This is a genomic window from Streptomyces sp. NPDC020299, assembly GCF_044387825.1.
Classification (GTDB): domain Bacteria; phylum Actinomycetota; class Actinomycetes; order Streptomycetales; family Streptomycetaceae; genus Streptomyces.
Map to the genome: position 1 here is coordinate 293,234 of NZ_JBIRWL010000006.1, position 188,087 is coordinate 481,320.

The window sequence follows — 188,087 nt, forward strand, 5'->3', positions numbered from 1 at the left end:
GGCGTCAGCGCCGGTGCCGCCGCACTGGTCGCCCGCGCGATCGCCCCCGAGGTCCTCGCCGCCTGCATCGCGGGCCACCGCAGCGCCGAGCCCGGCCATGTGGCCGCCCTCAACAAGCTGGGCCTGCGCCCCCTGGTCGACCTCGACCTGCGCCTGGGCGAGGGCACGGGCGCGCTGCTCGCCCTCCCGCTGGTGCAGAGCACGGCACGCGCGATGCACGAGGTGGCGACGTTCGATTCGGCGGGGGTAACGGAGAAGTAAGGGCCCACAGCAGAGGTGGTCCGGTGTTCAGCTGCCGGACCACCCGAGCCGTCTGACCCGCCGCCCCTTAAAATCCCCACGTCAGGGCCGCTCCAATGGCGCAGCGCCCACTGCACGCCCGTACGAGGAGCCGCAGCCTCATGGCCGAACACCCCGCCTACCCCGTAGGCCTCCGTCTCTCCGGCCGCCGCGTTGTCGTCCTCGGCGGCGGCCAGGTCGCCCAACGCCGTCTGCCGGCCCTCATCGCGGCGGGCGCGGACGTCCTCCTCGTCTCGCCGGGGGCCACGCCGTCGGTCGAGGCCATGGCGGACGCGGGCGAGATCACCTGGGAGCGGCGCCCCTACGCCGAAGGCGACCTCGCCGACGCCTGGTACGCCCTGATCGCCACCAGTGATTCCGAGGCCAACGCCGCGGCCTCCGCCGAGGCGGAGCGCCACCGCGTCTGGTGCGTCCGCTCCGACGACGCCGACGCGGCGACCGCCTGGACCCCGGCCACCGGCCACAGCGAGGGCGTCACCGTCGCCGTGCTCACCACGGACGCGCGCGGCCGCGACCCCCGCCACACCGCGGCGATCCGCGACGCGGTCGTCGAGGGCCTGCGCGACGGCACCCTGGTCGCCCCGCACCACCGCACCCGCACCCCGGGCGTCGCCCTGGTCGGCGGCGGCCCCGGCGACCCGGACCTGATCACCGTGCGCGGCCGCCGTCTCCTCGCCGAGGCCGATGTCGTCATCGCCGACCGTCTCGGCCCGCGCGATCTGCTCGCCGAACTCCCGCCGCACGTCGAGGTGATCGACGCGGCGAAGATCCCGTACGGCCGTTTCATGGCCCAGGAGGCCATCAACAACGCGCTGATCGAGCACGCCAGGCAGGGCAAGTCCGTGGTCCGGCTCAAGGGCGGCGACCCGTACGTCTTCGGCCGGGGCATGGAGGAGGTCCAGGCGCTGGCCGCGGCCGGGATCGCGTGCACGGTCGTGCCCGGTATCTCCAGCTCGATCTCGGTGCCGTCAGCGGCGGGCATCCCGGTCACCCACCGGGGCGTCGCCCACGAGTTCACGGTGGTCAGCGGCCATGTCGCCCCCGACGACGAGCGTTCCCTGGTCGACTGGCCGTCGCTCGCCAGGCTGACCGGCACCCTCGTGATCCTGATGGGCGTCGACAAGATCGGGAAGATCGCCGAGACGCTCGTCGCCCACGGCAAGTCCCCCGAGACACCCGTCGCCCTGGTCCAGGAGGGCACGACCGCCGCGCAGCGCCGCGTCGACGCGACGCTCGCGACGGTCGCGGAGGCCGTGCGCGCCGAGGAGGTGAAGCCCCCCGCGGTCATCGTCATCGGCGAGGTCGTCGCCGTGGGCTCCGCCCCCTCCGTGCTCCTCCCCGAGTAACCGCGGGTAACCCATCCGTTCCGAGCCGTTGGCACCGCACCCAGGACAAGGCAGTATCACCCTGTGGCCGATCTCATCACCGTTGAGGACCCCGCCGACCCGCGCCTGCGCGACTACACGGGCCTGACCGACGTCGAGTTGCGGCGCAAACGAGAACCGGCCGAGGGCCTGTTCATCGCCGAGGGCGAGAAGGTCATCCGGCGGGCCAAGGAAGCCGGGTACGAGATGCGCTCGATGCTGCTCTCGGCCAAGTGGGTCGACGTCATGCGCGACGTCATCGACGAACTCCCGGCCCCCGTGTACGCGGTCAGCCCCGAACTCGCCGAACAGGTCACCGGCTACCACGTGCACCGCGGCGCCCTCGCCTCCATGCAGCGCAAGCCCCTGCCGACGGCCGCCGAACTGCTCCACGACGCACGCCGGGTCGTTGTCATGGAATCCGTCAACGACCACACCAACATCGGCGCGATCTTCCGGTCGGCCGCCGCCCTCGGCATGGACGCGGTGCTCCTCTCCCCGGACTGCGCCGACCCGCTCTACCGCCGCAGCGTGAAGGTCTCGATGGGAGCCGTCTTCTCCGTGCCGTACGCCCGCCTGGACACCTGGCCCAAGGGCCTGGACTCGGTCCGCGAGGCCGGCTTCACCCTCCTCGCGCTCACCCCGGACGAGAAGGCGAAGAGTCTCGACGAGGCCGCCCCGCACCGCATGGACCGCGTCGCCCTCATGCTCGGCGCCGAGGGCGACGGCCTCTCCACCCAGGCACTGGTCGCCGCCGACGAATGGGTCCGCATCCCCATGTCCCACGGTGTCGACTCCCTCAACGTGGGCGCGGCGGCAGCGGTCGCCTTCTACGCGGTGGCCACGGGCCGCCCGGACGCGTAGCCCGAGGCGGTCCCGGCTGCGCTGGGGGCTCCGCCCCCCGACCCCCGGGCCTATGCCCACCCACCACCCGTGCGAGTGGGCTGGAGGGCGCGGCTCTCCTCTTCCGTCGCGGTGGACTGGGAGGCGGGCGCGCTCTTGTCAGCCCGTCCGGCGTTTGAGGACGAGACCGTTCAGGCCGACGGGGTCCGGGGCGGAGCCCCGGCGGGGTGCAGGGGCGGAGCCCCGCGGGGGTTCGGGGGCGGAGCCCCTGGGGATGGGAATGGGTAGGGGCGGCGGGGGCGAAAAACGTCGTCGCCCGCCCACCGCGCCCCGGGGGCTACTGCGTGAGATCCGCTGGCGGCAGCGCCACACCCGCGTGCACGACACCCCCCACGCCCCCGAGCCCATGGGCAGGCCCCTGACACCCCTGAGCCGCCGCGATACCGAGCGCGACCAGCAGCGTCACCACCACGAACACGAACAGCCGCTGCCGCAGCAGCCGCGGGTTGGCGGGCCGCAGCCCGGTCCCCGTCGGCCGCTGCCGCTGCTGCCCGGCCCCGCCCCGGGGAACGGGACGCCCCCCGGACCGCGGAGTGTTGCGCGAGGCCGGAGTCGCCCGGCCGCCACCGGTCCGCGAGCCCCCCGTACGCGCCGCGTCCGGCCGCGAAGGCACACCGCCGGCCCGCGGGGCACCGCCACCGCGCGACGGCGTGGCCCCCCGCACGGGAGCTCCCCCCCGTGACGCCGGAGCGCCCGCGCCCGGCGAGGACTGCGGACGCCGCTGACCGCGCTGCGCGTCCGGATAGGTCTCGGCGAGCCGCCCCGTGGGCCGGTCCGCCTCGGCGGCACGCGGCGCGGGCGGCCGTACGTCGGCCAGCCCCTGGGCCTCACGCGCCGCGATCTCCTTCAGCCGCAGCGACAGCTGGAGCGTGCTCGGCCGGTCCTCGGGGTCCTTCGCCAGACAGGCCCGGACGAGCGGCGCGAGCGCGTCCGGGACGCCGTGCAAGTGCGGCTCCTCGTGCACCACCCGGTACAGCATGACCTCGGAACTGCCGTGCCCGAAGGGGGAGTCACCGGCCGAGGCGTACGCCAGCGTCGCCCCGAGCGAGAACACGTCCGTGGCCGGAGTGACCGCGGCGCCGCGCACCTGCTCGGGCGCGAGGAAGCCGGGCGAGCCGACCGCGGTGCCGACATGGGTCAGCGTCGAGGCCCCCGTGGACCAGGCGATGCCGAAGTCGATGATCCGCGGCCCCTTCGGGGACAGCAGGATGTTGGAGGGCTTCAGATCCCGGTGCACCACGCCGGCCTCGTGCACGGCGACCAGTCCCTCGGACAGGGCGGCCCCGATCGAGGCCGCCTCCGCCGCGCCGAGCGGGCCCTCGTCGGCGACCTTGTCGTGCAGGGAGGGCCCGGGCACATACTGCGTGGCGAACCACGGCCGGTCCGCGTCCAGGTCCGCCGCCACCAGCCGGGCCGTACAACCGCCCCTGATCCGCCGGGCCGCCGAGACCTCACGCGCGAACCGGGACCGGAACTCCTGGTCCTCCGCCAGGTCAGGCCGGATGACCTTCAGGGCGACCCGCTGCCCCTTCTTGTCCGAGCCCAGATAGACAACGCCCATCCCGCCCGCGCCGAGCCGTCTGTGAAGCCTGAACGAGCCGACGACGCGCGGGTCCTCGCGCCTCAGGCGCATCATCGCCATGTTCATCCCCGCTGCCCGGTCCGTGTGACGTGGCACAGCTTACGTTTCCACGGCCCGCTGCGCGCAGAGGCCGCGCCCTCTCGCCCCGATGGATTGTCAGTGCCGGATGGGAGACTTGAAGAGTGGTCAGGGAAGCGTCACATCCTGCTCCCTTGGCCGCCCAGCGACTTCAACCATCCATCCCGGAAGGGGGATTGGACGCGTGAAGGGTGACCGCGTGGAGATAGTCGTCGACGCGGGGGACACGACACGGACGTACGAGGTGGTGGCAGGCCGGGCGGGCCGCCGTGTGGAGACGGCGGTACGACGAGGTGTGGTCGAAGTGAGCGAAGTCACTCGCAACGGTACTGTGGTCCGCACGGCCCGCTTCATGGCCAACCGGGTCCTGGCTCTGGTCGAGCAGCCGGTACCGCGCGAGGACAGCTCGGAAAAGCGGGGGCACTCCGGGCACCCCCTCCGGGAAGACCCCGAGACCTAGGACCGCGTCTCCACCCAGGGGAGTACATCGCAGGTCATGGCTCATCCTCCGGGAGGCCCGTCATTCGGTACGAAGGCATGACGCCCGCCGCCGCCCATCCGCCTAGATTTGAGGTCAAGCGGCGGGTGCAGCACTCGTCCCCCGAGGTCAAGACACCCGCCGCTGCCAACGACAACTGAAACGGTCAGGAGAGGGACCATGGCCCACACGGCTCCGCGGACGTTCATCCGCACACAGGCACGCACCGCGCGCTCCCGCCGTACCGGCCGTCGCCACCCCTTGGTGGCGACCGCGATGGTCCTGCCCCTGGCGGCCCTGCTCGTGTACGCCTTCGGCGGCTGGGAAGCAGTGGTCACACAGGCGTCGTCCGTGGGCGTGATGCTGGGGCGCTGAGCGGCGACCCCAGGCCCGGAAGAGCGGTCCGGGCGGGGACATCCACCCATGAAACCCCGTGGGGACGGGGGTGCGGCGGACGGCACAAATGCCGGCGCAGCTGGGGAGCTGCGCCGGCATTGCTGTGTCCGGCCTCTGAGCCATGCCCGACCGCAGCTGCAGCCGCCGCAGCTGCGGGCAGTCGTGCCGTTGGGGCGATGGGGGAGGGTGGGCGCAGCGGCACCCCGTAACGCCGGGCTGCGAGCCCCCGCCCAGCTGCGACCCCGGGCCGCGTGGCACCCCGGCCCACCGCACCCGCGTACCCTCGCCGAAACACCCGCCCGCCCCCGAAGGACCCCGTGACCGCAGACACACTGCTGCCGCAGCTGACCGCGCAGGCCGGAGCCATCGCCCACCCCGACGGCATCCCCTGCGGATGCGGCACCGCGTCCGTCACCCTCGCCGACCGCCCCGACGCCACAGTCGTCCGCCACGCCGGCACCGTCGCGAAGGCCCACGCCCCGGACACGGACCCCGCCGAGCTGGCCCTGCGCCTCGAGACGGCCGCCCACCTCACGGACGTACTCCTCGCGCCGATCGTCAAGTCTCCCGTCACCGTGGACGAGCGGCTCGTCACCTTCTGGCCGTACGGCACCCCCGTGGACCGGGACGACCCGGACGCCGCCCCCTGGGAAGCCGCCGCCACCCTCCTCGCCCGTCTGCACCGCGCGCCCGTCCCCGCCTCCGCACCCCTGATGCGCGGTCCCGCCAAGGCCGTCCGCGCGCTGACGCGTCTACGGCGGGCCCTGGCCGGTGCGGACCACCCCGCCGCGGGCCCGGTCCTGCGCGCCTGGGCGGCCCTCCCCGCCTGGGCCCGCGCCGAGGCCCCCATGCCCGGCGCCGGCGCCCTCTGCCACGGCGACCTCCATCTCGGCCAGCTCGTCCGCCACCCCGCCCCGGACGGCCCCTGGCGGCTCATAGACGTCGACGACCTCGGCGTGGGCGTGCCGTCCTGGGACCTGGCCCGTCCCGCGGCCTGGTACGCCTGCGGGCTCCTCCCGCCCGACGAGTGGACGCGCTTCCTCACCGCCTACCGCACGGCGGGCGGTCCGGCCGTGCCCCCGGACGGCGACCCCTGGCCCGCCCTGGACGTCCCGGCCCGCGCCCTCACCGTCCAGACCGCCGCCCTGGCGGTCACCAAGGCCCTTGCCGCGGACCGCCCCCTCGACGAGGTGGAGCAGTCCGTCGTCGACGCCTGCGCGCGGATGAGTTCCGTACTGCCCGAGTTGACGCACGGATTCCCGAAGTAAGGTGCAACCGACCAGGGCCGCACGGAGTCTGTCCTGGGGAAACGCGAAGCAGGACCGACCGGCGAGGAGTTGAGCCGACCCATGCAGTGTCCCAAGTGCCATGCGCCGATGCACACGTACAACCGCAACGGCGTCCAGATCGAGCAGTGCAGCGGCTGCCGCGGCATCTTCCTCGACTACGGCGAGCTGGAGGCTCTCACCCGCCTCGAATCCCAGTGGTCCCAGCCCGCCCCGCCGCCCCCGGCCGCCCCGCAGGCCTACCCGGCCCCGCCGGCCCCCGCCTGGGGCGCCCCGCACGGCGGCGGTTACGGCGGCGGCCACTACGGAGGACACGGCGGCCACCACCGTCACAAGAGCTTCGGCCACATGCTGTTCTCCAGCTGAGCCCAAGGGCCCTCTGGGCCCACCGGGCCACCGGTCGCACGACGAAACCCCCGGCCGTACGAGACGGCCGGGGGCTCCGGTGTGCGTGGACGATACTGGGATTGAACCAGTGACCTCTTCCGTGTCAGGGAAGCGCTCTCCCGCTGAGCTAATCGTCCGGGGGTGCTGCGTGCGCGATACTGGGATTGAACCAGTGACCTCTTCCGTGTCAGGGAAGCGCTCTCCCGCTGAGCTAATCGCGCTGGGGCGGATCTTGCCGTAGGTGCTGGAAGATCCAGTGGACGATACTGGGATTGAACCAGTGACCTCTTCCGTGTCAGGGAAGCGCTCTCCCGCTGAGCTAATCGTCCTTGGAGGTGGAGACGGGATTTGAACCCGTGTAGACGGCTTTGCAGGCCGTTGCCTCGCCTCTCGGCCACTCCACCAGGAGTGTAAGGGGACCGGGAAGACCCCTCTCCTACGAGCGGACGACGAGGCTCGAACTCGCGACCTCAACCTTGGCAAGGTTGCGCTCTACCAACTGAGCTACGTCCGCCTGTCCTTCCGGACCGCTTCCGCGTCCCGGCGACGTGTTGAACTCTAGCGGATTCCCGGGCCAGTACAAAAACGCGTTTGCGCAGCGTGCTGCGCTGCGCCCGGCGGGTGCCGTGGTCAGGGCACCCTCGGGGACACGCCCGGGTCACCCGAACGACACCCGCCATAGACTCGGCTGCGTGCTCCACCTGCCTCCGCTCGCCCGTTTCGGCGACCGTCTCGCCACCGGCCTCCTCGACGTCACCAGTGATCCGGCGGCCCTGGACTCCACCGGCTTCTGGGTCGTCTGCGCCGACTTCGAGGGCCGTGTGACCTGTGCCCGGTTCGCGGACGTACGCGAGCAGCCCGTGCCCGCACCGATGCCGGGGAGGTGGCGGGGCCCCGCCGTGGGCGCCTGGACCTCGTCGCTCGACCGGGCCGCGTACACGGAGGCGGTACGCCGGATACGCGCGTACATCGCGGCCGGCGAGGTGTACCAGGCCAACCTCTGCCGTGTCCTGACCGCGCCCGTCGCGCCCGACGCCGACGTGGACGCCCTGACCGCACTGCTGGCGCGCGGCAACCCGGCACCGTATGCAGGAACGATTCGGCTGCCCGGGTACGGCGTCGAGATCGCCACCGCCTCGCCCGAACTGTTCCTGCGCCGGGACGGGCGGACCGTGGAGTCCGGACCGATCAAGGGCACCGGACGCACCGAGGCCGACCTCCTGGAGAAGGACTACGCCGAGAACGTGATGATCGTGGACCTGGTCCGCAACGACATCGGGCGGGTCTGCGCCACCGGCAGCGTCACCGTCCCCGACCTCTGCGCCGTGGAGAAACACCCCGGCCTGGTCCACCTCGTCTCCACGGTCCGCGGCGAGCTGCGCGACGGAGCCGGCTGGCCGGAGCTGCTCGACGCCGCCTTCCCGCCCGGCTCGGTCACCGGCGCGCCCAAGTCGAGCGCCCTGAGGATCATCGACGCCCTGGAGACGGCACCGCGCGGCCCGTACTGCGGCGGGATCGGCTGGGTCGACGCCGACCGCGGCGCCGGAGAGCTGGCTGTGGGCATCCGCACCTTCTGGATCGACCGCGCGGAGGGCGTCCTGAGATTCGGCACCGGCGCCGGCATCACCTGGGGTTCCGACCCCGAGGGGGAGTGGCGGGAGACCGAGCTGAAGGCGTCCCGGCTGCTCGCGGTAGCGTCGGGGGCGTACGAGGAGAGTGGAGGGGCAGTTTCATGAGGATCTGGCTGGACGGCGGGCTGCAGGACGTCGAGACCGCCCGTGTCTCCGTCTTCGACCACGGGCTGACCGTGGGCGACGGCATCTTCGAGACGGTCAAGGCGGTCCACGGCAAACCCTTCGCGCTCACCCGGCACCTCGACCGGCTGACCCGCTCGGCCCGGGGCCTGGGCCTGCCCGACCCCGACCACGACGAGGTCCGCCGGGCCTGCGCGGCCGTCCTCGAGGCCAACCCGATGCCGCTCGGCCGGCTGCGCATCACCTACACCGGCGGCCACGGCCCGCTCGGCTCCGACCGCGGCGAGCACGGTCCGACCCTGGTGGTCGCCCTCGGCGAGACCGGCCGCCGCGCCGACTCCACCGCCGTGATCACCGTCCCCTGGACACGCAACGAGCGGGGCGCCCTCACCGGCCTGAAGACCACCTCGTACGCCGAGAACGTCGTCGCCCTGGCCCGTGCCCACGAACAGGGCGCCACCGAGGCGCTGTTCGCCAACACGGTCGGCCGGCTGTGCGAGGGCACGGGCTCCAACGTCTTCGTCGTCCTGGACGGTGAGATCCACACCCCGCCGCTCGCCTCCGGCTGCCTCGCCGGCATCACCCGCGCCCTGACCGTGGAGTGGACCGGCGCGAAGGAGACCGATCTGCCGCTGGACGTCCTGGAACGGGCCGACGAGGTCTTCCTCACGTCCACGCTGCGGGACGTACAGGCCGTGCACCGGGTCGACGACCGGGAACTGCCGGGCGCCCCCGGTCCGGTGACCGCCAAGGCGATGCGGGTCTTCGAGGAGCGGGCCGGGGACGACCTCGATCCCTGAGGGCCCCGGGGGAAATCGGCTGACGTGCGCCTTCTCGATGGGTAGAACACTCTGATGACGACGACCCTGCGGCCGACCGAGCCGCTTCAGCAGCACCCGGACGGAGCCCGCTCGCGGCGCTACCAGGTGTGCGTCAACGGCCGCCCGGTGGGCGGAGTACGCCTGTCCACCCACCCCGAGTACGGGCCCACCGTGGCCCGTCTGGAAGACCTGCGCGTAGCGGAACCGGACCGCAGGCGGGGCCGGGGCACGGTGGCCGCGCTCGCTGCCGAGGAGGTCGCTCGCGGCTGGGGCTGCCGGCGCATCGAGGTGTCCGTGCCCGAGGAGTCCGCAGCCGCGCTCCGGCTCGCCACGGCGCTCGGGTACGTGCCGCGCAACCGGAACATGGCGAAGCCCCTGGGCGGTACACCGCCCGGACTGCCGCCCGGCAGCACGGCCCGGCCCATGTCGGAGGACGAGTTCGGCCCGTGGCTGGCAGCGGACCGGGACCACTTCGCACGCAGCATGACGACGAGGGGAGTGTCGGAGGCAGAGGCGTACGCCAGGGCGGACGAGGGGCACCGCCTGCTCCTGCCGGACGGGCTGGCCACCGAGAACATGCTGATCAGCGTCCTGGAGCACGGGGGGACCCCGGTCGGCACCCTGTGGGTCGGGCTGGATCTGGCACTGTGGCCGGAGGCCGCGTACGTGCTCAACGTCGAGGTGCGCGAGGAGCAGCGGGGCCGCGGGCACGGGCGCACACTGATGCTGCTGGCGGAGACCCAGGGGATCGGAGCCGGCAAGGGCCGCATCGCTCTCAACGTCTTCGCCGGCAACACTCCGGCGGAGCGGCTCTACGCGTCCCTGGGATACGCGCCGACCGCTCACCACCTCTACAAGGACCTGGGCTGAGGAACCTGCGGCGAGGAACCTCGCCGAGGACCGGCGACCTGAGCCGAGGCCGGCCCTACGCGCCTTCGGCCAGCAGCCGGTCCGCGATCTCCTCGACGCGCTCGCGCAGCCCCTCCTGGGTCTTGCCGCCGTCGAGGCGCTCGCCGCCGAGGACGTACGTCGGGGTGCCCGTGACACCGATGGCCTTGCCCTCGGCCGCGTCGGCGTCGACGATCAGGATGTGCCGGCCGTCGATCAGGGCGGTGTCGAACTCCTCGGCGTCCAGCCCCAGTTCCCGCGCCACCTCGACCAGGAAGGGTTCCCCCTCACGGTCCAGCTCCTCGACGCGGTCCAGCACCGCCTCGACGTACGCCCAGCCCTGCCCCTGCTCCAGCGCCTCCTCGGCGGCCTGTGCGGCGGCGAACGCGTGCTTGTGCTTCTCCAGCGGGAAGTGCCGCAGCCGCAGCTCCAGCCGGTCGCCGTAGCGGGCGCGCAGCGCGCGCAGGTCGTCGAGGGCGCTGCGGCAGTCCGGGCACTGGAGTTCGCACCAGACGTCCAGCACGGGGACGGCGGTGCCGGCGGGGGAGGAGTCGCTCATGCGCACCAGTCTCCCAGGCCGGACCGCACCGGCCCAACCGGGACCGTGGGGCACGAGCGGCCGGACCGGCCCCAGGGAGGAGGCGACCCGGAGATGTCCCTGATGTCGGGCCAGGGCATGGCCCCGCGGGTGCGCGGCGGTGCACGATGGAGGTGCACGAGGGAGGTGCGAGGGAACGTGGTGCCGCCTGCCGCGGTGACCGGCACGTTCCTGGCACCCGCCCCGCCCGACCCAGCCGCCTGGAGGACCGGATGATTGCCGAGACAGTCTGTTCCGCCGTGTCCGCGGCCGGCCTGGGCATCGCCGTGGTCACGGCCTACCGCAGGCGCTTCCTTGCCGCGGCCCGGATCGCCGCGTACTCGCTCGTGCCGGTGGGGCTGGTGATGACCGGCGTCGTCGGCTGGCTGGCCGACACCGCGTTCAGCCCGACCGCATGGGCGGGCTTCGGGGTGCTCGGCGCCGCCTGGGCCCTGTTCGCGACCACCCGGGTCGTGGAGCGCCGGCGCGGGGGCACCCGGGCCGAGCGCAAGGCGGCCAGGGCCGCGGACCGCGAGGCGGTCGCACCGGCGGCCTCCGAGCCCTCCCTCGGTCCCGCCACGCGTCCGGCCGCCCGTCCCGCCACGGCACCCCGGGCCGGCGGCACCGCCGACGATTTCAGCGACATCGAGGCCATCCTCAAGAAGCACGGCATATGACCTGGCACGAAAGCCTCTGAGGGATCCTCTGCGGGAACCCCTGGGGGAACAAAGATCGTCCCCTGCGCGCCCCGAAACGATCACTGGTCGGCCGCAAGTGAACCGGAGATCAAGGATTTCGGCGAACTCCCGTACATTCCGTGTGTGTTGATCGCGGACGGGGCGCCCCGTGGTCCATCATCGCCGCGAGATGCTGGACACGTCAGAGAGCGAGGCCGCGCCGCCGAAGGACGAGCCGCGCGGGTGCCTCTTCGCCCTTTCCCAGCCACCGCTGATGATCTTCCTTGCGGTGATCGGGTGTCTGCTCCTCATGGCTGCGCTGCACGATCTGCTGTTGCTGTGAGCCGTACACGCCCGTCCCCGGCGTCACCCGCCGGGGGCGGCGTCGACATCCAGGCAGCGCACGGTTCCCGCAGGTGCGGCATCGGACCCCACCGGCGCTCAGCCCGTCGCCTCTTTCCGCCGGGCCCGGTAGGCGGCCACGTGCAGCCGGTTCCCGCAGGTGCGGCTGTCGCAGTAGCGCCGCGAGCGGTTCCGGGAGAGATCGACGAAGGCCCGACGGCAGTCGGGCGCCTCGCAGCGCCGCAGCCGCTCCTGCTCCCCGGCCACCACGAAGAACGCGAGCGCCATCCCGCAGTCCGCGGCGATGTGGTCGGCCATGGAGGCGCCGGGGGCGAAGTAGTGCACATGCCAGTCGTAGCCGTCGTGATCGGTCAGCCGGGGAGTGGTGCCCGCGGCGGCGACCAGATCGTTGATCATCCCGGCGGCCTTACGGGCGTCCGGCGCGGCGAAGATCCCCGCGAACCGCCCGCGGACCTTGCGCACCGCGGAGAGGTCGAACTCCGAGAGCACCCCCACATCGCTGATCTCGTGCTTCCGTACGAAATCAGCCAGCGCCGCGACGTCCGGCAGCCCGTCCGCCGCCGAGTCGTCCTCCGGCACGGTGTTCACCAGAGCCACCACGGTGTCGAGGGCACACCGGGTGTCGTGGGTGATCAGCACGTTTCGCTCCCTGCCTGGGGGGTCGGGCGGACGCCCGCCGATGCTGGCCGATGGTAGCGACACTGCCGAAAGAACGGCTGCGCGCCCGCGGGGGTTCCCGTCGTGCCCGCAGGGCAGCCCGGCTCGCCAGGGGCGCTGGACCGGCCGCGGGGCAGATGAGCGCGCACACCGACGCCGTCCCCGTGAACACGCACGGTGACGGCGTCGGTCATGCCGTATGCGGTTGTCCTGGCCCGAGAGCCGCCCGAACCGTCTCCCCGAGTGGACGGTGCCGGCCGGCTTCGACCCGCGACCTAGCTTTCCGCCAGGATGTGCGAGAGCTCCTGATCCAGATCGAAGTGCCGGTGTTCCGTGCCGGGCGGCACGGCCGCGTCCGTCCGCTTCAGGAAGGATTCCAGGGCCCGCGCCGGGGCCTCGAGCAGGGCCTCCCCCTCCGGAGAGCTCAGGGCGATGCAGACGACGCCCTGACCATGACTCCGGGACGGCCAGACGCGGACGTCGCCGGTGCCCGTGGGACGGTGAAGCCCCTCGGCGAGGAGGTCGCGGGCGAACACCCACTCGACGGTCTCCTCGGCTCCGGTGTGGAAGGTGGCGTGCACGGCGTAGGGGTCGGCCGTGTCGTACCGCAGGCCTGCGGGGACAGGCAGGGAGGACTCGCTCGACACAACGAGGCGCAGGTGCAGCTCGCAGCTGACCGTGGTGTTCATAAGCGCCAGGGCCTTTCGCTCAGTGTGCGCTCGGGGATTCGCACGTCGGCGAAATCGACATGCCACCTACGGTGCCGTTGTAAACCCCTCTGAGTGTTTTGCGTGCGTTTACGTAACTCTTCCGGCTCATGACTGATCCGCCAGATACGTCCATTCCGGTGACAGGTTCCGCTCCGGTAGTGTTTGGTCGTATGAATACGGGGAGTAACGATCCGGGTGAAGTCGCCATGGCGACGGACAAGGCGGAGGCGATGACGGACGGGGCGCGGGACGAGCGGGGACTCGGCTCGAAGGCGCCGGAATTCATCAAGGCTCGGCGTGCACTGCACCTGAGCTGGCAGGTCGGGGTCTTCGTGATCGGGCTCGCGGTCGTGGCGGCGGGGATCGTCATGCTGCCGCTCCCCGGGCCGGGCTGGGTCGTGATCTTCGCCGGCATGGCGATCTGGGCGACCGAGTTCGTCTGGGCCCAGCTGGTCCTGCGCTGGACCAAGCGCAAGGTCACCGAGGCGGCCCAGCGGGCGCTCGACCCCAAGGTGCGCCGCCGGAACATCATCCTGACCTCGGTCGGCCTGGTCGTCGTAGGCGCCCTGGCCGGGATCTACCTGTGGAAGTTCGGCCTGGTGATGCCCTGGAAGATCCGGGACCAGTGAGCCGCCCCGGGCCCCGGCCCGGCCGCTCGCCCCGGCCGCCCATGGTCGGTCGCACCCCTGACATGCGGTAATGTTCTTCCTGCACCCGGGCGATTAGCTCAGTGGGAGAGCGCTTCGTTCACACCGAAGAGGTCACTGGTTCGAACCCAGTATCGCCCACCCCCGGAACCACGGCCCACCTGCGATCCCGCAGGTGGGCCGTGGTCGTATGCCGCTCGGGCGGGTCTGCGGCCTGTTGTCTCTCGCCGGAGCCTGACACCCGCCCGACAGTCACCGGCGGATCGGCCGGGAGTCGGCGTGATTCGGCGAGCCTCCCGCAGGGCCCCAATCCCCTCACCTGCGGAGTCGCCACTCCGCGCGGTCACCGCTCAAGAAAATCCTGTCCGAATCATTGACGCACCCTCGGGCCCTCCGTACCTTGTGCCAGCAAGCGCTTACTTGAAACGATTCATGCATACGGTGATGAGGCTGCGGGGAGGCCCAACAGTGGCGATCGGCAAGAACTTTGAGAGGCGTACGATCCTGAAGGCCGCCGGGGCGGGGGCGGCCGCGCTCGGGCTGGGGGCGACGGCGGGGTGCGGGGGTGACAGCGGCTCGGGGGACGGGTCGGTGACGCTCCGCTACGCATGGTGGGGTGGCGAGCCGCGCACCGTCGCCATCAAGAAGACGATCACGCTCTTCGAGAAGAAGTACCCGAAGATCAAGATCAAGCCTGAATTCACCGACTACGAAGCGTTCTGGGAGAAGTTCCAGACCCAGGCCTCCGGTGGGAATCCGCCGGACGTTTTCCAGAATGCGGTCGCATTCCTGCGCAAGTACGACAAGCGCGGAGTTCTGATGGATCTCAAGACCCAGGCGGACGCGGGGAATCTGAGCCTGAAGAACTTCCGCAACGGTGTCCTGGCGGCCGGTCAGGCCGATGGCAAGCAGCTCGGCGTTCCCGTCGGCGCCAACACCATGGCGCTCGTCATCGACCTCAAGGCCTTCAAGAAGGCAGGGGTGGAGGCGAAGTTCGGCTGGACCTGGGACGACTACTTCGACGCGCTGCAGACGATCCAGGACAAGCTGAAGATCGCCGGTGACACCGGCTACTTCGCCATCATGTACCTGTATGACCTGTACCTGCGGCAGAACGGCAAGGCCTTCTTCACCGACAGCGCTCTCGGTTTCACCGAGGACGATCTGACGCAGTGGTGGGAGGACGGCTACAAGCGAGTGAAGTCCGGGCTCGTCGCCGACCCGAAGAAGATCGAGCAGGTCAAGCCCAAGTCCGGCCTCTCCGCGGGGCTCGCCGCGTCCGAGTTCACCTGGGACAACTTCTCCATCCGCTACGAGGGCGAGGGCGACTCCGACTACGGGCTCGCGCCGATCCCCACCACGAACGGCAAGGACACCGGCCAGTACCTCGGCTCGCTGATGCTCAGCGCCTTCGCCGGGACCAAGCACCCCAAGGAAGCCGCCCAGTTCATCGACTTCATGGTCCACGACCCCGAGGTCGGCAAGATCATGGGCTACGACCGCGGCATCCTCGCCACGACCGAGCAGTACGACGCGTTCAAGCCCACCGACGCCCAGAACAAGGGCGTCGCGGCGTACGAGGACGAGGTCGCCAAGGCCGGAGTCCTCGGGAAGATCACCCCGCACCCGTCCGGTGCCGACATCGTCGAGGCGGCGTTCCTGCGGATCGGCGCCGAGGTCGCCCAGGGCAAGTCCAAGCCGGCCGACGCCGCCAAGACGCTGTTCAGCGAGGCCAAGGCCGCGTTCGCGGGCTGAGGGGACGTACCACCATGACGCTCGTCAAGGAAGCGCCCGCGCGCCCGGCCGGAAAGCGGTCCGCCGCTCCCGCCGCCGGGCGGCGCGGGCGGCGCCGCGAGAACATCGCCGGCTATCTCTTCATGTCGCCGTGGATCGCGGGGTTCCTGCTGCTCACGGCGGGGCCGATGATCGCGTCGCTGTACTACGCGTTCACCAGCTACAACCTGTTCACGCCACCGAAATGGGTGGGCCTCGACAACTTCACGACGATGTTCCACGACCCGCGCTGGCAGAAGTCGGTGCAGGTCACGCTGAAGTACGTCGTCGTGGCCACACCGCTGAAGCTGCTGCTCGCACTCGGCGTGGCGCTGCTGCTCGCGCAGAAGCGGCGCGGACAGGCTCTGTACCGGGCCGCGTTCTACCTGCCCTCGCTCATCGGCGCCAGCGTCTCCGTGGGCTTCGTGTGGCGGGCGCTGTTCTCGGACGACGCGATCGTGGACCGTACGCAGAAGATCTTCGGCCTCGACGTGGGCGGCTGGATCGGCAACCCGGACTACGTGATCTACGCCCTGGTGGCCCTCAGCATCTGGCAGTTCGGGGCGCCGATGGTCATCTTCCTGGCCGGCCTCAAGCAGGTCCCCCGGGAGCTGTACGAGGCGGCCGAGGTGGACGGGGCCGGTCCCTTCCGGCGGTTCTGGAACATCACGCTGCCGATGATCTCACCCGTGCTGTTCTTCAACGTGCTGCTGGAGTCCATCCACGCGTTCCAGGTGTTCGGCTCCGCGTACGTCGTCTCCGACACCCGCTGCGGGCCCGCCGACGCCACGCTCGTCTACACCTGTTACCTGTACCAGAAGGGCTTCAAGGAGGCCCAGATGGGCTTCGCCGCCGCGATGGCCTGGACGTTGGTGGTCGCGGTCGCCCTCGTCACGGCGGTCCTGTTCTGGTCGCAGAAGAAGTGGGTGCACTACGAGGAGGCCGCCAAATGACCACCGCCACCAGCCCCGCCGCGCGCACCGCGAACGAGCGGGGGCGCATCGGATCGATCGCCTGGCACGTGGGCGCGCTCGTCGTCCTCGCGGTCGTGCTGTACCCCGTGATCTGGGTGGTCGGTGCCTCGTTCAAGCCGAGCAAGGACATCATCGCCAGCCTCGACCTGCTGCCCGCCAAGCCGGTCTGGGCGAACTTCTCCGGGCTCGCCGACGGCATCTCCGGCCTCTCCATCAGCGGCTTCTTCATGAACTCGCTGACATACGCGGTCCTTGCCGTGGTCGGTGTGGTGCTGTCCAGCTCGCTGACCGCCTACGCCTTCGCCAAGATCCGGTTCGCCGGGCGGAACCTGCTGTTCACGCTGATGATCGGCACGCTGCTGCTGCCGTACCACGTCCTGCTCATCCCGCAGTACGTGATGTTCCGCAAGCTGGAACTCGTCGACACGCTGGTGCCGCTCGTGGCAGGCAAGTTCCTGGCCACGGAGGCGTTCTTCGTCTTCCTGATGGTGCAGTTCATGCGCGGGCTGCCGCGCGAGCTGGACGAGGCCGCCAAGCTCGACGGCTGCGGGCACCTGAGGACCTACTGGTCCATCGTGCTGCCGCTGAGCCGCCCCGCCATCATCACCAGCGCCATTTTCACCTTCATCAACGCGTGGAACGACTTCATGGGGCCGTTGATCTACCTCAACACTCCCTCGAAATACACCGTTTCGCTCGGCCTGATGATGTTCCGGGACCAAGAGGGCATCTCCGACTACGGCAGCATGATCGCGATGTCGCTGGTGGCGCTGGTGCCGGTCATCGCCTTCTTCATGGCCTTCCAGCGGTACCTGATCGACGGCATGGCGACCTCCGGACTGAAGGGCTGAGGGGAGCACCATGGCCGAGGCACGCGTCAAGGCACGCAAGGAGTCCGCGTTCTCCGAGCGGTTCGCGGTCTTCGCCGAGTGTCTGCTGACCGGGGTGTGGATCGCGGTCGCCTCGCTCGGAGTCGTCACATACCCGGCCGCCTTCGCCGCCGGCGCCCGGCATCTGCGCCGCCGTACCGCCCACGAGGGCGGCGGTCTGCGGGAGTTCGCCGCCGACTTCCGGGCGGCCCTGCGCGGGGGCTGGGCCGTCGGCGTGGCCGGGTGGGTCGCGGTGGCCGTGGCCTGGGTGGACGTGCGGGCCGTCCGGGCCGGACTGCCCGGCGGGCCGCTCGTGGGGGCCGTGGGTCTGTTCGCGCTCATCGGGCTCGTCGTCGCCGGACTGCGCGCGGCGGCGGTGTGGAGTCCGGGCGAGAGCTGGCGTGCCCTGCTCGCAGACGCCGGCCGCCGGACCGTTCGCGATCCCGCCGGATCCTTTCTGCTCGTCGGCGGAGCGGTCCTCACCGCCTGCTCCGCCCTGATCGTCGCACCACTCGCGGCCCCCGTGCTCGGGGCCGTCGCGGCGGCGGCCGTCGCCGTGGAGGAGCGGTACCGGCGCCGCTGACCGGCGGTGCCCTCGATCGGGGTCGGTGCCCTGGGCGCCGTACCTCTCTCTGTCATGCCCCTGACCAGTCGCAAGCGTCAAGACTTCCCGAACGGAAAGGACAGGTCGAACTCTCATGTCTCCCATCCCCCGCAGATCCCTCCTCAAGGCGGCCGCGGCCGCCGGAGCCGCCGCCCAGTTCAGCTGGGTACTGGGGGCGAGTGACGCACAGGCCGCGCCCGCAGCGGCGGCCGACGGCGCGGACCCGGTGACCCTCGACTGGCTGGAGGACGGCGGCCTCGGGGCCGCACCGGGCTCCACGGTCGGCGTGCCCTGGCCGATGGGCGCGTACCAGGAGGACCAGACCTTCGCGATCACGGACGCCGGCGGCAAGGACGTGCCCGTACAGTCCTGGCCGCTCGCCCACTGGCCCGACGGCTCCCTCAAGTGGACCGCCCACGCGGTGAGTTCCGGCTCCGGCAAGCTCACCCTCAAGGCCGGTACGCCCGAGGCCCCCGCCCAGAAGGTCACCGTGGACAAGAGCGGCGGCACCATCGACGTGTCGACCGGCGTCATCACCGCGAAGATCGGCAAGAACGGCTCCACGATCGTCAAGTCCGTCACCCGGGGTTCGACGGAGATCGCGAAGAACGGGCGGCTGGTGCTCATCCGCCAGCCGGAGATCGAGGACGAGGACCAGGGCTCGGTGAAGACCGAGCGCTTCGACGGCGCCATCTCGTCGGTCACCGTGGAGCAGGAGGGGCCGGTCCGCGCCGTCGTCCGCATCGACGGCAAGCACCGCAAGGGCGACCGCGGCTGGCTGCCCTTCTCGATCCGCCTCTACTTCTACGCGGGCGCCGACTCCTTCCGGATGGTGCACACCATCACCTACGACGGCACGCTGGAGCCCGGCAAGGCCAGCGGGGACTTCATCCGCGGCCTCGGCGTCCGCTTCTCCGTGCCGATGCGGGACGCCGCCTACGACCGGCACATCCGCATCGGCGGCGAGGGCACCGGCCTGCTGCGCGAGGCCGTCCAGGGCATCACCGGCCTGCGCCGCGACCCGGGCGCCGCCGTCCAGGCCGCCCAGTACGAGGGGAAGAAGCTGCCCGACCCGTCCACCTGGGACCAGCGGGTCACCACCCGCCTCCAGTACATCCCGCACTGGGGCGACTACACCCTCTCCCAGCTCTCCGCCGACGGCTTCACCCTGCGCAAGCGCACCAAGAGGGGCTACGGCTGGATCGGCGCCGGCGGCGGCAAGCGGGCCTCCGGCTTCGGGTACGTCGGCGGGGCGAGCGGCGGACTCTCCTTCGGGCTGCGCGACTTCTGGGAGAAGTTCCCCGCCCAGCTCGACATCCGCGACGCCCACACCGACGAGGCCGAGGTCACCCTCTGGCTCTGGTCGCCCGAGGCGCAGCCCATGGACCTGCGCTTCTACCACGACGGCATGGGCCAGGACACCTACGCCGAACAGCTCGAGGGCCTCAACATCACCTACGAGGACTACGAGCCGAAGTTCGGCACCCCGTACGGCATCGCCCGCACCTCCGAGCTCCTCTTCTGGGCCAACGACTCCACCCCGAGCGCCGACACCCTCGCCGACCAGGTGAAGGCCGTACGCGTACTGCCGCAGCTCGCCGCCCCGCCCAAGCAGCTCATCAAGGCCAAGGTCTTCGGCCCCGGCCTGTACTCCGAGCCCGACCGCTCCACCGCCGCCAAGGCGAAGATCGAGGACCATCTCGACTTCCTCTTCACCTACTACAAGGACCAGGTGGAGCAGCGCCGCTGGTACGGCTTCTGGGACTACGGCGACTTCATGCACACCTACGACGCCGCGCGGCACACCTGGCGCTACGACATCGGCGGCTACGCCTGGGACAACTCCGAGCTCTCACCGGACCTGTGGCTCTGGTACGCGTACATCAGAAGCGGCCGCTCCGACCTCTTCCGCTTCGCCGAGGCGCTCACCCGGCACACCGGCGAGGTCGACGTCTACCACCTCGGCGAATGGGCGGGCCTCGGCACCCGGCACGGTGTGCAGCACTTCGCCGACAGCGCCAAGCAGCAGCGCATCGCCAACACCACCTACCGCCGCTTCTACTACTTCCTCACCGCGGACGAACGCGTCGGCGACCTCATGCACGCCAACGTCGACTCCGACGAGACGTTCCTCGTCCTCGACCCGCAGCGCAAGGTGCGCACCGACCCCTACACGCCCGACCGCCACGCCCTGTCGATCGGCTTCGGCACCGACTGGAGCGGCCTGGTGTCGGCCTGGCTGACGGAGTGGGAGCGCAAGGGCCCCAAGTGGGAGAAGGCCAAGGCGCGCGTCCTGTCCACGATGGAGGGCATCGCCGCCCAGCCCAACGGCTTCGTGCAGGGCAGCGGCCTGTACGACCTCGACACCGGCAGGTTCGCCGTGGCCGGCACACCGGTGGTCTCCGTCTCCCACCTGTCGGCCGTCTTCGGCCTGAACGAACTGTGCGCCGAGCTCATCCACCTGGTCGACATGCCGAAGTTCAAGGAGGTCTACCTCGACTACTGCCGCTACTTCAACGCCACCAAGGCCGAGCAGAAGGCCCGTTACGGCTCCGACTTCGGCTCCCTGCTGCTGTTCCAGGGCCACTCGCGCCTCGACGCGTACGCCGCCGTCCAGACCGGTGACGCGACACTCGCCCAGCGCGCCTGGACGAAGTTCTACAGCTCCGACGGCTACACCGAGTCCTCACCGTGGAAGACGGAGAAGCTGAGCGGCCCCGCCACCCTGGTCCCCGGCAGCGAGGCGAGCTGGGTGTCCAGCAACGACACCGCGCTCTACGGGCTCGCGGCCATCGAGAACCTGGCCCTGCTCGGCGACAGGATGCCGTCCTAGGGTGCGAGGGGGAGCGCCGTCGCACGGGCGGCGGCGCTCATTCCCCGAGTGTGGTCCGCGTCACGGCGGGCCGCATGAGTACGCGTACTCAGTTCGACGCGCCCACCATGGGCAGACTCCGTCCATGGACTGGTCCCACTACCGCTTCCGCAGCCTGTGGTCCCTGCCCGCGCCGCCCGCCGCCGTGTACGCGGCACTGGAGCGGGCCGAGGAATACCCCCGCTGGTGGCCACAGGTGCGGGCGGTGACCCGGCTCGACGACACCACCGGCGTCATCACCATCCGCTCCGTCCTGCCGTACGACATGACCTTCACCGCGCGCGAGACGCGCCGCGACCCCGCGTCCGGAATCCTCGAGGTCACCCTGTCCGGCGACATCGAGGGCCGGGCACGCTGGACCGTCACCCCGCACGGCGACGGATCCCTGGCCCGCTACGACCAGGTCGTCGACGTGCACAAGCCGCTGCTCAGACGGCTGGCCGTACCGGGACGGCCGCTCTTCCGCGCCAATCACCGGCTGATGATGCGGGCCGGGCGGCGCGGACTGCTGCGGTACCTGGAAGCGGTTTGAAGGAAGCCCGCCCGGGCCTGTATTGTTCAGTGCGTTCCCGGGCGATTAGCTCAGTGGGAGAGCGCTTCGTTCACACCGAAGAGGTCACTGGTTCGAACCCAGTATCGCCCACCGGGAGAAGGCCGGTCCGCATCCGCGGACCGGCCTTCGTCATGCCGCCGCCGGCAGCTCCGGACGCAGCGGCCACGACGGGTCCACCTCCTCCGGAGAGCCGCTGCGCGCGAACCACGCCTGCAGCCCGCGCGCCTGTGCCGCGTGCCAGCCGACCTGCAGGGCGTGCACCTCGGTCGGCGTCAGCCGCTCCAGCCGGGTCGCGAAACGGCGCCCCAGGGCGCGTACGACCTCCAGCGCCGCCAGAGCGTCCGCCCCCGCGTCGTGCGCGCCGTCCAGCGTCACCTGGTAGTGCGCACACAGGTCGGTCAGCGTGCGACGACCCTTGCGGTAACGGTCCAGGTGCTTGTCCAGCACCCGGGGATCGAGCACCCGCAGTGGCGACGCCTCGAACCAGCGCTCCAGCGAGGACGCGCGATGGCGGCGCAACTCCCGGTCCAGCAGTGTGAGATCGAACGGCGCGTTCATCACCACCAGCGGCCGGCCCCGCGCCGCGTGCTCCGCCAGTTCCTCGGCTATCTCGTACACCACCGGCGCCGGCCAGCGGCCGTTGGCCTGCAGATGCTCGTCCGTCAGCCCGTGCACCGCCGTCGCCCCCTCGGGCACCGGGACACCCGGGTTCACCAGCCAGCGCCGCACCCGGGGCCGGGTGCCCGGGGCGTCCTGGACGACGACGGCGGCCGACACGATCCGGTCGGTCTCGACGTCCACGCCCGTCGTCTCCGTGTCGAAGGCGGCCAGCGGCCCCTCGTACCAGCACGTCATACGACCACAACTCCTCTTTCACCCACGGCAGCTGACATACCGTCTTCTGCCTGTTTGGTGATACCCGGGCTGTTTGCGCCGTACGCCGGAAGGACACAACAGGAGTACGGGTCTTTGCAGTTCAGCGGCCCGCAACGGGGAAATCCTTGGCGTGGAAGGCTGTTCGTCATGGCGATAGCGCAGCCCGAGCGGGGCGGGCTGCTGCCCGAACGCACGGGCCTTCTTCGCGGCACACTCGCCACCACCGCCTGCATGGAGACACTGCAGGTCGGCTATCTGCACGCGGTCGCGGCGGCGGCGGGCTGCTCGCTGTCCCAGCCGTTCCCGGACAACGGCATCGACTGGCACATCAGCCACAGCGCACCCGGGCACACCGTCGACGACGAGGTGACCGTCAAGGTCCAGCTGAAGTGCACCTACCAGATCGCCCCCAACCCTCCGGGCCGCTTCTTCTCCTTCACGCTCGACAACGATCACCTGCGCAAACTCGCCCGCACACCCGTCTCGGTGCACAAGATCCTCGTCGTGATGCTCGTGCCGAGGTCCCAGGACGACTGGCTGCGCGCCGGCCACGAGCGCCTCGACCTCAGGCACTGCTGCTACTGGATCAACCTCGCCGGCCACCCCGTCACCGGACGGCACCGGACCACCGTGCGGATACCGACCTCGCGCATCTTCGACGACCGGGCGCTGTGCGAGATCATGACGCGGGTCGGGACGGGAGGCACACCGTGACGCACCACTCCCTCGACGAGCCCCCGCGGCAGCTCAGGCCGCATCCCGACGGCCCCGCCGCCCCCTGGGACCGTCCCCCCGACCCCGCCGACGTCGACCCGGCCGTCCTGAGCGCCCTGCTGCACCGGCACGGCTGGCGGCGGCGCGGCGGAGCCCCCGGACGCTACGGCCGCTGGACCCCGCCGGGCCCGGCCGGCAACGGCACCAGCCTGCTCGTGCCCGAGAGCCGCGCCTTCCCCGACAGCGACGACCTGCTCGGCGAGGCGCTCCTCGCCCTCACCCGCAGCGGCACGCCCTCCGCCCGCGAGGTACTCGTCTCCCTCGCCGTCCCCAGCGACGAGATCCACTGGTGGCGGGACGCGCCGAGCGGCCCCGCGGGCGCCGCCCCCTGGACCGTCGAGGAACAGCTGCGCGCCGCGGCCCGCCAGACCCTCCTCGCCGCCGCGCTCGCCACACGCGCGCGGGCCGGCTACCACGGCGCCCGGCACCGCCGGCCGGCCGCCGCGCTGCTGGAGCACGTCCTCGTCGGCCCGGCCGCCCCGGGCCGCCCCCTCACCGTCTTCGTCCCCGTGGGCACCGCGCGACCCCTCGCCGTACGCCTCCACCAGGCCCTGTACGCCGCCCGCGAGGCGATCGACTACCGGCGGGCCACCGGCGGCATGGACGCCTTCGAGGGCGCCGTCGAGGCGGGCGTCAGCCGTGAGCTGACCGACGCCCTCATCGCCCTTGTGCGCGGGACGGAGGGCGCCCGGATCGCCGTCGACTGGGCACCGGCCGCCGGTGTGCCCGAGGGCTGCGCGGCCCCGGCGGAACCCGTGGAGTTCTCGCCGGGCGACCTGCCCGCCCTGCGCGAGGCCGGGGCCCGCTATCTGCGCGAGGAACCCGCTGTGCCGGTGCGGATCACCGGGGCGGTGGTACGGCTGCGCAGGCCGGGCCCGCGCGGCGCGGGCACCGTACGGCTGCGGGTGATCGCCGGCGCCGAGGTGCCGCACGTCCGCGTCACCCTGGGCGAGGAGGACTACCGGATCGCCGGGCACGCCCACCTCGTCGGACTGCCGGTGCGGGTGCAGGGGCGGCTGGAGAGCCGGGGCGGCTTCCGCAGGCTCACCGGCGCCTGCGGGGTCGTACCGGTACAGGTGGACGACGCCGAGCGGGACCAGCTGCTCAAGTCACTGCACGAGAACCTCGACTTCTTCGGGGAGGCGGGCGGGCCGGAGGACTGAGGGTGACCGTTTCGCGGTCGGCGGCCCGGGGTCGGTACGATCGCAGTCATGCGCGCGCCCCTGGTATGGCGCCGCAACCCATCTTCAGTCAGGAGAGACCGGTGTCAGACGTCCGTGTGATCATCCAACGCGATTCCGAGCGGGAAGAACGCGTGGTGACGACGGGCACTACGGCCGCCGAGCTCTTCGCCGGCGAGCGCTCGGTCATCGCCGCGCGCGTCGGGGACGAGCTGCGGGACCTCGCCTACCAGGTCCGGGACGGCGAGACCGTCGAGGGCGTCGAGATCTCCTCCGAGGACGGCCTGAACATCCTGCGCCACTCCACCGCGCACGTCATGGCGCAGGCCGTCCAGGAACTGTTCCCCGAGGCCAAGCTGGGCATCGGCCCGCCCGTCAAGGACGGCTTCTACTACGACTTCGACGTCGAGAAGCCGTTCACGCCCGAGGATCTCAAGGCCATCGAGAAGAAGATGCAGGAGGTCCAGAAGCGCGGGCAGCGTTTCTCCCGCCGTGTCGTCACCGACGACGCCGCCCGCGAGGAGCTGGCGGACGAGCCGTACAAGCTGGAGCTGATCGGCCTCAAGGGCTCCGCCTCCGCCGACGACGGAGCGGACGTCGAGGTCGGCGCCGGCGAGCTGACGATCTACGACAACCTGGACGCCAAGACCGGCGACCTGTGCTGGAAGGACCTCTGCCGCGGTCCCCACCTGCCCACCACCCGGAACATCCCGGCGTTCAAGCTGATGCGCAACGCGGCCGCCTACTGGCGCGGCAGCGAGAAGAACCCCATGCTCCAGCGCATCTACGGCACCGCCTGGCCGTCCAAGGACGAGCTCAAGGCCCACCTCGACTTCCTCGCCGAGGCCGAGAAGCGCGATCACCGCAAGCTCGGCAGCGAGCTCGACCTGTTCTCGATCCCCGAGCAGATCGGCTCCGGCCTCGCCGTCTTCCACCCCAAGGGCGGCATCGTCCGCCGCGTGATGGAGGACTACTCGCGCCGCCGTCACGAGGAGGAGGGCTACGAGTTCGTCTACACCCCGCACGCGACGAAGGGGAAGCTCTTCGAGACGTCCGGGCATCTGGACTGGTACGCCGACGGCATGTACCCGCCCATGCAGCTCGACGAGGGCGTGGACTACTACCTCAAGCCCATGAACTGCCCGATGCACAACCTGATCTTCGACGCGCGCGGCCGCTCCTACCGCGAACTGCCGCTGCGCCTCTTCGAGTTCGGGACCGTGTACCGGTACGAGAAGTCGGGCGTCGTGCACGGTCTGACCCGAGCCCGGGGCTTCACGCAGGACGACGCGCACATCTACTGCACCCGTGAGCAGATGTCCGACGAGCTCGACAAGACGCTCACCTTCGTCCTCGGCCTGCTGCGCGACTACGGCCTGACCGACTTCTACCTGGAGCTGTCCACCAAGGACCCGGAGAAGTTCGTCGGCTCCGACGAGGTCTGGGAGGAGGCCACGGAGACCCTCCGCCAGGTCGCCGAGAAGCAGGGCCTGCCGCTGGTCCCGGACCCGGGTGGCGCCGCCTTCTACGGCCCGAAGATCTCCGTCCAGACCAAGGACGCGATCGGCCGTACCTGGCAGATGTCGACCATCCAGCTCGACTTCAACCTGCCGGAGCGCTTCGACCTGGAGTACACCGGTCCGGACGGTGCCAAGCAGCGCCCGGTGATGATCCACCGTGCCCTGTTCGGTTCGATCGAGCGGTTCTTCGCCGTGCTGCTCGAGCACTACGCGGGCGCCTTCCCGGCGTGGCTCGCCCCGGTCCAGGCGGTCGGCATCCCGATCGGGGACGCCCACGTCGAGTACCTGGAGAAGTTCGCCGCCGCCGCGAAGAAGCAGGGGCTGCGGGTCGAGGTGGACTCCTCCTCGGACCGTATGCAGAAGAAGATCCGCAACGCCCAGAAGCAGAAGGTGCCCTTCATGGTCATCGCGGGCGACGAGGACATGTCGGGCGGCTCCGTTTCCTTCCGCTACCGCGACGGCTCCCAGGAGAACGGCATCCCCTTCGACGAGGCCATCGCGAAGATCGCGCGGGTCGTCGAGGAGCGGACGCAGGTCTGACGCGCAGGCTCCAGCGGGCCTCCGGGGAGCTTCGGTTCCCCGGGGGCCTGTCGTGTTGCGGCAGGCCATATGCTGCGTTGCATGACGAGTGAGCCGGAGCAGCAGATCGGAGTGGGGACGCAGGACGCGTTCCAGCGCCTGTGGACGCCCCACCGGATGGCGTACATCCAGGGCGAGAACAAGCCGAGCGGCCCGGGCGCCGGCGACGGCTGCCCCTTCTGCTCGATCCCGGCCAAGTCCGACGAGGACGGGCTGGTCGTCCGGCGCGGTGAGCATGTGTACGCGGTGCTCAACCTCTACCCGTACAACGGCGGCCACCTGATGACCGTGCCCTACCGGCACGTCGCGGACTACACCGAACTCACCGGTCCGGAGACCACCGAACTGGCCGAGCTGACCAAGCAGGCGATGACGGCCCTGCGCACCGCCTCCGGCGCGCAGGGTTTCAACATCGGCATGAACCAGGGCACCGTGGCGGGCGCCGGCATCGCCGCCCACCTCCACCAGCACATCGTGCCCCGCTGGGGCGGCGACACGAACTTCATGCCGGTGGTCGGCCACACGAGAGTGCTGCCGCAGCTGCTGGCGGACACCCGCAAGATGCTGGCGGAGGCCTGGCCGACGGTGTGAGCGCGCGGCGTTGATTCCCGGGGGGGCACAAGCCCCCCCGGACCTACGCTTCGTACAGATCGGCCTTTTTGGGGGTCGGATCCTGCACCTGTCCGCTGAGGAACGCCGACCGCGCGCCGAACTTCTCCACGTCCACGCCGTTCTCCCGCAGCACCTTGATCGCCGAGGAGTGCACCACCCGCAGCACCGGCGTGGCGGCGCGCAGCGCGTCGTCGGCCATGAACCGGTGGCGCCACGGCTTGTCCGCCCAGACGTGCCGGAGTCCGAACGGCTCGGGCAGCCCGAGCGTGCCGCCGAGCCAGTTCAGCAGCGGCGGGTACCAGGTCAGCGGTGCCCGCGCGGCCAGTCGTACCACCTCGTCGGCGTCGACCAGCGGCAGGTTGATCGTGCGGGACTCCCACGGCTTGAGGGATTTGGCGACCGATTTCGTCGGCGCCTCGGGCTTCGAGGTGAACAGCGAGTGCACCGGTCCCAGCGCGTGCCCGGTCACCTCGATGCGCAGCGTCTCGTGCAGCACGGTGACGGTGATCAGCATGGTGATGATCAACTGGCCGTCCCACAGCGTCCATTGCACCCCGAGGTAGTGCCGGTCGCCGCTGCCGAACTGCTGCTTGTTGCAGATGTCCTGTATGGCGTGCGACTTGACCTGGTACGCCTCGACGTCGGTGCCCTCGGGCCGGGAGACCGCCTTGGCGTTCTCACCGGTCGGCGTGACGATCCAGTGCCGGATCGAGGGCTTGGGGAAGCCGCCGGTGTTCAGCGGGCCGCGCTCCAGCATGCGCAGCTGGTCGTGGATCGCGCGGATGACGTCCCAGCTGCGGAAGGGGTGGATCTCCCGGGCGGCATCGGCCGGGACCAGGTCCTCGGCGAGCTGCCAGGCACCCCAGCGGGTGCCCATGCCGAGTATGCCCTTGGGCCCGGCGTAGAAGACGGAGTTGGACTGCTGCTCGGCGCTGAGCTTGGCCAGGGACTGGCGCAGCTGCTCGGCGGCGGTCTGGGCGGGACTGCTGGGCACCGACTCCGGGATCTTGGCGCCGACGCTGCTGCCGGCGAGCAGACCGCCCCAGCGCCCGCGCAGGTCGTGTGCGGTGCGCTCGCAGATGCGCTTGGCCCAGAACCAGCCCAGCACCGGAGCGACCACGGCCGCGCGCGCGTACCAGGCCCAGAACCCGTGGAACGGCATGCGCACCAGGAACAGCGCGGCGAGCGCGCCGAAGGCGACGAGCAGGGTGGTACCGAGGGCGCCGGCCCGCTTGTTGGTGAGTTTGGCGATGGTGGAGCGGATCTGGAAGACGAGCAGCCACACCAGGAGCCCGGGCAGGAAGAGCAGGCCGCACACCACCATGACGGCGGACAGCCGGTTGTCGCGGTCCCGGCGGATGGCGTTGGCCGCGAGGCAGTGCTCGACGACGACCTGGGGCTCGGTCCCGAAGGACTGGATGAGCGCGCCTCGGCCGGGGGCGAGCATGCGGTCGACCACGGCCCGGGAGAAGGCCTCGCCGAGATTCGGCCTGAACAGGGAGATCCTGCCGTCGTTGACGGTCGACTCGTGCCATTCGTTGTTGGCCTTGAGTATCTCCGCGACGCCGCTGTCCCGGTAGGCCGCCGAGGCCAGGGCGAAGGTCGCCGCCTGGCTCTCGTCCCCCGAGATGGGCACCTGTGGCCCGTCCCATTCCGTTCCCACCGACATTCCCGCCCCCGATCGCCGCGGCCCCGCTCCTGCGGCCTTCCCGACTTCCTTGCTCCGCACACCTGTTGATCAGGACATCTGGTGATCAGGCGCATGCGTGTTGATCACATCACCAGCGTATCCGCAGGCACCGACATTCGTCGGCGGACGGCCGAAGCCGCCCGCCGACGGTGGAACGCCGGCCGACTACGCGGATTCCTTCGCCTCCTCCCGGACGCGTTCGGCGATCTGCGGCGGCATCGGTTCGTGCCGGGCGTACGCCCGGCTGAAGCGGGCGGTGCCGTGCGACAGGGACCGCAGGTCGACCGCGTACCGGCCGATCTCGATCTCCGGCACCTCGGCCCGTACGAGAGTGCGTCCGGTGCCCACCTGTTCGGTGCCGACCACCCGGCCGCGCCGCCCGGACAGATCGCTCATCACGGTGCCCACGTAGTCGTCGCCGACCAGCACCGTGACCTCGGCGACCGGCTCCAGCAGATGGATCCTCGCTTCGGCGGCGGCCTCCCGCAGGGCGAGCGCGCCCGCGGTCTGGAAGGCGGCGTCGGAGGAGTCCACCGAGTGCGCCTTGCCGTCCAGCAGCGTGATCCGCACGTCGATCAGCGGATATCCGGCGGCCACTCCCTTGGCGGCCTGCGCCCGTACGCCCTTCTCGACCGACGGGATGAACTGCCGGGGTACGGCACCGCCGACCACCTTGTCCACGAACTCGATGCCCGAGCCACCGGGCAGCGGCTCCACCTCGATCTCGCAGATGGCGAACTGCCCGTGCCCGCCGGACTGCTTCACATGCCGTCCGCGTCCGGCGGCCCTGGTGCCGAAGGTCTCGCGCAGGGACACCTTGTGCGGTACGACGTCGACCTGGACGCCGTACCGGCTGCGCAGCCGCTCCAGGGCCACGTCCGCGTGGGCCTCGCCCAGGCACCACAGCACCACCTGGTGGGTGTTCTGGTTCTGTTCGAGCCGCATGGTCGGGTCCTCGGCGACCAGCCGGGACAGGCCCTGGCTGAGCTTGTCCTCGTCCGGTTTGCTGTGCGCCTGGATGGCCAGCGGAAGCAGCGGGTCGGGCATCTCCCACGGTTCCATCAGCAGCGGGTCGTCCTTGGCGGACAGGGTGTCCCCGGTCTCGGCGCGGTTCAGCTTGGCCACGCACGCGAGATCGCCCGCGACGGCGTGGCTGACCGGGCGCTGCTGTTTGCCGAACGGCGTGGACAGGGCTCCGATGCGCTCGTCGACGTCGTGGTCCTCGTGGCCGCGGTCGGCCAGCCCGTGCCCGGAGACGTGCACCGTCTCGTCGGGGCGCAGGGTGCCGGAGAAGACACGGACCAGGGAGATGCGGCCGACGTAGGGGTCGGAGGACGTCTTGACGACCTCGGCGACCAGCGGTCCGCCGGGATCGCACGGCTTGAGCTCGCGCGCTGTGCCGTCGGGCGTGGTGACCCGGGGCTGCTCGCGCTCCAGCGGGGTCGGGAAGCCACCCGTGATCAGCTCGAGCAGTTCGACCGTGCCGAGGCCCTGCCGGGCGCCGTCGGCCGCGGGGGCGGCGGCCAGGACGGGGAAGAACACACCGCGCGCGACGGCCCGCTCCAGGTCCTCGATCAGCGTCTTGACGTCGACCTGCTCACCGCCGAGATAGCGGTCCATGAGGGTCTCGTCCTCGCTCTCGGAGATGATTCCCTCGATGAGCCGGTTGCGGGCGTCCTCGATCCGTGGCAGCTGGTCCTCGCCCGGCTCGGACTCGTCGCGTTCCCCCGAGGAGTAGTCGAACAGCTTCTGCGACAGCAGTCCGGTCAGGCCGGTCACGGGCGCGTGTCCGTCGGGGCCTTCCGGGCCGTACAGCGGCAGGTACAGCGGGAGTACGGCGTCCGGGTCGTCGGCGCCGAACGCCTCCGCGCAGACCCGGGTCATCTCCGAGAAATCCGCCCGCGCCGCCTCCAGATGGGTGATGACGATGGCGCGCGGCATGCCGACGGCCGCGCACTCCTCCCACACCATCCGGGTCGAGCCGTCCACCCCGTCCGAGGCCGAGACGACGAAGAGGGCCGCGTCCGCCGCGCGCAGACCGGCCCTGAGTTCCCCGACGAAGTCGGCGTATCCGGGGGTGTCGAGAAGGTTGATCTTGAACCCGTCCCATTCGACGGGCACCAGGGAGAGCTGTACCGAGCGTTGCTGCCGGTGCTCGATGTCGTCGTAGTCGGAGACGGAGCCGCCGTCCTCCACGCGGCCCGCCCGGTTCACCGCTCCCGCGGTCAGTGCGAGAGCCTCCACCAGAGTCGTCTTGCCCGAACCGGAGTGGCCGACCAACACCACATTCCGTACGGACGCGGGGTGGTCGGCCGCCGTAGCCCTGCCGGCGGCCCCGGGGTGTGTGTGCGCCTTGTCGCCCATGGCCTTGCCTCCCGTGCACGGTGAGGTCACTGTGGGCGCGGACACGCGGCACCGCGTGCACTGGCGGCTCCGGCGACGCCCGCGGTCCTTCGAGCTTTCCACTCCCGTCACGTCGCGTCCATACGAGGAACTCGCGAGGTATACCGATCGCGTCACCGCCGGGCGGTCGCGAGCCATGCGCGCGATCCGGTCGGCGGGTGCGGGTGCCCGGCCGTCGCCCACGCGCGCGCGTGGCTACGATGGGCCAGCCGGAGGCCAGCAGGGGCCGCGGCGCCACCGACCGTCGGGAAGGCCATGCTGAACAAGTACGCGCGTGCATTCTTCACGCGTGTCCTCACACCGTTCGCCGCGTTTCTCATCCGGCGGGGGGTCAGCCCCGACACGGTCACCCTGATCGGCACCGCCGGAGTGGTCGCGGGCGCGCTGGTCTTCTACCCCCGGGGCGAGTTCTTCTGGGGCACGGTCGTGATCACCCTGTTCGTCTTCTCCGACCTGGTCGACGGCAACATGGCCCGCCAGCTGGGCCGCTCCAGCCGCTGGGGCGCCTTCCTGGACTCCACCCTCGACCGGGTCGCCGACGGCGCCATCTTCGGCGGCTTCGCCCTCTGGTACGCGGGCCTGGGCAACGACAACGTGCTGTGCGCCGTGTCGATCTTCTGCCTGGCCAGCGGCCAGGTGGTGTCGTACACCAAGGCCCGCGGCGAGTCGATCGGGCTGCCGGTCGCCGTCAACGGGCTCGTGGAGCGCGCCGAGCGGCTGGTGGTCTCACTGGTGGCGGCCGGTTTCGCGGGCCTGCACAAGTTCGGCGTCCCGGGCATCCAGTACCTGCTGCCCGTGGCCCTGTGGATCGTCGCCGTCGGCAGCCTCGTCACGCTGATCCAGCGGGTCGTCACGGTCCGCCGGGAGTCCGCCGAGGCCGAGGCGGCGGCCGGGCCGGACAGCGCGAACGCCTCCCAGGGGAGCGGGGCGGCGCAGTGAACGCCGGGGAACGGCTGACCGACGCGCTGTACGGGCTCGGCTGGAGCACCGTCAAGAAGCTCCCCGAGCCGGCCGCGGTACGCCTCGGGCGCACCATCGCCGACCTCGCCTGGAAACAGCGCGGCAAGGGCGTGCGGCGGCTGGAGAGCAACTACGCGCGCGTGCTGCCGGGCGCGTCCCCGGAGCGCCTGGCCGAGCTGTCCCGGGCGGGCATGCGCTCGTACCTGCGCTACTGGATGGAGTCCTTCCGGCTCCCCGCCTGGAGCGCCGAGCGGGTCAAGGCGGGCTTCGACCCCAAGGACCTGCACTTCCTGACCGACGGCCTCGCCGCCGGGCGGGGTGTCGTCCTCGCGCTGCCCCACCTGGCGAACTGGGACCTGGCCGGGGCCTGGGTCACCACCAAGCTCGAGACCCCGTTCACCACGGTCGCGGAGCGCCTGAAGCCGGAGAGTCTGTACGACCGGTTCGTCGCCTACCGCGAGGGCCTCGGCATGGAGGTGCTGCCGCACAGCGGCGGCTCCGCGTTCGGCACGCTGGCCCGGCGGCTGCGGGACGGCGGCCTGGTGTGCCTGGTCGCCGACCGCGACCTGTCCGCGTCCGGCGTGGAGGTGACGTTCTTCGGCGAGACCGCGCGGATGCCCGCCGGTCCCTCACTCCTCGCCCAGCAGACCGGGGCGCTGCTGCTGCCCGTCACGCTCTGGTACGACGACTCGCCCGTCATGCGGGGCCGCGTCCACGCCCCGATCGAGGTGCCCGGGTCAGGTACGCGGGCCGAGAAGACGTCTGTCATGACACAGGCGCTGGCCGACGCCTTCGCCACGGGGATCGCCGACCATCCGGAGGACTGGCACATGCTGCAACGGCTGTGGATCAAGGACCTTGATCCCGTGAAGGGGCCCCGGTGAGGATCGGCATCGTCTGCCCGTACTCCTGGGACGTGCCGGGCGGCGTCCAGTTCCACATCCGCGATCTGGCGGAGTATTTCATCCGGCTCGGCCACGAGGTCTCCGTGCTCGCCCCCGCCGACGACGACACCCCGCTCCCGCCGTACGTCGTCTCGGCCGGCCGCGCGGTGCCGGTGCCGTACAACGGTTCGGTGGCCCGGCTGAACTTCGGCTTCCTCTCCGCGGCCCGGGTACGGCGCTGGCTGCACGAGGGCGCGTTCGACGTGATCCACATCCACGAGCCGACGTCACCGTCGCTGGGCCTGCTGACCTGCTGGGCGGCGTCCGGCCCGATCGTGGCGACCTTCCACACCTCCAACCCCCGCTCGCGCGCGATGATCGCCGCGTACGCGATCCTCCAGGCCGCGCTGGAGAAGATCAGCGCGCGGATCGCGGTCAGCGAGTACGCCCGCCGCACGCTGGTCGAGCACCTCGGCGGGGACGCGGTGGTGATCCCCAACGGCGTCGACGTCGACTTCTTCGCCCGGGCCGAGCCCAGACCCGACTGGCAGGGTGACACCATCGGCTTCATCGGCCGCATCGACGAGCCCCGCAAGGGCCTGCCGGTGCTGATGCGGGCCCTGCCGAAGATCCTCGCCGCCCGGCCGCAGACCCGGCTGCTGGTGGCCGGCCGCGGGGACGAGGAGGAGGCCGTGGCATCGCTGCCGGCCGGGCTGCGCGAGCGCGTGGAGTTCCTCGGCATGGTCAGCGACGAGGACAAGGCCCGCTTCCTGCGCAGCATCGACCTGTACATCGCGCCCAACACCGGCGGCGAGAGCTTCGGCATCATCCTCGTCGAGGCCATGTCGGCGGGCGCGCCCGTCCTCGCCTCCGACCTGGACGCCTTCGCCCAGGTCCTCGACCAGGGCGCGGCCGGCGAACTGTTCGCCAACGAGGACGCCGACGCCCTCGCCGAGGCGGCCGTACGGCTCCTGGACGACCCGAAGCGCCTGGCGGAGCTGCGCGAGCGCGGCAGCGCCCATGTGCGGCGCTTCGACTGGTCCACGGTCGGCGCGGACATCCTCTCGGTGTACGAGACGGTGACGACCGGCGCGGCGGCGGTGGCCGCGGACGAACGCACTTCGGGCCTGCGGGCACGGCTGGGACTGGCGCGGGACTGATCGGGCCGAAGCGGGTTAGCCTTGCCGCCCGTGACCGCAACATTGATCTGGATCCTCGTCGCGCTCGTCGCGATCGGCCTGTACCTGAGCTGGACCGCGGGCCGGCTGGACCGGCTGCACGCGCGCATCGACGCCGCACGTGCCGCGCTCGACGCCCAGTTGCTCCGCCGGGCCTCCGTGACCCAGGAACTGGCCACCTCCGGGGTGCTGGACCCCGCCGCCTCGATAGTGCTGTACGAGGCCGCGCACGCCGCCCGGCAGGCCGAGGAGGAGCAGCGGGAGGTCGCCGAGAGCGAGCTGAGCCAGGCGCTGCGGGCGGTGTTCGCGGATCCGCAGCAGGTCGAGGCCGTCCGGGAGGCGCCCGGCGGAGAGGAGGCGGCACGCGAGCTCGCCGAGGCCGTACGCCGGGTGCCGATGGCCCGCCGCTTCCACAACGACGCGGTGGGGGCGGCTCGCAGACTGCGGGAGCACCGCAAGGTCCGCTGGTTCCGGCTGGCCGGGCACGCCCCGTTTCCGATGGCCTTCGAGATGGACGACGAGCCGCCGGCGGCACTGGTGGAACGGGTCTCCTGAATCTCAGGGGACCAAAAGGATCCACCGGCTTGCCATTGGCCCTTGCTGTGGCCTGGTCCACTCCCGTTTCCTCTGGGAAGCAGTAATCCTCTTTCCCTTCAGTGAGGTCACCCGTGTCCACCATCGAGAACCAGGCTCCCGAGACCGGCACCGCCCGTGTGAAGCGCGGCATGGCCGAGCAGCTCAAGGGCGGCGTGATCATGGACGTCGTCACGCCGGAGCAGGCGAAGATCGCCGAGGACGCGGGCGCGGTCGCCGTCATGGCCCTGGAGCGGGTCCCCGCCGACATCCGCAAGGACGGCGGCGTGGCCCGCATGTCCGACCCGGACATGATCGAGGGAATCATCGAGGCGGTCTCGATCCCGGTCATGGCCAAGTCCCGCATCGGCCACTTCGTCGAGGCCCAGGTGCTGCAGTCGCTCGGCGTGGACTACATCGACGAGTCCGAGGTCCTCACCCCGGCCGACGAGGTCAACCACTCCGACAAGTGGGCCTTCACCACCCCCTTCGTCTGCGGTGCCACCAACCTGGGCGAGGCCCTGCGCCGCATCGCCGAGGGCGCCGCGATGATCCGCTCCAAGGGTGAGGCCGGCACCGGCAACGTCGTCGAGGCGGTCCGCCACCTCCGCCAGATCAAGAACGAGATCGCCAAGCTGCGCGGCTTCGACAACCACGAGCTGTTCGCCGCCGCCAAGGAGCTGCGCGCCCCGTACGAGCTGGTCAAGGAGGTCGCCGAGCTCGGCAAGCTTCCCGTGGTGCTGTTCTCCGCCGGTGGCGTGGCCACCCCGGCCGACGCCGCGCTGATGCGCCAGCTCGGCGCCGAGGGAGTCTTCGTCGGCTCCGGCATCTTCAAGTCCGGCGACCCGGCCAAGCGCGCCGCCGCCATCGTCAAGGCCACCACCTTCTACGACGACCCGAAGATCATCGCGGACGCGTCCCGCAACCTCGGCGAGGCCATGGTCGGCATCAACTGCGACACCCTCCCCGAGACCGAGCGCTACGCCAACCGGGGCTGGTGATGACCACTCCCGTTGTCGGAGTGCTGGCGCTCCAGGGCGACGTGCGGGAACACCTCGTCGCCCTGGCCGCGGCCGACGCCCTGGCCAGGCCGGTCCGGCGCCCCGAGGAGCTCGCCGAGGTGGACGGCCTGGTCATACCCGGCGGCGAGTCCACCACCATCTCCAAGCTGGCCGTCCTGTTCGGCGTGATGGAGCCCCTCCGCGCGCGCGTGCGAGCCGGAATGCCCGTCTACGGCACCTGCGCGGGCATGATCATGCTCGCCGACAAGATCCTCGACCCGCGCTCGGGCCAGGAGACGATCGGCGGCATCGACATGATCGTGCGCCGCAACGCCTTCGGGCGGCAGAACGAGTCGTTCGAGGCGGCGGTCGACGTACGCGGTATTGACGGCGATCCTGTGGACGGCGTGTTCATCCGCGCCCCCTGGGTCGAGTCCGTGGGCGCCGACGTCGAGGTGCTCGCCGAGCACGACGGCCACATCGTCGCGGTGCGCCAGGGCAACGCGCTGGCCACGTCCTTCCACCCGGAGCTGACGGGCGACCACCGCGTGCACGCCCTCTTCGTCGACATGGTGCGCGCGAACCGGCGGCCGGAGTCCTTGTAGGATCTCAGGCGTTGGTAGACGGGTTACGCGAAGGAGACAGGCAGATGTCCGGCCACTCTAAATGGGCCACGACGAAGCACAAGAAGGCCGTGATCGACGCCAAGCGCGGCAAGCTCTTCGCGAAGCTCATCAAGAACATCGAGGTCGCGGCACGGATGGGCGGCGTCGACCTCGAGGGCAACCCGACGCTCTACGACGCCGTCCAGAAGGCCAAGAAGCAGTCGGTGCCCAACAAGAACATCGACTCCGCCATCAAGCGCGGTGGCGGTCTCGAGGCCGGCGGCGCCGAGTACGAGACGATCATGTACGAGGGTTACGGCCCGAACGGCGTCGCCGTGCTCATCGAGTGCCTCACGGACAACCGCAACCGCGCCGCCTCCGAGGTCCGCGTCGCCATGACCCGCAACGGCGGCTCCATGGCCGACCCGGGCTCGGTGTCGTACCTGTTCAACCGCAAGGGCGTCGTCATCGTCCCCAAGGGCGAGCTGAGCGAGGACGACGTGCTCGGCGCCGTCCTGGACGCGGGCGCCGAGGAGGTCAACGACCTCGGCGAGAACTTCGAGGTGATCAGCGAGGCCACCGACCTGGTCGCGGTCCGCACCGCGCTGCAGGACACCGGCATCGACTACGACTCCGCCGAGGCCAACTTCGTCCCGACCATGCAGGTCGAGCTGGACGAGGAGGGCGCCAAGAAGATCTTCAAGCTGATCGACGCCCTCGAGGACAGCGACGACGTGCAGAACGTCTTCGCCAACTTCGACGTGAGCGACGAGGTCATGGAGAAGGTCGACGCGTAACGCTGCCGCGAGTTGAGCGCCACTCGGCGGGCCGGGGGACACGTCCCACCGGCCCGCCGCTGTTGTCAGTGGCAGCGACTAGCCTGGCGCCATCCGTGGATCACCATCCACGCACGGCAAAGAGGGGAGGGGCGCGGTGCGCGTACTGGGGGTGGACCCCGGGCTGACCCGGTGTGGTGTCGGCGTCGTCGAGGGGGTAGCGGGGCGCCCGCTCACCATGCTGGGCGTCGGCGTCGTACGGACGCCCGCGGACGCCGAGCTGGGACACCGCCTCGTCGCCATCGAGCAGGGCATCGAGCAGTGGCTGGACGAGCACCGGCCCGGATACGTGGCCGTCGAGCGGGTGTTCAGCCAGCACAACGTCCGTACCGTGATGGGCACCGCCCAGGCCAGCGCCGTCGCCATGCTCTGCGCCGCCCGCCGGGGCATCCCCGTCGCCCTGCACACCCCCAGCGAGGTCAAGGCCGCTGTCACCGGCAGCGGACGCGCCGACAAGGCCCAGGTCGGTGCCATGGTCACCCGCCTGCTCCGGCTCGACGCGCCGCCCAAGCCGGCCGACGCCGCCGACGCCCTCGCGCTCGCCATCTGCCACATCTGGCGCGCCCCCGCGCAGAACCGGCTCCAGCAGGCCGTCGCCCTGCACGCAGCCAAAGCACCGACACTGAAAGGCCGTACGGGATGATCGCCTTCGTGAGCGGACCGGTCGCCGCCCTCGCCCCCGACTCCGCCGTGGTCGAAGTGGGCGGCATCGGCATCGCCGTCCAGTGCAGCCCGAACACCCTTTCGGGGCTGCGGATGGGCCAGCAGGCCAAACTGGCCACCTCCCTGGTCGTCCGCGAGGACTCCCTGACCCTGTACGGCTTCGCCGACGACGACGAGCGCCAGGTCTTCGAGCTGCTCCAGACCGCCAGTGGCGTCGGCCCGAGACTCGCCCAGGCGATGCTGGCGGTGCACACGCCGGACGCGCTGCGCAGGGCCGTCGCCACCGCTGACGAGAAGGCCCTCATCGCCGTCCCCGGCATCGGCAAGAAGGGCGCCCAGAAGCTGCTGCTGGAGCTGAAGGACCGCCTCGGCGAACCGATCGGCGCCCCCGCGGTGGGCACGCCCGTCACCCAGGGCTGGCGCGACCAGCTGCACGCGGCACTCATCGGCCTCGGATACGCCACCCGCGAGGCCGACGAGGCGGTGACCGCCGTGGCCCCGCAGGCCGAGGCCGCGGGCGGCACGCCCCAGGTGGGCCAGCTGCTCAAGGCCGCCCTGCAGACCCTCAACCGCGCCCGCTGACCGACCCCACCACCCCGAGGCACACCACATGAACTGGGACGACACGACCGACCCCGCCGCCCCCGAGCGGCTGGTGGGCTCTGTCGCCGACCGTGAGGACCAGGCCGTCGAGGCGGCCCTGCGCCCCAAGGACCTGGGCGAGTTCATCGGCCAGGAGAAGGTCCGCGAGCAGCTCGACCTCGTGCTGCGCGCCGCCCGCGCGCGCGGGGCGACCGCCGACCATGTGCTGCTCTCCGGCGCCCCAGGCCTCGGCAAGACCACCCTCTCGATGATCATCGCCGCCGAGATGGGCGCTCCGATCCGCATCACGTCCGGCCCCGCCATCCAGCACGCCGGCGATCTCGCGGCGATCCTCTCCTCCCTCCAGGAGGGCGAGGTCCTCTTCCTCGACGAGATCCACCGCATGTCCCGGCCCGCCGAGGAGATGCTCTACATGGCCATGGAGGACTTCCGGGTCGACGTCATCGTCGGCAAGGGGCCCGGTGCCACCGCCATCCCGCTCGAACTGCCCCCCTTCACGCTGGTCGGCGCCACCACGCGCGCGGGACTGCTGCCGCCCCCGCTGCGTGACCGCTTCGGCTTCACCGCGCACATGGAGTTCTACGAACCGACCGAACTCGAGCGCGTCGTGCACCGTTCCGCGAGCCTTCTCGACGTCGAGATCGACGCCGACGGAGCGGCCGAGATCGCCGGCCGCTCCCGCGGCACCCCCCGCATCGCCAACCGCCTGCTGCGCCGGGTGCGGGACTACGCGCAGGTCAAGGCCGACGGGCGGATCGTCCGCGAGATCGCCGCGGCGGCCCTCGCGGTGTACGAGGTCGACGCGCGCGGCCTGGACCGGCTCGACCGGGCGGTCCTCCAGGCCCTCCTCAAGCTGTTCGGGGGCGGCCCGGTCGGCCTGTCCACGCTCGCCGTCGCGGTGGGGGAGGAGCGGGAGACAGTGGAAGAGGTCGCCGAGCCCTTCCTCGTACGCGAGGGCCTGCTCGCCCGCACCCCGCGCGGGCGGGTCGCCACGCCCGCCGCATGGGCGCATCTCGGCCTCACCCCGCCCGGCTCGGCGGCCGGGGGCACATCTGGTGGAACCGGACAACAGGACCTGTTCGGGGCGTGACGCGCGGTCATCGGCGCGGTCATCACCTCGGTCATCGGCGGGGGCATTGGCCGGGGGAGGAACCCAGGTGCCATGCTGAACGTTGTTCCATGTGCGCGGACTCGCTTAGACTCCGCCGATGCCGCCTTCGCGGGCGGCGCCAACCACACCCCCAAAGACCAGGCCGCTCTCCGTCGCGGTCGCGCGAAGGAAATCCCGTCCCGTGAATACCTTGACCCTTCTCCCGTTCATCGTGCTCATCGCGGCCATGTTCCTGATGACGCGCTCGGCCAAGAAGAAGCAGCAGCAGGCCGCCAGCATGCGGAACGAGATGCAGCCCGGCTCCGGCGTCCGCACGATCGGGGGCATGTACGCGACGGTCAAGGAGGTCAACGACGACACGGTCCTCCTCGACGCCGGCCCGGGTGTCGACCTCCTCTTCGCCAAGAACGCGATCGGCGCCGTCCTGACCGACGACGAGTACAACCGCATCGTCCACGGCATCGAGCACGACCTGAAGTCCGACACCGACGTCGTGCCGGACGACGCCTCCTCCCTCACCGAGACCGACGCCGACGCTGCCGCCGCCTCCGACGACAAGGCCGTCGACCTCGGTAAGAAGGACGTGTCCGAGGAGAAGGCCGACGAGGCCGAGGCCGCCGAGGCCCGGACCGACGAGGCCCGGGACGCCGCGGCGAAGGCGGACGAAGAGCCGAAGAAGACCGGCGGCGACTCCGACGCGAAGTAGTCACGTCCCGGGGAGCACGGCGCGATAGGTTCGCGGCCGGCGCACCCCGGGCGCGTCTGTTTTCCGCAAGGAATCCCGACACCATGTCATGGCCGACCGCGTCCCGACCGGGCGCGGGGCGGCCCGAGAGGGAGTACGAGAAGGTGGCAGCACCTAAGAGGGGCCGGAGCGCGAGTGCCCAGAGCAAGCCAGGGCGCTCGCTGGCCCTCATCCTGATCGCCATCGCGGCGCTCACCGGAGGCATGTTCGCCTCCGGAAACACCACTCCGCGTCTCGGCATCGACCTCGCCGGCGGCACGAGCATCACGCTCAAGGCGAAGGCCGACCAGGGATCCGCGATCAACCAGGCCAACATGAACACCGCGGTCGACATCATGAACCGCCGTGTCAACGGCCTGGGCGTCTCCGAGGCGGAGGTGCAGACCCAGGGGAAAGACCACATCATCGTCAACATCCCCAAGGGCACCAACTCCAAGGAGGCCCAGCAGCAGGTCGGCACCACCGCCAAGCTGTACTTCCGCCCGGTCCTCGCCAGCGAGCCCAGCGGCGGCGCCGCCGCCTCGCCGAGCCCGTCGCCGAGCGCGTCATCCAGCGGCAGCGGTTCGCCGAGCCCCTCGAGCAGCGCCTCCTCCAAGGAGAAGGCGTCCTCGTCCTCCTCCGCGTCCCCGACCGCCACCGCCACCTCGCAGGGCCGCGCGGTCAGCGACGCCCTGAAGGCCGACGCCACGCCGTCGTCCTCGGCCTCCGCGAAGTCCTCGGCCTCCCCGAGCCCCTCCGCCTCGGCGAGCTCCTCGGGCAGCGCCACCGACAAGGCGGCCAAGACGGCCGCCAACCTCCAGGCCCAGTACACGGCCCTGGACTGCTCCAAGGCCGCCGACCGGGCCGAGGCCGGCACGAGCGCCAAGCCCGGTGAGTCGACCGTGGCCTGCGGCCAGATCCGAAAGGTCTGGTACAAGTACCTGCTCGGCCCGGCCGCCGTGGACGGCACCGACGTGAAGAAGGCCAACGCGGGCTTCGACACCCAGGGCGCCGCCGGCTGGCAGGTCCAGATGCAGTTCACCTCCGGCGGGGCGAAGAAGTTCGCGGACATCACCGGCCAGCTCGCCAAGAACCAGGACGTGCAGAAGGAGTTCGCCATCGTCCTGGACGGCAATGTCGTCTCCAGCCCGAACGTGGACCAGGCCATCACCGGTGGCCAGGCGCAGATCACCGGCAGCTTCACCCAGCAGGAGGCGCAGAGCCTCTCGAACATGCTGTCGTACGGCGCTCTGCCGCTGTCCTTCAAGGAGGACACCGTCACCACGGTGACCGCCGCGCTCGGCGGGCAGCAGCTGCACGCCGGTCTGCTCGCCGGCGCCATCGGCCTCGGCCTGGTCGTGATCTACCTGATCGCCTACTACCGCGGGCTGTCGCTCGTGGCCATGGCCTCACTGCTGGTCTCCGCGGCCCTCACCTACGTGATCATGTCGCTGCTCGGCCCGGCCATCAACTTCGCGCTGAACCTGCCGGCCGTCTGCGGTGCCATCGTCGCCATCGGTATCACCGCGGACTCGTTCATCGTGTATTTCGAACGCATCCGCGACGAGATCCGCGAGGGCCGCAGCCTGCGTCCCGCCGTCGAGCGGGCCTGGCCGCGCGCCCGGCGCACCATCCTGGTCTCCGACTTCGTGTCGTTCCTCGCCGCCGCGGTGCTGTTCATCGTGACCGTCGGCAAGGTCCAGGGCTTCGCGTTCACGCTCGGCCTGACCACCGTGCTCGACGTGGTCGTCGTCTTCTTCTTCACCAAGCCGCTGATGACACTGCTCGCCCGCCGCAAGTTCTTCGCCGACGGCCACAAGTGGTCCGGCCTCGACCCGAAGAGCCTGGGTGCCAAGCCGCCGCTGCGCCGCACCCGCCGTCCCGCCGGTCCTGCCGCCGGCTCCGTCGACCCGAAGGAGGCGTGAGCGATGTCGAAACTCGGCAACCTCGGCGCGCGACTGCACCGCGGCGAGATCAGCTACGACTTCGTCGGCAAGCGCAAGATCTGGTACGGCGTCTCGATCCTGATCACCATCACGGCCATCGTCGGCCTGGCGGTGCGCGGCCTGAACATGGGCATCGAGTTCCAGGGCGGAGCGGTCTTCACGACCCCCACCAAGATGAGCACCTCGGTGGCCAAGGCGGAGGAGTACGCGCAGGACGCCGCCGGCCACGAGGCGGTCGTGCAGAAGCTCGGCAACGGCAGCCTGCGCATCCAGATCGCCGGCATCGACACCGACAAGTCCGACCAGATCAAGCAGACGCTGGCCAAGGACCTGAACCTCGACCCCGACAAGCTGGCCGCCGACCTGGTCGGCCCCAGCTGGGGCGAGCAGATCGCCAACAAGGCCTGGGAGGGCCTGGGGATCTTCATGGTCCTCGTGGTGATCTACCTGGCGATCGCCTTCGAGTGGCGCATGGCGATCGCGGCCCTCGTCGCACTGATCCACGACATCACGATCACGACCGGTATCTACGCCCTCGTCGGCTTCGAGGTCACGCCCGGTACGGTCATCGGTCTGCTGACCATCCTCGGTTACTCGCTCTACGACACGGTCGTCGTCTTCGACAGCCTCAAGGAGCAGACGAAGGACATCACCAAGCAGACCCGCTTCACCTACAGCGACATCGCCAACCAGTCGATCAATGGCACCCTGGTGCGTTCGATCAACACCACGGTGGTCGCGCTGCTGCCGGTCGCGGGCCTGCTGTTCATCGGTGGCGGCTTCCTCGGCGCGGGCACGCTCAACGACATCTCGCTGTCGCTGTTCGTCGGTCTCGCCGCCGGTGCCTACTCGTCGATCTTCATCGCCACGCCGCTCGTCGCCGACCTCAAGGAGGCGGAGCCGCAGATGAAGGCCCTCAGGAAGCGCGTCCTCGCCAAGCGGTCCCAGGCCGCCGTCGAGGAGGAGCTCGCCGGGCCCCGGTCCACCGCCGCCGACGAGCCCGACGATGATGCCGCCGCGGCCGTCGTGGGCCCGCGCAACCAGCCCGCGTCCCGCAGCCGGGGCCGGGGCCGCCCCTCGGGGAAGCGCCGATGACCGACATCGAGGAACTGCTGCTCAGCCGCATCCGGGACGTCGAGGACTACCCGGAGCAGGGCGTGATGTTCAAGGACATCACCCCGCTCCTGGCGGACCCGGCAGCGTTCACCGCGCTGACCGACGCGCTGGCGGAGACCGCCGAGCGCACCGGCGCCACCAAGATCGTCGGGCTGGAGGCCCGCGGCTTCATCCTGGGCGCCCCGGTGGCCGTCCGGGCGGGGCTCGGCTTCATCCCCGTACGCAAGGCGGGCAAGCTGCCCGGGGCCACGCTCCGGCAGTCGTACGACCTGGAGTACGGGTCGGCCGAGATCGAGGTGCACGCGGAGGATCTGGTCAGCGGTGACCGCATCCTCATCGTGGACGACGTCCTCGCCACGGGGGGTACCGCCGAGGCGGCCATCCAGCTCATTCACCGCGCGGGCGCCGAGGTCGCGGGCGTGGCGGTGCTGATGGAGCTGGGCTTCCTCGCGGGGCGTCCCCGGCTGGAGGCCGCGCTGCGGGGAGCTCCGCTGGAGGCGTTGCTGCGGGTCTGAGCCACGCTGATCACCGAGGCCGTCCTGGAGTTTCCGGGGCGGCCTCGGCTGCGCCTTCGGCCGGTTCTGTTCCCACCCGCACCGCCCGTGCGAATCGGTCGTCGGGTGCGGGTGGCCCTTGTGGTCCGTCCTCGCCGTCGGCGGCTTGCGGGTGGGGAGCTGTGGGTGGGGGCGTCGGGCGTGCGGCTGGGGAACTGGGGGACCCGTGAGACAACCCGGGGCGACCCGTGGGACACCCCCGTGACACCCGGTGGCCGTCCTGGCGGAATCCGGCGGGAGCGGGTCGTGTTTCAGCAGTAGACCGTCCTCACATCGGTCTGAAGGCGAAGCCGGAGCCCAGGATCGCTACCATGGGGTTTCCGGAGCCTGACCGGGGGACCCGGATCGCGCACGAGGAGCCCTCTTGCCAGACGAGGCCCAGCCACTGACCGCCGCCAAGCCCGAGTCCGCCTCGGCGTCCGCGGCCAAGCCCGCGCCGAACGCGCCCCACGCGAAGAACGACACCCGCGGGCCGGTCGAGCATGCCCAGTCCGCGCCCGTGGAGAAGTCGGCCGAGACCGTGCGTCCCAAGCCGGCCCCGCCCGAGCGTGCCGCGCACTCCCCGGCAGCCCGTCCGTCCACCGGACAGCCCGCGCGCTCCGGCTCCTCCAACCGCGTCCGTGCCCGCCTCGCCCGGCTGGGCGTACAGCGCGCCAACCCCTACAACCCGGTCCTGGAGCCCTTGCTGCGTATAGTCCGCAGCAACGACCCCAAGATCGAGAACGCCACCCTGCGCCAGATCGAGCGCGCCTACCAGGTCGCCGAGCGCTGGCACCGCGGCCAGAAGCGCAAGAGCGGCGACCCGTACATCACGCACCCGCTCGCGGTCACCACCATCCTCGCCGAGCTGGGGATGGACCCGGCCACCCTGATGGCCGGCCTGCTGCACGACACCGTCGAGGACACCGAGTACGGCCTCGACCAGCTGCGCCGCGACTTCGGCGACACCGTCGCCCTCCTCGTCGACGGCGTCACCAAGCTGGACAAGGTCAAGTTCGGCGAGGCCGCGCAGGCCGAGACCGTGCGCAAGATGGTCGTCGCCATGGCCAAGGACCCGCGCGTCCTGGTCATCAAGCTCGCCGACCGCCTGCACAACATGCGCACCATGCGCTACCTCAAGCGCGAGAAGCAGGAGAAGAAGGCGCGCGAGACGCTGGAGATCTACGCTCCGCTCGCCCACCGGCTCGGCATGAACACCATCAAGTGGGAGCTGGAGGACCTCGCGTTCGCGATCCTCTATCCCAAGATGTACGACGAGATCGTGCGGCTCGTCGCCGAGCGCGCGCCCAAGCGCGACGAGTACCTGGCCATAGTGACCGACGAGGTCCAGGCCGACCTGCGCGCCGCCCGCATCAAGGCGACCGTCACCGGCCGCCCGAAGCACTACTACAGCGTCTACCAGAAGATGATCGTGCGAGGCCGCGACTTCGCCGAGATCTACGACCTGGTGGGCATCCGCGTCCTCGTCGACACCGTGCGCGACTGCTACGCGGCCCTGGGCACGGTGCACGCGCGCTGGAACCCGGTCCCCGGCCGGTTCAAGGACTACATCGCGATGCCCAAGTTCAACATGTACCAGTCGCTGCACACGACGGTCATCGGGCCCAACGGCAAACCGGTCGAACTCCAGATCCGTACGTTCGACATGCACCGCCGCGCCGAGTACGGCATCGCCGCGCACTGGAAGTACAAGCAGGAGGCCGTCGCCGGTGCCTCCAAGATCCGCACCGACGTGCCCAAGGCCGGCAAGAAGGACGACCACCTCAACGACATGGCGTGGCTGCGCCAGCTGCTGGACTGGCAGAAGGAGACGGAGGACCCGGGCGAGTTCCTGGAGTCGCTGCGCTTCGACCTGTCCCGCAACGAGGTCTTCGTCTTCACCCCCAAGGGCGACGTCATCGCGCTCCCGGCCGGGGCCACCCCGGTCGACTTCGCGTACGCGGTGCACACCGAGGTCGGCCACCGCACCATAGGGGCGCGGGTCAACGGCCGCCTCGTACCGCTCGAGTCCACCCTGGACAACGGCGACCTGGTCGAGGTCTTCACCTCCAAGGCAGCCGGCGCGGGCCCCTCCCGCGACTGGCTCGGCTTCGTGAAGTCGCCGCGCGCCCGCAACAAGATCCGGGCCTGGTTCTCCAAGGAGCGGCGCGACGAGGCGATCGAGCAGGGCAAGGACGCCATCGTCCGCGCCATGCGCAAGCAGAACCTGCCGATCCAGCGCATCCTCACAGGTGACTCGCTCGTCACCCTCGCGCACGAGATGCGCTACCCGGACATCTCCGCGCTGTACGCGGCGATCGGCGAGGGCCATGTCTCCGCGCAGAACGTGGTGCAGAAGCTCGTCTCCGCGCTCGGCGGCGAGGAGGCGGCCACCGAGGAGATCGACGAGGCGGTCCCGCCGTCCCGCGGACGCGGCCGCAAGCGCCGCTCCAGCGCCGACCCGGGTGTCGTCGTCAAGGGCGTCGAGGACGTGTGGGTCAAGCTGGCCCGCTGCTGTACGCCCGTCCCCGGCGACCCGATCATCGGCTTCGTCACGCGCGGTAGCGGCGTATCGGTTCACCGCAGCGACTGCGTCAACGTCGAGTCACTGTCCCGTGAGCCGGAGCGCATCCTCGACGTCGAATGGGCGCCCACCCAGTCCTCGGTGTTCCTGGTCGCCATCCAGGTCGAGGCCCTGGACCGCTCCCGCCTGCTGTCGGACGTCACCCGCGTCCTGTCCGACCAGCACGTCAACATCCTCTCCGCGGCCGTCCAGACCTCCCGCGACCGCGTGGCCACCTCCCGCTTCACCTTCGAGATGGGCGACCCCAAGCACCTCGGGCACGTCCTGAAGGCGGTACGGGGCGTGGAGGGCGTGTACGACGTGTACCGCGTCACCTCGGCGCGCAACCGGTCCTGACGCGCGGATAAAGCCCCCGGGCACCACGAGAGGGCCCCGTACGACGTCGTACGGGGCCCTCACGCGCGCGTTAGAGGCTCGTCAGCCGCCGAACTCCTGCAGACCCTTCAGCGCCTGGTCCAGGAGCGCCTGGCGGCCCTCCAGCTCCCTCTCGAGCTTGTCGGCCTTGGACGAGTTGCCCTGGGCGCGGGCCTGCTCGATCTGGCCCCGCAGCTTGTCCACGGCGGCCTGGAGCTGGCCGGTGAGCCCCTCGGCACGCGCGCGTGCCTCCGGGTTCGTCCGGCGCCACTCGGCCTCCTCGGCCTCCTGGAGCGCCCGGTCGACGGTGTGCATCCGGCCCTCGACCTTGGGCCGCGCGTCGCGCGGCACATGGCCGACGGCCTCCCAGCGCTCGTTGATCGAGCGGAAGGCGGCCCGGGCGGCCTTGAGGTCCGTGATCGGCAGGAGCTTCTCGGCCTCCTCGGCCAGCTCCTCCTTCAGCTTCAGGTTCTCCGACTGCTCCGCGTCCCGCTCGGCGAACACCGAGCTGCGGGCGGCGAAGAACACGTCCTGGGCACCGCGGAAGCGGTTCCACAGGTCGTCCTCGTGCTCGCGCTGGGCGCGGCCCGCGGCCTTCCAGTCCGCCATCAGCTCGCGGTAGCGGGCCGCCGTCGGCCCCCAGTCCGTCGAACCGGACAGCGCCTCGGCCTCGGCGACCAGCTTCTCCTTGGTCTTGCGGGCCTCCTCGCGCTGTGCGTCCAGCTGCGCGAAGTGCGCCTTGCGCCGCTTGGAGAACGCCGAGCGGGCGTGCGAGAAGCGGTGCCACAGCTCGTCGTCCGACTTGCGGTCGAGCCGCGGCAGACCCTTCCAGGTGTCCACCAGGGCACGCAGCCGCTCACCGGCCGCCCGCCACTGGTCGGACTGCGCCAGCTGCTCCGCCTCGGTGACCAGGTCCTCCTTGGCCTTGCGGGCCTCGTCGGACTGCTTGGCCCGCTGCGCCTTGCGCTCCTCACGCCGCGCTTCGACCGTCTCCACGAGCTTGTCGAGGCGGCCCCGCAGAGCAGCCAGGTCACCGACCGCGTGGTGCGCTTCGACCTGCTCCCGGAGGTGGTCGATGGCGGTCTGCGCGTCCTTCGCCGACAGGTCGGTGGTCTGCACTCGCTTCTCGAGGAGGCCGATCTCGACAACCAGGCCCTCGTACTTGCGCTCGAAGTAGGCAAGCGCCTCCTCAGGGGAGCCCGCCGCCCAGGAACCGACGACCTGCTCGCCGTCGGCCGTACGCACGTACACGGTCCCCGTCTCGTCGACGCGGCCCCACGGGTCGCTGCTCACAGCGCCTCCTCCACATGATGCCTGCGGGGGGCCTGAAGCTCCCCCGGGCATCGTCCACAGTTTCGTCACGGCCAACATAGGCGACCAGCGGGTGGCCTGTCCGCATCCAGCGCGACCGAAATTCCGCTGGCCGCCGCCTTGGTCGTCAGGACTTCGTGACCGTCGCCTTGTTGATCACGACCGTCGCGTTCGGAGCGCCGTCACCCTGGCCCGTGCTCTCACCCGCGGCGGCGATCTTCTTCAGCACCTTCAGTCCCGCCGCGTCGACGGTACCGAACGGTGTGTAGCTGGGCGGCAGCTGACTGTCCTGGTAGACCAGGAAGAACTGGCTGCCACCGGTGTGCTTCTGCCCGGTGTTCGCCATCGCGATCGTGCCCGTCGGGTAGACGTTGGCCTTCAGGCTTTTGTCCTTGAGGTTCTCGTCGGGAATCGTGTACCCGGGACCGCCGCTGCCCGTGCCCGTCGGGTCGCCGCACTGCAGCACGTAGATGCCGTTGGTGGTGAGCCGGTGGCACTTGGTGTGGTCGAAGTAGCCCTTGCCCGCGAGGAAGTCGAACGAGTTCACGGTGTGCGGGGCCGCCGACGACTTGAGCGCGATGTCGATGTCGCCGCAGGTCGTCGCCAGTTTCATCGTGTACTTCGCCGACTTGTCGATGGTCATCGCCGGCTCCTTCTTCCAGCTCAGCTTCTCCACGGCGCCCTTGTCCGGCTTCTCGCACGGGTCCGGGGCCTTGCTGGGGGCGGCCGAGGCGCTGGGCGTGACCTTCGAACCGGCGTTGCTCGCCTTGTCGTCGTCGTTCTTCAGCACCCCGGTCGTGTACAGCGCGACACTGCCGATCACGACCACGCCGAGCACCGACGCGATCACGGAGTTGCGCATGCGTGCCTTGCGCCGCGCGCTGGTGCGCCGCTGCTGCTGCCGCAAGAACTTCTCCCGGGCGAGCTGACGCCGCCGCTGCTCCTGGCTGACCACCGGGTTCTCTCCTCATGCGTGTCGTGTTGCCGACCGGATACGCGCGCGTCCTGTGAGCCGACGGCAGCGTGTAGCCCCGTACCGTATATGGGTTCGCTGAGGAAACGGCAGCGCCGGTAGGCTTCGAGGGCAGTTGTAGCCGCCTGTAGCCGACACAACGAAGGACGATCGTGCTCATTGCCGGGTTCCCCGCCGGGGCCTGGGGGACGAACTGTTATCTCGTCGCCCCCGCCGCCGGTGAGGAGTGCGTGATCATCGACCCGGGCCACCAGGCCGCCGCCGGAGTCGAGGAAGCGCTGAAGAAGCATCGGCTCAAGCCCGTCGCCGTCGTCCTCACCCACGGACACATCGACCACGTGGCCTCGGTCGTCCCGGTGTGCGGCGCGCACGACGTACCGGCGTGGATCCACCCCGAGGACCGGTTCATGATGAGCGACCCCGAGAAGGCGCTCGGCCGTTCCATCGGCATGCCGCTCATGGGCGAGCTGACGGTCGGGGAACCGGACGACGTCAAGGAGCTGACCGACGGCGTCAAGCTGGAGCTGGCGGGTCTGGAGCTCTCCGTGGCACACGCCCCGGGCCATACCAAGGGGTCGGTGACCTTCGGCCTGCCCGAGGCGGCGGACATCCCGCCCATCCTCTTCTCGGGCGACCTGCTGTTCGCCGGCTCCATCGGACGCACCGACTTCCCCGGTGGCTCCATGGACGACATGCTCGAGTCCCTGGCCCGCGTGGTCCTGCCGCTCGACGACTCCACCGTGGTGCTGCCCGGTCACAACGACTACACGACCATCGGCCAGGAGCGCGCCACCAACCCGTATCTGCGGCAGGTGGCCGCCGGCCCGGGAGCGGACTCAGGACCCTCCGCTCCCCGACGAGGAATGTGACGAGAGACTTCCCGTGAGTACCTTCCAGGCCCCCAAGGGCACCTACGACCTCATTCCGCCGGACTCCGCGAAGTACCTGGCGGTCCGCGAGGCCATCGCCGCGCCGCTGCGCGACTCCGGCTACGGCTACATCGAGACGCCCGGCTTCGAGAACGTCGAACTCTTCGCGCGCGGTGTCGGCGAGTCGACCGACATCGTGACCAAGGAGATGTACGCCTTCGAGACCAAGGGCGGCGACCGGCTGGCCCTGCGCCCCGAGGGCACGGCCTCCGTGCTGCGGGCCGCGCTGGAGGCCAACCTGCACAAGGCGGGCAACCTGCCGGTCAAGCTCTGGTACTCCGGCTCGTACTACCGCTACGAGCGCCCGCAGAAGGGCCGCTACAGGCACTTCTCGCAGGTCGGCGCGGAGGCCATCGGGGCCGAGGACCCGGCGCTGGACGCCGAGCTGATCATCCTGGCCGACCAGGCGTACCGCTCGCTGGGGCTCAGGAACTTCCGCATCCTGCTGAACTCGCTCGGCGACAAGGAGTGCCGGCCGGTGTACCGGGCCGCGCTGCAGGACTTCCTGCGCGGCCTGGACCTCGACGAGGACACCCTGCGCCGCTCCGAGATCAACCCGCTGCGCGTCCTGGACGACAAGCGGGAGTCGGTCCAGAAGCAGCTCGGGGACGCGCCGCTGCTGCGTGACTATCTGTGCGACGCGTGCAAGGCGTACCACGAGGAGGTGCGCGAGCTGATCAGTGCGGCGGGCGTGGCCTTCGAGGACGACCCGAAGCTGGTGCGCGGCCTGGACTACTACACCCGCACCACCTTCGAGTTCGTGCACGACGGCCTGGGCTCCCAGTCCGCGGTGGGCGGCGGCGGCCGCTACGACGGGCTGTCCGAGATGATCGGCGGGCCCGCGCTGCCCTCGGTGGGCTGGGCCCTCGGCGTCGACCGTACGGTACTGGCCCTCGAGGCGGAGGGCGTCGAGCTCGACCTTCCCTCGGCGACCAGCGTCTTCGCGGTGCCGCTCGGGGAGGAGGCCCGGCGGGTGCTGTTCGCCAAGGTCACCGAGCTGCGCAAGGTCGGCATCGCGGCGGACTTCTCGTACGGCGCGAAGGGGCTGAAGGGGGCCATGAAGAACGCCAACCGCAGCGGCGCGCGCTACACGCTCGTCGCCGGGGAACGCGACCTCGCCGAGGGCGTTGTCCAGCTCAAGGACATGGAGTCCGGCGAGCAGACGGCGATCGGCGTCAACGAGATCGTGGCCGAACTGGAGTCACGACTGAGCTGACCCCCGACGGGGGCTCGGGTCAGTCGAGGAGGCCGTGCCGCATCGCCGAGGTGACCGCGGCGGTGCGGTCGTCCACGCCCAGCTTGCCGAAGACCCGCAGCAGATGCGTCTTCACCGTCGACTCACCGATGAACAGGTGCCGCCCGATCTCGGCGTTGGTGCAGCCCTCGGCGACCAGGCGCAGTACCGCCGTCTCCCGGGAGGACAGGCGTGGGCGTTCCGGCTTGGCGCGGAGCTGGTCCACCAGGCGGGCCGCCACCGAGGGGGCCAGCACCGTTTCGCCGCGCGCGGCGGCGCGTACCGCCTCGGCCAGCCGGCCCCGGGGGAGGTCCTTGAGGAGATAGCCCGCGGCCCCGGCCTCGACCGCGCGCAGGATGTCGCGGTCCGTCTCGTACGTCGTGAGGACGATCACCCGGCAGGGCAGCCCGGCCTCGCTCATCCGCTCGATCGAGTCGACCCCGTCACCGCCCGGCATCCGCAGGTCCATCAGCACGATGTCGGGCCGCAGCTCGGCGGCCAGGGCCTCCGCCTGCGGCCCGCTGGTGGCGTCGGCGACGACCTCCAGGTCGGGCTCGGCGCTGAGCATCGCGCGCAGGCCCTCCCGGACGACGGGGTGGTCGTCGGCCAGGACGATCCGGATCACGGGGTGTCACTCCTCACGGTGGCGAGGACGGGCAGGCGTACGGTCACCGTCGTGCCGTCGCCCGGCGCGCTGCGGACCGAGGCGGTCCCGCCCACCTCGGCGGCCCGGGCCCGCAGCCCCGCCAGACCGTATCCGGCGCGGGCGGCGGCCGGGTCGAAGCCGTGGCCGTCGTCGTGGACGCGGACGGTGAGCGCCGCGTCGGCGTATGTCAGTTCGATGGCGACCGCCGCCGACGCTCCCGCATGCCGGCGGGCGTTCGTCAGGGCCTCCTGGCAGGAGCGCAGGGCGACCACCTCGGGGCCGGCGGGCAGCGGTCGTACCGGACCGGTCACCTCCACGGTCGCCGCGTGCCGCGCGGCGAGCCGGCGCAGTGCGTCGGGCAGCGAGGCCCCGTCGAGGTCGGCCGGTGCGCCCCCGGCCACGAGGGCCCGGGCCTCGGCGAGGTTCTGGCGGGCCGTGGCGTCCATCAGCGCCAGATGGCGGCGGGCCTGCGGGAGGTCGTCGTCCAGCTCGGCCTCGACCGCCTGGACGAGCATCAGCAGGCTGGTGAAGCCCTGCGCGAGGGTGTCGTGGATCTCGCGGGCCATCCGCTCCCGCTCGGCCAGCGCGCCGTGCGCCGCCGACAGCCGGGCGATCTCGTGCCGGCTGGCGTCCAGCTCGGCGATCAGCTCGGCCCGCTCCCCGCTCTGCTCGATGATCCGGATGATCCAGCCGCCGATCACCACGGAGAACACGAGGGTGACCCCGGCGAACACCGCGTTGGCGAACAGGTCCTGGCCGTCCGGCCGCCACAGCAGTGCCCAGCCCGCCACCGGCACCAGGTTGATGACGGTCACCGCCACCAGCGCCTGCCGCGCCCTGAGCGTCATGAAGCACTGGGGGACGAGCGCGAACGCCATCAGCCGCGTCTCGCCGACCAGGACCGCGGACGGCAGGAACAGGGCGATGGCCACTCCGAGGTAGTGCAGCGTCCGCCGCTCCTCCGGCGGGTCCTCCTGGACCAGCACGCGGCCCACCACGGCGTACCAGGGCACCAGCGGGACGAGCAGCCCGGCGGCGACCGCGCGGACGGGCCACCCGGGATGTCTCGCGGCGAGCACGAAGGCGAGGGTGGCCACCCAGGCGACCGCGAAGTACAGGTCCCAGAGACGGATCGAGCGGTCCCAGGCGTGCGCGTCCCGGGCCGAGCCCGGATGTGTCATCCGGTGCGCCGGTCCCGCCAGCGGAAGGTCAGCAGACACAGCGCCAATCCTGCGGCGCACCAGGCGGCGAGCACCAGCGCGATCCGCCCGAACTCCCAGCTGCCGGCCTGCTCCAGCACCCGCGCGGAGTCGGGCAGGAACACCCCGCGCAGCCCCTGGCACAGCCACTTCAGCGGGAACAGGGCGCCGACGTCCAGCATCCAGCCGGGGATCGTGGCGACGGAGATGTACACCCCGGAGATGAACTGGAGCACCAGGAACGGCAGCACGACGACCGAGCTGGCGCTCTGCGCGGACCGGGGCACCGAGCTGATGGCGATGCCGAGCAGCGCGCACGCGGTCAGCCCGAGCACGAAGATCCACCCGAAGTCGAACCAGCGGCCCGGGTCCGACGGGAGGTCGACGCCGTACAGGGTGGTGCCGACGAGCAGCAGGATCACCGTCTCCACCACACCGGTGAACAGAACCAGCCAGATCTTCCCCAGGAAGTACGCCGCCGGCGGCATAGGTGTGCCGCGCAGCCGGCGCAGCGCCTTCTGGTCCCGTTCCACGGCGATCGAGATGCCCAGCGACTGGAAGCTCGTCGACATGATCCCGGAGGCCATCATCGCGGGGACGTACAGCTGGGAGGCGGTGACGCCGCTGCCACGGACGTCGTCGTGGAAGATCGACGCGAACAGGAACAGGAAGACGACGGGGAAGGCGAAGGTGAACACCACCTGGTCGCGCTGCCGGAAGAACTGCCTGATCTCCAGCGCGCCGCGGCTGAGGCCGAGGGTCCAGGCCGTCATCGGGTGGCCTCCTGTCCGGTCAGCCGGAGGTAGACGTCCTCCAGCGTGGGGCGGCTCACCGCCAGGCCCGGGATCTCGCCGTCGAAGCGCTCCATGAGCGCCGCGACCGTCTTCGTCGGGGTGTCCGTGTGCTCCGCGCGCGCGGAGCCGTCGGGATCCGTCCAGGTCACCGTGGCGCCGGTGCCGTAACGTCCGCGCAGCTCGCCGGGCTCGCCCTCGGCGACGACCCGGCCCCTGGCGACCACCGCGAGCCGGTCCGCGAGGGCCTCGGCCTCCTCCAGGTAGTGCGTGGTGAGCACGATCGTCGTGCCCTCGTCGGCGAGCAGCCGGATCAGGTCCCAGAACTGGCGGCGGGCCGCCGGGTCGAAGCCGGTCGTCGGCTCGTCCAGGAGCAGCAGCTCGGGGCCGCCGATCACGCCGAGCGCCACGTCGAGGCGGCGGCGCTGACCGCCCGAGAGGGCCTTGATCCGGCTGTCGGCCTTGGCCGACAAACCAACCATGTCGATGACCTGCTCCGGGTCGCGGGGGCGGCGGTAGTAGCGGGCGAAGTGCCGCACCGTCTCGCGGACCGTCAACTCGGCGGGTGCCGATTCGTCCTGCCAGACGATCCCTACACAGGATCGCCACGCGCGCGTGGCGGTCGCCGGATCCACCCCCAGGACCGAGACCTCGCCCGCGTCCCGGGTGCGGTTGCCCTGGAGGATCTCCACCGTCGTGCTCTTGCCCGCGCCATTGGGCCCGAGCAGGCCGAACACCTCCCCGCGCCGGATGCCCAGATCGATGCCGTCCACCGCGGTCACGTCCCCGTACTGCTTGCGCAGCCCCCGTACGTGCACCGCGAATTCGTTCGCGTGTGCTGTCATGCCCCCGATCTTCGGCCGGAACCGAACGCTCCGGGACGACCGTGCGTACCTCCTTATGTCCACCGAACGGTGGACACAGCCCGCGTGCGGCACAATGACCGTGCCCGAAGAAGGTCCACCCCACTCAGTGACGGATCGGCGTGATGAGCAAGACGACAGTCAAGGACGTCTCCACGGAGCCCGGGCCGGACGAGGCCGACGCCGTGCCGCGCACGGTGGGGGGCAGCCGGGCGTTCGCCCTGCTGCTGATGATCACCGGCGCGGCCGGACTGCTCGCCGCGTGGGTCATCACGATCGACAAGTTCAAGATCCTCGAGGCCAAGGCCGCGGGCAAGACCTTCACCCCCAGCTGCAGCCTCAACCCGGTCGTCTCCTGCGGCAGCGTCATGGAGAGCAAGCAGGCCGCCGCCTTCGGGTTCCCCAATCCGATGCTCGGCCTGGTCTGCTACGGCATCGTCATCTGCGTCGGCATGAGCCTGCTCGCCCGGGCCCGCTTCCCGCGCTGGTACTGGCTCACCTTCAACTTCGGCACGCTCTTCGGCGTGGCCTTCTGCACCTGGCTCCAGTTCCAGTCGCTGTACCGGATCAACGCGCTGTGCCTGTGGTGCTCGCTGGCCTGGGTCGCCACGATCACGATGTTCTGGTACGTGACGTCGTTCAACATCCGCAACGACTTCCTGCCCGCCCCGCGCTGGCTGAAGGGCTTCTTCGACGAGTTCACCTGGGTGCTGCCGGTGCTGCACGTCGGCATCATCGGCATGCTGGTCCTGACCCGCTGGTGGGACTTCTGGACCAGCTGACAGCCCTGAGGGGATTGTCAGTGGGGTGACTTAGGGTTTCTTGCGTGGAACCCGACCTGTTCACCGCCGCAGCAGAAGAACGCCAGGAGAAGGACCCCGCCGCGAGTCCCCTGGCGGTGCGCATGCGCCCGCGCACCCTCGACGAGGTGGTGGGCCAGCAGCACCTGCTCAAACCCGGCTCGCCCCTGCGCCGGCTGGTCGGCGAGGGCGCGGGCGGGCCCGCCGGACCGTCCTCGGTGATCCTCTGGGGCCCGCCCGGCACCGGCAAGACGACCCTGGCGTACGTCGTCTCCAAGGCCACCAACAAGCGCTTCGTGGAGCTGTCGGCCATCACCGCGGGCGTCAAGGAGGTCCGCGCGGTCATCGACGGCGCGCGCCGGGCCACCGGCGGGTTCGGCAAGGAGACCGTCCTCTTCCTGGACGAGATCCACCGCTTCAGCAAGGCCCAGCAGGACTCCCTGCTCCCCGCGGTCGAGAACCGCTGGGTGACCCTGATCGCGGCCACCACCGAGAACCCGTACTTCTCCGTGATCTCCCCGTTGCTGTCCCGCTCCCTGCTGCTCACCCTCGAACCCCTCACCGACGTCGATCTGCGCGGTCTCGTCCAGCGGGCCCTGACCGACGAGCGCGGTCTGGGAGGCGCCGTCACCCTCCCCGAGGACACCGAGGACCACCTGCTGCGCATCGCCGGCGGCGACGCCCGCCGCGCCCTGACCGCCCTGGAGGCCGCCGCGGGGGCCGCGCTCGACAAGGGTGAGACGGACATCGCCCTGGCGACGCTGGAGGAGACGGTCGACCGGGCGGCGGTGAAGTACGACCGCGACGGCGACCAGCACTACGACGTCGCCAGCGCCCTCATCAAGTCCATCCGGGGATCGGACGTCGATGCCGCGCTGCACTACCTGGCCCGGATGATCGAGGCCGGCGAGGACCCCCGCTTCATCGCCCGCCGCCTGATGATCTCCGCCAGCGAGGACATCGGCCTGGCCGATCCGAACGCCCTGCCGATCGCGGTCGCCGCCGCCCAGGCCGTCGCCATGATCGGCTTCCCCGAGGCCGCCCTCACCCTCAGCCACGCCACCATCGCCCTCGCCCTGGCCCCCAAGTCCAACGCCGCGACCACCGCGATAGGCGCCGCCCTGGACGACGTACGCAAGGGACTGGCCGGCCCGGTGCCGGCGCACCTGCGGGACGGGCACTACAAGGGCGCGGCCAAGCTCGGACACGCGCAGGGGTACGTGTACCCGCACGACCTGCCCGAGGGCATCGCCGAGCAGCAGTACGCGCCGGACGCCATCAAGGAACGCGAGTACTACACGCCGAGCAGGCACGGAGCCGAGGCGAGGTACGCCGACGCCGTCGAGTGGACCCGCAAGCACCTCGGTCGCAAGCGGTCCTGAGCGCCCTGTAGACTGCCTCGAAGTGCTGAGTCCCGTGCCGTCAGAGCGGGACAGCCAGCCGGAGCCCCGGTCCTTCGCGGACCGGCTCCAGGAGCGTCGCGCACCGTCGAACGGTGTCGCGGGCAGCCCACCACCACCCGGAATTCCGGGATCGGCCGGTGGGCCACTCGCGTGCTGCACGTATGTGCCCAGACCAGGGGAGCGGCTGCCCGCCCCGTCCGTCAGGACGAGGAGGGTTTCCCCGGCTGCGGATGCGACCTCCCTCGACACTGACAAGCCGGAAATTCAGAAAAGAGACTAAAGACAGTGGCGAACCAGTCCCGCCCCAAGGTCAAGAAGTCGCGTGCGCTCGGCATCGCGCTGACCCCGAAGGCCGTCAAGTACTTCGAGGCCCGCCCCTACCCGCCGGGTGAGCACGGCCGTGGCCGCAAGCAGAACTCGGACTACAAGGTCCGTCTGCTCGAGAAGCAGCGTCTGCGCGCGCAGTACGACGTGTCCGAGCGTCAGCTCGTCCGCGCCTACGAGCGTGCCTCCAAGGTCCAGGGCAAGACCGGTGAGGCCCTGATCATCGAGCTCGAGCGCCGTCTCGACGCGCTGGTCCTGCGTTCGGGCATCGCCCGCACCATCTACCAGGCCCGTCAGATGGTCGTCCACGGCCACATCCAGGTCAACGGCCAGAAGGTCGACAAGCCGTCCTTCCGCGTGCGCCCGGACGACGTCGTCCAGGTCCGTGACCGCTCCAAGGACAAGACGCTCTTCCAGATCGCCCGTGAGGGTGGCTTCGCCCCCGACGGCGAGACCCCCCGCTACCTGCAGGTGAACCTCCGCGCCCTGGCCTTCCGCCTGGACCGCGAGCCGAACCGCAAGGAAGTTCCGGTCATCTGCGACGAGCAGCTCGTCGTCGAGTACTACGCCCGCTGATCACCGGCCGGGTGTAGCACCTCAGCGTCAGCCCGCCGTCTCCCCGCCCTCCGGGCGGGCGAGGCGGCGGGCTTTCGTCATGGCCCACCTTGCCTCTTCGCGATTGTCCCGCTCCCGGGAGGTAATCCGGTACGGAGCGCCACCCCCGGCGCGATAGGCTCGGTGCACGACTTTCTCGATGTCCAGAGCACGTTTCAGGGAGCGGGTGCGCACAGTGTCCGGTGGAGAAGTGGCCGGAATCCTGGTGGCCGTCTTCTGGGCGATTCTGGTCTCCTTCCTCGCCGTCGCGCTGGCGAGGCTGGCCCAGACGCTCAAGGCGACCACCAAGCTCGTGGCGGACGTGACCGACCAGGCCGTCCCGCTGCTGGCCGACGCCTCCGCGGCGGTGCGCTCCGCACAGACCCAGATCGACCGGGTCGACTCGATCGCCTCCGACGTCCAGGAGGTCACGTCGAACGCCTCCGCGCTCTCGACCACCGTCGCCTCCACCTTCGGCGGCCCCCTGGTGAAGGTCGCGGCCTTCGGCTACGGCGTGCGCCGGGCGCTGGGCGGCCGCAAGGAGGACGCGCCCGCGAAGTCGCCCCGGCGTACCGTGATCGTGGGCCGCACGGTTCCCGCCGCACGTCGCAAGCGGAAGTAAGGACTGAGACCGAGCGATGTTCCGCCGTACGTTCTGGTTCAGCACGGGTGTCGCCGCCGGTGTGTGGGCCACCACCAAGGTCAATCGCAAGCTGAAGCAGCTGACGCCCGAGAACCTCGCCGTCGGCGCGGCCAACAAGGCCCTCGAGACCGGCCGGCGCCTGAAGGACCACGCGGTCGGCTTCGCGCTCGACGTCCGCGACAACATGGCGCAGCGGGAGGCCGAGCTGGGAGACGCGCTGGGCATCGGCGCGGATCCCGAACTCCCCGCGCCCCGGCGGTACACCGCCATCGAGAACAACCGCAGCAACCCCAAGTACATCGAGAACCCGAAGTACATCGAGAACACGACGTACTCGTACAACCGGAATGAGGACCACTGATGGAGTCGGCTGAGATTCGCCGCCGCTGGTTGAGCTTCTTCGAGGAGCGCGGTCACACCGTCGTCCCTTCGGCGTCGCTCATCGCGGACGACCCGACTCTGCTCCTTGTCCCGGCCGGCATGGTGCCCTTCAAGCCCTACTTCCTGGGCGAGGTCAAGCCGCCCTTCGCCCGCGCCACCAGCGTGCAGAAGTGCGTGCGCACCCCCGACATCGAAGAGGTCGGCAAGACCACCCGCCACGGCACGTTCTTCCAGATGTGCGGCAACTTCTCCTTCGGCGACTACTTCAAGGAAGGCGCCATCAAGCACGCCTGGGAGCTCCTCACCAGCCCCCAGGACAAGGGCGGTTACGGCCTGGAGCCGGAGAAGCTCTGGATCACCGTCTACAAGGACGACGACGAGGCCGAGCGCATCTGGCACGAGGTCGTCGGCGTGCCCAAGGAGCGCATCCAGCGCCTGGGCATGAAGGACAACTACTGGTCCATGGGCGTCCCCGGCCCCTGCGGCCCCTGCTCCGAGATCAACTACGACCGCGGCCCCGAGTTCGGCGTCGAGGGCGGCCCCGCCGTCAACGACGAGCGGTACGTGGAGATCTGGAACCTCGTCTTCATGCAGTACGAGCGCGGCGAGGGCATCGGCAAGGACAACTTCGAGATCCTCGGCGAGCTGCCGAGCAAGAACATCGACACCGGCCTCGGCCTGGAGCGCCTCGCCATGATTCTGCAGGGCGTGCAGAACATGTACGAGATCGACACCTCCATGGCCGTCATCAAGAAGGCCACCGAGCTGACCGGTGTGGCCTACGGCGACGCCCACGGCTCGGACGTCTCCCTGCGCGTGGTCACCGACCACATGCGCACCTCCGTGATGCTCATCGGCGACGGCGTCACCCCCGGCAACGAGGGCCGCGGTTACGTCCTGCGCCGCATCATGCGCCGCGCCATCCGCAACATGCGCCTGCTCGGCGCCACCGGTCCGGTCGTCAAGGACCTGATCGACACCGTGATCGGCATGATGGGCCAGCAGTACCCCGAGCTCGTCACCGACCGCGAGCGCATCGAGAAGGTCGCCCTCGCCGAGGAGAACGCCTTCCTCAAGACGCTCAAGGCCGGCACGAACATCCTCGACAACGCCGTCACCGAGACCAAGGACTCCGGTGGCACGGTCCTGGCCGGCGACAAGGCGTTCCTGCTCCACGACACCTGGGGCTTCCCGATCGACCTCACCCTCGAGATGGCCGCCGAGCAGGGCCTCTCGGTGGACGAGGAGGGCTTCCGCCGCCTGATGAAGGAGCAGCGGGAGCGCGCCAAGGCCGACGCCCAGGCCAAGAAGACCGGCCACGCCGGTGCCGGTGCCTACCGCGAGATCGCCGACAAGGCCGGCGAGACCGACTTCATCGGCTACACGGACACCGAGGGCGAGACCACCATCGTCGGCATCCTCGTCGACGGCGTCTCCTCCCCGGCCGCGACCGAGGGCGACGAGGTCGAGATCGTCCTGGACCGCACCCCGTTCTACGCCGAGGGCGGCGGCCAGATCGGCGACACCGGCCGCATCAAGGTCGACACCGGTGCCGTCATCGAGGTCCGCGACTGCCAGAAGCCGGTCCCGGGCGTCTACGTCCACAAGGGTGTCGTCCAGGTCGGTGAGATCACCGTAGGCGCCAAGGCCCACGCCTCGATCGACGCCCGCCGCCGCACGGCCATCGCCCGTGCCCACTCGGCCACCCACCTCACCCACCAGGCCCTGCGTGACGCCCTCGGCCCGACGGCCGCCCAGGCCGGTTCCGAGAACCAGCCCGGCCGCTTCCGCTTCGACTTCGGCTCCCCGTCGGCCGTTCCGACGGCCGTGATGACCGACGTCGAACAGAAGATCAACGAGGTGCTCGCCCGCGACCTCGACGTCCGCGCCGACGTCATGGGCATCGACGAGGCCAAGAAGCAGGGCGCCATCGCCGAGTTCGGCGAGAAGTACGGCGAGCGGGTCCGCGTGGTCACCATCGGCGACTTCTCCAAGGAGCTGTGCGGCGGCACGCACGTGCACAACACCGCCCAGCTGGGCCTGGTGAAGCTGCTCGGCGAGTCCTCGATCGGCTCCGGGGTGCGCCGTATCGAGGCCCTGGTCGGCGTGGACGCCTACAACTTCCTCGCCCGTGAGCACACGGTCGTCGCCCAGCTCCAGGAACTGATCAAGGGCCGTCCGGAGGAGCTGCCGGAGAAGGTCTCCGCCATGCTCGGCAAGCTGAAGGACGCCGAGAAGGAGATCGAGAAGTTCCGCGCGGAGAAGGTGCTCCAGGCCGCCGCCGGTCTCGTCGAGTCCGCCAAGGACATCCGCGGCGTCGCCGTCGTCACCGGCCAGGTCCCGGACGGCACGACCCCCGACGACCTGCGCAAGCTGGTCCTCGACGTGCGCGGCCGCATCCAGGGCGGACGGGCCGCCGTGGTCGCCCTGTTCACGGTGAACAACGGCAAGCCGCTCACGGTCATCGCCACCAACGAGGCCGCCCGCGAACGCGGCCTCAAGGCCGGTGACCTGGTCCGCACGGCCGCCAAGACCCTCGGCGGCGGCGGTGGCGGCAAGCCGGACGTCGCCCAGGGCGGCGGCCAGAACCCGGCCGCCGTCGGCGAGGCCGTGGACGCCGTCGAGCGGCTCGTGGCGGAATCGGCCAAGTGACCCCCGTGAATCCCGAGAAGCCCGCGAACCCCGAGAACACGGCAGGCGGTGAGGGCCGGGTCATGCGCCGAGGACGCCGACTCGCGATCGATGTCGGGGACGCCCGTATCGGGGTCGCCTCGTGCGATCCCGATGGGATTCTCGCCACACCGGTGGAGACCGTCCCCGGGCGGGACATCCCGGCCGCTCACCGCCGGCTGAGGCAACTGGTCGAGGAGTACGAGCCGATCGAGGTCGTCGTCGGTCTCCCTCGCTCCCTCAAGGGGGGCGAGGGCCCGGCCGCCGCCAAGGTCCGTCGCTTCGCCCAGGAACTGGCACGCATGATTCAGCCGGTCGGGGTCAGACTCGTGGACGAGCGGATGACGACCGTGACGGCCACTCAGGGACTGCGCGCCTCCGGCGTGCGGTCCAAGAAGGGCCGTTCCGTCATAGATCAGGCGGCCGCCGTGATCATCTTGCAACAGGCCTTGGAATCCGAACGGGTGTCAGGTAATACACCCGGCGAGGGCGTCGAAGTGGTCATCTGATCGCGATACGGTAACGTTCCGCGCGATGCGACGGTGTTCGAACAGCCGCCGCACAAGAAGAGGCGGAACGTCAGCGGGCCCCTAGAGCCGCGTGACCGCCCGCCTCGCGGCTCTAGGGGATCGATGACTGAGTATGGCCGGGGCCAAGGCTCCGAACCGTGGCATCCCGAGGACCCGTTGTTCGGGGACGGCGGATGGGAAGGGCAGCAGCAGGCCCAGGTGGGCCCGCAGTCTGCCTACGGCGGCCAGCCGCAGCAGCATCCGCAGGAGCCGCAGTACGGCGACTGGGGCCAGCACCAGCACGGCGGGTACGACCAGCAGCAGTACCAGTACCACGACGGACAGGGTCAGCAGCAGTACGGCACGCAGGGTCAGCAGCAGTACGAAGCGCAGGGGCAGCAGCAGTACGACCAGCAGTACGCAGGTCACGCCCAGGAGCAGTACCACCAGGGCGGCTGGGACGCCACCGGCACCCACGGACACGTGCCCTACGCCGCGGACCCGGGCGACCCCTACGGCCAGCAGCCGGTGGCGTACGGCGCGGAGCAGCCCGACTTCTACGGCACGCCCGACGCCTACCCCCCGCCGGAACCCCCCGGCCAGCGACGCCCCGAACCGGAACCGGAACCCGAGGCGGAGACCGACTGGGACCCCGGCCCCGACCAGGGTGAACACGCCTTCTTCGCGGGCGACGACCAGGACGACGAGGAGGACGACGCCTCCCAGAGCCGCCGCTCGCGCGACGCGGGCGGAAAGGGCCCCAAGAAGAAAAAGAAGGGGCGCAACGGCTTCGCCTGCCTGGTGGTGTGCCTGGTGTTCGGCGGTGGCCTGGCCGGTGTCGGCTACTTCGGCTATCACTTCTACCAGGATCGTTTCGGCGCGGCGGCGGACTACGCGGGTGACGGGAACGGTGAGGTGGTCACGGTCGTCATCCCCAAGGGCGCCGGCGGCTATGTGATCGGGCAGAAGCTGAAGGAAGCGGGCGTGGTCGAGAGCGTCGACGCGCTCGTCTCCGCGCTGGGCGCGAATCCCAATGGCAAGGGCGTCCAGGACGGCGTCTACACGCTTCAGAAGCACATGTCGGCGGCGAGCGCGGTCGAACTCATGCTGAGCAACAAGAGCCACAGCAACCTGGTCATCGCTGAGGGCATGCGCAACGCAAAGGTCTACGAGAAGATCGACGAGCGCCTTGGGGTGCCGAAGGGCACCACCGCGAAGGTGGCGAAGAGCGACTACCGCAAACTGGGCCTCCCCGACTGGGCGCTGAACCACCCGAACCTCAAGGACCCGCTGGAAGGATTCCTCTACCCCTCCAGCTACGCGGCCGCGAAGGGGCAGAAGCCCGAGGCCGTCCTCAAGAGCATGGTCTCCCAGGCCAACCAGACGTACCAGGAGCTCGGCCTCGTGAAGAAGGCCAAGTCCCTTGGACTCGACAACCCCTGGCAGTTGCTGACGGTGGCGAGCCTCGCCCAGGCCGAGGGCACCAGCCATGACGACTTCCGCAAGATGGCCGAGGTCGTCTACAACCGCCTCGAACCCGGCAACCCGCAGACCAACGGCAAGCTCGAGTTCGACTCCACGTACAACTACGTGAAGAACCAGAGCAAGATCGACCTTTCGATCGCCGAGCTGCGCAACTACAACAACCCCTACAACACGTACTTCGTCAGGGGTCTGCCACCCGGCCCCATCGACAACCCGGGCGAGGACGCGCTCAGGGGCGCGCTCGACCCGACGCACGACGGCTGGTACTACTTCATCTCGCTGGACGGCAAGACCAGTAAGTTCACCAAGACACTGGCCGAACACGAGAAGCTGGTGGCGGAGTTCAACGCCCAGCGCAAGGGCGGCTGAGCGCCGACACCGCCGGGGGGGCGGCCCAGCGGGTGTCGCAGCGGTGTCGACCTTGATCACCGTTCTGTCGGCACTGCAGCCTGATCCGGCGAATCGCCGGCCGGCGGCGGACCGGCCTCGGGTCGGCTGTCGCCGGCCGTGATCGATAGAGTGACGCTATGGATGCAGGAGCGCCCCACGTCCGCAACCGCGCCGCCGTGCTCGGCAAGCCCATCGCCCACTCGCTCTCCCCGGTGCTGCACCGGGCCGCGTACGGCGAACTCGGCCTGGCCGACTGGTCGTACGAGCGGTTCGAGGTCGACGAGGCCGGGCTGCCCGGGTTCTTCGACGGGCTCGGGCCCGAGTGGGCGGGGCTGTCGCTGACCATGCCGCTGAAGCGGGCGGCCATCCCGCTGCTCGACGAGATCAGCGAGACGGCGGCCTCCGTGGACGCGGTGAACACCGTCGTCCTCGCCGAGGACGGCCGCCGCCTCGGCGACAACACCGACATCCCCGGCATGGTCGCCGCCCTGCGCGAGCACGGCATCGAACAGGTCGACTCCGCTGCCGTCCTCGGCGCCGGAGCAACCGCCTCCTCCGCCCTGGCCGCCCTGTCCCGGGTCTGCACCGGCGAGGTCGTCGCCTACGTCCGCAGCGAGGCCCGTGCCGCCGAGATGCGCCATTGGGGCGAGCGGCTCGACGTCGAGGTCCGTACGGCCGACTGGGCGGACGCGGCCGAGGCGCTGCACGCCCCGCTGGTGATCGCCACCACCCCCGCGGGTACCACCGACGCGCTCGCCGCCGCCGTACCGGAGCGGCCCACGACCCTGTTCGACGTGCTCTACGACCCTTGGCCCACCGAGCTCGCGGCACGCTGGTCCATGTTCGGCGGTGCCGTCGTCAGCGGCCTCGACCTGCTGGTGCACCAGGCGGTGCTTCAGGTGGAGCAGATGACCGGCCGCGCCCCGGCTCCCCTGGAGGCCATGCGCCGGGCCGGCGAGAAGGCGCTCGCCGCGCACTGACGTCCACCGCCACGTCCGCCTTCTGGACCGGGAGCCGGGTACGGCCCCGGACGTGGGAGGATCGGACGTGGCGGACCGGCGCCGCGCACCCGGTCACGCCGTTGCCGTACGCGAGGACGCGCTACGCAGGGCAGTACCCGGGCGCGAGCACTGAGGAGCACCGTTGAGCAGGTTGCGCTGGCTGACCGCGGGGGAGTCCCACGGTCCCGCACTCGTCGCCACGCTGGAGGGCCTTCCCGCCGGCGTGCCGGTCACCACGGAGATGGTGGCGGACCACCTCGCGCGGCGGCGCCTCGGCTATGGACGCGGTGCGCGCATGAAGTTCGAGCAGGACGAGGTCACCTTCCTCGGCGGCGTCCGGCACGGCCTCAGCCTCGGCTCCCCGATCGCGATCATGGTGGGCAACACCGAGTGGCCCAAGTGGGAGCAGGTCATGGCGGCCGACCCGGTCGACCCCGAGGTGCTGGCGGGCCTGGCCCGCAACGCGCCGCTGACCCGGCCCCGGCCCGGCCACGCCGACCTCGCCGGCATGCAGAAGTACGGCTTCGACGAGGCCCGCCCGATCCTGGAGCGTGCCTCGGCCCGTGAGACGGCGGCCCGGGTGGCGCTGGGCGCGGTGGCCCGGTCGTACCTGAAGGAGACGGCCGGCATCGAGATCGTCTCCCACGTCGTCGAACTGTGCTCAGTGAAGGCTCCGCAGGGCGTGTACCCGACCCCGGCCGACGTCGAGAAGCTGGACGCCGACCCGCTGCGCTGCCTCGACGCGGACACCTCGAAGGCGATGGTCGCGGAGGTCGACCAGGCCCACAAGGACGGCGACACCCTCGGCGGTGTGGTCGAGGTGCTCGCCTACGGCGTCCCGGTCGGCCTGGGCTCGCACGTGCACTGGGACCGCAAGCTGGACGCCCGGCTGGCCGGCGCCCTCATGGGCATCCAGGCGATCAAGGGCGTCGAGATCGGCGACGGCTTCGAGCTGGCCAGGGTGCCCGGCTCCCAGGCACACGACGAGATCGTCAGCACGCCCGAGGGCATCCGGCGCGTGTCCGGCCGCTCCGGTGGCACCGAGGGCGGCCTGACCACGGGTGAGCTGCTGCGGGTGCGGGCCGCGATGAAGCCGATCGCGACCGTGCCGCGCGCTCTGCGGACCGTGGACGTCAGCACCGGCGAGGCGACCCAGGCGCACCACCAGCGTTCCGACGTGTCCGCGGTCCCGGCGGCCGGCATCGTCGCCGAGGCGATGGTCGCGCTCGTCCTCGCGGACGCGGTGGCGGAGAAGTTCGGCGGCGACAGCGTGGCCGAGACCCGCCGCAACGTGCGGTCGTACCTCGACAACCTCGCGATCCGATGACCGGACCGTCGATCGTGCTGGTCGGTCCGATGGGCGTCGGCAAGTCCACGGTCGGACAGCTGCTGGCCGAGCGGCTGGGCGTCGTCTACCGGGACACCGACGACGACATCGTGGCCGCCGAGGGCCGGACCATCGCCGAGATCTTCGTGGACGAGGGCGAGCCGGTCTTCCGCGCCGTCGAGAAGCAGGCCGTGCGCACGGCACTCGCCGAGCACGAGGGCGTCCTGGCGCTCGGCGGCGGCGCGATCCTCGACGAGGACACGCGTGGCCTGCTCGCCGGGCACCGCGTGGTCTACCTCTCGATGGACGTCGAGGAGGCGGTCAAGCGCACCGGTCTCAACGCGGCCCGTCCGCTGCTCGCCGTCAACCCGCGCAAGCAGTGGCGCGAGCTGATGGAGGCGCGGCGGCACCTGTATGAGGAGGTCGCCACGGCGGTCGTACCAACCGACGGCCGGACGCCCGAAGAGGTCACCCAAGCCGCCCTGGACGCACTGGAGTTGAAGGAAGCATGAGTGAGGCAGTGACGCGGATCCAGGTCGCCGGCACCGCGGGCACCGACCCGTACGAGGTGCTGGTGGGCCGTCAGCTCCTCGGCGAGCTGGCCGGGTTGATCGGCGACCGGGTCAAGCGTGTCGCGGTGATCCACCCCGAGGCCCTCGCCGAGACCGGTGACGCACTGCGCGCCGACCTCGCCGAGCAGGGCTACGAGGCCGTCGCGATCCAGGTGCCGAACGCCGAGGAGGCCAAGACCGCCGAGGTCGCCGCCTACTGCTGGAAGGCGCTCGGCCAGTCCGGCTTCACCCGCTCCGACGTCGTCGTGGGCGTCGGCGGCGGTGCGACCACCGACCTGGCCGGGTTCGTGGCCGCGACCTGGCTGCGCGGCGTGCGCTGGATCGCCGTCCCGACGACCGTGCTGGCCATGGTGGACGCGGCGGTCGGCGGCAAGACCGGCATCAACACGGCCGAGGGCAAGAACCTGGTGGGCGCCTTCCACCCGCCGGCCGGTGTGCTGTGCGACCTGGCCGCGCTGGACTCGCTGCCCGTCAACGACTACGTCTCCGGGCTCGCCGAGATCATCAAGGCCGGCTTCATCGCCGACCCGGTGATCCTGGAGCTCATCGAGTCCGACCCCGAGGCCGCGCGCACCCCGGCCGGGCCGCACACGGCCGAGCTGATCGAGCGGTCGATCCGGGTGAAGGCGGAGGTCGTCTCCTCCGACCTGAAGGAGTCCGGCCTGAGGGAGATCCTCAACTACGGCCACACGCTCGCCCACGCCATCGAGAAGAACGAGCGCTACAAGTGGCGGCACGGCGCCGCGGTGTCGGTCGGCATGCACTTCGCCGCCGAACTCGGCCGTCTGGCGGGCCGGTTGGACGACGCGACCGCCGACCGTCACCGCACCGTCCTGGAATCGGTCGGGCTGCCGCTGCACTACCGCTACGACCAGTGGCCCAAGCTGCTGGAGACGATGAAGGTCGACAAGAAGTCCCGCGGCGACCTGCTGCGCTTCATCGTGCTCGACGGCCTCGGCAAGCCGACCGTCCTGGAGGGACCGGACCCGGCGGTACTGCTGGCCGCCTACGGCGAAGTGGGGCAGTAGGCGGCGGGCGCGGTACGTCCTCACCTGCTCCTTCCGCCCGATTCACCTCTCGGGACGGGCACTTCGCAGCGCCCCCGGTCGTTTCACCGAACGACGGCCGGGGACGGTACCGTTCGGTAGGGAGCGGGGACAGCCCCGCTGTCGGCGTCAATTGCCTGTACGGACGAGACGGAGTGGCACCGGATGCAGCACGCAGTGGGGTCCGAGCTGCCGCCGCCCCACCAGCCGGGGCAGGGACCGGCCGCCGGCTGGGCGCCGGCGGCACACCACCCGGGAGCCCACCAGGGCCCCGCACCTGTGCCCCCGCCGCCGCCCACGGCGCCGGGCTTCACCGGCGCCTCCACGGGCCCGGTGCCGCCCGCGCCCGCCCAGCCCCCGGCCCCGCAGTCCCCGGCCCCGCAGCCCCCGCCCGTGCCGCCGGCCCCCGACACCACCGGTCATGTGCCGCTGCCGCCCGGCGGCCCGGTCGCCGTGCCCAGCCCGCCGCCCGCCACCGCCGTCCCCGACACCTCCGCCACGACCCTGGCCGTGCTGCTGATCGGCCCCGCCGGCGCCGGGAAGACGAGCGTCGCCAAGTACTGGGCGGACCACCGCCGGGTCCCCACCGCCCACATCAGCCTCGACGACGTACGCGAATGGGTCCGCTCGGGCTTCGCCGACCCCCAGTCCGGCTGGAACGACCACTCCGAGGCCCAGTACCGCCTGGCCCGCCGCACCTGCGGCTTCGCCGCGCGGAACTTCCTGGCCAACGGCATCTCCTGCGTCCTCGACGACGCCGTGTTCCCGGACCGGCCGGTCGTCGGCCTCGGCGGCTGGAAGCGGCACGTCGGCCCCGGTCTGCTGCCCGTGGTCCTCCTCCCGGGTCTGGACATCGTCCTGGAACGCAACGCCGAACGCAGCGGCAACCGCCGCCTCACCGACGAGGAGGTGGCCCGTATCCACGGCCGCATGGCCGGCTGGTACGGCTCGGGCCTGCCGATCATCGACAACTCGCAGCTGGACGTGCCGAGCACGGCCCGGGTTCTCGACGAGGTGCTCGCGCGGGCCATCACCAGCCCACCGAGCTGGTGATCACGGACTGACGGAACTCTGACGGAACTCTGGCGGAACCCCACTCGGCCCCTACAAACGGCGCGAATCGGGCAAAACTCCTACGCTCGTCTCATGTCAGAGGTGTACGCGACCCGCCGATCCAGGCTGAGGGATTGCTGCAACGCGGCCGGTACCGCGGCAGCGCTCATCTCCCGCCCCGCCAATGTGCGCTATCTGGCGGGCGCCGCCCCCCAGGACGCAGTTCTGCTCCTAGGCAAGCGCGAGGACCTCCTCGTGTGCGCCGCCCCGCCCGACGACCGCCCCAGCGAGGGGCGGCCGGACGACAACCTGCGCCTCCAGATCCTGCCCGCACCCGGTGGCGACACCGCGGTCGCGGCGGCCGACCTCGCCGCGGCGCAGGGAGCCGACACCCTCGCCGTGGAGGAGCACCACCTCACCGTCACCCGGTACAGGGCCGTCTCCTCGGTCGCGCCCCGCCTCCGCCTCGCCGACCTCGGTGCGGCCGTGGAGCAGCTCAGGGTGGTGAAGGACGAGGAGGAGATCTCCTGCCTCCGCATCGGCGCCGAGATCGCCGACCAGGCCCTCGGTGAGCTGCTGGAGTCGATCCTGGTCGGCCGTACCGAACGGCACCTCGCCCTGGAGCTGGAGCGGCGCCTGGTCGACCACGGCGCGGACGGGCCGGCCTTCGCGACCTCCGTCGCCACCGGCCCGAACGCCGGCCGGCGCGGGCACCGGCCCACCGACCGGCGGGTCGAGGAAGGCGACTTCCTGTCCGTCTGCCTGGGGGCCACCTACCGCGGATACCGCTGTGAGATCGGCCGGACGTTCGTCATCGGCACCTCGCCGGCCGACTGGCAGATCGAGCTGTACGACCTCGTCTTCGCAGCGCAGCGCGCCGGACGGGAGTCCCTGGCGCCCGGCGCGGCCTACCGCGACGTGGACCGCGCGGCACGCCAGGTGCTGGACTCCGCCGGGTACGCACAGGGCCTGCCACCGCTCATCGGGCACGGTGTGGGACTCGAAATCGACGAGGACCCGCAGTTGGCTCCCTCGGCCATGGGTAAACTGGACGCTTGCGTGCCGGTCACCGTCGAACCGGGGGTCCACCTCCCGGGCCGGGGCGGCGTCCGGATCGATGACACGCTCGTCGTGCGCCCCGAGGCGGACGGCGGACCCGAGCTACTCACCATCACGACCAAGGAGCTGCTCGCGCTCTAGCCTCGCGCTGTGCGCCTGCCCCGGGGTCGTACGTCAGTCCAGGAGATTCCGCAACCGTGGCTTCCACGAACGACCTCAAGAACGGCCTGGTGCTCAAGCTCGAAGGCGGCCAGCTCTGGTCCGTCGTCGAGTTCCAGCACGTCAAGCCCGGTAAGGGCCCGGCCTTCGTGCGCACCAAGCTCAAGAACGTGCTCTCCGGCAAGGTCGTCGACAAGACCTTCAACGCCGGCGTCAAGGTCGAGACGGCCACTGTCGACAAGCGCGACATGCAGTTCTCGTACATGGACGGCGACTACTTCGTCTTCATGGACATGGAGACCTACGACCAGCTCATGGTCGACCGCAAGGCCGTCGGCGACGCCGCCAACTTCCTGATCGAGGGCTTCACGGCCACCGTCGCGCAGCACGAGGGCGAGGTGCTCTTCGTCGAGCTCCCGGCCGCCGTCGAGCTCGTCATCCAGGAGACCGAGCCGGGCGTCCAGGGCGACCGCTCCACCGGCGGCACCAAGCCCGCGACCCTGGAGACCGGTCACCAGATCCAGGTCCCGCTCTTCATCACCACCGGTGAGAAGATCAAGGTCGACACCCGTACGAGCGACTACCTCGGCCGGGTGAACAGCTAGCCGTGGCTGCCCGCAACACGGCCCGCAAGCGCGCCTTCCAGATCCTCTTCGAGGGCGACCAGCGCGGCGCCGACGTCCTGACGGTCCTCGCGGACTGGATCCGGCTCTCCCGGGACGACCCCCGGCAGCCGCCGGTGAGCGAGTACACGATGCAGCTCGTCGAGGGCTACGCCGTGCGTGCGAAGCGCATCGACGAGCTGATCGCCCAGTACTCGGTCGGCTGGACGCTCGACCGGATGCCGGTCGTCGACCGGAACATCCTGCGCCTGGGCGCCTACGAGCTGATCTGGGTGGACGAGACCCCGGACGCCGTCGTCCTGGACGAGATGGTGCAGCTGGCGAAGGAGTTCTCCACGGACGAGTCGCCCTCGTTCGTCAACGGCCTGCTCGGCCGGCTCAAGGAGCTGAAGCCCTCGCTTCGCCGCGACGAGGCCTGACCAGCGACCAGCGACGAGCGACAAGCACGCCGAAGGGCCCGCAGCGCGACTGCTGCGGGCCCTTCGGCGTGCTGCCCTGTGGTGCGGGCGGGCGGCACGTTTCTGCTGGGTGCTGAGGGGCTCAGCCCTCTTCGTGGGTCGCCACGGCACGGCGCGCGTCCGCGTCCAGCACGCCCCAGCTGATCAGTTGCTCGGTGAGGACCGAGGGCGACTGGTCGTAGATGACGGCGAGAGTGCGCAGGTCGTCCTGCCGGATCGACAGCACCTTGCCGTTGTAGTCACCGCGCTGCGACTGGATGGTCGCGGCATACCGCTGCAGCGGGCCTGCCTTCTCGGCCGGCACCGTGGCCAGCCGCTCCAGGTCCAGGACCAGCTTCGGCGGCGGCTCGGCGGCGCCGCCCGGCGTGGTGCCCGGCAGCAGCTCCTGCACAGGAACACCATAGAAATCGGCCAGTTCGGCAAGGCGCTGCACGGTCACGGCGCGGTCGCCGCGCTCGTAGGAACCGACCACCACGGCCTTCCAACGACCCTGTGACTTCTCCTCGACACCGTGGAGGGAAAGGCCCTGCTGGGTGCGGATGGCCCGGAGCTTGGCCCCGAGCTGTTTGGCGTATTCGCTGGACATATAGCTCCCCGGACACTGTGTCGACGCGGCTGGCAGTGTTTCCGCGCCGCGCGGCTGGTAACTCACTGTGAGGTTACGCAGCGTTACTCTTCTGCGTCAAGCCGAATGGTCCGCAGCGACTCTTCCGTGGTAGCGGCGACGCGTTGCGCCAAGGGGGTGATCGGGGGCGTACGGGGGACCTGCTACGGTGGATGGCGCAATTCCGACGTCCTTTAAGGTCCGTCCCGTGAGGCGGAGAAGGAGGTCCGTTTCGTATGGACAAGCACGACACGCAAGACACGCAGGCGTCCGATGCGCGGCCCGTTCTCGAAGGCCCCGACATCGCGCGCGTGCTGACCCGCATCGCCCACGAGATCGTCGAGCGCGCCAAGGGCGCCGACGACGTGGTGCTCCTCGGCATTCCCACCCGGGGCGTCTTCCTCGCCCAGCGGCTGGCCGCCAAGCTCGAGCAGATCACCGACCGCAAGGTGCCCGTGGGGTCGCTCGACATCACCATGTACCGCGACGACCTGCGCATGCACCCGCCGCGCGCGCTGGCCCGCACCGAGATCCCCGGTGACGGCATCGACGGCCGGCTGGTCGTCCTCGTCGACGACGTGCTCTTCTCCGGCCGCACCATCCGTGCCGCCCTCGACGCCCTGAACGACATCGGGCGCCCGCGCGCGGTGCAGCTCGCGGTCCTCGTCGACCGCGGTCACCGCGAACTGCCCATCCGCGCCGACTACGTCGGCAAGAACCTCCCCACGTCGCTGCGGGAGACGGTCAAGGTCCAGCTCGCCGAGGAGGACGGTCGCGACACCGTGCTGCTCGGTGTGAAGCCGACCGCCCAGCAGTAGCACGCGCGCGTGCGGCCCCCCCCGGGCCGTACGACCCCTCGCCGTGCCCCTGTGTGCCCGGAATCTCCCGAATCCGAACTGCCTTACGGAGCCTGACAGATGCAGCGTCATCTCATCTCGGCCGCCGACCTCACCCGCGACGACGCCGTCCTGATCCTCGACACCGCCGAGGAGATGGCCCGGGTCGCCGACCGGCCCATCAAGAAGCTGCCGACCCTGCGCGGCCGCACGATCGTCAACCTCTTCTTCGAGGATTCCACCCGGACCCGGATCTCCTTCGAAGCCGCCGAGAAGCGCCTCTCCGCGGATGTGATCAACTTCTCCGCCAAGGGATCGTCGGTGTCGAAGGGCGAGTCCCTGAAGGACACCGCCCAGACACTGGAGGCCATGGGCGTCGACGCCGTCGTCATCCGCCACGGCGCCTCCGGAGCCCCCTACCGCCTGGCCACCTCCGGCTGGATCGACGCCGCCGTCATCAACGCCGGCGACGGCACCCACCAGCACCCCACCCAGGCCCTGCTGGACGCCTTCACCATGCGCCGCCGGCTGGTCGGCCGGGACGCCGGGATCGGCCAGGACCTGTCCGGCAAGCGCATCACGATCGTCGGCGACATCCTGCACAGCCGGGTCGCCCGCTCCAACGTCGGCCTGCTGCACACCCTCGGCGCCGAGGTCACCCTGGTCGCGCCGCCCACGCTGGTGCCGGTCGGCGTCGAGACCTGGCCGTGCGAGGTGTCGTACGACCTCGACAGCACCCTGCCCAAGTCCGACGCGGTGATGATGCTCCGCGTCCAGCGCGAGCGTATGAACGCGGCCTTCTTCCCCACCGAGCGCGAGTACTCGCGACGCTACGGCCTCGACGGCGACCGTATGGCGCGGATGCCCGAGCACGCCATCGTGATGCACCCCGGCCCGATGGTCCGCGGCATGGAGATCACCGCGGAGGTCGCCGACTCCGAGCGCTGCACCGTCGTCGAGCAGGTCGCCAACGGCGTCTCCATCCGGATGGCCGTCATGTACCTGCTGCTCGGCGGCAACGAACCCGCCCTCACCCACGCCCGCACCATCGAGGAGAAGTAAGACCCATGAGCAAGATCCTTATCCGTGGTGCGAAGGTGCTCGGCGGCGAGCCGCAGGACGTGCTGATCGACGGCGAGGTCATCGAGGCGGTAGGCACCGGGCTGTCCGCCGAGGGCGCGACGGTCGTGGAGGCCGGCGGCAAGGTGCTGCTGCCGGGCCTGGTCGACCTGCACACCCATCTGCGCGAGCCCGGCCGGGAGGACTCCGAGACCGTCCTCACCGGCACCCGCGCGGCCGCCTCGGGTGGCTACACCGCCGTGTTCGCCATGGCCAACACCTTCCCGGTCGCCGACACCGCCGGCGTGGTCGAGCAGGTCTACCGGCTCGGCCAGGAGCACGGCTACTGCGACGTGCAGCCCATCGGCGCCGTCACCGTCGGCCTGGAGGGCAAGAAGCTCGCCGAGCTGGGCGCCATGCACGAGTCGGCCGCCGGGGTCACCGTCTTCTCCGACGACGGCAAGTGCGTCGACGACGCCGTGATCATGCGCCGGGCGCTCGAGTACGTGAAGGCCTTCGGCGGCGTCGTCGCCCAGCACGCGCAGGAGCCGCGGCTGACCGAGGGCGCCCAGATGAACGAGGGCGTCGTCTCCGCCGAGCTGGGCCTGGGCGGCTGGCCGGCCGTCGCCGAGGAGTCGGTCATCGCCCGGGACGTGCTGCTCGCCGAGCACGTCGGCTCCCGTGTGCACATCTGCCACCTGTCGACCGCCGGATCCGTGGAGATCGTCCGCTGGGCGAAGTCCCGCGGCATCCAGGTCACCGCCGAGGTCACCCCGCACCACCTGCTCCTCACCGACGAGCTGGTGCGCAGCTACAACCCCGTCTACAAGGTCAACCCGCCGCTGCGCACCGAGCGGGACGTGCACGCCCTGCGCGAGGCGCTCGCCGACGGCACGATCGACATCGTCGCCACCGACCACGCCCCGCACCCGCACGAGGACAAGGACTGCGAGTGGGCCGCCGCCGCCATGGGCATGGTCGGCCTGGAGACCGCGTTGTCAGTGGTCCAGGAGACCATGGTGGACACGGGCCTGCTGGACTGGGCCGGCGTCGCCGACCGGATGTCCGTCAAGCCCGCGCGGATCGGACAGGCCACGGGCCACGGCCGTCCCGTCTCGGCAGGTGAGCCCGCCAACCTCACTCTCGTCGACACGGCCTACCGTGGCCTGGTGGACCCCGCGGGCTTCGCCTCGCGCAGCCGCAACACCCCGTACGAGGGACGCGAGCTGCCGGGCCGTGTCACCCACACGTGGCTGCGGGGCAAGGCCACGCTCGTCGACGGGAAGCTCACGTGACACCTGCAACTTGGCTCGCGGCCGGACTCGCGACCGGACTGGCGGCCGACAGGAAATCGGCCGATGTGACCGACTGGACCGCCCGCATCGGCTGGCTCGTCGGACTCGCCCTCTTCGTCGCGCTCGTCTACTGGCTGATGCGCGAGGGCTGGAAGTGGCGCGGCACCCTCCAGGGGGACCTCCCGGAGCTGCCCGCTCGCCCGTCTCCCACCACCACCCTCAACGGAGGCGGCAAGCCGCCGCAGCCTGGAATGCCGAGCGAGCCCGGCCCGGCGAAACTGAGCATGACCGGCCGCTACCACGGCTCCACCACCGCCGGTCAGTGGCTGGACCGCATCGTGGCGCACGGCCTCGGCACCCGCAGCCGGGCCGAGCTCACCCTGACGGACGCGGGTCTGGACGTCGTACGCCCCTCAGCGGCCGACTTCTTCGTCCCCACCGCCGCCCTGCGCGAGGCCCGGCTCGATAAGGGCATCGCCGGCAAGGTCCTCACCGAGGGCGGGCTGCTGATCGTCACCTGGCAGCACGGCGACCGGCTGATCGACTCGGGGTTCCGCTCGGACCGGGCCGCCGAGCACCCCGAGTGGGTCACCGCCCTCAACTCCATGATCAAGACAACCAGCACGGAAGGCGCCGAACGATGACGACCTCCACCAGGGGAGCTGGCAAGACTCCCGCCGTACTCGTCCTGGAGGACGGCCGCACCTTCCGCGGCCGCGCCTACGGGGCCGTGGGGTCGACCTTCGGCGAGGCCGTGTTCTCCACCGGCATGACCGGCTACCAGGAGACCCTCACCGACCCCTCCTACCACCGCCAGGTCGTGGTGATGACCGCCCCGCACGTCGGCAACACCGGCGTCAACGACGAGGACCCCGAGTCCAAGCGCATCTGGGTGGCCGGCTACGTCGTGCGCGACCCCGCGCGCGTGCCGTCCAACTGGCGCTCGAGGCGCTCCCTGGACGAGGAGCTCGCCGCGCAGGGCGTCGTCGGCATCTCCGGCATCGACACCCGCGCTCTCACCCGCCACCTGCGCGAGCGCGGCGCCATGCGCGTCGGCATCTTCTCCGGCAACGCCCTGCCCGACGAGGGCACCATGCTCGCCGAGGTCCGCCAAGCCCCCGAGATGAAGGGCGCCGACCTCTCCGCCGAGGTCGCCACCCAGGAGCCGTACGTCGTCCCCGCGGTCGGTGAGAAGAAGTTCACCGTCGCCGCCGTCGACCTCGGCATCAAGGGCATGACCCCGCACCGCATGGCCGAGCGCGGCATCGAGGTGCACGTGCTGCCCGCCACGGCGACCGTCGAGGACGTCTACGCCGTGAACCCGGACGGCGTGTTCTTCTCCAACGGCCCCGGCGACCCGGCCACCGCCGACCACCCGGTCTCCGTCATGCGCGGCGTCCTGGAACGCGGCACCCCGCTGTTCGGCATCTGCTTCGGCAACCAGATCCTCGGCCGCGCCCTGGGCTTCGGCACCTACAAGCTGAAGTACGGCCACCGCGGCATCAACCAGCCCGTGCAGGACCGTACGACCGGCAAGGTCGAGGTCACCGCCCACAACCACGGTTTCGCCGTCGACGCCCCGCTCGACCAGGTGTCCGACACCCCCTACGGCCGGGTCGAGGTCTCCCACGTGTGCCTGAACGACAACGTGGTGGAGGGCCTGCAGCTCCTCGACCGCCCGGCCTTCAGCGTCCAGTACCACCCCGAAGCGGCGGCCGGCCCCCACGACGCCGCCTACCTGTTCGACCGCTTCACGTCTTTGATGGAGGGCCAGCGTGCCTAAGCGCACCGATATCCAGTCCGTCCTGGTCATCGGCTCCGGCCCGATCGTCATCGGCCAGGCCGCCGAGTTCGACTACTCCGGTACGCAGGCGTGCCGGGTTCTCAAGGACGAAGGCCTTCGGGTCATCCTCGTCAACTCCAACCCGGCGACGATCATGACCGACCCGGAGATCGCCGACGCCACCTACGTCGAGCCGATCACCCCGGAGTTCGTCGAGAAGATCATCGCCAAGGAGCGCCCCGACGCCCTGCTGCCCACCCTGGGCGGCCAGACGGCCCTGAACACCGCGATCTCGCTGGACGGGAACGGTGTCCTCGCCAAGTACGGCGTCGAGCTGATCGGCGCCAATGTCGAGGCCATCCACAAGGGCGAGGACCGCGACCAGTTCAAGGAGGTCGTGGAGGAGGTCCGCAGGAAGATCGGGCACGGCGAGTCCGCCCGCTCCGTGATCTGCCACACCATGGACGACGTGCTCGCCGGTGTCGAGGAGCTCGGCGGCTACCCGGTCGTCGTCCGCCCCTCCTTCACCATGGGTGGCGCCGGCTCCGGCTTCGCGCACGACGAGGAGGAGCTGCGCCGCATCGCCGGGCAGGGCCTCACGCTCTCCCCGACCACCGAGGTGCTCCTGGAGGAGTCCATCCTCGGCTGGAAGGAGTACGAGCTGGAGCTGATGCGCGACAAGCACGACAACGTCGTGGTCGTCTGCTCCATCGAGAACTTCGACCCGATGGGCGTGCACACCGGCGACTCGATCACCGTCGCACCCGCGATGACGCTGACCGACCGCGAGTACCAGATCCTGCGCGACATCGGCATCGCCGTCATCCGCGAGGTCGGCGTCGACACCGGCGGCTGCAACATCCAGTTCGCGGTGAACCCCGAGGACGGCCGGGTGATCGTCATCGAGATGAACCCGCGCGTCTCCCGCTCCTCGGCCCTGGCCTCCAAGGCGACCGGCTTCCCGATCGCCAAGATCGCCGCCAAGCTCGCCGTCGGCTACACCCTCGACGAGATCCCGAACGACATCACCCAGGAGACCCCGGCCTCCTTCGAGCCGACCCTCGACTACGTGGTCGTCAAGGCCCCGCGGTTCGCCTTCGAGAAGTTCCCCCAGGCCGACTCCACGCTGACCACCACCATGAAGTCGGTCGGCGAGGCCATGGCCATCGGCCGCAACTTCACCGAGGCCTTCCAGAAGGCGCTGCGCTCGCTGGAGAAGAAGGGCAGCCAGTTCGCCTTCACCGGCGAGACCGGCGACAAGGCCGCCCTGCTGGCTCAGGCCGTGCGCCCCACCGACGGCCGCATCAACACCGTCATGCAGGCCATCCGCGCGGGCGCCACCCAGGAGGAGGTCTTCGAGTACACGAAGATCGACCCCTGGTTCGTCGACCAGCTCTTCCTCCTCAAGGAGATCGCGGACGAGCTGGCCGAGGCGCCCGAGCTCACCGCGGACCTCCTCGCCGAGGCCAAGCGGCACGGCTTCTCCGACCAGCAGATCGGCGAGATCCGCGGGCTGCGCGAGGACGTCGTCCGCGAGGTCCGGCACGCCCTCGGTATCCGTCCGGTCTACAAGACCGTCGACACCTGTGCCGCCGAGTTCGCCGCGAAGACGCCGTACTTCTACTCCTCCTACGACGAGGAGACCGAGGTCGCGCCCCGCGAGAAGGCCGCGGTCATCATCCTGGGCTCCGGCCCGAACCGCATCGGCCAGGGCATCGAGTTCGACTACTCCTGCGTGCACGCCTCCTTCGCGCTGTCGGACGCCGGGTACGAGACCGTGATGGTCAACTGCAACCCGGAGACCGTCTCCACGGACTACGACACCTCCGACCGCCTGTACTTCGAGCCGCTCACGCTCGAGGACGTGCTGGAGATCGTGCACGCCGAGCAGCAGGCCGGTCCGGTCGCGGGCGTCGTCGTGCAGCTGGGCGGCCAGACCCCGCTGGGGCTGTCGCAGGCCCTGAAGGACAACGGAGTGCCGATCGTGGGCACCTCCCCGGAGGCCATCCACGCCGCCGAGGACCGCGGCGCGTTCGGCCGCGTCCTCGCGGAGGCCGGCCTGCCCGCCCCCAAGCACGGCACGGCCACCACCTTCGACGAGGCCAAGGCGATCGCCGACGAGATCGGCTACCCGGTCCTGGTCCGGCCCAGTTACGTGCTCGGCGGGCGCGGCATGGAGATCGTCTACGACGAGACCCGGCTGGCCACCTACATCGCCGAGTCGACCGAGATCAGCCCCTCCCGGCCGGTGCTCGTCGACCGGTTCCTCGACGACGCCATCGAGATCGACGTCGACGCCCTGTACGACGGCGAGGAGCTGTACCTCGGCGGCGTCATGGAGCACATCGAGGAGGCCGGCATCCACTCCGGCGACTCGGCGTGCGCCCTGCCCCCGATCACGCTGGGCGGCTTCGACATCAAGCGGCTGCGCGCCTCGACCGAGGCCATCGCGCGCGGGGTGGGCGTCCGCGGCCTGATCAACATCCAGTTCGCGATGGCGGGCGACATCCTCTACGTCCTGGAGGCCAACCCGCGCGCGTCCCGCACGGTCCCCTTCACCTCGAAGGCGACCGCAGTGCCGCTGGCCAAGGCCGCCGCCCGGATCTCGCTGGGCGCGACCATCGCCGAGCTGCGCGAGGAGGGCCTGCTGCCGAGGCACAGCGACGGCGGTGAGCTGCCCCTGGACGCGCCGATCTCCGTCAAGGAGGCGGTCATGCCGTGGTCCCGCTTCCGCGACATCCAGGGCCGGGGCGTCGACACGGTCCTCGGCCCGGAGATGCGCTCCACCGGCGAGGTCATGGGCATCGACTCCGTCTTCGGCACCGCGTACGCCAAGTCGCAGGCCGGGGCGTACGGCCCGCTGCCCACCAAGGGCCGCGCCTTCATCTCGGTCGCCAACCGCGACAAGCGCTCGATGATCTTCCCGGCGCGCGAGCTGGTCGCCCACGGCTTCGAGCTGCTCGCCACCTCCGGCACGGCCGAGGTCCTCAAGCGCAACGGCATCAACGCCACGATCGTCCGCAAGCAGTCCGAGGGCACCGGCCCGAACGGCGAGCGGACCATCGTCCAGCTCATCCACGACGGCGAGGTCGACCTCATCGTCAACACCCCGTACGGCACCGGTGGCCGCCTCGACGGCTACGAGATCCGTACGGCGGCCGTGGCCCGGTCCGTGCCCTGCCTGACGACGGTCCAGGCGCTCGCCGCGGCGGTCCAGGGCATCGACGCCCTGAACCGCGGTGACGTGGGCGTCCGTTCGCTCCAGGAACACGCGGAACATCTGACCGCGGCCCGCGACTAGCAGCCGAAGAGGGGGACACCGGGAACGGTGTCCCCCTCTTCATGAGGCCTCACGAGGACATCTGGACATGTACAAATACTTCTTCCGTCTGGTTTTCACCCGGATGGATCCCGAGCAGGCCCACCACCTCGCCTTCCGGTGGATCCGGCTCGCCGTCCGCATCCCGGTGCTGCGCACCTTCGTCGCCGCGGCCCTCGCGCCCCGTTACAAGGAACTGCGCACCGAGGCCTTCGGGCTGCGCATGCACGGCCCCTTCGGTCTCGCCGCCGGCTTCGACAAGAACGCGGTCGCCATCGACGGCATGTCGATGCTCGGCTTCGACCACGTCGAGATCGGGACGGTCACCGGCGAGCCGCAGCCCGGCAACCCCAGGAAGCGGCTGTTCCGGCTCGTCGCGGACCGTGCGCTGATCAACCGCATGGGCTTCAACAACGACGGCTCGCTGGCCGTCGCCGCCCGCCTCGCCACCCGTGAGCCCGTCTTCAGGACGGTCGTGGGCGTGAACATCGGCAAGACCAAGGTGGTCCCCGAGGCCGAGGCGGTCGCCGACTACGTGAAGTCGGCCGAGCGCCTGGCCCCGTACGCGGACTACCTGGTGGTCAACGTCTCCTCCCCGAACACGCCCGGGCTGCGCGACCTCCAGGCCACCGAGGCGCTGAGGCCGCTGCTGAGCGCCGTGCGCGAGGCCGCCGACCGGGTCGTGCCGGGACGCCGCGTACCGCTGCTGGTGAAGATCGCGCCGGACCTCGCCGACGAGGACGTCGACGCGGTCGCCGACCTGGCCGTCGACCTCGGCCTGGACGGGATCATCGCCACGAACACCACCATCGCGCGCGAGGGGCTCGGTCTGAAATCCGAACCCTCACTGGTGAAGGAGGCCGGCGGGCTGTCGGGCGCGCCGCTGAAGGCACGCTCCCTGGAGGTGCTGCGCCGCCTGTACGCGCGCGTGGGCGACCGCATCACCCTGGTGGGTGTCGGGGGCGTCGAGAACGCCGAGGACGCCTGGCAGCGCATCCTGGCGGGCGCCACGCTGGTCCAGGGCTACAGCGCCTTCGTCTACGAGGGGCCCCTGTGGGGCCGCGCGATCCACAAGGGACTGGCGGCCCGCCTGCGCACCAGCCCGTACGCCACCCTCGCCGACGCGGTCGGCGCCGACGTGAGGAAACCCGCATGACGTCCCACGAGCCCTTCGGTGCCCGCCTGCGCCACGCCATGGACGAGCGCGGCCCGCTGTGCATCGGGATCGACCCGCACGCCTCGCTGCTCGCCGAGTGGGGCCTGAACGACGACGTCGCCGGGCTCGAGCGGTTCAGCCGCACGGTCGTCGAGGCGGTGGCCGGCCGGGTGGCCGTCCTGAAGCCGCAGAGCGCCTTCTTCGAGCGCTTCGGCTCGCGCGGCATCGCCGTCCTGGAGGCGTCGGTGCGAGAGGCGCGCGAGGCCGGTGCCCTGGTGGTGATGGACGCCAAGCGCGGCGACATCGGCTCGACCATGGCCGGGTACGCCGAGGCGTTCCTGCACAAGGACGCCCCGCTGTTCTCGGACGCCCTGACCGTCTCGCCCTACCTCGGCTACGGTTCCCTGAGCCCGGCCGTGGCGCTGGCCCGGGAGAGCGGCACGGGCCTGTTCGTGCTGGCGCTCACCTCCAACCCCGAGGGCCACGAGGTGCAGCACGCGGTCCGCGCGGACGGACGCAGCGTCGGCGCGACGATGCTGGGCCACCTGGCGGCGGAGAACGCGGGGGAGGAGCCGCTGGGGTCCTTCGGCGCCGTCGTGGGTGCCACGCTGGGCGATCTGTCGTCGTACGACCTCGACATCAACGGCCCGCTGCTCGCCCCCGGCGTCGGGGCCCAGGGGGCGACGCCCGCCGATCTTCCCCGGGTGTTCGGAGCGGCGGTGCGCAATGTCGTGCCGAACGTCAGCCGGGGTGTTCTGCGTCACGGTCCCGAGGTCGGCGCGCTGCGCGCGGCCGCGGAGCGGTTCGCGGAGGAGATCCGGGCCGCCGTGACAGGTGCCTGAGTCCTCCGATGAGTGCTCAGGGGAGCGGCTCAGGTGCGGCTTGAGGGTGAATACATTCTCAAATCGAGGGCAATATGTCTGAAATATCCAGCCTGGCGGAGGCTGACCAGGACTTTTCCGCTGTTCTCGCTGACTCTGGCGGACTTGACCGCTAGTCTCCGAGCAGAGTCAACGGGCGAGCGTGTTGCTCGTGGCTCGCTAGGTGTGGGGCGACTAGGTTCCTCACCGGTCCGTATCCGACAGTTCGACATCCGAGGTGACGTAGGCGTGGCTCTTCCGCCCCTTACCCCTGAACAGCGCGCAGCCGCGCTCGAAAAGGCCGCCGCGGCTCGCCGGGAGCGGGCCGAGGTCAAGAATCGACTCAAGCACTCCGGCGCCTCTCTTCACGAGGTCATCAAGCAGGGCCAGGAGAACGACGTCATCGGCAAGATGAAGGTCTCCGCCCTGCTCGAGTCCCTCCCGGGCGTGGGCAAGGTCCGCGCCAAGCAGATCATGGAGCGACTCGGGATCTCCGAGAGTCGTCGCGTGCGTGGCCTCGGTTCCAACCAGATCGCCTCTCTGGAGCGCGAGTTCGGGAGCACCGGCTCCTGACCGCCGGACAGTCCGGGACCGGCGTCCCGGGCAACCCGGTATTGCTGGAATAATCGCTGCATGGCTGCAACATTCCGGGGGACGACCCCCGAGCCCCCGGACGTACGTCCACGGCTGACCGTGCTCTCCGGCCCCTCCGGGGTCGGCAAGAGCACGGTCGTCGTCCATATGCGCAAGGAACACCCCGAGGTCTGGCTCTCGGTGTCGGCGACCACCCGCAAGCCGCGCCCCGGCGAGAAGCACGGTGTCCACTACTTCTTCGTCACGGACGACGAGATGGACAAGCTGATCGCCAACGGCGAGCTGCTGGAGTGGGCCGAATTCGCCGGCAACCGCTACGGCACGCCCCGCCAGGCCGTGCTGGAGCACCTGGAGGACGGGGTGCCGGTCCTCCTGGAGATCGACCTCCAGGGCGCCCGGCAGGTCCGGGAGTCCATGTCCGACGCGCAGCTGGTGTTCCTGGCTCCTCCCTCCTGGGAAGAGCTGGTGCGCAGACTCACCGGCCGGGGCACCGAGCCGCCCGAGGTGATCGAGCGTCGCCTGGAGGCGGCCAAGATCGAGCTGGCGGCCGAGCCGGAGTTCGACGAGACCCTGGTCAACACCTCCGTCGAGGACGTGGCGCGCGAGCTGCTAGCCTTGATGGACGTTGTGTGATCGTGAAGATCACCATCAACTGATTCTTTCCCATCCATCGGAAGGTAGAGCGTGTCCTCTTCCATCACCGCGCCCGAGGGCATCATCAACCCGCCGATCGACGAGCTCCTCGAGGCCACCGACTCGAAGTACAGCCTCGTGATCTACGCGGCCAAGCGCGCCCGTCAGATCAACGCGTACTACTCGCAGCTCGGCGAGGGCCTCCTTGAGTACGTCGGTCCGCTCGTGGACACCCACGTCCACGAGAAGCCGCTCTCCATCGCCCTGCGCGAGATCAACGCGGGTCTGCTGACCTCCGAGGCCATCGAGGGCCCGGCGCAGTAGTACCTTCACATCGCAGGTAGTTTTTCCACAGGCCCGGCAGGCCGACTGCCGGGCCTGTGGTGTGTGATGGTCTCGTATGGTGCCGAGCCGGGGAGAGACGGTGGACAAGCCGAAGGTCGTTCTGGGGGTCAGCGGCGGCATCGCCGCCTACAAGGCGTGCGAGCTGCTGCGCAGGCTGACCGAGTCCGGGCATGATGTCCGCGTGGTCCCGACGGCCTCCGCGCTGCACTTCGTCGGCGCCGCCACCTGGTCCGCTCTCTCTGGCAACCCCGTCTCGACCGAGGTCTGGGACGACGTCCACGAGGTGCCGCACGTCCGCATCGGCCAGCAGGCCGACCTGGTGATCGTCGCCCCCGCCACCGCCGACATGCTCGCCAAGGCCGCCCACGGCCTCGCCGACGACCTGCTGACGAACACGTTGCTCACCGCCCGCTGCCCGGTCGTCTTCGCCCCCGCCATGCACACCGAGATGTGGGAGCACCCGGCCACTCAGGAGAACGTGGCGACGCTGCGCCGCCGGGGCGCCGTCGTCATCGAACCGGCGGTCGGCCGCCTGACCGGCGTCGACACGGGCAAGGGACGGCTGCCCGACCCCGCCGAGATATTCGAGGTCTGCCGCCGGGTCCTCGCCCGTGGGGTGCGGGAGCCGGATCTGACCGGCCGGCACGTCGTCGTCAGCGCCGGCGGCACCCGTGAGCCCCTCGATCCGGTCCGCTTCCTCGGCAACCGCTCCTCCGGCAAGCAGGGCTACGCCCTCGCCCGTACGGCCGCCGCGCGGGGCGCCCGGGTGACGCTGGTCGCGGCGAACACCGGCCTGCCGGACCCGGCCGGCGTGGACGTCGTCCCCGTGGGCACGGCCGTCCAGCTGCGGGAGGCGGTACTGAAGGCGGCCGCCGACGCCGACGCCGTGGTCATGGCCGCCGCCGTGGCCGACTTCCGTCCCGCGGCCTACGCGGCCGGGAAGATCAAGAAGAAGGACGACCAGGACCCCGAGCCGGTCACCCTCGTGCGGAATCCGGACATCCTGGCGGAGATATCGGCCGAACGGCCCCGGCCCGGACAGGTCGTCGTCGGCTTCGCCGCCGAGACGGACGACGTCCTCGCCAACGGCCGGAAGAAGCTGGTGCGCAAGGGCTGCGACTTCCTCGTGGTGAACGAGGTGGGGGAGCGGAAGACCTTCGGTTCCGAGGAGAACGAGGCGGTCGTACTGGGTGCGGACGGCAGCGAGACACCCGTGTCGCACGGTCCCAAGGAGGCCCTCGCCGAGATCGTCTGGGACCTCGTGAGCGGGCGGCTGGGCTGATGGTCACGGGCTTCGTTTCCGTCGTTCGGCGGCGGCGTCAAAGATGACTTTGTCGCGTGGCGGCCCTGGTCAAGGCCGCCACACATTGGGCAGAATGCCCGTGTCGCAGGTCACAGGGCTCCCGAGAGGCGAGACAGGTGGGCCGTCGGCAGAGTGCGACCGATAAACTGTTCTCGGACGATGCCGGGCGCAGCTCCCCGCGTCGTCCGACAATGATCAGCCAGCAGCCGCTGCAACCCCAGGGAGCGTTGTGTCCCGTCGCCTGTTCACCTCGGAGTCCGTGACCGAAGGTCACCCCGACAAGATCGCTGACCAGATCAGCGACACCATTCTCGACGCGCTTCTGCGAGAGGACCCGACCTCCCGGGTCGCCGTGGAGACGCTGATCACGACCGGTCTGGTGCACGTGGCCGGCGAGGTCACGACCAAGACCTACGCGGACATCGCGAACCTGGTCCGCAACAAGATCCTCGAGATCGGTTACGACTCCTCGAAGAAGGGCTTCGACGGCGCGTCCTGCGGCGTGTCCGTCTCGATCGGCGCGCAGTCCCCGGACATCGCGCAGGGCGTGGACACGGCCTACGAGTCCCGGGTCGAGGGCGACGAGGACGAGCTCGACAAGCAGGGCGCCGGCGACCAGGGCCTGATGTTCGGCTACGCGTCCGACGAGACGCCCACCCTGATGCCGCTGCCGATCTTCCTGGCGCACCGCCTGTCGAAGCGCCTGTCGGAAGTCCGCAAGAACGGCACCATCCCCTACCTGCGCCCGGACGGCAAGACGCAGGTCACCATCGAGTACGACGGCGACAAGGCCGTCCGCCTCGACACGGTCGTCGTCTCCTCGCAGCACGCCAGCGACATCGACCTGGAGTCGCTGCTGGCGCCCGACATCCGTGAGTTCGTCGTCGAGCCCGAGCTGAAGGCTCTCCTCGACGAGGGCATCAAGCTCGACACCGAGGGCTACCGCCTGCTGGTCAACCCCACCGGCCGCTTCGAGATCGGCGGCCCGATGGGCGACGCCGGCCTGACCGGCCGCAAGATCATCATCGACACCTACGGCGGCATGGCCCGCCACGGCGGCGGCGCCTTCTCCGGCAAGGACCCGTCCAAGGTGGACCGCTCCGCGGCGTACGCGATGCGCTGGGTCGCGAAGAACGTCGTCGCCGCGGGCCTGGCCTCCCGCTGCGAGGTCCAGGTGGCCTACGCCATCGGCAAGGCCGAGCCCGTCGGTCTGTTCGTCGAGACCTTCGGCACCCACAAGGTCGAGCCCGAGAAGATCGAGAAGGCGATCGACGAGGTCTTCGACCTCCGTCCGGCCGCCATCATCCGCGACCTCGACCTGCTCCGCCCGATCTACGCCCAGACCGCGGCGTACGGCCACTTCGGCCGCGAGCTGCCCGAGTTCACCTGGGAGACCACCGACCGCGTGGACGCGCTGCGCAAGGCCGTGGGCCTGTAGGCCCACCGCGGCTTCCCGCCGGGGCCCGGCTTCCCTCTGGGAGCCGGGCCCCGGCATTTCACCGCGATGATCATGGCCCGCCCCGGTGGTCACCGGTTGTCAGTGGAGTTTGGTAAGAATGCAAGCGTGAGCAGCGAGAACGGGCAGGGGGACGGCGGGACCGAGGGGGCCCCGGCGGCGGAGCAGCTCGCGCTCATCCGGGAGGGCGTCCGGCAGGGGAAGGCGAAGGCGCCGCGGGCCAAGCCGAGGACCTGGCGGGGGGCCGCGCTGGCCGGGGAACTGCCGGTGGCGCGGGTGCTGGTCGACAAGGGGGTGCTCCATCTCGACCGGTACTTCGACTACGCCGTGCCCGAGGAACTGGACGAGCAGGCGCGGCCCGGGGTGCGGGTCCGGGTGCGGTTCGGGGCCGGGCGGGGCCGGGTGCGGGAAGGGCGCCGTGAGGGCGGGGGGCTCATCGACGGGTTTCTCGTCGAGCGGCTGGCCGAGTCGGACTACTCCGGGCCGCTGGCGGCGCTGGCCCAGGTCGTCTCGCCCGAACCCGTGCTGAGCGAGGAACTGCTGGGGCTCGCGCGGGCCGTCGCCGACCGGTACGCGGGCAGCCTCGCCGACGTACTCCAGCTGGCCGTGCCGCCGCGCAGCGCGCGGGCCGAGCAGCGGCCGTCGCCGGCACCGCTGCCGCCGCCCGCGGTGCCCGACGCGGGGTCCTGGACCAGGTACGAGCGCGGGGCCGCCTTCGTCGAGTCACTGGCCTCCGGGGGCGCGCCGCGCGCCGTGTGGAACGCGCTGCCCGGGCCCGGGTGGAGCGAGGAACTGGCCCGGGCCGTGGCCGCGACGCTCGCCTCGGGGCGCGGCGCGCTCGTCGTCGTACCGGACGGGCGGGCCGCCGCCCGGGTCGATGCCGCGCTCACCGCACTGCTCGGCGCGGGGCGGCACGCCCTGCTCACCGCCGACGCCGGGCCCGAGAAGCGGTACGCGCAATGGCTCGCCGTGCGACGCGGGTCGGTGCGGGCCGTGGTCGGGACGCGGGCCGCCATGTTCGCTCCGGTGCGGGATCTCGGGCTCGTCGCCGTCTGGGACGACGGGGACGACAGCCACAGCGAGCAGCACGCCCCGCAGCCGCACGCCCGTGATGTGCTGCTGCTGCGCGCCGCGCTGGACAAGTGCGGCTTTCTGCTGGGCAGTTGGAGCTGCACCGTGGAGGCGGCGCAACTCGTGGAGAGCGGCTGGGCCCGGCCCCTGGTCGCCGGGCGTGAGCTGGTGCGGCGGACCGCGCCCCTGGTGCGTACCGTCGGGGACGCCGAACTGGGGCGCGACGAGGCCGCCCGCGCCGCCCGGCTGCCGACGCTCGCCTGGCAGGCCGCCCGGGAGGGACTGCGGCACGGGCCGGTCCTGGTGCAGGTGCCCCGGCGGGGATACGTGCCCCGCATGGCCTGTGCGCAGTGCCGGGCGCCCGCGCGCTGCCGGCACTGCTCCGGGCCGCTCGAGGGGCGGGACGCCGGGGCTCCGCGCTGCGGCTGGTGCGGACGCGAGGAGGGCGCCTGGCACTGCCCGGAGTGCGGGAGCTTCCGGCTGCGCGCCCAGGTGGTCGGGGCGCGGCGGACCGCCGAGGAACTGGGCAGGGCCTTTCCCGCCGTGCCCGTGCGGACCTCCGGCCGTGAGCACGTGCTGGACACGGTGCCGTCCGCGCCCGCGCTGGTGGTGAGCACACCGGGGGCCGAGCCGGTCGCCGAGGGCGGCTACGCGGCGGCCCTGCTGCTGGACGGCTGGGCCATGCTCGGCCGGCCCGACCTGCGCGCGAGTGAGGACGCGCTGCGGCGCTGGATCGGGGCCTCGGCGCTGGTGCGCCCGCAGGGTGAGGGCGGGACCGTGGTCGTGGTCGCCGAGCCGACGCTGCGGCCCGTGCAGGCGCTGGTGCGCTGGGATCCCGTCGGGCACGCGGTGCGGGAACTGGCCGAGCGGGCCGAGCTGGGGTTCCCGCCGGTGTCGCGGATGGCGGCCGTGACGGGGACGGCGCAGGCCGTCGCGGAGTTCCTCGGTACGGTCGAACTGCCGCCGGACGCCGAGGTGCTGGGGCCCGTGCCGGTGCCGGACACCCTTCCCGGGCGGCCCCGGCGGCCGGGGGCACCGCCTCCCGGGGAGCGCTGGGAGCGGGCGCTGGTCCGGGTGCCGCCGGGCAGCGGGGCCGCTCTCGCGTCCGCGCTGAAGGCGGCGCAGGCCGCGCGGATGGCGCGGGGGAGCGGGGAGGCGCCGGTACGGGTGCGGATCGACCCGCCGGACATCGGGTAGGTCCACGCGCGGGGCGGGCCGGGCATACGGCCGCCCTCCCGGATGCGTGTGCCGGGAGGGCAGGGTGCGGGCCGGAGCGCCGGGGTCAGCCGTTGCGCGGTCCCGGGAAGGTCGTGGTCCTGGCCTCTTCGCGGAGCGTGGGGCTGCCCGCGGTCGGCTGGGTCGGCATCGAACGGGCCGCCGGGACCGTGGGCAGCGTGGGCAGACCGGTGTTCACATCGAGCGTGCGGGTGCCCGCCGGCTCCGTCGAGCGTTCGGCGTCCGCGGCCGCCTGGGCCGCGGCGCGGCGGGCGCCATAGCGGCGGTGGACCGCCTGCTTGGTGACCCCGAGCGCGGAGCCCACCGCGTCCCACGAGAAGCCGAGTGAGCGGTCGAAGTCCACGGCGGCCGTGACCAGGGTTTCGACACTGTCCCGGAGTTCCTGGGCGAGACGGACCGTCGGGGCGGGGGCGCGTCCGTAGACGACGAAGCCCGTGGAGGGGCCGGAGCGGCGCGGGCGGTAGACGTTGCCCAGCTGGGCGGTGAGCGTGCGCAGTGCGTCCACCTGCCGGCGGACCCGCTCGATGTCCCGCACCAGCAAGTGCAGGCTGGCACGGGCCTGGGCGTCGTGGGTTGCGTGGTCGGCCATGAACAAGCCTCTCGAACCGGCGTTGAAAGGAATTGGGCCGCGAAAGCGCCCCGATGTGGTCAACTCTGTCTTGACCAACGCGTGTGCGCTCCGCTGGTAACGGGGTGGGGGCGTGTGGGCTTGGGCGTACGCCGTTCTCCCACCCGCGCACCACCCGTCGCCCGCCGTCGGCGGCTTGCCGTTCGCGGTCGATGATCACGGCATAGACTTGTGCGTTGCCCGTCAATCGCCGCCCGAGAGGCCCGTTGCCACCCATGAAGCTCGTCTTCGCCGGTACCCCCGAGGTCGCCGTTCCCGCTCTGGACGCTCTTCTCGCCTCCGGGCGGCACGAGGTGGCCGCCGTCGTCACGCGCCCCGACGCCCCGGCCGGGCGGGGACGCAGGCTGATCGCGTCTCCCGTGGCCGAACGCGCGGCGGAGGCCGGGATCGAGGTGCTGAAGCCCGTCAGGCCGCGGGACCCGGAGTTCCTGGAGCGGCTCAGGGAGATCGCGCCCGACTGCTGTCCCGTCGTCGCCTACGGCGCCCTGCTGCCCAGGGTGGCCCTCGACGTCCCCGCGCACGGCTGGGTCAACCTGCACTTCTCGCTGCTGCCGGCCTGGCGCGGGGCGGCCCCCGTGCAGCACGCCCTCATGGCGGGGGACGAGATCACCGGGGCCTCCACCTTCCTCATCGAGGAGGGACTGGACTCGGGCCCGGTCTACGGGACCGTCACCGAGGAGGTCCGGCCCACCGACACCAGCGGCGATCTGCTCACCCGGCTGGCGTTCGCGGGCGCCGGGCTGCTCGCCGCCACGATGGACGGCATCGAGGACGGCACGCTGAAGGCCGTACCGCAGCCCGCCGACGGAATCACCCTCGCCCCCAAGATCACCGTCGAGGACGCCCAGGTCGACTGGTCGGCCCCCGCGCTCCGCGTGGACCGGGTCGTGCGCGGCTGCACCCCGGCGCCCGGCGCCTGGACCACGTTCCGCGGCGAGCGGCTCAAGCTCATCCAGGTCGCGCCCGTGCCGGAGCGGACGGACCTCGCCCCGGGGCGGCTGGCGGTCGGCAAGAACAGCGTGCACGCCGGAACCGGTTCGTACGCCGTGGAGCTGCTCTGGGTGCAGGCCCAGGGCAAGAAGCCGATGCGCGCGGCGGACTGGGCCCGGGGTGTGCGCATCGCGGACGCGGAGACGCTGGGCTGAGGCGCCCGGCCCGATTTCGCCGGTGCCGGCCGGACGTACGCTGGACACCGCATTCCCATCCCACACCCGGAGCACCTTTTTCGTGAGCGACCAGCCCCGTCGGCCCCGTAAGCCCGCCAAGCCCTACCGCCGTCCCCAGAAGGACCCCGTCCGCATGCTCGCCTTCGAGGCGCTGCGCGCCGTGGACGAGCGGGACGCGTACGCCAACCTCGTACTGCCGCCGCTGCTGAGGAAGGCGCGGGAGAAGGGCGACTTCGACGCGCGGGACGCGGCGCTGGCCACGGAGCTGGTGTACGGGACGCTGCGCCGGCAGGGGACGTACGACGCCGTCATCGCCGCCTGCGTCGACCGGCCGCTCAGGGAGGTCGACCCGCCCGTCCTCGACGTGCTCAGCCTCGGCGCGCACCAGCTGCTCGGGACGCGGATCCCGACGCACGCCGCCGTGTCCGCCTCCGTCGAGCTGGCCCGGGTCGTGCTCGGCGACGGGCGGGCGAAGTTCGTCAACGCCGTGCTGCGCAAGGTGGCGCAGGACGACCTCGACGGCTGGCTGGCGAAGATCGCGCCGCCCTACGACGAGGACCCCGAGGACCACCTCGCCGTCGTGCACTCCCACCCCCGCTGGGTCGTCTCCGCGCTGTGGGACTCGCTCGGCGGCGGGCGCGCCGGGATCGAGGACCTGCTGGCGGCCGACAACGAGCGGCCCGAGGTCACCCTGGTCGCCCGTCCCGGGCGGGCCACGACCGAGGAACTGCTCCGCGAGGAGGCCGCCGTGCCCGGCCGCTGGTCGCCGTACGCCGTGCGGCTCACCGAGGGCGGCGAGCCGGGTGCCGTGGAAGCGGTGCGGGAGGGCCGGGCCGGGGTACAGGACGAGGGCAGCCAGCTCGTCGCCCTCGCGCTGGCGAACGCGCCGCTGGAGGGGCCGGACGAGAGGTGGCTCGACGGCTGCGCCGGGCCCGGCGGCAAGGCCGCGCTGCTCGGTGCGCTCGCCGCCGGACGCGGGGCGACGCTGCTCGCCTCCGAGAAGCAGCCGCACCGCGCCGGGCTGGTGGCCAAGGCGCTGGCCGGCAACCCCGGGCCGTACCAGGTGATCGCCGCCGACGGGACCCGGCCGCCGTGGCGGCCCGCCAGCTTCGACCGGGTGCTGGTGGACGTGCCGTGCACCGGCCTGGGCGCCCTGCGCCGGCGGCCCGAGGCCCGCTGGCGGCGACGCCCGGAGGACCTGGAGAACTTCGCACCGTTGCAGCGTGCCCTGCTGCGCGGCGCGCTGGACGCGGTGCGGGTCGGCGGCGTCGTCGGCTACGCCACCTGCTCGCCGCACCTCGCCGAGACCCGGGCCGTCGTCGAGGACGTGCTCAAGCAGCACCCGGACACCGAGCTCCTCGACGCCCGCCCCCTCCTTCCAGGCGTCCCGGCACTCGGCGAGGGCCCCGACGTACAGCTGTGGCCCCATCTGCACGGCACCGACGCGATGTACCTGGCCCTGATCCGCCGGACCGGCTGACCGCCGTACGCGGCGCGTCAAGGGATGTGAGGTCCACGGTCCCCTCATAACCTCATGGTGTCCCCGCACGTGGGAGTCGCCGTGCTGCTCGACCTGCTGCTGATCGCTCTGGCGATCACGCTCGACCCCCTGCCCCTCATGGCGTTCGTCCTGCTGGTCGCGTCGGCGCGGGGGGTGTGGAAGGGGCTGGTCTTCATCCTGAGCTGGCTCGCCTGCCTGGTCGCGGTGCTGGCGATCGTCCTCACCCTGACCGGCGGGCAGCCCCCGCCACCCCGGTCTCCGCCCTCCGTCGCGGCGCTCGCGGCCAAGCTCCTCATCGGCGTGGTCCTCGTCCTCTACGGCGAGCACCGGCGCCGGGGGATGGTGGCCGGTCCCGCGCGGGCCCGGGCGCCCGCCGCCGCGAGCCTGACGTCGGAGACGGACCGCACCGGCATGTGGTCGGCCGCGGGGCTCGCGGTGCTCCTGCAACCGTGGGGCCTGGTGGCCGCGGGGGCCACGACGGTGGTGTCGGCGGACCTGTCCCACCTCTTGTCCTGGCTCGCCCTGTTCGCCTTCTGCCTGCTCGCCACCGCGAGCCTGCTGTCCACCGAGCTGTACGTCGTCTTCTCCCCGGCGGTCGCGACGGCCCGTCTGCTGAGACTGCGCTCCTGGGTGGAGGACCACCAGGAGCGGGCGATCGTGGTCGGGTGCCTGGTGCTGGGCTTCTGGCTCACCGGGAAGAGCATCTACCAGCTCACCGGATGACGCGTGGCGGCCCGGCGGGCGTTCCAGGTTCGTACCGGCGCGAACAACCGTGCAAGAACATGGGAGGCTTGGGTCATGGCCGTGCAGATCAACCCCAGCATCCTGTCCGCCGACTTCGCCCGCCTCGCGGACGAGGCGAAGGCGGTCCAGGGAGCCGACTGGCTCCACGTCGACGTCATGGACAACCATTTCGTCCCGAACCTGACGCTCGGCGTGCCGATCGTAGAGTCCCTGGCCCGTGCGACGGACACGCCGCTGGACTGCCATCTGATGATCGCGGACGCGGATCGCTGGGCGCCGCAGTACGTGGAAGCGGGTGCCTCGTCCGTCACCTTCCACGTCGAGGCGGCCGCCGCGCCCGTCCGGCTCGCCCGCGAGATCCGGGCCAAGGGCGCCCGCGCCGCCATGGCGCTCAAGCCCGCGACGCCCATCGAGCCCTACGAGGATCTGTTGCCCGAGCTCGACATGCTGCTGATCATGACGGTTGAACCGGGATTCGGCGGGCAGGCGTTCCTGGACATCATGCTTCCCAAGATCCGCCGCACCCGCGAGCTGATCGACAAGCACGGTCTCGAGCTGTGGCTGCAGGTCGACGGAGGCGTCTCGGCCACGACGATCGAGCGGTGCGCGGACGCCGGAGCGGACGTTTTCGTCGCCGGTTCGGCCGTCTACGGGGCGAAGGACCCGGCAGAAGCGGTACGTGCACTACGCACCCAGGCGGAGGCGGCCACCGCCAAGGCGTCCTGGGCCTGCGACCACTAGACGGCTCTTGGGCCACAGCTACGTGAACGGCCCCCATCAGGGCAGATCAAGCGCGCCGAATCTGCAAGGATGAACGGCGAATCCAGAGTGTGAACAGCAGTGAGGAGATCGCCGTGTCGGGTATGTCGGCGGGCCGGTCAGCCATGCGGATGGGACCCGCTGAGCTGGTGCAGGCGGCGGCCATGGCCCGCCGCTTCTACCTCGAGGGCAAGTCCAAGATCCAGATCGCGGAGGAGTTCGGCGTCAGCCGCTTCAAAGTGGCCCGGGTACTTGAGACTGCCCTCGAAAGGGACCTCGTACGCATCGAGATCCGAGTCCCGGCCGAACTGGACGCCGAGCGCTCCGACGCGCTCCGCGCCCGCTACGGCCTCAGGCACGCCGTCGTGGTCGAGTCCCCGGCCGAGGCGGAGGAGACCCCCGACCCCGAGAACCTGGGGGAGGTCGCCGCCGACCTGCTCGGCGAGCTCGTCGACGAGGGGGACGTGCTGGGACTGGCCTGGGGCCGTTCCACCATCCACATGGCGGCGGCGCTCGACCGGCTGCCACCCTGCACGGTGGTGCAGCTGACGGGCGTGTACGACGCCGGGACCGCCGAGCGCGGCTCGGTCGAGGCGGTGCGCCGCGCCGCCCAGGTGTCCGGCGGCGACGCGCACCCCATCTACGCGCCGATGCTGCTGCCGGACGCGGCCACGGCGGGGGCACTGCGCCACCAGACCGGGATCGCCCGCGCCTTCGAGTACTTCGACAAGGTAACGGTCGCCTGCGTCTCCATCGGTTCCTGGGAGCCGGGCATCTCGACGGTCCACGACATGCTCAGCGACGAGGAGCGGGCGCACTACGCCTCGCTCGGTGTCGCCGCCGAGATGTCCGCGCACCTCTTCGACGCCGATGGCCGCCGGGTCGGCCGGGACCTGGGGGAGCGGTGCATCACGGTCAAGGCCGACCAGCTCCGCCGCATCCCCGAGGTCGTGGCGATCGCCGGCGGGCAGCGCAAGGCGGCGGCGATCGACGCGGTACTGCGCTCGGGGCTCGTCACCAGCCTGGTGACGGACACCTCCGCGGCGGACTACCTGATGACCGCGGGCCCGACGCCGAAGTCCGCCCTGGGCCGGACGGACCCCGACGGCTCCTGACGGCCGCGATCACTACGACACGGGTGGTGCCGGGATGACGGAACGCGTGGTCACGCTCGACCTCGCCGGGGTCACGGACAAGGCGGGCCTGATGGACCGCTGCGTCCGCGCCCTGGGCCTGCCCGACTGGTTCGGCCGCAACTGGGACGCGCTCGCCGACAGCCTCTCCGACCACACGGTCTGGCCCGAGGACGCCGGCGAGCGCGGCCTGCTCCTCGTCGTACGCGACTGGCAGACGTACGCGCGGGCCCGCCCCGAGGAGTGGAGGACCGCACGGGAACTGTTCACCGAGGCGGCGGACCGGACCCCGGCACTGTCCGTGGCACTGACCCTTGGAGGTTCCTCCTAGACCCCCTCTGACCAGCCTGGATGATGTGCCAGGGCATGGCGCGGGGGCCCGCATGGGACAATGAAGTACGTGCTCTTTCCCCCTGGCTGACCTGTCCGGGGGCCGCCTCTGATCGACTGGGATGTGCAGCACGTGCGTTTCCTCAATGACATCCGGCCCGCGTACGACTTGACGTACGACGACGTGTTCATGGTGCCGAGCCGCTCCGCGGTGGGCTCGCGTCAGGCCGTGGACCTCAGCGCCCCGGACGGCACGGGCACCACCATCCCGCTCGTCGTCGCCAACATGACCGCCATCGCCGGCCGCCGCATGGCCGAGACGGTGGCCCGCCGCGGCGGCCTGGTGGTCGTGCCGCAGGACATCCCGATCGAGGTCGTCACCGACGTCGTCTCCTGGGTGAAGAGCCGCCACCTGGTCCTCGACACCCCGATCGTGCTGGCCCCGCACCAGACCGTCGCCGACGCGCTGTCCCTGCTGCCCAAGCGGGCGCACAACGCGGGTGTCGTCGTCGACGACGAGCACCGGCCGATCGGTGTCGTCACCGACCGGGACCTGACCGGCGTCGACCGCTTCACCCAGCTCGAAGTGGTCATGTCCAAGGACCTGCTGCTGCTCGACGCCGACATCGACCCGACCGAGGCCTTCAACCGGCTCGACGGGGCCAACCGGCGCTATGCCCCGGCCGTCGACAAGGACGGCAGGCTGGCCGGCATCCTCACCCGCAAGGGCGCCCTGCGCGCGACCCTGTACACCCCAGCGACCGACGAGCGGGGCAGGCTGCGCGTCGCCGCCGCCGTCGGCATCAACGGCGACGTGGCGGGCAAGGCCAAGCAACTGCTGGACGCGGGCGTGGACACGCTCGTCATCGACACCGCACACGGCCACCAGGAGTCGATGATCAGCGCGATCAAGCTGGTCCGCGCCCTCGACCCCCGGGTGCCGATCGTGGCCGGCAACATCGTGGCCGCCGAGGGTGTGCGCGACCTCGTCGAGGCGGGCGCCGACATCGTCAAGGTCGGCGTCGGTCCCGGCGCCATGTGCACCACCCGGATGATGACCGGTGTGGGCCGGCCGCAGTTCTCCGCCGTCCTGGAGTGCGCGGCGGAGGCGAAGAAGTACGGCAAGCACGTCTGGGCCGACGGCGGCGTCCGGCACCCGCGCGACGTGGCGATGGCCCTGGCGGCCGGCGCGTCGAACGTGATGGTCGGCTCGTGGTTCGCGGGCACCTACGAGTCGCCGGGTGACCTCCAGCACGACGCGAACGGCCGCCCGTACAAGGAGTCGTTCGGCATGGCCTCCGCGCGCGCGGTGCGCAACCGCACCTCCGAGGAGTCGGCGTACGACCGCGCGCGCAAGGCGCTGTTCGAGGAGGGCATCTCGACCTCCCGCATGTTCCTCGACCCGGCCCGCCCCGGCGTCGAGGACCTGATCGACTCGATCATCGCGGGCGTCCGCTCCTCCTGCACCTACGCCGGCGCCGCCTCCCTGGAGGAGTTCGCCGAGAAGGCCGTCGTCGGCATCCAGAGCGCCGCGGGCTATGCCGAGGGCAAGCCGCTGCACAACAGCTGGAGCTGACCGGCGCGCGAGTGCGGCGAGCCGTGCGACGGCCGGCAGCCGGTGCGCAACGAATGGGCACCGCGTCGCGATGAACGCAATGATCTTGCGGGGATGCGCAAGGTCGCTGCATTACGTCCGTGAAGGGTCGGCTCATAGGGTGCTCACCTGTACGTGGTGTGGCGGGGACCCCGCTCGTCGGGTCCCCGCCCTCGCCGGGACGCCGCCGGGTCCCCGCCGCCCTGACCGGCAGCGATGAAGGAGCCCACGCGTGCTCGACCAAGGCGCACCCCCGCACGACAGCAGAGCCACCGCCCCCGCGTCCCCGGGCGTCGCCGCGCGCCTGATGCGTCGCAAGCCCGTGGAACGCCTGGTCGCGGAGGGCGGACAGGGCGAGGGAGGCACCCTCAGGCGCTCCCTCGGACTGTGGCAGCTGACCATGATCAGCATCGGTGCCACGCTCGGCACCGGCATCTTCGTCGTCCTCGGCGAGGCCGTCCCCAAGGCCGGTCCGGCCGTCACGCTGTCCTTCGTGATCGCCGGGCTCACGGCGCTCTTCTCGGCCCTGTCCTATGCCGAGCTGGCGGGCACCATCCCGGTCTCCGGCTCCTCGTACTCGTACGCATACGCAACGATGGGCGAGCTGATCGCCTGGGTCTGCGGTTGGTGCCTGGTGCTGGAGTACGGCGTGTCGGTCGCCGCCGTGGCCGTCGGCTGGGGCGAGTACCTCAACGAGCTGCTCGACGGCACCATCGGCGTCACCATCCCGGACGCCCTGTCGGCCCCGCCCGGCGACGGCGGCGTCTTCAACCTGCCCGCGCTGATCGTCGTACTCCTCGCCATGGCGTTCCTGCTCGGCGGCGCCAAGGAGTCCGCGCGCGCCAACACCGTCATGGTGTGCGTGAAGATCGCCGCGCTGGTGCTGTTCTGCGCCATCGGCATCCAGGGCTTCCGCTCGGGCAACTACGAGAACTTCATGCCGCTGGGCATGACCGGGGTGAGCGCGGCCGGAGCGACGCTGTTCTTCTCGTACATCGGCTTCGACGCGGCCTCCACCGCCGGTGAGGAGGCGAAGGACGCGCAGCGCGACCTGCCGCGCGCCATCATGCTGTCGCTGGTCATCGTGACCGCGCTGTACGTCCTCGTGGCGGCCGTCGCCGTCGGCGCCAAGCCCTGGCGGCGGTTCAACGACTCCGAGGCCGCGCTCGCCCAGATCATGCGCGAGGTGACCGGGCAGACCTTCTGGGGCACCCTGCTCGCCGCCTGCGCGGTCATCGCCATCGCGAGCGTCGTGCTGACGGTGCTGTACGGCCAGACCCGCATCCTCTTCGCGATGTCCCGGGACGGCCTCGTGCCCAAGGTCTTCGCCAGGGTCCACCCGAAGACCGGCGCGCCCCGCGCCAACACGGTGATCGTCTCCCTGTTCTGCGGTGTCCTGGCGGCCGCCATCCCGCTCGGTCAGCTCGCCGACGCCACCAGCATCGGCACCCTGTTCGCCTTCTCGCTGGTCAACATCGCCGTCGTGGTGCTGCGCCGGACCCGTCCGGGGATGCCCCGCACCTTCCGGGTGCCGCTGTCGCCGGTGCTGCCGCTGCTGGGCCTCGCCCTGTGCGTGTGGATGATGGGCAGCCTGTCCGCCGTCACCTGGGTGGTCTTCGGTGGCTGGATGGTGGTGGGGCTCGTGATCTACTTCGGGTACGGCTACCGCCGGTCCCGGCTCGCCACCCCCGCATCATCCGAGAAGTGATCGACCCACTGTGCTGAACGAACCACTGTGCTGAACGAACTCGACGAACGCATCGTGCACGCCCTCGCCGAGGACGCCCGCCGCTCCTACGCGGACATCGGGCAGCTGGTCGGCCTGTCGGCGCCCGCCGTGAAGCGGCGCGTGGACCGGCTGCGCGCCACCGGAGCCATCACCGGGTTCACCGTCCGGGTGGACCCGGCGGCGCTCGGCTGGGAGACCGAGGGGTTCATCGAGATCTACTGTCGGCGCAACACCTCGCCGGAGACGATCCAGCGGGGCCTCGAGCGCTACCAGGAGGTCGTGGCCGCGTCCACCGTCACCGGGGACGCGGACGCGATCGTCCAGGTCTTCGCCTCCGACATGCGCCACTTCGAGCGGGTGCTGGAGCGGATCGCGGGCGAGCCGTTCGTGGAACGGACCAAGTCGGTACTGGTGCTGTCGCCGCTGCTGAGACGCTTCTCGTCGGGCTCACCGACCTGACCCTGGCCGGGCCCCGGGGCCTCGGCCATGGTGACCCGAGCCGCAGATGGAGCGCGCCTGGGGGCGCGGGGCGACGCGCCCGGGTCTCCGCGCACCCGTGCGTGCCCGGGCCCGCCGGGGTGAGGCGGAGGATCAAGGCGTACGTCGTCACCCGGAAGCTCGGAAACACGGACCCCACGGCCGGCGCTCGGAGACCGGACGCCGTGAGGCCGGCACACCCGACCAGGCGGGCGTAGCGCGCCGCGCCGGAGCGGTCGTAGGACCTCGCTGTCCCCGCCCGGTGGATATACCGATTCACCATCCACCGTCCCCGCCCTGTGACGCTGCTGGTCCCCTGTTCGCCCTGGTGCGCCGCGGCCCGCGCCCGGTCGTCGAACCGGCCGCGGACGCCGACCTGCCCCCGACCGTCGTCCGCGTGCTCCGCGGCGACCTGGCCGAGGCGGGACTGATGCGCATCGATGAGCCTCGCCGCGCTACCTCGCCGCGACGGGCCAGGCAGCCGATCCCGAACTGCTCCGAGAGCCATAGTCCCCGGGGGACCGTCACCACGCGCAACGAATCGCCGCCCGGCCCGTGGTGCGCGCAACGAACCGCTCACTGGCGCGCAACGGCTTCTTCTTGTCCGGCCGAGCCCGGCGACCGTACCGTCTAACTGACCCCAGAACCCCCCTCCGCCCCGGTGAGGACCACGCATGCGCACCGCCCTGCTCCAGAGCTCCGGCCGCCCCGGCTTCCCCGCCGAGAACCTCAAGGTTCTCGACGCCGCCGCGGGCCGCGCCGCCGCCTCGGGTGCCGCGCTGCTGGCCGCGCCGGAGATGTTCCTGACCGGGTACGCGATCGGCGACGACATCGGCCGCCTCGCCGAGCCCGCCGACGGAGACTCCGCCCACGCGATCGCCGACATCGCCGCCCGGCACGGCCTGGCGATCACCTACGGCTACCCCGAACGGGACGGCGACACGGTCTACAACTCCGCCCAGCTCGTCTCCGCCGACGGCACCCGCCTCGCGAACTACCGCAAGACCCACCTCTTCGGCTGCGCCGAGCGCGACCACTTCACCCCGGGCGAGCAGTCGCTCGTCCAGGCCCGGCTGGGCGGCCTGACCGTCGGCATCATGATCTGCTACGACGTCGAGTTCCCGGAGAACGCGCGCGCCCACGCCCTGGCCGGCACCGACCTGCTCGTCGTGCCGACGGCGAACATGCACCCCTTCCAGTTCGTCGCCGAGGCCATGGTGCCGGTGCGTGCCTGGGAGAACCAGATGTACGTGGCGTACGTGAACCGGGTCGGTCACGAGGGTGAGTTCGAGTTCTTCGGGCTCTCCGCCCTCGCTGGCCCCGACGGCATCGCCCGCACCCGTGCCGGCCGCGGCGAGGAGCTGATGGTCGCCGACGTCGACCCCGCCTTCCTGGCCGCCTCCCGTGAGGCGAACCCGTACCTGAAGGACCGGCGCCCCGGTCTGTACGGGTCCCTCGTCTGACCCCCCCAAGCCCCTTCCCGAGTCACCCCCGCGCAAGGAGTCCGTACCCCATGACGTCCACGGTGCCCAACGCCGTCGAGCACGCAGACGAGCAGCAGCCGCCGATCACCATGTTCGGTCCGGACTTCCCCTACGCCTACGACGACTTCCTCGCCCACCCGGCAGGCCTCGGCCAGATCCCGGCGACCGAGCACGGCGCCGAGGTGGCGGTCATCGGCGGCGGCCTGTCCGGCATCGTGGCCGCCTACGAGCTGATGAAGATGGGCCTCAAGCCCGTCGTCTACGAGGCCGACCAGCTCGGCGGCCGGCTGCGGACGGTCGGCTTCGAGGGCTGCGACCCGTCGCTGACCGCCGAGATGGGCGCGATGCGCTTCCCGCCGTCCTCCACCGCCCTCCAGCACTACATCGACCTGGTGGGCCTGGAGACCCGGCCCTTCCCCAACCCCCTCGCGGAGGCGACCCCGTCGACCGTCGTCGACCTCAAGGGCGAGTCGCACTACGCCGAGACGATCGACGACCTGCCGCAGGTCTACCGCGATGTCGCCGACGCCTGGAACAAGTGCCTGGAGGAGGGCGCCGACTTCTCCGACATGAACCGCGCCCTGCGCGAGCGGGACGTGCCGCGCATCCGCGAGATCTGGGCGAAGCTCGTCGAGAGGCTCGACAACCAGACCTTCTACGGCTTCCTCTGCGACTCCGAGGCCTTCAGGTCCTTCCGCCACCGCGAGATCTTCGGCCAGGTCGGCTTCGGCACCGGCGGCTGGGACACCGACTTCCCCAACTCCATCCTGGAGATCCTGCGGGTCGTCTACACCGAGGCCGACGACCACCACCGCGGCATCGTCGGCGGCTCCCAGCAGCTTCCGCTGCGGCTGTGGCGGCGCGAGCCGGAGAAGATCGTCCACTGGCCGTACGGCACCTCGCTGGCGTCCCTGCACGTGGACGGCGAGCCCCGCCCGGCCGTGACCCGGCTGCACCGCACCGCGGGCAACCAGATCACGGTGACGGACGCGAAGGGTGACATCCGCACGTACAAGGCGGCGGTCTTCACCGCCCAGTCCTGGATGCTGCTGTCGAAGATCGCCTGTGACGACTCGCTGTTCCCGATCGACCACTGGACGGCGATCGAGCGCACGCACTACATGGAGTCCAGCAAGCTCTTCGTGCCGGTTGACCGGCCTTTCTGGCTCGACAAGGACGAGGTCACGGGCCGGGACGTCATGTCGATGACGCTCACCGACCGCATGACCCGGGGCACCTACCTCCTCGACGACGGCCCGGACAAGCCCGCCGTCATCTGCCTCTCCTACACCTGGTGCGACGACAGCCTGAAGTGGCTGCCGCTGTCCGCGAACGAGCGGATGGAGGTCATGCTGAAGTCGCTCGGCGAGATCTACCCGAAGGTCGACATCCGGAAGCACGTCATCGGCAACCCGGTGACCGTCTCCTGGGAGAACGAGCCCTATTTCATGGGCGCGTTCAAGGCCAACCTGCCCGGCCACTACCGTTACCAGCGGCGTCTGTTCACCCACTTCATGCAGGACCGGCTGCCCGAGGAAAAGCGGGGCATCTTCCTCGCCGGTGACGACATCTCCTGGACGGCCGGCTGGGCCGAGGGCGCGATCCAGACCGCGCTGAACGCGGTGTGGGGCGTCATGCACCACCTCGGCGGTGCCACCGACCCGGTCAACCCCGGCCCCGGTGACGTCTACGACGAGATCGCCCCGGTCGAACTCCCGGAGGACTGACCGGCGTTCACACTCCGGCCGCGCGTGCCCTCGCGTAGACCTCCGCGGCGACGTCCTTGAGCTCCTGGGCGTCCCGCGGAGTGGTCTGCAGGTCGATCAGGATCTCCTCCAGGCCGATCGCGGCGTACGGGCGGAGATCCTCGACGATCTGGTCGGCGCTGCCCTGGAAGGGGCGGCGGTCGTCACCGTCGTACGGCCTGGACGTGTACACCGCGTTGACCCTGAGCACCGTCTGGATCGGCTCCTTCCGGCCGCGCTCGGCCGCCAGATCCCGCAGGTCGTCCCACAGGGCGGCGGTGCGCCGGACGCCCGTTCCCACCGGCATCCAGCCGTCGGCGCGGTCGACCAGGCGGCGCTGTGCCTTCCGGCTGGTCGCGGGCAGCAGGATCGGGATCGGCCGGGCGGGCTTGGGGCCGACCACGGCCGGGGCGATCCTCGTGATGTCGCCCTCGTAGCGGACCGGGTCCGGGCCCCAGACCGCCCGGCACACGTCGATCACCTCGTCCAGGACCCGGCCGCGCTCCTCGAAGGGCCGGACCGCACAGGCCGCGTACTCGTCCAGGGACCAGCCGGTGCCCAGGCCCGCGACGACCCTGCCGCCGCTCGCCGCGTCCAGCGAGGCGAGGGTCCTGGCCAGCTGGAAGGGCATGCGCAGCGGCGCGACCAGCACACTGGTGCCCAGGCGGGCCCGCTCGGTGACCGCCGCCGCGAGGGTGAGGGTGACCAGCGGATCGGCCACGCTCCGGTAGGCGTCGGGCCAGGCCAGGCCGGGGATGCCGTACAGGCCCTGGGTGGCGGGCTCCGCGAACAGTGCCCGCTCGTACACCCACAGGCTGTCGTACCCGATGCGCTCGGCGGTGCGGGCCACGTCGGGTACGTCCCTGCCGAGGTCGTACTGCCGGTTCTGCGGAAGGCCGAGGCCGAGCCTGGTCGCCATGTGCCGTGTGTCCCTTCCGGCCCGGGTCAGTCCGCGAGCGGCGTGAGCAGCATGCGGCCGGCGAAGCCGACGGCCGAGTCCAGCCGGTCGGTGAACTCCTCGGCCAGGTCCTCGAACCGGCGCAACGCCCACAGTGCCCGAGCGGCCGACCAGGTCGCCTCCCGGGCGCGCTCCAGACTCCAGGAGCCCAGCAGATGGGTGAGCGGGTCGGCGATCTGGAGCAGGTCGGGGCCCGGCATCAGATCCTCGCGGATGCGCTCCTCCAGCGCCACGAGGAGGTCGCCGACGCGGTCGAACTCGTCCTCCAGATCGGCCGGTTCGCAGCCCAGGGCACGGCAGGTGTCCACTACGGCCAGCGCCAGGTCGTGACCGATGTGTGCGTTGATGCCCGCCAGGGCGAACTGCATAGGCCGTACGCCGGGATGGCGGCGGAGCTGGAACAACGGCCGCCAGCAGGCCGGCGGGCGGCGGTCGTCCGCCACCGCGTCGACCGCGGCGAGGTACCGCTCGGCGAACCGTACGTCCAGCGCGGTCGCGGCCCGTACGTCCGAGAACGCCCCGGCGTGCAGGCGCCGTTCGACCTCCTCGGTGACGGCCAGGTAGACGCGGTTGAACACCGCGATCCCGTCGCGCGCGGGCAGGGTGCCGTCCAGGGCACGCATACGGGAGACGACGGCCTCGACGGAGGGGGTGAGGTGCTTCAACTGCGCCATGGGGGAAGCGTCCCAGCCCCGGTCCGCCACCGGAGCCGACCGGCCCGACGCTTCCCCGGAACGGGGGAACCCGGGCGATTCCGGGACAGGCGGGGCCAGCCCCCTGCCAGGCTTACCCGCCCGCCTCCCCCCGGGCCACCCGCGGCGCCCGGCGCACCCGCGCCCTTCGCGGCGGGGGGTGTCGAGACGGCCGCTGTCATGCTCGTGGAGTCCCGCTGGGCCGGTCGGCCGTTGTCCGGCTCGGTGGCTGCGCTCCGTCGGCCATCGTGGCCCGGTTCAGGCGGTCGTCTCCGGTGCGGTCGCGCGGGGCCCCGGTGCTCGTTCCGTACGTCAGCCCGGCCGCGGCCCCGGCCTCCTCGCCTGCGACGCGTGGGTCGACCCTGTGAACGCCCGGGACTCGTCACGCCCCCGGTTCGGTGCGGGCCGCCGCTTGCTCGTCGTAGGACGACGTGCCCTCGTCGAGCAGCGGCTCCTGGGGCTTGAGGTGGGCGGGGGCGAAGGCGCGCAGGGCGTGGTAGCCGGTGATGGTGACCAGCGTGCCGAGGGCGATGCCGCTGAGCGAGAAGGTGCCGGTGAACTTCATCGTGACGTTGCCGACGCCGATGATGATGCCCGCGGCGGCCGGGACGAGGTTGAGCGGATTGCGCAGGTCGACCCCGGCGTTGGTCCAGATCTGGGCGCCCAGCAGGCCGATCATGCCGTACAGGATGACGGTGATGCCGCCGAGCACACCGCCCGGGACGGCCGCGACGACCGCGCCGAACTTCGGGCAGACCCCGAAGAGCACCGCGAAGCCCGCGGCGGCCCAGTAGGCGGCCGTCGAGTAGACCCGGGTCGCGGCCATCACGCCGATGTTCTCGGAGTACGTGGTGTTGGGCGGGCCGCCCACCGCGGTGGACAGCATCGACGCGACGCCGTCGGCCGAGATCGCCGTGCCCAGCTTGTCGTCCAGCCGGTGGCCGGTCATCTCGCCGACCGCCTTGACGTGCCCGGCGTTCTCCGCGACCAGGGCGATGACGACCGGCAGGGCGACGAGGATGGCCGACCACTGGAAGGACGGCCCGTGGAACGACGGCAGCCCGATCCAGTCGGCCCTGCCGACACCGGAGAGGTCGAGGCGCCAGTGGTCGGTGACCCTGCCGCTCGCGTCCACCGAGTGGATCTTCCCGAAGATCCGGTCGCAGGCCCAGGAGAGGCCGTACCCGAAGACCAGGCCCAGGAAGATCGCGACCCGGGACCAGAAGCCGCGCAGGCCGACGACGGCCAGACCGGTGAAGAGCATCACCAGCAGCGCGGTCCACTGGTCCTGCGGCCAGTAGGTGGAGGCGGTCACCGGGGCGAGGTTGAAGCCGATCAGCATGACGACCGCGCCGGTGACGATCGGCGGCATCGTGGCGTGGATGATCCGCGCCCCGAAGCGCTGTACGGCCAGCCCCGCCAGGAACAGCGCCGCACCGACGACGAAGACCGCGCCGGTCACGGTCGCGCTCGTGCCCCCCTGCGCCCTGATCACCGCGGCCACGCCCACGAAGGACAGCGAGCAGCCGAGATAGCTCGGCACCCGGCCGTGCGTGGCGAGCAGGAAGATCACGGTCGCGACGCCGGACATCATGATCGCCAGGTTGGGGTCGAGGCCCATCAGAACAGGCGCGACGAAGGACGCCCCGAACATCGCGACCACGTGCTGGGCGCCGAGGCCCACCGTGCGCGGCCAGGACAGCCGTTCGTCGGGGCGTACGACCGCTCCGGGCACGGGTGTGCGCCCGTCTCCGTGCAGCTTCCAGCGGACGCCGAGGTCCATGGTGAGGCTTCGCTTTCCTAGTACGTGAAGTCGGTCCGGACCATTGTCACGGGTAGCTGGCGGTTCTACGCTCACACGGTCCTACTCATGAACTGCGTTCACATTTCTGATCGGAGTGCCTTGATGAGTGGAAGATCCGGATCCCGTGCGGCCACGGCGGGCCGGCTGCCCGTGCTGCTGGCGGCCGCGGCGGCCTTCACCGCCGTGCTCGTGCCCGTCGCCCACGCGGCGCCCAAGGCGCCCCGGACGGTGGTCCTCGACGGCGCGCGCCTCCAGCAGGCCCGCGCCCGCCTGGACCACGGCGACCCGCGACTCGGGCGCGCGCTGAAGGCCCTGACCGCCCGCGCCGACGCCTGGCTCGGCCAGGGACCCTGGACGGTCGTCGACAAACCGAAGCCGGCGCCCGGCGGCGACGTCCACGACTACCTGAGCCAGGCCCCGTACTGGTGGCCCAGCACGCCCCCCACCGCGGCCAATCCCTGGGGCTGCCCCTACGTCCAGCGCGACGGACAGCGGAACCCGGAGGTCGACAGCGGCACGGACCGGCAGGACGCCGAGAAGGTCTTCGACTCCACGTACGACCTCTCCCTCGCCTGGTACTACACCGGCAGGCGGAGCTACGCCGAGAAGGCCGGGCAGATCCTGCGCACCTGGTTCCTCGACCCGGCCACCCGGATGAACCCGAACCTGAACCACGCCCAGTTCATCCCGTGCAAGTACGACGGCCGGGCCATCGGCATCATCGACTTCTCGCAGTCCTACACCAGCGTCCTCGACGCGCAGGCGATCCTGGCCACGGGCGCCCCCGGCTGGTCCGCGAAGGACCGGACCGCGATGGGGAAGTGGAACGTCGACTTCCGCGACTGGCTGAAGAACAGCGACTTCGGCACGCAGGAGGGGGCCGCCGCCAACAACCACGGCACCTTCTACGACATGCAGCTCGCCGCCCTCGCGTACGCGACCGGCGACAAGGCCCTGGCGCGGCGGACCGTCCTCGACGCACGCGCCAAGCGGATCGACCCGCAGATCGCCGCCGACGGCAGCCAGCCGCAGGAGCTCGCGCGCACCCGGAGCTGGCACTACTCGACCTTCGACCTGGTCGCCTACACCCGGCTCGCCGCCATCGGGCGCCACGTCGGCGTGGATCTGTGGACCTACCGGGGGCCCGAGGGACAGGGCCTGTCCAAGGCGGTCGACTACCTGATCCCCGCCGCCACCGGTGCCGCCGCCTGGACCCACCCCGAGCTGGAGTTCCACCGGTACGCGGCGAGCGACGTCGTGCACGCCGCCGCCGACGCCGGGGACGGGGCGGCCCGGAAGGCGGTGCCCGGGCTTCAGGCCCCGCCCGGCGGCGACCTCTGGGCGCTGCGGCCCGCCGCCGAGCAGCTGGACTCGATAGCGGGCTGACCCGCCCCGGGCAGGGCTGCTGAGCGCTCGCTTAGGATGGGGGCACCCCGTCCAGCCACGCTCAGGAGCCCCACCCGTGACCGCCGAAGCCCTGCCCGTCCCGGCCCTGTCGTACGGCCGGCTGATCCCCGTCACCGTCCACTTCGACGACCTGGACGCGCTCGGGCTGCTGCACAACGCCCGGTACCCGCTGCTGGCGGAGCGCGCCTGGACCGAGCTGTGGCAGGCCCACGGCGTCCGCTTCGACGGGGACTGGGTGGCCGCCGGGGACGCCTGCAACGCCGTCAAGGAACTGCGGATCACCTACGAGGCACCGGTGACCAGCCCGGGCGTCTACGCCGTCCACCTCTGGCTGGAACGGCTCGGCACCACCGGACTGACCTACGGCTTCCGCTTCTGCTCGGCCGACGGCACGGTCACCTACGCGCACGGCACCCGGGTCCTGGTCCGGCTGGACGCGGGCACGCTGCGCCCCACCGCGTGGACCGACGGCTTCAGGGCTGCCGGTCGGGAACTGCTGCGACCCGCGGACTGAGCTCCCGCGAGTCCCGCCGGCCGCCGCCCAGCACCCCCGCGAAGACGGCGAGGCCGCAGGCCAGCGCCGTCACCAGGCAGAAGGACACCACCAGGCTGGTCGCCTGCGCCACCCCGCCGATCAGGCTGGGCGCGATCAGGCCCGAGGTGTACGTGATGGTCGCCACGCCCGCGATCGCCTGGCTGGGGTTCGGGCCGCTGTGGCCGGCCGCGGCGAAGCACAGCGGGACGACGACCGCGATCCCGAGCCCCATCAGCGCGAACCCGGTCATCGCCACCGCCGGATGCCGCGCGACGACGATCAGCAGGCCGCCGAGGACGGCGAGGACGCCACCGGCGCGGACCGTGCGGACCGCCCCGAAACGGTTCACCACTGCGTCCCCGGCGATCCGGGCCACTGCCATGGTCAGCATGAACCCGGTCGTCGACGCCGCCGCCAGACCGGCCGAGCTGTCCAGCCGATCGCGTAGGAAGACCGCCGACCAGTCGAGGCTCGCGCCCTCCGCGAACACCGCGCAGAAGCCCACCGCGCCGATCAGCAGGGCCGACCTGGGCGGCAGCGCGAACCTCGGCGGGGGCTCCTCGTCCTCGGCGGGCTGTACGTCCAGCACCCAGCCGCACGCCAGCACGCCGAGCAGGGTGAGCGTGGCCGCCGCGAACGCGAAGTGCAGGCGGGCGTCCGCGCCGAGGTGCGCCGCAAGGGTGCCGGCGGCCGAGCCGACCAGGGCGCCCGCGCTCCACATGCCGTGCAGCCCGGACATGATCGACTTGTCCAGCCGGCGTTCCACCTCGACGCCGAGGGCGTTCATCGCGACATCGGCCGTGCCGGCGGTCGCGCCGTAGACGAACATCGCCAGGCACAGCGTGTACAGGTTGGGGGCGAGGGACGGCAGGACCAGGGCCAGCGTCCACAGCGCGATCAGGCCGCGCAGCGCCGTACGGCTGCCGAAGCGGTGGCTGATCCGGCCGGCCAGCGGCATCGCGCAGGAGGCACCGAACGCCGTGAAGGCCAGCGCGAACCCGAGCTGTCCCGTGCTCAGAGAGGCGTGGTCCTGGATCCAGGGCACGCGGGTCGCGAAGGAACCGGTGACGGCGCCGTGCACGGCGAAGACGGCCGCCACGGCGTACCGGGCGCGCCTGACCGTTCGCCGGTCGTCCTGCTCGGTGACAGCGCTGGTCACGTGACCCATCTTCCGATCCCTCCCTGGTCGGACGCACCCCGCCCAGTGCACCGCCGTAAACTATCAGGGTCCCTGCCTGATAGATAGCGGCTTTCCGCGCCATCCGGTCCCGCGGATCTGGGAGGATTCCGGTCATGCCCGCATCACCGAGCACCGCCCGGGCCATCAACGACCGGGTCGCCCTGCGGCTGCTCCAGCAGGAAGGCCCGCTGACGGCGGGGCAGTTGAAGCAGCTGACCGGACTGTCCCGGCCGACGGTCGCCGACCTCGTCGAACGCCTCACGGCCTCCGGCCTGATCACGGTGGTCGGGGAGTCGGGTGAACAGCGCCGGGGCCCGAACGCCCGGCTGTACGGCATCGTCGCCGACCGGGCCCACCTCGCGGCGCTCGACGTGCGCACCGAGAGCGTCTCCGTGCTGGTGTCCGACCTGCTCGGCCGGGTGCTCGCCGAGGCCTCCGTGCCGATCGGCGGGGACGCCGGGGCCGTACCCGCCGAGGAGCACGCGGTGGAGCAGGCGGTGGCGCTGGTGGAGCGGGCGGTGAAGGAGGCCGGGGCCGACCGCCTGCACACCGTCGGCATCGGCGCGCCCGGTCTGATCGACCCCGGCACGGGGGAGCTGCGGAGCTCGGCGGGCCTGCCCGGCTGGCACCGCAGCCTGGTCGCCGCGCTCCAGGAGCGTTTTCCGGACGCCCGCGTCAGCGTCGAGAACGAGACCAACCTCGCCGCGCTGGCCGAGCAGCGGGAGGGCGCCGCCCGGGACCGGGACACCTTCGTCCTGCTCTGGCTCGGCCACAGCCCCGGCGCGGCCGTCGTCCTCGACGGCGCCCTCCGCCGGGGCGCCTCCGGCGGCACGGGCGAGATCGGCTTCCTGCCGGTCCCGGGCACGGCCGTGCTGCCCTCGGCGACCGACTGCTCGGGCGGCTTCCACTCCCTGGTCGGGGCGTCGGCCGTCGCCGGACTGGCAGGGGAGCACGGACTGCCGGGGGCCGGTGAAGAGGTGGCGGGCGCGGCCCTCGCGGTACGGCAGGCGGCGAAGGCCGCCGACCGGGGCGGGCCCTCGGCAGCGGGCCCCTTCCTCGACATCCTCGCCGACCGGGTCGCCCTCGGCGTCGCCTCCGTCGTCGCCCTTCTGGACCCGGGATGCGTGGTCCTCGGCGGCGAGCTCGGCCAGGCCGGCGGCGAGGCACTCGCCGCACGCGTGGCGCAACGCCTCGACCGGATGTCCCCCCTCCCCACCGAGGTACGGGCAAGCGGCCTGGGCGGCACGGCGGTACTCCGCGGAGCCCTGCTGACGGCCCGCGAACGAGCCCAGGACGAACTGTTCGCACCACCGGGGCGGTAGCCCATCCGGGCCCTGCACGGCACGGGGCTCTCGCTCGGCGCGGCCCGCCCGGGGGCCCCGGCTGGGGGCGGTGGGGAGTGTTGCCCTGTCGGGTCGTACCCCGGGCGGGGGCGCTCCTGGGCGGAGCCCGCCGGGCTCTGTGCGGCACGGAGGCTCTCGCTGGCGCGGCCTGCCCGGGGAGTGCCGGCTGGGGGCGTGGGAGCGTTGGCCTGCGGGGTTGTGTTCCGGGCGGAGCGCTCGCCGGCGTCGGCCTGCCGGAGCGTGTGGGGTGTGGGCGGCCGGCAGTGTTGACGTGCCGGGTCTGGCCGAAGGGGGCGTCGGGGGGGCGTTGGTCCGCCAGTCTGTCCTGAGAGGGCTGGGGGCGCGCCGGGCCCTGTCCTGAGGGGGCGTCCGGAGCGCTGGCAGGTCTGGTCTGGCCCGGACGGGGGAGTCAGGGGCGGTGGTTCGCCGTGCCGGGGCCCGCGCGCCCATCGCCGGAGTGCGGGTCCGGGGAGGCCGGTCCCGGGCGCGGCTCACCGCGGAGCCGCGCCGCACGGGGCGTCGGCTCGCATGCGGGGCCCGAGCCGCCGCATGCGGCCGCCGGACGCCCGGTCACCGAGCGGCCCCCCCCAGGCTCGTACCAGTGCAGTGCCGGACCGCCGGCCCGCCCGCGCATACGCGCCGTGAGGAGGCCCCCCCCGATCCGCGCGCGCCCCAGCCTCACCGAGGCCCGGCCGTAGTCACGCCACTGGCGTGTGCTTTAGCCCGCCGAGCCGCCCCCGAACCGGTGCCCCAGGTAGTCCTCGAAGGTGCCCTTGCCCACCGCCCGCTGCGGTGTGAGGTGTCCGGCGTCGCGGAGGGCGTGGAAGGTCCTGCCGGGGAGGGGGAGGTTCACGGTCGGGCGTCGTCGGCCGGTCGCCTTCAGGTAGGCGCGGGCCAGCGACTGGAACGAGCGCACCTCGGGGCCACCCATGTCGGGCACCCGCCCCGCCGCTGCCCCGGCCGCCAACTCGGCGAGGCGGGCGGCGACCTCGGCCACCTCGATCGGCTGGTCGGAGACCCCGGAGGGGAGAAGCAGGACGGGCGGCCTGGTCAGCGCCCCGAACAGCTGTACGAGCAGGTCGTGGAACTGCGTCGTCCGCAGCACGGTCCAGCCCAGCCCCGACTCCTCGACCAGCCGCTCGACGGCGAGCTTCGCCCGGTAGTAGCCGAGCGGTACCCGGTCGACGCCCACGATGGAGATGTAGACCAGATGGCCCACCCCCGCCCGGCGGGCGGCCGCGATCAGGTTCGCCGCCGCCCGCTCGTCACCGCCGCGGGGAGTGCTCGCGCAGTGCACGACGGTGTCGACGCCCGCCACGGCCGCGTCCAGCCCCGGCCCGCCCGCGCGCAGATCGACGGCGTACGGCTGGGCGCGGCGGCTGAGTACCCGCACCTCGTGCCCGTCCGCCCGCAGCCGCTCCGTGACGAGCCGCCCCAGGGTTCCCGTACCGCCGGTCACCAGGATCGTGGTCATGCTGTGTTCCGTCCCTCCGGACACCGGACGCCCCCGGGTGGGGCGCCCCTCACCAGCTCGGACCACGCGGCCCCCGTACGACGTGACAGTTCTCGGCGGTCTTCTTCACGAGTTGTGCGAGCGCGGCAGCTGACGCCGTACGAAGTCCAGCTTGTCCGGGTTCAGAATGGACCGCGCCTGCGTGATGAGTCCGTCGCGGAACTCGAAGGAGACGGTGCCGATCAGCAGGTCGCCCGCCCAGACGGCCAGCGCGCTCTCGCCGTTGACCTCGGCCACCGTGAGCTCGATGCCCACGAGGGAGCGCCGGGTGATGCCGGCCAGGAAGCGGAGGACCTTCTCCCGCCCCTCGATCGGCCGCAGAGCGGCGCTGACCTTGCCGCCCCCGTCGCTCCACCAGGTCACATCGGTCGCGAGCAGTTTCTCGAGGCCGGCCAGATCGCCGTCACGGGCCGCCGCGACGAACGAGCTGACCAGCTCCTCCCGCCGCTCGGGCGAGGGCTGGAAGCGGCCCTCCGGCACGGCCACCCGGTGCGCCGCCCGCCGGTAGAGCTGGCGGCAGTTGGCCTCGCCCAGATCCAGCACGCCGGCGATCTCCCGGTGTCCGTACCCGAACGCCTCCCGCAGCACGTACACCGCCCGCTCGGTCGGCGTCAGCCGTTCCAGCAGGACCATCAGCGCCATCGACAGGTCGTCCCGCCGCTCCGCGGACTCCAGCGGCCCCGGTGTGCCGTCGGCGGTGGCCACCGGCTCCGGCAGCCAGGGGCCGACGTACTGCTCGCGCCGGGCCCGGGCCGAAGTGAGCCTGGTGAGGCAGAGGTTGGTGACGACCTTGGCCAGCCAGGCCGCCGGATGCCCGATGTCCGCGCGGTCGGCGCGGCTGTAGCGCAGATAGGCGTCCTGGACCGTGTCCTCGGCCTCGTGGGCCGAGCCGAGCATCCGGTAGGCCAGGCCGAAGAGCCGTGGGCGGTGGGTTTCGAACACGTCGGCGAACGATGCGGTCATACGGCCACCCTGCCAGAGCGCGACCCGGCGGCGGGCAAGGGCCGTCGTCACCACCGCCGGGCCCGACCGCACCCTAAAAGGACTAGACCAGACCGTCAATAGTATGGACCAATAGCGCGGTTCGGTGGCCTGTGAGCCACTCCACATTGATCACCCGCATGGGTGACGGTCGGGCGTGGCACACTGGCCCTGTACCAGAAGCAGCGCACTCCGGGGTCGGTGAAAGTCCGAACCGGCGGTTACAGTCCGCGACCCGGTCGCTTCCAGCGATCGGTTGACCAGGTGAAATTCCTGGACCGACGGTTAAAGTCCGGATGGGAGGCAGTGCGCGGCGGGCGGGCATGCACGTGTGCGCGCCGCCGTCTGGACTCGTCCGTCCCGGGCGGGTCCCGTCCGGCGTAGGCGTTCCCGGTGTGCTCGACCGTTCATTCTGTCGTCATCGACAGCCCCGGAGTCCGTGCCCGAATGAGGCAGGAGGACCCGGGAAGTGTTCACCGGAATCGTCGAAGAGCTGGGTGAAGTCACCGCCGTCGAGAATCTCGGCGACGCCTCCCGCTTCCGGCTGCGCGGCCCCGTCGTCACCGAGGGTGCGAAGCACGGCGACTCCATCGCCGTCAACGGAGTCTGTCTCACCGTCGTCGACCACGAGGGCGACGAGTTCACCGCCGACGTGATGGCCGAGACCCTCGACCGCTCCAGCCTGGGCGCCCTCTCGGCCGGCTCCCGGGTGAACCTCGAGCGTCCCACCGCGGTCGGCGCCCGCCTCGGCGGCCACATCGTGCAGGGACACGTCGACGGCACCGGGCAGGTCCTGGAGCGCAAGCCCTCCGACAACTGGGAGATCGTCAAGGTCTCGCTCCCCGCGGACCTTTCGCGCTACGTCGTGGAGAAGGGCTCCATCACCGTCGACGGCATCAGCCTCACCGTCGTGGACGCCGGCCCCGACTACTTCACCGTCAGCCTCATCCCCACCACCCTCGCCCTGACCACGCTCGGCCTCAAGCAGCCCGGCGACCCGGTCAACCTCGAGGTCGACATCGTCGCCAAGTACGTCGAGCGGCTGCTGGCGGCGGGTCAGGGGGCCGGGCGGTGAACGGGCTGAACTCCGAGGCGTTCACCCTCCTGGACCAGCACATCCTCTGGTCGGACATGATCGGCAACATCCTCGGCCTGATCACGCTGGCCCTCGGCTGGCGACGCTCGCTGTGGACCTGGCCGGTCCAGTTCCTGTCCGGTCTCGTCCTCTTCGGAGCCTTCTACGGCCATCTGACCGGCAGCGCCGGCAAGCAGGCCGTGGTCATGGCGGTCGCCCTGTACGGCTGGTGGCAGTGGAACCGCGACAAGGGGCAGGCGGAGGACGGCCACATCGTCCCGCGCTTCGCCACCTGGCCCGAGCGCGCCGCCATGCTCGGCGCCGCCGCCGTCGGCACGGTCGCCGTCGCCCTGCTCTTCAAGGCCTACCCGTCTCTGTCCTGGGACCCCTGGCCGGACGCCTACATCTTCGTCGGCACCATCGTCGCCATGTACGCCCAGGCGCGCGGCATGGTCGAGTTCTGGATCGCCTGGCTCCTCGTCGACCTCGTCGGCGTCCCCCTGAACTTCGCCAACGGCTACGCCTTCTCCGGCTTCGTCTACGTCATCTACGGCGCGCTCGTCCTGTGGGGCATGCGCGACTGGTGGCTGCGCTCCCGCCAGGGCTCGCGGCCCGCTCTGGAAGGAGCACCCGCATGACTGCGGCACCCATCCTCTACAGCACGGACGGCTTCGAGGACTTCGCGCTCGACCCCGTCGAACAGGCCATCGCCGACATCGCGGCCGGACGCCCGGTCGTGGTCGTCGACGACGAGGACCGGGAGAACGAGGGCGACCTCGTCATCGCCGCCGAGAAGGCGACGCCCGAGATCGTCGCCTTCATGATGAGCGAGTGCCGCGGACTGATCTGCGCCCCCATGGAGGGCGAGGAGTTGGACCGGCTGCGGCTGCCCCAGATGGTCGAGGACAACACCGAGTCGATGAAGACGGCGTTCACCGTCTCCGTGGACGCCTCCGCCGCGCACGGCGTGACCACCGGCATCTCCGCCTCCGATCGGGCCACCACGCTCCAGCTGCTGGCGAACGGCGACGCGGAGCCCACCGACTTCGTCCGCCCCGGCCACATCTTCCCGCTGCGCGCCAGGCCCGGCGGCGTCCTGGTCCGCGACGGCCACACCGAGGCCGCCGTCGACCTCGCCCGGCTCGCGGGGCTCCGCCCGGCCGGCGCCATCGTCGAGATCGCCGGCGAGGACGGCCGTATGCTCCGGCTGCCCGAGCTGATCCCGTTCGCCCGCAAGCACGGCCTGACGATCATCTCCATCGAGGACCTGATCACCTACCGCCGCGCAGCTGAGCCCACCGTCCGGCGCGAGGCCGAGACCCGGCTGCCCACCGCCCACGGCACCTTCACCGCGTACGGCTACCGCTCCACCGTCGACGGCGTCGAGCACGTCGCCCTGGTCCACGGCGACCTGGGCGATGGCGAGGACGTCCTGGTCCGGATCCACTCCGAATGCCTCACCGGCGACGTGTTCGGCTCCCTGCGCTGCGACTGCGGCCCCCAACTGGACACCTCGCTGGAGCGGATCCAGACCGAGGGCCGGGGAGTCGTGGTCTACCTGCGCGGACACGAGGGCCGCGGCATCGGTCTGCTGTCCAAGCTGCGGGCGTACGAGCTCCAGGAGCAGGGGCACGACACCCTCGACGCCAACCTCGAACTCGGCCTGCCCGCCGACGCCCGCGACTACGGGGCCGGCGCGCAGATCCTGACGGACCTCGGCGTCCACAGCCTGCGCCTGATGACCAACAACCCCGAGAAGACCGAGGCACTGCTGCGCCACGGCCTCAAGGTCACCGGCCGCGAGCCGATGCCCGTACAGGCGGGCGAACACAACCTCCGCTACCTGCGCACCAAGCGGGACCGGATGGGACACGACCTGCCCTGGCTGGACACGCCCGCCGTGCCGGCCTCCTGCGGCAACCAGTAAGAGAAAGCACTGAGGAGAGACGTGAGCGGCAAGGGTGCACCGGAACTGTCCGTACGCAACGCGAGGGACCTCAGGGTCGCGGTCATCGCGGCGCAGTGGCACGACAAGGTGATGGACGGTCTGGTCGACGGCGCCCTGCGCGCCCTCCGTGAGCTGGGGATCGACGAGCCCACGCTGATCCGGGTCCCCGGCAGCTTCGAGCTCCCGGTGGCCGCGAAGGTCCTGGCCGGACGCGGCTACGACGCGGTCGTCGCCCTCGGTGTCGTCATCCGCGGCGGCACCCCCCACTTCGACTATGTGTGCCAGGGCGTCACCCAGGGCCTCACCCAGGTCTCCATCGAGACCGGCGTCCCCGTCGGCTTCGGCGTGCTGACCTGCGACACCGAGGAGCAGGCCCTGGACCGGGCCGGTCTGGAAGGGTCGAACGAGGACAAGGGGCACGAGGCCGTGACCGCCGCTGTGGCAACCGCGGTCACGCTTCGCTCAGTATCTGAACCGTGGCACTAGGTCGTGCGGCACACCGCGTAGAGTGGGCGCCACCATGTCCAAGAAGACGTTCGAGGAGCTCTTCACCGAGCTCCAGCACAAGGCCGCCCACGGCGACCCCGCCACCTCCCGCACCGCAGAGCTGGTCGGCAAGGGGGTCCATGCCATCGGCAAGAAGGTCGTCGAGGAGGCCGCCGAGGTCTGGATGGCCGCCGAGCACGAGGGCAAGGAGGCGGCCGCCGAGGAGATCTCGCAGCTGCTCTACCACGTCCAGGTGATGATGGTCGCCCGCGGGATCTCCCTGGACGACGTCTACGCCCACCTCTGAGCCGCACCCCACATCTGCCCGAACACCTGCCCGAGCAGAACGAGCAAAGGAAGCCGACCTCATGCTGCGCATCGCCGTCCCCAACAAGGGTTCACTGTCCGGCCCTGCGGCGGAGATGCTGCATGAGGCCGGCTACCAGCAGCGCCGCGAGTCCAAGGAACTGCGCATCGTCGACCCGGAGAACGAGGTCGAGTTCTTCTACCTCCGCCCCCGCGACATCGCGATCTACGTCTCCTCCGGCCGCCTCGACATCGGCATCACCGGCCGCGACCTGCTCATCGACTCCGGCGCCAACGCCGAGGAGATCCTCCCGCTCGGCTTCGCCCGCTCCACCTTCCGCTTCGCCGCCAAGCCGGGCACCGCGAACGGCATCGAGGACCTGACGGGCAGGACGGTCGCCACCTCCTACGAGGGCATCGTCGCCAAGCACCTCGCCGACAGCGGCGTCGACGCCTCCGTCGTCCACCTCGACGGTGCCGTGGAGACCGCGATCGAACTGGGCGTGGCCGAGGTCATCGCGGACGTCGTCGAGACGGGCACCAGCCTGCGCAACGCGGGCCTCGAGGTATTCGGCGAGCCGATCATGAAGTCCGAGGCGATCGTCGTCCGCCGGGCCGGCGCCGACACCGAAGAGCCCAAGGTGCAGCAGTTCCTGCGCCGCCTCCAGGGCGTCCTGGTGGCGCGGACCTACGTGATGATGGACTACGACTGCCGCGTCGAGCAGCTCGAGAGGGCCGTCGCGCTCACGCCGGGTCTGGAGTCCCCGACCGTCTCCCCGCTGCACAACGAGGGCTGGGTCGCCGTCCGCGCCATGGTCCCGTCCAAGGAGGCCCAGCGGATCATGGACGACCTGTACGAGATCGGTGCCCGGGCCATCCTGACCACCGCGATCCACGCCTGCCGCCTCTGATGTCCGGCCTTCCCGATCTTCCCGTCACCTTCCGGCCGGGGCACACCCGCGTGATCCTGCTCACCGCGGGATTGGCGATCTTCGTGGTGATCTCGGGGATCGCGATGCTGCTGGAGCACCTCGGTCCGGGGGAGCGACTCAGTTTCATCCTCACCGGCGCGCTCATCTTCGGCGTGCTGGCCCAGCTCGCCCGGGTGAAGGTCGTCGCTGACGATACCGGCGTCACCGTGGTCAACATCGCGAGCAAACGGCGCCTGGACTGGGCGGAAATCGTCCAGGTGAACCTCCGTCCGGGCGATCCCTGGGTGTTCCTCAACCTCAGCGACGGCACCAGCCTGCCCGCACTCGGCATCCAACCGGGCATCGCCAAGCAGCGCGCCATCGCCGACGCGCGCACCCTGAGGGCACTCGCCGAGGCCCGCTCGACGGCCCGCGTCACCGAAGATCAGGGCTGACTCGGGGAGCCCGACCCTGCCGTATCGGCCCGTGTCTTGATTAATCTGGTGACGGAGGCGTTTTTCGCTGCGCCTCCACCCCTGCGTGCCGCCCGGCGCACAGGGGTTCCTGCTACCCGAGGAGTGACTCCCTCCGGCGATGGACGGATCGTCCTGTAGTACCTGCGCCGCCCCCTCCCGACATACCGGGGAGGCGGCGGCATCATGACCACCCCCCTGCTGCTCCTCGGAGCGGCGTTCCTGCTGATTCTCGCGAACGGGTTCTTCGTCGCGGCCGAGTTCGGTCTGGTGACGGTCGAGCGCCCCGACGCCGAGAAGGCCGCCGCCGACGGCGACAGACGCGCCCGTACGGTCGTCGAGTCGCTCAAGGAGCTGTCCTTCCAGCTCTCCGGCACCCAGCTCGGCATCACCATCACCTCGCTCGTCGTCGGCATGCTCGCCGAACCGGCCCTGGCGGCGCTGCTGCACGGCCCGTTCGCGGCGGTCGGCATCCCCGGGGGCGCCGTCTCCGGTGTCGCCGTGGTCGTCGGCATGCTGCTCGCCTCGGCGATCCAGATGGTGATCGGCGAACTCGTGCCCAAGAACTGGGCGGTGTCCAAGCCGCTGCAGGTCGCGCGGTTCGTGGCCGGCCCGCAGCACCGCTTCGCCCGCCTGTTCCGCCCGGTGATCGCCGCGCTCAACACGGTCGCCAACCGGCTCGTACGGGCCCTGGGCGTCGAGCCCGCCGAGGAGCTGGCCTCCGCCCGCACCCCCGGCGAACTCGTCTCCCTCGCCCGCCACTCCGCCCGGGCCGGCGCCCTGGAGCAGGACACGGCCGATCTGTTCGTCCGCACCCTGTCGCTGGGCGAACTGACCGCGCAGCACGTCATGACCCCGCGCGTGAAGGTCAGCGCCCTGCAGTCCTCCGCCACCGCCGAGGACGTGGTCAACCTCACCCGCGCCACCGGCCTGTCCCGCTTCCCCGTCTACCGGGAGAAGATCGACGAGATCGTCGGCATGGCCCACCTCAAGGACGCGCTGGCCGTCCCCGTGCACGCCCGGCTGCGCACCCCCGTCGGCCACATCGCCCGCCCGGCCCTGCTCGTCCCCGAGACGCTGCCCGTCCAGCCCCTGCTGGCCCGGCTGCGCAGCGAGCAGCCCATCGCGGTCGTCGTCGACGAGTACGGCGGCACCGCGGGCGTCGTCACCCTGGAGGACATCGTCGAGGAACTGGTCGGTGAGGTCCGCGACGAGCACGACGGCCAGCTGGTGCCGCAGCTCGCCGCCGCCCCGCCCGAGGACGGCAAACCCGCCTGGGACGTCGACGGCAGCTGCCGCGTGGACATCCTCCAGCGGATAGGCCTCGACGTGCCCGAGGGCCCGTACGAGACCGTCGCCGGACTGGTCGCCGACCTGCTCGGCCGTATCCCGGCCCCCGGCGACAAGGCGGAACTGCCCGGCTGGCGGCTCTCCGTGCGCCGGGTCGGCCACTACCGCGCCGAGCGGGTCCGCCTGGTGCGCACGGCCCCCGCGGTGAACGTCATGGAGGCCGTCCGATGAGCGTCCTGCAACTGGTCTTCGCCGGCCTGCTCGTGCTCGCCAACGGCTTCTTCGTCGGCGCCGAGTTCGCCCTCGTCTCCGTCCGCCGCAGCCAGATCGAGCCGCTGGGCACCGCCCGGGCCCGACAGGTGCTGTACGGCCTGGAGCGGCTGCCGCAGATGATGGCCGCCGCCCAGTTCGGCATCACCGTCTGCTCGCTGACCCTGGGCGCGGTCGCCGAACCGACGGTGGCGCACCTGCTCGAGCCGGTGTTCGAGTGGATCCATCTGCCGGAGGGGATGATTCACCCGCTCGGGTACGTCATCGCCCTCGCCGCCGTCGTCTTCTTCCACCTCGTCATCGGCGAGATGGTCCCGAAGAACCTCGCGATGGCCGCCCCGGAGAAGGTCGCGCTCTGGCTCAGCCCCGGTCTGGTTGCCTTCGCCCGGCTGTGCCGGCCCATCACCGTGGCCCTCGGCGCCTGCGCCCAGGGCATCCTGCGGCTCTTCCGGGTCGAGCCCAAGGACGAGGTCGAGGCCGTCGTCACCAGCGAGCAGCTCAACCGGCTGCTGGAGGACTCCGGCCAGGCGGGTCTCCTCGACCCCGAGGAGCAGGAGCGTCTGGAGGACGCGCTGGAACTGGGCTCGCGCCCGGTCACCGATGTGCTTCTGGGACGCGAGTCGCTGGTGACGGTGACTCCTTCGGTCACCCCGGGACAGATCGTCGAGCTGACCGCGCGCACGGGGTACTCCCGTTTCCCGGTCGCGGCGGAGACCGGCGCCTTCATGGGCTACCTGCACGTGAAGGACGTACTCGACCTGGAGGAGTCGGACCGGGCCGTGCCGCAGCACGTCTGGCACCCGATGACGACCCTGCGGGCCGAGCTGCCGCTCGACGACGCGCTCACGGTGATGCGGCGCGCGGCCACCCACCTGGCCCAGGTGGCGGACGCCTCCGGCAAGGTGCTCGGCCTGGTCACGCTGGAAGACGTCCTGGAGCTGCTGGTCGGCGAGGTACGCGACCCGGCCCACCGCGAAGCCGCACCCCCCAGGGTGCGCGAGCCCCGGGCGAGCGGCGAGCCGGAGGAGGCGCTGGCCGGCTGAGCCGGGGTGCCGCTGCGCAGTCCGGCGCGCGCAGCTGCTGGCAGTCGTGCCGCTGGGGCGGCACGGGTGGGCGGTGGGGGTCCCCCCGCTCGAGCGAAGCCGAGAGCGGGGGAGGCACCCCGCAAGCGCGGGCGAGCGACCCCCCCGCCAGCCCCAGCACGCGGCGCCTACATGGCCGACGGATCCTGCGGCCCCCGCCCCGACAGCACCTCGCCGTACGCCTGCATGAGATCCGGCAGCCGCAACGTGGCAAGGTCGTCCCGAGTCAGCAACCCGGGATACACGGACAACCGCAGATCCCGGTACGCGCAGCTCTTCTCGTACAGCGTCCGCAGGAACCGCCCGTTGCCCAGCTCGTCGATCCACCCCTGCTCGACGACGTGCCCGGCGATCGACCGCAGTTCGTCCAGCGCCTCCTCGTCCCAGACGTCGCCGTTCTCCGCGGCGAGCACCTCGCCGATGGAGGTGAGTTCGAGGGGCCGGTAGGAGGGGAAGTCGACGCGGGTGGTGAAGCGGGAGGACAGCCCCGGGTTGGCGGCCAGCAGCCGGTCCATGCCCTCCGGATAGCCGGCCAGTATCACCACCAGGTGGTCGCGGTTGTCCTCGGCCCGCTTGAGCAGCACCTGAAGGGCCTCGTCGCCGTACGCGTCGCCCTTGCCGTATCCCGAGTTGGACAGCGAGTACGCCTCGTCGACGAACAGCACCCCGCCGATCGCGGAGTCGATCAGCTCGTTGGCCTTCACGGCCGTCTGGCCCAGGTACTCCCCGACCAGGTCGGCCCGTTGTGCCTCCACGAGGTGGTCGCCGCCGAGCAGGCCGAGGGCGTAGAAGACGCGGCCGAGGATGCGGGCGACGGTGGTCTTGCCGGTGCCCGAGGGGCCGGAGAAGACGAAGTGCCGTTTCGGCGGCTGGACCGGCAGCCCCTGCCCGGCCCGCAGCCGGGCCATGTTCAACTGCGCGGACAGCGCCTTGACCTGGCGCTTCACGGGCTCCAGGCCCACCATGCGCTCCAGCTCGGTGAGCGCCTCCTCCAGCAACGCGGGGTCGGTGGGCCCGGCGGGCAGCGGCGAGGACGGCATGGCGGTCTTGGCACGCACCGCCGGATCGGTCACCGACGGCATCGCACCGGTCGGCGGCAGGTCGGCGTCCGTCAGCCGCAGGTCGCGGCCCTCGGTCCCGAAGAGCGGGTCGAGCACGTCGGGACCGTCGACGGTGTCCTGGCCGACTCCGGTGAGTGTGATCGCCGCGAGGTCGACCGCGTCGTCGTACCCGTCGCCCTCGGCGATCGCGGCGAGCCGGGCGGCGGTGTCCATGAAGGCCGGGTCCACGCGGTGCACCGCCCGGTACAGGGGGAGTGCGGCGGCGCTGCGGCCGGTGCCCTCGTGCGCCCGGGCCAGCCAGTACCTGAGCTCCTTGCGCTGCGGCTGCTCGCTGCGGCAGCGCATGAGGGCCGCCGACAACAGTGGCTCGGCCTGTCCGTACATCTCCAGGCGGACCCGGGCCATGCCGCCGAACAGACCCGCCTCGATGCCGAGCAGGGTGTCGTCGAGCAGCGGGTCGGTGTGCCGGACCAGCTGTTCCCAGTCCTTGACCAAGTAGGAGCGGCAGGCGTGCAGGAAGCGGACCTGCGGGTCGGTGTCCACCGGCGGCAGCCCGGCGAGGGCCCGGTCCAGCTCCGGGACGTGGCGGCCGTCCAGCCAGTGCGAGGCGTGCGCGAGCAGCAGGTCGCGCGGGCTCTCGAGTACCGGCTGCACCCACCAGCCCAGCCAGTACCAGGAGTTGACCGTTCGGCGGTGCCGGGCGCGCTGCTCCCCGAAGCGGTCCCGGTGCCGGTACATCCTGAGCAGGGCGGTCGTCGTGTCGACGCGCAGCGCGTGCAGCCCGAGCCAGCCGTCGGCCATCCCGGGATCCATCCGCACCGCGGTGCGGAACTCGTCCTCCGCCTGCGGATAGGCACCCATGGTGTAGGCGTCCACACCTCGCAGCCAGGCGAGGTCGGCCGGGGCCTCGGGGCCCCGCGTGCCGAAGTCCATCACGTCCCCCACAAACCGTGCCCCCGTAGGTTCACCACCGGACCCTCGAACCGCTGTACCGCGGACCGGAGTTGCAGGTGCGCGAGTGGTCGCACCGAGGGCATCGTACCCGCGTGGCATCCCCCCGCCGAAGGGCGCGGCACGAGCCGTTCGACGAGGTGGGAGCAGACGGGGCGCACACGAAATGGTGACCCTGAGTGAGCGAATGGCGGCGCATGGCGTCCGGAAGAACGGACCGCGGGCAGAACGAAGCCCCCGATCACGGGGGAACAACCGGGGGCTTCGCGTAGGTGGGCGGCTTCGAAAGGCCGCACATTGAGAACGTAAGACCTGTACGGCCCCCCGGTCAAGCCGAGTTGAGGCACTCGAACAAGTTCCCAGAGGCGGGCCTTCACGACTTCAGCACACTGCGGACGGTCCATCACCCTGGGTGACATCTTGGTCCGGTCCAGGGGACACGGCAGGCCCCGGCAGCACCTCGTACCCCTCCTGTGACTGCCGTACCAGCAGATCGGCGTACGGCCGCGAGGGATCGGCGGCGAAGTGCGCCTGTTCCGCCCGGACCCATCCGGCCCAGAAACCCCGCTGCTCCGCCCCGTCCCGCAGTCGCCCTCTCGTCCAGGAGTCCTCACGGGGCAGTTCCATCCACAACAGCCGCGCGAGGTGCGGGCGCAGGGCGCGGCGGCCGGCGCCGACCCCTTCGACGAGGAGCACGGGCGCGGGCGGCAGCGCCCGGGACAGGCCGAAGCGCCGGGCGCGCCAGTCGTACGGCGTGTAGCGCGCGGTCTCGCCGCGGCCGAGCGGCTCGATCACCTGGGCGAGCAGGCGCCCGGTCCAGTCGAAGAGTTCCGCGTGGGTGGCGATGTCGTCCAGATGCAGCACCGGCGCCCCGCCCAGCGCGGCGGCCAGCCGTCCGGCGAACGTGGACTTGCCGGAACCGGCATGCCCGTCGACGCCGACGATGCGGACCGGCCCGCAGGAGGGGGGCAGTGCGCGCAGCCGGGAGGCGAGGTCGTGAATGGCGATTCCTGAGGTGTGATGCGGTGTGGGAGGTTTTCCGGAAACATTCTAGTAGCGGCCCATAGTGGCCGTGCCGGTGGGCCGTAAAGAGGTCACACCTTGAACCACCGGCTGGCGGCCAGTCAATCTCGGCGATTAATACCGAATCCGCTGACCGATATGTCGAATTCGGCGTTCCCGCTGTGCCCGCCGCTGAGTAAGGTGCCTCCTGCACAACTGCGACGCGTCGTACGGGGACGGACAGGGGTAGATGGCCGCGGAGTTATTCGAGGGGCAGTATGTGTGGCATCCGGCGGCCGACGACCGCGTGCTCGCGAGCGTATGCGTCGACGTGCGCGCCGGACGTTATCGCAGCGCCCACGAAGCCCTGGCCGAGACGGGAACGGACTTCGGTCTGCGGGCCCACCGCTCCCTCGTCCTGGCCTCCGAGGCCGCCGGCACCGATCTGGTGGAGCGCTGGCTGGCCGAGGAACCGACACCTGAAGCCGCACTGATGTGGGCGCGGGTGGCCGTGCAGCGGGCGCTCAGGGCCGCCGACGCCCGGGACGAGCGGGCCGAGGCCCTGGAGCGGATCGCGCTGGCCGCCTGCGACCGGGCCACCGCCCTGGCCCCGGCCGACCCCACACCCTGGGTCGCCAAGCTGGCCATGACCCGGCTGCACCAGCTGCGCGACCCCGCGCCGCACGGGCTGCTCACCGCCCCGCCCGGACCCTGGCGGCTGTTCGCGCACGTGCTGTCCCTCGACCCGTGGCACCGCGAGGCCCACCACCGCTTCCTGTCCTTCTTCTTCACGCGGTACGGCGGCTCGGTCAACTCCGCCTGGGACGTGGCCGCCTTCCTCAGCCAGCGGGCGCCCGCCGACTCCCCGCTGCGGCTGCTGCCACTGGTCGCCCTGGTGGAGAGCTACAACCCCACGCAACTGCTCGCCGACCGCGTCTGGGAGCAGCCCCAGTGGCGCTCCACGGCACTCGCGATCTATCACAACTGGCTGCCCACGGTGGCCGGCTACCGCCACACCCCGGTGCTCGACCTGGCCTACCTCGCACACGCGCTGGTCATGGCCCAGCGCGAGTTCGAGGCCCGGGCGGTCTTCACGGCGATGGGCCCCTACGCCTCCCGCATGCCCTGGAGCGCCTTCGGTGACCCTGCGGAGCAGCTCTCCCGGGCCCGGCGCGCCTGCGGCCTGCCGGTGCCGGGGCCCACCTGATCGTCCGACTTCCTGCTCGTCCCCTACCCAGAGAAAGGTCGATCTGTGTCAGAACGGATATCGACTCCACGGGCGAGAGCCCGCGGGGGAGAGGACCCGGCCGCGCTCGACGACGACGCGACCCTGCACGCGATGGGTTATCCGCGGAAACTCACCCGCCGTTTCCAGGCGTTCGACAATTTCGCGATCTCCTTCACCATCATCAATATCATCTCGGGCATTTTCTCGTCCTTCGGATACGGAATGAACGCGGGTGGCCCGCGCATTCTGGTGTTCGGCTGGATCGGCGTCTCGATCATGGTGCTCTTCATCGGAGCGGCCATGGCCGAGGTGGCCTCGGCCTATCCGACGAGCGGGGCGCTGTATTTCTCCGCCGGTAAACTCGCCAAACGCCACAAGGGCGCCTGGTCGTGGTTCACCGGCTGGCTGAACTTCGTGGGCCAGATCGGCGGCACCGCCGCCACGGGCTATGCGGCGGCGACCTTCATCCAGGCCTTCGTCGCCCTCCAGTGGGACTCCTACGAGCCCACCGTTCACCAGACGGTCCTGATCACGGCCGTGATCATCGTGCTTCAGGGGCTGGCCAACACCTACACCGTCCAACTGGTGGCCGTCCTCAACCGGATTTCCGTGTGGTGGCTGCTGATCGGACTCGTGGTGATCGTGACCACACTGATCGTGATGCCGGACCACCACCAGTCGGCGTCCTTCGTGACGCATTTCGTGAACAACACCGGCTTCAGCAACGGCCTTTACGGCGGGATGCTCGGGCTGCTGGTGACCAGTTGGACCTTCACCGGCTTCGACGGCAGCTTCCACATGTCCGAGGAAACCGTCCAGGCGACGGTGAACGCGCCCAAGGGGATCACCCGTTCGATCGGGTATTCGGCGATCACCGGTCTGATCCTGATGCTGGCATTGGTCTACAGCATCGGCGACTACGCCAAGGTGGCGGGTTCGTCCGCGCCGCCCGTCCAGATCCTCATCGACGGTCTCGGCATGGGCTGGGCCAAGGTACTGCTGCTGGTCGTGATCGGCTCGATGCTGTTCTGCGGCCTCGCCAACCTCACCAGCAACACCCGGCAGATCTTCGCCTTCTCCCGGGACGGCGCCATGCCCGGCTCGCGCTGGTGGCACTCGGTCTCGCCGCGCACCCGTACCCCGGTCAAGGCGGTGTGGCTGGCGGTGGGCTGCTCGCTCGTGCTGGTGCTGCCCGGCTGGTGGTCGCACACGGCGTTCACGGCGATCGTCAGCGTCAACGTCGTCGGGCTGTTCCTCGCCTACGCGGTGCCCATCTTCCTGCGGCTGCGGCTCGGCGACGAGTTCCAGCCCGGGCCCTGGCACCTGGGCCGCTGGGGCCGCCCGATCGGCTGGCTGGCCGTGGTCTGGATCCTGCTCAGCAGCGTGCTGTTCATGCTGCCGCAGGCCTCCCCGATCACCGTCGACTCCTTCAACTACGCGCCGATCGCGCTGGCCGTCGTCCTGCTGGTCGCCACGGTGTGGTGGTTCGCCACCGCCCGCCGCCGCTTCCAGGGCCCGGTCAGCTACGGCCGCCCGGACGAGGTAGCGGCGATGGACCTCGTCTGACCCCCGCCCCACCGCCCCCGGCGCGCGCACCTCACAGGCGCACGCCGGGGGCGTTCGTGTAGCGGAACCCCCAGTGGCCTGCGCTCGCCCACGCGCACGGCCCGAGATCCCGCACGGGGCGAGGTCCTCGAGCGGCGGCCACGAACCTCGTCCGACCCTCGCCCCACCGGCCCCGGCGCGCGCACCTCACAGGCGCAAGGCGCACGCCGGGGCCGTTCCCGTGTCGCGGGACCGCAAGTGGCCCGGGCCGGTCCACGCGCACGGTCCGAGGCGCCGCACCGGTGCGAAGCGCTTGGACACTGCCCAGTGTTCCTGGCGGCCGTGCCGGCCATTGCGCGGCCACGCGCCTGGGGGGCGCGCCGGGCTGCCGGTGGTCGAGACCAATATTGGTGGGCGTGGCGCGGGCCGAAGTGCTGGCAGGGGCATGCCGCCTGCTTCATAGTTGGCGCACAGCCGTGCATCGGACCGCCCGAAACCAGACGTCTGGGGGTCTTCCGCCCATGAGCACAGCCGAACAGCCCTCCCGCAGAACCGTCCTGGCCGCCGTCGCCGCCGCGGTGGTCTCCGGAGCCGGCCCCGCGGCCGCCGCCGCGGGGGACGACGCCGAGGACCCCGGCCACACCCCGGGCGGCCACACCCCGGTCCGCCCCGTCGACTACCGCGCCTGGACCTCGTACTCCGACTGGCGCGGCGGCGCGGCGAACGGCACCCGCGCCGTACCCGGCCCCCGCCCGGGGCTCGTGATCGGCACCCCGGCCGGCAGCACCGGCTACCCGGACCCGCACACCGGCACGACGGCCACCTGGGAGTACGCCACCTGGACCTCGCCGGTGCACCGGCTCTCCGTCCCCGCCACCGAGACGATCGCCTCCTGGAACGCCCACACCCCGGCGGGCACCTGGCTCCAGGTCGAGCTGGCGGGCACGTACTCCGACGGCACCGACACCCCCTGGTACGTGATGGGCCGCTGGGCGGCCGGCGACCAGGACATCAAGCGGACCTCGGTGGACGACCAGGCCGACGGCAAGAGCACGATCTGGACCGACACCTTCGCCATCGACGACGCCGCCACCGGCCTCCGCCTGGTGTCCTACCGGCTGCGACTGACCCTCTACCGCAAGCCCGGCACCGAGCTCACCCCCATCGTCCGGCGGCTCGGCGCCATGGGCTCCGACATCCCCGACCGCTTCACCGTCCCGGCCTCCACGCCGGGCCTCGCCCGGGAACTGATCGTCCCGCGCTATTCGCAGGAGATCCACAAGGGCCAGTACCCGGAGTACGACAACGGCGGCGAGGCCTGGTGCAGCCCCACGTCCTCGCAGATGATCATCGAGTACTGGGGCGGCCGGCTCACCCCCGAGCAGCTGTCCTGGGTGGACCCGTCCTACGCCGACCCGCAGGTGTGCCACGCGGCCCGCTCCACCTACGACTACCAGTACGCCGGCTGCGGCAACTGGCCGTTCAACGCCGCCTACGCGGCCACCTTCCGGGGCCTCCAGAGCGTGGTCACCCGGCTCGGTTCACTCACCGACCTGGAGGCGCTGATCGCGGCCGGCATCCCGGCCATAACGTCCCAGTCCTTCCTCAAGACCGAGCTGACGGGCGCGGGTTACGGCACCTCGGGCCACCTGATGACCGTGATCGGCTTCACCGCCGACGGGGACGTGATCGCCAACGACCCGGCCTCGCCCGGCGACGCGGTGGTACGGCGCGTGTACCTGCGGCGGGAGTTCGAGAACATCTGGCTCAGGACCAAGCGGTACAACGCGAGCGGCAAGGTCGTCTCCGGCACGGGCGGCGTCTGCTACCTGTACTTCCCGGACCGTCCGACCCTCCGCCAACGCAGGGCGCTCGCGGAGGCGGGGGTGTGCTGACCGGTTGCCTGTGACCAACGTCTCCGCCACGAAAGCCGCCATCGGTGGCAAGGTGGACGAAACGGTGGGGGGAGTCCACCCGGCACAACAGACCTCAGCGAGACGACATGACCGCACAGACAGCCACCGCCGCCCGCCCCCGAACCCGCACGGGCGGACCGCAGGACGACGGCCCCAGGATCCTCGAGCACGTCATGGGCTGGGTCCTGGTCGCGGTGATCGCCATGCTCGTGACTCAGCTCGGCCTGCTGTGACCTGAAGGCCCGGTCGGTGAAGGGCAGTTCATCGGAGCGCACGATGTTGTTCTGACATACTGCCGATGTCCCGCAGCCCGCCCGAGACCAGGGTCCGAATTGAATATCAGGCAACAGGGTGCCGCCGTCCGTCCCCGGACGCGCGGTACCGAGCGTTCCGCGGCCCGTCGTGCCGAACTCATCGCCATCGGGCGGAAGTTGTTCGCCGACACGTCCTACGACGCGCTGTCCATGGACGACATCGCCCGGCAGGCGCATGTCGCCAAGGGCCTGATCTACTACTACTTCCAGTCCAAGCGCGGCTACTACCTGGCGATCATCCAGGACTCCGTCGCCGGTCTGGTCACCCACGCCGCGAGCGGTCTCGACATCCCGGCCGTGGACCGCGTCCACCGCACCATCGACAGCTATCTGCGCTACGCCGAGCACCACCAGGCCGCCTACCGCACCATCGTCAGCGGCGGAGTCGGCTTCGACGCCGAGGTGCACGCCATCCGCGACGGCGTGCGCGAGGCGATCGTGACCACCATCGCCGAGGGGGCGTACGGCCGCGGCGACGTCGCCCCGCTGGCCCGCATGGGCCTGCTCGCCTGGGTGTGCAGCGTCGAGGGCGCCACCCTGGACTGGATCGACCGCCCCGGCCTGTCCCGCGAGACCATGCGCTCGCTCCTGGTGAAGACCCTGGGTGGCGCCCTGCGCGCCATCGAGGAACTGGACCCCGCCTACCCGGCCCCCGCACCGGCCCGCCGGGACGCCTGACGATCATGACGGGCGGACCACGGGGACCAGATCACTGCCCCCTTGGTTCGAGTCAATTTCCAGGGGTCGGGAATTCTGGGGTGGCTTCTTGAAGTGAGCGGTCGTTAACTGGTGACGAGAGGTCGCTGATCGGGCATACTCACAGCGCACAGCCGCTGGTCAGCGGCTTCCGAGACCCGGGAGCACGCGCATCGGCCGCACCTGACACACCAGGCGGCGCCGCCCCACCCAAGGCGCACGTCCGCCGATGCGCCCGACAGGGAGGAGAGCGTCGCCATGCCCGACCGCGCCCCGCAGCCGGTGGACCGGCAACTGCCCACGGACGAGGCCCGGGAGCTGATCTCGCTCGTCCGCGACATCGCGCAGCGCGAGATCGCACCCAGGGCGGCCGAGGAGGAGGACGCCGGACGCTTCCCGCGCGAGACATTCACCCTGTTGTCGCAATCGGGCCTGCTGGGTCTGCCGTACGACTCCGAGTACGGCGGCGGCGACCAGCCGTACGAGGTCTACCTCCAGGTCCTGGAGGAGCTCGCGGCGGCCCGCCTCACCGTCGGCCTCGGTGTCAGCGTGCACACCCTGGCCTGCTACGCCCTCGCCGCCCACGGCACCAAGCAGCAGCAGGTCGAGCACCTGCCCGCGATGCTCGGCGGCGGGCTGCTCGGTGCGTACTGCCTCTCCGAGCCGTCCTCGGGCTCGGACGCCGCCTCGCTGCGGACCAAGGCGGTCCGGGACGGCGACCACTGGGTGATCACCGGCACCAAGGCGTGGATCACACACGGTGGCATCGCCGACTTCTACACGGTCATGGCCCGCACCGGCGAGGAGGGCCCGCGCGGGATCACCGCCTTCCTGGTGCCCGGCGACACGGACGGCCTGAGCGCGGCGGCGCCGGAGAAGAAGATGGGCATGAAGGGCTCGCCCACCGCCCAGGTCCACTTCGACGGCGTACGGGTTTCCGACGAGCGCCGCGTCGGCGAGGAGGGCCAGGGCTTCGCCATCGCCCTGTCCGCGCTGGACTCCGGCCGACTGGGCATCGCGGCCTGCGCGATCGGTCTGGCCCAGGCGGCGCTGGACGAAGCGGTCGCCTACGCCACCGACCGCCGGCAGTTCGGCCGCCCGATCGCCGACTTCCAGGGCCTGCGCTTCATGCTCGCCGACATGGCCACCCAGGTCGAGGCGGGCCGCGCCCTGTATCTGGCGGCGGCCCGGCTGCGGGACGCCGGCCGGCCGTTCGCCAAGCAGGCGGCCATGGCCAAGCTGCACTGCACCGACACCGCCATGCGCGTGACCACCGACGCCGTGCAGATCCTCGGCGGATACGGCTACACCGCGGACTTCCCGACGGAGCGCTACATGCGCGAGGCCAAGGTCCTGCAGATAGTCGAGGGCACCAACCAGATCCAGCGGATGGTCATCGCCCGTCACGTAGCGGGGCCGGAAGGCCGCTGAACTGCCCGAGGGCGACCGGCGGGGCCGCCAGCCTGACCCACTCCGGGTCGTGGCGGCCCGGCAGGGTGCGGCCCCGGTCCGCCCAGGCGCGCATCAGATCACGGTAGATGGGCGGGTCCTGCGGCGAGGACGGCGGGACCGATCCCGTGGGCGGGGGAACGAACACGCGGTACTGACGCCCGGTCGCCGATTGTGTGGGGGTCATACCAGGCCAACGCCCGCACCGGCGGGCAGGTCACCGCCCCCGGGAATCGGGAGTGCGTTCGCGGCCGTCCCACCCGGGAACGCCGCGCGTCGCCCACCGGCAGGTGCACTTCGGCGAGGCACCCCGGCCGGCGGGTCCGGACACACTGATCCTGCACCACGGCATCCTGCGGGCCATGGTGCAGGGCAGCTACGGGGATGCGGCGGGGTGACCGGGTTCAGGCGGCCCGGCGCATCGCCGGCATGCGCATCGGGCGTGAACCGGGGCCGCCGACGTGCGAGAAGGGCTGGGTCCGCCAGTTCAGGCCCTGCGGAAGGGTGAGCAGGAGCGCGGTGTCCTGCTCCTGGGGCTGGAAGGACTCGTCCGCGGGGCGGGCGTCGGCCGCCAGGCGGCCCGTACCGGCACACACCGTGAGGCCGAACGGGTTCCACGGCGAGGCGCACAGCGCGTGCTCCGGGAGCACGTCCTCGTCCGCCAGCAGGGCGATGGGCTGGGCACAGTCCGGGCAGATCACCCGGTACATCTCGAAGGTGTCGTAGGCGTCGAGTTCCTCGACGTCCCCGTCGTCGAAGGCGTCGGGTTCGACGCCCTCCGGCGCGGGCTCGACGACCGGCTGCTGCCGCTTGGGCATGCTGCGACCAGGGCGCTTAAGACTCTGCATGGGATTCTCCCCCTAAGGCTGGGCCGTGACGGCACTGCGGCCTCGACCACAGCAAGCACTTCCCGTCCGCTCTCGGCGGTAATCACGAGAACATCACGGAGCCCGTTCCCCGGCTGTGGCGTTCGTCACATGCCGCCCGCAGGTGCCCGGTGAGGTGCGTTTGTCCCTCAGATGTCCCCCGGACGGCTCACAGCGGGCTCTCAAGGACATCACGAACCGGGCATGACCTGGGCTGCTCAGGTACCCGAGGAGATCAGTCGCACTGTAGGTTTTGGCGCCATGGAGGAGCTGGACCGTCAGATCGTGCAGCTGCTCGTCAAGGACGGGCGGATGAGCTACACAGACCTGGGCAAGGCCACGGGCCTGTCCACGTCGGCCGTGCACCAGCGGGTGCGCCGGCTTGAACAGCGTGGCGTCATCCGCGGCTACGCCGCGGTCGTCGACCCCGAGGCCGTCGGGCTGCCCATGACCGCCTTCATCTCGGTGAAACCGTTCGACCCCAGCGCCCCCGACGACATCGCGGACCGGCTCGCCGGCGTCCCGGAGATCGAGGCCTGCCACAGCGTCGCGGGCGACGAGAACTACATCCTCAAGGTCCGCGTGGCCACCCCGCACGAGCTGGAGGAACTGCTCGCCCGGCTGCGGTCCCTGGCCGGGGTGTCCACCCGTACGACGGTGGTGCTGTCGACACCGTACGAGGCCCGGCCGCCGAAGATCTGATAGCGGTGGGTGTGCCCGCGTCCGGCGGCCCGATTCATCGGCTGGGTGGTCCGTGCCGGCCCGCAGGGGGACGCACCGCGTCCGGCGGTGTGGTTCATCGGCCGGGTGGTCCGTGCCGGCCCGCAGGGGGACGCACCGCTTCCGGCGCCGGGACACCGCGGGCGGTGCGGCGGCCCCGCCTGCGACGGGCCGGGTCCCGCGCGAGAGACTGTCGGTCATGAGTGAACGACCCGCCGCCGACCCCCAGACCGTCCTCCTGCGCCGCGGAGAGGTGCACAGCCCCGCCGACCCCTTCGCCACCGCGATGGTCGTGGAGCGCGGCCAGGTCGCCTGGGTCGGCTCGGAGGGCGCCGCCGACGCCTTCGCGGACGGGGTCGACGAAGTGATCGACCTGGACGGCGCCCTGGTCACCCCGGCGTTCACCGACGCGCATGTGCACACCACCGCCACCGGACTCGCGCTGACCGGCCTGGACCTGTCCGACGTGCCCTCGCTGGAGGCGGCCCTCACCCGGGTGCGGGACTTCGCCGCAGCCCGCCCGGACGACCGCGTGCTGCTCGGCCACGGCTGGGACGCGGCCCGCTGGCCCGGCGGCCGCCCCCCGACGCGCGCGGAACTCGACGCGGCCACCGGCGGGCGCCCGCTGTACCTCTCCCGTATCGACGTGCACTCGGCGGTCGTCACAAGTGCACTGCTCGACCTGGTCCCGGGCGAGGTGTCCCGCGCCGACGCCCCGCTCACCCGCGACGACCACCACGCCGTCCGCTCCGCCGCGTTCGCCGCCGTCACCCCCGCCCAGCGCGCCGAGGCCCAGCGGGCCGCCCTCGCGCACGCCGCCTCCCTGGGCATCGGTTCCGTCCACGAGTGCGGCGGGCCGCAGATCTCCTCCGAGGACGACTTCTCCGGCCTGCTCCGGCTCGCCGCCGAGCAGCCGGGCCCGCGGGTCACCGGCTACTGGGCGGAGCGCGACGCCGAGGGCGTCACCAAGGCGCGTGAACTGGGCGCGCTCGGCGCCGCGGGCGACCTGTTCGTCGACGGCGCGCTCGGCTCGCACACCGCCTGCCTGCACCAGCCGTACACCGACGCCGACCACACCGGCACCGCCTACTTCGACGCGGCCGCCGTCGCCGAGCACGTCGCGGCCTGCACCGATGCCGGCCTCCAGGCGGGCTTCCACGCCATTGGGGACGCCGCCGTCACCACCGTGGTCGAGGGTGTCCGGGCCGCTGCCGAGAAGATCGGCCTCGCCCGTGTCCGCGCCGCACGGCACCGCGTCGAGCACGCCGAGATGCTCACCCCCGAGACCATCGCGGCCTTCGCCGAACTGGGCCTGACCGCGTCCGTCCAGCCCGCCTTCGACGCCCTGTGGGGCGGCGAGGACGGCATGTACGCCCGGCGTCTCGGCGGGCGGCGGGCCAGGACCCTGAACCCGTTCGCCGCCCTGCTCCGCGCGGGCGTTCCCCTCGCGTTCGGTTCCGACAGCCCGGTCACCCCCCTCGACCCCTGGGGTACCGTCCGCGCGGCCGCCTTCCACCGCACGCCCGAACACCGGATCTCCGTGCGCGCCGCGTTCACGGCGCACACGCGCGGCGGCTGGCGGGCCGTCGGCCGGGACGACGCCGGCGTCCTGGTGCCCGGGGCGCCCGCCGACTACGCCGTCTGGCGTACCGACGCGCTCGTCGTCCAGGCCCCCGACGACCGGGTGGCGCGCTGGTCGACCGACCCCCGCTCCGGCACCCCGGGTCTGCCCGACCTGACCCCCGGCCACGACCTGCCCGTCTGTCTGCGGACCGTCGTGGGCGGACGGACGGTGTTCGTACGGCCGGGCGAGTGATCTACCGGGGTGGCGAGGCGGCGATCGGCCGCCGCGGCCCTGTCGCGCGACCTGCGCATCCTCGCCTCTGACCAGGCGGTTGATCCTGTTCGCGCAGGTCAGGCGGCTGTTGACAGTCAGCGGCGGCGGGCCGGTAGGTTCGGCCGAGTCCACCACCGGACGCCCGACCGGGAAGCATTTCGCGCACGCGTCGCAGCGCCGCTGGGTCAGGGACGGTGTGCCGCACCGGGGCACCGTCGCTGGGAGCCAGGCTCAGCGCCCGCGCCGACGCGGGAACGCTTCCGGCCAGGTCGGGAAGGTGTGACCCGGGTGGGGCCCGGACGCTCAGTAGACAACGGCTTTCGGTCGATCCGCAGCCAGCGGGTCCCAGGTCGGCCCGAAGGGCGCCGGGCCCCCATCCGCAGAACGCGGAACGAAAAACACATTCTTACCCCGTTCTTGGGGAATCGACACCGCCTTACGCACGAGCCGTCGCTTCGGCGCAGGCCGCGGCCACTATGGTGGACCCTGCGTACGACATGTGAAGGGGCAGCAGTGAACGACGGCGACGGGACCCTCGCGGCACAGGACCGGGGGAGGCAGTTCGGCCCGCTCGGCACGGCCTTGGTGATCATCCCGACCTACAACGAGGCGGAGAACATCAAGTCCATCGTCGGTCGCGTGCGCAAGGCCGTCCCCGAGGCGCACGTGCTGGTGGCGGACGACAACAGCCCCGACGGCACGGGCAAGCTCGCCGACGAACTCGCCGCCGAGGACGACCACGTCCAGGTGCTGCACCGCAAGGGCAAGGAAGGCCTCGGCGCCGCCTACCTCGCCGGCTTCCGCTGGGGCCTGGACAACGGCTACGGCGTACTGATCGAGATGGACGCCGACGGCTCCCACCAGCCCGAGGAACTGCCCCGCCTGCTGACCGCCCTCAAGGGCGCCGACCTCGTGCTCGGCTCCCGCTGGGTGCCCGGCGGCCGGGTGGTGAACTGGCCGAAGTCCCGTGAGTTCCTCTCACGCGGCGGCTCCACCTACTCGCGGCTCATGCTCGACGTGCCGATCCGCGATGTGACCGGCGGCTTCCGCGCCTTCCGCCGCGAGACCCTGGAGGGCCTCGGTCTCGACGAGGTGGCCTCGCAGGGCTACTGCTTCCAGGTCGACCTGGCCCGGCGCTCGGTCAAGGCCGGCTACCACGTGGTCGAGGTGCCCATCACGTTCGTGGAGCGGGAACTCGGTGACTCCAAGATGAGCCGCAACATCGTGGTGGAGGCACTGTGGCGGGTCACGGCGTGGGGCGTGGGGGAGAGGCTGGGCAAGGTCACGGGCAAGGGCAAGCGGGCCTGACCCCCTGACCCCTTATCCCGTGCTGAGCCGGGCCCGGGCACACTGGGGGCATGACGACTGGCGCTTCCTCCCCTCCGTACCCCACCGCCCGGCCCCGGCGCTCCCGGCTGCGCACGTTCCTTCCGCTGGGGATCGCCATGTGGCTGGTGCTGGAGATCTGGCTGCTGACCCTGGTCGCGGGCGAGGCGAGCGGCCTCGCGGTGTTCATGCTGCTGGTGGCGGGCGTCGTCGCCGGCTCCGTGGTGATCAAGCGGGCGGGTCGCCGTGCCTTCCAGAACCTGGGCGAGGCGTTGCAGCGGGGCGGCTCGCCCGCGAAGGGCTCCGGTAACGGCCTGCTGATGCTGGGCGGCCTGCTGCTGATGATCCCCGGCCTGATCTCGGACGCGATCGGTCTGCTGCTCCTGGTTCCGCCGGTCCAGAAGGCCCTGAGCCGGTATGCGGAGCGCACCTTCGACCGCAAGCTGCGCGAGGCCGTGCCCGGCAGTCTCGGGGACGCCTTCCAGCAGGCGCGGATGCACCGGTCCGACGGGAAGGTGGTCCAGGGCGAGGTCATCAGGCAGGAGCCGGGCGACGCGCCGTGGGAGCAGCGTCCGCCGCTGACTGGCTGAGGGCCCGCAGCGCGGCGTTGAGCAGCGGAAAACCGCGGGCGCCGTACGTGACTGACGTACGGCGCCCGCGGTGATGACGCTCCTTGTTGTCTGCCGCGCTACGCGCTCTTGCGGCTGTCCCGGGGGTGAACCGCGATGTTCATCGCCCCGGAGCGCAGTACCGCCAGACGCTCCTCGAGGACCTCTTCGAGTTCCTCGCGGGTGCGTCGCTCCATCAGCATGTCCCAGTGCGTACGCGCGGGCTTGGCCTTCTTCTCCTCAGGGCCGTCGCCGTCCACCAGGAGCGCAGGGGCTCCGCAGACCTTGCACTCCCACTCCGGCGGGATCTCCGCCTCCACCGAGAAGGGCATCTCGAAGCGGTGCCCCTTCTCGCATGCGTACTCCACGGCCTGGCGGGGCGCCAGGTCGATGCCGCGGTCCGTCTCGTAGCTGGTCACCACGAGGCGCGTACCGCGAAGAGCTCGCTCACTCATGAATCGTGCCTCCCGGGCTTGTCGCCCACAGGACAGGTGTCGCTGTCGTCGTCATCCGGTCAACGTCCGGTCGGCGGTAAAGATTCCCGTTCCGTGTCCCGTTCCGGGTCATGCATCGCCGTCGTAGCCGCCCCTTGTTGTACCCACCAGCGCCCGGTTTGTCACATCTGAAAGCAGATGTCACCTAGCGTTTCGGCTTCTTTGACGCGCAGTAACGGTACGCCTGGCAGGCCAAACGCGTACACTACCTCCCTTTCGTGTTGAGCGCTAAATCTTCTGCGGAACAGGATTGCCCGCCTCTCTGATCGCCCGCCGTACCGGGACCCGTGCGAGCAGCGCGAACCCGATGGCGAAGAAGGTCACGAGCGAGACGATCGCCGAGCGGTAGCTGCCGGTCAGCTGGTAGGTGACACCGAACAGCAGCGGCCCGAGCCAGCTCATCCCGCGGTCGCTCATCTCGTACGCCGAGAAGTACTCGGCCTCCTTGCCGGGCGGGACCAGATGCGAGAACAGCGACCGGGAGAGCGCCTGGCTGCCGCCGAGGACCAGTCCGATGCCCGCGGCGAGCACGAAGAACCACCCCGGCGCCCCGGCGGGCAGGAAGTATCCGGCACCCAGCGTGAGCGTCCAGGCGACGAGTGATCCGAGGATCGTCCGCTTGGCCCCGTGCGTCCGGGCCAGCCGCCCCATCGCCAGGGCACCCGCGACGGCCAGCACCTGCACCAGGAGCACGGCACCGATGAGCGTCGACTGGCCGAGGTCCAGTTCCTCGGAGCCGTAGACCGAGGCCTGGGAGATCACTGTCTGGATGCCGTCGTTGTAGACGAGGTAGGCCAGCAGGAAGGCGAGCGTCAGCGGATGGCGGCGCATGTCCCGGACGGTGGCCGCCAGCTGCCGCAGCCCGGGAGCGGTGGCCTCCCGTGCCGCCCCGGCACCGCGGTAGCGGTCGCGCAGCCGCCGCAGCGGTACGAGGGTGAAGGCGCCCCACCACAGACCGGCCGACGCCAGGCAGATACGGACCGCCGCCGTCTCGGAGAGCCCGAAGGAGTCGCGCGCGGAGTACAGCACCAGGTCGCCGACCAGCACCAGGGAGCCCGCCGCGTAGCCGAAGGCCCAGCCCCGGGAGGAGACCGCGTCGCGTTCCTCGGGCGGGGCGATCTGCGGCAGGTAGGAGTTGTAGAGCATCATCGCCACGGACTGCGCCGCGTTCGCGACGATCAGCAGGAAGCCGCCCAGGAGATAGCGGTCGCCGTCGAGGAAGAACATCCCGGTCGTAGCCGCCGCGCCCACATACGCGGCCGCCCCCAGGAGCGGCTTCCTGCGGCCGGTGCGGTCGGCCGCGCTGCCCACGAGGGGCATCACCACGACCGCCAGGATCACCGACAGGGACACCGAGTACGCGAAGAAGGACCCGGCCCGGACCGGCACGCCCAGCGGGTGGACGAACCCGTCGGCATCCGCCGCCGACTCGGCGACCGACGTCAGGTAGGGGCCGAGGAACACGGTCAGCACGCTCGTCGAGTAGACCGAGCACGCCCAGTCGTAGAAGTACCAGCCGCGCTGCTCGCGGCGCCGCCCGGCGGCCTCGTCGGCCCCCTGGGCCCGCACGGTGTCGGTGCCCACCCGTGCCCTCGCTTCCCCGCTGAATTGCCGGTGCGAAGGGCCCTGCTCCGGGGGTCCCGGCACCGGGGCCCCGGGCCGCTCAGGCCCAGACGCCCCGGTCCTCCATGACCTTGCGCAACGTGTCGATGTGATCGGTCATGATGCCATCGACCCCGAGGTCGAGGAGCCGGTGCATCCGCTCCGGTTCGTTGATCGTCCACACGTGCACCTGGAGTCCGTGCGCGTGGGCGACGCGTACGAAGCGGTGGTCGACCACCGGGACACGCGACTGGGACTCCGGCACCTGCGCGGCCACCGCGGACCGGCGCACCGCCGCGGGCAGCCCCCATGAGCGCAGCCGGAGGCTGAGCACCCCGCGCGTACCGAACGACGTGGCCAGGCGCGGCCCGGCCAGACGCTGGGCGCGCAGCACCCGCGCCTCCGAGAAGGAGCCGACGCAGACGCGGTCCCAGGCGTCTGTCCGCTCGATCAGTGCCAGCAGCGGCCGCAGGGCGGGCTCCGCCTTGCAGTCGACGTTCCAGCGGACCTCCGGGAAGGTCTCCAGCAGTTCCTCGAAGAGCGGCACCGGCTCGCGGCCCGCCACGCGCGCGTGCCGGACATCCTCCCAGGGCAGGTCGGCGATCCGCCCCGCGCCGTCCGTGACCCGGTCCAGGGTCGCGTCGTGGAAGGCGACCAGCTGCCCGTCCGCCGTGGCGTGCACATCGGTCTCGATGTACCGGTACCCGAGTTCCACCGCGCGGTGGAACTGCGCCACGGTGTTCTCCAGGCCCTCGGCGGCCCCGCCCCGGTGGGCGAAGGCGATGGGGCCGGGATGGTCCAGGTACGGGTGGCGGATGAGCGTCGTCACCTGCGCAGTATCACCCTTTTGGGTGACCCGGTGGCAACCACCGTGCTGCCGGCGGATGCCGTCGGGACGGCGAAAAGCCGCAGGAACACCTGGGCCAGCGGACCGATCGACAGCGCGTACAGCACGGTGCCCACCCCGATGGTGCCGCCCAGGGTGAACCCGGTGGCCACGACCGTGAGCTCCACGGCGGTGCGGATCAGCCGGATCGAGCGGCCCGTGCGCCGGTGCAGCCCGGTCATCAGGCCGTCGCGCGGACCGGGGCCGAAGTTCGCGGCGATGTAGAGGCCGGTCGCCGCGCCGTTGAGCACGATGCCGGCCACCAGGAGCGGGATCCGTACGGCCAGGGTGTGCGCGTCGGGCAGTGCGGAGAGCGTGGCATCCATCGCGGCGCCGATCACCAGGACGTTGGAGACGGTGCCGAGCCCGGGGCGCTGGCGCAGTGGCACCCACAGCAGCAGCACCGCCGCGCCCACGATCGTGAGCACGACGCCCATGCTGAGCCCCGTGAGCTTCGCGAGGCCCTGGTGCAGGACGTTCCACGGCTCGAGCCCGAGACCGGACTTCACCAGGAGCGCGGAACTCGCGCCGTACAGCGCGAGCCCCGCGTACAGCTGGATCAACCGCCTCGCCATCTGGTGCTTCGCGGACGACTTCGCGGACAAAGGGTCCCCCTGGGTGGTGGTAGTGGCCTGACTCATGTCACTCTGTGGCTTGGAAAGACAAGCCATCCATGGCCAATCCGGGGAAGGTGGACTGATCGTCATGGCTCAGTGGACCTCGGCGGTGGGTGCCGCGCAGCTCGCCCGGCTCCTCAACTCGCAGCAGGACCGCCCGGCCGGCCCCGGTACGCGCCGTCCGCCCGCCTACCGGGCGCTCGCCGACGGCATCCGGTTGCTGGTCCTGGAGGGCAGGGTGCCGGTGGCCGCCCGCCTGCCCGCCGAGCGCGAACTGGCACTCGCCCTCTCCGTCAGCCGCACCACGGTCGCCGCCGCCTATGAGGCGCTGCGTACCGAGGGCTTCCTGGAGTCCCGGCGCGGGGCGGGCAGCTGGACGGCCGTCCCGGCGGGCAACCCCCTGCCCGCCCGCGGTCTCGAGCCCCTGCCGCCCGAGTCGCTCGGCTCGGTCATCGACCTGGGCTGCGCGGCCCTGCCCGCCCCCGAGCCATGGCTCACCCGGGCCGTGCAGGGCGCCCTGGAGGAGCTGCCGCCGTACGCCCACACGCACGGCGACTACCCGGCCGGCCTGCCCGCGCTGCGCTCGGTGATCGCCGAGCGGTACACCGCGCGCGGGATCCCGACCATGCCCGAGCAGATCATGGTGACGACCGGCGCGATGGGCGCCATCGACGCGATCTGCCACCTCTTCGGGGGCCGCGGCGAGCGCATCGCCGTGGAGTCCCCGTCGTACGCCAACATCCTCCAGCTGATGCGGGAGGCGGGCGCCCGGCTCGTCCCGGTCGCGATGGGGGAGGGGCTCAGCGGATGGGACATGGACCTCTGGCGCCAGGTCCTGCGGGACGCCGCGCCCCGGCTCGCGTACGTCGTCGCCGACTTCCACAACCCCACCGGCGCCCTCGCGGACGAGGACCAGCGGCGCCGGCTGGTGGACGCGGCCCGCTCGGCGGGCACGGTGCTCGTCGCGGACGAGACGATGACCGACCTGTGGCTCGACGAGGACCTCGACAGCTCAGTGATGCCGCGCCCGGTGTGCGGCTTCGACCCGGCCGGCTCCACGGTGATCACGGTCGGCTCGGCGAGCAAGGCCTTCTGGGCCGGTATGCGCATCGGCTGGGTACGCGCGGCCCCGGACGTGATCCGCAGCCTGGTCGCCGCGCGCGCCTACGCCGACCTGGGCACCCCCGTCCTGGAACAGCTGGCCGTCAACTGGCTGTTCACCACCGGCGGTTGGGAACAGGCGGTGGACCTCCGCCGCGCCCAGGCCCGCGAGAACCGCGACGCCCTCGTCACCGCGATCCGCCGCGAGCTGCCCACCTGGGAGTTCGAGGTCCCCAAGGGCGGCCTGACCCTGTGGGTGCGCGCGGGCGGCCTGTCGGGTTCGCGGCTCGCGGAGGCGGGGGAGCGGGTCGGCGTACGGGTCCCGTCGGGCCCGCGCTTCGGGGTCGACGGCGCCTTCGAGGGCTATGTGCGGCTCCCCTTCACGGTCGGCGGAGCGGTGGCGGAGGAGGCGGCGGCCCGGCTGGCCGCGGCCGCGCGCCTGGTGGAGCAGGGCGTGAGCAACGGAACGGAGTCGCCGCGCACGTTCGTGGCCTAGGGGCGGCCGAGGGGCGGCCCAGGGGGTTTCGTTCTCACGAACTCTCGGCTGCCACGGCCTCCGCAGGGACTGGCGCGGCCTCCGCGGGCGCCGGCTCGGCCTCCACCGGCTCCGGTGCCCGCTCCACCGCCGCCGCGTCCGCCGGCGTGGTCCGCGGCGGCAGCAACGCCACCACCGTCCGCCGGTCGGCCTCACCGGTGTCGTCGTCGTACGGGTCGGGCGTCGAGGGCACCTGCAGCCGGTGCACCGGCCCATGGCCCAACCGCGCGTATCCCCGCCCCGGCGGCACCTCGGCCGGCAAAGTGGTGTGCGGTGGCACGCCCAGCACGTCGACCAGTTGCTCCGTCGTCGCTGGGCCGAGCACGACACGCGCGCGCGTGTGCTGCCGTACCGCCTCGCTTAACGCGTCGGCGCCGTCGAACTGCTCGGCGACGGCCACCGTCACATTGGCCGCCCGGCCGTGCCGCAGCGGCACCTGGAGCAGCGCCTGCGGATCCCCCCGTCCGTCCGCCGCGGCCACATGGGAGAGGGTGCTCGGCCGGTCCAGCAGGATCCACAGCGGCCGCCTGGTGTCGTCCGGGGGCGGATGACCCGCCTGCCGCGCCCGGTTGACGGCGATGAGCCGGCGCTCCGTCTCGTGCGCGGCCCACTCCAGGCTGGCCAGCGCTCCGGCCAGCCCGCACTCCACCGCGAGCACCCCGTCGCGCCCGGTCAGGCAGGCGTACTCGCCGGTGCCGCCCCCGTCGACGATGAGCACGTCACCGTGCTGGAGGGCCTGGAGCGCGACGGACCGCAGCAGGGTCGAGGTGCCGCTGCCCGGCCGGCCCACGGCCAGCAGGTGCGGCTCGGTCGAGCGCGGGCCGGTGCGCCACACGACGGGGGGAACGTCGCGCTGTTCCTCGCCGAAGGAGAGGGGCAGGGTGCGCTGGACCTCGGTGGGGTCGGTGAAGCCGAGGACCGTCTCACCGGGCGCGGTGACGAACCGCTGGGCGGCGATGTCGGCGGGCAGCGGGGCGAGGACGGTGACGGTGAGTTCGTTGCCCTCCTGGTCCCACCTGAAGTGGTACTCGCGACCCCGCCCGGCCTTCGCGGCGAGCAGCGCCTCGACCCGCGCGCGGGCCTCGCTCTCGCCGTCCGGGAAGTACGCCGGGTACCGGATCAGCAGGTGCCCGATGCGTCCCACGTCGTCGAACTCGTGCGCGGCGAAGGCGTTCTCCCAGTCCCCGCCGTGCGCGTACAGCGGAGCCGGGTCGTCGGCGGTGGAGAAGTGGGGGACGAGAGCCTCGTACAGCGACTGGAGGCGCTGGGTCTGGGCCTCGTCGGGGCCCGCCGGCCCGGGCGGTGTGCGGTCCCGGCCGTGCCAGGCCGCCGCCGCCATCAGGGTGATGGCGGCGAGCAGCGGTCCGTACGGCACCAGGGCGAGGACCATGACCGCCGAGGCCGCCAGGAACAGCAGTGGCCCGCGCCGGTCCTTGGGCGTGTCCGCCCATCTGCGCCGGCCGGCCGAGGCCAGCCGGCGCAACCCGCGCGTGACGGTGATCAGCGGGTGGAGGACGTCGGTGGCGCTGTCGGCCGCCGTCCGGGCCAGCTCCCGGCTCCTGGCGATGTGCGCGCCGCCGGTGCTCAGAATGCGGGGAAGGGGGCGCCGGGCCACTGCTGTCTCCTGGGGGTGCGTACGGGCAAAACGGTCGGCGTCGGGTCGCTCAGAACTTGATGCCGCCCAGTAGCCCCGCCAGGCTTTCGCCACCGGCCTTGATGCTCGGGGCGATGCCTGTGCTCGCGAGGTAGAAGCCGAACAGTGCCGAGGTGCATGCGTGCGAGCCCTTGAGTCCGTCCTTCCTGAAGAAGAGGAAGACGATGACTCCGAGCAGCATGACGCCTGAGATGGAGAGGATCATTTGAGGTCTCCTGGTGTCGAGGGGGACAGTCACCCTGAGTTCTTCCAGGATCACAGCATGTATCCATACGATAAAAGGTGCAACCGGGTGAATTACGGCTTATTTCGCCCGAGCGGCTCAGCGGTACGGGCCCGGTCGGGCGGGAGCCCTGTGCCTGACGAGGTGCCTGGTGCCGTCGGGGTGATCTTTACCTCGGGCAGATCGGGTGATGTTCCCCCGGAACCAGTACGCTGGCGATTCACTCGTACGGCGGCGGGTCGCACCGCTGCCGTAGGCTCCCCCGGTCACCGGAAGTTTCCAAGGAGAGGCGGTCAGGCCGATGAGTGAAGCCCCCGACCCCGAGGTCGTGGAGCTGGCGACCAAGATCTTCGATCTGGCCCGCAAGGGGCGGACCGAGGCACTCGTGGCGTACGTCGACGCGGGAGTTCCGGCCGACCTCACCAACGACCGCGGTGACTCGCTGGTCATGCTCGCGGCCTATCACGGCCATGCCGAGGCGGTGCGGGCGCTGCTCGCCCGGGGCGCCACGCCCGACCAGGTGAACGACCGGGGCCAGACCCCGCTTGCGGGAGCCGTCTTCAAGGGTGAGACGGATGTGATCAAAGCACTTCTGGAAGGTGGCGCGGACCCCGGGGCGGGTACCCCGTCGGCCGTCGACACCGCCCGGATGTTCGGCAAGGCAGAACTCCTGGAATTGTTCGGCGCACATTGATCCGAACGTCCTGACCAGGCACGACACGGAAAACGGGGGAGGCGGTAAAGGGCCGCCGGAAATACGGTCGCGGCAGGAGAAACCCGCGGGTCATCATGACGTCGTGATTCACGGACGCGATGGCTGGGCAGGTGTTGCCGCACCACGCGGGCCGTGATGCGGTCCGCATGGGCCACAGACGAGAGGCAGAGAGAGATGGTCTACAGCAAGCAAGAGACGGCGGGCGCCCCGACGTTGTGTCACGCGGCCAGGTAGTGCGTGTTCCCCGGTTGCGTCGACGCTTGATGTGAGGCTGTTTCCCATGTTCGATCCGGTCATAGCGCCCAGCGGTACGCTGCTCGGCCTGCTCCAGCGGGGCCGTGGCGACGGCACGCTGCACGCGCTCACCGCCCCGCGCGCCGAGGCGCTCGCGGCCCTGGACCACTGTGTGCTGCGCGATCCCCGCCACGACTGGCAGGTGGAGAACCGCTCCCTCTACTACGCCCGCCTGTACCTCGACCTGAACGGTGAACTAGACGCCATCGAGGCGCACCTGTTCGACACCGAGGACGTCCTCGACACCGAGGAGTCGCGTACCGGACTGGCGCTCGCGGTCCTTGGCCACCTCGCCTCGTACGGCAGGCTGGACGCGCTCGAACTGCTGCGCAGGTACGCCGCTCACGGCTCCAACTGGGCCTGGGCACTCGACGAGCTCGCGCTCCGCGACGACGACGCGGCCCTGCGCGCCCTCGCCGCGCCCGTCCTGGCGCGTTTCCCCACCGACCCCGAGGGCGAGGCCGAGCTGGCCGTCGCCGTGCGCGACGCCTTCGAGCCCCGGCCGTGGCGGTTGTGGGCCGAGGATCCGCGCGAATCGATCGCCACGCGTGTGCGTGCCGCCCAGGAGGCCGGCTGCTTCGACCGCTGGCAGCGGCAGATGCGGCCCAGCGGGCCCCGCCCGGACTGGAGCGTTCGGGCCGTTCTCGAATGGGCCCAGCAGGGCGTCGAGCGCGGTGCGGCCCTGCACGTCCCGGCCGCCCGCTGCCTGGTCGCCGTCGCCGGCCCCGAGGACCGGCCGGAGATCGTGCAGGCCGCCAAGGACGGCACCGAGGGAGCCCGGTGCACCGCCCTGCGCTACCTCGCCGACAGCAACGACCCCGCCGCCCTCGACCTCGTCGAGGCCGCGGTCGCCGACGGCACCACGCCCGTCGTCGAGGCCGCCGTGGACGCCTTCGAACGGATGCGCAGCATCGCCGCCGTCGAGCGCGCGCGAGGCTGGGCCCACCGGCCCGACGCCCTCGGCGCCGCCGCCGGACGCATGCTCGCCTGCCGCGGCGGCGCCCAGGACAGCGACCTCGTGCTCGGTGCCCTCCGCGAAGCCGTACGGGGCGAGGGCCCCGACGCGCCGACCCTGTGGACCCTCGTCGACGGCACCGGACGCCTCGGCATCACCTGCGCCGCACCCGTCCTGCGCCACATCTATCGCGAGACCGCCTCCTCCCATCTCCGCGGCCGCGCCGCCCGCGCGCTCGCCGCCACCGATCCCTCCTTCCCCACCGGATTCGCCGTCGAATGCCTCTGGGACTGTGAGGAGACCACCCGCGAACTCGCCGCCCGGCACGCCGAGACCGGCGACACCCGCGTGGTCGAACAGCTGCGCCGGCTCGCCGCCGATCCGGCCGAGGAGGCCGAGGTCCAGACCGCCGTACGCAGCAGGATCGGACCGGAAGGGCTCACCGCGTGAACACCGGGTGACCCGCGGGTCAGGAGGGCATGGACACGGCCTGACCTGCTCGGGTGTGCAGTGGAACGCTCACAGGACGTTCCTCGTCCGGAAAGATCCACGTTGACGCGGCCACGTCCTGCGCGGCGACAACACCGTTATGCGTGTCGTCATCGTGACCGAATCCTTTCCCCCTGATGTGAACGGCGTGGCCCACTGCGCGCTCCAGACCGCCCGGCACCTCGTAGATCGCGGTCACCTTCCGCTCGTCGTCGCGCCGGCGCCCGCGCCCGGTGTCAAGGCCGACGCCCTCGCGGCGCCGTGCCCCGTCGTCCATGTCCCCTCCCTCCCGCTCCCCGGCTACCCCCAGGTCCGCGTCGCCCTCCCCAGCCGGCGCCTCGCCGCGGCCGTCACCGAGCACCGCGCCGACCTGGTCCACCTCGCCAGCCCCTTCGTCCTCGGCGTCCGCGGCATGGCCGCCGCCGCCCGGCTGGGCGTCCCGGCCGTCGCCGTCTACCAGACTGACCTGGCCGGATACGCCCGCACCTACATGGGCGCCGGTGAGGCGGCCGCCTGGCGCCGCATCCGCGCCGTGCACTCCGCCGCCGACCGCACCCTCGCCCCCTCCAGCGCCGCCCTGCACGACCTGGAAGCACACGGAGTGCCCCGGGTACGGCTCTGGCAGCGCGGCGTGGACACCGTCCGTTTCCGCCCCGACCGGCGCGACGAGGTGCTGCGCCGTGAACTCGCCCCCAACGGCGAGGTGATCGTCGGCTACGTCGGACGGCTCGCCCCCGAGAAGCAGGTCGAGCTCCTGGCCGGCGTCTGCGGCCTGGAGGGCGTACGGGTCGTCGTCGTGGGCGACGGGCCCAGCCGGCCGGCCCTGACCGAGGCCCTGCCGGGTGCGGTATTCCTGGGCCGCCGCACCGGCGACGAGCTCGCCCGGATCTTCGCCTCGCTGGACGTCTTCGCGCACACGGGCCCCTTCGAGACCTTCTGCCAGACCGTCCAGGAGGCCATGGCCAGCGGCGTGCCGGTCGTGGCGCCCGCCGTCGGCGGACCGCTCGACCTGGTGGCCCACGGCCGCACCGGACTGCTGGTGCCGCCGCGCGACGCCGACGCCGTACGGGGCGCGGTGGCGGGCCTGGCCGCCGACCCGGCGCTGCGGACCGCCTACGGCGCCGCGGGGCGGGCCCTGGTCGAGGGACGGACCTGGGCGGCGGTCGGCGACCAGCTGATCGCGCACTACGAGGACGTGCTCGGCGCGCGCAGGACGGTGGTGGCGGCATGACCGACGAAACCGGTACCCGGCCCCTGCGGATCGTGCGGCTCGCCAACTTCGTCGCCCCCGCCTCGGGTGGCCTGCGCACCGCCCTGCGCGAACTCGGCAAGGGCTTCCGCGCGGCGGGCCACGAACCCGTCCTCGTCGTCCCCGGCGAGCGCCACACCGACCGCGAGACCGAGCAGGGCCGCGTGATCACCCTGCCCGGCCCGCTGCTGCCCGGCACCGGCGGCTACCGCGTGCTCACCGACAAACGGCGCGTCGCCGCCCTCCTGGAGGATCTCGCCCCGGACCGCCTCGAGGTGTCCGACCGTACGACGCTGCGGTGGACCGGCAGGTGGGCACGGCGGGCCCGGGTCCCCTCCGTGATGGTCTCCCACGAGACCGCCGACGGCGTGCTGCGCACCTGGGGCCTGCCGGAGAACCTCTCCCGGCGCGCCGCCGACGCCCTCAACCTCCGCACGGCACACGTGTACTCGCGGGTCGTGTGCACCACCGAGTTCGCCGAGCGGGAGTTCGTCCGGATCGGCGCGCGCAACGTCGTACGCGCCCCGCTGGGCGTGGACCTGATGGAACGGCACCCCTCCCTGCGGGACGCGGGACTGCGTGCCCGGCACGCGCGCGTGGACGAGGCCCTGCTGGTGCTGTGCTCCCGGCTGTCCGTGGAGAAGCGGCCCGGGACGGCCCTCGACGCCCTGGAAGCGCTGCTGCGGCGCGGGCGGCGGGCGGTGCTCGTGGTGGCCGGGGACGGGCCGTTGCGGGCACGGCTGGAGCAGCGGGCGCGGGAGCGCGGGCTGCCGGTGACCTTCCTCGGGCACGTCGCCGACCGGTGTCTGCTGGGGGCGCTGCAGGCCTCCGCGGACGTGTGCCTGGCGCCCGGGCCCGCCGAGACCTTCGGGCTCGCGGCCCTGGAGGCCATGGCGTCCGGTACGCCCGTGGTGGCCAGCGCGTCGTCCGCGCTGCCCGAGGTGATCGGCTCCGCGGGGGCCACGGCGGCCGACCGTGGGGAGGCCTTCGCGGACGCTGTGGAGATGCTCCTGGCACGCCCCGAGCCGGAGCGGCGGGAAGCGGCACGCGCGCGTGCGGAGTGCTTCGGATGGGGCACGGCGGTGGAGGCGTTCCTGACGGCGCACGACGCCGCGGCGCTGTGCCGTTCTTCCGGGGACGGCGGGACGGCACCCTCCCGTCGCGGCGTCGCGGAGGGCGTCGCATGAGACCGGTCCGCTTCGTGGCCCTGGGGGACTCGCTCACCGAGGGCGTGGGCGACCCCGTCGGCGACGGCCGGCGCGGCTGGGCCGCGCTGCTGGCCGACGGGCTGGCCGAGGAGCGGGTGGAGTTCACCAACCTCGCCCTCAGCGGGGCGCAGACGCGTGACGTGCTGGAGCGGCAGACTCCGGCCGGACTTGAACTGCGCCCGGACCTGGTCTCGGTCGTCATCGGCGTCAACGACACCCTGCGGTGCACCTTCGACCTCCACGCGGTGGCCGCCCGGCTGGACGAGGTCTACGCGGCCTTCACCGGACAGGGCGCCGCCCTGCTCACGGCCTGCCTGCCCGACCCCGGCGCGATGCTGGGGCTGCCGAGTGCGCTGGCCCGTCCACTCGCCCGGCGGCAACGCGCGGTCAACGCGGTGGTGCACGCGCTCTCCGACCGGTACGGCGCCGTCCATCTGCACGCCTCGGAAGGCGCCTGGCTCACCGACCGCGCGCTGTGGAGCGCGGACCGGCTGCACCCCGGCGAGCGCGGCCACCGGCAGCTCGCCGTGCGCTTCCACGCCCTCCTCAGGGAGGCGGGCAGGGCGAGCGGGCCCGCGCCCTCGGCGGAACCGGAGTTCCCCGCGCCCACCCGGTCGGCGAGCCTGTGGTGGCTGGCCACAGCCGGGACGGGCTGGGTGGCCCGCCGGTGCACCGACCTGCTGCCGCAGCTGCTGGGGCTGGCCGCCGACGAACTGCGCCACCGGGCCCGCGGCACCAGCGCCCGCCTCGACCTGCGCACCGCGCACGCCGTGTCGGCCGCGCTCGCCTCGCTGTCGGTCGTGGAGCGCCCGGACGCCGCCTGAGGGCTCAACGGCGGCGGACGGCCACGAAGCGGACCGGCGTGCCCGGCAGCGCCTGCCCGGCCGCAGGCAGGTCGGCGGCGCGCACCACCGCGATCACCGGGTAGCCCCCGGTGGTCGGGTGGTCGGCCAGGAACACCACGGGCCGGCCGTTCGGGGGGACCTGGACCGCGCCCAGGACCATGCCCTCGCTGGGCAGTTCGCCGGGGCGGGCCCGCTCCAGGGCAGGTCCCTCCGTGCGCAGCCCGATGCGGTTGCTCGCCGACGACACGCGGAACGTCCGCGCGGTGAGGTCGCGGACGGCCCCGGGCGTGAACCAGTCGTCGCGCGGGCCGAACGTCACCCGCAGCACGAGCTCGGCGGGCGGGCCGGGCTGCGGGGCGACGTCCACGCGCGTGTGCGGGCCGGAGGGGCTCCCCAGGGGCAGCACCGCCCCGTCCGCGAGCGGTTCCGGTCCGAGACCGGACAGCAGGTCCGTGGAACGGCTGCCGAGGACCGGCTCGACGGCGATGCCGCCACCGACGCCCACATAGGCGCGTACTCCCCGCTCGGCCGCCCCGACCTCCAGCACCTCACCGGCGTGCACCACGACCGGCGCGCCCCAGGCAGCCGGCCGCCCGCCCACCCGCACGGGGCACGGCGCCCCCGCGACCGCCACCGTGACCGCCGAACGCGGGCGCAGGGCGCAGCCGGTGAGCGTCGTCTCCAGGACGGCCGCGTCGGGCGCGTTGCCGACCAGCCGGTTCACGAGCGCCGCCGCGGGCGGGTCGAGCGCCCCGGAGCGAGGGACGCCGAGGTGGGCGTACCCGGGCCGCCCCCGGTCCTGCACGGTGGTAAGCGCTCCCGCGCGTACCACCACGAGCGCCCGGTCGGTCATGCGTCCCCCACCGGTACGAAGCGGACGCGGGCGCCCGGTGACAGCAGCGCGGCCGGCACGCGCGCGTGGTCCCACAGGACCGCGTCGGTCGTGCCGATCAGCTGCCAGCCGCCCGGCGACGACCGCGGGTACACGCCGGTGTACGGGCCGGCCAGCCCGACGGCGCCGGCCGGGACGGACGTGCGCGGGGTGGCCCGGCGCGGCACGTCGTAGTGCGGCGCGAGGCCGGTGAGGTAGCCGAAGCCGGGCGCGAACCCGCAGAAGGCGACGGTGAACTCGGTGGCCGCGTGGATACGGGCCACCTCGTGTGCCGGGACGTTCCAGTGGGCGGCGACGTCGGCGAGGTCCGGGCCGTCGTAGCGCACCGGGAGTTCGACGGCCTCACGCGCGCGTAGGACCGCGGGAGGCACCTCGGCGGCGGTCAGCTCGGCGGCCAGGCGCTGCGGGTCGTCGAGGCCGTCGAGGAGGACCGTGCGGGCGGCGGGCACGATCTCGCGGACGGACAGCCGCCCTTCCACGCGGCGCCGCAGCAGTTCCGCGTGCACTGCCTGGGCCGCCTCGCCCGAGTCCAGCTCGACCAGCAGCCCGCGGTCGCCGACGGGCAGCGCCCTCATGCGAAGGCCTCCACGGTCAGGCCCGCCGCCACCAGCCGCTCGCGCACCCGGCGGGCCAGCTCGACCGCGCCGGGCGTGTCCCCGTGCAGGCACAGAGAGCGGGCGCGGACCTCGATGCGTGCGCCGGAGTCCGCGGTGACCGTGCCGGAGCGCGCGAGGTCCACCGAGCGCTCCACGACGGCCTCCGGATCGCTGACCACCGCCCCGTCCCGGCCGCGCGGCACGAGCGTGCCCTCCTCGGTGTACGCACGGTCCGCGAAGGCCTCCGTGACGGCCGGCAGCCCCGCCTTGCGGGCCAGGTCCAGCAGGCGCGAGCCGGGCAGGCCGAGCACCGGCAGCGAACCGTCCGCCAGGAGCACGCCCTCGATCACCGCCCCGGCCTGCTCCTCGTCGTGCACCACCCGGTTGTAGAGGGCACCGTGCGGCTTCACGTAGGCCACGCGCGCGCCCGCCGCGCGTGCGAACACCTCCAGGGCCCCGATCTGGTAGGCGACCTCGGCCGCCAGTTCGGCGGGCGGCACGTCCATCGCGCGCCGTCCGAACCCCGCCAGGTCCCGGTACGAGACCTGCGCGCCGATCGTCACCCCGCGCTCGGCCGCCAGCTCGCACACCCGGCGCATGGTGGCCGCGTCCCCGGCGTGGAAGCCGCAGGCCACGTTGGCGCTGGTGACGACGGACAGCAGCCGTTCGTCGTCGGTGAGCCGCCAGCGGCCGAAGCCCTCGCCGAGGTCGGCGTTCAGATCGATCGAGGTCATGGATCTTCTTCCGTCTTCTTTCCGGTGCCGTCAGAGGACCCGGTACTGCTCGTCCCGGGCGTCGGTGAGGAACATCTGGCCCGGCGCGTGCGTGATGGCGAACGGCGGGCGCGAGGCCATCACCGCGGCCTGCGGGGTCACCCCGCAGGCCCAGAACACCGGGATGTCGTCCGGCTCCGCGGCCACCGGGTCGCCGAAGTCGGGCCGGTCGAGGTCGCCGATGCCGAGCGCCGCCGGGTCGCCGCAGTGCACGGGGCTGCCGTGCACCGCCGGGAGCAGACTGCTCTCCCGGATCGCGGCCGCCAGATGCTCCGGCGGCACCGGGCGCATGGACACCACCATCGGGCCGCGCAGCCGCCCCGCCGGACGGCACTGGCGGCTGGTGACGTACATCGGCACGTTGCGGCCCTGCTCGACGTGGCGGACCGGTACGCCGGCCCCGGTCAGCGCCCATTCGAAGGTGAAGCTGCACCCGAGCAGGAACGAGACCAGGTCGTCCCGCCAGTGGGCGCGCACGTCCTTCGGCTCGTCGGCCAGTTCGCCGTCCACCCACACGCGGTAGCGCGGCAGGTCGGTGCGCAGGTCCGCGCCCTCGGCGAGGACGGTGCTGAACGAACCGGCGTCCGTGACGTCGAGCACCGGACAGGGCTTGGGGTTGCGCTGACAGAACAGCAGCATCTCGTAGGCCCAGTCGGCGGGCACCGTGATCAGGTTGGCCTGCGTGTGACCGGCCGCGACCCCGGCCGTGGGGCCCGCCAGGCCTTCCCGGAAACGTTCCCGCGCGGCCCCGGGGCTCCACGCGTGCGCGTGCTCGTCGACGAGGGTCAGGGGACGGTCCCCGGTGCGGTTCGCCGTGGTCACCGCAGCTCCGTTCCGCGCGTCTCCGGCAGCCCCAGCAGTGCCAGCGCCGCGATGCCGTACCCGATCGCACCGAAGACCAGTGCGCCGCCCACGCCCCAGCTGTCGGCCAGGAAGCCCACCAGGGTCGGGAAGACCGCGCCCACCGCACGGCCGGTGTTGTACGTGAAGCCCTGTCCGGTGCCGCGCACCGCCGTCGGGTACAGCTCGCTCAGGTAGGAGCCGAACCCGCTGAAGATCGCCGACATGCAGAAGCCGAGCGGGAAACCGAGCACCAGCAGCAGGGTGTTGGCGCCGCTGGGGATGTTCGCGTACGCCAGGATGCAGACGGCTGACAGCAGGGCGAAGAGCCAGATGTTGCGGCGCCGGCCGAGCCGGTCGGTGAGATAGCCGCCGGTCAGGTAGCCGAGGAAGGCGCCGGAGATCAGGAACGTCAGATAGCCGCCGGTCCCCACGACCGACAGGCCGCGCTCGCTCTTCAGATACGTCGGCACCCAGGTCGCCAGCGTGTAGTAGCCGCCCTGCACGCCCGTGGACAGCAGGCCCGCGAAGACCGTCGTGCGCAGCAGTCCCGGCGCCTCGGCCGTGCCCCGCCGGAAGATGGCCGCGAACGACCCGCGCTGCGGGCTCTGTTCGCGGGCGGCGCTCGCCTGCGGGGCGTCGTGCACGCGGCGGCGCAGCCACACCACGAGCAGCGCGGGCAGTGCGCCGGTCCAGAACATGACACGCCAGGCCAGGTCGTCGCCCGCGAAGGAGAACACCAGCGTGTAGACGATCGCCGCCAGCGCCCAGCCGACGGCCCATGAGCTCTGGATCGCGCCCAGCGTGCGTCCCCGGTGCCGGGCGCTCGCGTACTCGGCGACCAGGATCGCACCGACCGCCCACTCACCGCCGAAGCCGAGGCCCTGGAGGGCCCGGAAGACCAGCAGGGTCTCGTAGGTGGGCGCGAAGCCGCAGGCCACGGTGAACACCGCGTACGTGATCACCGTGATCATCAGGGCCCGGACCCGGCCGACCCGGTCCGCCACCACGCCCGCCACGGCGCCGCCGATCGCGGAGACCACCAGCGTCACGGTGGTGAACAGGCCCGTCTGGCCGCTGTCGAGGCCGAAGTACGCCGCCAGCGCCACCATGCTCAGCGGCAGCGTGAAGTAGTCATAGGAATCCAGGGCATAACCGCCGAAAGCGCCGACGAAGGCGCGGCGGCCGCGCGGTCCGAGCGCGTGCAGCCAGCCCAACGGGCCGTCTTCGGTGGCGTGCTGACCTTTCGACGACTGCACGTCGGAGGTCACGGACTGTGGCGGAGGGGTCGTGCTCATGGGCACCTCGCAGAGGGGGGACGGAGGGTGCTGAGAAGTGAGCCGGTGTCGAGCACCGTAGAGGATCGTTCAACGATCCTTCAATACCCATGTTGTTTCGTTCTTCTGTCTGAGGTTGAATTCGGTCATGGCAGAGCAGTTGACGGGACTGGCCGACGACCGCGCGCTCCTGGGGCGCACCAGCACCGCCGAGCGGGTCTCGGACATCCTCCGAAGCCGCATCGCCGAGGGCTACTTCCCACCCGGCACCCGGCTGTCGGAGGACAGTATCGGCGGGGCGCTCGGCGTCTCCCGCAACACCCTGCGCGAGGCGTTCCGGTTGCTCACCCACGAGCGGCTGCTCGTCCACGAGCTGAACAGAGGGGTTTTCGTCCGGGTTCTGGCCGTCGAGGACGTACAGGACATCTACCGCACCCGGGCTCTCGTCGAGTGCGCCGTCGTCCGGAGCCTGGGCGAACCGCCGTACGGTCTCGGCGGGCCGGCCGAGGCGGTCGAGGAAGGGCAGCGGACCGCGCGCGAGGGGGACTGGCAAGGCGTCGCCACCGCCAACATCCACTTCCACCGGGAGCTGGTGGCCCTCGCCGGGAGCGACCGCACCGACGAGCTGATGCGCAGCGTCTTCGCCGAACTGCGCCTGGCCTTCCACATCGTGGACGACCCGCGGGCCCTGCACGAGCCGTACCTCGGGCGCAACCAGCAGATCCTCGAGGCGCTGCGGGCGGGGGACAAGCGGGAGGCGGAGGCACTGCTCGCGGTCTACTTCGACGACGCGCTCGAACGGGTCGTCGAGGTCTATCGCCGGCGGGTCGGGGAGGACGGCTAGCCGGATCGGCGTGACGGCGGTGACCAGGGGCGGCATCTGCGTCGTTTGGGTCGTTGTCAGACCGAGGACCTAGTCTGTGCACCGTGACTTCGCCTGCATCGACGGACAGCGTTCCGCCCCAGTTCACCGCGGGGCCGCGCCCGGCGCCGGGGCCGGCCGCCGACGAGGGGCTGGCGCGGCGGCTGCGGGCGCTCGCCTGCACCGCGCCGCTGCACGACCTCGACGCGCGCAAGGCCAACCTGGCGGGCGAGTACTCGGTGTACGGCATGTCCGAGGTGGCCCTCGCGGCCATCGACCTCGTCACGCTGAACATGGACTTCGACACGGGCGCCGACCACGAGCAGATCGTGGCCCGGCTCATCCCGCGCATCGCCGCCCAGGCCCCGCAGCGGCCCGTCGCCGAGCACGAGCGCGTGGCCCGCTGGGTCCTGGAGAACCTGATCAACGTCGGCAGCGTCGACCGCGGCTTCCGCGCGGTGTACGGCACGTTCGCGCCGGACGGGACGTACGTCCGCCGTGACTACGACTTCAAGCTGATCGAGGAGGTCCCCGGCCCCGGCGGCACGGTCTACCTCCGGACGACCGACGAAGCCGTCAACGTCCTCGTCGGCGCCCTCGACACCGATGTCACCAGCGCCCAGATCGCCGCCGAGGTCAAGCTCGAGGTACTCATCAACCGCGGCCGCCTCGCCGACGCCCAGCTCGCCGCCGAGCAGGCCCGGTACCGCACCGTCCAGTACTCGGAGACCCTGCGCCGTGCCCTGGACGCGACCCGGCGCAACGTCCGCGCGGTGGACTGGCTCAGCGCCGTACCCGACATGATCACCGAGGCCCTGGACCACGTGGCCGACCGGTACCGCCACGAGAACGCGATCCTCACCAACATCCGCAAGGCACGCGACGAGACCGAGGAGCCCGAGCACAAGCGGCGGGCCGCCGAACTGGTCGACATCGTCAAGGACTGCATCCGGCGGCACACACAGCTCCAGTCGCGCCTGCTGGAGGCCGGCCCCCTCTTCCGCGCCGAGCAGGACCGGCAGGCCTTCGCCACCCCCCTGACCACCTCGGGCACAGACCTGTACGGGCACCTCGTCGCGCCCGTCCTCCGGCTGCCCCTGGAGCAGGCGATCCGGGTCACGGACGCCTTCTTCTCGCGCGGGACGGGCCTGCGCACACCGGTGTCGGTCCGGGTCGTCGATCTCGTCGACATACTGCTCACGCCGCCGATGGAGCGCGAGCACCTGGGCGCCGAGATGCCCGAGCCCGACCTGATCGCCACGCCGGACGACAGCCGGTTCAGCGAGGAGCAGCTGGCCGCGGCGACGGAGCTGCTGGACCTTCCGGCGGACGCGCCCCGACGGCTGTCCGGACTGCTGGCCGAAGCCCGGCGGCAGGACCCCGACCTGCCCTATCTGGTGGCGCTGCTGGCGGTGCACGCGGCCAGTCCGCCGGTGGGGACCGCCTACCGGCAGGGCGAGGAGAAGCTGCTGTTCGCCGTGGACGACGGGACCGAGCTGGACGATCCCGAGTTCGGCGGGGCCGATCTCATCGTCGGCACCGCCCTGCTGGACGCGGCGGGTATGGCCGCGGACCGGACGGAAGCAGCATGAGTGACCGAGCGAGCGACAAGGAGCCGAAGCCGTGACCGAGCACGTCGACTGGAGTGAGCCCGAGCCTGCCGCCGCGCCCGCGGGCTCCGCCGTCACCCCCGCCGACGCCGCCGACGCGGCCCGGCTCGTCGCCTTCGGGCTGCAGCCCAAGCTCCAGCCCGCCCGCGACCAGGAGTACACCGAACTGCTGCGCCGCTACCGCGAGGACCCGCCCTTCGCGCGGCTCGCGGACGCCGTCGCCGCCGGACTCGGGCTCGTGGTGCTGGAGGTGTCCCCGCGCGCGGGGATGGCCGTGACGGCCGCCGAGGACTCGGTGTTCGCCGTCCGCATGGGTGACTACGCGCGTCGCACGTCCGCCGACTCCGGGGACCGGTTCCTGCACGGGCTGGCCCATCTGGCCGTCGCCGCGCTGGCGTTCCCGAGGCCGGAGGACCTGGCCGACGACGGCTACATCGGACGCGTCAGCGTCAACGGCGTCGACGCCTTCGTCCGGCAGGCCTGCCGGCGCCTGGAGGAGCGCGCCGAGGAGCAGGGCGAGAACACCGACCCGGCCACCGACGCGCCCGGACTGGAGGCCGCCTGGCGGATCTGGGCCAGACGCAGCGCGACCGGCGCCACCAAGGACGCCCGCCGGCCGGCCGCATCGACCACGGGCATCGTGGCGAAGGCCGTCGGGTTCCTCACCGACTCCGGGTTCCTGCAGCGCACGGGCGACGACAACGGCGGCACCTACCGCACAACCGCCCGCTACCAGCTCCAGGTACGCGACCTGGCGGGCGGCGCCGCCATGGCCGAGCTCCTCGAACTGGGCGTCGTCCCGGTCACCGACGGCACGGCCAGCCTGATGCCCGCCGAGGACACCGACGACCTGGACCTGGTGGCCGACGCCGGGCTGCCGTTCCACTCCTGAACCTTCCGATCTGCCGAAGACTTAACGCGAGAGTCCGCCATGTACGAGCTGTCCCGGGTCCGCCTCTACTCCATCGGGCCCGCCGGTGCGCGCTACGCCGACACCGTGCTTGACCTGCGAGGCGTGGGTGCGCCGGTGCCCGAACCCGCGCCCACCCAGGCGGAGTTCTTCGCGGAGGAGCCGGTCGGCCCGCCACGCCGGCCCGCGCCCGCCGGCGTGCTCTTCCTGGAGAACGGTGGCGGCAAGTCCGTCCTGCTCAAGCTGATCTTCTCCGTGATGCTGCCGGGCCACCGCAACACCCTCGGCGGCGCGAGCTCCGGCGTGCTGCGAAAGTTCCTGCTCGCCGACGACTGCGGGCACGTGGCCCTGGAGTGGCAGCACGTGCTGACCGGTGAGTGCGTCGTGGTCGGCAAGGTCAGCGAGTGGCGCGGCCGTCAGGTGTCCAACGACCCACGCAAGTTCGCCGAGGCCTGGTACTCCTTCCGGCCCGGCCCCGGGCTGAGCCTCGACAACCTGCCCGTCGCCGAGTCCACCGCCGTACGGCCGCCCGTGGAGGGCCAGTCGGGTGCACAGGGCCGTCGCCGCACCATGAAGGGCTTCCGGGACGCCCTCACCGAGGCGGGCAAGGCGTACCCGCACCTGGAGGCGCACTGGGAGGAGATCCACGACCGCTGGATCGAGCACCTCGGCGAACTCGGTCTCGACCCCGAACTCTTCCGGTACCAGCGAGAGATGAACGCCGACGAGGGCGAGGCGGCCGGCCTCTTCGCGGTGAAGAAGGACTCCGACTTCACCGACCTGCTGCTGCGCGCCGTCACCGACACCCGCGACACCGACGGACTCGCCGACCTGGTCAGCGGCTTCGGCAACAAGCTGGGCCGGCGCGCCGAACTGATCGCCGAACGGGACTTCACCGCCGGCTCCGTCGAGCTGCTCGGCCGGATCGTCGAGGCCGCCGAGGCGCGTTCACGCGCGCGTGACATCCACGCCGGATCCGAGCGCCGCACCCGCACCCTGGCCCGGCGGCTCTCCGCGCGCGGCGTGCGGGAGCGGGCGCGGGCCGCCGATCTCGCCCAGCGGGTCACGGCCGCCGCGTACGCCGTCACACACTCCGAGGGCGCCCGGGAGCGCAGCGCGCTGATCGCCGCCGAACTGGCCTACCGGCACGCCTCTCTGGCGCTCGCCGCCGCCGAGAAGTCCGCCGCGGCGCAGAAGCGCGAACTCGCCGACGCGCGCACCCTGCACTCCGCCTGGCAGGCCGCCGAGGCCGTGCTGCGCCACCGCGTCGCCGCCGACCGCGTCGCGCGCGTGGCCGCCGCCATCCAGGAGGCCGAACGGGACGCGGCTCCCGCACTCGCCGCCCGCGCCAAGGCCGCCGTCGACCTCGTGCGGGCCCTGCACGCCGCCGCCGGCGGCGCGGAGAACCTCGCCAACGAGGAGGAGGAGCGTGCGGCCGCGCTCCAGCAGGTCAACGACTCCGCGTACCGCGACTCGACCGCCGCCGCCACCGAGGCGCAGCGCGCCCGCAGCGAGGCCGGACACCTGCGCCAGCGGCTCAGCGAGGTCGAGCAGGAGACCGCCGAGGCGGTCCGCGCGGGCTGGCTCGACGACAGCGCCCCCGACGCCGACCCCGCGCGCGCGGCGCTCGCCGCCAGCGACGCAGAGAAGACCGCCGTCGCTGCCTGGGACGTGGCCCGCGAGGCCTCCCGCAAGGCTACCGAACATGCGCGCGAAGCGGCCTCCGCCGAGTCCCGGGCGGAGCTGACGGCGGCCCGCGCGGCGGACGCGGCGACGGCGGCCGAGCGGTCGTACGAGGCCGAGCGCCGGCTCGCCGAGTCGCTGACGGCGGAGCAGCGGCTCGCGGAGCTGCTGAGCCTCACCGGGGAGGACGTACGCCCCGGCATTCGCCAGCCCCGGCACGACAGCGACACCCGCCCGGCACCCGCGGCCAGGCCGGGTGACGGTCCCCCCAGCGCCCTCGGCCCGTTCACGCCCGAGGAACTCGACCGCTTCGCCGACGAGTTGCGCGAGCTCCTCGACGACGCCGTCGCCACCGCCGAACGCCATCTCTTCGAGCTGCGCACCGCCGCCGCCGACGACTCCCGGATCCTCGGCGCACTGGGCGACGGCGGACTGCTGCCGCCCGGCCCCGACGTCCTGGCCACCGTCGAGTACCTGGGCGAGCACGGCATCCCCGCGCTGCCCGGCTGGCGCTACCTCGCCCAGGCCGTCGATCCCGCCGACCACGCGCGCGTGCTCGCCGCCCGCCCGGAGCTGGTCGACGGCGTGATCATCACCGACCCGGACACGCACGCCCGGGCCCGCGAGGTGCTCGGCGACGCCGCCCTGCTGCCCCGGTCCGCCGTGGCCGTCGGCACGGCCGCCGCGCTGCTCGCCCCCACCCCGGCCGAGGACGCGACGCCCGGCGACGTGTTCCTCGTCCCGCCGAACCCGGCCATGCACGACGAGCACGCCGCCGACGAGGAGCGGCAGGCGCTGCGCGCGCGGGCCACCGAGCGGGACGAGGAGATCCGGGCGCTCGCCGCCCGGCTCGGCAAGGACCGGGAGCTGGCCGCACGGCTCGCCTCCTGGCGCACCGGCTGCCCGGCCGGGCGCCTCACCGAGCTGGCGCGGACGGCACAGGAGACGCACGCGTTCGCCGAGGAGTCCGAGGCCGAGCTCGCCGAGGCCCGGACCGTGCGCGCGGAGGCCGACGAGGCCGCCGCCGAGGCCGCGTTGGTGCGCGACGAGCGGCAGGAGGCCGCGCAGAAGGCCCGGCGCGCCGCCGACGCCCTCGCCGGGCTCGCCTTCCGGCTGCGCGAGCGCGCGGGCTGGCAGGTCAAGCTGCGGGAACTCGCCGACGATGCAGCCGAGTCGGAGGCCCGCGCCCAGGCCTGCCTGGAGCGTGCCCGCGCCGCCGACGAGGACCGCCGCGCCGCCCAGCGGGCCGCCGACGACGCCCGCCGCACCGCCCGCGCGCTGCGCGCCGAACGCGCCGAGATCGCGGGCGCGCCCGACGACGTACCGGACACCGACGCGGACGCGCCCAAGGCGTCGCTGCCCGCGCTGCGCGAGGCCTACCGGGCCGCCTCCCAGGTGTACGAGAAGGTCGGCGTCGGCGCCGACCTGCGCGCCGAGCAGGCCCGCGCGGAGAGCGACGAGAGCGCCGCCCGCGCCGAACTGGACCGCCTCAGCAACAAGGTCCGCACACGCGCCGAACAGCTGCTCCAGTCGCCCGACGGCGCCGACGGCCCCTCCCGGCAGGCCGCCGCCGCACGCGCGGAGGAGCTGGTGCAGCTCCTGGAGACCCGTATGTCCAGCGCCAGCGAGCAGCTCGGCCGGCTGCGCGGCGAGGCCGAGCGGCACGCCCCCGAGGACGGCGAGGCGCACACCGAACTGCCCGAGGAACTCGTCCCGCGCGACGCCGAGCACGCCCAGGCCCTGCTGCGCACGGCGACCACCGAACTCGCCGCACGCACGGAGGCGTTGACCCAGGCCCGCGAGGCGCACACCGAGCTCCTCGACGCCCACCGGGCCGCCGAGGACGCGGCGAGCGGCTTCGACGAGATCGCCGCCATGCTCCGCGACCTGCTCCGCGAACACGTGACCGACGAGGAGCAGGAGGAGCCGGAGCCCTATCCCGGCAGCCTGGAGGACGCCCGGCAGGCAGCCGCCGAGGCCCGCCGCTCGCTGCGCGGCTGCGCCGCCGACCTTTCAGCCGCCGAGGCCGCCGTGCGCGAGGCGAGCGACGTCCTGGTCCGGCACGCCAACTCCACCCGCTACGAGCAGGTCCGCACCCCAGCCCGGCAGCAGATCCGCGAACTGCCCGCCTCCGCGCTGCCCGAGCACGCCCAGAAGTGGGCGGACGCCTTCGCACCCCGACTGCGCGTCCTCACCGACGAGTTGGCGCAGCTGGAGCGCAACCGCGACTCCATCGTGGACCGGCTGCGCGGCCTCGTGGAGTCGGCCCTCGCCACCCTCCGGTCCGCCCAGCGACTGTCCCGCCTGCCCGAGGGACTCGGCGAGTGGTCCGGGCAGGAGTTCCTGCGCATCCGCTTCGAGGAACCCGACCAGGCCACGCTCACCGAGCGGCTCGGCGAGGTCATCGACGAGGCGACCCGGGCCGCCGTGAAGAAGAACTCCGACCTGCGCCGCGACGGCATGTCCCTGCTGCTGCGCGGAGTCGCCGCCGCGCTCCAGCCCAAGGGCGTGGCCGTCGAGATCCTCAAGCCCGACGCCGTGCTGCGCGCCGAACGCGTCCCCGTCGGGCAGATGGGCGACGTCTTCTCCGGCGGTCAGCTGCTCACCGCGGCCATCGCCCTGTACTGCACGATGGCGGCGCTGCGGTCGAACGACCGGGGGCGGGACAAGCACCGCCACGCGGGCACGCTGTTCCTGGACAACCCGATCGGCCGCGCCAACGCCACGTACCTGCTGGAACTCCAGCGCGCCGTGTCCGACGCGCTCGGCGTCCAGCTCCTGTACACCACCGGCCTGTTCGACACGACCGCGCTCGCCGAGTTCCCGCTGGTCATCCGGCTCCGCAACGACGCCGACCTCAGGGCCGGTCTGAAGTACATCAGCGTGGAGGAACACCTCCGCCCCGGCCTCCCCCAGCAGCCCCAGGCGGGGGAGGCGGTGCACAGCGAGATCACGGCGACCCGGATGTTCAAGCGGCCGGCATAGCCACGCGTATCCACCGTGGGCCGGTCCGGGCGGTGCCGCGCGCCTCAGGCGTCTCAGGGGTGCGACAGCTGCCCGGTGCCGCCCCGCCGCCGTATCCGCTCCCGCTCACGCTCGGCGGCCCGCTCCTCCCGCCGGGCGGTGCGCCGCTCACGCCGCAGCGAGCGGGCCGTGCTGCTGGGCACCGACACCACGCCGTTGCGCTGGTACCACACCTGACGGGTCACCCATACGTCGACCGCGCCCCAGGTGGCCACGACGGTGCTCACCACACTGCTGATCACCATGGGGAACGCCAGCCATGACCCGGCCATGGTGCAGAGGAAGGCCACCATGGCCTGAACGAGCGTCACGGCGATGAGGAGCACCGCCCGTACGGCAGCCGTCCGCACCGGGTCGGGCAGCCGTCGCCGCCGTGCCGGCTCCTCGACCCACAACGGCTGGTAGGAGGGCTGCTCCTGAGTCCAGGCCGACTCCGCGTCATCTCTGGCCGACTTCCCGTCACGCCCGCGCGACCGATTACCGCGATCCCGCGCCTGAGTACTGCTCAACTCCTCCGAGCGCACCGCACCGCCGTCCTCGGGCGCCTTGCTCCGCTCCGCCGTGCCCATCACCGTGTCACTCCCCACCGCCGGCACACCGCTCTCTCCGGCGTCCGAAGACACCAACTCCCCAGTGGCTGCCCGGCTTGCGCTGTTTTACGCCGCCCAGATGCGGGATGCGACTCCTGTGGCCGATTCCGCACTCATCTCCCGTATGAAGGACGAACGAAGCGTCACGAAGATTCCCAACCAGCGAAAAATTCCGGCCAACCGGTCCGCCGGAGTGATCCCGACCATCCTTCTTTCAGCACGTCAATCACGGTGGCAATCTCCCGCAATGCCCGGACAACTCGCCATGTCTCGACGTGGGTGCGGAAGGCCACCTTCCGGACGCGTCTTCGAGTTAACGGTGTGGCGGTAGTAGGCTCGCGCCGTTTGTTGACGCACATGTGTACCCCCGGACCGGCGGGGGTCGAGCTGGGGGAGGCCATGCGCTTTCGCGGGAAGTCCATCCGCCGGAAGATCGTGGCGCTGCTTCTCGTGCCGCTGGTGTCCCTGACCGCGATCTGGGGCTTCGCGACCGTACTCACGGGTCGCGAAGTGGCACAGCTGTTCCACGTCACGGACATCATCGAGGACATCGGCTACCCCACCGAGGACACCGCCCGCGTCCTGCAGCAGGAACGCCGCCAGACCCTCGTCTACCTCGCCGACCCCCGGGCCGCCGACGCGCTCACCGCACTCCGCCGCACCCGGGCCGCCACCGACGAGGCCATCCGCAAGATCCGCGGCAACGCCAAGGACTCCGACATCGTCGACGGGATGGACGCCGACGACAACGAGCGCCTCACCGCGGTCCTGGACGCCTTCCGCGGTATCGACTCCCTGCGCCGCAGCGTCGAGGAGGGCACGGTCGACCGCGCCCAGGCCCTCGACCGCTACGACCACCTCGTCGACCCCTGCTACGCCCTGCTGGCCACCCTCGACGGCGTCGACAACGTCGAGATGGACAAGGAGGCCCGCGCGCTCGTCAACATCACCCGCGCCCGCGAGCTGCTCTCCCGTGAGGACGCCCTGGTCGGCTCCGCCCTGGTGGTCGGAAAGCTCTCCGCCGACGAGACCCGGGACGTCTCCGACCTCGTCGCCCAGCGCAGCCTCCTGTACGACATCAGCCTGCCGCTGCTGCCGTCGTCGGAACGCGAACGCTACGACCGCTTCTGGAAGAACGCCACCACCGAGTCGCTGCGCACCGCGGAGCAGGACGTCATCGCCGTCCGCTCCGGAACGCCCCACGGCGTCACCGCCAAGACCTGGGACACCGCCGCGGGCGACGTGCTCGGCGAACTCCGCACCCTGGACGACCAGGTCGGCGACCGCTACCAGGACCGCGTCCGCCCGGTGGCCGTGGGAGTGATCGTGCAGGCGGCTGTCGCCGGCGTCCTCGGCCTGGTCGCCCTGCTGCTCTCCGTGGTCCTGTCCGTACGCGTCGGCCGCAGCCTCATCCGCGATCTGCGGCAACTGCGCCTCGAGGCGCACGAGGCGTCCGGCGTCCGGCTGCCCAGTGTGATGCGCCGGCTGTCCGCGGGCGAGCACGTCGACGTGGAGACCGAGGCCCCGCGCCTGGAATACGACAAGAACGAGATCGGCGAGGTCGGCCAGGCGCTCAACACCCTGCAGCGCGCCGCGGTGGAGGCCGCCGTCAAGCAGGCCGAACTGCGCGCAGGCGTCTCCGAGGTCTTCGTGAACCTCGCCCGCCGCAGCCAGGTGCTGCTGCACAAGCAGCTCACGCTCCTCGACACCATGGAGCGCAGGACCGAGGACACCGACGAGCTCGCCGACCTCTTCCGCCTCGACCACCTCACCACCCGCATGCGCCGGCACGCCGAGGGGCTGGTGATCCTCTCCGGTGCCGCTCCCTCGCGGCAGTGGCGCAAGCCCGTGCAGCTCATGGACGTCGTCCGTGCCGCCGTGGCCGAGGTGGAGGACTACGAACGCATCGAGGTCCGCCGACTGCCGCGCGTCGCGGTCACCGGCCCGGCCGTCGCCGACCTCACCCACCTGGTGGCCGAGCTGCTGGAGAACGCCACGGTCTTCTCGCCGCCGCACACCGCCGTCCAGGTCCTCGGCGAGCGGGTCGCCAACGGCTTCACACTGGAGATCCACGACCGCGGCCTCGGCATGGCGGCCGAAGCGCTGCTGGAAGCCAACCTGCGGCTCGCCGAGACACCCGAGTTCGAGCTCTCCGACACCGACCGGCTCGGCCTGTTCGTGGTCAGCCGGCTCGCGCAGCGCCAGAACGTCCGGGTCTCGTTGCAGCCGTCGCCCTACGGCGGCACCACCGCCGTCGTCTTCATCCCCGACGTCCTGCTCACGGACGACGTCCCGGACACCAACGGCATCGGCTTCCGCCTCAACCGGGAGCGGCCCACGACGGCGGTCACCCGCGAGCAGAGCCGCACGTCGGCCCTCACCCAGGCGCCGGCGCAACTGCCCGGCCTGCCGGCGGGTCTCCTGGACGGGCCGGTCGAGCTCGAGGCACCGGTCGACCTGGACGCCCTCGACGGCTTCCCGGGAGCCCTCAGCGACGAGGAAAGCGAACGGGGCGGCCTGTTCCGCCCCCGCCGCTCTCTCGCCGACGCGGACGACGAGGTCCCGCCCCGGCTGGCTGGGCTCCATCAGCAGCCCTCCGGCGCCGGGACCCCGCCGCATGCCGACGACCGCCCGAACGCTCCCGTGCCGCTGCCCCGGCGCCGTACGCCCAAGCTGGTCACCTCGCACGGGCGACCCGTCACCGAAGAGCGGTCCCCGCACGACGAGGCGGACGACAGGTCCCGCCCGGACTCCGGCCGCCTCCGGCCGGGACCGGACGCGGGCCCGGCCCCGCTGCCGACCCGCCGGCGCGGCGAGGCGGCAGCGCGCCGCGCCACCGGACCGGCCGACCCTGCCGACGCACGCGCCCAGTCCCCGGCCGCCGACCCGGGCGAGCCCACGGAAGCCCCGGAGCTGCCCCGGCGGATCCGCCGTCCCGCGATCGGTTCCGGGGGCGGTCCCGGCGAGTCCGGCCCGCCCGCCGAAGGAGACCCGCAGGACACCGGGGCCGGCACCGGGCAGCTGCCGAGACGCGTCCGGCAGGCCAGCCTCGCCCCACAGCTGAGGCAGGACCCCGAACAGCGGGCCCAGCGTCAGGCGGAACCCGCCGAACGTGACGCCGACGAGGTACGCAGCCGTATGGCCTCGCTCCAGCGCGGCTGGCAGCGCGGCCGGGAGGAGAACGCCACGGGCGACGGGGCCCGCAACGGCACAGCACAAGGAACGACTAAGGGGGACGGTCGATGACCGCACCGAAGGCGACCGGCCACAGCGCGACGAACAACGGGGAGCTGAACTGGCTCCTCGACGACCTCGTCGACCGGGTGGCCAGCATCCGCAAGGCCGTCGTGCTCTCCGGCGACGGCCTCCCCACAGGGGTGTCCACGGACCTCACCAGGGAGGACAGCGAGCACCTGGCCGCTGTGGCCTCCGGCTTCCACAGCCTCGCCAAGGGCGTCGGCCGCCACTTCGAGGCGGGCAGCGTCCGGCAGACGGTCGTGGAGCTCGACGACGCCTTCCTGTTCGTGACGGCCGCCGGCGACGGCAGCTGCCTCGCCGTCCTCTCGGACGCCGACTCCGACGTCGGGCAGGTCGCGTACGAGATGACGCTCCTCGTCAAGCGGGTCGGTGTACATCTGGGCACATCCCCGCGCACCGATCTGCCCGCCGGCGGGTAGTGGGATGACATGAGCGGAGACGGTCAGGGAAGAAGCCACTGGTTCGACGACGAAGCCGGACCGGTCGTCCGCCCCTACGCCATGACGCGCGGCCGCACCACGAGTGCGGCCCAGCACCGCCTCGACCTGATCGCGGTCGTCGTCACGGAACCACACGCGGACGACCCGGAAGCGGACCAGACGCTGTCTCCGGAGCACGTGGACATCGTCGAGCTCTGCCGCGAGGTCCCGCAGTCGGTCGCCGAGCTCGCCGCCGAGCTCGACCTGCCCATCGGGGTGGTACGGGTCCTCATCGGCGACCTCGTGCACGAGGAACTCGTCCACGTCAACCGTCCGGTACCCCCGGCGGAGCTGCCGGACGAGAGTATTCTGCGCGACGTGATCAACGGCCTCCGGGCGCTGTGAGCGGCGCGGAAGCGGGGTAGTGACGTGACTGGCTGGCAGTTCTGGGTCGACCGAGGCGGCACCTTCACCGACATCGTCGCAAGGCGCCCGGACGGCCGGCTGCTCACGCACAAACTGCTCTCCGACAATCCCGCCCTCCCGCACTCCCGGTTCCGCTCGAGCGGGGGGACCCCCATCGCCGACGCGGCCGTCGCCGGAGTGCGCGCACTCCTCGAAGGCTCCCAGGAGCCCGTCGAAGCGGTCCGTATGGGCACGACGGTCGCCACCAACGCTCTCCTGGAACGCAAGGGCGCGCGTACCCTCCTGCTCGTCACCCGGGGCTTCCGCGACGCCCTGCGCATCGCCTACCAGAACCGCCCCCACATCTTCGCCCGCCGCATCGAACTGCCGGAGCTGCTGTACGAACGGGTCGTCGAGGTCGACGAGCGCATCACGGCCGACGGCACCGTCCTGAGCGCGCCCGACCCGGACGCGCTCGCGGGCCCGCTCCAGGAGGCGTACGACGACGGGATCCGCGCCGTCGCCGTCGTCTTCATGCACAGCCACCTCCACCCCGCCCACGAACGGGCCGTCGGCGAGCTGGCCGCCCGCACCGGCTTCCCGCAGATCTCGCTGTCCAGTGAGGTCAGCCCGCTGATGAAACTCGTCCCGCGCGGGGACACCGCCGTCGTCGACGCCTACCTCTCGCCCGTGCTGCGCCGCTACGTCCAGCACGTCGCCGGAGAGCTCGAGGGCGTACCGCTGATGTTCATGCAGTCCAACGGCGGACTCGCGGAGGCCGGGCAGTTCCGCGGCAAGGACGCCATCCTGTCCGGACCCGCCGGCGGCATCGTCGGCATGGCCCGCATGTCCCAGCTGGCCGGTTTCGACCGCGTCATCGGATTCGACATGGGAGGCACCTCCACCGACGTCTCCCACTTCGCCGGCGGGTACGAGCGCGTCTTCACCACACAGCTCGCGGGCATCCGGCTGCGCGCCCCCATGCTGGACATCCACACCGTCGCCGCGGGCGGCGGTTCGGTCCTGCACTTCGACGGCTCCCGCTACCGCGTGGGACCGGACTCGGCGGGCGCGGATCCGGGACCCGCCTGCTACCGCGGCGGCGGCCCGCTCGCCGTCACCGACGCCAACGTCATGCTCGGCCGCATCCAGCCCGCGTACTTCCCCCAGGTCTTCGGCCCCGACGGGGACCAGCCCCTCGACGCGGCACTCGTCCGCGACCGCTTCACCGCCCTCGCGCACGAGATCCGCGAACGGACCGGCGACGACCGCACCCCGGAGCAGGTCGCCGAGGGCTACCTGCAGATCGCCGTCGCCAACATCGCCAACGCCGTGAAACGGATCTCGGTGCAGAAGGGCCACGACGTCACCCGCTACGCCCTCACCACCTTCGGCGGAGCGGGCGGCCAGCACGCGTGCATGGTCGCCGACTCGCTCGGCATCCGCACCGTGCTCGTGCCGCCCATGGCGGGCGTACTCTCGGCTCTGGGCATCGGCCTGGCCGACACCACAGCGATGCGCGAGCAGTCCGTCGAGGCACCCCTGGAGGCCGCCTCCGTGCCGGGCGTGCGGAAGACGGCCGACGAGCTGGAGGCCGCGGCCCGCGCCGAGCTCCTCGCCGAGGACATCCCCGCGGACCGCATCCGGATCACCCGCCGCGCCCAGCTCCGCTACGACGGCACGGACACCACCCTCACCGTCGAGCTGACCGAGCCCGACACCATGAGACAGGCCTTCGAAGAACGTCATCGCGCCACGTACTCCTTCACCCTCGACCGCCCGGTCGTCGTCGAAGCCCTCTCCGTGGAAGCCACCGGCATCACCGAACCCCCCGACCTCTCCACCCTCGCCCCCTATGAGGGCCACGCCACCGCCCCCGAGACCGTCCGCCTGCACACCGGCGGCGCCTGGCGCGACGTGCCCCTCCACCGCCGCGAGGGCCTGCCTCCCGGCGACACCGTCACCGGCCCCGCGATCATCACCGAGGCGGGCGCGACGACCGTCGTCGACGACGGCTGGCGGGCCACGGCGACCGATGACGGGCATCTGGTCATGGAACGCGCGGCGGTCACGGAGAGTTCCGGACTCGACACAAAAGCCGACCCGGTCCTCCTCGAGGTCTTCAACAACCTCTTCATGTCGATCGCCGAGCAGATGGGCGCCCGGCTGGAATCGACCGCCCAGTCCGTCAACATCAAGGAACGCCTGGACTTCTCCTGCGCCCTGTTCGACCCCGACGGCAACCTGGTGGCCAACGCCCCCCACATCCCCGTCCACCTGGGCTCCATGGGCACCAGCGTCAAGGAGGTCATCCGCCGCCGCGGCGCGGCGATGCGTCCCGGCGACACGTACGCCGTCAACGACCCCTACCACGGCGGCACCCACCTGCCCGACGTCACCGTGATCACCCCCGTCTTCGACACGAACGGCGCGACCGACACGGACGGTGACCCCGAGATCCTCTTCTACGTCGCCGCACGCGGCCACCACGCGGAGATCGGCGGCATCGCACCGGGCTCCATGCCGGCCGACAGCCACACCATCGACGAGGAGGGTGTCCTCTTCGACAACTGGCTGCTCGCCGAGAACGGCCGGCTCCGCGAGGAGGAGACCCTGCGCCTGCTCACCGGGGCGCCCCACCCCTCCCGCAACCCACGGACCAACCTCGCCGACCTGCGCGCCCAGATCGCCGCCAACCGCAAGGGCGTCGACGAGGTCGGCCGCATGATCGAGGACTTCGGCCTCGATGTCGTCCAGGCCTACATGCGGCACGTCCAGGACAACGCCGAGGAAGCCGTGCGCCGCGTCATCGACGCCCTGGACGACGGCGAGTACGCCTACGAGACCGACTCGGGCGCCGTGATCCGTGTCCGGGTCCGCGTGGACCGCGCCGACCGCCGCGCCACCATCGACTTCACCGGTACGTCCGCCCAGCTCGCCACCAACTTCAACGCCCCGTTCTCAGTGGTCAACGCGGCCGTGCTCTACGTCTTCCGCACCCTGGTGGCCGACGACATCCCGCTCAACGACGGCTGTCTGCGCCCCCTGGACATCATCGTGCCGCCCGGCTCGATGCTCGCCCCCGAGCCGCCGGCCGCCGTCGTCGCGGGCAACGTCGAGACCTCCCAGGCCATCACCGGCGCCCTCTACGCGGCCCTGGGCGTGCAGGCCGAAGGGTCCGGGACCATGAACAACGTCACCTTCGGCAACGACCGCCACCAGTACTACGAAACCATCGCCTCCGGATCCGGTGCCGGCGACGGCTTCCCCGGCGCGAGCGTCGTGCAGACCCACATGACCAACTCGCGCCTGACCGACCCGGAAGTCCTGGAGTGGCGGCTGCCCGTACTGCTCGAGGAGTTCGCGGTCCGGCGGGGGAGCGGCGGCGCCGGTCGCCGACGCGGCGGCGACGGCGCGGTGCGCCGCATCCGGTTCTGCGAGGCCATGACGGTCTCCACCCTCTCCCAGCACCGCCGGGTCCCGCCGTACGGCATGGCGGGCGGCTGCCCGGGTGCCCTGGGCGCCAACCGTGTGGAACGGGCCGACGGCACGGTGACCGCTCTCGGCGGGAGCGACTCCGCCGACGTCGGTCCCGGCGACGTACTCGTCATCGAAACCCCTGGTGGCGGAGGCTACGGCCCGCCGCCACCCGACCACCACCAAGCAGGAGAAGAGATCGATGATCTTCGGGCGTTCTGAGCGCGGCAAGCCCCCGGTCGAGCCCGTCACGCTCAAGATCCTCGTGGCCGGCGGCTTCGGCGTGGGCAAGACGACCCTCGTCGGCGCGGTCAGCGAGATCAGACCGCTGCGCACCGAGGAACTGCTCACCGAGGCAGGGCGCCCGGTCGACGACACCAGCGGTGTCGAGGGCAAGCGCACCACCACGGTGGCCATGGACTTCGGCCGCATCACGCTTCGCGAGGACCTGGTGCTGTACCTGTTCGGGACACCCGGGCAGGAGCGGTTCTGGTTCATGTGGGACGAGCTCTCCGAGGGCGCGCTCGGCGCCGTGGTCCTGGCGGACACCCGCCGCCTCGAGGACTGCTTCGCCGCGGTCGACTACTTCGAAAGGCGCTCCATTCCCTTCCTCGTCGGGGTCAACTGCTTCGAAGGAGCGGCTCGTTATCCGGGCGAGGACGTACGCCGGGCCCTCGACCTCGACGACGACGTACCGCTCGTGCTGTGCGACGCCCGCGACCGGGAGTCGGTCAAGGAGGTGCTCATCGGGGTCGTCCAGCACGCGATGGCGTACGCCGCCGAACGCCGCCAGGCCGTCAGCATGTGAGGCCCCGCGCCACGCACAGGCACGGCTCGTACCCCCGCCGACCGGAGTACGAGCCGTGGTTCTGTGGGGCTAGTCGTCGCCCTCCTCCAGCCAGCCGAAGCTCTTCTCCACGGCCTTGCGCCAGTTGCGGTACTCACGGTCCCGCACCGGCGCCTCCATGGCCGGCGTCCACTCCGCTTCCTTCTGCCAGTGCGACTTGAGCTCGTCGAGGTCGTCCCACACGCCCGTGGCGAGGCCGGCGGCGTACGCGGCGCCCAGGCAGGTCGTCTCGGAGACCCTGGGCCGGATCACCGGCACCCCGAGGACATCGGCCTGGTGCTGCATGAGCAGGTTGTTCCTGGTCATGCCGCCGTCCACCTTCAGGGTCGTGATCTGCACCCCGGAGTCCTGGAACATGGCGTCCACGACCTCCCGTGTCTGCCAGCTCGTCGCCTCCAGCACCGCGCGCGCGAGGTGCGCCTTCGTCACGTAACGGGTCAGGCCCGTGACGACCCCGCGCGCGTCGGCGCGCCAGTAGGGGGCGAACAGACCCGAGAACGCGGGCACTATGTACGCGCCGCCGTTGTCCTCCACGCTCGCCGCCAGCGTCTCGATCTCGTCGGCGGTTCGAATGATGCCGAGTTGGTCGCGGAACCACTGCACCAGTGCGCCCGTGATCGCGATCGATCCCTCCAGGCAGTAGACCGGTGCCTCGTCACCGATCTTGTAGCCCATGGTGGTCAGCAGCCCGTTCTTGGAGGGGACCGGGCGGCTACCGGTGTTGAGCAGCAGGAAACTGCCCGTGCCATAGGTGTTCTTCGCCGTCCCGACGTCGTAGCAGGCCTGTCCGAACACAGCCGCCTGCTGGTCGCCCAGCGCCGACGCGACGGGCACCCCGGCGAGTTGGCCGACGGCGGTGCCGTAGACCTCCACGGAGGACCTGATCTCGGGGAGAATTGCTTCGGGAACGTTCATGGCGGACAGGATGGACGTGTCCCACTGGAGGGTCTGAAGGTTCATCAGCATGGTGCGCCCGGCGTTGGTCACGTCGGTGACGTGCCGTCCGCCGTCCGTGCCTCCGGTGAGGTTCCAGATGAGCCAGGAGTCGATGGTCCCGAAGGCGATCTCGCCGCGCTCGGCGCGGTCCCTGAGCCCCGGCACGGAGTCCAGCAGCCAGGCCGCCTTGGGGCCGGAGAAGTAGCTGGCCAGCGGCAGTCCGGTCTGCTCACGGAAACGGTCCTGTCCGTCCGCGCCGCCCAGTTCGGCGCACAGGGCCGCGGTGCGGGTGTCCTGCCAGACGATCGCGTTGTGCACGGGCTTGCCGGTGGCGCGGTCCCACAGGACCGTGGTCTCGCGCTGGTTGGTGATGCCGAGCGCGCTGAGCTGGTCGGCGCGCAGCCCGGCCTTGGCGATGGCTCCGGCGACCACCGCCTGCACCTTGGACCAGATCTCGGTGGCGTCGTGTTCCACCCAGCCCGGCTTCGGGAAGATCTGGCGGTGCTCTCGCTGGTCGATCGCGACGATCGCACCACCGTGGTCGAAGATGATGCAGCGGCTCGAGGTGGTGCCCTGGTCGATCGCGGCGACGTACTTCTCGGCGTTGTCCGTCATGGCTGCCCCTTGGTCGCTGGTCAGAAGGCTGCTTTGTAGATGAGGCCCGCGAGCAACCCTCCGATCAGCGGGCCGACGACCGGGATCCAGGCGTAACCCCAGTCGGAGGTGCCCTTGTTCGGGATCGGCAGGAAGGTGTGCACGATGCGCGGGCCCAGGTCGCGTGCGGGGTTGATCGCATAGCCAGTCGGCCCGCCCAGGGAGAGCCCGATGCCGACCACGAGCAGCGAGACGATCAGCACGGTGGTGCCGGACTCGCCGAGTCCCTTGGTCAGCCCGAAGGCGAGGATCGGCAGGACGAGAGCGATCGTCGCGATGATCTCCGTGATCAGGTTGGCGACCGGATTACGGATCTCCGGGATGGTCGAGAAGATGCCGAGGGTGGGCACCGGTTCGTCGGCGGTTCCCTCGGTGGTGCCTGTCGTACGGGTGTTGGCCTGGAACTGGGCGAGGTACACCAGGTAGGCCAGGACGGCGCCGAGCACCGCGCCCACCAACTGGCCCAGCAGGTACAGCCAGACCTTGCCCCACTTGCCGGTGTCGATGGCGATACCGATGGTGACCGCCGGGTTGAGCTGACCGCCGGACAGCGGAGCGGCGGTGTACGCGCCCGCCAGCACGCCGAATCCCCAGCCGAACGCGATCACCACCCACCCCGAAGCCCGTGCCTTGGAGTATCTGAGGGTGACGGCGGCGCAGACACCGGCGCCGAAGAGGATCAGGATCGCGGTGCCGATGACCTCGCCGACGAATATGTCTCCGTTGCTCATGGCGGCTCCTAGGCGCTGGTCCGGGGAGGGCAGGCCCTGTGGCCGCCCCGAGTGCAGGGACGTTTCCCTTGGCGACTTCAGCCGAAGGCAGGGAAGGTCCCGCGCCCCGCCCGGCGTCCGTGACGAGCGTGCCGTGACAGCCGAATCGCATGTGGAGGAACGGGCCGTGGCCCAGGGAGAACCCGCGCGGCGCAACCTGAATACGCCGGGAACGTGCGGCGATGCCGACCGACACGGGAAGTGTTCACCGGTGCTCTGGGAGCGTCAAGGTTGCCGACACCAACGGTGACAGCACCTGGTGCGGAAGGGGGAGGGGCCCTCAGCCCAGTGGCTCCGCTGCCGCGTACCCGGCCTGGGCGGGCGTCGCTCCGCAGCCGCGCCGGATCTCATGCCCCGGCAGCCCCGCACGCCCCAGGACCCAGCTCGACCCGCTCAGCGACTTCGCCGCCTTCTTCACCGGGGGCAGACAAGCGGCTGCCTGCCGGTGGTCGGTCACGCTGCCCGGTGCGCACACGACCGTGGCCAGGGACAGGGTGACCGGGCGGCCGCCCGCGGACCAGCCCGCGTCGAGCACCGCGGCGACGAGAGGCCCCAGTCCCTCCTCCTCGGCGAGCACCAGGAAGTCGTCCCCGCCGATGTGTCCCACGCGCGCGTGCCCGGTCACCGCCTGCTGCAGCGCCCGCCCCACCGACCGGATCAGCTCGTCGCCCGCCGCGAATCCGGCACCGTCGTTGACCTGTTTGAAGTGGTCGATGTCCAGCCAGCTCAGCGCGAACGCCCGTCCGTCCGTGATCCGCCGGTCCACCTCCCCGGTGATCGCGTCCGAACCGGGCAGCCGGGTCAGCGGATTGAGCCCGGCCGCCTCTTCGACCCTGGTCTCGGCCAGCGCCCGTACGAGGTCCGCGAGCCGTACGACGCCCACGCACCGCCCGTGGTGGTCCACGACCGCCACGTCGTCCGAGGTACGGTCCCGCCCGCCGACCGCCACCACGTCCAGGACCTCCCAGGCCGTGGCGTCGACGCCCACCATGCGTGGAGGGTCGCCGAGTTTGACGGCGGGCCGGTCGGCGTACAGGGCGTGCCCGTAGCGGCCCGACAACGTGAGCAGGAAGCGGGAGCGGTGCACCGACCGGACCGGTACCCCGGTCCGGTCGACGAGCAGCACCCCGGACACGTCCGGTGAGCAGGTCAGCAGTGCGCGCACCTGGCCCGCGGACGCCGTGGCCGGCAGCAGGGCGGCGGGCCGCACGAACTCCCGCACCGACGGGCCCGACCGGGGCACGGTCCCGGGAGCCGGGAAGCGGGGCGGAACGTATACGTCCGCCAGGGGAATCCGGGCCGGGGGCGCGAACAGCACGCCCTGTGCCAGCTGCGCCCCGGCCGACAGCGCCGCCGCGCACTGCAGTTCGGTCTCCACGCCCTCGACCGACAGCAGGGCACCGAGCTGCTCGCACAGGGTCCGCATCGCCCGCACCGCGGCCGGTCGCGCCAGCAGCGAGGCGTCGAGCTTCACCAGGTCGGGCGCGAGGTCGGTGAGCAGCCGCAGCGGCACGTCGCCGTCTCCGATGCCGTCGGCACTGATCCGGAAGCCCTGCGCGCGCAGGGCCGCCACCGCCTCCAGCAGTGCCCGCTGCGGGACGTGTGTGAAGGGCGGGACGACATCGAGCGTCACCTCCCACGGCATCCGGCCCGCCTGGCGCACCGCGTCGCGCAGAGGGGTGAGGCCACCCAGGTCGGCGAGCGTGCCTGCGAACACGTTGACGTGCAGCGGCAGCATCGTCTCCGTGCGCACCGCCGCCCTGAGGGCCAGGACGGCCAGCCGACCGTCGAGTTCGGGGTCACGGCGGGCCTCGGCCAGGACGTCGCCGGTCTCCGGGCGGGCCAGTATCTCCAGTGCGGCGACACCACCGGTCCTCAGGTTGACCACCGGCTGGAACGCGAAGCGGAGAGTATCCGTTCAGGAGTGCACGGGAGCATGATGTCGCCGCCCGCGCACGCCCAGGCGCAGTTCATGAGACGTTCACGCAGCATTCCGGGGTGATCACAGAGCGTGGAAAACCCCTTGTGACACCCCTGTCACATCGATCCCACCGTGTCGTCGATCACGCCATGGCGTCGGCTCTCACCGCAGTGCGATGACCGACGAACCATGGCCGAACAGCCCCTGGTTGGCCGTGATCCCCACGCGTGCCCCGGCGACCTGCCGGTCGCCGGCCGTGCCCCGCAACTGCCAGGCCAGTTCGCAGACCTGGGCGATCGCCTGGGCCGGCACGGCCTCCCCGAAGGAGGCGAGCCCGCCACTGGCGTTCACCGGTATACGGCCGCCCAGGCCTGTCGCGCCCTCCCGCAGCAGCTTCGCGCCCTCCCCCTCACCGCACAGCCCCAGATCCTCGTACCACTGCAGTTCCAGGGCGGTGGACAGGTCGTACACCTCGGCCAGGGACAGGTCCTGCGGGCCGACGCCCGCCTCCTCGTACGCCGCGCGGGCGATCGACGCTCGGAACGTCTCGTCCGGGAGCTCGGCCGCGGCCGCGGAGTCCGTCGCGATGTCCGGCAGGTCCAGCACGGTGTTCGGATACCGCGGCGTCACCGTGGACACCGCCCGGATCCGCACCGGCGCGGTCACGCCGTGCCAGCGCGCGAAGTCCGTGCTGGACAGCACCAGGGCCGCGCCGCCGTCGGAGGTCGCGCAGATGTCGAGCAGCCGGAGCGGATCGGCTACCACCGCGGAGGCTGCCACCTCCTCGGCGGTGACCCGCTTGCGGTAACGCGCGTACGGGTTCAGCGCTCCCAGGGCCGCGTTCTTCACCTTGACCAGCGCGAAATCCTCCGGCGTGTCCCCGTGCACCGCCATCCGCCGTCGCGCGTACAGCCCGAAGTACGCCGGGTTCGTCGCCCCGAGCAGGCGGAACCGCAGCCAGTCCGGATCGTCGGGCCGCTCTCCGCCTCCGGGCCGGAAGAAGCCCTTGGGGGCCGCGTCCGCGCCCACCACGAGCACCGGATCCGCGAGCCCCGCGAGAATCTGGGCCCGCGCCGTGGCGACCGCCTGCGCTCCGGAGGCACACGCCGCGTACACGCTGGTGACCCGTGCACCCTGCCAGCCCAGTGCCCTGGCGAACGTAGCGCCCGCGACATACCCGGGATATCCCCCGCGCACGGTGTCGGCGCCCACGACGGAGCGGATGTCGCGCCAGTCCAGGCCCGCGTCCGCGAGGGCCGCACGGGCCGCGGCCGTCCCGTACTCGACGAAGCCGCGCCCCCACTTGCCCCAGGGGTGCATGCCCACGCCGAGCACCGCCACGTCCGCTGTCACGCCGTCACCTCCGTCGGCCTCCAGTGCCACGTCGTCCAGGTCGTCCCCGTGTCCTCGAACAGCACTCCGGGGACGACCTCCACCTCCATGCCCACCGTCAGATCGGAGACGGTGATCCCGGGTACGGCCTGTCCCAGCACCACGATGCGCTCGGACTCCAGCTCCACCGCGATCAACGTGTAGGGCTCCCACGGAAGTTCCGGGTCGCTCACATAGGGTGACGGCGGCCGGTACCGGCCGTCGGTGTAGGACCAGATCCGCCCCCGCCGCGACAGCGCGACCTCCTCGAGGTCGCCACCGGGACATCCGGGGTCGCGGCAGTGGGTGTCCTCGCGGGGGAAGAAGACCGACGCGCAGCCGGAACACCGCGTGCCGAGGAGGCGGAAGCCGTCCCCTTCACCGGTGAACCAGCCGTCGACCGCAGGCATGCGTGTCTGCGACAAAGCTCCTCCCCGCATCCGATCTGACGGAACGTCAGGAGTGTGCCACGGGCAAGCGGAAATGGGCAGGCCGTACACAGAACCGCACAGCCCCTTTCAGCGTCGTGGTATCCGGAAGGGTGGCCGGGGCCGACGGGGGTGGTTCCGGCCACCCTTCCGCCTTCGTGCGACGCAGAGCCCACCTGCTTCCGGAAAACGACCCTCCCGTGATCGGATACAGTCCGCGCGTGTCCGAAATCCAGCACCCAACCGCCAACTCCGTACCGGGCTCGCACTGTTCGAGCTGCGGAGCGCCCTACGGAGAGGGAGTCTCCGGCTGGCCCCGCGCCTGCGCGTCCTGCGGGAGCGTCGCCTATCGCAATCCGCTGCCGGTCGCGGTCGCCCTCCAGCCCGTCTACGACACGCAGGGCACCGCCCTGGTCGTCATCACCCGAACCGTCGCACCCGCGCGCGGAGGCACGGCACTGCCGGGCGGCTACATCGACGACCGCGAGGACTGGCGGCACGCCGTCGTCCGCGAACTCAAGGAGGAGACGGGCATCGACGCGGCCGCACGCGACGTGCGCCTGATCGACGCCATGAGCTCGCCCGACGGACACCTGCTGCTCTTCGGGCTCCTGCCGGAACGCCCCGCCGAAGGGCTGCCGCAGTCCGCCGCGACGGACGAGACGGAGGGCTGGCACCTGCTGCGCAGGCCGGAGGAGCTGGCCTTCCCGCTGCACACCGTGGCCGCGCGGGCGTGGTTCGAAGGCCGCTACATCTGAGCCCTTGCCTCACCCGAGCCCGCGTATGCGCACCGGGTAGGGCGGCTCGCCGGCGCCGTCCTGCCCCTCCCGCACGACCACCAGTCGCCGGCCCTCCCAGCGGGCGACGTAGTGCTCGATCTCCGGTTCGTCCCACCCGTCGCCCGCGTCCGGCACGACCAACCCGGACCCGGTGCGTCCCCGGTCGGGCGCCCACACCTCGAGCTCCAGCCCGCCGTCGTCACCCCGTACGGGGAGGACCGCCCCCGCGCGCGCGAGCACGGGAATCCGCGACAGGGGCGCGTCGACCCGCACCTGTGCCGGCCCCTCGAACGCCTGCTCCGTCACGGTGTCGTACCAGCGTCCCCTCGGCAACTGCACCGCACGCCGGTCCACGCCCGGATCGAGCACGGGCGCCACCAGAAGACAGTCGCCCAGCAGGAAGGCGTCCCCGCACTCGCGCAACGCACGGTCCTCCGGCGCACCCCACCACAACGGCCGCACATAGGGCGCACCGGTACGCCGGGCCACATGCGCCAGCGTCATGAAGTACGGCAGCAGACGCCGGCGTTCCAGAAGCGCCCCGCGCGCGTGCTCCAGCACCTCGGCACCGAACTCCCACGGTTCCCTGCGCCCCGCGCGCAGACTCGCGTGCGTGCGGAACAGCGGAAGATACGCACCGAGCTGGAACCACCTCAGATACAGCTCGGGCGAAGGACTCCCGTCGAACCCGCCCACATCCGGCCCCGAGTACGGCACCCCGCACAAGCCGAGCCCCAGGACCAGCGACAGGGAGGCACGCAACCCCGGCCAGCCCGTGGCGACGTCCCCGGACCACGTACCGCCGTAGCGCTGCATTCCGGCCCAGCCGGAGCGGGAGAAGAAGAACGGCCGCTGCCGCGGTGCCAGTTCGCGCAGCCCCTCGTAACCCGCCCTGGCCATGCACAGCGCGTACACGTTGTGCGCCTCCCGATGATCCCCGCCACGCCCCTCCAAGGAGTGCCGGGCCGAACGCGGCAGGGTGGACTCGCCGAAGGCGTTGAAGGACGTCGGTTCGTTCATGTCGTGCCAGAACCCGGCGAAGCCCTGCGCGAGCCGCTCCTCGTAGAGCCCGCCCCACCACTTCCGCACGCGCGCGTGCGTGAAGTCCGGGTAGACCGACTCCCCGGCCCACACCACACCCCGCACCGCCCGCCCCGACGCGTCCCGGACAAAGGCGTCCACGGCCGCCCCGCCGTCGTACACGGCATTGCCGACGGCCGCCTTCACCGCCGGATCAACGATCGACACCAGCCGGATCCCGTCCCGGCGCAGTTCCTCCGCGAGGACCGGCAGCTTCGGGAAACGCTCCTGGTCCACGGTGAACACCTGATGCGCGTCGTGATGATCGATGTCCAGGTGGACGGCGTCCAGCGGCAGACCACGTTCCAGATAACCCGCGACGATCCGGCGCACCTCCTGCTCACTGCCGAACCCCCAGCGGGCGTGCTGGTGCCCCAGCGCCCACGCCGGCGGCAACGCGGGTGCGCCGGTGAGTGAGGCCCAGACGTGCAGCACGCGCGCGGGGGCGCCCACCATCACCCAGCAGCGCAACGGGCCGCCGTCCACCCGCAGCTCACTCCTGCCCGCGCGGTCATGACCGGAACCGGCGCCCTCCTTGCCCTCGCACAGCGTCACCGTCCCGTCCCAGGACGTGTCATGGAAGACCAGATGCGTCGCCGCGTCCGACACCACGAGCTGCACCGGCATCGTGATGTACAGCGGATCGTCGCCGGGGGCGAAGGCACGGCCGGGATCGGTGTTCCACAGCCGGTACGTCCCGTCACGCAGCCGCGGCCCGGACGCCCGGCCCCCGAGCCCGAAGAAGCGCGCGTCGGCCGCCACCTCCGACCGCTGCATCCAGCGTGCCGTGCCCCCGCCCACCGGCTCCCACCACCGCGGCGGCAGATCCCGGCGCAGCATCACACCGCCGGGCGTGCACACCTCGACCGCGCCGTACCGGGAGACGGAGACCGTCACGCGCTCCGCCACGACCCGCCAGCCCCCGTCCTTGTCCGGCTCCAGCACGGCACGGGGATCCGGCTCCGGGCAGCGCCCCGCGAGGGCGTACGACGGCTCCGGCCCGGCTCCGTCCCAGCCCCAGAAGACAGCGCCGTTCACCGCCACCGTGATCCGCAGCTCGGACCTGCTGAAGCGGATGACACCACCCCCAGGCCCGGGCTCCGCACCCCGCACCGGACCGGGCACCCGCGCACGCTCGGCCCCCCGTGGCGGCAGCCCGACGGCGTCGGCACGCTTCCTTCGCCACGCCGCCCGTACGGCGCGCAGCCCCTGCGCCACCCCCGTCGAGCTCACCACCTTCACCGAACGCACCAGGTCACGACCGTCCATGCTGCTCAGCCTGCCATTGACCGCCCCACGCGCGTGTCTCGTTCAACTTCCGTTCACCCGTGCTCGGAGCACATCTTCACGACACGGACTATGTGGGGCGCACCCTGGTGTAGAAGTCGATCACATGGCATCGTCCGTGTCAGCCGCGTACGCGCACACCCAGCCCGTGCGCAACCGACGCCCACGAAGCGCACAGTCCGGGAGCCGCCCCATGTCGACCGCGAACCCCCAGCCGCTCTGGCAACCGGATCCGGAACGGATCGCCGGAGCCCGGATCACCCAGTTCCAGGCCTGGGCGGCCGAGCAGCACGGCGCCCCGGCCGAGGGCGGCTACTCCGCGCTGCACCGCTGGTCCGTCGACCACCTGGACACCTTCTGGAAAGCCGTCACGGAGTGGTTCGGCGTACGGTTCTCCACGCCCTACGCGCGCGTGCTCGGCGACCGCTCGATGCCCGGCGCGCAATGGTTCCCCGGAGCGACGCTGAACTACGCCGAACACGCCCTGCGCGCCGCCGCGGACCGCCCGGACCGACCCGCGCTCCTGTACGTCGACGAAACCCACGAGCCCCGCCCGGTGACCTGGTCCGAGCTGCGCCGCCAGGTCGGCTCCCTGACCACCGAACTGCGCGCCCTCGGCGTACGCCCAGGAGACCGTGTCAGCGGCTACCTCCCGAACATCCCGCAGGCCGTCGTCGCCCTGCTCGCCACGGCCGCCGTCGGCGCGGTGTGGACCTCCTGCGCGCCCGACTTCGGCGCCCGCAGCGTTCTCGACCGCTTCCAGCAGGTCGAACCCGTCGTCCTGTTCACCGTCGACGGCTACCGCTACGGCGGCAAGGAGCACGACCGGCGCGAGATCGTCGCCGAGCTGCGCCGCGAACTGCCCACCCTGCGCGCCGTCGTCCACATCCCCCTGCTCGGCACGGAAGCCCCCGAAGGCGCCCTGGAGTGGTCGGCCCTGACGTCGGCCGACGCGGAACCCGTCTTCGAGCAGGTCCCGTTCGACCACCCCCTGTGGGTGCTCTACTCCTCCGGGACGACCGGCCTGCCCAAGGCCATCGTCCAGTCCCAGGGCGGCATCCTGGTCGAACACCTCAAGCAGCTCGGCCTGCACTGCGACCTGGGCCCCGAGGACCGCTTCTTCTGGTACACCTCGACCGGCTGGATGATGTGGAACTTCCTCGTCTCCGGCCTCCTCACCGGCACGACCGTCGTCCTGTACGACGGCAGCCCCGGCTACCCGGACACGGGCGCCCAGTGGCGGGTCGCCGAACGCACCGGCGCGACCCTGTACGGCACGTCGGCCGCATACGTCATGGCCTGCCGCAAGGCGGGCGTCCACCCGTCCCGCGACTTCGACCTCTCCGGGGTGCAGTGCGTGGCCACCACCGGCTCGCCCCTGCCCCCCGACGGTTTCCGCTGGCTGCACGACGAGGTCCGCGAGGACCTGTGGATCGCGTCGGTCAGCGGCGGAACGGACGTGTGCTCATGCTTCGCGGGTGCCGTACCGACGCTCCCCGTGTACACCGGCGAACTCCAGGCGCCCGGTCTCGGCACCGATCTGCAGTCCTGGGATCCGGCCGGCGGGCCCCTCGTCGACGAGGTGGGCGAACTCGTGGTCACCAACCCCATGCCGTCGATGCCGATCCACTTCTGGAACGACCCCGACGGCAGCCGCTACCACGACAGCTACTTCGACACCTACCCCGGCGTCTGGCGCCACGGGGACTGGATCACCCTCACCTCGCGGGGCTCCGTCGTCATCCACGGCCGCTCCGACTCCACCCTCAACCGGCAGGGTGTCCGTATGGGCTCGGCCGACATCTACGAGGTTGTCGAACGCCTGCCGGAGATCAAGGAATCCCTGGTCATCGGCATCGAGCAGCCCGACGGCGGCTACTGGATGCCGCTCTTCGTGCAGCTGGCCCCGGGAGCCGTCCTCGACGAAGCGCTCCTGAGCCGCATCAAGCAGGCCATCCGCGAACAGCTCTCCCCGCGGCACGTGCCGGACGAGATCATCGAGGTCCCCGGCGTCCCGCACACCCTCACCGGTAAGCGCATCGAGGTCCCGGTCAAGCGCCTTCTCCAGGGCACCCCCCTGGAGAAGGCCGTCAACCCCGGCTCCATCGACGACCTCGATCTCCTGCGCCACTACGAAGAGCTGGCCCGCAAACGCGCCTGACCCCGTCCGGGATCACCCTCCGTAGGTGGCCTCGGACTCGCCGAGCACGGCGGCGAAGTCCGAGGCCAGCCGGCCTGCGTCGGTCGGCTCCAGACCGGCCGTGGTGATCCGGACCCCGGGCTCGGACGTCAGCCGGAACCTGGCTCCGGCCGCCACCCACCACCCGTACGAGCGCAGCCCGTTCACCACCGCCGACTCGTCCCGCACGGGCACCCAGACGTTCATCCCGCTCGCGCCGTGCGACGGGATGCCCCGCGTGGCCAGCTCACGGCCGAGCGCGGTACGGCGCCTCGCGTACGTCTCACGCGCGCTTGCCACCAACGCGCGCGTGCCGCTGTCCGTCATCAGCCCGTGGAGGGTCTCCTGCAACAGGTGACTGACCCAGCCGGACGTCAGCAGCAACCGCCCGTCGTGCCGGGCGAGGGTCACCGGATCACACGCGGCGGCGGCCCAGCGCAGGTCGGTCCCGAGGAATTTGCTCACCGTCCGCACGTGCACCCAGCGCGCCGGTCCCGCCCCGGTCACCGTGCGCAGCGGAGCGTCGGCCACGGCGGACGCGTGGTCGTTCTCGATCACCAGCGCGTCGGACGCGTCCCGCAGCACCTCGACGAGCGCCTGCCGGCGTCCTTCCGAGAAACAGCCGCCGTACGGGTTCTGTGCCCGCGGACTGAACACCACCGCGCGCACACCGGTGCGCAGCGCCGTACGGACGGCCTCGGGACGCACGCCCTCGTCGTCCACCGCGACCGGCACGATCCGCAGCCCCAGCGCCGTGACCAGGTCCAGCAGATGGTGATACCCCGGATCCTCCATGGCCACGGCGTCCCCGGGGCGCAACTCGACCGACAGCACCCGGGCGATCAGGTCCAGCGCTCCGTGCGCGAAGGTCACGTGTCCGGTGGGAACACCCTCCGCACCGAGCCAGTCACGCACGGTATCCTCCAGCCGTTCCAGCCGGGGTGCGGAGCGGTGGGAGCGGGCGCCTGGGGACAACCGCGAAGGCGGCACCAGAGCAGGCAGCAGCGCGGGGTCGGGATGTCCGCCGGCCAGGTCGCGCAAACCCTCGGGGACCTTGGGCGGGCGGCGTGACGCCACCGCCGGTGCCGACGCGACCACGGTGCCGCCACGCCCGTGCGTGACCACGATGCCCCGCTGCCGCAGCTCCTTGTACGCCGTGGCGACCGTACCCGGACTCACTCCCAGCCCGTCGGCGAGGCGGCGCACGGGAGGCAGCGCCATCCCCGGCCCCAACGCGCCGTCGGCCACGCCTCGTTCGATGGACGCGGCAATTTCCTTGGCCGTCGCACCGCTGATCTCATATTGTGTTGCCACGTTGAAAACTATGTATCAATACATAACTCCACGCAAGGGGGAACAGTGGATGTGAAGCCTCGTGTCGCCGACGGGCGGCCCCGCATACCGGGAGGCCGCGACGGACGCAGGATGATCGGCATCACCTTCGTCGACCGCATCGGCAGCGGCCTGTGGGCATCCGTCTCCGTCCTGTACTTCACCTACGTCTCCGGCCTCTCCGTCGCCCAGGTCGGCACCCTCGTCGCCGTCGCCGGCGCTGTCGGCATCGCGGGCGCACCCCTGGGCGGCCGCATCGCCGACCGCTTCCCGATCACCCGCGTCCTCATCGCACTCCAACTCCTGCGCGCCCTCGCCTCCTTCGCCCTGCTCACCACCGACCACTACACCCTGCTCCTGACCTACGCGGCCATCGGAAGCCTCGGCGACCGGGCCGCCAGCGTCCTCACCAAGCTCTACTCCACCCGCGTCGCCGGACCAGACCGCGTCCGCTATCAGGCGCTCAACCGCACCGCCTCCAACGCCGGCTGGGCCCTCGGCGGCCTCGCCGCCGCAGCCGCCCTCACCCTCGGCACCACCACCGCCTACCGCTGGCTCCTCGCCGGCGACGCCGTCTCCTTCGTGGCGGTCGCCCTGCTCACCCTGACCTGCGCGGAACCCCCGTCGCCCAGCCGCATCGCCGCCATCGCCGAGGACACGCCCCACAGGAGTACGCCGGCCAACCCCTGGCGCGACCGCACCTACCTCGCCTACGTCATGACCGAGACCGTGCTCTCCCTCGACGACACCGTCTTCAAGGTCGGCCTGCCCCTGTGGATCGCGCACAGCCACGGCGTACCCCACGGCCTCGCACCCCTGCTGCTCGTCCTGAACAACGTGATGGTCGTGGCCCTCCAGGTCCCACTGGCGCGCCTGGGCACCACCACGGCCGCCGCTCGCAGCCTGCTGCTCCCACTCTCCGCGGCCTTCGCCCTCGGCGGCATCACCATGGCCTTCTCCGCCACCGGCGGCACCCTTCAGGCCACCTGCCTGCTCACCGCGTCAGCCATCCTCTTCACCCTGGCCGAGATGCTCCACGCCACCATTTCCTGGGAACTCTCCGTGGCTCTCGCCCCCGGCACCGCACAAGGCGCCTACCTCGGTGTCCACGGACTCGCCCAGTCCACCCAGCGCAGCATCGGCCCGCTCGCCGTCGCCGCCGCCATCGCCACCGGCCCCCTCGGCTGGACCGTCTTCGGCGCCACCATCGCCGTGACCTGCGCGATCCAGCACCGTCTGGTGCGCGACCGGCTTCAGCTCACCCCGTTGTCAGTGCCACCGGTTACGGTGAGTGAGCATTGATCGACGCGCATTGGGGGAAACATGGCGCACACCACCGACCACCAGACCATGCGACGCGTCCTGCGCCGCGAAATCGCCGGCACCATCGGCCTGCTCACCGACGAGCACGACTTCCGCGCCATGCGGCGCTACCGAAGCTTCACCTTCGACGACCACACCACCTACCTCCAACAGGTGGAAGCCCTCCTCAGGACCCGCGCCTCCCAGGGCAGCCACACCACGGTCGCCCTCTTCGACCCCGAGGAGTACGCCGACTTCTGCGCGGCGAGCGGCCTCGAACCGGACCAACCGTCGAGCCGCACCCGCTTCACGGCCGAACTCGCGGCAACCGGTCCCACCATCGCCTACGAAGGCCAGCCACTCACCGACCTCGTGCCCGCCCTCGTCGACGAGGCCGTCCGACTGGCCACCTGGGAATACGCCACCATCCTGCTGGCCCGCCTGGGACCCTGCCCCACCTGCGGCGAGGACATCGGCCGCGCCGCCTTCACCCGCGCCTCCGACCTGGTCGTCCGCATCCTCGACACCGCCCCACCCGGCGACCGGCATCTCGTCTGCAGCGTCTCGGGAACACCCGAAGCACTCGTCTCCGTCCTCCACGCAGACGACCACACCGACGACAGCCTCCACCTGGACGAGGCCGAGCTCCTCGAATTCACCACTGTCCTCGCCGTCGGCCTCGCCACACGCAGCCCCGGCGGACTCGTCATGCGTACCAGCGCCCAGGACCAGGCCGACCGCATCTACGGCTGGCGCCTGCGCGGAGACGGCCTGCAATCCCTGACCGCGGGGGAGGTCTTCGACGCCTACTGCACCGACATCGAAACCGGCGACCTCATCTCCCCGGAATCAGGCGTCGACTACTGCGTGGCCCCCGACCTCGGAGAGGAGGACGCGGCACCGGAGCACCGCCACTGAACGCACCAGGGGCGCACCATCCGCAGATGGAGCGCCCCTGAGAACAGCCGATGAACAGCCGACGACCTGCCGGGCCCGGCCTACTCGCCGGACAGCACCGCCTGGGCGGCGCTGCGCGCCTCTGCGGCGCTCTCCGTCGCCCGCGCGGCCGCGGCAGCACGCTCGCACTGCGCCAGCGTGTACTTCGCGAGCGTCGCCCGGACATAAGGAATCGACGCCGCACCCATGGACAGGGAGGTGACACCCAGACCCGTCAGCACACAGGCCAGCAGCGGGTCCGACGCGGCCTCGCCGCACACGCCACAGCTCTTGCCCTCGGCCTTGGCCGCCTCCGCGGACAGCGCGACCAGGTCGAGCAGAGCGGGCTGCCAGGGATCCTGAAGCCGGGACACCGCGCCCACCTGACGGTCCGCGGCGAAGGTGTACTGGGCGAGGTCATTGGTCCCCAAGGACAGGAACTCCACCTCCTGCAGAACCGAACGTGCCCGCAGCGCGGCCGACGGGATCTCCACCATCGCACCGAACTTCGCCCGGAGCCCGGCGTCCCGGCACGCGTCCGCGAACGCCTTGGCATCGGCACGGTCGGCCACCATCGGGGCCATGACCTCGAGGTAGACCGGCAGCCCCTCCGCGGCCTTGGCCAGCGCCGTCAGCTGCGTGCGCAGGATGTCCGGGTGGTCCAGCAGCGTCCGCAGGCCCCGCACGCCCAGCGCCGGGTTGGGCTCGTCCGCCGGCGTCAGGAACTCCAGCGGCTTGTCGGCACCGGCGTCCAGGACACGGACCACGACACGGCCCTCGGGGAACGCCTCGAGGACCTGCCGGTAGGCCTCGATCTGCTTCTGCTCGGAGGGTGCGTTCTTGCTGTCGTCGAGGAAGAGGAACTCGGTACGGAACAGACCGACACCTTCTGCCCCCGCCTCGACGGCGGCCGGAACGTCCGCCGGACCGCCGACATTGGCCAGTAGCGGGACCATGTGCCCGTCGGCGGTGGCACCCGGCCCGGTGGAGGCGGCCAGCGCGGCCTTGCGCTCCGCGGCCGCGGCCTCGAGCTGCGCCTTCTTCTCCTCGCTCGGGTTCACGAAGATGTCGCCGGTGCTGCCGTCGACCGCGATCAGCGTGCCCTCGGTGAGTTCACCGGCACCGGGCAGCGCCACCACGGCCGGTACGCCGAGCGCCCGCGCCAGGATCGCGCTGTGACTGGTCGGACCGCCCTCCTCGGTGACGAAGCCGAGCACCAGCGTCGGGTCCAGCAGCGCGGTGTCGGCCGGCGCGAGGTCACGGGCGACCAGCACATACGGCTCGTCGCTGTCCGGGACACCCGGCATGGGCACGCCCAGCAGCCGGGCGACGATACGATTCCGCACGTCGTCGAGGTCGGCCACGCGCCCGGCGAGGTACTCACCGGCGCCGGCCAGCAGTTCGCGGTAGGCGGCGAACGCATCGTAGACGGCACGTTCGGCCGTGCTTCCGACGGCGATGCGCCGTTCCACATCCGCCATGAGTTCGGGGTCCTGGGCCATCATGGCCTGGGCCTCGAGCACCGCCTGGGCTTCACCCCCCGCCAGATTGCCGCGCGCCATCAGGTCGGCGGCCACAGCATCCACGGCCTGTCGGGCACGCCCCTGTTCGCGCTCCGCTTCTTCCGCCGGGATCTGCTTGGCGGGCGGTTCCAGGACCGCCGTTCCCATGTGCCGGACCTCGCCGATCGCTACACCGTGGCTCACGCCGACGCCTCGCAGCGTTGTCTCCATTTCACCGTCTCCGATAGTGCGGCGGGTCCCGCCGCCGCGATGGTTGTTCTGTTCGCCGTCATACGGCCTCATACGACGGCATCGACGTCACTTCCAGAGGAAGAGACTGTCGCCGACCTTCACATCGCCATCGTCACGGAGGTCGGAGAGGGACGCGGCCGTGGCTTCCAGTGCCACGACCGGGCAGATCGCGGACTTGCCGGCAGCCTCGACGGCGGCCGGGTTCCAGCGCACGACGGCCTGCCCACGCGTCACCTTGTCGCCCTTGTTGACGAGCAGCTCGAATCCTTCGCCATTGAGCTGCACCGTGTCGATCCCGAGGTGGGTGAGGACGCCGTGCCCCTGCTCGTCGACGACGACGAATGCATGCGGGTGCAGAGAGACGATGACGCCGTCGACGGGCGAGACAGCCTCGGAAGGCTCCCGCACGGGGTCGATGGCGGTGCCCGGGCCGACCATGGCCCCGGAGAAGACCGGATCCGGCACTGCCGCCAGTCCGATGGCACGCCCGGCGAGAGGGGACGTCACGGTGGTCATGGGAAGCCTCCCAGGGGTGGAGATCAAATGGGCCGTCACTGCCTGTCCCGGACGACGCACTGACAGCAGCGTATGGCATGGGAAGTGACGGTTCCGTATGGAAGTTACTGGCAAGAGGTCTAGACCACAAGCCCCGGCGATTTGCACCGTCTTCGAGGCCGCGTGTACAGTCGTAACCCTGCTCGACGCCGGATGACGCAACCAAGCGTCCTTGCTCGGCAGCATCCAACTTGTCAGATCCTATCTCTGGGTCACCTTCTGCATGCCCGCAGGGGAGTGGTCAGGGAGACGGAAAAACACTGATAGAGTTGGAAACACCGAAGGGAAGCGCCCGGAGGAAAGCCACGAGAGAGTCTCTCGGGTGAGTACAAAGGAAGCGACCGTTCCTTGAGAACTCAACAGCGTGCCAAAAATCAACGCCAGATATGTTGATACCCCGTCTCCGGTCATCACGATCGGGGCGAGGTTCCTTTGAAAAAATACAGCGAGGACGCTGTGAACGGTCGGATTATTCCTCCGACCTGTTCCGCTCCCGTGAAAAGCATTCACGGAGAGTTTGATCCTGGCTCAGGACGAACGCTGGCGGCGTGCTTAACACATGCAAGTCGAACGATGAAGCCCTTCGGGGTGGATTAGT

General features: G+C 71.6%; 168 protein-coding genes, 7 tRNA genes, 1 rRNA gene, 1 pseudogene and 1 riboswitch (1 of these 178 cut by a window edge). Of the genes and pseudogenes, 127 read left to right on the forward strand and 50 right to left on the reverse strand.

Annotation, left to right across the window (positions count from 1 at the left end):
- The 3 genes from cobT to ACH45E_RS18135 all read left to right on the forward strand — a co-directional run.
- Nucleotides 1–261 carry the final stretch of a nicotinate-nucleotide--dimethylbenzimidazole phosphoribosyltransferase gene (cobT, locus tag ACH45E_RS18125; RefSeq protein WP_361440996.1) on the forward strand. Its footprint begins 3,528 nt before the window's first position, so the window shows 261 of its 3,789 coding nt (coding positions 3,529–3,789); its start codon lies off the left edge, out of view; the stop codon is at nucleotides 259–261.
- Between the two features lie 140 nt (nucleotides 262–401).
- Nucleotides 402–1,646, forward strand: coding sequence for a uroporphyrinogen-III C-methyltransferase (gene cobA / locus ACH45E_RS18130; protein ID WP_361440999.1), 1,245 nt, complete (start codon nucleotides 402–404; stop codon nucleotides 1,644–1,646).
- A 63-nt stretch (nucleotides 1,647–1,709) separates the two neighbouring features.
- Nucleotides 1,710–2,528, forward strand: a complete 819-nt coding sequence (locus ACH45E_RS18135; protein WP_361441002.1) for an RNA methyltransferase — start codon at nucleotides 1,710–1,712, stop codon at nucleotides 2,526–2,528.
- A 316-nt stretch (nucleotides 2,529–2,844) separates the two neighbouring features.
- Here ACH45E_RS18135 and ACH45E_RS18140 read toward each other — a convergent pair whose 3' ends face one another.
- Nucleotides 2,845–4,215 carry a serine/threonine-protein kinase gene (locus ACH45E_RS18140; protein ID WP_361441480.1) on the reverse strand — a complete coding sequence of 457 codons (1,371 nt, stop codon included), beginning with the start codon at nucleotides 4,213–4,215 and terminating at the stop codon, nucleotides 2,845–2,847.
- Nucleotides 4,216–4,411: 196 nt separating this feature from the next.
- Between ACH45E_RS18140 and ACH45E_RS18145 the strand changes: the two genes are divergently transcribed.
- The 4 genes from ACH45E_RS18145 to ACH45E_RS18160 all read left to right on the forward strand — a co-directional run bounded on the left by ACH45E_RS18145 (nucleotide 4,412) and on the right by ACH45E_RS18160 (nucleotide 6,753).
- Entirely contained in the window at nucleotides 4,412–4,687 is a 276-nt protein-coding gene (locus ACH45E_RS18145) for a hypothetical protein (protein WP_361441006.1), read from the forward strand.
- A 198-nt stretch (nucleotides 4,688–4,885) separates the two neighbouring features.
- Nucleotides 4,886–5,080 carry a hypothetical protein gene (locus ACH45E_RS18150; RefSeq protein ID WP_361441009.1) on the forward strand — a complete coding sequence of 65 codons (195 nt, stop codon included), beginning with the start codon at nucleotides 4,886–4,888 and terminating at the stop codon, nucleotides 5,078–5,080.
- A gap of 338 nt (nucleotides 5,081–5,418) precedes the next feature.
- Nucleotides 5,419–6,369: a phosphotransferase family protein gene (locus ACH45E_RS18155; protein WP_399040973.1), complete on the forward strand. Its 951-nt coding sequence runs from the start codon at nucleotides 5,419–5,421 to the stop codon at nucleotides 6,367–6,369.
- A gap of 81 nt (nucleotides 6,370–6,450) precedes the next feature.
- Nucleotides 6,451–6,753 (forward strand): zf-TFIIB domain-containing protein, encoded by a 303-nt coding sequence (locus ACH45E_RS18160; RefSeq protein WP_361441012.1) that lies wholly within the window; start codon nucleotides 6,451–6,453, stop codon nucleotides 6,751–6,753.
- An 86-nt stretch (nucleotides 6,754–6,839) separates the two neighbouring features.
- On the opposite strand, the gene ACH45E_RS18165 is transcribed toward ACH45E_RS18160, so the two are convergent.
- The 5 genes from ACH45E_RS18165 to ACH45E_RS18185 all read right to left on the reverse strand — a co-directional run bounded on the left by ACH45E_RS18165 (nucleotide 6,840) and on the right by ACH45E_RS18185 (nucleotide 7,288).
- Nucleotides 6,840–6,911, reverse strand: a tRNA-Val gene (locus ACH45E_RS18165).
- 12 nt (nucleotides 6,912–6,923) lie between these two features.
- Nucleotides 6,924–6,995: transfer RNA gene (locus ACH45E_RS18170), tRNA-Val, on the reverse strand.
- A 36-nt stretch (nucleotides 6,996–7,031) separates the two neighbouring features.
- A tRNA-Val gene (locus ACH45E_RS18175) sits at nucleotides 7,032–7,103 on the reverse strand.
- A 1-nt stretch (nucleotide 7,104) separates the two neighbouring features.
- Nucleotides 7,105–7,178 (reverse strand) — tRNA-Cys (locus ACH45E_RS18180).
- Between the two features lie 37 nt (nucleotides 7,179–7,215).
- Nucleotides 7,216–7,288 (reverse strand) — tRNA-Gly (locus ACH45E_RS18185).
- Between the two features lie 178 nt (nucleotides 7,289–7,466).
- Here ACH45E_RS18185 and ACH45E_RS18190 point away from each other — a divergent pair.
- From ACH45E_RS18190 to ACH45E_RS18200, 3 genes are read left to right on the forward strand one after another with little or no spacing between them, the layout of a single operon-like run.
- Nucleotides 7,467–8,510 carry a chorismate-binding protein gene (locus ACH45E_RS18190; protein WP_361441014.1) on the forward strand — a complete coding sequence of 348 codons (1,044 nt, stop codon included), beginning with the start codon at nucleotides 7,467–7,469 and terminating at the stop codon, nucleotides 8,508–8,510.
- Nucleotides 8,507–9,328: an aminodeoxychorismate lyase gene (locus tag ACH45E_RS18195; protein WP_361441017.1), complete on the forward strand. Its 822-nt coding sequence runs from the start codon at nucleotides 8,507–8,509 to the stop codon at nucleotides 9,326–9,328. Before ACH45E_RS18190 ends, ACH45E_RS18195 begins: the two co-directional genes overlap by 4 nt.
- A 54-nt stretch (nucleotides 9,329–9,382) precedes the next feature.
- Nucleotides 9,383–10,219, forward strand: a complete 837-nt coding sequence (locus ACH45E_RS18200; RefSeq protein WP_361441020.1) for a GNAT family N-acetyltransferase — start codon at nucleotides 9,383–9,385, stop codon at nucleotides 10,217–10,219.
- 55 nt (nucleotides 10,220–10,274) lie between these two features.
- On the opposite strand, the gene ACH45E_RS18205 is transcribed toward ACH45E_RS18200, so the two are convergent.
- Nucleotides 10,275–10,796 (reverse strand): DsbA family protein, encoded by a 522-nt coding sequence (locus ACH45E_RS18205; RefSeq protein WP_361441023.1) that lies wholly within the window; start codon nucleotides 10,794–10,796, stop codon nucleotides 10,275–10,277.
- Between the two features lie 251 nt (nucleotides 10,797–11,047).
- On the opposite strand from ACH45E_RS18205, the gene ACH45E_RS18210 reads away from it, so the two are divergent.
- Both ACH45E_RS18210 and ACH45E_RS18215 read left to right on the forward strand, forming a co-directional pair.
- A complete protein-coding gene (locus tag ACH45E_RS18210) occupies nucleotides 11,048–11,491 on the forward strand; it encodes a hypothetical protein (RefSeq protein WP_361441026.1) in 444 nt (147 codons plus the stop codon).
- Nucleotides 11,492–11,660: 169 nt separating this feature from the next.
- Nucleotides 11,661–11,834 (forward strand): hypothetical protein, encoded by a 174-nt coding sequence (locus ACH45E_RS18215; RefSeq protein WP_361441504.1) that lies wholly within the window; start codon nucleotides 11,661–11,663, stop codon nucleotides 11,832–11,834.
- A gap of 98 nt (nucleotides 11,835–11,932) precedes the next feature.
- Here ACH45E_RS18215 and ACH45E_RS18220 read toward each other — a convergent pair whose 3' ends face one another.
- Both ACH45E_RS18220 and ACH45E_RS18225 read right to left on the reverse strand, forming a co-directional pair.
- Complete coding sequence (locus ACH45E_RS18220; protein ID WP_361441029.1) at nucleotides 11,933–12,493, reverse strand: CGNR zinc finger domain-containing protein; 561 nt, start codon at nucleotides 12,491–12,493, stop codon at nucleotides 11,933–11,935.
- A gap of 293 nt (nucleotides 12,494–12,786) precedes the next feature.
- Entirely contained in the window at nucleotides 12,787–13,200 is a 414-nt protein-coding gene (locus tag ACH45E_RS18225; protein ID WP_004002642.1) for an SsgA family sporulation/cell division regulator, read from the reverse strand.
- A 191-nt stretch (nucleotides 13,201–13,391) separates the two neighbouring features.
- Between ACH45E_RS18225 and ACH45E_RS18230 the strand changes: the two genes are divergently transcribed.
- The 9 genes from ACH45E_RS18230 (at nucleotide 13,392) to ACH45E_RS18270 (ending at nucleotide 21,603) form a co-directional block, all read left to right on the forward strand.
- Entirely contained in the window at nucleotides 13,392–13,850 is a 459-nt protein-coding gene (locus ACH45E_RS18230) for a TIGR02611 family protein (RefSeq protein ID WP_361441032.1), read from the forward strand.
- Between the two features lie 87 nt (nucleotides 13,851–13,937).
- Nucleotides 13,938–14,009 (forward strand) — tRNA-Val (locus ACH45E_RS18235).
- Nucleotides 14,010–14,336: 327 nt separating this feature from the next.
- Nucleotides 14,337–15,623, forward strand: coding sequence for an extracellular solute-binding protein (locus ACH45E_RS18240; RefSeq protein WP_361441035.1), 1,287 nt, complete (start codon nucleotides 14,337–14,339; stop codon nucleotides 15,621–15,623).
- A 14-nt stretch (nucleotides 15,624–15,637) separates the two neighbouring features.
- Complete coding sequence (locus ACH45E_RS18245) at nucleotides 15,638–16,594, forward strand: sugar ABC transporter permease (RefSeq protein ID WP_361441038.1); 957 nt, start codon at nucleotides 15,638–15,640, stop codon at nucleotides 16,592–16,594.
- Nucleotides 16,591–17,466, forward strand: a complete 876-nt coding sequence (locus tag ACH45E_RS18250; protein WP_361441041.1) for a carbohydrate ABC transporter permease — start codon at nucleotides 16,591–16,593, stop codon at nucleotides 17,464–17,466. Before ACH45E_RS18245 ends, ACH45E_RS18250 begins: the two co-directional genes overlap by 4 nt.
- A 10-nt stretch (nucleotides 17,467–17,476) precedes the next feature.
- Nucleotides 17,477–18,067, forward strand: a complete 591-nt coding sequence (locus ACH45E_RS18255) for a hypothetical protein (RefSeq protein ID WP_361441044.1) — start codon at nucleotides 17,477–17,479, stop codon at nucleotides 18,065–18,067.
- Between the two features lie 115 nt (nucleotides 18,068–18,182).
- Nucleotides 18,183–20,921 (forward strand): Tat pathway signal sequence domain protein, encoded by a 2,739-nt coding sequence (locus ACH45E_RS18260; protein ID WP_361441047.1) that lies wholly within the window; start codon nucleotides 18,183–18,185, stop codon nucleotides 20,919–20,921.
- Nucleotides 20,922–21,045: 124 nt separating this feature from the next.
- On the forward strand, nucleotides 21,046–21,492 hold the full coding sequence (locus tag ACH45E_RS18265) for an SRPBCC family protein (RefSeq protein ID WP_361441050.1): 447 nt from the start codon (nucleotides 21,046–21,048) through the stop codon (nucleotides 21,490–21,492).
- A gap of 39 nt (nucleotides 21,493–21,531) precedes the next feature.
- Nucleotides 21,532–21,603 (forward strand) — tRNA-Val (locus ACH45E_RS18270).
- 39 nt (nucleotides 21,604–21,642) lie between these two features.
- Here the strand turns inward: ACH45E_RS18270 and ACH45E_RS18275 are convergent.
- Nucleotides 21,643–22,368, reverse strand: coding sequence for a 3'-5' exonuclease (locus ACH45E_RS18275; RefSeq protein WP_361441052.1), 726 nt, complete (start codon nucleotides 22,366–22,368; stop codon nucleotides 21,643–21,645).
- A 168-nt stretch (nucleotides 22,369–22,536) separates the two neighbouring features.
- Here ACH45E_RS18275 and ACH45E_RS18280 point away from each other — a divergent pair, with 168 nt between their 5' ends.
- The 4 genes from ACH45E_RS18280 to ACH45E_RS18295 all read left to right on the forward strand — a co-directional run bounded on the left by ACH45E_RS18280 (nucleotide 22,537) and on the right by ACH45E_RS18295 (nucleotide 27,034).
- A complete protein-coding gene (locus ACH45E_RS18280) occupies nucleotides 22,537–23,103 on the forward strand; it encodes a DUF4365 domain-containing protein (protein WP_361441055.1) in 567 nt (188 codons plus the stop codon).
- The gene (locus ACH45E_RS18285; protein WP_361441058.1) at nucleotides 23,100–24,326 is read left to right on the forward strand and encodes a hypothetical protein; all 1,227 of its coding nucleotides are present in this window, start codon (nucleotides 23,100–23,102) and stop codon (nucleotides 24,324–24,326) included. The genes ACH45E_RS18280 and ACH45E_RS18285 overlap by 4 nt, the downstream gene beginning before the upstream one ends.
- Nucleotides 24,327–24,427: 101 nt before the next feature.
- On the forward strand, nucleotides 24,428–26,404 hold the full coding sequence (gene thrS / locus ACH45E_RS18290; protein ID WP_361441061.1) for a threonine--tRNA ligase: 1,977 nt from the start codon (nucleotides 24,428–24,430) through the stop codon (nucleotides 26,402–26,404).
- Between the two features lie 69 nt (nucleotides 26,405–26,473).
- Nucleotides 26,474–27,034 (forward strand): HIT domain-containing protein, encoded by a 561-nt coding sequence (locus tag ACH45E_RS18295; protein ID WP_361441064.1) that lies wholly within the window; start codon nucleotides 26,474–26,476, stop codon nucleotides 27,032–27,034.
- A 43-nt stretch (nucleotides 27,035–27,077) separates the two neighbouring features.
- Here the strand turns inward: ACH45E_RS18295 and ACH45E_RS18300 are convergent, their stop codons facing one another.
- Complete coding sequence (locus tag ACH45E_RS18300; RefSeq protein WP_361441067.1) at nucleotides 27,078–28,724, reverse strand: hypothetical protein; 1,647 nt, start codon at nucleotides 28,722–28,724, stop codon at nucleotides 27,078–27,080.
- A 186-nt stretch (nucleotides 28,725–28,910) separates the two neighbouring features.
- Nucleotides 28,911–31,109 (reverse strand): elongation factor G-like protein EF-G2, encoded by a 2,199-nt coding sequence (locus ACH45E_RS18305; protein ID WP_361441070.1) that lies wholly within the window; start codon nucleotides 31,107–31,109, stop codon nucleotides 28,911–28,913.
- Nucleotides 31,110–31,403: 294 nt separating this feature from the next.
- On the opposite strand from ACH45E_RS18305, the gene pgsA reads away from it, so the two are divergent.
- The 15 genes from pgsA to ACH45E_RS18380 all read left to right on the forward strand — a co-directional run bounded on the left by pgsA (nucleotide 31,404) and on the right by ACH45E_RS18380 (nucleotide 46,801).
- Nucleotides 31,404–32,087 (forward strand): phosphatidylinositol phosphate synthase, encoded by a 684-nt coding sequence (gene pgsA, locus ACH45E_RS18310; RefSeq protein WP_399040981.1) that lies wholly within the window; start codon nucleotides 31,404–31,406, stop codon nucleotides 32,085–32,087.
- On the forward strand, nucleotides 32,084–32,992 hold the full coding sequence (locus ACH45E_RS18315) for a phosphatidylinositol mannoside acyltransferase (RefSeq protein ID WP_361441073.1): 909 nt from the start codon (nucleotides 32,084–32,086) through the stop codon (nucleotides 32,990–32,992). The genes pgsA and ACH45E_RS18315 overlap by 4 nt, the downstream gene beginning before the upstream one ends.
- Nucleotides 32,989–34,152 (forward strand): glycosyltransferase family 4 protein, encoded by a 1,164-nt coding sequence (locus ACH45E_RS18320; RefSeq protein WP_361441076.1) that lies wholly within the window; start codon nucleotides 32,989–32,991, stop codon nucleotides 34,150–34,152. The genes ACH45E_RS18315 and ACH45E_RS18320 overlap by 4 nt, the downstream gene beginning before the upstream one ends.
- Nucleotides 34,153–34,182: 30 nt before the next feature.
- On the forward strand, nucleotides 34,183–34,725 hold the full coding sequence (locus ACH45E_RS18325) for a hypothetical protein (protein ID WP_361441079.1): 543 nt from the start codon (nucleotides 34,183–34,185) through the stop codon (nucleotides 34,723–34,725).
- 113 nt (nucleotides 34,726–34,838) lie between these two features.
- Entirely contained in the window at nucleotides 34,839–35,744 is a 906-nt protein-coding gene (gene pdxS / locus ACH45E_RS18330) for a pyridoxal 5'-phosphate synthase lyase subunit PdxS (RefSeq protein ID WP_361441082.1), read from the forward strand.
- Entirely contained in the window at nucleotides 35,744–36,349 is a 606-nt protein-coding gene (pdxT, locus tag ACH45E_RS18335; protein ID WP_361441085.1) for a pyridoxal 5'-phosphate synthase glutaminase subunit PdxT, read from the forward strand. The genes pdxS and pdxT overlap by 1 nt, the downstream gene beginning before the upstream one ends.
- A gap of 44 nt (nucleotides 36,350–36,393) precedes the next feature.
- Complete coding sequence (locus tag ACH45E_RS18340; RefSeq protein WP_361441088.1) at nucleotides 36,394–37,146, forward strand: YebC/PmpR family DNA-binding transcriptional regulator; 753 nt, start codon at nucleotides 36,394–36,396, stop codon at nucleotides 37,144–37,146.
- A gap of 136 nt (nucleotides 37,147–37,282) precedes the next feature.
- A complete protein-coding gene (ruvC, locus tag ACH45E_RS18345; protein WP_361441091.1) occupies nucleotides 37,283–37,828 on the forward strand; it encodes a crossover junction endodeoxyribonuclease RuvC in 546 nt (181 codons plus the stop codon).
- Nucleotides 37,825–38,430 (forward strand): Holliday junction branch migration protein RuvA, encoded by a 606-nt coding sequence (ruvA, locus tag ACH45E_RS18350; protein ID WP_361441094.1) that lies wholly within the window; start codon nucleotides 37,825–37,827, stop codon nucleotides 38,428–38,430. Before ruvC ends, ruvA begins: the two co-directional genes overlap by 4 nt.
- A 28-nt stretch (nucleotides 38,431–38,458) precedes the next feature.
- A complete protein-coding gene (gene ruvB, locus ACH45E_RS18355) occupies nucleotides 38,459–39,541 on the forward strand; it encodes a Holliday junction branch migration DNA helicase RuvB (RefSeq protein WP_361441097.1) in 1,083 nt (360 codons plus the stop codon).
- 202 nt (nucleotides 39,542–39,743) lie between these two features.
- Nucleotides 39,744–40,268, forward strand: coding sequence for a preprotein translocase subunit YajC (gene yajC, locus ACH45E_RS18360; RefSeq protein ID WP_361441100.1), 525 nt, complete (start codon nucleotides 39,744–39,746; stop codon nucleotides 40,266–40,268).
- Nucleotides 40,269–40,411: 143 nt separating this feature from the next.
- Nucleotides 40,412–42,211, forward strand: coding sequence for a protein translocase subunit SecD (gene secD / locus ACH45E_RS18365; protein WP_361441103.1), 1,800 nt, complete (start codon nucleotides 40,412–40,414; stop codon nucleotides 42,209–42,211).
- A 3-nt stretch (nucleotides 42,212–42,214) separates the two neighbouring features.
- Nucleotides 42,215–43,327 (forward strand): protein translocase subunit SecF, encoded by a 1,113-nt coding sequence (gene secF, locus ACH45E_RS18370; protein ID WP_361441106.1) that lies wholly within the window; start codon nucleotides 42,215–42,217, stop codon nucleotides 43,325–43,327.
- Nucleotides 43,324–43,863: an adenine phosphoribosyltransferase gene (locus ACH45E_RS18375; protein ID WP_361441109.1), complete on the forward strand. Its 540-nt coding sequence runs from the start codon at nucleotides 43,324–43,326 to the stop codon at nucleotides 43,861–43,863. The genes secF and ACH45E_RS18375 overlap by 4 nt, the downstream gene beginning before the upstream one ends.
- 403 nt (nucleotides 43,864–44,266) lie before the next feature.
- Nucleotides 44,267–46,801, forward strand: coding sequence for a bifunctional (p)ppGpp synthetase/guanosine-3',5'-bis(diphosphate) 3'-pyrophosphohydrolase (locus ACH45E_RS18380; RefSeq protein ID WP_361441112.1), 2,535 nt, complete (start codon nucleotides 44,267–44,269; stop codon nucleotides 46,799–46,801).
- An 81-nt stretch (nucleotides 46,802–46,882) separates the two neighbouring features.
- On the opposite strand, the gene ACH45E_RS18385 is transcribed toward ACH45E_RS18380, so the two are convergent.
- On the reverse strand, nucleotides 46,883–48,112 hold the full coding sequence (locus ACH45E_RS18385; RefSeq protein ID WP_361441115.1) for a DUF349 domain-containing protein: 1,230 nt from the start codon (nucleotides 48,110–48,112) through the stop codon (nucleotides 46,883–46,885).
- Nucleotides 48,113–48,257: 145 nt separating this feature from the next.
- Complete coding sequence (locus tag ACH45E_RS18390; protein WP_361441119.1) at nucleotides 48,258–49,085, reverse strand: peptidylprolyl isomerase; 828 nt, start codon at nucleotides 49,083–49,085, stop codon at nucleotides 48,258–48,260.
- 170 nt (nucleotides 49,086–49,255) lie between these two features.
- Between ACH45E_RS18390 and ACH45E_RS18395 the strand changes: the two genes are divergently transcribed.
- Entirely contained in the window at nucleotides 49,256–49,972 is a 717-nt protein-coding gene (locus tag ACH45E_RS18395; protein ID WP_361441122.1) for an MBL fold metallo-hydrolase, read from the forward strand.
- A 13-nt stretch (nucleotides 49,973–49,985) separates the two neighbouring features.
- Nucleotides 49,986–51,248: a histidine--tRNA ligase gene (gene hisS / locus ACH45E_RS18400; protein ID WP_361441125.1), complete on the forward strand. Its 1,263-nt coding sequence runs from the start codon at nucleotides 49,986–49,988 to the stop codon at nucleotides 51,246–51,248.
- A 19-nt stretch (nucleotides 51,249–51,267) separates the two neighbouring features.
- On the opposite strand, the gene ACH45E_RS18405 is transcribed toward hisS, so the two are convergent.
- The 4 genes from ACH45E_RS18405 to ACH45E_RS18420 are packed head-to-tail and all read right to left on the reverse strand — an operon-like array spanning nucleotide 51,268 to nucleotide 54,747.
- Nucleotides 51,268–51,891: a response regulator transcription factor gene (locus tag ACH45E_RS18405; protein ID WP_361441128.1), complete on the reverse strand. Its 624-nt coding sequence runs from the start codon at nucleotides 51,889–51,891 to the stop codon at nucleotides 51,268–51,270.
- Nucleotides 51,888–53,093: a sensor histidine kinase gene (locus ACH45E_RS18410; RefSeq protein ID WP_361441486.1), complete on the reverse strand. Its 1,206-nt coding sequence runs from the start codon at nucleotides 53,091–53,093 to the stop codon at nucleotides 51,888–51,890. Before ACH45E_RS18410 ends, ACH45E_RS18405 begins: the two co-directional genes overlap by 4 nt.
- On the reverse strand, nucleotides 53,090–53,884 hold the full coding sequence (locus tag ACH45E_RS18415) for an ABC transporter permease (protein ID WP_361441131.1): 795 nt from the start codon (nucleotides 53,882–53,884) through the stop codon (nucleotides 53,090–53,092). The genes ACH45E_RS18410 and ACH45E_RS18415 overlap by 4 nt, the downstream gene beginning before the upstream one ends.
- On the reverse strand, nucleotides 53,881–54,747 hold the full coding sequence (locus ACH45E_RS18420; RefSeq protein WP_361441134.1) for an ABC transporter ATP-binding protein: 867 nt from the start codon (nucleotides 54,745–54,747) through the stop codon (nucleotides 53,881–53,883). Before ACH45E_RS18420 ends, ACH45E_RS18415 begins: the two co-directional genes overlap by 4 nt.
- Before the next feature lie 143 nt (nucleotides 54,748–54,890).
- Between ACH45E_RS18420 and ACH45E_RS18425 the strand changes: the two genes are divergently transcribed.
- The 16 genes from ACH45E_RS18425 to nusB all read left to right on the forward strand — a co-directional run bounded on the left by ACH45E_RS18425 (nucleotide 54,891) and on the right by nusB (nucleotide 71,223).
- Complete coding sequence (locus tag ACH45E_RS18425; protein WP_361441137.1) at nucleotides 54,891–55,547, forward strand: vitamin K epoxide reductase family protein; 657 nt, start codon at nucleotides 54,891–54,893, stop codon at nucleotides 55,545–55,547.
- Between the two features lie 44 nt (nucleotides 55,548–55,591).
- Nucleotides 55,592–56,947: a replication-associated recombination protein A gene (locus ACH45E_RS18430; RefSeq protein WP_361441140.1), complete on the forward strand. Its 1,356-nt coding sequence runs from the start codon at nucleotides 55,592–55,594 to the stop codon at nucleotides 56,945–56,947.
- A 306-nt stretch (nucleotides 56,948–57,253) separates the two neighbouring features.
- Nucleotides 57,254–57,868, forward strand: a complete 615-nt coding sequence (gene rpsD, locus ACH45E_RS18435; protein WP_361441143.1) for a 30S ribosomal protein S4 — start codon at nucleotides 57,254–57,256, stop codon at nucleotides 57,866–57,868.
- Between the two features lie 205 nt (nucleotides 57,869–58,073).
- Complete coding sequence (locus ACH45E_RS18440) at nucleotides 58,074–58,508, forward strand: DUF948 domain-containing protein (protein ID WP_361441146.1); 435 nt, start codon at nucleotides 58,074–58,076, stop codon at nucleotides 58,506–58,508.
- 16 nt (nucleotides 58,509–58,524) lie between these two features.
- Nucleotides 58,525–58,890, forward strand: a complete 366-nt coding sequence (locus ACH45E_RS18445) for a hypothetical protein (protein WP_361441149.1) — start codon at nucleotides 58,525–58,527, stop codon at nucleotides 58,888–58,890.
- On the forward strand, nucleotides 58,890–61,562 hold the full coding sequence (gene alaS / locus ACH45E_RS18450; RefSeq protein WP_361441152.1) for an alanine--tRNA ligase: 2,673 nt from the start codon (nucleotides 58,890–58,892) through the stop codon (nucleotides 61,560–61,562). Before ACH45E_RS18445 ends, alaS begins: the two co-directional genes overlap by 1 nt.
- A gap of 62 nt (nucleotides 61,563–61,624) precedes the next feature.
- The gene (gene ruvX / locus ACH45E_RS18455; RefSeq protein WP_361441489.1) at nucleotides 61,625–62,089 is read left to right on the forward strand and encodes a Holliday junction resolvase RuvX; all 465 of its coding nucleotides are present in this window, start codon (nucleotides 61,625–61,627) and stop codon (nucleotides 62,087–62,089) included.
- Nucleotides 62,090–62,212: 123 nt separating this feature from the next.
- Nucleotides 62,213–63,943, forward strand: coding sequence for an endolytic transglycosylase MltG (mltG, locus tag ACH45E_RS18460; RefSeq protein WP_361441155.1), 1,731 nt, complete (start codon nucleotides 62,213–62,215; stop codon nucleotides 63,941–63,943).
- A gap of 158 nt (nucleotides 63,944–64,101) precedes the next feature.
- Nucleotides 64,102–64,944 carry a shikimate dehydrogenase gene (locus ACH45E_RS18465; RefSeq protein WP_361441158.1) on the forward strand — a complete coding sequence of 281 codons (843 nt, stop codon included), beginning with the start codon at nucleotides 64,102–64,104 and terminating at the stop codon, nucleotides 64,942–64,944.
- Nucleotides 64,945–65,107: 163 nt separating this feature from the next.
- Nucleotides 65,108–66,292, forward strand: coding sequence for a chorismate synthase (gene aroC / locus ACH45E_RS18470; RefSeq protein ID WP_361441161.1), 1,185 nt, complete (start codon nucleotides 65,108–65,110; stop codon nucleotides 66,290–66,292).
- Nucleotides 66,289–66,804, forward strand: coding sequence for a shikimate kinase (locus ACH45E_RS18475; protein WP_361441164.1), 516 nt, complete (start codon nucleotides 66,289–66,291; stop codon nucleotides 66,802–66,804). Before aroC ends, ACH45E_RS18475 begins: the two co-directional genes overlap by 4 nt.
- Nucleotides 66,801–67,892, forward strand: a complete 1,092-nt coding sequence (aroB, locus tag ACH45E_RS18480) for a 3-dehydroquinate synthase (protein ID WP_361441167.1) — start codon at nucleotides 66,801–66,803, stop codon at nucleotides 67,890–67,892. Before ACH45E_RS18475 ends, aroB begins: the two co-directional genes overlap by 4 nt.
- A 183-nt stretch (nucleotides 67,893–68,075) precedes the next feature.
- Nucleotides 68,076–68,963 carry a Pro-rich N-terminal domain-containing protein gene (locus tag ACH45E_RS18485; protein ID WP_361441170.1) on the forward strand — a complete coding sequence of 296 codons (888 nt, stop codon included), beginning with the start codon at nucleotides 68,076–68,078 and terminating at the stop codon, nucleotides 68,961–68,963.
- Between the two features lie 93 nt (nucleotides 68,964–69,056).
- A complete protein-coding gene (locus ACH45E_RS18490) occupies nucleotides 69,057–70,163 on the forward strand; it encodes an aminopeptidase P family protein (protein WP_361441173.1) in 1,107 nt (368 codons plus the stop codon).
- 56 nt (nucleotides 70,164–70,219) lie between these two features.
- Complete coding sequence (efp, locus tag ACH45E_RS18495) at nucleotides 70,220–70,786, forward strand: elongation factor P (protein ID WP_020938844.1); 567 nt, start codon at nucleotides 70,220–70,222, stop codon at nucleotides 70,784–70,786.
- Between the two features lie 2 nt (nucleotides 70,787–70,788).
- A complete protein-coding gene (gene nusB, locus ACH45E_RS18500) occupies nucleotides 70,789–71,223 on the forward strand; it encodes a transcription antitermination factor NusB (protein WP_361441175.1) in 435 nt (144 codons plus the stop codon).
- 121 nt (nucleotides 71,224–71,344) lie between these two features.
- Here nusB and bldD read toward each other — a convergent pair whose 3' ends face one another.
- On the reverse strand, nucleotides 71,345–71,848 hold the full coding sequence (gene bldD, locus ACH45E_RS18505; RefSeq protein WP_010046440.1) for a transcriptional regulator BldD: 504 nt from the start codon (nucleotides 71,846–71,848) through the stop codon (nucleotides 71,345–71,347).
- Between the two features lie 254 nt (nucleotides 71,849–72,102).
- On the opposite strand from bldD, the gene pyrR reads away from it, so the two are divergent.
- The 14 genes from pyrR to ACH45E_RS18575 all read left to right on the forward strand — a co-directional run bounded on the left by pyrR (nucleotide 72,103) and on the right by ACH45E_RS18575 (nucleotide 88,773).
- Nucleotides 72,103–72,684 (forward strand): bifunctional pyr operon transcriptional regulator/uracil phosphoribosyltransferase PyrR, encoded by a 582-nt coding sequence (gene pyrR / locus ACH45E_RS18510; protein WP_361441179.1) that lies wholly within the window; start codon nucleotides 72,103–72,105, stop codon nucleotides 72,682–72,684.
- Nucleotides 72,685–72,783: 99 nt separating this feature from the next.
- The gene (locus ACH45E_RS18515; RefSeq protein ID WP_361441182.1) at nucleotides 72,784–73,764 is read left to right on the forward strand and encodes an aspartate carbamoyltransferase catalytic subunit; all 981 of its coding nucleotides are present in this window, start codon (nucleotides 72,784–72,786) and stop codon (nucleotides 73,762–73,764) included.
- A 5-nt stretch (nucleotides 73,765–73,769) separates the two neighbouring features.
- The gene (locus tag ACH45E_RS18520; protein ID WP_361441185.1) at nucleotides 73,770–75,056 is read left to right on the forward strand and encodes a dihydroorotase; all 1,287 of its coding nucleotides are present in this window, start codon (nucleotides 73,770–73,772) and stop codon (nucleotides 75,054–75,056) included.
- A complete protein-coding gene (locus ACH45E_RS18525; protein WP_361441188.1) occupies nucleotides 75,053–75,700 on the forward strand; it encodes a hypothetical protein in 648 nt (215 codons plus the stop codon). Before ACH45E_RS18520 ends, ACH45E_RS18525 begins: the two co-directional genes overlap by 4 nt.
- Nucleotides 75,697–76,839, forward strand: a complete 1,143-nt coding sequence (gene carA, locus ACH45E_RS18530; RefSeq protein WP_361441191.1) for a glutamine-hydrolyzing carbamoyl-phosphate synthase small subunit — start codon at nucleotides 75,697–75,699, stop codon at nucleotides 76,837–76,839. Before ACH45E_RS18525 ends, carA begins: the two co-directional genes overlap by 4 nt.
- Nucleotides 76,832–80,140, forward strand: a complete 3,309-nt coding sequence (gene carB, locus ACH45E_RS18535) for a carbamoyl-phosphate synthase large subunit (RefSeq protein ID WP_361441194.1) — start codon at nucleotides 76,832–76,834, stop codon at nucleotides 80,138–80,140. The genes carA and carB overlap by 8 nt, the downstream gene beginning before the upstream one ends.
- A gap of 67 nt (nucleotides 80,141–80,207) precedes the next feature.
- Nucleotides 80,208–81,314, forward strand: coding sequence for a quinone-dependent dihydroorotate dehydrogenase (locus tag ACH45E_RS18540; protein WP_361441197.1), 1,107 nt, complete (start codon nucleotides 80,208–80,210; stop codon nucleotides 81,312–81,314).
- Nucleotides 81,311–82,156, forward strand: a complete 846-nt coding sequence (gene pyrF, locus ACH45E_RS18545) for an orotidine-5'-phosphate decarboxylase (RefSeq protein ID WP_361441200.1) — start codon at nucleotides 81,311–81,313, stop codon at nucleotides 82,154–82,156. Before ACH45E_RS18540 ends, pyrF begins: the two co-directional genes overlap by 4 nt.
- A 267-nt stretch (nucleotides 82,157–82,423) precedes the next feature.
- Entirely contained in the window at nucleotides 82,424–82,747 is a 324-nt protein-coding gene (locus ACH45E_RS18550; RefSeq protein WP_003977346.1) for an integration host factor, read from the forward strand.
- Between the two features lie 60 nt (nucleotides 82,748–82,807).
- Nucleotides 82,808–83,401 carry a guanylate kinase gene (gene gmk / locus ACH45E_RS18555; protein ID WP_361441203.1) on the forward strand — a complete coding sequence of 198 codons (594 nt, stop codon included), beginning with the start codon at nucleotides 82,808–82,810 and terminating at the stop codon, nucleotides 83,399–83,401.
- A 51-nt stretch (nucleotides 83,402–83,452) separates the two neighbouring features.
- Entirely contained in the window at nucleotides 83,453–83,725 is a 273-nt protein-coding gene (gene rpoZ / locus ACH45E_RS18560; protein ID WP_005319902.1) for a DNA-directed RNA polymerase subunit omega, read from the forward strand.
- Nucleotides 83,726–83,825: 100 nt separating this feature from the next.
- Nucleotides 83,826–85,028: a bifunctional phosphopantothenoylcysteine decarboxylase/phosphopantothenate--cysteine ligase CoaBC gene (coaBC, locus tag ACH45E_RS18565; protein WP_361441206.1), complete on the forward strand. Its 1,203-nt coding sequence runs from the start codon at nucleotides 83,826–83,828 to the stop codon at nucleotides 85,026–85,028.
- A 250-nt stretch (nucleotides 85,029–85,278) separates the two neighbouring features.
- Nucleotides 85,279–86,487 carry a methionine adenosyltransferase gene (metK, locus tag ACH45E_RS18570; RefSeq protein WP_361441209.1) on the forward strand — a complete coding sequence of 403 codons (1,209 nt, stop codon included), beginning with the start codon at nucleotides 85,279–85,281 and terminating at the stop codon, nucleotides 86,485–86,487.
- Between the two features lie 126 nt (nucleotides 86,488–86,613).
- A complete protein-coding gene (locus tag ACH45E_RS18575) occupies nucleotides 86,614–88,773 on the forward strand; it encodes a primosomal protein N' (RefSeq protein ID WP_361441212.1) in 2,160 nt (719 codons plus the stop codon).
- 85 nt (nucleotides 88,774–88,858) lie between these two features.
- Here the strand turns inward: ACH45E_RS18575 and ACH45E_RS18580 are convergent, their stop codons facing one another.
- Nucleotides 88,859–89,401 carry a hypothetical protein gene (locus ACH45E_RS18580; RefSeq protein WP_361441215.1) on the reverse strand — a complete coding sequence of 181 codons (543 nt, stop codon included), beginning with the start codon at nucleotides 89,399–89,401 and terminating at the stop codon, nucleotides 88,859–88,861.
- Nucleotides 89,402–89,655: 254 nt separating this feature from the next.
- On the opposite strand from ACH45E_RS18580, the gene fmt reads away from it, so the two are divergent.
- The 12 genes from fmt to ACH45E_RS18640 all read left to right on the forward strand — a co-directional run bounded on the left by fmt (nucleotide 89,656) and on the right by ACH45E_RS18640 (nucleotide 102,084).
- The gene (gene fmt / locus ACH45E_RS18585; RefSeq protein ID WP_361441218.1) at nucleotides 89,656–90,585 is read left to right on the forward strand and encodes a methionyl-tRNA formyltransferase; all 930 of its coding nucleotides are present in this window, start codon (nucleotides 89,656–89,658) and stop codon (nucleotides 90,583–90,585) included.
- A gap of 82 nt (nucleotides 90,586–90,667) precedes the next feature.
- Nucleotides 90,668–92,086: a transcription antitermination factor NusB gene (locus ACH45E_RS18590; protein WP_361441221.1), complete on the forward strand. Its 1,419-nt coding sequence runs from the start codon at nucleotides 90,668–90,670 to the stop codon at nucleotides 92,084–92,086.
- Between the two features lie 81 nt (nucleotides 92,087–92,167).
- Entirely contained in the window at nucleotides 92,168–92,830 is a 663-nt protein-coding gene (locus tag ACH45E_RS18595) for a GAP family protein (RefSeq protein WP_361441492.1), read from the forward strand.
- Between the two features lie 75 nt (nucleotides 92,831–92,905).
- Nucleotides 92,906–93,592 (forward strand): ribulose-phosphate 3-epimerase, encoded by a 687-nt coding sequence (rpe, locus tag ACH45E_RS18600; RefSeq protein WP_361441224.1) that lies wholly within the window; start codon nucleotides 92,906–92,908, stop codon nucleotides 93,590–93,592.
- A gap of 89 nt (nucleotides 93,593–93,681) precedes the next feature.
- The gene (locus tag ACH45E_RS18605) at nucleotides 93,682–94,725 is read left to right on the forward strand and encodes a sugar-binding domain-containing protein (protein WP_361441227.1); all 1,044 of its coding nucleotides are present in this window, start codon (nucleotides 93,682–93,684) and stop codon (nucleotides 94,723–94,725) included.
- A gap of 34 nt (nucleotides 94,726–94,759) precedes the next feature.
- Complete coding sequence (locus ACH45E_RS18610) at nucleotides 94,760–95,074, forward strand: barstar family protein (protein WP_361441230.1); 315 nt, start codon at nucleotides 94,760–94,762, stop codon at nucleotides 95,072–95,074.
- A gap of 132 nt (nucleotides 95,075–95,206) precedes the next feature.
- Nucleotides 95,207–96,649 (forward strand): GuaB1 family IMP dehydrogenase-related protein, encoded by a 1,443-nt coding sequence (locus tag ACH45E_RS18615; RefSeq protein WP_361441233.1) that lies wholly within the window; start codon nucleotides 95,207–95,209, stop codon nucleotides 96,647–96,649.
- Nucleotides 96,650–96,899: 250 nt separating this feature from the next.
- Nucleotides 96,900–98,375, forward strand: a complete 1,476-nt coding sequence (locus ACH45E_RS18620) for an amino acid permease (RefSeq protein ID WP_361441236.1) — start codon at nucleotides 96,900–96,902, stop codon at nucleotides 98,373–98,375.
- A gap of 27 nt (nucleotides 98,376–98,402) precedes the next feature.
- The gene (locus ACH45E_RS18625; RefSeq protein WP_361441239.1) at nucleotides 98,403–98,855 is read left to right on the forward strand and encodes an Lrp/AsnC family transcriptional regulator; all 453 of its coding nucleotides are present in this window, start codon (nucleotides 98,403–98,405) and stop codon (nucleotides 98,853–98,855) included.
- A 46-nt stretch (nucleotides 98,856–98,901) separates the two neighbouring features.
- On the forward strand, nucleotides 98,902–99,507 hold the full coding sequence (locus tag ACH45E_RS18630; protein WP_361441242.1) for a DUF742 domain-containing protein: 606 nt from the start codon (nucleotides 98,902–98,904) through the stop codon (nucleotides 99,505–99,507).
- A 40-nt stretch (nucleotides 99,508–99,547) separates the two neighbouring features.
- Nucleotides 99,548–100,336 carry a carbon-nitrogen hydrolase family protein gene (locus ACH45E_RS18635; RefSeq protein WP_361441245.1) on the forward strand — a complete coding sequence of 263 codons (789 nt, stop codon included), beginning with the start codon at nucleotides 99,548–99,550 and terminating at the stop codon, nucleotides 100,334–100,336.
- 50 nt (nucleotides 100,337–100,386) lie between these two features.
- Entirely contained in the window at nucleotides 100,387–102,084 is a 1,698-nt protein-coding gene (locus tag ACH45E_RS18640) for an NAD(P)/FAD-dependent oxidoreductase (RefSeq protein WP_361441248.1), read from the forward strand.
- A gap of 7 nt (nucleotides 102,085–102,091) precedes the next feature.
- Here ACH45E_RS18640 and ACH45E_RS18645 read toward each other — a convergent pair whose 3' ends face one another.
- The 3 genes from ACH45E_RS18645 to ACH45E_RS18655 form a co-directional block, all read right to left on the reverse strand.
- Nucleotides 102,092–103,021, reverse strand: coding sequence for an LLM class F420-dependent oxidoreductase (locus ACH45E_RS18645; protein WP_361441251.1), 930 nt, complete (start codon nucleotides 103,019–103,021; stop codon nucleotides 102,092–102,094).
- A 26-nt stretch (nucleotides 103,022–103,047) separates the two neighbouring features.
- Nucleotides 103,048–103,734 carry a DUF5995 family protein gene (locus ACH45E_RS18650; protein WP_361441254.1) on the reverse strand — a complete coding sequence of 229 codons (687 nt, stop codon included), beginning with the start codon at nucleotides 103,732–103,734 and terminating at the stop codon, nucleotides 103,048–103,050.
- Nucleotides 103,735–104,134: 400 nt separating this feature from the next.
- Nucleotides 104,135–105,535, reverse strand: a complete 1,401-nt coding sequence (locus tag ACH45E_RS18655) for a solute carrier family 23 protein (RefSeq protein ID WP_361441257.1) — start codon at nucleotides 105,533–105,535, stop codon at nucleotides 104,135–104,137.
- A gap of 123 nt (nucleotides 105,536–105,658) precedes the next feature.
- Between ACH45E_RS18655 and ACH45E_RS18660 the strand changes: the two genes are divergently transcribed.
- Both ACH45E_RS18660 and ACH45E_RS18665 read left to right on the forward strand, forming a co-directional pair.
- Entirely contained in the window at nucleotides 105,659–106,942 is a 1,284-nt protein-coding gene (locus tag ACH45E_RS18660; RefSeq protein ID WP_361441260.1) for an alginate lyase family protein, read from the forward strand.
- A gap of 76 nt (nucleotides 106,943–107,018) precedes the next feature.
- Nucleotides 107,019–107,477, forward strand: coding sequence for an acyl-CoA thioesterase (locus ACH45E_RS18665; RefSeq protein WP_361441263.1), 459 nt, complete (start codon nucleotides 107,019–107,021; stop codon nucleotides 107,475–107,477).
- Here the strand turns inward: ACH45E_RS18665 and ACH45E_RS18670 are convergent.
- Entirely contained in the window at nucleotides 107,437–108,657 is a 1,221-nt protein-coding gene (locus tag ACH45E_RS18670) for an MFS transporter (protein WP_361441266.1), read from the reverse strand. The genes ACH45E_RS18665 and ACH45E_RS18670 overlap by 41 nt on opposite strands.
- Before the next feature lie 134 nt (nucleotides 108,658–108,791).
- On the opposite strand from ACH45E_RS18670, the gene ACH45E_RS18675 reads away from it, so the two are divergent.
- On the forward strand, nucleotides 108,792–110,000 hold the full coding sequence (locus tag ACH45E_RS18675; protein ID WP_361441269.1) for an ROK family transcriptional regulator: 1,209 nt from the start codon (nucleotides 108,792–108,794) through the stop codon (nucleotides 109,998–110,000).
- Nucleotides 110,001–110,739: 739 nt separating this feature from the next.
- Here the strand turns inward: ACH45E_RS18675 and ACH45E_RS18680 are convergent.
- Both ACH45E_RS18680 and ACH45E_RS18685 read right to left on the reverse strand, forming a co-directional pair.
- The gene (locus ACH45E_RS18680) at nucleotides 110,740–111,495 is read right to left on the reverse strand and encodes an NAD(P)H-binding protein (RefSeq protein ID WP_361441272.1); all 756 of its coding nucleotides are present in this window, start codon (nucleotides 111,493–111,495) and stop codon (nucleotides 110,740–110,742) included.
- Between the two features lie 105 nt (nucleotides 111,496–111,600).
- Nucleotides 111,601–112,497, reverse strand: coding sequence for an RNA polymerase sigma-70 factor (locus ACH45E_RS18685; protein ID WP_361441275.1), 897 nt, complete (start codon nucleotides 112,495–112,497; stop codon nucleotides 111,601–111,603).
- A gap of 201 nt (nucleotides 112,498–112,698) precedes the next feature.
- Nucleotides 112,699–112,829, forward strand: a riboswitch (FMN riboswitch).
- A 155-nt stretch (nucleotides 112,830–112,984) separates the two neighbouring features.
- Here ACH45E_RS18685 and ACH45E_RS18690 point away from each other — a divergent pair.
- The 9 genes from ACH45E_RS18690 to ACH45E_RS18730 all read left to right on the forward strand — a co-directional run bounded on the left by ACH45E_RS18690 (nucleotide 112,985) and on the right by ACH45E_RS18730 (nucleotide 120,317).
- On the forward strand, nucleotides 112,985–113,590 hold the full coding sequence (locus tag ACH45E_RS18690; RefSeq protein ID WP_361441278.1) for a riboflavin synthase: 606 nt from the start codon (nucleotides 112,985–112,987) through the stop codon (nucleotides 113,588–113,590).
- Entirely contained in the window at nucleotides 113,587–114,228 is a 642-nt protein-coding gene (gene pnuC, locus ACH45E_RS18695; protein WP_361441281.1) for a nicotinamide riboside transporter PnuC, read from the forward strand. The genes ACH45E_RS18690 and pnuC overlap by 4 nt, the downstream gene beginning before the upstream one ends.
- Entirely contained in the window at nucleotides 114,225–115,517 is a 1,293-nt protein-coding gene (locus ACH45E_RS18700) for a bifunctional 3,4-dihydroxy-2-butanone-4-phosphate synthase/GTP cyclohydrolase II (protein WP_361441284.1), read from the forward strand. Before pnuC ends, ACH45E_RS18700 begins: the two co-directional genes overlap by 4 nt.
- Before the next feature lie 21 nt (nucleotides 115,518–115,538).
- Nucleotides 115,539–116,024: a 6,7-dimethyl-8-ribityllumazine synthase gene (gene ribH / locus ACH45E_RS18705; RefSeq protein WP_361441287.1), complete on the forward strand. Its 486-nt coding sequence runs from the start codon at nucleotides 115,539–115,541 to the stop codon at nucleotides 116,022–116,024.
- Nucleotides 116,025–116,058: 34 nt separating this feature from the next.
- Entirely contained in the window at nucleotides 116,059–116,331 is a 273-nt protein-coding gene (locus tag ACH45E_RS18710) for a phosphoribosyl-ATP diphosphatase (RefSeq protein WP_016434182.1), read from the forward strand.
- Nucleotides 116,332–116,392: 61 nt separating this feature from the next.
- A complete protein-coding gene (gene hisG, locus ACH45E_RS18715) occupies nucleotides 116,393–117,241 on the forward strand; it encodes an ATP phosphoribosyltransferase (protein WP_361441291.1) in 849 nt (282 codons plus the stop codon).
- Nucleotides 117,241–117,696: a PH domain-containing protein gene (locus ACH45E_RS18720; protein WP_361441294.1), complete on the forward strand. Its 456-nt coding sequence runs from the start codon at nucleotides 117,241–117,243 to the stop codon at nucleotides 117,694–117,696. Before hisG ends, ACH45E_RS18720 begins: the two co-directional genes overlap by 1 nt.
- Before the next feature lie 204 nt (nucleotides 117,697–117,900).
- On the forward strand, nucleotides 117,901–119,235 hold the full coding sequence (locus ACH45E_RS18725) for a hemolysin family protein (protein ID WP_361441297.1): 1,335 nt from the start codon (nucleotides 117,901–117,903) through the stop codon (nucleotides 119,233–119,235).
- A complete protein-coding gene (locus ACH45E_RS18730; RefSeq protein ID WP_361441300.1) occupies nucleotides 119,232–120,317 on the forward strand; it encodes a hemolysin family protein in 1,086 nt (361 codons plus the stop codon). The genes ACH45E_RS18725 and ACH45E_RS18730 overlap by 4 nt, the downstream gene beginning before the upstream one ends.
- A gap of 167 nt (nucleotides 120,318–120,484) precedes the next feature.
- On the opposite strand, the gene ACH45E_RS18735 is transcribed toward ACH45E_RS18730, so the two are convergent.
- Nucleotides 120,485–122,350, reverse strand: coding sequence for an AAA family ATPase (locus ACH45E_RS18735; RefSeq protein WP_361441303.1), 1,866 nt, complete (start codon nucleotides 122,348–122,350; stop codon nucleotides 120,485–120,487).
- A gap of 399 nt (nucleotides 122,351–122,749) precedes the next feature.
- Nucleotides 122,750–123,370 carry a hypothetical protein gene (locus ACH45E_RS18740; protein ID WP_361441495.1) on the reverse strand — a complete coding sequence of 207 codons (621 nt, stop codon included), beginning with the start codon at nucleotides 123,368–123,370 and terminating at the stop codon, nucleotides 122,750–122,752.
- Between the two features lie 250 nt (nucleotides 123,371–123,620).
- On the opposite strand from ACH45E_RS18740, the gene ACH45E_RS18745 reads away from it, so the two are divergent.
- From ACH45E_RS18745 to ACH45E_RS18775, 7 genes are all read left to right on the forward strand, one after another.
- Nucleotides 123,621–124,577, forward strand: a complete 957-nt coding sequence (locus ACH45E_RS18745) for a hypothetical protein (RefSeq protein WP_361441306.1) — start codon at nucleotides 123,621–123,623, stop codon at nucleotides 124,575–124,577.
- A 45-nt stretch (nucleotides 124,578–124,622) separates the two neighbouring features.
- Nucleotides 124,623–126,164 (forward strand): amino acid permease, encoded by a 1,542-nt coding sequence (locus tag ACH45E_RS18750; protein WP_361441309.1) that lies wholly within the window; start codon nucleotides 124,623–124,625, stop codon nucleotides 126,162–126,164.
- 500 nt (nucleotides 126,165–126,664) lie between these two features.
- Complete coding sequence (locus ACH45E_RS18755; protein WP_361441312.1) at nucleotides 126,665–128,038, forward strand: peptidase C39 family protein; 1,374 nt, start codon at nucleotides 126,665–126,667, stop codon at nucleotides 128,036–128,038.
- Between the two features lie 107 nt (nucleotides 128,039–128,145).
- Nucleotides 128,146–128,292 carry an SCO1431 family membrane protein gene (locus ACH45E_RS18760; RefSeq protein WP_361441315.1) on the forward strand — a complete coding sequence of 49 codons (147 nt, stop codon included), beginning with the start codon at nucleotides 128,146–128,148 and terminating at the stop codon, nucleotides 128,290–128,292.
- A 99-nt stretch (nucleotides 128,293–128,391) separates the two neighbouring features.
- Nucleotides 128,392–129,051, forward strand: a complete 660-nt coding sequence (locus ACH45E_RS18765; RefSeq protein ID WP_361441318.1) for a TetR/AcrR family transcriptional regulator — start codon at nucleotides 128,392–128,394, stop codon at nucleotides 129,049–129,051.
- A 276-nt stretch (nucleotides 129,052–129,327) separates the two neighbouring features.
- Complete coding sequence (locus ACH45E_RS18770) at nucleotides 129,328–130,500, forward strand: acyl-CoA dehydrogenase family protein (protein ID WP_361441321.1); 1,173 nt, start codon at nucleotides 129,328–129,330, stop codon at nucleotides 130,498–130,500.
- Nucleotides 130,501–130,757: 257 nt separating this feature from the next.
- Nucleotides 130,758–130,916 (forward strand): hypothetical protein, encoded by a 159-nt coding sequence (locus ACH45E_RS18775; protein ID WP_399041014.1) that lies wholly within the window; start codon nucleotides 130,758–130,760, stop codon nucleotides 130,914–130,916.
- Nucleotides 130,917–130,922: 6 nt separating this feature from the next.
- Here the strand turns inward: ACH45E_RS18775 and ACH45E_RS18780 are convergent, their stop codons facing one another.
- Nucleotides 130,923–131,366 (reverse strand): hypothetical protein, encoded by a 444-nt coding sequence (locus ACH45E_RS18780; protein WP_361441324.1) that lies wholly within the window; start codon nucleotides 131,364–131,366, stop codon nucleotides 130,923–130,925.
- A 279-nt stretch (nucleotides 131,367–131,645) separates the two neighbouring features.
- On the opposite strand from ACH45E_RS18780, the gene ACH45E_RS18785 reads away from it, so the two are divergent.
- From ACH45E_RS18785 to fxsA, 4 genes are all read left to right on the forward strand, one after another.
- On the forward strand, nucleotides 131,646–132,086 hold the full coding sequence (locus ACH45E_RS18785; protein WP_066997022.1) for an Lrp/AsnC family transcriptional regulator: 441 nt from the start codon (nucleotides 131,646–131,648) through the stop codon (nucleotides 132,084–132,086).
- Between the two features lie 217 nt (nucleotides 132,087–132,303).
- On the forward strand, nucleotides 132,304–133,920 hold the full coding sequence (locus tag ACH45E_RS18790; RefSeq protein ID WP_361441327.1) for an amidohydrolase: 1,617 nt from the start codon (nucleotides 132,304–132,306) through the stop codon (nucleotides 133,918–133,920).
- A 534-nt stretch (nucleotides 133,921–134,454) separates the two neighbouring features.
- Nucleotides 134,455–135,249, forward strand: a complete 795-nt coding sequence (locus ACH45E_RS18795; protein ID WP_361441329.1) for a polyprenol monophosphomannose synthase — start codon at nucleotides 134,455–134,457, stop codon at nucleotides 135,247–135,249.
- A gap of 50 nt (nucleotides 135,250–135,299) precedes the next feature.
- Complete coding sequence (gene fxsA / locus ACH45E_RS18800) at nucleotides 135,300–135,857, forward strand: FxsA family membrane protein (RefSeq protein WP_361441332.1); 558 nt, start codon at nucleotides 135,300–135,302, stop codon at nucleotides 135,855–135,857.
- Nucleotides 135,858–135,955: 98 nt separating this feature from the next.
- Here fxsA and ACH45E_RS18805 read toward each other — a convergent pair whose 3' ends face one another.
- The 4 genes from ACH45E_RS18805 to ACH45E_RS18820 all read right to left on the reverse strand — a co-directional run bounded on the left by ACH45E_RS18805 (nucleotide 135,956) and on the right by ACH45E_RS18820 (nucleotide 139,498).
- Complete coding sequence (locus ACH45E_RS18805; protein WP_009187548.1) at nucleotides 135,956–136,330, reverse strand: RNA polymerase-binding protein RbpA; 375 nt, start codon at nucleotides 136,328–136,330, stop codon at nucleotides 135,956–135,958.
- Between the two features lie 267 nt (nucleotides 136,331–136,597).
- A complete protein-coding gene (locus ACH45E_RS18810; protein ID WP_361441335.1) occupies nucleotides 136,598–137,953 on the reverse strand; it encodes an MFS transporter in 1,356 nt (451 codons plus the stop codon).
- Between the two features lie 79 nt (nucleotides 137,954–138,032).
- On the reverse strand, nucleotides 138,033–138,800 hold the full coding sequence (locus tag ACH45E_RS18815; protein WP_361441337.1) for a glycerophosphodiester phosphodiesterase: 768 nt from the start codon (nucleotides 138,798–138,800) through the stop codon (nucleotides 138,033–138,035).
- Complete coding sequence (locus ACH45E_RS18820) at nucleotides 138,797–139,498, reverse strand: hypothetical protein (protein WP_361441340.1); 702 nt, start codon at nucleotides 139,496–139,498, stop codon at nucleotides 138,797–138,799. The genes ACH45E_RS18815 and ACH45E_RS18820 overlap by 4 nt, the downstream gene beginning before the upstream one ends.
- A 64-nt stretch (nucleotides 139,499–139,562) precedes the next feature.
- Between ACH45E_RS18820 and ACH45E_RS18825 the strand changes: the two genes are divergently transcribed.
- Nucleotides 139,563–141,071, forward strand: a complete 1,509-nt coding sequence (locus ACH45E_RS18825) for a PLP-dependent aminotransferase family protein (RefSeq protein WP_361441343.1) — start codon at nucleotides 139,563–139,565, stop codon at nucleotides 141,069–141,071.
- A gap of 34 nt (nucleotides 141,072–141,105) precedes the next feature.
- Here the strand turns inward: ACH45E_RS18825 and ACH45E_RS18830 are convergent, their stop codons facing one another.
- Both ACH45E_RS18830 and ACH45E_RS18835 read right to left on the reverse strand, forming a co-directional pair.
- On the reverse strand, nucleotides 141,106–142,725 hold the full coding sequence (locus ACH45E_RS18830) for a hypothetical protein (RefSeq protein ID WP_361441345.1): 1,620 nt from the start codon (nucleotides 142,723–142,725) through the stop codon (nucleotides 141,106–141,108).
- A gap of 49 nt (nucleotides 142,726–142,774) precedes the next feature.
- Nucleotides 142,775–142,969 carry a hypothetical protein gene (locus ACH45E_RS18835; RefSeq protein WP_361441348.1) on the reverse strand — a complete coding sequence of 65 codons (195 nt, stop codon included), beginning with the start codon at nucleotides 142,967–142,969 and terminating at the stop codon, nucleotides 142,775–142,777.
- Nucleotides 142,970–143,288: 319 nt separating this feature from the next.
- On the opposite strand from ACH45E_RS18835, the gene ACH45E_RS18840 reads away from it, so the two are divergent.
- The 5 genes from ACH45E_RS18840 (at nucleotide 143,289) to ACH45E_RS18860 (ending at nucleotide 148,721) form a co-directional block, all read left to right on the forward strand.
- On the forward strand, nucleotides 143,289–143,681 hold the full coding sequence (locus ACH45E_RS18840) for an ankyrin repeat domain-containing protein (RefSeq protein WP_361441351.1): 393 nt from the start codon (nucleotides 143,289–143,291) through the stop codon (nucleotides 143,679–143,681).
- A gap of 301 nt (nucleotides 143,682–143,982) precedes the next feature.
- On the forward strand, nucleotides 143,983–145,401 hold the full coding sequence (locus ACH45E_RS18845; RefSeq protein WP_361441354.1) for a HEAT repeat domain-containing protein: 1,419 nt from the start codon (nucleotides 143,983–143,985) through the stop codon (nucleotides 145,399–145,401).
- A 139-nt stretch (nucleotides 145,402–145,540) separates the two neighbouring features.
- On the forward strand, nucleotides 145,541–146,671 hold the full coding sequence (locus ACH45E_RS18850) for a glycosyltransferase family 1 protein (RefSeq protein ID WP_361441357.1): 1,131 nt from the start codon (nucleotides 145,541–145,543) through the stop codon (nucleotides 146,669–146,671).
- Nucleotides 146,668–147,876 carry a glycosyltransferase gene (locus ACH45E_RS18855; protein WP_361441360.1) on the forward strand — a complete coding sequence of 403 codons (1,209 nt, stop codon included), beginning with the start codon at nucleotides 146,668–146,670 and terminating at the stop codon, nucleotides 147,874–147,876. Before ACH45E_RS18850 ends, ACH45E_RS18855 begins: the two co-directional genes overlap by 4 nt.
- Entirely contained in the window at nucleotides 147,873–148,721 is an 849-nt protein-coding gene (locus ACH45E_RS18860; protein WP_361441363.1) for an SGNH/GDSL hydrolase family protein, read from the forward strand. Before ACH45E_RS18855 ends, ACH45E_RS18860 begins: the two co-directional genes overlap by 4 nt.
- A 4-nt stretch (nucleotides 148,722–148,725) precedes the next feature.
- Here ACH45E_RS18860 and ACH45E_RS18865 read toward each other — a convergent pair whose 3' ends face one another.
- From ACH45E_RS18865 to ACH45E_RS18885, 5 genes are read right to left on the reverse strand one after another with little or no spacing between them, the layout of a single operon-like run.
- Nucleotides 148,726–149,595, reverse strand: coding sequence for a biotin-dependent carboxyltransferase family protein (locus tag ACH45E_RS18865; protein WP_361441366.1), 870 nt, complete (start codon nucleotides 149,593–149,595; stop codon nucleotides 148,726–148,728).
- Nucleotides 149,592–150,209 carry an allophanate hydrolase subunit 1 gene (locus ACH45E_RS18870; protein ID WP_361441369.1) on the reverse strand — a complete coding sequence of 206 codons (618 nt, stop codon included), beginning with the start codon at nucleotides 150,207–150,209 and terminating at the stop codon, nucleotides 149,592–149,594. Before ACH45E_RS18870 ends, ACH45E_RS18865 begins: the two co-directional genes overlap by 4 nt.
- On the reverse strand, nucleotides 150,206–150,964 hold the full coding sequence (locus ACH45E_RS18875) for a 5-oxoprolinase subunit PxpA (RefSeq protein WP_361441372.1): 759 nt from the start codon (nucleotides 150,962–150,964) through the stop codon (nucleotides 150,206–150,208). The genes ACH45E_RS18870 and ACH45E_RS18875 overlap by 4 nt, the downstream gene beginning before the upstream one ends.
- Nucleotides 150,965–150,994: 30 nt before the next feature.
- On the reverse strand, nucleotides 150,995–151,825 hold the full coding sequence (locus tag ACH45E_RS18880) for a putative hydro-lyase (protein WP_361441375.1): 831 nt from the start codon (nucleotides 151,823–151,825) through the stop codon (nucleotides 150,995–150,997).
- Nucleotides 151,822–153,141 carry an MFS transporter gene (locus ACH45E_RS18885; protein ID WP_361441378.1) on the reverse strand — a complete coding sequence of 440 codons (1,320 nt, stop codon included), beginning with the start codon at nucleotides 153,139–153,141 and terminating at the stop codon, nucleotides 151,822–151,824. The genes ACH45E_RS18880 and ACH45E_RS18885 overlap by 4 nt, the downstream gene beginning before the upstream one ends.
- 127 nt (nucleotides 153,142–153,268) lie before the next feature.
- On the opposite strand from ACH45E_RS18885, the gene ACH45E_RS18890 reads away from it, so the two are divergent.
- The 4 genes from ACH45E_RS18890 (at nucleotide 153,269) to ACH45E_RS18905 (ending at nucleotide 161,170) form a co-directional block, all read left to right on the forward strand.
- The gene (locus ACH45E_RS18890) at nucleotides 153,269–153,964 is read left to right on the forward strand and encodes a GntR family transcriptional regulator (RefSeq protein WP_361441380.1); all 696 of its coding nucleotides are present in this window, start codon (nucleotides 153,269–153,271) and stop codon (nucleotides 153,962–153,964) included.
- 83 nt (nucleotides 153,965–154,047) lie between these two features.
- The gene (locus tag ACH45E_RS18895; RefSeq protein WP_361441383.1) at nucleotides 154,048–155,574 is read left to right on the forward strand and encodes a hypothetical protein; all 1,527 of its coding nucleotides are present in this window, start codon (nucleotides 154,048–154,050) and stop codon (nucleotides 155,572–155,574) included.
- A 31-nt stretch (nucleotides 155,575–155,605) separates the two neighbouring features.
- Nucleotides 155,606–156,484 carry a hypothetical protein gene (locus tag ACH45E_RS18900; protein WP_361441386.1) on the forward strand — a complete coding sequence of 293 codons (879 nt, stop codon included), beginning with the start codon at nucleotides 155,606–155,608 and terminating at the stop codon, nucleotides 156,482–156,484.
- Nucleotides 156,485–156,523: 39 nt separating this feature from the next.
- Nucleotides 156,524–161,170, forward strand: coding sequence for a hypothetical protein (locus ACH45E_RS18905; RefSeq protein WP_361441389.1), 4,647 nt, complete (start codon nucleotides 156,524–156,526; stop codon nucleotides 161,168–161,170).
- Nucleotides 161,171–161,223: 53 nt separating this feature from the next.
- Here the strand turns inward: ACH45E_RS18905 and ACH45E_RS18910 are convergent, their stop codons facing one another.
- Nucleotides 161,224–161,778, reverse strand: coding sequence for a hypothetical protein (locus ACH45E_RS18910; protein ID WP_361441498.1), 555 nt, complete (start codon nucleotides 161,776–161,778; stop codon nucleotides 161,224–161,226).
- A gap of 420 nt (nucleotides 161,779–162,198) precedes the next feature.
- Between ACH45E_RS18910 and ACH45E_RS18915 the strand changes: the two genes are divergently transcribed.
- Genes ACH45E_RS18915 through ACH45E_RS18935 form a run of 5 tightly spaced genes read left to right on the forward strand, consistent with a single transcriptional unit; the run spans nucleotide 162,199 to nucleotide 170,166 of the window.
- The gene (locus tag ACH45E_RS18915; protein WP_361441392.1) at nucleotides 162,199–165,045 is read left to right on the forward strand and encodes a nitrate- and nitrite sensing domain-containing protein; all 2,847 of its coding nucleotides are present in this window, start codon (nucleotides 162,199–162,201) and stop codon (nucleotides 165,043–165,045) included.
- On the forward strand, nucleotides 165,042–165,476 hold the full coding sequence (locus ACH45E_RS18920; RefSeq protein WP_361441395.1) for a roadblock/LC7 domain-containing protein: 435 nt from the start codon (nucleotides 165,042–165,044) through the stop codon (nucleotides 165,474–165,476). The genes ACH45E_RS18915 and ACH45E_RS18920 overlap by 4 nt, the downstream gene beginning before the upstream one ends.
- Nucleotides 165,477–165,485: 9 nt before the next feature.
- A complete protein-coding gene (locus tag ACH45E_RS18925) occupies nucleotides 165,486–165,881 on the forward strand; it encodes a DUF742 domain-containing protein (protein WP_361441397.1) in 396 nt (131 codons plus the stop codon).
- Nucleotides 165,882–165,905: 24 nt separating this feature from the next.
- Nucleotides 165,906–169,580: a hydantoinase B/oxoprolinase family protein gene (locus tag ACH45E_RS18930; protein WP_361441400.1), complete on the forward strand. Its 3,675-nt coding sequence runs from the start codon at nucleotides 165,906–165,908 to the stop codon at nucleotides 169,578–169,580.
- On the forward strand, nucleotides 169,561–170,166 hold the full coding sequence (locus ACH45E_RS18935; protein WP_361441403.1) for an ATP/GTP-binding protein: 606 nt from the start codon (nucleotides 169,561–169,563) through the stop codon (nucleotides 170,164–170,166). Before ACH45E_RS18930 ends, ACH45E_RS18935 begins: the two co-directional genes overlap by 20 nt.
- A gap of 69 nt (nucleotides 170,167–170,235) precedes the next feature.
- Here ACH45E_RS18935 and glpK read toward each other — a convergent pair whose 3' ends face one another.
- The 5 genes and pseudogenes from glpK to ACH45E_RS18960 form a co-directional block, all read right to left on the reverse strand.
- On the reverse strand, nucleotides 170,236–171,756 hold the full coding sequence (gene glpK, locus ACH45E_RS18940; protein ID WP_361441406.1) for a glycerol kinase GlpK: 1,521 nt from the start codon (nucleotides 171,754–171,756) through the stop codon (nucleotides 170,236–170,238).
- Nucleotides 171,757–171,776: 20 nt separating this feature from the next.
- The gene (locus ACH45E_RS18945) at nucleotides 171,777–172,526 is read right to left on the reverse strand and encodes an MIP/aquaporin family protein (protein ID WP_361441409.1); all 750 of its coding nucleotides are present in this window, start codon (nucleotides 172,524–172,526) and stop codon (nucleotides 171,777–171,779) included.
- A 319-nt stretch (nucleotides 172,527–172,845) separates the two neighbouring features.
- Nucleotides 172,846–174,483: pseudogene (locus ACH45E_RS18950) on the reverse strand (GGDEF domain-containing protein); the annotation flags it as partial.
- A gap of 165 nt (nucleotides 174,484–174,648) precedes the next feature.
- A complete protein-coding gene (locus ACH45E_RS18955; RefSeq protein ID WP_361441412.1) occupies nucleotides 174,649–175,839 on the reverse strand; it encodes a lipid-transfer protein in 1,191 nt (396 codons plus the stop codon).
- On the reverse strand, nucleotides 175,836–176,267 hold the full coding sequence (locus ACH45E_RS18960) for a zinc ribbon domain-containing protein (RefSeq protein ID WP_361441501.1): 432 nt from the start codon (nucleotides 176,265–176,267) through the stop codon (nucleotides 175,836–175,838). The genes ACH45E_RS18955 and ACH45E_RS18960 overlap by 4 nt, the downstream gene beginning before the upstream one ends.
- Before the next feature lie 239 nt (nucleotides 176,268–176,506).
- Between ACH45E_RS18960 and ACH45E_RS18965 the strand changes: the two genes are divergently transcribed.
- Nucleotides 176,507–177,043, forward strand: a complete 537-nt coding sequence (locus ACH45E_RS18965; protein ID WP_361441414.1) for an NUDIX domain-containing protein — start codon at nucleotides 176,507–176,509, stop codon at nucleotides 177,041–177,043.
- 9 nt (nucleotides 177,044–177,052) lie between these two features.
- On the opposite strand, the gene ACH45E_RS18970 is transcribed toward ACH45E_RS18965, so the two are convergent.
- A complete protein-coding gene (locus ACH45E_RS18970; RefSeq protein WP_361441417.1) occupies nucleotides 177,053–179,413 on the reverse strand; it encodes a TIM-barrel domain-containing protein in 2,361 nt (786 codons plus the stop codon).
- 211 nt (nucleotides 179,414–179,624) lie between these two features.
- Between ACH45E_RS18970 and ACH45E_RS18975 the strand changes: the two genes are divergently transcribed.
- Nucleotides 179,625–181,592, forward strand: coding sequence for an acetoacetate--CoA ligase (locus ACH45E_RS18975; RefSeq protein ID WP_361441419.1), 1,968 nt, complete (start codon nucleotides 179,625–179,627; stop codon nucleotides 181,590–181,592).
- A gap of 12 nt (nucleotides 181,593–181,604) precedes the next feature.
- On the opposite strand, the gene ACH45E_RS18980 is transcribed toward ACH45E_RS18975, so the two are convergent.
- Nucleotides 181,605–182,924 carry an aminotransferase class I/II-fold pyridoxal phosphate-dependent enzyme gene (locus ACH45E_RS18980; protein WP_361441422.1) on the reverse strand — a complete coding sequence of 440 codons (1,320 nt, stop codon included), beginning with the start codon at nucleotides 182,922–182,924 and terminating at the stop codon, nucleotides 181,605–181,607.
- A gap of 111 nt (nucleotides 182,925–183,035) precedes the next feature.
- On the opposite strand from ACH45E_RS18980, the gene ACH45E_RS18985 reads away from it, so the two are divergent.
- Complete coding sequence (locus ACH45E_RS18985; protein WP_361441424.1) at nucleotides 183,036–184,244, forward strand: MFS transporter; 1,209 nt, start codon at nucleotides 183,036–183,038, stop codon at nucleotides 184,242–184,244.
- Nucleotides 184,245–184,265: 21 nt separating this feature from the next.
- Nucleotides 184,266–185,162 carry a hypothetical protein gene (locus ACH45E_RS18990; protein WP_361441427.1) on the forward strand — a complete coding sequence of 299 codons (897 nt, stop codon included), beginning with the start codon at nucleotides 184,266–184,268 and terminating at the stop codon, nucleotides 185,160–185,162.
- Between the two features lie 80 nt (nucleotides 185,163–185,242).
- Here the strand turns inward: ACH45E_RS18990 and ptsP are convergent, their stop codons facing one another.
- Nucleotides 185,243–186,913: a phosphoenolpyruvate--protein phosphotransferase gene (gene ptsP, locus ACH45E_RS18995; protein WP_361441429.1), complete on the reverse strand. Its 1,671-nt coding sequence runs from the start codon at nucleotides 186,911–186,913 to the stop codon at nucleotides 185,243–185,245.
- A gap of 87 nt (nucleotides 186,914–187,000) precedes the next feature.
- Nucleotides 187,001–187,450, reverse strand: coding sequence for a PTS glucose transporter subunit IIA (locus ACH45E_RS19000; protein WP_361441431.1), 450 nt, complete (start codon nucleotides 187,448–187,450; stop codon nucleotides 187,001–187,003).
- A 544-nt stretch (nucleotides 187,451–187,994) separates the two neighbouring features.
- Between ACH45E_RS19000 and ACH45E_RS19005 the strand changes: the two genes are divergently transcribed.
- A 16S ribosomal RNA gene (locus tag ACH45E_RS19005) occupies nucleotides 187,995–188,087 on the forward strand; the annotation flags it as partial.

Excerpts from the sequence above, each read along its gene's own strand:
- ACH45E_RS18490 (WP_361441173.1), top strand. The coding sequence starts at position 69,057 with ATGTCAGAGGTGTACGCGACCCGCCGATCCAGGCTGAGGGATTGCTGC.
- fmt (WP_361441218.1), top strand. The coding sequence starts at position 89,656 with ATGAAGCTCGTCTTCGCCGGTACCCCCGAGGTCGCCGTTCCCGCTCTG.
- ACH45E_RS18465 (WP_361441158.1), top strand. The coding sequence starts at position 64,102 with ATGGATGCAGGAGCGCCCCACGTCCGCAACCGCGCCGCCGTGCTCGGC.
- ruvX (WP_361441489.1), top strand. The coding sequence starts at position 61,625 with ATGCGCCGAGGACGCCGACTCGCGATCGATGTCGGGGACGCCCGTATC.
- ACH45E_RS18875 (WP_361441372.1), bottom strand. The coding sequence starts at position 150,964 with ATGACCTCGATCGATCTGAACGCCGACCTCGGCGAGGGCTTCGGCCGC.
- ACH45E_RS18850 (WP_361441357.1), top strand. The coding sequence starts at position 145,541 with ATGCGTGTCGTCATCGTGACCGAATCCTTTCCCCCTGATGTGAACGGC.
- ACH45E_RS18640 (WP_361441248.1), top strand. The coding sequence starts at position 100,387 with ATGACGTCCACGGTGCCCAACGCCGTCGAGCACGCAGACGAGCAGCAG.
- ACH45E_RS18650 (WP_361441254.1), bottom strand. The coding sequence starts at position 103,734 with ATGGCGCAGTTGAAGCACCTCACCCCCTCCGTCGAGGCCGTCGTCTCC.
- ACH45E_RS18540 (WP_361441197.1), top strand. The coding sequence starts at position 80,208 with ATGTACAAATACTTCTTCCGTCTGGTTTTCACCCGGATGGATCCCGAG.
- ACH45E_RS18910 (WP_361441498.1), bottom strand. The coding sequence starts at position 161,778 with ATGGGCACGGCGGAGCGGAGCAAGGCGCCCGAGGACGGCGGTGCGGTG.
- ACH45E_RS18280 (WP_361441055.1), top strand. The coding sequence starts at position 22,537 with ATGGCGATAGCGCAGCCCGAGCGGGGCGGGCTGCTGCCCGAACGCACG.
- ACH45E_RS18260 (WP_361441047.1), top strand. The coding sequence starts at position 18,183 with ATGTCTCCCATCCCCCGCAGATCCCTCCTCAAGGCGGCCGCGGCCGCC.
- ACH45E_RS18675 (WP_361441269.1), top strand. The coding sequence starts at position 108,792 with ATGCCCGCATCACCGAGCACCGCCCGGGCCATCAACGACCGGGTCGCC.
- ACH45E_RS18195 (WP_361441017.1), top strand. The coding sequence starts at position 8,507 with ATGAGGATCTGGCTGGACGGCGGGCTGCAGGACGTCGAGACCGCCCGT.
- ACH45E_RS18265 (WP_361441050.1), top strand. The coding sequence starts at position 21,046 with ATGGACTGGTCCCACTACCGCTTCCGCAGCCTGTGGTCCCTGCCCGCG.
- ACH45E_RS18835 (WP_361441348.1), bottom strand. The coding sequence starts at position 142,969 with ATGATCCTCTCCATCTCAGGCGTCATGCTGCTCGGAGTCATCGTCTTC.
- pgsA (WP_399040981.1), top strand. The coding sequence starts at position 31,404 with ATGCTGAACAAGTACGCGCGTGCATTCTTCACGCGTGTCCTCACACCG.
- ACH45E_RS19000 (WP_361441431.1), bottom strand. The coding sequence starts at position 187,450 with ATGACCACCGTGACGTCCCCTCTCGCCGGGCGTGCCATCGGACTGGCG.
- ruvA (WP_361441094.1), top strand. The coding sequence starts at position 37,825 with ATGATCGCCTTCGTGAGCGGACCGGTCGCCGCCCTCGCCCCCGACTCC.
- gmk (WP_361441203.1), top strand. The coding sequence starts at position 82,808 with ATGGCTGCAACATTCCGGGGGACGACCCCCGAGCCCCCGGACGTACGT.
- ACH45E_RS18885 (WP_361441378.1), bottom strand. The coding sequence starts at position 153,141 with ATGAGCACGACCCCTCCGCCACAGTCCGTGACCTCCGACGTGCAGTCG.
- bldD (WP_010046440.1), bottom strand. The coding sequence starts at position 71,848 with ATGTCCAGCGAATACGCCAAACAGCTCGGGGCCAAGCTCCGGGCCATC.
- ACH45E_RS18295 (WP_361441064.1), top strand. The coding sequence starts at position 26,474 with ATGCTGCGTTGCATGACGAGTGAGCCGGAGCAGCAGATCGGAGTGGGG.
- ACH45E_RS18205 (WP_361441023.1), bottom strand. The coding sequence starts at position 10,796 with ATGAGCGACTCCTCCCCCGCCGGCACCGCCGTCCCCGTGCTGGACGTC.
- ACH45E_RS18250 (WP_361441041.1), top strand. The coding sequence starts at position 16,591 with ATGACCACCGCCACCAGCCCCGCCGCGCGCACCGCGAACGAGCGGGGG.
- glpK (WP_361441406.1), bottom strand. The coding sequence starts at position 171,756 with ATGACGGACAACGCCGAGAAGTACGTCGCCGCGATCGACCAGGGCACC.
- ACH45E_RS18925 (WP_361441397.1), top strand. The coding sequence starts at position 165,486 with ATGAGCGGAGACGGTCAGGGAAGAAGCCACTGGTTCGACGACGAAGCC.
- ACH45E_RS18515 (WP_361441182.1), top strand. The coding sequence starts at position 72,784 with ATGCAGCGTCATCTCATCTCGGCCGCCGACCTCACCCGCGACGACGCC.
- fxsA (WP_361441332.1), top strand. The coding sequence starts at position 135,300 with ATGACGACTGGCGCTTCCTCCCCTCCGTACCCCACCGCCCGGCCCCGG.
- ACH45E_RS18960 (WP_361441501.1), bottom strand. The coding sequence starts at position 176,267 with ATGCCTGCGGTCGACGGCTGGTTCACCGGTGAAGGGGACGGCTTCCGC.
- ACH45E_RS18580 (WP_361441215.1), bottom strand. The coding sequence starts at position 89,401 with ATGGCCGACCACGCAACCCACGACGCCCAGGCCCGTGCCAGCCTGCAC.
- ACH45E_RS18140 (WP_361441480.1), bottom strand. The coding sequence starts at position 4,215 with ATGAACATGGCGATGATGCGCCTGAGGCGCGAGGACCCGCGCGTCGTC.
- ACH45E_RS18255 (WP_361441044.1), top strand. The coding sequence starts at position 17,477 with ATGGCCGAGGCACGCGTCAAGGCACGCAAGGAGTCCGCGTTCTCCGAG.
- ACH45E_RS18785 (WP_066997022.1), top strand. The coding sequence starts at position 131,646 with ATGGAGGAGCTGGACCGTCAGATCGTGCAGCTGCTCGTCAAGGACGGG.
- ACH45E_RS18200 (WP_361441020.1), top strand. The coding sequence starts at position 9,383 with ATGACGACGACCCTGCGGCCGACCGAGCCGCTTCAGCAGCACCCGGAC.
- ACH45E_RS18755 (WP_361441312.1), top strand. The coding sequence starts at position 126,665 with ATGAGCACAGCCGAACAGCCCTCCCGCAGAACCGTCCTGGCCGCCGTC.
- ACH45E_RS18655 (WP_361441257.1), bottom strand. The coding sequence starts at position 105,535 with ATGGACCTCGGCGTCCGCTGGAAGCTGCACGGAGACGGGCGCACACCC.
- ACH45E_RS18820 (WP_361441340.1), bottom strand. The coding sequence starts at position 139,498 with ATGAGTCAGGCCACTACCACCACCCAGGGGGACCCTTTGTCCGCGAAG.
- ACH45E_RS18855 (WP_361441360.1), top strand. The coding sequence starts at position 146,668 with ATGACCGACGAAACCGGTACCCGGCCCCTGCGGATCGTGCGGCTCGCC.
- ACH45E_RS18300 (WP_361441067.1), bottom strand. The coding sequence starts at position 28,724 with ATGTCGGTGGGAACGGAATGGGACGGGCCACAGGTGCCCATCTCGGGG.
- ACH45E_RS18730 (WP_361441300.1), top strand. The coding sequence starts at position 119,232 with ATGAGCGTCCTGCAACTGGTCTTCGCCGGCCTGCTCGTGCTCGCCAAC.
- ACH45E_RS18780 (WP_361441324.1), bottom strand. The coding sequence starts at position 131,366 with ATGCAGAGTCTTAAGCGCCCTGGTCGCAGCATGCCCAAGCGGCAGCAG.
- ACH45E_RS18710 (WP_016434182.1), top strand. The coding sequence starts at position 116,059 with ATGTCCAAGAAGACGTTCGAGGAGCTCTTCACCGAGCTCCAGCACAAG.
- ACH45E_RS18660 (WP_361441260.1), top strand. The coding sequence starts at position 105,659 with ATGAGTGGAAGATCCGGATCCCGTGCGGCCACGGCGGGCCGGCTGCCC.
- ACH45E_RS18700 (WP_361441284.1), top strand. The coding sequence starts at position 114,225 with ATGACTGCGGCACCCATCCTCTACAGCACGGACGGCTTCGAGGACTTC.
- ACH45E_RS18150 (WP_361441009.1), top strand. The coding sequence starts at position 4,886 with ATGGCCCACACGGCTCCGCGGACGTTCATCCGCACACAGGCACGCACC.
- pdxT (WP_361441085.1), top strand. The coding sequence starts at position 35,744 with ATGACCACTCCCGTTGTCGGAGTGCTGGCGCTCCAGGGCGACGTGCGG.
- ACH45E_RS18225 (WP_004002642.1), bottom strand. The coding sequence starts at position 13,200 with ATGAACACCACGGTCAGCTGCGAGCTGCACCTGCGCCTCGTTGTGTCG.
- ACH45E_RS18735 (WP_361441303.1), bottom strand. The coding sequence starts at position 122,350 with ATGGACTTCGGCACGCGGGGCCCCGAGGCCCCGGCCGACCTCGCCTGG.
- ACH45E_RS18340 (WP_361441088.1), top strand. The coding sequence starts at position 36,394 with ATGTCCGGCCACTCTAAATGGGCCACGACGAAGCACAAGAAGGCCGTG.
- ACH45E_RS18645 (WP_361441251.1), bottom strand. The coding sequence starts at position 103,021 with ATGGCGACCAGGCTCGGCCTCGGCCTTCCGCAGAACCGGCAGTACGAC.
- alaS (WP_361441152.1), top strand. The coding sequence starts at position 58,890 with ATGGAGTCGGCTGAGATTCGCCGCCGCTGGTTGAGCTTCTTCGAGGAG.
- ACH45E_RS18305 (WP_361441070.1), bottom strand. The coding sequence starts at position 31,109 with ATGGGCGACAAGGCGCACACACACCCCGGGGCCGCCGGCAGGGCTACG.
- ACH45E_RS18230 (WP_361441032.1), top strand. The coding sequence starts at position 13,392 with ATGAATACGGGGAGTAACGATCCGGGTGAAGTCGCCATGGCGACGGAC.
- ACH45E_RS18375 (WP_361441109.1), top strand. The coding sequence starts at position 43,324 with ATGACCGACATCGAGGAACTGCTGCTCAGCCGCATCCGGGACGTCGAG.
- ACH45E_RS18790 (WP_361441327.1), top strand. The coding sequence starts at position 132,304 with ATGAGTGAACGACCCGCCGCCGACCCCCAGACCGTCCTCCTGCGCCGC.
- ACH45E_RS18630 (WP_361441242.1), top strand. The coding sequence starts at position 98,902 with ATGGAGCGCGCCTGGGGGCGCGGGGCGACGCGCCCGGGTCTCCGCGCA.
- ACH45E_RS18970 (WP_361441417.1), bottom strand. The coding sequence starts at position 179,413 with ATGGACGGTCGTGACCTGGTGCGTTCGGTGAAGGTGGTGAGCTCGACG.
- ACH45E_RS18445 (WP_361441149.1), top strand. The coding sequence starts at position 58,525 with ATGTTCCGCCGTACGTTCTGGTTCAGCACGGGTGTCGCCGCCGGTGTG.
- ACH45E_RS18805 (WP_009187548.1), bottom strand. The coding sequence starts at position 136,330 with ATGAGTGAGCGAGCTCTTCGCGGTACGCGCCTCGTGGTGACCAGCTAC.
- ACH45E_RS18420 (WP_361441134.1), bottom strand. The coding sequence starts at position 54,747 with ATGACAGCACACGCGAACGAATTCGCGGTGCACGTACGGGGGCTGCGC.
- ACH45E_RS18825 (WP_361441343.1), top strand. The coding sequence starts at position 139,563 with ATGGCTCAGTGGACCTCGGCGGTGGGTGCCGCGCAGCTCGCCCGGCTC.
- ACH45E_RS18945 (WP_361441409.1), bottom strand. The coding sequence starts at position 172,526 with ATGAGCAACGGAGACATATTCGTCGGCGAGGTCATCGGCACCGCGATC.
- ACH45E_RS18410 (WP_361441486.1), bottom strand. The coding sequence starts at position 53,093 with ATGACACATCCGGGCTCGGCCCGGGACGCGCACGCCTGGGACCGCTCG.
- hisG (WP_361441291.1), top strand. The coding sequence starts at position 116,393 with ATGCTGCGCATCGCCGTCCCCAACAAGGGTTCACTGTCCGGCCCTGCG.
- ACH45E_RS18685 (WP_361441275.1), bottom strand. The coding sequence starts at position 112,497 with ATGACCGCATCGTTCGCCGACGTGTTCGAAACCCACCGCCCACGGCTC.
- aroB (WP_361441167.1), top strand. The coding sequence starts at position 66,801 with ATGAGTGAGGCAGTGACGCGGATCCAGGTCGCCGGCACCGCGGGCACC.
- ACH45E_RS18845 (WP_361441354.1), top strand. The coding sequence starts at position 143,983 with ATGTTCGATCCGGTCATAGCGCCCAGCGGTACGCTGCTCGGCCTGCTC.
- ACH45E_RS18425 (WP_361441137.1), top strand. The coding sequence starts at position 54,891 with ATGAGCAAGACGACAGTCAAGGACGTCTCCACGGAGCCCGGGCCGGAC.
- ACH45E_RS18520 (WP_361441185.1), top strand. The coding sequence starts at position 73,770 with ATGAGCAAGATCCTTATCCGTGGTGCGAAGGTGCTCGGCGGCGAGCCG.
- ACH45E_RS18245 (WP_361441038.1), top strand. The coding sequence starts at position 15,638 with ATGACGCTCGTCAAGGAAGCGCCCGCGCGCCCGGCCGGAAAGCGGTCC.
- carA (WP_361441191.1), top strand. The coding sequence starts at position 75,697 with ATGACGACCTCCACCAGGGGAGCTGGCAAGACTCCCGCCGTACTCGTC.
- ACH45E_RS18870 (WP_361441369.1), bottom strand. The coding sequence starts at position 150,209 with ATGAGGGCGCTGCCCGTCGGCGACCGCGGGCTGCTGGTCGAGCTGGAC.
- pyrF (WP_361441200.1), top strand. The coding sequence starts at position 81,311 with ATGACGTCCCACGAGCCCTTCGGTGCCCGCCTGCGCCACGCCATGGAC.
- ACH45E_RS18985 (WP_361441424.1), top strand. The coding sequence starts at position 183,036 with ATGATCGGCATCACCTTCGTCGACCGCATCGGCAGCGGCCTGTGGGCA.
- ACH45E_RS18860 (WP_361441363.1), top strand. The coding sequence starts at position 147,873 with ATGAGACCGGTCCGCTTCGTGGCCCTGGGGGACTCGCTCACCGAGGGC.
- ACH45E_RS18975 (WP_361441419.1), top strand. The coding sequence starts at position 179,625 with ATGTCGACCGCGAACCCCCAGCCGCTCTGGCAACCGGATCCGGAACGG.
- ACH45E_RS18475 (WP_361441164.1), top strand. The coding sequence starts at position 66,289 with ATGACCGGACCGTCGATCGTGCTGGTCGGTCCGATGGGCGTCGGCAAG.
- ptsP (WP_361441429.1), bottom strand. The coding sequence starts at position 186,913 with ATGGAGACAACGCTGCGAGGCGTCGGCGTGAGCCACGGTGTAGCGATC.
- cobA (WP_361440999.1), top strand. The coding sequence starts at position 402 with ATGGCCGAACACCCCGCCTACCCCGTAGGCCTCCGTCTCTCCGGCCGC.
- ACH45E_RS18680 (WP_361441272.1), bottom strand. The coding sequence starts at position 111,495 with ATGACCACGATCCTGGTGACCGGCGGTACGGGAACCCTGGGGCGGCTC.
- ACH45E_RS18890 (WP_361441380.1), top strand. The coding sequence starts at position 153,269 with ATGGCAGAGCAGTTGACGGGACTGGCCGACGACCGCGCGCTCCTGGGG.
- ACH45E_RS18610 (WP_361441230.1), top strand. The coding sequence starts at position 94,760 with ATGACGGAACGCGTGGTCACGCTCGACCTCGCCGGGGTCACGGACAAG.
- ACH45E_RS18210 (WP_361441026.1), top strand. The coding sequence starts at position 11,048 with ATGATTGCCGAGACAGTCTGTTCCGCCGTGTCCGCGGCCGGCCTGGGC.
- ACH45E_RS18840 (WP_361441351.1), top strand. The coding sequence starts at position 143,289 with ATGAGTGAAGCCCCCGACCCCGAGGTCGTGGAGCTGGCGACCAAGATC.
- ACH45E_RS18745 (WP_361441306.1), top strand. The coding sequence starts at position 123,621 with ATGGCCGCGGAGTTATTCGAGGGGCAGTATGTGTGGCATCCGGCGGCC.
- ACH45E_RS18415 (WP_361441131.1), bottom strand. The coding sequence starts at position 53,884 with ATGACGGCCTGGACCCTCGGCCTCAGCCGCGGCGCGCTGGAGATCAGG.
- ACH45E_RS18865 (WP_361441366.1), bottom strand. The coding sequence starts at position 149,595 with ATGACCGACCGGGCGCTCGTGGTGGTACGCGCGGGAGCGCTTACCACC.
- ACH45E_RS18770 (WP_361441321.1), top strand. The coding sequence starts at position 129,328 with ATGCCCGACCGCGCCCCGCAGCCGGTGGACCGGCAACTGCCCACGGAC.
- ACH45E_RS18725 (WP_361441297.1), top strand. The coding sequence starts at position 117,901 with ATGACCACCCCCCTGCTGCTCCTCGGAGCGGCGTTCCTGCTGATTCTC.
- ACH45E_RS18160 (WP_361441012.1), top strand. The coding sequence starts at position 6,451 with ATGCAGTGTCCCAAGTGCCATGCGCCGATGCACACGTACAACCGCAAC.
- secF (WP_361441106.1), top strand. The coding sequence starts at position 42,215 with ATGTCGAAACTCGGCAACCTCGGCGCGCGACTGCACCGCGGCGAGATC.
- rpe (WP_361441224.1), top strand. The coding sequence starts at position 92,906 with ATGGCCGTGCAGATCAACCCCAGCATCCTGTCCGCCGACTTCGCCCGC.
- ACH45E_RS18760 (WP_361441315.1), top strand. The coding sequence starts at position 128,146 with ATGACCGCACAGACAGCCACCGCCGCCCGCCCCCGAACCCGCACGGGC.
- ACH45E_RS18920 (WP_361441395.1), top strand. The coding sequence starts at position 165,042 with ATGACCGCACCGAAGGCGACCGGCCACAGCGCGACGAACAACGGGGAG.
- ACH45E_RS18935 (WP_361441403.1), top strand. The coding sequence starts at position 169,561 with ATGATCTTCGGGCGTTCTGAGCGCGGCAAGCCCCCGGTCGAGCCCGTC.
- ACH45E_RS18635 (WP_361441245.1), top strand. The coding sequence starts at position 99,548 with ATGCGCACCGCCCTGCTCCAGAGCTCCGGCCGCCCCGGCTTCCCCGCC.
- mltG (WP_361441155.1), top strand. The coding sequence starts at position 62,213 with ATGACTGAGTATGGCCGGGGCCAAGGCTCCGAACCGTGGCATCCCGAG.
- ACH45E_RS18485 (WP_361441170.1), top strand. The coding sequence starts at position 68,076 with ATGCAGCACGCAGTGGGGTCCGAGCTGCCGCCGCCCCACCAGCCGGGG.
- ACH45E_RS18915 (WP_361441392.1), top strand. The coding sequence starts at position 162,199 with ATGCGCTTTCGCGGGAAGTCCATCCGCCGGAAGATCGTGGCGCTGCTT.
- ruvB (WP_361441097.1), top strand. The coding sequence starts at position 38,459 with ATGAACTGGGACGACACGACCGACCCCGCCGCCCCCGAGCGGCTGGTG.
- pyrR (WP_361441179.1), top strand. The coding sequence starts at position 72,103 with ATGGACAAGCACGACACGCAAGACACGCAGGCGTCCGATGCGCGGCCC.
- ACH45E_RS18720 (WP_361441294.1), top strand. The coding sequence starts at position 117,241 with ATGTCCGGCCTTCCCGATCTTCCCGTCACCTTCCGGCCGGGGCACACC.
- ACH45E_RS18905 (WP_361441389.1), top strand. The coding sequence starts at position 156,524 with ATGTACGAGCTGTCCCGGGTCCGCCTCTACTCCATCGGGCCCGCCGGT.
- ACH45E_RS18275 (WP_361441052.1), bottom strand. The coding sequence starts at position 22,368 with ATGACGTGCTGGTACGAGGGGCCGCTGGCCGCCTTCGACACGGAGACG.
- ACH45E_RS18990 (WP_361441427.1), top strand. The coding sequence starts at position 184,266 with ATGGCGCACACCACCGACCACCAGACCATGCGACGCGTCCTGCGCCGC.